This window comes from Allokutzneria oryzae (assembly GCF_042429765.1).
Classification (GTDB): Bacteria; Actinomycetota; Actinomycetes; order Mycobacteriales; family Pseudonocardiaceae; genus Allokutzneria; species Allokutzneria oryzae.
Map to the genome: position 1 here is coordinate 57,672 of NZ_JBHLZU010000033.1, position 226,956 is coordinate 284,627.

220 protein-coding genes, 4 tRNA genes, 2 pseudogenes and 1 riboswitch (2 of these 227 running past the window's edge) are annotated in these 226,956 nt (G+C 70.6%); of the genes and pseudogenes, 97 read left to right on the top strand and 129 right to left on the bottom strand.

The annotated features are described in order from the left end of the window. Positions 1-1,682, bottom strand: partial view of an ATP-binding protein gene (locus tag ACFFQA_RS34735; protein ID WP_377861567.1) — the 5' portion only. The gene continues 550 nt to the left of window position 1, outside the view; 1,682 of the gene's 2,232 nt are visible here — the first part of the coding sequence; its start codon is at positions 1,680-1,682; the stop codon falls past the left edge of the window. 478 nt (positions 1,683-2,160) lie between these two features. Between ACFFQA_RS34735 and ACFFQA_RS34740 the strand changes: the two genes are divergently transcribed. The 5 genes from ACFFQA_RS34740 to ACFFQA_RS34760 all read left to right on the top strand — a co-directional run bounded on the left by ACFFQA_RS34740 (position 2,161) and on the right by ACFFQA_RS34760 (position 7,581). Beyond that, positions 2,161-3,033, top strand: coding sequence for an MEDS domain-containing protein (locus ACFFQA_RS34740; protein ID WP_377861570.1), 873 nt, complete (start codon positions 2,161-2,163; stop codon positions 3,031-3,033). After that, the gene (locus tag ACFFQA_RS34745) at positions 3,030-3,968 is read left to right on the top strand and encodes an anti-sigma factor RsbA family regulatory protein (protein ID WP_377861573.1); all 939 of its coding nucleotides are present in this window, start codon (positions 3,030-3,032) and stop codon (positions 3,966-3,968) included. The genes ACFFQA_RS34740 and ACFFQA_RS34745 overlap by 4 nt, the downstream gene beginning before the upstream one ends. Before the next feature lie 263 nt (positions 3,969-4,231). Next, positions 4,232-5,266, top strand: coding sequence for a thiamine pyrophosphate-dependent enzyme (locus ACFFQA_RS34750; RefSeq protein WP_377861575.1), 1,035 nt, complete (start codon positions 4,232-4,234; stop codon positions 5,264-5,266). Then, entirely contained in the window at positions 5,266-6,282 is a 1,017-nt protein-coding gene (locus tag ACFFQA_RS34755) for an alpha-ketoacid dehydrogenase subunit beta (RefSeq protein WP_377861578.1), read from the top strand. The genes ACFFQA_RS34750 and ACFFQA_RS34755 overlap by 1 nt, the downstream gene beginning before the upstream one ends. 72 nt (positions 6,283-6,354) lie before the next feature. After that, positions 6,355-7,581 carry a phytase gene (locus tag ACFFQA_RS34760; RefSeq protein WP_377861581.1) on the top strand — a complete coding sequence of 409 codons (1,227 nt, stop codon included), beginning with the start codon at positions 6,355-6,357 and terminating at the stop codon, positions 7,579-7,581. On the opposite strand, the gene ACFFQA_RS34765 is transcribed toward ACFFQA_RS34760, so the two are convergent. Beyond that, on the bottom strand, positions 7,578-8,363 hold the full coding sequence (locus ACFFQA_RS34765) for a mechanosensitive ion channel family protein (protein ID WP_377861584.1): 786 nt from the start codon (positions 8,361-8,363) through the stop codon (positions 7,578-7,580). The genes ACFFQA_RS34760 and ACFFQA_RS34765 overlap by 4 nt on opposite strands. 290 nt (positions 8,364-8,653) lie before the next feature. On the opposite strand from ACFFQA_RS34765, the gene ACFFQA_RS34770 reads away from it, so the two are divergent. From ACFFQA_RS34770 to ACFFQA_RS34795, 6 genes are all read left to right on the top strand, one after another. Then, entirely contained in the window at positions 8,654-9,820 is a 1,167-nt protein-coding gene (locus ACFFQA_RS34770; RefSeq protein WP_377861587.1) for a PucR family transcriptional regulator, read from the top strand. 203 nt (positions 9,821-10,023) lie between these two features. After that, positions 10,024-10,953: an ACP S-malonyltransferase gene (locus ACFFQA_RS34775; RefSeq protein ID WP_377861589.1), complete on the top strand. Its 930-nt coding sequence runs from the start codon at positions 10,024-10,026 to the stop codon at positions 10,951-10,953. Beyond that, positions 10,950-11,936 (top strand): beta-ketoacyl-ACP synthase III, encoded by a 987-nt coding sequence (locus ACFFQA_RS34780; protein ID WP_377861592.1) that lies wholly within the window; start codon positions 10,950-10,952, stop codon positions 11,934-11,936. Before ACFFQA_RS34775 ends, ACFFQA_RS34780 begins: the two co-directional genes overlap by 4 nt. Before the next feature lie 68 nt (positions 11,937-12,004). After that, complete coding sequence (locus ACFFQA_RS34785; protein ID WP_377861594.1) at positions 12,005-12,247, top strand: acyl carrier protein; 243 nt, start codon at positions 12,005-12,007, stop codon at positions 12,245-12,247. Then, complete coding sequence (locus ACFFQA_RS34790; protein ID WP_377861597.1) at positions 12,244-13,470, top strand: beta-ketoacyl-[acyl-carrier-protein] synthase family protein; 1,227 nt, start codon at positions 12,244-12,246, stop codon at positions 13,468-13,470. The genes ACFFQA_RS34785 and ACFFQA_RS34790 overlap by 4 nt, the downstream gene beginning before the upstream one ends. A 166-nt stretch (positions 13,471-13,636) precedes the next feature. Then, the gene (locus ACFFQA_RS34795; RefSeq protein WP_377861600.1) at positions 13,637-15,094 is read left to right on the top strand and encodes an acyl-CoA carboxylase subunit beta; all 1,458 of its coding nucleotides are present in this window, start codon (positions 13,637-13,639) and stop codon (positions 15,092-15,094) included. A gap of 108 nt (positions 15,095-15,202) precedes the next feature. On the opposite strand, the gene ACFFQA_RS34800 is transcribed toward ACFFQA_RS34795, so the two are convergent. After that, complete coding sequence (locus ACFFQA_RS34800; protein ID WP_377861602.1) at positions 15,203-15,793, bottom strand: hypothetical protein; 591 nt, start codon at positions 15,791-15,793, stop codon at positions 15,203-15,205. Between the two features lie 41 nt (positions 15,794-15,834). Then, positions 15,835-16,338, bottom strand: coding sequence for a DUF3145 domain-containing protein (locus tag ACFFQA_RS34805; RefSeq protein ID WP_377861605.1), 504 nt, complete (start codon positions 16,336-16,338; stop codon positions 15,835-15,837). Positions 16,339-16,643: 305 nt separating this feature from the next. Here ACFFQA_RS34805 and ACFFQA_RS34810 point away from each other — a divergent pair, with 305 nt between their 5' ends. Then, complete coding sequence (locus ACFFQA_RS34810; RefSeq protein WP_377861608.1) at positions 16,644-17,921, top strand: hypothetical protein; 1,278 nt, start codon at positions 16,644-16,646, stop codon at positions 17,919-17,921. Here ACFFQA_RS34810 and ACFFQA_RS34815 read toward each other — a convergent pair. Together ACFFQA_RS34815 and ACFFQA_RS34820 are read right to left on the bottom strand one after the other, a co-directional pair. Next, a complete protein-coding gene (locus ACFFQA_RS34815) occupies positions 17,910-18,728 on the bottom strand; it encodes a cytochrome c biogenesis CcdA family protein (RefSeq protein WP_377861611.1) in 819 nt (272 codons plus the stop codon). The two genes, ACFFQA_RS34810 and ACFFQA_RS34815, sit on opposite strands and share 12 nt — an antisense overlap. Next, entirely contained in the window at positions 18,725-19,504 is a 780-nt protein-coding gene (locus ACFFQA_RS34820) for a DsbA family protein (RefSeq protein WP_377861613.1), read from the bottom strand. Before ACFFQA_RS34820 ends, ACFFQA_RS34815 begins: the two co-directional genes overlap by 4 nt. Positions 19,505-19,689: 185 nt before the next feature. Between ACFFQA_RS34820 and ACFFQA_RS34825 the strand changes: the two genes are divergently transcribed. Then, positions 19,690-21,015, top strand: a complete 1,326-nt coding sequence (locus ACFFQA_RS34825; protein WP_377861616.1) for an acyltransferase family protein — start codon at positions 19,690-19,692, stop codon at positions 21,013-21,015. Here ACFFQA_RS34825 and ACFFQA_RS34830 read toward each other — a convergent pair. Together ACFFQA_RS34830 and ACFFQA_RS34835 are read right to left on the bottom strand one after the other, a co-directional pair. Then, positions 20,907-22,253, bottom strand: coding sequence for a glutamate-1-semialdehyde 2,1-aminomutase (locus ACFFQA_RS34830; RefSeq protein ID WP_377861619.1), 1,347 nt, complete (start codon positions 22,251-22,253; stop codon positions 20,907-20,909). The two genes, ACFFQA_RS34825 and ACFFQA_RS34830, sit on opposite strands and share 109 nt — an antisense overlap. Further along, positions 22,250-22,882, bottom strand: coding sequence for a GNAT family N-acetyltransferase (locus tag ACFFQA_RS34835; RefSeq protein WP_377861623.1), 633 nt, complete (start codon positions 22,880-22,882; stop codon positions 22,250-22,252). The genes ACFFQA_RS34830 and ACFFQA_RS34835 overlap by 4 nt, the downstream gene beginning before the upstream one ends. 101 nt (positions 22,883-22,983) lie before the next feature. On the opposite strand from ACFFQA_RS34835, the gene ACFFQA_RS34840 reads away from it, so the two are divergent. Both ACFFQA_RS34840 and ACFFQA_RS34845 read left to right on the top strand, forming a co-directional pair. Next, complete coding sequence (locus ACFFQA_RS34840; RefSeq protein WP_377861626.1) at positions 22,984-23,736, top strand: WecB/TagA/CpsF family glycosyltransferase; 753 nt, start codon at positions 22,984-22,986, stop codon at positions 23,734-23,736. Beyond that, on the top strand, positions 23,733-24,839 hold the full coding sequence (locus tag ACFFQA_RS34845; RefSeq protein WP_377861628.1) for a glycosyltransferase: 1,107 nt from the start codon (positions 23,733-23,735) through the stop codon (positions 24,837-24,839). Before ACFFQA_RS34840 ends, ACFFQA_RS34845 begins: the two co-directional genes overlap by 4 nt. A gap of 222 nt (positions 24,840-25,061) precedes the next feature. Here the strand turns inward: ACFFQA_RS34845 and ACFFQA_RS34850 are convergent, their stop codons facing one another. The 9 genes from ACFFQA_RS34850 to ACFFQA_RS34890 are packed head-to-tail and all read right to left on the bottom strand — an operon-like array spanning position 25,062 to position 34,439. Continuing rightward, positions 25,062-25,661, bottom strand: coding sequence for a DUF1707 SHOCT-like domain-containing protein (locus ACFFQA_RS34850; RefSeq protein ID WP_377861630.1), 600 nt, complete (start codon positions 25,659-25,661; stop codon positions 25,062-25,064). Between the two features lie 49 nt (positions 25,662-25,710). Then, a complete protein-coding gene (locus tag ACFFQA_RS34855) occupies positions 25,711-26,757 on the bottom strand; it encodes a glycoside hydrolase family 6 protein (RefSeq protein WP_377861633.1) in 1,047 nt (348 codons plus the stop codon). A gap of 51 nt (positions 26,758-26,808) precedes the next feature. Next, positions 26,809-28,269: an oligosaccharide flippase family protein gene (locus ACFFQA_RS34860; protein ID WP_377861636.1), complete on the bottom strand. Its 1,461-nt coding sequence runs from the start codon at positions 28,267-28,269 to the stop codon at positions 26,809-26,811. Further along, the gene (locus ACFFQA_RS34865) at positions 28,266-29,072 is read right to left on the bottom strand and encodes a glycosyltransferase family 2 protein (RefSeq protein WP_377861639.1); all 807 of its coding nucleotides are present in this window, start codon (positions 29,070-29,072) and stop codon (positions 28,266-28,268) included. Before ACFFQA_RS34865 ends, ACFFQA_RS34860 begins: the two co-directional genes overlap by 4 nt. After that, a complete protein-coding gene (locus ACFFQA_RS34870) occupies positions 29,069-30,001 on the bottom strand; it encodes a glycosyltransferase family 2 protein (protein ID WP_377861642.1) in 933 nt (310 codons plus the stop codon). The genes ACFFQA_RS34865 and ACFFQA_RS34870 overlap by 4 nt, the downstream gene beginning before the upstream one ends. Beyond that, entirely contained in the window at positions 29,998-31,362 is a 1,365-nt protein-coding gene (locus ACFFQA_RS34875) for an O-antigen ligase family protein (protein WP_377861645.1), read from the bottom strand. Before ACFFQA_RS34875 ends, ACFFQA_RS34870 begins: the two co-directional genes overlap by 4 nt. Positions 31,363-31,420: 58 nt before the next feature. Beyond that, positions 31,421-32,320, bottom strand: coding sequence for a hypothetical protein (locus tag ACFFQA_RS34880; RefSeq protein ID WP_377861647.1), 900 nt, complete (start codon positions 32,318-32,320; stop codon positions 31,421-31,423). A 31-nt stretch (positions 32,321-32,351) separates the two neighbouring features. Continuing rightward, the gene (locus ACFFQA_RS34885; protein ID WP_377861650.1) at positions 32,352-33,296 is read right to left on the bottom strand and encodes a glycosyltransferase family 2 protein; all 945 of its coding nucleotides are present in this window, start codon (positions 33,294-33,296) and stop codon (positions 32,352-32,354) included. 15 nt (positions 33,297-33,311) lie between these two features. Further along, positions 33,312-34,439, bottom strand: coding sequence for a class I SAM-dependent methyltransferase (locus tag ACFFQA_RS34890; RefSeq protein WP_377861653.1), 1,128 nt, complete (start codon positions 34,437-34,439; stop codon positions 33,312-33,314). Positions 34,440-34,552: 113 nt separating this feature from the next. Between ACFFQA_RS34890 and ACFFQA_RS34895 the strand changes: the two genes are divergently transcribed. Then, positions 34,553-35,095, top strand: a complete 543-nt coding sequence (locus ACFFQA_RS34895; RefSeq protein WP_377861655.1) for a dTDP-4-dehydrorhamnose 3,5-epimerase family protein — start codon at positions 34,553-34,555, stop codon at positions 35,093-35,095. Between the two features lie 17 nt (positions 35,096-35,112). On the opposite strand, the gene ACFFQA_RS34900 is transcribed toward ACFFQA_RS34895, so the two are convergent. The 10 genes from ACFFQA_RS34900 to ACFFQA_RS34945 all read right to left on the bottom strand — a co-directional run bounded on the left by ACFFQA_RS34900 (position 35,113) and on the right by ACFFQA_RS34945 (position 46,081). Next, positions 35,113-36,147 (bottom strand): NAD-dependent epimerase/dehydratase family protein, encoded by a 1,035-nt coding sequence (locus ACFFQA_RS34900; RefSeq protein ID WP_377861658.1) that lies wholly within the window; start codon positions 36,145-36,147, stop codon positions 35,113-35,115. Beyond that, complete coding sequence (locus ACFFQA_RS34905) at positions 36,148-36,813, bottom strand: PIG-L deacetylase family protein (RefSeq protein WP_377861661.1); 666 nt, start codon at positions 36,811-36,813, stop codon at positions 36,148-36,150. A gap of 2 nt (positions 36,814-36,815) precedes the next feature. After that, entirely contained in the window at positions 36,816-37,637 is an 822-nt protein-coding gene (locus tag ACFFQA_RS34910) for a sugar phosphate nucleotidyltransferase (protein ID WP_377861664.1), read from the bottom strand. Beyond that, positions 37,634-38,932, bottom strand: a complete 1,299-nt coding sequence (locus tag ACFFQA_RS34915) for a methyltransferase domain-containing protein (RefSeq protein ID WP_377861666.1) — start codon at positions 38,930-38,932, stop codon at positions 37,634-37,636. Before ACFFQA_RS34915 ends, ACFFQA_RS34910 begins: the two co-directional genes overlap by 4 nt. Next, entirely contained in the window at positions 38,932-40,419 is a 1,488-nt protein-coding gene (locus tag ACFFQA_RS34920; RefSeq protein WP_377861669.1) for a sugar transferase, read from the bottom strand. The genes ACFFQA_RS34915 and ACFFQA_RS34920 overlap by 1 nt, the downstream gene beginning before the upstream one ends. A 332-nt stretch (positions 40,420-40,751) precedes the next feature. Continuing rightward, positions 40,752-41,504, bottom strand: coding sequence for a phosphatidylglycerol lysyltransferase domain-containing protein (locus ACFFQA_RS34925; protein WP_377861672.1), 753 nt, complete (start codon positions 41,502-41,504; stop codon positions 40,752-40,754). Positions 41,505-41,984: 480 nt separating this feature from the next. Then, positions 41,985-42,809 (bottom strand): carbohydrate ABC transporter permease, encoded by an 825-nt coding sequence (locus ACFFQA_RS34930; RefSeq protein WP_377861675.1) that lies wholly within the window; start codon positions 42,807-42,809, stop codon positions 41,985-41,987. Next, positions 42,806-43,837 carry a carbohydrate ABC transporter permease gene (locus ACFFQA_RS34935; RefSeq protein WP_377861679.1) on the bottom strand — a complete coding sequence of 344 codons (1,032 nt, stop codon included), beginning with the start codon at positions 43,835-43,837 and terminating at the stop codon, positions 42,806-42,808. The genes ACFFQA_RS34930 and ACFFQA_RS34935 overlap by 4 nt, the downstream gene beginning before the upstream one ends. Then, positions 43,834-45,066 carry a sugar ABC transporter substrate-binding protein gene (locus ACFFQA_RS34940; protein WP_377861682.1) on the bottom strand — a complete coding sequence of 411 codons (1,233 nt, stop codon included), beginning with the start codon at positions 45,064-45,066 and terminating at the stop codon, positions 43,834-43,836. The genes ACFFQA_RS34935 and ACFFQA_RS34940 overlap by 4 nt, the downstream gene beginning before the upstream one ends. A gap of 1 nt (position 45,067) precedes the next feature. Further along, positions 45,068-46,081 (bottom strand): LacI family DNA-binding transcriptional regulator, encoded by a 1,014-nt coding sequence (locus tag ACFFQA_RS34945; RefSeq protein ID WP_377861685.1) that lies wholly within the window; start codon positions 46,079-46,081, stop codon positions 45,068-45,070. A gap of 221 nt (positions 46,082-46,302) precedes the next feature. On the opposite strand from ACFFQA_RS34945, the pseudogene ACFFQA_RS34950 reads away from it, so the two are divergent. Next, a pseudogene (locus ACFFQA_RS34950) lies at positions 46,303-48,057 on the top strand (glycogen debranching N-terminal domain-containing protein); the annotation flags it as partial. A gap of 10 nt (positions 48,058-48,067) precedes the next feature. Here ACFFQA_RS34950 and ACFFQA_RS34955 read toward each other — a convergent pair. After that, complete coding sequence (locus ACFFQA_RS34955) at positions 48,068-48,688, bottom strand: hypothetical protein (RefSeq protein WP_377861688.1); 621 nt, start codon at positions 48,686-48,688, stop codon at positions 48,068-48,070. An 83-nt stretch (positions 48,689-48,771) separates the two neighbouring features. Here ACFFQA_RS34955 and ACFFQA_RS34960 point away from each other — a divergent pair, with 83 nt between their 5' ends. Continuing rightward, complete coding sequence (locus ACFFQA_RS34960) at positions 48,772-49,230, top strand: MarR family winged helix-turn-helix transcriptional regulator (protein ID WP_377861690.1); 459 nt, start codon at positions 48,772-48,774, stop codon at positions 49,228-49,230. A 1-nt stretch (position 49,231) separates the two neighbouring features. Here ACFFQA_RS34960 and ACFFQA_RS34965 read toward each other — a convergent pair whose 3' ends face one another. After that, positions 49,232-50,224 carry a penicillin-insensitive murein endopeptidase gene (locus ACFFQA_RS34965; protein WP_377861692.1) on the bottom strand — a complete coding sequence of 331 codons (993 nt, stop codon included), beginning with the start codon at positions 50,222-50,224 and terminating at the stop codon, positions 49,232-49,234. Positions 50,225-50,409: 185 nt separating this feature from the next. Here ACFFQA_RS34965 and ACFFQA_RS34970 point away from each other — a divergent pair, with 185 nt between their 5' ends. Continuing rightward, positions 50,410-50,880, top strand: a complete 471-nt coding sequence (locus ACFFQA_RS34970; RefSeq protein ID WP_377861695.1) for a hypothetical protein — start codon at positions 50,410-50,412, stop codon at positions 50,878-50,880. Positions 50,881-51,049: 169 nt separating this feature from the next. On the opposite strand, the gene ACFFQA_RS34975 is transcribed toward ACFFQA_RS34970, so the two are convergent. Continuing rightward, on the bottom strand, positions 51,050-51,517 hold the full coding sequence (locus ACFFQA_RS34975) for a MarR family winged helix-turn-helix transcriptional regulator (RefSeq protein WP_377861698.1): 468 nt from the start codon (positions 51,515-51,517) through the stop codon (positions 51,050-51,052). Between the two features lie 162 nt (positions 51,518-51,679). Here ACFFQA_RS34975 and ACFFQA_RS34980 point away from each other — a divergent pair, with 162 nt between their 5' ends. Then, positions 51,680-52,795, top strand: a complete 1,116-nt coding sequence (locus ACFFQA_RS34980) for a PP2C family protein-serine/threonine phosphatase (protein WP_377861700.1) — start codon at positions 51,680-51,682, stop codon at positions 52,793-52,795. 1 nt (position 52,796) lies between these two features. On the opposite strand, the gene ACFFQA_RS34985 is transcribed toward ACFFQA_RS34980, so the two are convergent. The 7 genes from ACFFQA_RS34985 to ACFFQA_RS35015 form a co-directional block, all read right to left on the bottom strand. Further along, a complete protein-coding gene (locus ACFFQA_RS34985) occupies positions 52,797-54,698 on the bottom strand; it encodes a vWA domain-containing protein (RefSeq protein ID WP_377861703.1) in 1,902 nt (633 codons plus the stop codon). Positions 54,699-54,802: 104 nt separating this feature from the next. Further along, positions 54,803-55,198 (bottom strand): ATP-binding protein, encoded by a 396-nt coding sequence (locus ACFFQA_RS34990; protein ID WP_377861706.1) that lies wholly within the window; start codon positions 55,196-55,198, stop codon positions 54,803-54,805. A gap of 4 nt (positions 55,199-55,202) precedes the next feature. After that, positions 55,203-56,726, bottom strand: a complete 1,524-nt coding sequence (locus ACFFQA_RS34995; RefSeq protein ID WP_377861709.1) for a PP2C family protein-serine/threonine phosphatase — start codon at positions 56,724-56,726, stop codon at positions 55,203-55,205. Then, positions 56,723-57,727, bottom strand: coding sequence for an anti-sigma regulatory factor (locus ACFFQA_RS35000; protein WP_377861712.1), 1,005 nt, complete (start codon positions 57,725-57,727; stop codon positions 56,723-56,725). The genes ACFFQA_RS34995 and ACFFQA_RS35000 overlap by 4 nt, the downstream gene beginning before the upstream one ends. After that, positions 57,724-58,143, bottom strand: coding sequence for an anti-sigma regulatory factor (locus tag ACFFQA_RS35005; RefSeq protein WP_377861714.1), 420 nt, complete (start codon positions 58,141-58,143; stop codon positions 57,724-57,726). Before ACFFQA_RS35005 ends, ACFFQA_RS35000 begins: the two co-directional genes overlap by 4 nt. After that, entirely contained in the window at positions 58,140-58,517 is a 378-nt protein-coding gene (locus ACFFQA_RS35010) for an STAS domain-containing protein (RefSeq protein ID WP_377861717.1), read from the bottom strand. Before ACFFQA_RS35010 ends, ACFFQA_RS35005 begins: the two co-directional genes overlap by 4 nt. Further along, entirely contained in the window at positions 58,514-59,374 is an 861-nt protein-coding gene (locus ACFFQA_RS35015; RefSeq protein ID WP_377861719.1) for an STAS domain-containing protein, read from the bottom strand. Before ACFFQA_RS35015 ends, ACFFQA_RS35010 begins: the two co-directional genes overlap by 4 nt. Before the next feature lie 180 nt (positions 59,375-59,554). On the opposite strand from ACFFQA_RS35015, the gene ACFFQA_RS35020 reads away from it, so the two are divergent. The 4 genes from ACFFQA_RS35020 to ACFFQA_RS35035 all read left to right on the top strand — a co-directional run bounded on the left by ACFFQA_RS35020 (position 59,555) and on the right by ACFFQA_RS35035 (position 62,746). Next, positions 59,555-59,926 carry an STAS domain-containing protein gene (locus tag ACFFQA_RS35020; RefSeq protein ID WP_377861722.1) on the top strand — a complete coding sequence of 124 codons (372 nt, stop codon included), beginning with the start codon at positions 59,555-59,557 and terminating at the stop codon, positions 59,924-59,926. A 121-nt stretch (positions 59,927-60,047) separates the two neighbouring features. Beyond that, a complete protein-coding gene (locus ACFFQA_RS35025) occupies positions 60,048-60,974 on the top strand; it encodes an NAD-dependent epimerase/dehydratase family protein (protein ID WP_377861724.1) in 927 nt (308 codons plus the stop codon). 76 nt (positions 60,975-61,050) lie between these two features. Next, a complete protein-coding gene (locus ACFFQA_RS35030; RefSeq protein WP_377861727.1) occupies positions 61,051-61,614 on the top strand; it encodes a YceI family protein in 564 nt (187 codons plus the stop codon). A gap of 310 nt (positions 61,615-61,924) precedes the next feature. Continuing rightward, positions 61,925-62,746, top strand: a complete 822-nt coding sequence (locus ACFFQA_RS35035; RefSeq protein ID WP_377861729.1) for an MBL fold metallo-hydrolase — start codon at positions 61,925-61,927, stop codon at positions 62,744-62,746. Positions 62,747-62,752: 6 nt separating this feature from the next. On the opposite strand, the gene ACFFQA_RS35040 is transcribed toward ACFFQA_RS35035, so the two are convergent. Then, positions 62,753-64,300, bottom strand: coding sequence for an LCP family protein (locus tag ACFFQA_RS35040; RefSeq protein ID WP_377861732.1), 1,548 nt, complete (start codon positions 64,298-64,300; stop codon positions 62,753-62,755). Positions 64,301-64,528: 228 nt separating this feature from the next. After that, positions 64,529-64,984, bottom strand: a complete 456-nt coding sequence (locus ACFFQA_RS35045) for an SRPBCC family protein (RefSeq protein ID WP_377861735.1) — start codon at positions 64,982-64,984, stop codon at positions 64,529-64,531. A 45-nt stretch (positions 64,985-65,029) separates the two neighbouring features. On the opposite strand from ACFFQA_RS35045, the gene ACFFQA_RS35050 reads away from it, so the two are divergent. The 3 genes from ACFFQA_RS35050 to ACFFQA_RS35060 all read left to right on the top strand — a co-directional run bounded on the left by ACFFQA_RS35050 (position 65,030) and on the right by ACFFQA_RS35060 (position 68,433). Continuing rightward, on the top strand, positions 65,030-65,572 hold the full coding sequence (locus tag ACFFQA_RS35050; protein ID WP_377861738.1) for a TetR/AcrR family transcriptional regulator: 543 nt from the start codon (positions 65,030-65,032) through the stop codon (positions 65,570-65,572). Positions 65,573-65,622: 50 nt separating this feature from the next. After that, positions 65,623-67,497 (top strand): glycoside hydrolase family 5 protein, encoded by a 1,875-nt coding sequence (locus ACFFQA_RS35055; protein ID WP_377861742.1) that lies wholly within the window; start codon positions 65,623-65,625, stop codon positions 67,495-67,497. Positions 67,498-67,665: 168 nt separating this feature from the next. Next, on the top strand, positions 67,666-68,433 hold the full coding sequence (locus ACFFQA_RS35060; protein WP_377861745.1) for an enoyl-CoA hydratase/isomerase family protein: 768 nt from the start codon (positions 67,666-67,668) through the stop codon (positions 68,431-68,433). A 5-nt stretch (positions 68,434-68,438) separates the two neighbouring features. Here ACFFQA_RS35060 and ACFFQA_RS35065 read toward each other — a convergent pair whose 3' ends face one another. Next, positions 68,439-69,593 carry a hypothetical protein gene (locus ACFFQA_RS35065; RefSeq protein WP_377861748.1) on the bottom strand — a complete coding sequence of 385 codons (1,155 nt, stop codon included), beginning with the start codon at positions 69,591-69,593 and terminating at the stop codon, positions 68,439-68,441. Between the two features lie 257 nt (positions 69,594-69,850). Here ACFFQA_RS35065 and ACFFQA_RS35070 point away from each other — a divergent pair, with 257 nt between their 5' ends. Then, positions 69,851-70,258, top strand: coding sequence for an SHOCT domain-containing protein (locus ACFFQA_RS35070; RefSeq protein WP_377861751.1), 408 nt, complete (start codon positions 69,851-69,853; stop codon positions 70,256-70,258). A 61-nt stretch (positions 70,259-70,319) separates the two neighbouring features. Continuing rightward, positions 70,320-70,841: a potassium channel family protein gene (locus ACFFQA_RS35075; RefSeq protein WP_377861754.1), complete on the top strand. Its 522-nt coding sequence runs from the start codon at positions 70,320-70,322 to the stop codon at positions 70,839-70,841. On the opposite strand, the gene ACFFQA_RS35080 is transcribed toward ACFFQA_RS35075, so the two are convergent. Continuing rightward, positions 70,797-72,275: an MFS transporter gene (locus tag ACFFQA_RS35080; RefSeq protein ID WP_377861757.1), complete on the bottom strand. Its 1,479-nt coding sequence runs from the start codon at positions 72,273-72,275 to the stop codon at positions 70,797-70,799. The genes ACFFQA_RS35075 and ACFFQA_RS35080 overlap by 45 nt on opposite strands. A gap of 178 nt (positions 72,276-72,453) precedes the next feature. Here ACFFQA_RS35080 and ACFFQA_RS35085 point away from each other — a divergent pair, with 178 nt between their 5' ends. Beyond that, positions 72,454-74,292, top strand: a complete 1,839-nt coding sequence (locus ACFFQA_RS35085) for a glycoside hydrolase family 15 protein (protein ID WP_377861760.1) — start codon at positions 72,454-72,456, stop codon at positions 74,290-74,292. Between the two features lie 441 nt (positions 74,293-74,733). Here ACFFQA_RS35085 and ACFFQA_RS35090 read toward each other — a convergent pair whose 3' ends face one another. The 4 genes from ACFFQA_RS35090 to ACFFQA_RS35105 form a co-directional block, all read right to left on the bottom strand. Further along, positions 74,734-75,516, bottom strand: coding sequence for an NAD(P)-binding domain-containing protein (locus tag ACFFQA_RS35090; RefSeq protein WP_377861763.1), 783 nt, complete (start codon positions 75,514-75,516; stop codon positions 74,734-74,736). Between the two features lie 260 nt (positions 75,517-75,776). Further along, a tRNA-Ile gene (locus ACFFQA_RS35095) sits at positions 75,777-75,851 on the bottom strand. A 138-nt stretch (positions 75,852-75,989) separates the two neighbouring features. Beyond that, positions 75,990-76,910, bottom strand: a complete 921-nt coding sequence (locus ACFFQA_RS35100) for a glycoside hydrolase family 6 protein (protein ID WP_377861766.1) — start codon at positions 76,908-76,910, stop codon at positions 75,990-75,992. Between the two features lie 157 nt (positions 76,911-77,067). Further along, positions 77,068-77,140, bottom strand: a tRNA-Asn gene (locus ACFFQA_RS35105). Positions 77,141-77,272: 132 nt separating this feature from the next. Between ACFFQA_RS35105 and ACFFQA_RS35110 the strand changes: the two genes are divergently transcribed. Beyond that, positions 77,273-77,503 (top strand): hypothetical protein, encoded by a 231-nt coding sequence (locus ACFFQA_RS35110; RefSeq protein WP_377861768.1) that lies wholly within the window; start codon positions 77,273-77,275, stop codon positions 77,501-77,503. Here the strand turns inward: ACFFQA_RS35110 and ACFFQA_RS35115 are convergent. The 3 genes from ACFFQA_RS35115 to dnaG form a co-directional block, all read right to left on the bottom strand. Next, positions 77,500-78,264 carry a trans-aconitate 2-methyltransferase gene (locus tag ACFFQA_RS35115; protein WP_377861773.1) on the bottom strand — a complete coding sequence of 255 codons (765 nt, stop codon included), beginning with the start codon at positions 78,262-78,264 and terminating at the stop codon, positions 77,500-77,502. The two genes, ACFFQA_RS35110 and ACFFQA_RS35115, sit on opposite strands and share 4 nt — an antisense overlap. 75 nt (positions 78,265-78,339) lie before the next feature. Further along, positions 78,340-78,891 carry a hypothetical protein gene (locus ACFFQA_RS35120; protein WP_377861777.1) on the bottom strand — a complete coding sequence of 184 codons (552 nt, stop codon included), beginning with the start codon at positions 78,889-78,891 and terminating at the stop codon, positions 78,340-78,342. 1 nt (position 78,892) lies between these two features. Beyond that, positions 78,893-80,806 carry a DNA primase gene (gene dnaG / locus ACFFQA_RS35125; protein ID WP_377861780.1) on the bottom strand — a complete coding sequence of 638 codons (1,914 nt, stop codon included), beginning with the start codon at positions 80,804-80,806 and terminating at the stop codon, positions 78,893-78,895. A 59-nt stretch (positions 80,807-80,865) separates the two neighbouring features. On the opposite strand from dnaG, the gene ACFFQA_RS35130 reads away from it, so the two are divergent. Continuing rightward, positions 80,866-81,795, top strand: a complete 930-nt coding sequence (locus ACFFQA_RS35130) for a sigma-70 family RNA polymerase sigma factor (protein WP_377861783.1) — start codon at positions 80,866-80,868, stop codon at positions 81,793-81,795. Here ACFFQA_RS35130 and ACFFQA_RS35135 read toward each other — a convergent pair. Genes ACFFQA_RS35135 through ACFFQA_RS35145 form a run of 3 tightly spaced genes read right to left on the bottom strand, consistent with a single transcriptional unit; the run spans position 81,792 to position 84,379 of the window. Further along, positions 81,792-82,358 carry a carboxymuconolactone decarboxylase family protein gene (locus ACFFQA_RS35135; protein WP_377861786.1) on the bottom strand — a complete coding sequence of 189 codons (567 nt, stop codon included), beginning with the start codon at positions 82,356-82,358 and terminating at the stop codon, positions 81,792-81,794. The genes ACFFQA_RS35130 and ACFFQA_RS35135 overlap by 4 nt on opposite strands. A gap of 60 nt (positions 82,359-82,418) precedes the next feature. After that, complete coding sequence (locus ACFFQA_RS35140; RefSeq protein ID WP_377861789.1) at positions 82,419-83,684, bottom strand: deoxyguanosinetriphosphate triphosphohydrolase; 1,266 nt, start codon at positions 83,682-83,684, stop codon at positions 82,419-82,421. A 17-nt stretch (positions 83,685-83,701) separates the two neighbouring features. Next, positions 83,702-84,379 (bottom strand): YdcF family protein, encoded by a 678-nt coding sequence (locus tag ACFFQA_RS35145; protein WP_377861792.1) that lies wholly within the window; start codon positions 84,377-84,379, stop codon positions 83,702-83,704. Positions 84,380-84,466: 87 nt separating this feature from the next. Here ACFFQA_RS35145 and ACFFQA_RS35150 point away from each other — a divergent pair, with 87 nt between their 5' ends. After that, positions 84,467-85,195 carry a Type 1 glutamine amidotransferase-like domain-containing protein gene (locus ACFFQA_RS35150; protein WP_377861794.1) on the top strand — a complete coding sequence of 243 codons (729 nt, stop codon included), beginning with the start codon at positions 84,467-84,469 and terminating at the stop codon, positions 85,193-85,195. 439 nt (positions 85,196-85,634) lie between these two features. After that, a complete protein-coding gene (locus ACFFQA_RS35155; protein ID WP_377861797.1) occupies positions 85,635-86,558 on the top strand; it encodes a hypothetical protein in 924 nt (307 codons plus the stop codon). Between the two features lie 71 nt (positions 86,559-86,629). Here ACFFQA_RS35155 and ACFFQA_RS35160 read toward each other — a convergent pair whose 3' ends face one another. Both ACFFQA_RS35160 and ACFFQA_RS35165 read right to left on the bottom strand, forming a co-directional pair. Then, positions 86,630-88,015 carry a glycine--tRNA ligase gene (locus tag ACFFQA_RS35160; RefSeq protein ID WP_377861800.1) on the bottom strand — a complete coding sequence of 462 codons (1,386 nt, stop codon included), beginning with the start codon at positions 88,013-88,015 and terminating at the stop codon, positions 86,630-86,632. A 746-nt stretch (positions 88,016-88,761) separates the two neighbouring features. Then, the gene (locus tag ACFFQA_RS35165; RefSeq protein WP_377861803.1) at positions 88,762-89,145 is read right to left on the bottom strand and encodes an antibiotic biosynthesis monooxygenase family protein; all 384 of its coding nucleotides are present in this window, start codon (positions 89,143-89,145) and stop codon (positions 88,762-88,764) included. Between the two features lie 64 nt (positions 89,146-89,209). Between ACFFQA_RS35165 and ACFFQA_RS35170 the strand changes: the two genes are divergently transcribed. From ACFFQA_RS35170 to ACFFQA_RS35180, 3 genes are all read left to right on the top strand, one after another. Beyond that, positions 89,210-89,485, top strand: coding sequence for a hypothetical protein (locus ACFFQA_RS35170; protein WP_377861806.1), 276 nt, complete (start codon positions 89,210-89,212; stop codon positions 89,483-89,485). A 132-nt stretch (positions 89,486-89,617) separates the two neighbouring features. After that, positions 89,618-90,052: an ArsR/SmtB family transcription factor gene (locus ACFFQA_RS35175; protein WP_377861808.1), complete on the top strand. Its 435-nt coding sequence runs from the start codon at positions 89,618-89,620 to the stop codon at positions 90,050-90,052. Continuing rightward, positions 90,049-90,468 (top strand): Fur family transcriptional regulator, encoded by a 420-nt coding sequence (locus ACFFQA_RS35180; RefSeq protein ID WP_377861811.1) that lies wholly within the window; start codon positions 90,049-90,051, stop codon positions 90,466-90,468. Before ACFFQA_RS35175 ends, ACFFQA_RS35180 begins: the two co-directional genes overlap by 4 nt. Here the strand turns inward: ACFFQA_RS35180 and ACFFQA_RS35185 are convergent, their stop codons facing one another. Genes ACFFQA_RS35185 through ACFFQA_RS35200 form a run of 4 tightly spaced genes read right to left on the bottom strand, consistent with a single transcriptional unit; the run spans position 90,469 to position 93,510 of the window. Next, positions 90,469-91,185, bottom strand: a complete 717-nt coding sequence (locus ACFFQA_RS35185) for a TIGR03943 family putative permease subunit (RefSeq protein WP_377861814.1) — start codon at positions 91,183-91,185, stop codon at positions 90,469-90,471. Then, positions 91,182-92,207, bottom strand: a complete 1,026-nt coding sequence (locus ACFFQA_RS35190; protein WP_377861816.1) for a permease — start codon at positions 92,205-92,207, stop codon at positions 91,182-91,184. Before ACFFQA_RS35190 ends, ACFFQA_RS35185 begins: the two co-directional genes overlap by 4 nt. Positions 92,208-92,248: 41 nt before the next feature. Beyond that, positions 92,249-92,695, bottom strand: a complete 447-nt coding sequence (locus ACFFQA_RS35195) for a hypothetical protein (RefSeq protein WP_377861819.1) — start codon at positions 92,693-92,695, stop codon at positions 92,249-92,251. Further along, positions 92,692-93,510 carry an isoprenyl transferase gene (locus ACFFQA_RS35200; RefSeq protein WP_377861822.1) on the bottom strand — a complete coding sequence of 273 codons (819 nt, stop codon included), beginning with the start codon at positions 93,508-93,510 and terminating at the stop codon, positions 92,692-92,694. The genes ACFFQA_RS35195 and ACFFQA_RS35200 overlap by 4 nt, the downstream gene beginning before the upstream one ends. A 100-nt stretch (positions 93,511-93,610) precedes the next feature. Between ACFFQA_RS35200 and ACFFQA_RS35205 the strand changes: the two genes are divergently transcribed. From ACFFQA_RS35205 to ACFFQA_RS35225, 5 genes are all read left to right on the top strand, one after another. Then, positions 93,611-93,940, top strand: a complete 330-nt coding sequence (locus tag ACFFQA_RS35205; protein ID WP_377861825.1) for a (2Fe-2S) ferredoxin domain-containing protein — start codon at positions 93,611-93,613, stop codon at positions 93,938-93,940. Positions 93,941-93,974: 34 nt separating this feature from the next. Continuing rightward, positions 93,975-94,883, top strand: a complete 909-nt coding sequence (gene era, locus ACFFQA_RS35210) for a GTPase Era (RefSeq protein ID WP_377861827.1) — start codon at positions 93,975-93,977, stop codon at positions 94,881-94,883. A 48-nt stretch (positions 94,884-94,931) separates the two neighbouring features. Beyond that, complete coding sequence (gene recO / locus ACFFQA_RS35215; protein ID WP_377861830.1) at positions 94,932-95,684, top strand: DNA repair protein RecO; 753 nt, start codon at positions 94,932-94,934, stop codon at positions 95,682-95,684. Beyond that, a complete protein-coding gene (locus tag ACFFQA_RS35220; protein ID WP_377861833.1) occupies positions 95,681-96,283 on the top strand; it encodes a GNAT family N-acetyltransferase in 603 nt (200 codons plus the stop codon). Before recO ends, ACFFQA_RS35220 begins: the two co-directional genes overlap by 4 nt. Positions 96,284-96,472: 189 nt before the next feature. After that, positions 96,473-96,805, top strand: coding sequence for a hypothetical protein (locus ACFFQA_RS35225; protein WP_377861836.1), 333 nt, complete (start codon positions 96,473-96,475; stop codon positions 96,803-96,805). On the opposite strand, the gene ACFFQA_RS35230 is transcribed toward ACFFQA_RS35225, so the two are convergent. The 9 genes from ACFFQA_RS35230 to hemW all read right to left on the bottom strand — a co-directional run bounded on the left by ACFFQA_RS35230 (position 96,740) and on the right by hemW (position 105,767). Beyond that, complete coding sequence (locus ACFFQA_RS35230) at positions 96,740-97,084, bottom strand: cytidine deaminase-like protein (protein WP_377861839.1); 345 nt, start codon at positions 97,082-97,084, stop codon at positions 96,740-96,742. The genes ACFFQA_RS35225 and ACFFQA_RS35230 overlap by 66 nt on opposite strands. Next, positions 97,077-98,411: a hemolysin family protein gene (locus tag ACFFQA_RS35235; protein WP_377861842.1), complete on the bottom strand. Its 1,335-nt coding sequence runs from the start codon at positions 98,409-98,411 to the stop codon at positions 97,077-97,079. Before ACFFQA_RS35235 ends, ACFFQA_RS35230 begins: the two co-directional genes overlap by 8 nt. A gap of 4 nt (positions 98,412-98,415) precedes the next feature. After that, positions 98,416-98,961 carry an rRNA maturation RNase YbeY gene (ybeY, locus tag ACFFQA_RS35240; RefSeq protein ID WP_377861844.1) on the bottom strand — a complete coding sequence of 182 codons (546 nt, stop codon included), beginning with the start codon at positions 98,959-98,961 and terminating at the stop codon, positions 98,416-98,418. After that, the gene (locus tag ACFFQA_RS35245; protein ID WP_377861847.1) at positions 98,958-100,076 is read right to left on the bottom strand and encodes a PhoH family protein; all 1,119 of its coding nucleotides are present in this window, start codon (positions 100,074-100,076) and stop codon (positions 98,958-98,960) included. The genes ybeY and ACFFQA_RS35245 overlap by 4 nt, the downstream gene beginning before the upstream one ends. A 92-nt stretch (positions 100,077-100,168) precedes the next feature. Further along, positions 100,169-100,537 (bottom strand): histidine triad nucleotide-binding protein, encoded by a 369-nt coding sequence (locus tag ACFFQA_RS35250; RefSeq protein WP_377861850.1) that lies wholly within the window; start codon positions 100,535-100,537, stop codon positions 100,169-100,171. An 883-nt stretch (positions 100,538-101,420) separates the two neighbouring features. Further along, on the bottom strand, positions 101,421-102,191 hold the full coding sequence (locus ACFFQA_RS35255) for a 16S rRNA (uracil(1498)-N(3))-methyltransferase (RefSeq protein WP_377861853.1): 771 nt from the start codon (positions 102,189-102,191) through the stop codon (positions 101,421-101,423). Positions 102,192-102,196: 5 nt separating this feature from the next. Further along, complete coding sequence (gene dnaJ / locus ACFFQA_RS35260; RefSeq protein WP_377861856.1) at positions 102,197-103,363, bottom strand: molecular chaperone DnaJ; 1,167 nt, start codon at positions 103,361-103,363, stop codon at positions 102,197-102,199. A gap of 68 nt (positions 103,364-103,431) precedes the next feature. Beyond that, a complete protein-coding gene (gene hrcA / locus ACFFQA_RS35265) occupies positions 103,432-104,457 on the bottom strand; it encodes a heat-inducible transcriptional repressor HrcA (protein ID WP_377861859.1) in 1,026 nt (341 codons plus the stop codon). 89 nt (positions 104,458-104,546) lie between these two features. Further along, complete coding sequence (gene hemW, locus ACFFQA_RS35270) at positions 104,547-105,767, bottom strand: radical SAM family heme chaperone HemW (RefSeq protein WP_377861862.1); 1,221 nt, start codon at positions 105,765-105,767, stop codon at positions 104,547-104,549. 270 nt (positions 105,768-106,037) lie between these two features. Here hemW and ACFFQA_RS35275 point away from each other — a divergent pair, with 270 nt between their 5' ends. The 14 genes from ACFFQA_RS35275 (at position 106,038) to ACFFQA_RS35340 (ending at position 118,352) form a co-directional block, all read left to right on the top strand. Then, a complete protein-coding gene (locus tag ACFFQA_RS35275; RefSeq protein ID WP_377861864.1) occupies positions 106,038-107,723 on the top strand; it encodes a nitrite/sulfite reductase in 1,686 nt (561 codons plus the stop codon). After that, a complete protein-coding gene (locus ACFFQA_RS35280; RefSeq protein WP_377861867.1) occupies positions 107,720-107,881 on the top strand; it encodes an Insertion element protein in 162 nt (53 codons plus the stop codon). The genes ACFFQA_RS35275 and ACFFQA_RS35280 overlap by 4 nt, the downstream gene beginning before the upstream one ends. Next, entirely contained in the window at positions 107,878-108,576 is a 699-nt protein-coding gene (locus tag ACFFQA_RS35285) for a phosphoadenylyl-sulfate reductase (RefSeq protein ID WP_377861870.1), read from the top strand. The genes ACFFQA_RS35280 and ACFFQA_RS35285 overlap by 4 nt, the downstream gene beginning before the upstream one ends. After that, entirely contained in the window at positions 108,569-109,474 is a 906-nt protein-coding gene (gene cysD, locus ACFFQA_RS35290; protein WP_377861873.1) for a sulfate adenylyltransferase subunit CysD, read from the top strand. The genes ACFFQA_RS35285 and cysD overlap by 8 nt, the downstream gene beginning before the upstream one ends. A gap of 73 nt (positions 109,475-109,547) precedes the next feature. Beyond that, a complete protein-coding gene (locus ACFFQA_RS35295; protein ID WP_377861876.1) occupies positions 109,548-110,867 on the top strand; it encodes a sulfate adenylyltransferase subunit 1 in 1,320 nt (439 codons plus the stop codon). A gap of 32 nt (positions 110,868-110,899) precedes the next feature. Then, a complete protein-coding gene (locus ACFFQA_RS35300; protein ID WP_377861878.1) occupies positions 110,900-111,985 on the top strand; it encodes an ABC transporter substrate-binding protein in 1,086 nt (361 codons plus the stop codon). An 8-nt stretch (positions 111,986-111,993) separates the two neighbouring features. Beyond that, positions 111,994-112,767 (top strand): ABC transporter ATP-binding protein, encoded by a 774-nt coding sequence (locus ACFFQA_RS35305; RefSeq protein WP_377861881.1) that lies wholly within the window; start codon positions 111,994-111,996, stop codon positions 112,765-112,767. Next, positions 112,754-113,641: an ABC transporter permease gene (locus tag ACFFQA_RS35310; RefSeq protein WP_377861884.1), complete on the top strand. Its 888-nt coding sequence runs from the start codon at positions 112,754-112,756 to the stop codon at positions 113,639-113,641. Before ACFFQA_RS35305 ends, ACFFQA_RS35310 begins: the two co-directional genes overlap by 14 nt. Positions 113,642-113,720: 79 nt before the next feature. Next, the gene (locus tag ACFFQA_RS35315) at positions 113,721-114,473 is read left to right on the top strand and encodes a sirohydrochlorin chelatase (RefSeq protein WP_377861886.1); all 753 of its coding nucleotides are present in this window, start codon (positions 113,721-113,723) and stop codon (positions 114,471-114,473) included. Between the two features lie 252 nt (positions 114,474-114,725). Continuing rightward, the gene (locus ACFFQA_RS35320) at positions 114,726-115,346 is read left to right on the top strand and encodes a cyclase (RefSeq protein WP_377861889.1); all 621 of its coding nucleotides are present in this window, start codon (positions 114,726-114,728) and stop codon (positions 115,344-115,346) included. A 148-nt stretch (positions 115,347-115,494) separates the two neighbouring features. After that, complete coding sequence (locus ACFFQA_RS35325) at positions 115,495-116,109, top strand: cyclase (RefSeq protein WP_377861892.1); 615 nt, start codon at positions 115,495-115,497, stop codon at positions 116,107-116,109. 57 nt (positions 116,110-116,166) lie between these two features. Next, positions 116,167-116,937, top strand: coding sequence for an enoyl-CoA hydratase-related protein (locus ACFFQA_RS35330; RefSeq protein WP_377861894.1), 771 nt, complete (start codon positions 116,167-116,169; stop codon positions 116,935-116,937). A gap of 81 nt (positions 116,938-117,018) precedes the next feature. After that, positions 117,019-117,990: a hypothetical protein gene (locus ACFFQA_RS35335; protein ID WP_377861897.1), complete on the top strand. Its 972-nt coding sequence runs from the start codon at positions 117,019-117,021 to the stop codon at positions 117,988-117,990. Between the two features lie 2 nt (positions 117,991-117,992). Next, on the top strand, positions 117,993-118,352 hold the full coding sequence (locus ACFFQA_RS35340; protein WP_377861900.1) for a GntR family transcriptional regulator: 360 nt from the start codon (positions 117,993-117,995) through the stop codon (positions 118,350-118,352). Here ACFFQA_RS35340 and ACFFQA_RS35345 read toward each other — a convergent pair. Genes ACFFQA_RS35345 through ACFFQA_RS35355 form a run of 3 tightly spaced genes read right to left on the bottom strand, consistent with a single transcriptional unit; the run spans position 118,339 to position 119,307 of the window. Next, positions 118,339-118,629 (bottom strand): barstar family protein, encoded by a 291-nt coding sequence (locus ACFFQA_RS35345; RefSeq protein WP_377861903.1) that lies wholly within the window; start codon positions 118,627-118,629, stop codon positions 118,339-118,341. The two genes, ACFFQA_RS35340 and ACFFQA_RS35345, sit on opposite strands and share 14 nt — an antisense overlap. Positions 118,630-118,651: 22 nt before the next feature. Further along, the gene (locus ACFFQA_RS35350; protein ID WP_377861906.1) at positions 118,652-119,101 is read right to left on the bottom strand and encodes a guanyl-specific ribonuclease; all 450 of its coding nucleotides are present in this window, start codon (positions 119,099-119,101) and stop codon (positions 118,652-118,654) included. Then, a complete protein-coding gene (locus ACFFQA_RS35355; protein WP_377861909.1) occupies positions 119,098-119,307 on the bottom strand; it encodes a hypothetical protein in 210 nt (69 codons plus the stop codon). The genes ACFFQA_RS35350 and ACFFQA_RS35355 overlap by 4 nt, the downstream gene beginning before the upstream one ends. Before the next feature lie 77 nt (positions 119,308-119,384). On the opposite strand from ACFFQA_RS35355, the gene ACFFQA_RS35360 reads away from it, so the two are divergent. Beyond that, entirely contained in the window at positions 119,385-120,350 is a 966-nt protein-coding gene (locus ACFFQA_RS35360) for a zinc-binding dehydrogenase (protein WP_377861912.1), read from the top strand. 215 nt (positions 120,351-120,565) lie between these two features. After that, positions 120,566-121,231 (top strand): response regulator transcription factor, encoded by a 666-nt coding sequence (locus ACFFQA_RS35365; protein WP_377861916.1) that lies wholly within the window; start codon positions 120,566-120,568, stop codon positions 121,229-121,231. 82 nt (positions 121,232-121,313) lie between these two features. On the opposite strand, the gene ACFFQA_RS35370 is transcribed toward ACFFQA_RS35365, so the two are convergent. After that, positions 121,314-121,946 carry a DsbA family oxidoreductase gene (locus ACFFQA_RS35370; protein ID WP_377861919.1) on the bottom strand — a complete coding sequence of 211 codons (633 nt, stop codon included), beginning with the start codon at positions 121,944-121,946 and terminating at the stop codon, positions 121,314-121,316. Between the two features lie 41 nt (positions 121,947-121,987). After that, a complete protein-coding gene (locus ACFFQA_RS35375) occupies positions 121,988-122,653 on the bottom strand; it encodes an MOSC domain-containing protein (protein WP_377861922.1) in 666 nt (221 codons plus the stop codon). Positions 122,654-122,738: 85 nt separating this feature from the next. Between ACFFQA_RS35375 and ACFFQA_RS35380 the strand changes: the two genes are divergently transcribed. Next, positions 122,739-124,175 (top strand): amino acid permease, encoded by a 1,437-nt coding sequence (locus ACFFQA_RS35380; protein ID WP_377861925.1) that lies wholly within the window; start codon positions 122,739-122,741, stop codon positions 124,173-124,175. On the opposite strand, the gene ACFFQA_RS35385 is transcribed toward ACFFQA_RS35380, so the two are convergent. The 7 genes from ACFFQA_RS35385 to ACFFQA_RS35415 form a co-directional block, all read right to left on the bottom strand. Next, positions 124,166-125,224, bottom strand: coding sequence for an NAD(P)H-dependent flavin oxidoreductase (locus ACFFQA_RS35385; RefSeq protein ID WP_377861928.1), 1,059 nt, complete (start codon positions 125,222-125,224; stop codon positions 124,166-124,168). The two genes, ACFFQA_RS35380 and ACFFQA_RS35385, sit on opposite strands and share 10 nt — an antisense overlap. Before the next feature lie 79 nt (positions 125,225-125,303). Next, on the bottom strand, positions 125,304-126,656 hold the full coding sequence (locus tag ACFFQA_RS35390) for a cytochrome P450 (RefSeq protein WP_377861931.1): 1,353 nt from the start codon (positions 126,654-126,656) through the stop codon (positions 125,304-125,306). Between the two features lie 52 nt (positions 126,657-126,708). Beyond that, entirely contained in the window at positions 126,709-128,061 is a 1,353-nt protein-coding gene (locus tag ACFFQA_RS35395; RefSeq protein ID WP_377861934.1) for a cytochrome P450, read from the bottom strand. 231 nt (positions 128,062-128,292) lie between these two features. Continuing rightward, a complete protein-coding gene (locus ACFFQA_RS35400) occupies positions 128,293-128,892 on the bottom strand; it encodes a GTP-binding protein (protein WP_377861936.1) in 600 nt (199 codons plus the stop codon). Beyond that, positions 128,870-129,226 carry a DUF742 domain-containing protein gene (locus tag ACFFQA_RS35405; RefSeq protein WP_377861939.1) on the bottom strand — a complete coding sequence of 119 codons (357 nt, stop codon included), beginning with the start codon at positions 129,224-129,226 and terminating at the stop codon, positions 128,870-128,872. Before ACFFQA_RS35405 ends, ACFFQA_RS35400 begins: the two co-directional genes overlap by 23 nt. Further along, the gene (locus ACFFQA_RS35410; protein WP_377861942.1) at positions 129,223-129,636 is read right to left on the bottom strand and encodes a roadblock/LC7 domain-containing protein; all 414 of its coding nucleotides are present in this window, start codon (positions 129,634-129,636) and stop codon (positions 129,223-129,225) included. Before ACFFQA_RS35410 ends, ACFFQA_RS35405 begins: the two co-directional genes overlap by 4 nt. Then, the gene (locus ACFFQA_RS35415; RefSeq protein ID WP_377861945.1) at positions 129,633-130,937 is read right to left on the bottom strand and encodes an ATP-binding protein; all 1,305 of its coding nucleotides are present in this window, start codon (positions 130,935-130,937) and stop codon (positions 129,633-129,635) included. Before ACFFQA_RS35415 ends, ACFFQA_RS35410 begins: the two co-directional genes overlap by 4 nt. Positions 130,938-131,831: 894 nt before the next feature. Between ACFFQA_RS35415 and ACFFQA_RS35420 the strand changes: the two genes are divergently transcribed. Continuing rightward, entirely contained in the window at positions 131,832-132,287 is a 456-nt protein-coding gene (locus tag ACFFQA_RS35420) for an HD domain-containing protein (RefSeq protein ID WP_377861948.1), read from the top strand. Between the two features lie 77 nt (positions 132,288-132,364). Beyond that, positions 132,365-132,874 (top strand): hypothetical protein, encoded by a 510-nt coding sequence (locus ACFFQA_RS35425; RefSeq protein WP_377861951.1) that lies wholly within the window; start codon positions 132,365-132,367, stop codon positions 132,872-132,874. 55 nt (positions 132,875-132,929) lie between these two features. Here ACFFQA_RS35425 and lepA read toward each other — a convergent pair whose 3' ends face one another. Then, positions 132,930-134,774: a translation elongation factor 4 gene (gene lepA / locus ACFFQA_RS35430; protein ID WP_377861954.1), complete on the bottom strand. Its 1,845-nt coding sequence runs from the start codon at positions 134,772-134,774 to the stop codon at positions 132,930-132,932. Between the two features lie 194 nt (positions 134,775-134,968). Between lepA and ACFFQA_RS35435 the strand changes: the two genes are divergently transcribed. The 6 genes from ACFFQA_RS35435 to ACFFQA_RS35460 all read left to right on the top strand — a co-directional run bounded on the left by ACFFQA_RS35435 (position 134,969) and on the right by ACFFQA_RS35460 (position 140,612). Then, the gene (locus ACFFQA_RS35435) at positions 134,969-135,556 is read left to right on the top strand and encodes a class I SAM-dependent methyltransferase (RefSeq protein WP_377861957.1); all 588 of its coding nucleotides are present in this window, start codon (positions 134,969-134,971) and stop codon (positions 135,554-135,556) included. A 399-nt stretch (positions 135,557-135,955) separates the two neighbouring features. Beyond that, on the top strand, positions 135,956-137,083 hold the full coding sequence (locus ACFFQA_RS35440; RefSeq protein ID WP_377861960.1) for an HNH endonuclease signature motif containing protein: 1,128 nt from the start codon (positions 135,956-135,958) through the stop codon (positions 137,081-137,083). 679 nt (positions 137,084-137,762) lie between these two features. After that, a complete protein-coding gene (locus ACFFQA_RS35445) occupies positions 137,763-138,689 on the top strand; it encodes an SPFH domain-containing protein (RefSeq protein ID WP_377861963.1) in 927 nt (308 codons plus the stop codon). Positions 138,690-138,697: 8 nt separating this feature from the next. Then, on the top strand, positions 138,698-138,910 hold the full coding sequence (locus ACFFQA_RS35450; RefSeq protein WP_377861966.1) for a type II toxin-antitoxin system antitoxin: 213 nt from the start codon (positions 138,698-138,700) through the stop codon (positions 138,908-138,910). An 83-nt stretch (positions 138,911-138,993) separates the two neighbouring features. Next, entirely contained in the window at positions 138,994-139,740 is a 747-nt protein-coding gene (locus tag ACFFQA_RS35455) for an esterase/lipase family protein (RefSeq protein WP_377861969.1), read from the top strand. A 104-nt stretch (positions 139,741-139,844) separates the two neighbouring features. Beyond that, entirely contained in the window at positions 139,845-140,612 is a 768-nt protein-coding gene (locus ACFFQA_RS35460; protein WP_377861972.1) for an esterase/lipase family protein, read from the top strand. On the opposite strand, the gene ACFFQA_RS35465 is transcribed toward ACFFQA_RS35460, so the two are convergent. After that, positions 140,613-141,419: a TSUP family transporter gene (locus ACFFQA_RS35465; protein WP_377861975.1), complete on the bottom strand. Its 807-nt coding sequence runs from the start codon at positions 141,417-141,419 to the stop codon at positions 140,613-140,615. A gap of 149 nt (positions 141,420-141,568) precedes the next feature. Between ACFFQA_RS35465 and ACFFQA_RS35470 the strand changes: the two genes are divergently transcribed. Both ACFFQA_RS35470 and rpsT read left to right on the top strand, forming a co-directional pair. Then, the gene (locus tag ACFFQA_RS35470; RefSeq protein WP_377861978.1) at positions 141,569-143,869 is read left to right on the top strand and encodes a glycoside hydrolase family 3 N-terminal domain-containing protein; all 2,301 of its coding nucleotides are present in this window, start codon (positions 141,569-141,571) and stop codon (positions 143,867-143,869) included. Between the two features lie 180 nt (positions 143,870-144,049). Next, a complete protein-coding gene (rpsT, locus tag ACFFQA_RS35475; protein WP_377861981.1) occupies positions 144,050-144,310 on the top strand; it encodes a 30S ribosomal protein S20 in 261 nt (86 codons plus the stop codon). A gap of 158 nt (positions 144,311-144,468) precedes the next feature. On the opposite strand, the gene ACFFQA_RS35480 is transcribed toward rpsT, so the two are convergent. Beyond that, the gene (locus tag ACFFQA_RS35480) at positions 144,469-145,023 is read right to left on the bottom strand and encodes an RNA polymerase sigma factor (protein WP_377861984.1); all 555 of its coding nucleotides are present in this window, start codon (positions 145,021-145,023) and stop codon (positions 144,469-144,471) included. A gap of 462 nt (positions 145,024-145,485) precedes the next feature. Between ACFFQA_RS35480 and ACFFQA_RS35485 the strand changes: the two genes are divergently transcribed. Beyond that, complete coding sequence (locus tag ACFFQA_RS35485; RefSeq protein ID WP_377861987.1) at positions 145,486-145,788, top strand: SSI family serine proteinase inhibitor; 303 nt, start codon at positions 145,486-145,488, stop codon at positions 145,786-145,788. A 608-nt stretch (positions 145,789-146,396) separates the two neighbouring features. Here the strand turns inward: ACFFQA_RS35485 and holA are convergent. Beyond that, positions 146,397-147,377, bottom strand: coding sequence for a DNA polymerase III subunit delta (gene holA, locus ACFFQA_RS35490; protein WP_377861990.1), 981 nt, complete (start codon positions 147,375-147,377; stop codon positions 146,397-146,399). Between the two features lie 139 nt (positions 147,378-147,516). After that, positions 147,517-147,645, top strand: a riboswitch (SAM riboswitch). 11 nt (positions 147,646-147,656) lie between these two features. Here holA and thrC point away from each other — a divergent pair. Further along, a complete protein-coding gene (thrC, locus tag ACFFQA_RS35495) occupies positions 147,657-148,919 on the top strand; it encodes a threonine synthase (protein ID WP_377861993.1) in 1,263 nt (420 codons plus the stop codon). Positions 148,920-148,929: 10 nt separating this feature from the next. On the opposite strand, the gene ACFFQA_RS35500 is transcribed toward thrC, so the two are convergent. From ACFFQA_RS35500 to nadD, 7 genes are all read right to left on the bottom strand, one after another. Continuing rightward, entirely contained in the window at positions 148,930-151,293 is a 2,364-nt protein-coding gene (locus ACFFQA_RS35500; protein ID WP_377861996.1) for a DNA internalization-related competence protein ComEC/Rec2, read from the bottom strand. Beyond that, positions 151,290-152,066: a ComEA family DNA-binding protein gene (locus ACFFQA_RS35505; RefSeq protein WP_377861999.1), complete on the bottom strand. Its 777-nt coding sequence runs from the start codon at positions 152,064-152,066 to the stop codon at positions 151,290-151,292. Before ACFFQA_RS35505 ends, ACFFQA_RS35500 begins: the two co-directional genes overlap by 4 nt. A gap of 179 nt (positions 152,067-152,245) precedes the next feature. Next, positions 152,246-153,109, bottom strand: a complete 864-nt coding sequence (locus ACFFQA_RS35510) for a DegV family protein (protein ID WP_377862002.1) — start codon at positions 153,107-153,109, stop codon at positions 152,246-152,248. Positions 153,110-153,161: 52 nt separating this feature from the next. After that, complete coding sequence (gene octT, locus ACFFQA_RS35515) at positions 153,162-153,857, bottom strand: diglucosylglycerate octanoyltransferase (protein ID WP_377862005.1); 696 nt, start codon at positions 153,855-153,857, stop codon at positions 153,162-153,164. 3 nt (positions 153,858-153,860) lie between these two features. Continuing rightward, entirely contained in the window at positions 153,861-154,472 is a 612-nt protein-coding gene (locus ACFFQA_RS35520; protein ID WP_377862009.1) for a histidine phosphatase family protein, read from the bottom strand. Continuing rightward, positions 154,469-154,849: a ribosome silencing factor gene (gene rsfS / locus ACFFQA_RS35525; RefSeq protein ID WP_377862012.1), complete on the bottom strand. Its 381-nt coding sequence runs from the start codon at positions 154,847-154,849 to the stop codon at positions 154,469-154,471. Before rsfS ends, ACFFQA_RS35520 begins: the two co-directional genes overlap by 4 nt. Positions 154,850-154,865: 16 nt before the next feature. Beyond that, a complete protein-coding gene (gene nadD / locus ACFFQA_RS35530) occupies positions 154,866-155,477 on the bottom strand; it encodes a nicotinate-nucleotide adenylyltransferase (RefSeq protein ID WP_377862015.1) in 612 nt (203 codons plus the stop codon). Positions 155,478-155,703: 226 nt separating this feature from the next. Between nadD and ACFFQA_RS35535 the strand changes: the two genes are divergently transcribed. Then, positions 155,704-156,393: a nitroreductase family protein gene (locus ACFFQA_RS35535; protein WP_377862018.1), complete on the top strand. Its 690-nt coding sequence runs from the start codon at positions 155,704-155,706 to the stop codon at positions 156,391-156,393. A gap of 1 nt (position 156,394) precedes the next feature. Here ACFFQA_RS35535 and ACFFQA_RS35540 read toward each other — a convergent pair whose 3' ends face one another. From ACFFQA_RS35540 to ACFFQA_RS35555, 4 genes are all read right to left on the bottom strand, one after another. Further along, positions 156,395-156,619, bottom strand: a complete 225-nt coding sequence (locus ACFFQA_RS35540) for a ferredoxin (RefSeq protein WP_377862021.1) — start codon at positions 156,617-156,619, stop codon at positions 156,395-156,397. Positions 156,620-156,634: 15 nt separating this feature from the next. Beyond that, the gene (locus ACFFQA_RS35545; protein ID WP_377862025.1) at positions 156,635-157,846 is read right to left on the bottom strand and encodes a cytochrome P450; all 1,212 of its coding nucleotides are present in this window, start codon (positions 157,844-157,846) and stop codon (positions 156,635-156,637) included. 69 nt (positions 157,847-157,915) lie between these two features. After that, the gene (locus tag ACFFQA_RS35550) at positions 157,916-158,506 is read right to left on the bottom strand and encodes a TetR/AcrR family transcriptional regulator (RefSeq protein ID WP_377862028.1); all 591 of its coding nucleotides are present in this window, start codon (positions 158,504-158,506) and stop codon (positions 157,916-157,918) included. 24 nt (positions 158,507-158,530) lie between these two features. After that, the gene (locus tag ACFFQA_RS35555; protein WP_377862031.1) at positions 158,531-159,823 is read right to left on the bottom strand and encodes a glutamate-5-semialdehyde dehydrogenase; all 1,293 of its coding nucleotides are present in this window, start codon (positions 159,821-159,823) and stop codon (positions 158,531-158,533) included. A 93-nt stretch (positions 159,824-159,916) separates the two neighbouring features. Here ACFFQA_RS35555 and ACFFQA_RS35560 point away from each other — a divergent pair, with 93 nt between their 5' ends. Beyond that, a complete protein-coding gene (locus tag ACFFQA_RS35560; protein ID WP_377862033.1) occupies positions 159,917-162,019 on the top strand; it encodes a RecQ family ATP-dependent DNA helicase in 2,103 nt (700 codons plus the stop codon). Between the two features lie 66 nt (positions 162,020-162,085). Further along, the gene (locus tag ACFFQA_RS35565) at positions 162,086-163,288 is read left to right on the top strand and encodes a TIGR03618 family F420-dependent PPOX class oxidoreductase (protein WP_377862036.1); all 1,203 of its coding nucleotides are present in this window, start codon (positions 162,086-162,088) and stop codon (positions 163,286-163,288) included. Here the strand turns inward: ACFFQA_RS35565 and proB are convergent. The 6 genes from proB to ACFFQA_RS35595 all read right to left on the bottom strand — a co-directional run bounded on the left by proB (position 163,285) and on the right by ACFFQA_RS35595 (position 170,920). Beyond that, a complete protein-coding gene (proB, locus tag ACFFQA_RS35570; protein WP_377862039.1) occupies positions 163,285-164,418 on the bottom strand; it encodes a glutamate 5-kinase in 1,134 nt (377 codons plus the stop codon). The two genes, ACFFQA_RS35565 and proB, sit on opposite strands and share 4 nt — an antisense overlap. After that, positions 164,415-165,863, bottom strand: coding sequence for a GTPase ObgE (obgE, locus tag ACFFQA_RS35575; RefSeq protein WP_377862042.1), 1,449 nt, complete (start codon positions 165,861-165,863; stop codon positions 164,415-164,417). Before obgE ends, proB begins: the two co-directional genes overlap by 4 nt. Positions 165,864-165,962: 99 nt before the next feature. Next, complete coding sequence (gene rpmA, locus ACFFQA_RS35580; protein ID WP_030426457.1) at positions 165,963-166,220, bottom strand: 50S ribosomal protein L27; 258 nt, start codon at positions 166,218-166,220, stop codon at positions 165,963-165,965. 14 nt (positions 166,221-166,234) lie between these two features. Beyond that, the gene (gene rplU, locus ACFFQA_RS35585) at positions 166,235-166,543 is read right to left on the bottom strand and encodes a 50S ribosomal protein L21 (RefSeq protein ID WP_377862046.1); all 309 of its coding nucleotides are present in this window, start codon (positions 166,541-166,543) and stop codon (positions 166,235-166,237) included. A 453-nt stretch (positions 166,544-166,996) separates the two neighbouring features. Further along, positions 166,997-169,912, bottom strand: coding sequence for a translation initiation factor IF-2 N-terminal domain-containing protein (locus ACFFQA_RS35590; RefSeq protein ID WP_377862049.1), 2,916 nt, complete (start codon positions 169,910-169,912; stop codon positions 166,997-166,999). Between the two features lie 180 nt (positions 169,913-170,092). After that, positions 170,093-170,920, bottom strand: a complete 828-nt coding sequence (locus ACFFQA_RS35595) for a TIGR03936 family radical SAM-associated protein (RefSeq protein ID WP_377862052.1) — start codon at positions 170,918-170,920, stop codon at positions 170,093-170,095. A 228-nt stretch (positions 170,921-171,148) separates the two neighbouring features. On the opposite strand from ACFFQA_RS35595, the gene ACFFQA_RS35600 reads away from it, so the two are divergent. Next, positions 171,149-172,564 (top strand): S8 family peptidase, encoded by a 1,416-nt coding sequence (locus tag ACFFQA_RS35600; protein WP_377862054.1) that lies wholly within the window; start codon positions 171,149-171,151, stop codon positions 172,562-172,564. 9 nt (positions 172,565-172,573) lie between these two features. Then, positions 172,574-173,089: a DUF6578 domain-containing protein gene (locus ACFFQA_RS35605; RefSeq protein WP_377862057.1), complete on the top strand. Its 516-nt coding sequence runs from the start codon at positions 172,574-172,576 to the stop codon at positions 173,087-173,089. On the opposite strand, the gene ACFFQA_RS35610 is transcribed toward ACFFQA_RS35605, so the two are convergent. The 4 genes from ACFFQA_RS35610 to ACFFQA_RS35625 are packed head-to-tail and all read right to left on the bottom strand — an operon-like array spanning position 173,076 to position 177,697. Beyond that, the gene (locus tag ACFFQA_RS35610) at positions 173,076-175,040 is read right to left on the bottom strand and encodes a TIGR03960 family B12-binding radical SAM protein (protein WP_377862060.1); all 1,965 of its coding nucleotides are present in this window, start codon (positions 175,038-175,040) and stop codon (positions 173,076-173,078) included. The two genes, ACFFQA_RS35605 and ACFFQA_RS35610, sit on opposite strands and share 14 nt — an antisense overlap. A 42-nt stretch (positions 175,041-175,082) precedes the next feature. Continuing rightward, positions 175,083-175,913 (bottom strand): ABC transporter permease, encoded by an 831-nt coding sequence (locus tag ACFFQA_RS35615; RefSeq protein WP_377862063.1) that lies wholly within the window; start codon positions 175,911-175,913, stop codon positions 175,083-175,085. A gap of 11 nt (positions 175,914-175,924) precedes the next feature. Continuing rightward, complete coding sequence (locus tag ACFFQA_RS35620) at positions 175,925-176,749, bottom strand: ABC transporter permease (protein WP_377862066.1); 825 nt, start codon at positions 176,747-176,749, stop codon at positions 175,925-175,927. A 15-nt stretch (positions 176,750-176,764) separates the two neighbouring features. Continuing rightward, positions 176,765-177,697 (bottom strand): ABC transporter ATP-binding protein, encoded by a 933-nt coding sequence (locus ACFFQA_RS35625; RefSeq protein ID WP_377862069.1) that lies wholly within the window; start codon positions 177,695-177,697, stop codon positions 176,765-176,767. Between the two features lie 201 nt (positions 177,698-177,898). On the opposite strand from ACFFQA_RS35625, the gene ACFFQA_RS35630 reads away from it, so the two are divergent. From ACFFQA_RS35630 to ACFFQA_RS35640, 3 genes are read left to right on the top strand one after another with little or no spacing between them, the layout of a single operon-like run. After that, entirely contained in the window at positions 177,899-179,110 is a 1,212-nt protein-coding gene (locus tag ACFFQA_RS35630; RefSeq protein ID WP_377862071.1) for a lipase family protein, read from the top strand. Between the two features lie 19 nt (positions 179,111-179,129). Further along, the gene (locus ACFFQA_RS35635) at positions 179,130-180,746 is read left to right on the top strand and encodes an AMP-dependent synthetase/ligase (RefSeq protein ID WP_377862074.1); all 1,617 of its coding nucleotides are present in this window, start codon (positions 179,130-179,132) and stop codon (positions 180,744-180,746) included. Beyond that, positions 180,743-181,381 (top strand): TetR/AcrR family transcriptional regulator, encoded by a 639-nt coding sequence (locus ACFFQA_RS35640; protein WP_377862077.1) that lies wholly within the window; start codon positions 180,743-180,745, stop codon positions 181,379-181,381. The genes ACFFQA_RS35635 and ACFFQA_RS35640 overlap by 4 nt, the downstream gene beginning before the upstream one ends. A gap of 47 nt (positions 181,382-181,428) precedes the next feature. Here the strand turns inward: ACFFQA_RS35640 and ndk are convergent, their stop codons facing one another. Both ndk and ACFFQA_RS35650 read right to left on the bottom strand, forming a co-directional pair. Continuing rightward, a complete protein-coding gene (gene ndk, locus ACFFQA_RS35645; RefSeq protein ID WP_377862080.1) occupies positions 181,429-181,839 on the bottom strand; it encodes a nucleoside-diphosphate kinase in 411 nt (136 codons plus the stop codon). Between the two features lie 53 nt (positions 181,840-181,892). Further along, positions 181,893-183,143 carry a cytochrome P450 gene (locus ACFFQA_RS35650; protein WP_377862083.1) on the bottom strand — a complete coding sequence of 417 codons (1,251 nt, stop codon included), beginning with the start codon at positions 183,141-183,143 and terminating at the stop codon, positions 181,893-181,895. Between the two features lie 88 nt (positions 183,144-183,231). Here ACFFQA_RS35650 and ACFFQA_RS35655 point away from each other — a divergent pair, with 88 nt between their 5' ends. Beyond that, complete coding sequence (locus ACFFQA_RS35655; protein ID WP_377862086.1) at positions 183,232-183,987, top strand: alpha/beta fold hydrolase; 756 nt, start codon at positions 183,232-183,234, stop codon at positions 183,985-183,987. Positions 183,988-184,018: 31 nt separating this feature from the next. Here ACFFQA_RS35655 and ACFFQA_RS35660 read toward each other — a convergent pair whose 3' ends face one another. After that, the gene (locus ACFFQA_RS35660) at positions 184,019-184,801 is read right to left on the bottom strand and encodes an SGNH/GDSL hydrolase family protein (RefSeq protein WP_377862089.1); all 783 of its coding nucleotides are present in this window, start codon (positions 184,799-184,801) and stop codon (positions 184,019-184,021) included. Between the two features lie 54 nt (positions 184,802-184,855). Between ACFFQA_RS35660 and ACFFQA_RS35665 the strand changes: the two genes are divergently transcribed. Next, positions 184,856-185,347 (top strand): winged helix-turn-helix transcriptional regulator, encoded by a 492-nt coding sequence (locus tag ACFFQA_RS35665; protein ID WP_377862092.1) that lies wholly within the window; start codon positions 184,856-184,858, stop codon positions 185,345-185,347. Here ACFFQA_RS35665 and pulA read toward each other — a convergent pair. Both pulA and ACFFQA_RS35675 read right to left on the bottom strand, forming a co-directional pair. Further along, positions 185,340-188,060, bottom strand: a complete 2,721-nt coding sequence (gene pulA, locus ACFFQA_RS35670; protein ID WP_377862095.1) for a pullulanase-type alpha-1,6-glucosidase — start codon at positions 188,058-188,060, stop codon at positions 185,340-185,342. The genes ACFFQA_RS35665 and pulA overlap by 8 nt on opposite strands. Positions 188,061-188,178: 118 nt before the next feature. Beyond that, positions 188,179-190,479 (bottom strand): M64 family metallopeptidase, encoded by a 2,301-nt coding sequence (locus ACFFQA_RS35675; protein ID WP_377862098.1) that lies wholly within the window; start codon positions 190,477-190,479, stop codon positions 188,179-188,181. 134 nt (positions 190,480-190,613) lie between these two features. Here ACFFQA_RS35675 and ACFFQA_RS35680 point away from each other — a divergent pair, with 134 nt between their 5' ends. Together ACFFQA_RS35680 and ACFFQA_RS35685 are read left to right on the top strand one after the other, a co-directional pair. Next, positions 190,614-191,498, top strand: a complete 885-nt coding sequence (locus tag ACFFQA_RS35680) for a hypothetical protein (protein WP_377862100.1) — start codon at positions 190,614-190,616, stop codon at positions 191,496-191,498. A 148-nt stretch (positions 191,499-191,646) separates the two neighbouring features. Next, complete coding sequence (locus tag ACFFQA_RS35685) at positions 191,647-194,307, top strand: glycoside hydrolase family 3 protein (protein WP_446681699.1); 2,661 nt, start codon at positions 191,647-191,649, stop codon at positions 194,305-194,307. Positions 194,308-194,400: 93 nt separating this feature from the next. Here ACFFQA_RS35685 and ACFFQA_RS35690 read toward each other — a convergent pair whose 3' ends face one another. The 5 genes from ACFFQA_RS35690 to ACFFQA_RS35710 all read right to left on the bottom strand — a co-directional run bounded on the left by ACFFQA_RS35690 (position 194,401) and on the right by ACFFQA_RS35710 (position 199,976). Next, positions 194,401-195,105 (bottom strand): M50 family metallopeptidase, encoded by a 705-nt coding sequence (locus tag ACFFQA_RS35690; protein ID WP_377862103.1) that lies wholly within the window; start codon positions 195,103-195,105, stop codon positions 194,401-194,403. Between the two features lie 36 nt (positions 195,106-195,141). Next, entirely contained in the window at positions 195,142-195,531 is a 390-nt protein-coding gene (locus ACFFQA_RS35695) for a DUF4233 domain-containing protein (RefSeq protein WP_377862106.1), read from the bottom strand. Further along, positions 195,528-195,701 carry a hypothetical protein gene (locus tag ACFFQA_RS35700; RefSeq protein WP_377862108.1) on the bottom strand — a complete coding sequence of 58 codons (174 nt, stop codon included), beginning with the start codon at positions 195,699-195,701 and terminating at the stop codon, positions 195,528-195,530. The genes ACFFQA_RS35695 and ACFFQA_RS35700 overlap by 4 nt, the downstream gene beginning before the upstream one ends. Then, positions 195,698-197,077, bottom strand: coding sequence for a bifunctional tetrahydrofolate synthase/dihydrofolate synthase (gene folC / locus ACFFQA_RS35705; protein ID WP_377862111.1), 1,380 nt, complete (start codon positions 197,075-197,077; stop codon positions 195,698-195,700). Before folC ends, ACFFQA_RS35700 begins: the two co-directional genes overlap by 4 nt. Before the next feature lie 220 nt (positions 197,078-197,297). Next, entirely contained in the window at positions 197,298-199,976 is a 2,679-nt protein-coding gene (locus ACFFQA_RS35710; protein WP_377862114.1) for a valine--tRNA ligase, read from the bottom strand. Between the two features lie 63 nt (positions 199,977-200,039). Here ACFFQA_RS35710 and ACFFQA_RS35715 point away from each other — a divergent pair, with 63 nt between their 5' ends. Beyond that, positions 200,040-200,867, top strand: coding sequence for a hypothetical protein (locus tag ACFFQA_RS35715; RefSeq protein WP_377862117.1), 828 nt, complete (start codon positions 200,040-200,042; stop codon positions 200,865-200,867). A gap of 268 nt (positions 200,868-201,135) precedes the next feature. Here the strand turns inward: ACFFQA_RS35715 and ACFFQA_RS35720 are convergent, their stop codons facing one another. Beyond that, positions 201,136-201,735, bottom strand: a complete 600-nt coding sequence (locus ACFFQA_RS35720) for a GNAT family N-acetyltransferase (RefSeq protein ID WP_377862120.1) — start codon at positions 201,733-201,735, stop codon at positions 201,136-201,138. 70 nt (positions 201,736-201,805) lie between these two features. Here ACFFQA_RS35720 and ACFFQA_RS35725 point away from each other — a divergent pair, with 70 nt between their 5' ends. Next, entirely contained in the window at positions 201,806-202,579 is a 774-nt protein-coding gene (locus ACFFQA_RS35725) for a TetR/AcrR family transcriptional regulator (protein ID WP_377862123.1), read from the top strand. 4 nt (positions 202,580-202,583) lie between these two features. Next, positions 202,584-204,884 carry an FdhF/YdeP family oxidoreductase gene (locus ACFFQA_RS35730; RefSeq protein WP_377862125.1) on the top strand — a complete coding sequence of 767 codons (2,301 nt, stop codon included), beginning with the start codon at positions 202,584-202,586 and terminating at the stop codon, positions 204,882-204,884. A gap of 312 nt (positions 204,885-205,196) precedes the next feature. Here ACFFQA_RS35730 and ACFFQA_RS35735 read toward each other — a convergent pair whose 3' ends face one another. After that, positions 205,197-206,522: an L-lactate MFS transporter gene (locus ACFFQA_RS35735; RefSeq protein ID WP_377862128.1), complete on the bottom strand. Its 1,326-nt coding sequence runs from the start codon at positions 206,520-206,522 to the stop codon at positions 205,197-205,199. A 75-nt stretch (positions 206,523-206,597) separates the two neighbouring features. Here ACFFQA_RS35735 and fdhD point away from each other — a divergent pair, with 75 nt between their 5' ends. The 4 genes and pseudogenes from fdhD (at position 206,598) to ACFFQA_RS35755 (ending at position 209,652) form a co-directional block, all read left to right on the top strand. Continuing rightward, positions 206,598-207,422: a formate dehydrogenase accessory sulfurtransferase FdhD gene (fdhD, locus tag ACFFQA_RS35740; RefSeq protein ID WP_377862131.1), complete on the top strand. Its 825-nt coding sequence runs from the start codon at positions 206,598-206,600 to the stop codon at positions 207,420-207,422. Beyond that, positions 207,422-207,991 (top strand): annotated as a pseudogene (locus tag ACFFQA_RS35745) (CaiB/BaiF CoA transferase family protein); the annotation flags it as partial. The gene fdhD and the pseudogene ACFFQA_RS35745, both read left to right, overlap by 1 nt. 38 nt (positions 207,992-208,029) lie before the next feature. Further along, the gene (locus ACFFQA_RS35750) at positions 208,030-208,605 is read left to right on the top strand and encodes a CoA transferase (RefSeq protein WP_377862134.1); all 576 of its coding nucleotides are present in this window, start codon (positions 208,030-208,032) and stop codon (positions 208,603-208,605) included. Positions 208,606-208,731: 126 nt separating this feature from the next. Continuing rightward, entirely contained in the window at positions 208,732-209,652 is a 921-nt protein-coding gene (locus tag ACFFQA_RS35755) for an alpha/beta hydrolase (RefSeq protein ID WP_377862137.1), read from the top strand. A 33-nt stretch (positions 209,653-209,685) separates the two neighbouring features. Here the strand turns inward: ACFFQA_RS35755 and ACFFQA_RS35760 are convergent, their stop codons facing one another. The 6 genes from ACFFQA_RS35760 to ACFFQA_RS35785 all read right to left on the bottom strand — a co-directional run bounded on the left by ACFFQA_RS35760 (position 209,686) and on the right by ACFFQA_RS35785 (position 215,492). Next, positions 209,686-210,300, bottom strand: coding sequence for an RBBP9/YdeN family alpha/beta hydrolase (locus ACFFQA_RS35760; RefSeq protein ID WP_377862139.1), 615 nt, complete (start codon positions 210,298-210,300; stop codon positions 209,686-209,688). 101 nt (positions 210,301-210,401) lie between these two features. Then, complete coding sequence (clpX, locus tag ACFFQA_RS35765) at positions 210,402-211,679, bottom strand: ATP-dependent Clp protease ATP-binding subunit ClpX (protein ID WP_377862142.1); 1,278 nt, start codon at positions 211,677-211,679, stop codon at positions 210,402-210,404. 251 nt (positions 211,680-211,930) lie between these two features. Further along, positions 211,931-212,557: an ATP-dependent Clp protease proteolytic subunit gene (locus ACFFQA_RS35770; RefSeq protein ID WP_377862145.1), complete on the bottom strand. Its 627-nt coding sequence runs from the start codon at positions 212,555-212,557 to the stop codon at positions 211,931-211,933. A gap of 33 nt (positions 212,558-212,590) precedes the next feature. Next, the gene (locus tag ACFFQA_RS35775) at positions 212,591-213,166 is read right to left on the bottom strand and encodes an ATP-dependent Clp protease proteolytic subunit (protein WP_377862322.1); all 576 of its coding nucleotides are present in this window, start codon (positions 213,164-213,166) and stop codon (positions 212,591-212,593) included. Positions 213,167-213,395: 229 nt separating this feature from the next. Then, positions 213,396-214,742 (bottom strand): trigger factor, encoded by a 1,347-nt coding sequence (tig, locus tag ACFFQA_RS35780; protein WP_377862148.1) that lies wholly within the window; start codon positions 214,740-214,742, stop codon positions 213,396-213,398. A 676-nt stretch (positions 214,743-215,418) separates the two neighbouring features. Beyond that, a tRNA-Pro gene (locus ACFFQA_RS35785) sits at positions 215,419-215,492 on the bottom strand. Between the two features lie 67 nt (positions 215,493-215,559). On the opposite strand from ACFFQA_RS35785, the gene ACFFQA_RS35790 reads away from it, so the two are divergent. Together ACFFQA_RS35790 and ACFFQA_RS35795 are read left to right on the top strand one after the other, a co-directional pair. Then, a tRNA-Gly gene (locus ACFFQA_RS35790) sits at positions 215,560-215,633 on the top strand. A 67-nt stretch (positions 215,634-215,700) separates the two neighbouring features. After that, positions 215,701-216,168, top strand: a complete 468-nt coding sequence (locus ACFFQA_RS35795) for a MarR family winged helix-turn-helix transcriptional regulator (RefSeq protein WP_377862151.1) — start codon at positions 215,701-215,703, stop codon at positions 216,166-216,168. A gap of 3 nt (positions 216,169-216,171) precedes the next feature. Here the strand turns inward: ACFFQA_RS35795 and ACFFQA_RS35800 are convergent, their stop codons facing one another. The 3 genes from ACFFQA_RS35800 to ACFFQA_RS35810 all read right to left on the bottom strand — a co-directional run bounded on the left by ACFFQA_RS35800 (position 216,172) and on the right by ACFFQA_RS35810 (position 217,898). Continuing rightward, positions 216,172-216,948: an oxidoreductase gene (locus tag ACFFQA_RS35800; protein WP_377862154.1), complete on the bottom strand. Its 777-nt coding sequence runs from the start codon at positions 216,946-216,948 to the stop codon at positions 216,172-216,174. A 72-nt stretch (positions 216,949-217,020) separates the two neighbouring features. Next, positions 217,021-217,587 carry a TetR/AcrR family transcriptional regulator gene (locus tag ACFFQA_RS35805; RefSeq protein WP_377862157.1) on the bottom strand — a complete coding sequence of 189 codons (567 nt, stop codon included), beginning with the start codon at positions 217,585-217,587 and terminating at the stop codon, positions 217,021-217,023. A 44-nt stretch (positions 217,588-217,631) separates the two neighbouring features. Next, positions 217,632-217,898 carry a hypothetical protein gene (locus ACFFQA_RS35810; RefSeq protein WP_377862160.1) on the bottom strand — a complete coding sequence of 89 codons (267 nt, stop codon included), beginning with the start codon at positions 217,896-217,898 and terminating at the stop codon, positions 217,632-217,634. A 128-nt stretch (positions 217,899-218,026) separates the two neighbouring features. Here ACFFQA_RS35810 and ACFFQA_RS35815 point away from each other — a divergent pair, with 128 nt between their 5' ends. Continuing rightward, the gene (locus tag ACFFQA_RS35815; RefSeq protein ID WP_377862162.1) at positions 218,027-219,250 is read left to right on the top strand and encodes a GNAT family N-acetyltransferase; all 1,224 of its coding nucleotides are present in this window, start codon (positions 218,027-218,029) and stop codon (positions 219,248-219,250) included. Between the two features lie 80 nt (positions 219,251-219,330). Next, entirely contained in the window at positions 219,331-220,068 is a 738-nt protein-coding gene (locus ACFFQA_RS35820) for a hypothetical protein (RefSeq protein ID WP_377862165.1), read from the top strand. 1 nt (position 220,069) lies between these two features. Here the strand turns inward: ACFFQA_RS35820 and ACFFQA_RS35825 are convergent, their stop codons facing one another. The 3 genes from ACFFQA_RS35825 to ACFFQA_RS35835 form a co-directional block, all read right to left on the bottom strand. Continuing rightward, positions 220,070-220,879: an Fpg/Nei family DNA glycosylase gene (locus ACFFQA_RS35825; protein WP_377862168.1), complete on the bottom strand. Its 810-nt coding sequence runs from the start codon at positions 220,877-220,879 to the stop codon at positions 220,070-220,072. Positions 220,880-220,893: 14 nt separating this feature from the next. Then, on the bottom strand, positions 220,894-221,253 hold the full coding sequence (locus ACFFQA_RS35830; RefSeq protein ID WP_377862171.1) for a hypothetical protein: 360 nt from the start codon (positions 221,251-221,253) through the stop codon (positions 220,894-220,896). 104 nt (positions 221,254-221,357) lie between these two features. After that, the gene (locus ACFFQA_RS35835; RefSeq protein WP_377862174.1) at positions 221,358-221,825 is read right to left on the bottom strand and encodes a ribose-5-phosphate isomerase; all 468 of its coding nucleotides are present in this window, start codon (positions 221,823-221,825) and stop codon (positions 221,358-221,360) included. Positions 221,826-221,898: 73 nt separating this feature from the next. Between ACFFQA_RS35835 and ACFFQA_RS35840 the strand changes: the two genes are divergently transcribed. Then, a complete protein-coding gene (locus ACFFQA_RS35840; RefSeq protein ID WP_377862177.1) occupies positions 221,899-222,615 on the top strand; it encodes a 2-phosphosulfolactate phosphatase in 717 nt (238 codons plus the stop codon). Further along, entirely contained in the window at positions 222,612-223,415 is an 804-nt protein-coding gene (locus tag ACFFQA_RS35845) for an MBL fold metallo-hydrolase (RefSeq protein WP_377862180.1), read from the top strand. The genes ACFFQA_RS35840 and ACFFQA_RS35845 overlap by 4 nt, the downstream gene beginning before the upstream one ends. On the opposite strand, the gene ACFFQA_RS35850 is transcribed toward ACFFQA_RS35845, so the two are convergent. Further along, positions 223,402-224,775, bottom strand: a complete 1,374-nt coding sequence (locus ACFFQA_RS35850; RefSeq protein WP_377862183.1) for an L-serine ammonia-lyase — start codon at positions 224,773-224,775, stop codon at positions 223,402-223,404. The two genes, ACFFQA_RS35845 and ACFFQA_RS35850, sit on opposite strands and share 14 nt — an antisense overlap. Positions 224,776-224,913: 138 nt before the next feature. After that, positions 224,914-225,534: a mycothiol-dependent nitroreductase Rv2466c family protein gene (locus tag ACFFQA_RS35855; protein ID WP_377862186.1), complete on the bottom strand. Its 621-nt coding sequence runs from the start codon at positions 225,532-225,534 to the stop codon at positions 224,914-224,916. Positions 225,535-225,686: 152 nt separating this feature from the next. On the opposite strand from ACFFQA_RS35855, the gene pepN reads away from it, so the two are divergent. Further along, positions 225,687-226,956, top strand: the 5' portion of a protein-coding gene (gene pepN, locus ACFFQA_RS35860) for an aminopeptidase N (RefSeq protein WP_377862189.1). The gene runs 1,295 nt beyond the window's last position; the window shows 1,270 of its 2,565 coding nt (coding positions 1-1,270); its start codon is at positions 225,687-225,689; its stop codon lies off the right edge, out of view.

Below are 226,956 nucleotides of genomic sequence, written 5' to 3' on the forward strand. Positions count from 1 at the left end.
CACGCGGTAGCCCGGTCGAGCTCGCCGAGGTTCCACGCCACCAGGGCCTGCACGTAGACCACGAAGGCGTAGGACCACCGCTCGCCGTGCTCCAGGCTGATGGCGCTCACCTCCTCGCACAACGCGGTCGCCCGGTCGAGGTCCCCCAGGAACACCGCCACGATGGCCATCTCGATCCCGGCCAGCAGCACGTTGCTGTTGAGCTCGCCGAGGCCGCGGTACCGCGCCTGCGCCTCCTCGAACAACGCGGTGGCGGTGCGCAGGTCGTCGCCGACCAGGGCGTTGCACCCCAGCCGGTGGATGGAGTACGCCAGGGCCGTGTCGTCACCCACCTGTTCGGCGTAGCCACGGCATTCCTCCAGCATGGCGGTCGCGGCGGCGATCTCACCCTGCACGGTGGCGACGTACCCGTTGACCCACAGCGCCTTCGCCCGTTCCGGGCTCGGGACGGGGGCGTGTCCGAGGACCCGGTCCAGCCAGTAGCGGCCCTCTTTCAAGCCGCCGCAGCCCGCCCAGTAGAACCAGAGCGCTCCGGCGAGCCGCAGACCGGTGCGCCCCTCCCCCTGCTCGACCAGGCAGAAGTCCAGCGCGGCGCGGATGTTCGCGTGGTCGAGCCGGGTACGCGCGAAGATCTCGTTCTGGTGTGGCCCGAACCACTCCCGCTCATCGCGTTCGGCCAGTTCGAGGTAGTGGTCCCGGTGCAGGCCGCGCAGCGAGGACTCCTCCCCGATCTCGCGCAGCTTGTCCTGGCCGTACTGCCGAAGCGGCTCCAGCAACCGGAACCGCGACCATCCGGCGTGCACCTCACGGATCAGCACCGACTTCTCGACCAGTCCGAGCAACAGGTCCAGGACCGCCCCTGCGGCCAGACCGCTGCCGCAGCAGACCCGCTCGGCCGAGCACAGGTCGAAGCCACCGGCGAACACCGACACCCGGGCCCACAGAGTCTGCTCCGCAGGCGTGCACAGCGCGAAGCTCCACTCGACGGCGGCGCGCAGCGTCTGGTGCCGTCCCACGCGCTTGTCCGCCACTCGCAAGCGATAACAGTCGTCCAGCGCGGCGAGCAGGTGTTCCAGCGGCAGCGCGCGCAGTCGCACCGCCGCCAGCTCGATCGCCAGCGGGATGCCGTCCAGCAGCCGGCACACCCGCACCACCTGCTCCTGGTTCGCGGCGGTCACCTCGAAGTCCGGGACCACAGCGGCCGCGCGATCGGCGAACAGCACCAGCGCCGGGTACCGCGCGAGGTCGCCGTCGGGCAACGGCAGCCGCGCGTCGGGCAGTGCCAGCGGGGCGACCTGCCAGAGGTGCTCGCCGCCGACACCCAGCCGCTCCCTGCTGGTCGCGAGCAGACGCAACCCCGGCGCGGCCGACAGCAGGACCTCCACCAGCTCCGCGCAGGCGTCCACGAGGTGCTCGCAGTTGTCCAGCACCAGCAGCGCCTGCTGGTCCCGCAGGTGCTCGGCGAGCACGTCCGTCCGGCAACGCCCGGTGTGGTCGCGCACACCGAGCGACTCCAGAACCGTGTGCGCCACCAGCGCGGGATCCCGCAGGTCCGCGAGCTCGACCAGCCACACCCCGTCGTCGAAGGCGCGACGCAGCACTCCGGCGGTCCGCAACGCCAGCCGCGTCTTGCCGACTCCCCCGACACCGGTCAGCGTCACCAGCCGGGTTTCGGACAGCAAACGTTTGACCGCAACGACATCACGACGGCGGCCGACGAAACTCGTTGTGTCGACGGGAAGGTTTCCTCTGCGACGCACTGCGGCGACACCGGGCACGCGCGTACCCTATGGGCGCCGCTCACGGCCGGTCAACGCGAACGAAATGCCGTTCCCGCAAAGGAACCAGCCGCTTGTCCCCTGCTCGCACCGGCCGCCACCTGCGATCCTGAGGCGTCCGTCACCCCACAGGACCTCAAGGAGGAACCTTGGGAAACAAGGAAAAGGCACACCGATCGGCGCATGCGCGGGCGCCCGGCGTACCGCTCGACGGTCGTATCACCGCACGTCCGCGCACACCTCCCAATCATCCACTATGGACAGACAGGGGGTCGCTGAGCACCGCACACCCCGTCGGCACGAACAGGAAACCCCTTACCCGGATTCCTTGCGCGCGAACAGGAGTAGGCTGCGTTCGGTCATCCACGACGAGGGGGCTGCGATGGGCAGGCCCTGGACTGCGGTCAACCACCTGTGCCTTTCCTACCGCGACGAGGACGAGTGCCGCACCCTGCTGGCGATCAACCTCCTCGTCGCGTTGGAGCGCGGGGAAAAGGTCGTCTTCTTCTCCTGTGACACGTCGGTGGACGTGATCCACACGTGGCTGCGCGGCGTGGTCGATGAGGTCGAGCTGCTGGTCGCCCGTGGTCAGGTGGCCGTGCGGCCCGCGAACGGGTTCTCCACGACGAACGGGAAGCTCGACGACGAGCACCTGGTGGAGCTGCTGCTCCAGGAGTCCGGCACGGCGGCGCGAGCCGGGTACACCGGCCTGCGGGTCAGCATGCCGAGGACGTGCGCTCCTGGCGACTCCCTCGGCTGGGCCCGCCTGCTCGAACACGAGGAGCGGCTCACCGAGCTGCTCGTCAGCGGTGAGCTGGCGAGGCTGACGCTGGCCTGCCAGTACGACCAGCGGCTGGTCCCCGACCGCAGGCTGGGCGAGCTGCGGCAGGCCCATCCGATCGCGCTGACCGCCGAGCAGGCCGGGCGGCACCAGCCCCTGCTGCGCACGGACAAGCTGCGGGGGCGGACGGGGCTGCGCCTCAGCGGGGAGATCAACAGGTCCAACCTCGCGGAGCTGTCCGCGGCGCTGGAGTCCAGCATCCAGGACGACAACGACCTCCACCTCGACCTCGCCGACCTGCACTACGCGGACGTGGCCGCCGTCCGGCTGCTGGTGCAGACCGCGGACGGCCTGCCGGAGGGCCGCCGGATCGTGCTGAGCTCGCCGGGGCCGATCGTCAAGGCCATCCTGCGGATCTACGACTGGGACCAGCTCCCCACCGTGCGTCTGCTGGAGGGGAGCGAGACGCCATGAGCGAGCGAGAGTTCCTGCACCAGGTGTGCGTCTACCGCTCGGCGGAGGAGTTCCTGGCGACGACGCTGCCGTTCATCCGCGACGGGCTCCGCCTCGGCGACCCCGTGCTGGCGGTGACCACGCCCGCCAACGTGGAGCTGATCGAGAACGCCCTCGGCGCCGACGCGGGCGGGGTGGAGTTCGCCGACGCCGAGAGCTGGTACGGCACGCCCCTGGCCACCCTGTCCGCGTACAACCGCTACGTCGCCCGGTGGCGCGAGCACCCCGGCCACGTCCGGATCGTCGGCGAGCCGGTCTGGTCCCGGCGCACGGTCCAGCAGGTCGTCGAGTGGCAGCGGTACGAGTCGGCGCTCAACATCGCCTTCGCCTCGTCCCCCGCGTGGGCGGTGTGCACCTACGACGCCCGGGCGCTGGACCCGGCGATCGTCATCAACGCGCGGCGGACCCACCCGGAGGTCGCGACCGGCCCGGACACCGCCTCGCGCTGCGCGGAGTACGTCGCCCCGGCGGACTTCTTCCGCCTCTGCGACGCCGTCACCCCGCTGCCCGGCCCGCCACCGGACGCCGCGGTGCTGCCGTTCACCGGCGACCTGTCGAGCGTGCGCCGTTTCGCCACGTTCCAGGCGATGCGGCACGGGCTCACCGGGGATCGGGTCATGCTGTTCGTGGCGGCGGCGGTCGAGGCGGCCACCCACGTGGCGGAGCAGGGAAGCAGGCGGCTCGTCGTCCGGATGTGGTCGAGCGAGGGGAAAGTCGTCTTCGCCATCACCGCCCCGGACGTGCGGGTCGTCGACCCGGTCCTCGGCTACGCACCACCGTCGCTGCGCGAGCGACCCGGTGACGGGCTGTGGTTCGTCCGCCAGGTCTGCGAGCTGGTGGAGATCCGCCCCGGAGACCCCGGAATGACCGTCCGCCTGCACTTTCCCATCATCTGACCGGAGCGGGAGCAGTGCGCACACCGGTACGTAGGTATGCGAATACGTAGATCTCACGGTTCGCGACCACGTGTCCCGCTCGGATAATCGACCCCACGGATACGCGCTCCTGAGTACTAGACCGACAGGAAACGACGCCTACCCGGTGGCGGGCGGGCAACCGCGAGAGCAGGTCATCGGTATGCCGCTTCACGGTCGCCTCCGACGCCACGAGTCCTTCGTGGCGCCATGGCCCGAACCGGCGTTCAGAGAATGGATATCCGATGAGCCTGCTGCATTCCGTGGACCGACAGCCCCGGCCAGAGCCTGACGTGCTGCTTGACGCCTACCGCTGGATGGTCATCGGTCACCGGCTCGAACGCCAGGCGGCGGAGCTCGCTGGGATCAGCAGGCCCGCGGCGACCCCGGCGAACCTGGCGCGGATCGCCTGCCAGGTCGGCGCGGTACTGGCGCTGGCGCCGTCCGACTGGCTGTTCCCGACGCACCACGACTACATCGCGCTGGTCACGCGCGGTGTCGACCCGCTGGAGGCGCTCGCCCTGCCCTGGGGCGACTGGCACTGCGGCTACGCCCCGGACACCCACCGCGTCGCCCCCCAGTGCGTGCCGGCCGCGACCCAGATCGCCCGTGCGGTCGGGCTGGTGAGCGCCGCGCGGCTGGCCAACGACGACGTCGCGGCGCTGGTGTTCGTCCGCGGCGACGCGGTCGGCGAGCGCGACTTCGCCGAGGCGTGCGCCCTCGCCACCAGCTGGGAGGCCCCGGTCGTGCTGCTGGTCCAGCACACCTTCGTGCGGCACAGCCCGTTCATGGTCGAGTCGACGGGCGAGCCCGACGTGCACACGATGAGCTTCCCGCACGACCTGGCCGAGCGCCGCGACTCGGCCTCCTTCGTCGACAGCACCGACGTGCTCGGCGTGTTCGCCGCCGTGACCGCGGCCCTGGACCGGGCGCGCACCGAGGACGGCCCGGTGCTCCTCGAGGCCCTTCCGTACCGGGTGGTCACCCGCGCCGGAGCGGGCAACGGCGGCGACCAGGTGGAGGTCGAGGAGCGGGAGAGCGACCCAGTCGCGCTGCTGGAGGCCGAGCTGCGGGAGTTCGGGGTGCTCGACGACGCCGTGGTGCGCCGGGTCGATGCCGAGGCGGAAGCCGCCGTCGCCGACCTCCGCGACCGCCTGACCACCGAACCGCGCCCCGACCCCGCCGAGCTGTTCGACCACGTCTACGCCGAGCCGACCCCACAGCTCCGCGAGCAGCAGGCCCTGCTGCGAACGGAGCTGGGACCGTCGGGGAAGCTCTGATGACCGCGACGACGATGGCGCAGGCGCTGAGCGCCGCGCTGCACGACGCGATGCGCAAGAGCGAACGCGTCGTGCTGTTCGGTGGGGAGAACGACCACCTCGACGGCGCCTTCCACGTCACCAACGGACTGGTGACCGAGTTCGGCAGGTGGCGCTGCTTCACCAGCCGCACCTCCGAGGTGGAGAACCTGGCCACCGCGGTCGGCATGGCCATGTACGGCTACCGGCCGGTGATCGAGCTGACGTCGGGAGCGCGGGCGCACCCGACGTTCGACCAGACGATCGTCGAGCTGGCGATGATGCGGACCTGCACCCGCGGCCAGGTCGGCCTCCCGATCGTGCTCCGCATCCCCTACGGCGGCGGGGTCGGCGAGGGCCCGAGGCACGACATCTCCTCGCTGGCCTGCTGGACGCACATCCCGGGGCTGCACACCGTGGCGCCCGCGACGGTCGCCGACGCGTACTCGCTGCTGCGGGAGGCGATCGACTCGCCGGACCCGGTGGTGTTCCTGGAACCGGAGCGGATGTACTGGCTGACCGAGGACGTCGGCCTCCCGGTGCGGACCCAGCCGTTGGGCAGGGCCGTCATCCGCCGGGCGGGCAGCTCCGCGACGCTGATCGCGTGCGGCTCCGCGGTGCCCATCGCCGTGGCCGCCGCGGACGCGGCCGAGGGCGAGGAGGGCTGGGACGTCGAGGTCATCGACCTCCGGACGCTCGTGCCCTTCGACGACGCGACGGTCGTCGAGAGCGTCGCGCGCACCGGCCGCGCGGTGATCGTGCACGAGTCGCACGGCTTCCACGGCATGGGCGCCGAGGTCGCGGCCCGCGTGGCGGAACGCTGTTTCGGCAAGCTGAAGGCCCCCGTGCTGCGGGTGGCCGGGTGGGACGTCCCGTCCCCGGCACCGAACCTGGAGAAGTACCACCTGCCGAGCGTGGACCGCGTCCTCTGCGCGCTGCGCCAGGTGCACGACGTCCCGTCCTGCCCGGCGCACGAGGTGCACGCGCCTGGCACGTGATCACCCCAAGCTCTCCGGCTGTTCGGCGGGCGTTCGCCCGCCGGCCGCCGCGAACCGAGCAGACTCGACCGAATGCGACTCCGACTCATGTTCGCCCTGTCGGCCACGCTCTGCCAGGTCATCGCCCTGCCCGTGCCCGCGTCGGCCCGGCCCGCCGTCGTGCCCGTCGCACAGACACCCGCGTTCGTCGACGACCCCTCCGGCACCCCGGCGGACGCCGACGCCGACGACCCCGCGATCTGGGTGCACCCGAGCGACCCCGGGGCCGGCGTGGTGCTCGGCACCCTGAAGGAGGGTGGGCTGGCGGCGTTCGACCTCGACGGCGCGCTCCTGCGGCACCTGGCCGCGCCGAAGCACGGGCGCTTCAACAACGTCGACGTGCTCGGCGACCTCGCCGCCGTCAGCGACCGGGGCCTGGACCGCGTCCGCTTCTACCGGATCGACCCCCGCGGCGCGGCGGCGGGCGACGACGTCCTGCGCGAGGTGACGGGCGCCGGGGCCGCTCGCGTGTTCCCCGGCGCGGCCCTCGGCGAGCAGCGCACGGCCTACGGCCTGGCCTTCGGCCGGGACCGCTCCGGTGCCCCCGTCCTGGCCGTCAGCAGGCGGCACGAGACCGAGATCGCCCTGCTTCGCCCGCGCGGCAAGGAAGGCGTGACGGCGGAGCACATCGCGACGATCGCGCTCCCGAGCACCTTCGCCCTGCCGGACGGCACCCGGTGGAGCCCCTGCGGCGAACCGGGCGAGCGCCCCCAGGTCGAGGGCATGGCGCTCGACTCAGCCAACCAGGTGCTCTTCGCCGCCCAGGAGGACGTGGGGATCTGGCGAGTCCCGTTGCGCGACAACGGCTTCGGCAAACCCGAACTGATCGACCGGGTGCGCGGGTTCGGCGTGCCCGCCAGCTACGACCCGGAGACCGGGGAGTGCGCGCCCAGCGGCCCGGATCCGGGCTTCGGCGGCCGCCACCTCAGCGCGGACGCGGAGGGCCTGGCCCTCTCCGGCGACGGCAGGCTGATCGCCTCCAGCCAGGGCGACTCGACCTTCGTCGTCTACGAGCGCACCGGCGCGAACCGCGTGCTCGGCACCTTCGCGGTCAAGGCGGGCAACGGCAACGACTCGGTGGAGCACTGCGACGGCGCGGCGGTCACGACGGCCGCGCTCGGCCCGAAGTTCCCCAACGGGCTCCTCGTCGCGCACGACGGCGAACGTCGCCCCCGGGTCAACGACCCGGCCGGAAATCCGCTTCCCACAACGGGATTCGCGCTCATCCGGTGGGACGACGTCCGCCGCGCCCTGCGCTAGCTGGTCGGAGGCCGCTCGTCGCCGTGGGAGGGCGGAGTGCCCGGAGGCATGGTTCCGGGCATCGGGGTCCCCGCGGCGGGCGTGGGCATGTCCTGCACGGCGGTGGCGGTCCTCGGCGTGCCCGCCTCCGTCTGGAGCCGGTCCAGCCAGCCCTCCCACCGCTGCTGCATCGGGCGGACCAGGCCGCCACCGACACCGACGACGAGGATGCCGCCCACCGTGGCCAGCACGGTGACCAGCACCGGCAGGGTCACCGTGGTCGCGATGCCCAGCTGGTTGAGTGCGGCGATCACGCCCAGCGCCAGCACGAACACGTACGCGAGCGAGGTCAGCGGCTTGGTGAACGGGCGCGGCCCGAGCGCCGACGCGAGCAGGTCGCGCAGCACCCGCGCGATCGCCGCCGCCACCAGCACCAGCACGATGGCCACCACGATCCTCGGCAGGTACGCGATCACGTCGTTGAGCAGCAGGCTGACCGAGTTGCCGGGCCCGAACGCGCCGAACGCCAGCTGCAGCGCGATCAGCAGCACGAAGTAGTAGACGAGCTTGACGATCAGGTCGCCGACGTCGACGTTCGAGCGGGCGAGCAGGTGCCCGAGCCCGGCCTTCTCGACGAGCCTGCCGAAGCCCGCGCGGGCGAGCACCAGCGAGACCACTTTGGACAGTCCCTTGGCGATCAGCCAGCCGACCAGCAGCACCAGCAGGAAGCCCAGCAGCTTGGGCAGGAAGGTGGCGATCATGGACCACGCGTCGGCGAGTCCCCGGCGCAGTTCGGCTCCCATGGCTCCTCCAGGGGATCGTGGCGGTAGTGCCCTGTGCCACAGGTGGTGCTCCGGCTGCCGTGCCCGGCAAACCGGGGGACGAGGACTTTAGCCCGATCGGGTCAGACGGCTGGCCCGATCGCCGCCGACCGTCCAGAGTGGACGTACCGGTGGGGACCGGGGACCCCGAGACCGCCCGGCGCATCCGCCGGGCGGTCTCGGCGTATCGGGGCCGTCCCGGCACGCCCGCCCCGCGAACGTGCGATTCTGAGGTCATGACCGCCTCCGCCGACGACGTTCCCCTTGGTGGAATGTCCGTTTCCACCCTGCGCACGCTCGAACGCGCGTCCGGCGGGCTGGCGACCTCCAGCATCGGCGAGATGGACCAGCTGCTGCCCTGGTTCCGCAGGCTGCCCGCCGACCAGCGGGCCAGCGTGCTGCTGGTGATCCAGACGGGCGCGGCGAACTTCGTGGAGTGGCTGCGCGACCCGACCCAGGTGATCCGGCTGACCGCGGACGCCTTCCGCGCCGCGCCGAAGGACTTCTCCCGCTGGGTGAGCCTGCGCCAGACCGTGGAGCTGGTGCGGATAGCCATCAACATCCTGGAGCGGGAGCTGCCCGTGCTCGCCGCGGACGAGGCCGAGCGGGCGCTGCTGACCGAGGCGGTGCTGCGCTACGGCAGGGAGATCGCCTTCGCCGCGGCCACCTCCTACGCCGCCGCCGCCGAGGCGCGCGGCGCGTGGGACGCCCGGCTGGAGGCGCTGATGGTCGACGGCATCGTCCGCGGCGACGCGGAGGAGTCGTTGCTGTCCAGGGCCGCCGCGCTGGGCTGGGACCCGGCGGCCGAGGCCACCGTGCTGGTCGGCGCGTCCCCCTCCGACGACCCGCCCACCGTGGTCTACGAGGTGCGCAGCCGCGCGGCGCGGATAGGGCGCCCGGTGCTGCTGGGCGTGCAGGGCTCCCGCCTCGTGGTGGTGCTCGCCGGACCGGTGGACAGCCCCACCGGCCAGGAGGTCCTGACCAGGATGGCCGACGCCTTCGACAAGGGCCCGGTCGTCGCGGGACCGACCGTGGCCGCGCTGGCCGACGCCTACCGCAGCGCCGCCGACGCGCTCTCCGGTCTGCGCGCGGTCGTGGCCTGGCCGGACGCGCCGCGCCCGGTGCGCTCCACCGACCTGCTGCCCGAGCGGGCGCTGGCAGGGGACCCGGAGGCGGAGCGGCAGATGATCGAGAAGGTGGTGCGCCCGCTGGTGGAGGTCGGCGGCTCGCTGCTGGAGACGGTCGAGGCCTACCTTGAGGTGGGCGGCGTGCTGGAGAGCTGCGCCAAACGACTGTTCGTGCACCCCAACACCGTGCGCTACCGGCTGCGCCGGGTCACCGAGCTGACCGGCTACACCGCGTCGGACCCGCGCGACGGCCTCGTGCTGCGGATGTCGCTCGCGGTCGGCAGGCTGGCCCGTGCCCGAGGTCACTGGTGAGGCGGCTTTGGTGCGGTCCCGACAACGACTGTGACGCAGCTTGCACAACCCCTAGGGGTTAACCCTGGGTTAATGACCCGGTTCCGGCCCGCCGTGGCGTGCGCAAACGCGCACCTCACCGCGAGCTTTGTAGACACCCCACAGAATCGGCTGCGGTACTTCGTCAGCACCGGCATCCCGGCCGGGGCTGGTGACCGTGTTCAGTGAGCACCGTGATCGCGCTCCTCGCCCCAGGACAGGGCTCCCAGTCGCCCGGCATGCTCTCGCCATGGCTTGAGTTGGACGGCGCGACCGCGCGCCTGGAGCACTGGTCCGAGCTGGCGAAGCTGGACCTGCTGCGCCTGGGCACCACCGCGAGCGCGGACGAGATCAAGGACACCTCGGTGACGCAGCCCCTGGTGGTGGCGCTGTCGCTGCTGGTGTTCGAGGAGTTGGCCCGCCGGGTCGAGGTTCCCACCGACGTTCCGGTGGCCGGCCACTCGGTCGGTGAGCTCGCCGCCGCCGCCGTGAGCGGCGTGCTCACCGCCGACGAGGCCGTCGAGCTGGCCGCGGTGCGCGGCGCGGAGATGGCCGCGGCGTGCGCGCTGGAGCCGACCGGCATGAGCGCGGTGCTCGGCGGGGACGAGGCCGAGGTGCTGAACAGACTCGCGGAGCTGGGCCTGGACCCGGCCAACCGCAACGCCAAGGGCCAGGTCGTCGCCGCCGGCTCGGTGGCCATGCTGGAGAAGCTGACCGCGCAGCCGCCCGCCTCCGCGCGGATCCGGTCGCTGGCCGTGGCTGGCGCGTTCCACACCCGCTTCATGGCGCCAGCGGAGGAAGCCCTCGGCAGACGCGTCACCACCATCACCCCGGTCGACCCGGTGCGCCCGCTGCTGTCCAACGCCGAGGGCGCGGTGGTCTCCGACGGCGACGAGGCCCTGCGCAGGCTGGTCGCCCAGGTGACCCTGCCGGTGCGCTGGGACTCCTGCATGGCCACCCTCGCCGAGCGCGGCGTCACCGCCGTGATCGAGCTGCCCCCGGCGGGCACCCTGGTCAACCTGGTCAAGCGCGAGCTGCCGCAGGTCGACCGCCTCCCACTGAAGACCCCCGCGGACCTGGACAAGGCCGCCGAGCTGATCGTTGGTGCCGCGTGACCGAGTCCCGACCGCTCATCCAGCTCTCCGCCGGTGCTGGCGGGAGCAGGCTGCTGGGCTTCGGCTCCGCACAGGGCGACCGCGTGGTGACCAACGACGACATGGCCAAGGTCGTCGACACCTCCGACGAGTGGATCCGCAGCCGCGTCGGCATCGCCGAGCGCAGGCTGGCCACCGAGGAGCAGACGCTTCCGGTGCTGGCGACCGAGGCCGGGCGCGCCGCGCTCGCCGACGCCGGTGTCGATCCGTCCGAAGTGGACACCGTGCTCGTCGCGACCTGCACCATGCCGGTGCCGATCCCGAACGTGGCCGCCAGGGTCGCCGACAGCCTCGGCATCTCCGGCGCGGGCGCCTTCGACATCAACGCCGCGTGCGCCGGCTTCTGCTACGCGCTGGCCACCGCGTCGGACATGGTCCGCTCCGGCACCGCGCGCTACGTGCTGGTGATCGGCGCGGAGCGCTTCTCCAACTGGGTGGACTGGCAGGACCGGTCGACCTCGATCATCTTCGCCGACGGCGCGGGCGCCACGGTGGTCGGTCCGTGCGACGAGCCGCGGATCGGGCCGGTGTCCTGGACCAGCCGCGGTGACCTGTCCAGCACGATCGGCGTGACCGAGCAGAACTTCCTCTACCAGGAGGGCCAGTCGGTCTTCCGCTGGGCGACCACCGAGGTGTGGCCGACCGCGGAGCGCGCCGTCGAGCGGGCGGGCCTGAAGCTCTCCGACATCGACGCGCTGATCCCGCACCAGGCGAACCTGCGCATCGTCGAGTCGATCGCGCGCAGCCTGCGCGGCAAGGGCGCGCGCGAGGACATGCTGGTCGCCAAGGACATCGTCCACAGCGGGAACACCTCGGCCGCCTCCATCCCGATCGCCATCGACCACATGCGCAAGGCCGGGGAGCTCTCCTCCGGCGACGTGCTGCTGCTGGTCGGCTTCGGCGCCGGGCTGGTGTCCGCGGGCCAGGTCGTGGTCTGCCCGTAACAACAACAGACTCCGGGAACGCGGGTCCGCCTTCCCGGTCGGTGGGAAGTCAAGAGAGGAACACGCACGTGGCGAGCAACGAAGAGATCCTGTCCGGCCTTGCCGAGATCGTCGAAGAGGTCGCGGGTGTCGACCAGGGCGACGTCGCGCTCGAGAAGTCCTTCGTCGACGACCTGGACATCGACTCGCTGTCCATGGTCGAGGTCGCGGTCCAGGCCGAGGACAAGTTCGGCGTGAAGATCCCGGACGACGAGCTGGTCAACCTGAAGACCGTCGGCGACGCGGTGAAGTACATCGCCTCGAACGCATGAGTCTCACTGACGTGGTCGTCACCGGCATCGGGGCGACGACCCCGCTCGGCGGTGACGCGAAGTCCACATGGGACGGACTCGTCGCCGGCCGCAGCGGCGTGTCCCCGATGCGGGGCGAGTGGGCCGAGCGGTTCGAGCTCGACGTGCGCATCGCCGCGCACCTCGCGGTCGAGCCGACCGAGGTCCTGCCCCGCGTCGAGGCGCGGCGTCTCGACCGCTGTGAGCAGGTGGCGATGGTCGCCGCCCGCGAGGCCTGGGCCGACGCCGGTCGTCCCGAGGTCGACCCCGAGCGGCTCGCCGTCGTGGTCGGCACCGGGATCGGCGGCGCGCTGACGATCCTGCACCAGGACGACCTGCTGGAGGAGTACGGCAAGCGCAAGGTCTCGCCGCTCACGGTGCCGATGCTGATGCCCAACGGCCCGGCGGCCTGGGTCGGGCTGGACCTCGGCTCCCGAGGCGGCGTGCACGCGCCCGTCTCGGCCTGCGCCTCCGGCGCGGAGGCCATGGCCTGGGCGTGGCGCATGCTGCGCGCGGGCGAGGTCGACGTCGTCGTCGCCGGTGGCGCGGAGGCGTGCATCACCAGCCTCCCGGTGGCCGGGTTCAGCCAGATGCGGGCGATGAGCACGCGCAACGACGAGCCGGAGCGCGCCTCCCGGCCCTTCGACGCGCAGCGGGACGGCTTCGTCCTCGGCGAGGGCGCCGGGATCATGGTGCTGGAGCGCGAGGAGTACGCGAAGGCCCGAGGCGCCCGCGTGTACGCCAAGCTCGCAGGCGCGGGAACCAGTGCCGACGCGCACCACATCACCGCACCCGACCCCGAGGGCACGGGCGCGGCGCGGGCGATCAGCAAGGCGCTGACCACCGGCGGGCTCTCGCCCACCGACATCGGTCACGTCAACGCGCACGCCACCTCGACCCCGGTCGGGGACGTCGCGGAGGCGATCGCCATCCAGAGCTCGGTCGGGACGCACCCGGTCATCACCGCTCCGAAGTCCGCGCTGGGCCACCTGCTCGGCGGTTCGGGCGCGGTGGAGTCCATGGCGACCGTGCTCGCACTGCACCACGGCGTTGTCCCGCCCACCTTGAACCTGGAGAACCTCGACCCCCGCGTGCAGCTGGACGTCGTCTCGGGCGCGGCCCGTGACGTCAAGCTGGAAGCGGCGGTCAACGACTCCTTCGGGTTCGGCGGGCACAACGTCGCGCTGGCATTCACCAGGGTCTAGGTCCCGTGTGGGCGGGCCGTGAACACGGACCTCCCACCCAGGGCCTGGGGCGTACCCGGTGGGCGTACCCGCCCGCCGGGTCGTCGCGGCCCACCACCCGAGGAGTGCGGGGAAGAAACTCCTCCCTGCCCCCGCTCACTCCGGCCACCCGAGCGAGGAGTCCACGATGACCGTTGTTGACGCCAGGCCCACCACGTCGGACGGGGCGGCCGACGACCTCAGGGATCCGGAGGTCCGGCTCGCGCAGCTGATGGACGCCGGGTCGACGGAGCCGCTGCGCCCCCGCGACACCAGCGGCGTCCACGCGGTGCGCGGGCGCGTCGACGGCGCGAAGGTCATCGCCTACTGCACCGACGGCTCGCTGATGGGCGGGGCGATGGGCTCCGAGGGCTGTCGGCTCGTCGTCGAGGCCATCGACACCGCGGTGCGCGAGCGCTGCCCGGTGATCGGCGTCTGGCACTGCGGCGGCGCCCGGCTCGCCGACGGCGTCGAGGCGCTCGACGGTGTCGGGCAGATGTTCGCCGCGATGGTGCGCGCCTCCGGCCGCGTCCCGCAGATCTCCGTCGTCGTCGGCCCGGCGGCCGGCGGCGCCGCGTACGGCCCCGCGCTGACCGACGTGGTGATCATGTCCAAGGAGGGCCGGGTGTTCGTCACCGGTCCGGACGTGGTCCGCTCGGTCACCGGTGAGCAGATCGACATGGAGGCGCTCGGCGGTGTCGAGGCGCACGGCAAGAAGTCCGGCGTCGTGCACGTGGTCGCCAAGGACGAGGCGGACGCCTACGAGCGCGCCCGCCGCATCACCGGCCTGTTCGCCCGTCCCGGACTGTTCGACCTGGCCTCGGTGCGCGAGGACCGCGATCTGGCCGCGACCCTGCCGGACCAGCCGCAGCGCGCCTACGACGTGCACCCGCTGATCAAGGAGCTGCTGGACAGCACACCCGCCGAGGAAGAGGGCAAGAAGCCGGTCAGCAGCTTCGAGGAGCTGCAGGCCAAGTGGGCGGCCAACATGACGGTCGGCCTCGGCCGCCTCGGTGGCCGCACGGTCGGCGTGATCGCGAACAACCCGCTGCGCATGGGCGGCTGCCTGGACTCCACGAGCGCGGAGAAGGCTTCCCGCTTCGTCCGGCTCTGCGACGCCTTCGGCATCCCGCTGCTGGTCCTGGTGGACGTGCCCGGCTACCTGCCCGGTGTCGGCCAGGAGTGGGAGGGCGTGGTCCGCCGGGGCGCGAAGCTGCTGCACGCCTTCGCCGAGGCCGTGGTCCCGCGCGTCACCCTGGTGACCCGCAAGGCCTACGGCGGCGCCTACATCGCGATGAACTCCCGTTCCCTCGGCGCCACCAACGTCTTCGCATGGCCGACCGCGGAGGTCGCGGTCATGGGCGCGAAGGCGGCGGTCGGCATCCTGCACCGCCGCAAGCTGGCGGCGGCCCCGGAGGAGGAGCGCGAGGCCCTGCACGCCCAGCTCGCCGAGGAGCACGAGCGCGTGGCGGGTGGGGTGAACCGCGCACTGGCCATCGGTGTGGTGGACGAGGTCATCGAGCCCAAGCACACCCGCCGCCGCCTCGCCGAGGCCCTCGCGGCGGCCCCGGCGGGCCGGGGCGCCCACGGCAACATCCCGCTCTGACCCACCCGCCCCCTCTTCGAGGCCATTCGCCGACTTGTGGACGCGACACGCCGTCCCAAAACCGCCATGAGTCGGCGAATGGCGCAGGGGTGACGCGGGAGAGCGGGATCAGCAGCGGGCGTTGCGGGAGCTGTTGTAGAGGCCGTGGTTGATCTTCCAGTTGCCGCTGTCCTGGACCAGCGGGTAGACCACGTGCCAGACGATGCAGTCCGCGCGCAGCTCCGGCGGGGCCTTGTTCGGGCTCTGCACGCTCACCAGGGACAGCATCACCCGCAGGGCGCCGCCCGAGGTCGTGTCCACCCGGTGCACGTAGATGCTTCCGTCCTGTGTGGACTCGTACTCCGCGCGCCACTTGGACGGCGGCATCTCCTGGACGCGCGCGGAGACCACGGTGGTCTTCCAGACCTCGTAGTCCCCCCGGTTGATCGCGCTGAAGTGCCGTTGCAGCAGCTCGCGGATCTCCTCGGCGTGCGGGTGGCCCGCGGCGTCCGCGGTGAGCTGGACCGTGTCCGGTCCCGGCCGGTTGGCCGGGTTGCGCGAGGAGGTCTCCGGCGGCAGCACCGAAGCGACCTGTGTCTCCGGCTGGCGGTTGGACAGCTCACGGATGCCAAGGCCGACGCCCACCGCGAGCACGGCGGCCACCAGCACCACCGGGAGCAACCAGCGTTGCCCGGCGTTGTTCGACGTCCTCACCGGCACGACACCAGCGTGCCACATCGGCGAGGCCGCCCCGCACCACCTCAGCCCACCCGGTGCAGCCAGGTGACCGGGGCGCCGTCGCCCGCCCTGCGGAACGGCTCCAGCGCGTCGTCCCATGCCGAGCCGAGGAGCTCGGAGGCGCGGTGCGCGATCGCCTCGACGCCGCGGTTGCCCGCGACCAGGCTCCGCAGCTGGTCCTCGTTGACCACGATGTCGCCGTTGGCGCTGGTGCGCGCCCGCCACAGGCCGAGGCCGGGGGCGTAGCAGAAGCGCTCGCCGTCCACGCCGGGGCTGGGTTCCTCGGTGACCTCGAAGCGCAGCATCGGCCACGCCCGCAGTGCCGAGGAGAGTTTGCCGCCCGTTCCGGCGTCGGCCGTCCAGGCGCACTCCGCCCGGAGCTGTCCCGGTGCGGCGGGCTGCGCTGTCCACTTGAGGTCAGCACGGACGCCCAGGGTGCCCGAAATCGCCCACTCGACATGCGGACAGACCGCGGACGGCGACGAGTGGACGTACACAACGCCACTGGTGATGCCCCGGTTGCTCACTGCTGACCTCCGCTGCTGACGAGGGACGTCTTCCCCTACGCCCTGTCAGTGCTCCAGCAGGTGACCGCCCGGCGATCACATGGCGTCATTTTGCCCCGAACCGCCGCGGTGCGCCATAAGAACCAATGTGGCTGACAGACAGCGTCATCCACCTGAGACCTTTGCTGCGGACGGGCTATCACTGCCCGCTGCGACCACCACCCCCGACCGCGCACCGTGATCGGACGGCCGGGATCACCGGTCGGGGTGACCGAGACTACCGTGTGTGCCGCGAACAGTCTCCTCAATGCTTCTGGAGGTGAGCCGTGCGGCTGGTTCGGCTCGGCGGTGAGCCGACCAAGGTCGGTGCGGACGTCCGCGCCGCCTTGGCCGCATGGGGCGACGGCACCGCGGTGCTCGGCGGGTTCGCCCTGCTCGGAGTGACTCCGCCCGGCTGCACGCGGCCGTTGGACGCGCTCATCGTGCTGCCCCGCGCCGTGCTGGTGGTGGTCGGCGTCGACCTGCCGAGTCCCGCGCTGCGCCTGGAGGCCCCGCTGCGGGACCAGTGGAAGGTGGACGGCTGGCCGCTGACCCGGCACGACGGGGCGCGCAGCCCCGCCGACGAGGCGCTGGCGGCCACGAGCGCGGTGACCGCGCGGCTGCAGGCGGTTCGCGCCGAACCGCTGCCGGTGTGCACGATCATCGCCGTCGGGCCGTACGTGGAGCGGGTCATCCAGCCAACGGCCGACATCCACCGCGGTGTCCGGGTGCTGTACCCGAAGCCGTCCTCGCTGCTGGCCGCGGTCCGCGAGCTGGCGATCGGCGACCACCCGTGCACGGCGGAGCAGGCGCGCGGGCTGATCGGCGCGCTGCACCAGGAGTCCGGTGCGGTGCGCGCGGGTGAGCTGATCCTGGAGGGCTTCCCGGACGCGGTCTCCGCCGACCTCGCCACCGCGAGCACCGCGCTGATCCCCCGCTACCAGGACATCGAGCGGGAGGAGCCGGTTCCGGTTCGCCCGCCGCGGAAGCCGCTGTGGGCGCGGTTGAGCATCGCCGGGGTCACGTTGCTGGCCGTGGCGGTGTTGGTGATCACGGTGGCGCGTTCCTGCGGGAGCGTCCCTCGGCCCGTCGCGCAGTCCCCGGTCGTCACCACCACTCCACCGTCCACTGTGGATGACCTGGACTTCACCCCGAAGGGCAACGAGAAGGCGACCAACTGCGCGCGGGAGTCCTATGGGGACGTTCAGACCTGGTTCGACGCGCATCCGTGTTCCGGGCTGATCCGCTCGCTGTTCGAGGTCTCCGAACCTCGGCGGGCGGCCGTGTCCATCGCGGTGGTCAGCTTCACCGACCCCGCCGACGCCGCGGACTTCCAGAAGCTCGCCGACACTCCCGGCACCGGCGCGGTCAGCGACCTGGTGACCTCCGGCAAGGGGTGGACCAACGGCCCGGTCTCCTTCGACGGAGCCGCTTTCGCGTCCTCCCGGGACACCAAGCGGGTGCGCGTCGTGCAGGTCGTGTGGATCGGCGCACCGTCCACACCGGACGACGTGTCGCTGCGCGGGATCGCCGACCGGGCGTTGCGGCTGCCGCTACCGGGCTGACCGGCGGCGGAGGACGAACACCACCGCCGCGACCACCGCGACCACGCCGATCACCGCGAGGTCCGGCACCGAGTCGGCGAGGCCGCGCAACCAGACCTCGATGGAGAACTCCGTGTCCACGTCGAGGAGTCCGGTCAACCCGGCTGTTCCCTCGGTGAGGACGAACAGCAGACCGATCCCGACGAACAACAGCCCGGAGATCAGCGTCGTGCTGTGCACGCGCAGCGGACCGAGCTTGATCTCCTTGCCGCGCAACCAGGTCCGCTGCCCCAGCCGCAGTCGCTCCCACAACGACGCCAGCGCGAACAGCGGCAGCACCATGCCGAGGCCGTACACCGCGAGCAGGACCGCGCCGTAGACGGGATCCCCACCGGCGGCCGCGACGGTGAGCACCGCGCCGAGGATCGGTCCGGAGCAGAAACCCGCCAGCCCGTACACCGCGCCGAGCGCGAAGACCGACGCGGCCGAGCCGATGCTGATGCGGGCGGCGGCCTCCTGGGCTCGGCGTGAGCCGAAACCCTTGCCGAGGATCTGCGCGATACCGAGTGCGATCAGCACGATTCCCGACACGAGGGTGACCGTGCCCCGGTGCTCGGCGAACAGCCCGCCGAGAGCAGCCGACGCCGCGCCGAGCGGGACCAGGGTCGTGATCAGTCCCAGGTAGAAGACCCCGGTGCGCGCGAGCAGCCGCTTGGGGTTCTCGAAGGCGTAGGCGAAGAAGGCGGGCAGCAGCAAGGCCGAGCACGGACTGGCCAGGGCGAGAACCCCGCCGAGCAGCGCGCCGAGGTAGCCGACCTCGACGTTCATCGCGTGTTCTTGAGGCGTTCGATCGCGGCGACGAACTCGTCGAGCGGGCGGGCGCCGACCAACGGCCGTCCATTGAGGACGAACGCGGGCGTTCCGGTCACGCCGAGCCTTCGGCCCTCGGCGATGTCCGCGCGGATCTCCTCGGCCAGTGCCGGGTCGGCGAGGTCGGTCTCGAAGCGCTTGAGGTCGGCGACGCCGACGCGCTTGGCGATCTCGACCAGGCGCTCGCGCGGGAACGAGGCCCTGCCCTGGCGCGGGGCCTCGGCGAAGGCGAGCTCGTGGTAGGGCCAGAACTTGCCCTGCTTGCCGGCCGCGCGGGCGGCGAGCGCGGCGTTCTCGGACTCCTCGCCGAACATCGGGTAGTCCCGCCACTCGATGCGCAGGGTGCCGTTGTCGACGTAGCGGCGGATGAGCTCCGGCTTGGTGTCCGTGGCGAACTTCACGCAGTACGGGCAGCGGTAGTCGGCGAACTCGACGAGCACGACGGGGGCGTCGACCCGGCCCATCGCGTACGGGTCGCCTTCCTTGCGGCGCGCGACCGACTCGTCGATGGTGCCGGTGGTGCCGTCGTCGCGCGGCTGCACCGAGACGGTCGGCACCACGGGTGCGGCGGCCGTCTCCTGAGAACCGCCGTCGCGCCCCGCCGAGACGTAGACCAGCGCCACCAGCGCGACCACCACCAGGGCGGGCACCAGCCAGCGGCTCACTGGCACGCGCTGGTCGGGCTTGGAGGCGGTGAAGTCCGGGTCCTGCGGTGCGTTGGTGTGCGTGCTCACTTGTCCTCATCTGTGTGGCGTCAGGCCAGGCCCCTGCACCGTACCCATCGGGCCCCGGGGGTATGGCAGGCCCCACCCCCGCGCTGGGGCTGCCCCAAGCCCAGGTCGGAGGCTCGCCAGATCTGTTTCGGCCCCGCTTCTCGTCAGCCTGGGCAGGAGCAGGTCTTCAGGCCCGAGGGGAACCCATGAGAGAACGCAACCCGGTGATCGACGCCGTGCGGATCGGATCAGTCGCGCTGGTCGTGTTCGTGCACTGGTTCGGCGCCTACGTCACGTGGGACAACGGCACCGTGCGAGCCGGGATCGCGCTCGCCGGACCGGTCGTCTGGGCGCTGACCTGGCTGTTCCAGGTCATGCCGCTGGTGTTCGTCGCCGGTGGCTACGCGAACACGGCCGGGGTCGACGCGGCGCGGGCGCGCGGGGAGTCCTTCCTCGCCAAGCGGGCGATGCGCTTGGTGGTTCCCGCGCTGCCCCTGGTCGCGCTGTTCACGGCGGTGAGCACCCTCGGCGCGTCGTTCGGCGCGCAGCCACTTGCCACGGTCGGCGCTCAGGTGATGAAACCCTTGTGGTTCTTGGCGATCTACCTGGTCGTGGTGTGCCTCGCCCCGCTGATGGTGCGCATGCACGACCGCTTCGGGCCGGCCGTGCCGCTCGTGCTCGCCGGTGGAGTGGCCGTTGTGGACGGGGTCCGGTTCTCCACGGTGGGCTTGGTCGCCGACATCGGCATCGGCGGCGACATCAACTTCGTGCTGGTCTGGTTGACCGCGCACCAGCTGGGAATCGCTTACGCACGAGGCGCTTTCGCGCGCTTCACCCGGCGGGAGCTCGCTTCGCTCATCGCGGTGGCGGTCGCGGTGATGCTGGTGATGGTGTTCGTGGGCCCGTACCCGCCGAGCATGATCGGCCTGCCCGACGTCCCGGTGTCCAACCTCGCTCCGCCGACGCTGGCGATGCTGGTCCTGGCGTTCGCTCAGGTGTGCGCGCTCGCGCTGGTCGCTCCGTGGGCGGGTCGCAAGCTCTCCGGTGAGCGCCCGCGACGCTTCATCAAGCGCGCCAACCCCGCGGTCATGTCGGTGTACCTGTGGCACCTGCCCGCCGGGGCGATGCTGCTGGGCGTGGCGCTGTTGGCTCCCCAAGCGCTGTTGCCGGACCTCGGCGTGAGCTGGTGGCTGTCGCGCCCGGTGTGGTTGGGAGCCAGCGCGATCGCGCTGCTCGGCGTGCTGCGCGTGGTGCGCAGGGCCGAGGCCGCACTGCCCACTGTGGACTCACGATGGCCACTGCTCGGGTTGCTCGTCACCGCCTACGGGGTCCGCGAAGCCACCCGCTACGGCCTGGACCTGACCAACGCCGACGCGCGGGCAGCGGTGATCACGATGGCGGTGGGCGTCGCGGTGCTGTTCGTTCAGCGGTCCGGCAAGCGCCGTGGCGCGGCGTGGGACCGCAACGCCGGAGCGACCGGGCGCCCGTCGAGCAGCCCGTCGACGGTCCCCGCGTCCAACGCCTTCGCGTAGACCTCAAGCGCCGCACGGACAGCGGTCACGGTGTGCTCGACGTCGGCATCGGTGTGCGCTGCGGAGATCACGAAGGACTGGCCGAGGACGCCGTGCCGCAGCAGCTCCTGGAGGAACAGCGTGCGGTACGCCTGCGAGGGGCGTCCTTCGGCATCCGCCGTGGTGAACACCAGGCACGACGGCCTGCCGATCACCGAGACGGCCGGGAACGTCCCCAGCTCGCGGGAGAGCTCGTTCACCGCGTCGGCGAGCACCGCGCCCTGCCGCTCCATCACCCCGACCGGATCGGTCTCCCGGTAGGCGCGGACAACGGCCCGGAACGCCGCCAGCGAGGCGGTTTCCGGACCGTGCGTGGTGGACAGCAGGAAGACGCGGGCCGCGTCGGTGCGCAGCCCGCCGAGCTCCATCAGCTCCCGCTTGCCCGCCAGCGCGGCGATCGGGAACCCGTTGCCCATCGCCTTGCCCCAGCACGACAGGTCCGGCCGCACGCCGTAGACCTGTTGCGCGCCACCGGCCGACCAGCGGAAGCCGGTGATCATCTCGTCGAAGACCAGGACGGAGCCCTCGCGGTCGCACAGCTCGCGAACGCCTTCGAGGAAGCCGGGTTCGGGCTCCCGCAACGCGCTCGCGGCTTCGAGTACCACGCACGCGATCTGTCCATTGTGGATGTCGAAGAGCTCGCGCAGCGATCCGAGGTCGTTGTAGCGAAAGGACACCGTGAGCTCGCGCGTGGCCTCCGGGATTCCCGCGTTCATGCCCGCGGTGCCGATGAACCAGTCGTCTACGGAGAAGAACGGCTGGTCGGCGCAGATCGCGACCTTGGCGCGGCCGGTCGCCGCGCGCGCCAGCTTGACGGCGGCGGTGGTCGCGTCGGAGCCGTTCTTGGCGAACTTCACCATGTCCGCGCCGGGAACACCGGTGAGGAAGTCCTCAGCGGCGGCGAGTTCGAGCGCGGTGGGCCGGGTGAAGTTGACGCCGTTGGACATGGCATCGCGGACCGCGGCGAGCACCGGTTCGTAGCCGTGCCCGAGGGTCACCGCGCGCAGCCCCATGCCGTACTCGACGAACCGGTTGCCGTCGACGTCCCAGACGTGCGCGCCGCTGCCTCGCTCCAGCACCGGGGTCATGTGCTCGGGGTACTGGTCGGAGGCGCGGGCGTAGGTGTGCGCACCGCCGGGAACGATCTCGTGCAGACGGGCCTGCAGACGCGCGGAGCGCTGGAAACCGTTGGCGCTCACAGCCAGTCCACATCCCCCGGCAGCAGCGACCACAGCTGGTGGTCGACCAGTCTTCCCCCGACGTGCATGTGTTGCCGCATCACACCCTCTTTGCGAAAACCGTTACGCGCCAACACAAGCGCGGCGGCGCGGTTGCCGACGCCGACCGGGGCGACGACCCGCCGCAACCCGAGCGGCCCGAAGGCGTGCCGCATCATCATCCGCAGCGACCGCTGGGCGACGCTGGTGCCACGGAACTCCGAGGCGATCCACGCGCCGAGCTCCGCCGTGCCCTGCGTCCGGTCGAGGCGGTCCAGGCTCATCTCACCACCGAAGCGGCCGTCCACCTCGATCACCAGCGGGACCGAGTAGCCCTTGCGCGCGGCGCGGCGCGCGGCCCACGCCCGCTCCCGCCAGCGCGGCTCCGCCGTGCGCTCCGCCCACGCCTGCCCGCTGGTCGGCCACCACGGTTCCAGCTGCTCGCGGTCCGCACGCACCACCCGTGACCAGGCGGTGGCGTCGTCGGCGCGCGGCGGGCGCAGCCGGGTGCGACGGCCACGGTCGAGCTCCGGTCCGAGCACCACGGGCCAGCCGGGACTCTCCGGCCTGATCCTGCGCGCGACCGCGCCCACCAGGAAGCGAGCGTTCACCGCGCGACGCCAACAGTGCACATGGGACAACCTTCAGCCGAAAACTCATTGCCGGACAAGGCGATCGCACTTCCCATCGGCACGGGCGGCAAGATAGTTACATGCGAGCGGAGATCCCGACAGTGCCGATCCTCGGCGTGCGCGTCGCCAAGCTGGACGAACAGGCGGCGATCAACGAAGTCAAGCGGCTGTTCGAGGGACACGAGCCCGCCCTGGTCGCCTACGCCAACGCGCACTCGATGAACCTGGCCTGCGGGAACGCGAGCTACCGGCGGGTGCTGGACCAGGCAGCCCTCGTGCTCAACGACGGCTCCGGCCTGGCCATCGCGGCACGGCTGCGCGGGGACGGCTTTCCTGCCAACCTGAACGGGACCGACTTCACACCGAAGATCCTGCGCGTGGCTGCCGACCTCGGCGCGGCGGTCTACCTGCTCGGCGGTGAGCCCGGCATCGCCGAGACGGCCGCGGCGAAGCTCACGGCGGCCATTCCCGGCCTGAAGATCGTCGGGACTCAGCACGGCTTCTCCCCCGACACCGAAGCGGTCGTCGGCCGCATCCGGGCCAGCGGCGCGGAGGTGGTGGTCGTGGCGATGGGCAACCCGGCGCAGGAGCTGTGGCTGGACCGCTACCTCACCGCGACCGGCGCGAGGGTGGGCGTCGCGGTCGGCGCCTTCCTGGACTTCACCGCGGGCAAGGTCGAGCGCGCTCCGGCGTGGATGCGGCGCGCGGGCGTCGAGTGGGCGTACCGACTGGCCCGGGAACCGCGAAGACTGTTCCAGCGCTACGTTGTGGGCAACCCGCTCTTCCTGGCCAGGGTCCTCGCCGAGCGGTTCGGCCTCCGGAGGAGCTCGTGAAGATCTGCTTTGTGACCACGTACCCGCTGGGCAGGCGGGAGCTCGGCGGCAGCGGCTGGGTGGACCGGAGGCTGCTGGCGGTGCTGCGCCGGGACCACGACGTGGACGTGGTGTGCGTGACCGGCGACGAGGGCAGCTGGGACGACGAGGGCGTGCGCTGCCACTCGGCGGGCTCGGTGCCGCTGGAGGTGCGGGGCGACCGCGCCCGGCTGCTGCGGGTCGCGGGCGGCATGCTCACCAGCCCGCAGCCGTACCTGGCGCGGAAGTTCACCGTCTTCCCCGGCTGGCGGCGGGCAGCGGCGCTGCTCGCGCGCCGGGCGGCGGGCCGGAAAGTGGTCACCAGCGGCTGGCCCGGCCTGCTGCTCGCCGAGTCGGCCGGGGTGCCCGTAGCGGCGCACATCGCGCACAACGTGGAGTCGACGATCGCGGTGGAGCACTCACCGCGACCGCTGCGGCTGCTGGGCGAGACGTGGCGGCTGCCGCGCGCGGAGCGACGGCTGCTGGCGTTGCCGCACAAGGTTTTCACGCTGTCCCGAACCGACGCGTTCGTGTTGCGGGGCTGGGGTGTCGGCGCGTCAGCGTTGCCGCTTCCCCTGATCCAGCAACCACTTGACGAGCAAGCGGATGCCTTGGGCTTCATCGGCAAGGCGAGCTGGCCGCCGAACGAGCGTGCCCTGGAGGCGCTGACCGGCCCGGTGCGCGCGGAGCTGGACCGGCTCGGCCAGGACGTGCCCTACGTGTTGGCGGGCAACGGGACCGAGGCCTACGCGGGACGCCCCGGCGTGACGGCGCTCGGCCGGGTCGCCGAGGAGGCCGACTTCTACCGACGGGTCGGCCTGGTCGTGGTGCCGCGTTTCGGCGCGTCGACGGGCATCAGCGTGAAGATGCTGGAGGCGGCGGAGTACGGCCGCGCCTCGGTGGTGCCCCCGCAGCTCGCGGCGGCCGTGGACCCCGACGGCCCCTGGCTGGTCGCGGACGGCCCGCGAGCGACGGCGGAGGTCGTCGCGGCCTGGCGCGCCGGAGAGTCCACTGTGGACGTCAAAGCCTGGGTGGCCCGCCACGACGGCAGCACCACCGCCGCCACCCTGGCCCAGGCCTTCTGAACGCCACCCACGCGGCGGTACGACCGCACCACCGCAGCCCCGGTTCGCGACACCACACCGTCGGTCGCCCTCCGCCACCGCAGCCCCTTCCTCGCGTTTTGCCACCTTAATGCGAAAAGGGAGCGCTCTCTTGCGCATCAAGGTGACAAAACGCGAAACGACCGGGAGGGCGGGTGGGGCGATGGCCGGGGTCGCGCGGGGTGTGGCGGGGTGTGGCGGGGGTCAGTCCTTGATCTGCTTGCGCTTGGGGTTCTTGGTGACGATCTCGATGCCGCCCATGAGCGCGTAGCCGTTGATCCGGATCGTTGGCGAGTCCGGGGTCACCGAGTCCTCGTCGACGTTGACGTCCTTGCCGCCCATGAAGCTGAACCCGCCCACCTCGACGCGCACGCCGGGCGGGACCGTGATCTGGATGCCGCCCATGATCGCGACCGCGGTGATCGTGGTGACCTTGGAGGTGAACACCGCGGTGCGGAAGTCCAGCTCCACTCCGCCCATCATGGCCAGGGCGCTGATATCCGACTCCACCCGCCAGCGGCCGTTGCGCACCGCGCCGCTCATCACCGCGACCGCCCACTGGCGCTTCCCGGTGCCCTCCTCGTAGCTGACCGGGAGGTTCTGGTGGGCGGCGGCGGGGCGCGTGACCGGCAGGTCGGCCACGACCAGGTCCAGTTCGCCCCTGGTGCGTGCGGCGTAGGCGAGCCCAACGCGCTCGTTGTACTCGGTCAGCGTCAGGCGGCCCTCGCCGACGGCCTGGTTGAGCAGCTGCGCGATCTGTTCCCGCTCGATGTCGCCGACCCGCAACTCGGGCTGGTCATTCATGCCGCCGAGGCTAGCGGGTCGGTGCGGCGCGCGTGAACGTTGTTACCGATCAGTCGCCGTTGATGAGCTTCATGGCCAGCTCGGGGTAGAACGCGCCGGACTGCGTGCCCTTGCCGACGCCGCAGTCGCCGTCGGACTCCCCCGGGCGTTTCACCCACAGCAGCGCGTCGGCGCCGCCCGGCCCGCCGACCTGCGGCGCGGTGCCGAGCCGACGCCCGCCCGGGTTGCACCAGCTGCCGTCGGACCCGTTGCCGTTGCGGCTGGTGTCGATGACGAAACCCGCGTCGATGCCGTAGCGGGAGCGCAGGATGCGTTTGAGCTCACCCGCGTACTCGACCGCGTCGTCGGTGCTGTTGAAGTTGGAGACGTTGACCGCGAAGCCCCTCGCGCCCCCGCCGAGCCCGACCTCGGCCAGCCCGGCGGCGACCCGCTCCGCCGGGTTGTGCACGCCGTCCCCGCCGTCGAGGTAGACCCAGGTCGATGTGGCGTAGCGGTTGAGCGTGGCCACCGCCGTGGTCAGCATCCGCTTGCGCTCCTGCCTGCCCGCGTCGTCCAGGCACTGCAGGTGGATCACGGCGTCCGGCTCCAGCAGCATCAGGGCCGGCCGGTCGCCGATGGCCCTTGCCACCACGTCCACCCAGCGCAGGTACTCGTCGGCGGAGCGGGCACCGCCCGCGGAGAAGCTGCCGCAGTCGCGGTTCGGGATGTTGTAGCCGACCAGCACCGGCAGCTGGCCGCTGGCGTAGGCGCCCGCGACGAAGGTCGAGACCCGCCGCTCGGTGTTCTCCCCCGGCCCGATCCAGCGCGCGGTGGGCTGGCGGGCGAGGCGGTCCTCGATCGCCCCGGCGCGCGCGTCGCCGCTGTTGGCGCGCAGCCAGCTGACGACGTTGGCCTCGGGATCGACGTAGAAGAACTTGGCGCCCTGGAAAGGGCTGGGGATCGGCTGCGGGAGCGGCCCGGGGACAGGCGCGCGCGAGGAGCCGCGGTCGGAGCGCTCCGGCGTGGGCTCCACGGCCGGGTCGGACGTGCACGCCGTCAGCACCACCAGGACGGCCGCGAGCGCCGTCAGTAACCGGGCCTTGCTTTTTCTCCGCACCCCAAGCCACCACCTCTCACCAGGGAAAAGCGTACGTCCGAACGGGAACTTCTACCCGGCGACGGCGAGCGCCTCGTCCAAGGTGTGGCGGTATCGAAACCACCCGAAAGCGACCACGCCGCCGGTGAGCACGCCACCGAGCACGACGCTCAGTAGCGGCGAGGGCGAGAAGGCCCGCACCAGGACGAGCCCACCCCCCGTCGCGGCTGCGGACAGCGACGGCGGGACGATCCCCCGAACTAGGGAGGAAACCCTGATCCCGGCCTTGCGCAGCCCCCACGCGTGCACCGGGACCGCCACGAGCAGGGCGACCGCCGCCTGCGCCCAGCCGATCCCGGCCAGGCCCCACAGGCGCGCGGCGACCACCGTCGCCGGCACCAGGGTGAGCAGCCACCACAGCTGGATCAGCGCGGAGGACAGCGGCGCGCCCACCGCGAGCAGCAGGTGGAACGCGAGGTCGGCGAAGACCCTGCCGACCGCGGCGACGGCCAGTCCGGCGAGCACCATCGCGGCCGGGCCCCACTGGGCGCCGTAGACGACGTCGACGATCGGCTCGGCCAGCAGCGCCAGCGCGACCCCGCCCGGCATCACCGCGACGCCGACGAGCCCGATCACCCCCGCCGCCGCGCGGTCGAGGTCGGAGCCGTGTTCGCGGGCCCGGGAGAAGGTGGCCAGCGCGACCCGCTCCACCGTGGTGGACACGATCGACACCGGCCAGTTGGCCACGTTGTTGGCCAGGTAGAAGAAGCCGAGCGCGGTCGCGCCGAGCACGCTGCCGGTGACCACCTGCGGCACGCTCTGCGCGAGCATCACCAGGATCGAGGACGCCACCACCGACGCGCCGTAGCCGCCGACCTCGGCGAAGTGCTCCTTGGAGAAGCCGAAGCGCGGCCACTGCCCGCTCAGCGCCACCAGCAGGACCACGACGAGCGCGGTGCCGCTGACGTGGCCGATCGCCAGCGACCACGCGCCGTGGCCGAGGAAGGCGAGCGTGCCGGTCAACGCCAGGTTGAGCACGCTGCCTGCGAGGTCGGCGACGAGCCTGCGCGCCTGGGCCAGCTCCCGGGTGAGCATCGCGCCCGGTACCGCGGCGAAGCCGTCGAGCAGCACGTTGATCGCCAGGAACCGCACGATCTCCGTCGCGTGGGGACTGCCGAGCGCGCTGGAGAGCGCGGGCGCGCTCACCGCGCAGGCGCCGAAGGCGACGATGCCGCCGAGCACCGACATGGTCCACGCGGTCGGCAGCAGCGGCCGGACGTCGCCCGAGCGGCGCACCACCGACGCCGCGGCTCCGAGATCGTTGAAGGTGAGCAGAAGTCCTTGCACGACAAGGGCCGTGGCGTAGAGACCGAACTCCTCCGGCGCGAGCAGCCGGGCGAGCACGATGCCCATCGCGAACGTGCCGAGGCGGGACAGCAGCGTGTTGAGCAGGCTCAGCCACAGTCCGCGCTTGAAGCGTCCGGCGAGCCCTGCCTGGGGGGCGGCCTCGACCTCCGGGGCGTTGCCGCTCACCCGAGCGCCTCCCGCGACCAGTCGCTGAAGTAGCTGCCAGCGTGAACGGTGTAGTCCACGGTGACCACCGGCAGGTGCGTCACGGAGGAGCGTGCTGACACGCGGTGCACGAACTCCCAGTCCTCTCTCGGATGGACCCAGCGGGGACGGGCCCACGGGTCGAAGCGCAGCCAGGGCACTCGCCTGGCGACGACGGCGTTGACGTCGACCCACGCCGTGTCGGCGTGCTCCCTGCGGTCGAAGTCCCGCCCCAGTACGTCCACTGTGGACCCGTCGGGCCGTCTGCGGTGCAGGTCGGTGTAGACCAGCCCGGCGGACTCCAGCGCGGGCAACGCGGTTTCCAGGTGGTCCGGCCGCCAGGTGTTGTCGTCGTCGAGGAACGCGACGAACGGCGAACGGCTCAGCCGGAGCGCGACGTTGCGCGCCAGCCCCGGGCTTCCGTGGTTGCGCGAGAGCCGGAGCACGGTCAGCCGCGGGTCCTTCGGCAGCCCGTCGACCTGGCCGCCTCCGTCGTCCACCACGATCACGGCGATGTCGGTGACGGTCTGCGCCAAGGCGCTGCGCACGGCCTCACGAAGACCGTCCGCACGTTTGTAGGTCGGCACGACCACGGTCACCAGCGCGTCGGTCGGCGTGTGCAGCCGCGCCAGCCGGGCGACCTCGCGCTGCTCGGCCCGGAACGCGCCCGCGCGCTCCTTGGAGAACTTCACCGCCCACCAGCGCTCGCCGACCACATACCTGCCGACCGCTCGCCGCAGCAGCTTCTTCGCCGCAGGCGGCAACAACCCGTAGTCCCGGCTCATCGCCGCTCCCCATCGAAGTCTGACGGCGCGGCGGGATTGGTGGGCCGCCCCGCCAGCAGCGCCTGCCGACCGGACAGCAACGCCCGCAGCGCGGCGAGGTGCGTCCCGCGCCGCAGTGGCAGTCGGGCAACCTGCGCCGCAACCAGTGCGCCCCACACGATTCGCGCGCCAACGGCGCCGTTCCACCGTGCCGCGTGCACCACGCGGTTGGTGACGAGCTGCGCCCACAACGCCGGGGCCGAAGCCACTTCGCCGCCCCTGTGAACGGCGCGAGCCCCCTTGACCTGCCGGATCGACCAGCCGGCGTCCTTGACGCGGAGGCAGTAGTCGACCTCCTCGGAGTACAGGAAGAGCTCAGCGCGCCAGGGCCCGACGCGCGGCCACACCCGCGGCGAGACGAGCAGTGTCGCTCCGTTCGCCCAGTCCGGCTGCTCGTGGCTGCCGACCGGGATCTCCTCGCTCAGCAACGGGAAAGCCACCGCGCGACGGCCCAGCACCGAGTCGCCGAGCACCCGCAGCGGCGTGGGCCGACGCCGCAGTGTCGGCTCCGGCTCACCGCTCGGGCGGGTCACCTCGGGTACGGCGACGCCGACGCGGGGATCCTCGAACGCGTCCAGCAGGCGGGCGACCGACCCGGGTTCCAGCCGGACGTCGGCGTTGAGCACGAACAGCGCTTCGCCGTCCTTCGCGCGCGCCATGCACGCGTTCACCCCGGCCGCGTAGCCGAGGTTGCCGCCGGTCTCCACCACCTCCGCCGTTGGCAGCAGTTTCCTCGCCACAGCGGCACTTCCGTCGGAGGAGGCGTTGTCCGCGACGACGACACGCCACGACGACACGCCCGCCAAGGCGGCGGGCAGGCCGTCTATCAGCCCGGGAAGATCGTGCGCGGAGTTGTAGGTGACCACGGCGATCACGACTGGTGGTCTCATGACGAGGTCTCCGCCCGCTCCCAGGACGCCACCGCGCCCGCGACGCCGATCAACAAGAAGGTCAGGCCCTGGAACTGCGGGAAGGCCAGTGCGTCGAAGGTCGCGAAACACATCGCGGCGACGGCAAGCGCCGAGCCGACGGCCCACGCCGCGTCCCGCAGCTCCGGGTTGGTTCCCTTGCGGCCCAGGCGAACCCACGCGGCGCGCGCGGAGAACACCGGCACCAGCAGCAGTGCGACGAGCACGAGCAGGCCGGGCACTCCGGACTCCACCACGGTCAGCAGGTACTGGTTGTCCAGGAACGGTTGCGGGGGCGCCACGTAGGTCCCGAAGCCCTGTCCGCTGAACGGGCGCTCCGCGAGCCTGGCGCCGACGTACTCGTAGTCCGCCAGCCTGCTCCACACGCTGTAGTCGTTGCTGGACCCGGCGACGGTCTGGCTCAGCACGGAGAACACCTTGGGCTCGGCCACGCCGGCGAGCGCGCCGAACACCGCGACGACGACCGCGCCCATCAGCCAGCGCACGACTCCCAGCCGCGGCAACAGGAAGAGCCCGATCATGGCCAGCCCGAGCAGCCCGGTCCGCGAGATGCTGACGACGATGCCCGCGACCAGCACGAGCGCGCAGCCCCACCACAGCGGGCGATAGCGGGCGAAGCGGGTCAGGTAGAGCCCGAGCGGCAGCGCGGACGCGCACATCGCGGCGAGCTCGATGGGGTGGTTGGCGAAGCCGATCGCACGCTCAAGCCCGCCGCGTTCGAGGTCGATCGTGCCGAGTCCCTGCACCTCAAGGCCGGGGAACGCGGTCATCGCGCGCAGGTCCACCTTGACCGCGAAGTACGCGACGGCGGCGAAGGCGGACGCGGCGACGCCGAGCACGATCGCGCCCAGCACCGCACGCAACGCGCCGAGACCGTTCAGCCCGTCGCACGCCAGCAGCGCTACTCCGACGCACAACGCGTGGAGCATCCACCCGCGGTCGGCCCCGCCGAGGATCTCGTCGGGTGCGCCGATCCCCAACGCCAGCGCGTGGGCGCCCAGCAGCACCACCGTCCCGCCCAACACGGTGGTGCGGACCGGGTTCACCCCGATCCGCATCCCCATCCCGCCCGCGGCCCGTGCGACGAGCCACCAGATCAGGCAGACCGCGGCGGCCAGCCGGGCGGGCGTCAGCGATCCACCGACCCCTGCGATCACGTTGTTCTGCGGCAACGCCAGCAACAACAACGCGACCGCGACGAGGAGGTAGTGGGCCGGAACGGTGGCGAAGAACTCCCGCGGCTTCCGGCGTGGCGGCCGCCGCGGTCTTGGCTGTCCGGCGTCGCGGATCGCGGCAAGCCGCTCGGCCACCCCGGCGATCACGACGACCCCTCCGCCCGCCGGCGGCGTCTCGATCGGTTACCGGCGGAGCCCGCCGAGGTCACCGAGTGGCCTTGTCGTCGACCCGGTCGTCCAACCGCTCCGGCTGGTAGCGAATGCCCAGGACGTCGGTGGGCCGGTCGATCGCGGGAGCGTTGCCCACCTCGGCGAGGGCGAGCGGTCCGGTGTTGGAGCCCGACCGCGACGCCTGCTTCACCTTCTCCACCGCGACCCGCGCCGCCTGCGCCAGCTCCGCCGCCTGTTGCAGCGAGGGCTCGGGGTCGACCGGTTCGGGCTCCGGTTCCGGCGCGGGCTCGGAGCCGGAACGCTTGCGGGCCAAGGCGAACGGGGCATCGGTCCTGCGCTGCTGGGCCCGGTCGACCAGCACGACGATGCCGAGCAGCAGCACCAGGCCGACACCACCGGTGATGGCCAACGCGCGCAGCTGCCCCGAGCGGGTCGTGCTGATCGTGTCCGACGGGATGATGTCGGTGAGCGTGAGCTGCTGGTCCTGCGGCACCCGCATCTCGTCCTGCCTGCGCTTGAGCTCGCCGCGGATCTCCCGCATCGCGATCTCCGCCGTGGTGCGCGCGGAGTCCGCCGTCGCCCCGGTGGCGATGACCGTGATGAACGGGCTGTCCGCTGCGACGGTTCCCCCGCCCTCATTGGAGATCTCCAGCTCCGCGGTGGCGCCCTGCTCGACCATGCGCTGCCGCGCGAGCGGGGTGTTCACCACCTTCAGCAGCAGGATCGCCGCCTGCCCCTGCGCGGGGTCGACGGCGGCGAACGGGTTGCGGTCGGTACCGCCGTGCGCGCGCAGCACGAGCATGCTGGCGTTGGACCGGTACTGCTGCGGGACCAGGAACGCCACGCTCGTCAGCAGGGCGACCAGCCCCACCAGCAGCACGGCGGCCAAGGCCCACCGCTTGCGCAGCGTGCGCAGCAAGTCCAGAGCGTCCACGTTGTTCTCTCCGATTGCTTTCGAGACTTCGTCAGAGGCGCGGTTTTCCCGCGACCGCGATGCGGGCTCCGTCGACCGCCGCCTTCACCACGTTGCGCGCCATCGGCACCGCGTTCGCGCGGAACCACGGGTACAACGCGAGCATGGCACGTCCGCGGTCGGTGGCGGACAGCGGAGACCGTTTGACGGCCCGGACGTACCAGCCCGCCTCCTCCACATTGGGTAGAACGATCTTGCGACCATCGGTGCGCTGGGTGCGGTACCACTCGCGCTGCGAGGTGCACTGCGTGAGCCTGCGCTCGTGCAGACGGTGCAGCAGAAGTCTTTCCCGCACTTCGACGAAAGGTCCGTGCAGCGCCAGCTCGGCCACCAGGATGCGGTCGTTGTTCTTCACCGGCGGCAGCAGCTGCGTCTTGCGCAGCACCTCGCGGCGGAACAGGCCGTAGCAGTGGTAGTTCTCGTGCTCCTTGGCGATCAGGTCGCGCAGCCGGAGGACCGGGTCGATGTGGTCGGTGTTGCAGACGTCGTCCCAGCCGCCGATCACCTTGCCACTGCTGTCGATCTGGGTGGCGGAGGTGAACGACAGCACCGCGTCGTAGCGGTATCTCAGCGCCTCGTAGAGCTTGTGGAGCCGGTCCGGCGCGTAGGCGTCGTCGGAGGCGGCCCAGGTGAAGTACGGGCTGTTGACCTCGTTGACGAGCATGTTGTGGTTCGCGGTCACGCCGACGTTGCGGGGACGGCGGTGGTAGACCACTCTCTTGTCGCGGCGGGCGAGCTCGCGGCACAGCTCCTCGGTGCCGTCGGTGGAGCAGTTGTCGGCGATGTGCAGCTCGAAGTCGACGCCGGTCTGGGCGAGCAGCGACTTCAGCGACGAGGCGAGGTACGGCTCGCCGTTGTACACCGGCAGGCCGACGGCGACGGGCACGGGGGCACGCCCGGTCAGCGGCGGTGCCTGTCGGGGTATCTGGTGGTCCATGGCACGTCCTGGGGGTTAGGCGGCGGAAAGCGGGGCGAGTGGGTCTGGCCGTGGCTCGGCGATCACCCAACGGCCACCGTTGGCTTCGATCTGGGGCAGCGCCGTCCTGGCCTCGGTGGCCAGGTCGGGCAGGAAGAGCAGGACGACGTCGGGTTCGGCGGCGACCAGCTCCGCTGGGGAGATGACGGGGACACCGCTGCCGGGCATCCGCCGGTTGTGCTTGGCGGGCGCGGCGTCGGCGATGGCCGGTAACAACACGCTGTCGATGCCTGCGCGGCACAGCAGCGCCACCGCGCGCGACGCGGCGCCGTAGCCGAGCACGCGGCGCCCGGCCTGCCGTTGCTCGGTCAGGTACCGGCGCAGCGCGTCGGCGGTCGCGGCGGCCTCGTCCTGGAGGGCGCGCAGGCGGGTCGGCTCGGTGATCCGCATCGCCTCCTCCTCGGCGAGCAGCGCGCGGACGATGCCGTCCGGCTCGGCCACCCCGGTGCGGGAGGCGGCGAGCAGCACTGTGCCGCCGTAAAGGTCGAAGGTCCACGCCGTGCGGGCGGCGAGTCCCGCCTTGGCGAGCATCGCGGTCAGCGCCGTCGTGGAGTAGTAGGCGTAGTGCCCGTGGCGCAACGCGTTCCACTGTCCACATCGGATGATCGTGGCCAGCGAGTGGTACTGGAGGAGCAGGACGCCCTCGGGGCTGAGCCGGGCCGCGCGTTCGGCGAGCGCGGCGGCCTGGTCGGGGCAGTGCATCATGCCGAAGCAGTCCAGGATCACGTCGGCCTCGCCGCCCTCCACCGGCCGCAGCCCGCGTTCGCGCAGCATGGCCAGCCAGCTCCCGCCGTGCGGGCTGCCGTACTCGGCCACGCGCGCGCCCTCGGGCAGCAGCCCGGCCCTGGAGACCCGGTGCACGGCGTCGCGGGCCTGCGCGACGAGCGCGGCGGGCTCGGCGCCTCTGGGCTCCTCCGGCACGGTGGGGTCGGTCAGCAGCTGCGCCAGCCCGCACCCCGCGCACAGCCACATCTGCAACGGGTGCCTGGCGTCGGGGCCGGGCTCGACCAACCGGGGGAAGTGGTCCGACGCGGGCTGGCGCCCCAGGTCGAGCACGATCTGACCGTCCCGCCCGCGGCAGGCACGGCACACCGGTTCGCTCATCAGCACTCCCTCGCCCACGCGCACATCGGCCCCATCGCCCTCTTCCCCGGTTTCGCTACATCCACACCGGACCGGGTGAATGCCAAGGCCGAAACGGGGGGAAAGATGGGCGAGTGCTGGTTGAGACGACGACGCTCGACGGAGTCCTGGTGTTCACGCCGACTCCGCACCACGACGACCGCGGACTGTTCACGCGCACCTTCGACACCGAGATCGCGCGGGCGCACGGACTGGACCCGGACGCCTTCACCCAGGACTCGCAGTCGCGGTCCCGGCAGGGCGTGCTGCGCGGCATGCACGGCCGCAGCGGGCGTGGCGAGGCCAAGCTCGTCCGCTGCGCGCGCGGAGCCGTGCACGACGTGCTCGTGGACGCGCGTCCGGACTCGCCGACCTTCGGCCGCCACGAGGCGTTCCTGCTCGACGACGAGTCCTTCCGGCACCTCTACGTGCCGCCGGGCCTGCTGCACGGGTTCCAGGCGCTCAGCGACTGGGCCGATGTCTGCTACCGCATCGACCGGCCGCACGATCCCGCCGAGGACGTCGCGGTGCGCTACGACGACCCGGACCTGGCGATCGCGTGGCCTGCCGAGGTGAGCCTGGTCAGCGCCAGGGACGCCGCCGCGGGTTCCTGGGCGGCGCTGCTGGCGGCTTCCTGACTCGGGGAGGACGGTGTTCACGGGACCGGAGCACCCACCGGCCGCATGTCCTGCGCGAGGCTGCCACCGGCCTGCCGGTCGGCAAGCCGCGCGAGGCGGGTGAACCGCTTGGTGAACGCGTGCTCGGTCAACCCGTGCTCGGTGTAAGCGGTGTGGAGCTCCGCGGCGCCCGCCGCGACAGTCCACTGTGGAGAGTAGGCGGGCAGGTGCTCCCCGATGCGGGAGAAGTCCACCCGGTAGGAGCGCGGGTCCGCGCCCGCCTCCCCGGTGATCACCAGCTTCGAGCCGGGCACCGCGTCGACCACCGCGGCGGCGATCTGCGCCACCGTCAGGTTGTTCTCCGCCATGCCCACGTTGAAGGCGCGGCAGTGCACGGCCTCGCGCGGCGCGACCAGTGCGGCCAGGAACGCGTCCGCGATGTCCTTGGCGTGCACCAGCGGACGCCACGGCGTGCCGTCGGAGAGCACCCGGACCTCACCGCTGAGCACGGCGTGACCGACCAGGTTGTTCAGCACGATGTCCGCGCGCAGCCGCGGCGAGAAGCCGAAGGCCGTCGCGTTGCGCAGGAAGACCGGGCTGAAGCTGTCGTCGGCGAGCGGGACGAGGTCGTCCTCCACCCGCACCTTGCTCTCCGCGTACGGCGTCACCGGACGCAGCGGAGCGTCCTCGCCGACCAGCTCCTCTCCCGCCGCTCCGTAGACCGAACACGTTGAGGCGTAAAGGAAACGGCGCACACCGGCGGCGCGTGACAGCCGGGCGAGGCGGGTCGAGGCGAAGTGGTTGATGTCGTAGGTCAGCGACGGCGCGAGGGATCCGAGCGGGTCGTTGGACAGCGCGGCGAGGTGGATGACGGCGTCGAAACCGGTGAGCTGCTCAACGCTCACGTCCCGCAGGTCCACCGCGATGGTCGGCGGGTCGGCGGGCGCCGGTCCGAGCACGCAGTCGGCGAACAGCCCCGAGTCCAGCCCGACGACGTCGTGCCCGGCCTCGGCCAGGCGGACCGCCATCACGCTGCCCAGGTAACCCTGGTGTCCGGTCAGCAGGACACGCATCTAACCCATCCCTCCAGCTGTGGTGCTCACCCCGAGCACCACCTTGTCCACGAAGAAGGCCTCGGCGTAGCGGGAGCGGCACTGCACCCCGCGCATCCGGGCAAGGCCGAGAAAGGTCTCGGCGTCGAACCAGTCCCGCGCGCGCTGCGACGGGTAGCAGGCGTCCAGCAGCTCGACCTTGCGCAGCGCCGTGCCCGCTGCCAGCGGCACGAACGCGACCGGCTGCGCCATGTCGCTGTCCCACTTGACGATCTCGTAGCCGAGCACGAGCTGGTCGCGGAAGGCGCTGGGCACCAGCCGCGCGAGCGCGCGGTGGTCCTGGTGCGCGTCGTGCTTGGCGGGACCGATCACCACATCCGGGGAAACCTTGCGGCTCAACGACTCCAGGGCTTCCTTCGCCCGGTCCCAGTGCGCGGGGATCCGCCCGTCTGGCAGGTCGAGCACCTCGACGTCGAGCTCGGCGCCGGGGCAGAACGCGGCCAGTGCTGCGCGTTCCTCCTCCTCGCGCTTGGTGCCACCGCCGCTGAGCACCAGCGCCGTGACCTTCAGGCCCGGCGAGGCGGCGCAGGCGGCCAGCAGCGTGCCACCAGCACCGATGGCGATGTCGTCGCAGTGCGCGCCGAGCGCGACCACGCTGCCGAGTTGGTCCGGCACGAGGGAGAGCACGGTCAGCGCACCCCGCTCAGCCGGATCACCTCGGCGACCGCGGGCTCGGGCTCGGCCTCCCACAGCATCCACGGGCGGTCACCGACGGCGTAGCCGCGCTCCAGCGCCGCCCGCTCCTTCACCGTGTCCGCGGGCTGCCAGAAACCGCGGTACGGGTAGGCGATCAGCCGCTCCTGCTTGGCCAGTGCGCCGCACGCGTCCTCGACCAGGTCGCCGTGCGGCGGCAGGTGGTCGAAGACCTCAGGGCGCAGCACGAAGTAGCCGCCGTTCTCCCACAACGGCAGGCTGCTGACCGGGGTGATCCCGGAGACCTTGCCGGACTCGCCCAGCTCGACGCAGTGGAAGGAGGACTGCGGCGGCACCACCATCATCGAGGCGGCGGCGCCGGTGGTGCGGACGCGGTTGACCATGTCGTCCAGCGGCGCGTCGGTGAGCACGTCGGCGTAGTTGGCCAGGAAGATCTCCTCGTCCTCGACGAGGTGGCGCACCCGGCGCAGCCGCTCGCCGATCGGCGAGTCCTGGCCGGTGTTGACGAAGGTGATCGTCCAGTCGCTGATGTCGGAGGACAGCAGCTCCACCTTGCCGTCGCGCAGCACGAAGTCGTTGGACGCGGCCTCGGAGTAGTTCAGGAAGTAGTCCTTGATGTACTGCGCGCCGTAACCGAGGCACAGCACGAAGTCGGTGTGGCCGAAGTGCGCGTAGTAGCGCATCACGTGCCACAGCAGCGGGCGCGGGCCCACCGGGTGCATCGGCTTGGGCAGGTCGTCCGCGGAGCCTGTGCGCATCCGCATGCCGTACCCGCCGCAGAACAGAACGACCTTCATCGGCCAACCTCAACGATCTCAAGAGTCGGGACGGGGAAGACGAGGCGGCCACCCCACTCGCCCACATAGCTCAGCTGCGCGGTCAGTTCCTCGCGCAGGTTCCACGGCAGGACGAGCACGTAGTCGGGCTTGTCCACGGCGATCCGCTCAACAGGGAGGATGGGGATGCGCGTGCCGGGGGTGTAGCGCCCGTGCTTGTACGGGTTCCGGTCGACGGTGTAGCCGAGCAGGTCCGGCCGGACGCCGCAGTAGTTCAGCAGCGTGTTGCCCTTGCCGGGCGCGCCGTAGCCGACCACGGTCTTGCCCTGCTTCGCCGCGTCGACCAGGAAGCCGAGCAGCTCCCACCGGGACCGCTGGACGTCCTGGGTGAACCGGGCGTAGCCGTCGACCTCGTGCAGCCCGGCCGCGCTCTCGGCGGCGAGCACCTCGGCCACCGCGGGGGTGACCGCGGAACCGGAGCCGAACGGCCTGGCCCACAAGCGGATCGAGCCGCCGTGCGTCGGAACGAGCTCCACGTCGACCAGTTCGAGGCCGCCCGCCGCGAGCGCGCGCTGCGCCGAGGCGACCGTGTAGTACTGGAAGTGCTCGTGGTAGATGGTGTCGTACTGGGTCTGCTGGATCAGGGTCAGCAGGTGCTGGACCTCGATCGAGACCCAGCCGTCGTCGGCCACGAGCTCGCGCAGCCCGTGGGTGAAGCCCAGCACGTCCGGGATGTGCGCGTAGACGTTGTTGGCCACCACCAGGTCGGCGGCCCCGTGCTGGGCGCGGATCCGGCTCGCGGTGTCCGGGCCGAGGAACTCGGTGACCGTCGGGACGCCCTTCTCCCTGGCCGCATCGCCCACGTTGACCGACGGCTCGATGCCCAGGCAGCGGATGCCCGCGGCGACCACGTGCTGGAGCAGGTAACCGTCGTTGCTGGCGACCTCGACGACGAAGGAGCCCGCGTCCAGGCCCAGCCGCGCGGTCGCCGACTCGACGAACCGGCGCGCGTGCTCCACCCAGGAGGTGGAGAAGGAGGAGAAGTAGGCGTACTCGGTGAAGGTCTCCTCCGGCTTGATCAGCGGCGGCAGCTGCGCGAGCAGGCACTGCCCGCACACCCGCAGGTGCAGCGGGAAGGTCGGCTCCGGCTCGTCGAGCTGCGCCTCGGTGAGGAACAGCTCGCACGGCGGGCTCGCGCCCAGGTCCAGCACGGAGTGCAGCTCCCGCGCGCCGCACAGGCGGCAGGAGGTGCTGCTGCCGAGCCGGCTCAGCGGCTCGGTGACCCCGGTCGAGCTGCTCAGGCTCGTGATGCTCATCAGTACGCTCCCTTGCCGCCGACGACCGCCGACACCGTCTTCCAGAGGATCACCAGGTCCATGGACAGCGACCAGCTCTCCACGTAGCGCAGGTCGATGCGCACCGACTCCTCCCACGAGAGGTCGCTGCGGCCGCTGACCTGCCACAACCCGGTCATGCCCGGCTTGACCAGCAGCTTGCGCCGCGCGTCCTGGCCGTAGCTTGCGACCTCCTCGGCCAGCGGCGGGCGCGGGCCGACCAGCGACATCGAGCCGAACAGCACGTTGAGCACCTGCGGCAGCTCGTCGAGGGAGTAGCGGCGCAGCACCGCGCCGACCCGGGTCACCCTCGGGTCGCGGCGCATCTTGAACAGCGGGCCGGAGCCCTGGTTGACCCCGGCGAGGGTGTGCTTGAGCCGGTGGGCGTCGACCACCATCGAGCGGAACTTGAGCATCGGGAACGCCTGGCCGCCCCTGCCGACGCGGTACTGCCGGTAGAACACCGGCCCGCCGTCGCCGAGCTTGATCGCCGCGGCGATCAGCAGCAGCACCGGCGCGAGCAGCACGGTCAGCACCAGCGCGCCGATCCGGTCCATCACCGACTTGATCAGGCGCGGGATGCCGCTGAAGGTCGGCGCGCTGACCCACAGCATGGTGAGGCCGAACACCGGGGCCACGTGCAGCCGCGGCCCGGCGACCTCCATCAGCGCGGGCGTGACCACCAGCTCGGCGGTGCTGCCCTCCAGGTCCCAGGCCAGCCGCTGCACCCGGTGCGGCGTCCACTCGGGGGCGGGCGCCACCGCCACCACCCGGTAGCCGCCGAGGCGGGCGCGCTCGACGAGCTCGTCGAGGTTGCCGACCACCGGCACCCCGTCGACCTCGGCGACCTGCCCGAGACCGAGGCCGTCGGGCGTGCACACCGCCTCCACCCGCCAGCCCAGGTGGGAGTCGGCTCTTGTTCTCTTGATCAGGTCGTGCACCGCGTCGACGGTGCCCGCGGCCAGCACCGGCAGCAGGCAGCTGCCGTCCCGCCGCCGCGCGTGCAGCATCTTGCGGAGCAGGTAGCGCTGGGAGACCGCCGCCACCGCGAGCGCGGGCATGCCCACGAACACCCACGGCCGCACCTCGTCAAGGCGCAGCGCCAGCGCGATCACCGACAGGGCCAGCATCGCGATCACGGCGGCCCGCCCGACCCTGCGGAACTCCTCGGGCCCCTGGCCGAGCACGCGCACGTCCCAGGCCCGGCACAGCGGCAGCACCATCGCCGCGACCGAGCCGGAGCCCACCCCGAGCAGCGTCAGCGTCGGCGGCGTGTACTGGGCGCTACCGCTGACGGCGACGCCCACGGCCACAAGAGTGGAGACGGCCGCGACCGCGCAGATGTCGGAGACGATGACCGACCGTTGGTAGCGCTGTTCCCAACCGAGCGTATTTTTCGAAAGTTGTAACGCGGGGTTGTCATGGAACGATGTATTTGCTTTTGACGTTCCAGGCAAAACGGATGTCACTTTTCACCTCAGTGGTCCACGCCACACACCTAGAGCGCTCCGAGGTGTAACTTTCCATGAAAAGCCCAGGTCAGACCCTTCAAAAGCGCGCAGCGCGATGTCGTTGGGAATTAACGGGAAAGCCGACCCCGCTTCGACTTTCCGCCCACACGACTCACGCGCCGCGGCATGCAATTACACCCCGTCGCCGCGCAAAGGTAATCAATTCAAGAAAGCATATGCCATCGTCCGATCGGGGGACGCCTGAGGGACGTAGCGTGACGGTGGACGGTTGCCGCAGGTGGGAGGCGCACGGGCGCGGTCACCGGGATGGTTACGTGCCATGATCGTTGTCACTCGGACATCTCAACGCGCCCACGACCGTGACGCCCCGGAGATCCCGCCGTTGCCTGGGGCGGGTGTCCTTCGATCCGGGGAGGCGGGATGACACCCCGTGCGGGCGCCCGGTCCCCCGTCACGGCGACACCGGGGCGGCTCGGGTCCGGCCGCGCGGGCCGGGTCAGGTAGGGCCGCAGCAACCGGGCGAGCGCGAGGCCGGGCGCCAGCAGCGGGACCATCAGCGACAGCGCCGCCGCCATCACCCCGGCGCGCAGCACGTCCCTGGGCAACAACCGGACCCGGCGGACGATCATGCGGCCACGATTGGGTACCGAGAGCAGGGCCAACAGGGTGACGAAGCCGACGAGGGCGCACCCGGCCCGCAGCACCGCGGGCCCGTACCCGATGCCCTCCCCCGCCACCATGAGCACCAGCCACCCGGCCAGCGCTGGCACCTGGGCCCGCTCGCTGGTCGCCGCCCACAGCAACCCGGCGCACACGGCCACCCACCCCAGCAGCTGCTGGTGCTCCGGCTCCCGCAGCCAGGCGGTGACCGCGGCCAGCCACCCGGGGTCAGGCGCTCCGAACCTCCCGGTCACCGACCGCACCACGTCCAGCGGCGACCACCGCGCCCCACCCTCCACGAACTGCCCGCCGACCCACACCAGCGCCCACAGCGACAGGGGCAGCGCCACGAGCAGCTGCGACCGCGGCCGCGTCGCCAACGCCGTCCACGCCTCGGTGAGGTCCCGTACCTTCGCCGCCACCCGCAACTCCCCGCCGCAGCCACCCGAAATCGTGACTCGATCGTGCTGGCGGGTCTGGCACCGGGCAACCCGTGCGACCCGACCGGGCAGCGGTGCTCATGCACTACCCGCCGGTATCACTCTTCTGCTTCGCCATGCCGGAAAGTGCGTGGAGACAGACCAACACCGGTCGTGGCACCATCGGTGGCGGAAGTGGTCGGCGCGTACGTGTCCCCCGGGCCTCACCCCTTCGGCCGTTGTGGAATACCGGTGACGCAGGAGCCACATCGGGCCATCCGCCGAGAGGCGACCTACCGCCGACCACTTCCTCTGCCGTGTTCGGTCGCCTCTGGCGACCTTCCCGGTGTCCTCATCATGTTGGGGGGCCGAGCCCCCCACGCCCCCACGGTTCGGGCTTCTTGCGTTCTCTGCGTGGCTTCGTTGTGAGTTGACCAGCATCGGGCTGTGACGTGCGCTTGTACGTCCACAGTGGACTTGCTGTCAGCCCTTGACGGCGCCGCCCAGCTGGTTGCGGATGAAGTGGCGTTGGGTGAGCAGGAAGACCAGGGCCACCGGGAGCGTGGAGACCAGGGCGATCGTCAGCTTCAGCGGGAGCTGCTGGCCCTCGCCGAGCGCCCCGCTGACCAGCCGGGCCAGGCCCAGGGTGAGGGTCTCGTACCGGGAGTCCGATGTGGACACCAGGAAGTGGGCGAACTCGTTCCACGAGCTCTGGAAGGCCAGCACCGCCAGGGTGGCCAGTGCCGGGCGGACCATCGGCAGCACGACGTTCCACCAGGTGCGCACCACGCCCGCGCCGTCGATGCGGGCCGCCTCCTCCACCTCCCGGGGGACCTGCTCGAAGGCCTGCTTGAGCAGGAAGATGCCGATCGCGTCGGTGACCAGCGGCAGGATCATGCCCAGGTAGGAGTTGTACAGGGAGAACTGGCGCAGCAGCAGGAACTTCGGGATCAGCAGCACCACGGCGGGGACGGCCGCCAGGGCCAGCACGCCGGAGAAGACCAGCCCGCGCCCCGGCCAGCGCAGCCGCGCGAGGGCGTAGCCCGCCAGCGCGTCGACCAGCAGGCGGCCGAAGGTCACGCACACCGTCACCAGCACCGAGTTGGTCAGCCAGCGGGGCACGTCCACGGCCGGGTCGGCCGCCACGCGCTGGTAGGACTCCGTGGTGACCGGGTCGGGGACCAGGGACAGCGGGTTGGCGACGGCGTCCGCGTCGGTCTTGAAGGTGGTGGCCAGCTGGATCAGGAACGGCCCCAGGTAGCAGACCGCGCCGAGCAGCAGCACCGCGTGGCCGAGCGCGCGTCTCATGAGGTCCTCCCGTCCCTGAGCAGGCGGCGCTGCGCCCAGGTCAGGGCGACGATGATGGCGAAGAGCAGGAAGGCGATCGCCGCGCCGAGGCCGTAGGAGCCCTCCGCGAAGGACCGCTGGTAGGACAGGAAGGCCGGGGTCAGCGTGGTCTTGGCCGGGTTGCCCTGGCCCATCACGTAGATCTGGTCGAAGACCTGCCAGCTGCCGATCAGGCCCATGGTCAGCACCAGGAAGACCGTCGGCATCAGCATCGGCACGGTGACCCTGGTGAAGCGCTGCCAGCGGGTCGTGCCGTCCACGTCGGCCGCCTCCAGCACGTCCTCCGGCAGGTTCTGCAACGCCGCCAGGAAGATCAGCATGTAGCTGCCGGAGGTCGTCCAGACGACCAGCAGCGTCACGGCGCTCATCGCCACCGACGGCCCGGACAGCCACTCCCACACCGACAGCCCCCACAGCCGGGTTCCGGTCAGCAACGCGGGCGGGGCGGACGGGTCGGCGATCCCCAGCCAGCCGAGCACCTCGTGCACCACGCCGCGCGGGTCGGCGAACCACGTCGGCCCGTCAACGCCGAAGAAGCCGAGCACCGTGTTGACCGCGCCGGAACCGGCGAACAGGAAGAGGAACACCACCGAGACCGCCACGGAGCTGGTGACGGAAGGGAAGTAGAACGCGGCGCGGAAGAACCCCCGCCCGCGAAGGGCGCGGTTGTGCACCACCACGGCCAGCCCGAGCGCGAGCAGGGTCTGCGTGGGCACGGCGATGGCGACGAAGTAGAAGGTGTTGCGCACGCTGAGCGCGAAGTCCCTGCGCGCCAAGCCGTCCTCGGTCAGCAGCGCGGCGTAGTTGTCCAGCCCCACCACGGGAGCCTTGCCGGACAGCGGGCTGTAGGTGCCGTCCCAGTCCAGCACGCTGACCCACAACGCCAGCCCCATCGGCAGCAGCACGAACACCACGAGCAGCGCGATCCCGGGCGCGGCGAACAACCACCCGGCGACCGCCTCCCGCCGCTTCGCCGTAAGCCCGCTCACCGGCCGAGCACCTGTTCGGCGTTGCGCTGCGTGGACTCCAGGATCGCCTTCGGGTCGGCGCCGCCGCTGAGGCCGAGCAGCTGCGCGTCGAAGTCCTTCAACACCGACTCCAGGCCCTTCGCGGTGGGCTCGCCCTGCGCGTACTCCGCCCCGGCCAGGAATGCCTGCTGCTCCGGGTGCGCGCGGCCGAACAGGCCCGCGGCGACGCGGCGCGAGGGGATGACGCCGAAACCCTCGCCGAGCGTGGTCTGCTGCGAGACGTCGGTGAGGTAGGTGACCAGGCTCTCCGCCGCCTGCCGGTTCTTGCTGGCGGTGGGGATGCCCCAGCAGTTGGTGAACGCCAGCGTGCCCTTGCCCCCAGGGCCCCGCGGCAGCTCGACCGCGCGCCACTTGCGCTGCGGGTAGTCCTTGGCCAGCGCGCCGATCACCCAGTTGCCCTCGATCACCATGGCCGCGCTTCCCTTGCCGAGGGCCTCGCCGCTCCACCCGGAGTCGACCTGCTTGGCGAAGGCCGTGCTGCCCGAGCGCAGCAGCCGCTGGACGTACCGCAACGCCTGGAGGTTCTGCGGACTGTCCACAGTGGCCTTCTTGCCGCTCGGGTCCACCAGCCAGCCGCCCGCCTGCCGGAAGAACGCGCCGATGCGGTCCACGTCGTCCATCAGGACCAGGCCCTTGCGCTCCCGCGTGGTCAGCCGCTTCGCGACGGCCTCCAGCTGGTCCCAGTCCTGGGGCAGGTCGGCGTCGGAGAGCCCGGCGGCCGCCAACGCCTCGGTGTCGATCACCAGGGCCAGGGTGGAGAAGTCCTTGGGGGCGCAGACGAACTTGCCGTCGTGGGTGAAGATCGACCTCAGGGTGGGGAAGATGTCGTCCGCTCCCGGCAGCCGGTCGCCGTAGCTGTGCAGCGCCCCCGGCCCCGCGTAGCGGGAGAACGCGCCGGGCTCCAGCACGAACACGTCCGGCGGGCTACCCCCGGCGAAGCCCTGCCCGAGCTGCTGCGGCAGGTCGGCCGCGGCCACCACGTTCACCTTGTTGCCGGTGCGCTCCGCCCAGGTCCGCATGATCGAACCGGTCGCCTCCAGCTCCGCGCCGCCGGTCGAACCGAGCAGCACCTGGAGGGTCGCGGGTCCGCCCGCCCGCTGGCCCGGCACGTCGTCGAACCCCTCGCCGCAGCCCGCCAGCACCAGTGTCGCCGCCAGCGCCGCCCCGATGCGGCGCCGTCGTCCGTTCATCTCATCTCCTCTCGCTACTCGCTCGCACCACCAGCTCGGGGCGCAGCAGCGATCCCGTCTCGGATGTGTTGTCCAGCAACGACAGCACCTGGTCGGCGATCCGCTCGACGGGCTGTCGCACACTCGTGAGGCCGGGCAGGGTGGCCGCGGCGAGAGGGCTGTCGTCGAAGCCGGTCACCGCGACGCCCGACCCAGCGGGTACCCCGCGCTCCGCGAGCAGCGCGAGCGCGCCGAGCGCGACGGCGTCGCTCACCGCGACCAGCGCCGTTGGCTGCTCCTCGGCGTCCAGCAGCACGGCGGCACCGCGGCGGCCGGCCTCGATCGTGTTGGCACCACGAACAACCAGTCCGTCCTCTGTGGACATACCGAGCCGGGTGCACTCCTCGGTCCAGCCGCGCAGCCGGTCGTCACCGACCCCGTCGCCCTGCCGCCAGCCGAGGAAGCCGATGCGGCGGTGCCCGAGGGAGTGCAGGTGCCGGACCACCTCGCGCATGCCGTGCGCGCCGTCCACATCGACCCACGGCCCGGCCTGACCGGGGGACCAGGTGCGGCCGAAGGCGGCGAAGGGCACACCGCGCTTCGCCAACCAGCCGGGACGCGGATCGTCGACCACCGTCTCCGCGAGCACGAAAGCGTCCACCGCGCGCTGGGCGAGCAGGTCGTCGTAGACCGCGAGGCCGGGCTCGCCGAGCGGCGCGGTGAACAGCAGGATGTGCCGGTCCCGCGCCTCGGCCGCGGCGCACAGCGCGTGCAGGAAGTCGTCCATCAACGGCGTGAGGACTCCCCGGTCGCGCGGGGTCATCCGGTAGCCGATCATCCCGGTGCTCCGGGTCCGCAGGCCGCGCGCGTTGCGGTTGGGCCGGTAGCCCAGCTCCTCGATGACCGCGCGGACGCGGTCCAGCGTGTCCGGGTGCAGCCGCTGCGGGGCGTTGAGCGCGTTGGACACCGTCTGCCGGGACACCCCGGCACGCGCCGCCACCTGCTCCAGGGTCGCCCCGTCACGATTGCCGCTCATCCGCTCTCCCTTGATCGCCGGTGGGGATGCCACACTGTGTCGCACCGGCCATATGAACGTTCAAACAGGCCCGCTTGGCGCGATTTGAACGTTCATATGGCGCGGAAGAGTGAACCGCGTCACTGGATTTGTCAAGAGCGAGGGAGCTGGCCGTGGCCGACCGGGTGTACCTGCAACCGACCTTGCACGAGCTCGTGACGGTGCTGCGCGCACCGTCCGCGGTGCTCGGCCAGACCGACGGGCAGCTGCGGGCCGACGGCGCGCAGGGCTTCTACCGCGACGACCGCCGGATGCTGTCCCGGCTGGAGATCGACGTCGACGAGGTCGCCCCGACCGGGGTCGCCCACCGGGCCGAGGAGGCGGAGAGCGCGCGCTTCCTCGGCGTGCTGCGCGGCCTCGGCGAGCCCTCCGCCGACCCGAAGCTGCGCCTGCGGCGCCGGCGCAGGCTCACCGACTGCGACCTCGTCGAGCGCTTCGAGCTGGTCAACTCCGGGGCCACCGTGGTCGAAGCGACGGTCCGGATCGTCGCGGCCACCGACCTCGCCGCGGTCACCGGGGTCAAGTCGGGCGCGGTGCCGCGGCCGGTCACCCCGAGCACGGCGAGCTCCTCGGCGCAGTGGGACGGCGACGGCTGCCGCGTCGTGCTGCGAGCAGACCGAGCATCCGAGATCAGCTCCACAGTGGACAGTGCGGTGCTCACGTGGGACGTCCGGCTCGCTCCCGGCGCGAGCTGGGAGACGGCACTCGTGGTGACCGCGTTCGAAGAAGGCGCGGAGGGCTTCCTCCCGCGCAGGCCCGCGCGGCCGCCGAGACTGGCCCCGCTGCGCCTGCCCGTGCTCGACCACGGGTCTTCGGCCGTGCCCGCCGACCACCGGGCGGCGAAGCTGGCCGAGCGCGGCCTCGCCGACCTCGACGGCCTGCTGCTCGCCGACCCCCAGCAGCCGGGAGCGGCGTTCCTCGCCGCGGGCAGCCCGTGGTTCTTCACCCTCTTCGGCCGTGATTCCCTGTGGGCGGCAAGGCTTCTGCTGCCGCACAACCGCGACCTGGCACTGGGCACGCTGTGGGCGCTCGCCGCACGGCAGGGCAGGCGCGATGACCCCGCTACCGAGGAGCAGCCCGGCAAGATCCTGCACGAGGTCCGGCGCGGTGAGCTCACGCTTCCCGGACTGACCCTGCCACCGCTGTACTACGGCAGCGTCGACGCGACGGCGCTGTGGGTCTGCCTGCTGCACGACCTGTGGCGGGCCGAGCCGGACGTCGAACGCGTCCGGCCGCTGATGCCGCACCTCGTCGCCGCGCTGGAGTGGATCGCCGGTCCTGGCGACGCCGACGGCGACGGGTTCTGCGAGTACGCGGGCTCCGACGGCGCGGGCCTTGCCAACCAGGGCTGGAAGGACTCCTCGGACGGAGTGCGCTGGGGCGACGGCCGGATCGCCGACCGGCCGCTCGCGCTGTGCGAGGTCCAGGGCTACGCCCACGCCGCCGCGCTCGGCGGGGCGGAGCTGCTCGACGCGCTGGACGTGCCGGGCGGTCAGGGGTGGCGCGACTGGGCGGCGGCATTGCGCGAGCGGTTCCGCGCCGCGTTCTGGGTGACCGACAGGTTCGGCAGCTACCCAGCGATCGCGTTGGACGGGCGCAAGCGCGCGGTCTCCGGGCCCTCGTCGAACATGGGGCACCTGCTCGGCACCGGCATCCTGTCCCCCGAGGAGGCCGAGCTCGTCGCGGAGATCCTGGTGCGTCAGGACATGAGCTCCGGCTACGGGCTGCGCACGCTGTCCTCGGACACTGCCGGGTACAACCCGCTGAGCTACCACTGCGGCAGCGTCTGGCCGCACGACACCGCGATCGCGGTCCTCGGCCTGGTCGCCGAGGGCCACGAGGAACGTGCCCGCGTGCTCGCGCGGGGGCTCCTCGCGGCGGGCGAGGCGTTCGACTACCGGCTGCCGGAGCTCTACGGCGGCGACAGCGCGGCCGCCGGCGACCCGGTCACGGCCTACCCGGCGGCGTGCCGCCCACAGGCGTGGTCAGCCGCCGCTGGTGTCGCGGTCGCGGGTTTCCTCGCGGGACAACAGCATCCGCTCGGGCAGCCCTGGGCGCGACACGTGCTCGCCTGACCTTGCCCCAGGGCTTGTAGTACGACAGCACCGTCGCGACGAGCAGCAAAGTGGTCACCACGATCGCGTTGGCCAGCAGGGAGTACTGGATCGAGCCGACGGCCGCGGCGTCGAGCGAGTCGATCGGCACGGCCATCACGCGCTCGGCCGACTGCCGCAGCAGTGCGGCGATGAGGAGGTTCCCGCCGAGCACCGTGGCCAGGTTGATCGCCAGCTTCGCGATCACCCAGTACTGCCTGACGAGGCCCCAGTGCGTGCCCAGCGAGAGCACGACACCGCTGACCAGGGTGCCGAGGCTGAACGGTGCGTACAGCGACGGGCCGAACTCGCCGAGCACCACGTAGGCGGCGTGCAGCACCCGCGGGTTCTCTGCGGTGATGCCCGCGAGTGCGAGCACGATCACCATGACCTCGAATCCGATCCACGCCACGCCGAACACCACGTGCACGAGCAGCGCGAGCTTGCGCGTACGGGGTTTGAACTGGCCTTTCACGTGCTCGTCCCTTCGTCCGCCCTCCGACTTCAACCACGAAACCATTCACACACTGAATGATTTCTCAGCGGTAGTGTTCGGGTATGGACACACCGAGGGGCGTGGCGTTCCTGCTCAGCCAGCTGGGGGCGCACGGGGCGCGGCGCTTCGCCGAGCGGCTGCGCCCGCTGGACCTGGAGCCCAAGCACGTCGGCCTGCTCCGGATGATCGCGGCGGCCGACGGCCCCTCGCAGCAGGAGCTGGGCGAGCGCATGGGCGTCATCCCGAGCCGCATGGTGTCCTTCGTGGACGACCTGCAGGAGCGGGGTCTGGTCGAACGCAGGCGCAACCCCAAGGACCGCCGGGCGTACGCGCTGCACCTGACGGAGAAGGGCGGCAAGGCGCTCCGCCAGGCGATGGTGACCTCGGTTGAGCACGACGAGGAGATCTGCGCGCCGCTGTCGCAGGACGAGCGCGACGTGCTCGCGCGGCTGCTGGAACGGCTGTCCGGGGCGCACGGCCTCCTTCCAGGCGTGCACCCCGGATACCGGCACCTGAAGTGACTCAGCAGCGGTAGCTGGCGTTGGGGTGGCCGTTCTCGCAGTACCGCACGTGCAGGTGGTTGGAGTGGTTGGCCAGCGGCCGGGTCAGGCCCTCCTTGATCAGGACGGGGTCGTTGAACCAGACCACCTTCACGTGGCCGGGCGCCGCGGCCTTGATCGCCTTGACCAGCTGCCGGGTGGCGGAGCGGTCGTAGGTCGGGGACTCCCAGGTGATCCGGCCCGCGGTGCACTGGGCGCTGTCGGTGCGGATCGGCCAGATGTCGGCGTCCAGGCCGACGCGGTGGCTGGCGTGGCCCTTGATGGCGCCGCCGTGCTCGAAGGCGATGTCACCGACCGGGATCTTGCCCTGCTTGGTCTCGGCGAAGCTCCGCGCCGCGGCCTCCAGCTGCGCGATCGCCGCGCCGGTGCCCCAGTTCGCGGTGCCGTTGCCGTCCGGGTCCTTGTCGCACAACCCGGCGCCGAAGTCCGGGTAGCTGAAGTGCCACAACAGGTTCTTCCAGGTCTGCGGGCTTGCGACCCCGTCAGCGCCGATGCCGGCGTGGGACTGGAAGCTGGTCACCGCCTGCTTGGTCGCGGCGTCGAAGGTGCCGGTGACCCCGAGCGAGAGCGTGCGCTTGCTGTTGAGCTCGGCCTGCAGCGCGGACACGGCGTCGCCCTTGTCGCCCTCACGCACCTGGACCACCAGCGCGCCCCAGGTCTTCTCGCCGACGATGCCGTTGACGGGCAGCGACTTCGCCCGCTGGAAGGCCTTCACGGCCGTGGCGGTGTCGGCGCTGAAGACTCCATCGACCGCGGTGGCGTGACCGTGCTGACGCAGCAGGTACTGCAACGCGGTGACGTCGACACCGCGGTTGCCGACGCTCTGGGTCGGGTCGAACGCACCGGAGTACGCCACAGCCGTCGGTGTCACCAGTCCGAGCGCCAGCGCCGCGGCTGCCCCGGCAACCAGGCATCTGACCAGTCGTGACGCACTTCTGAGCAGCAGGGTCGACATGAACGGTCTCCGTTCCTCGAAATTTGTCAGAATTTTTCCCACGAGTCACAGAGACGGGCAAGGGTTCACGCGAACCACTCGGAAGAATGAATGGATTCGGAGGCCGACCATTCGTGGTGGTTACATGTCGGCGCGGTTCGGGGAGCTATGCGCGGCGGCGTGCCGCGCCATGACAAGGAGTTGTTGTGCAGCAGCGGCCCCGCCTGCCGTTCCCCGTCTGGTCGCTGGCCACGGCCACCTCCGCCGCCATCGCGGTGATCCTCAGCGTCGTCCTCTCGGACCAGTTCGCCTCGACCGGTGCTCCCGGCGGCACGGGCGCGGAGGTGCCGCAGCCCGGTGCGGGCGAGCCGGGACAGCGCTGGGAGACCAACCCGGACGGCCGCCCGATGGAGTTCCAGCCGGGCCGCCCCACCTCGGTGAGCCTGGTCCCGAGCACCACGGTCGTCGACGGCACCACCGTGGTCACGCCGAGCCCGTCCCCGGTCCTGCTGCCCATCCCCACGATCGTGCCGACCCTGATCCCTCCGGCTCCCGCCCCGGAGACCCCAGCGGCCACGACGACCGGAGCGCTCCCGGTCACCACCACACCCGCGACCACGGGCCCCGCCACCACCGGCCCCACCACCACACCCGGCGTGGTCGCCCCCACCTCCTGACCCGCGTCCGCGCGCGTGGGGCAGGACCTGGGGCGACTACTTGCACAAGGGCAACTGTCGCTCGCTAGAATTCTTGCCCTACGACAAACACCTTCTGGAGGCTGGCGGAATGTCGAGGCTGCGCGCGGCTGGGCACCGGTCTGTCGGCCGCTGCCGCCCTCTCACCGCGCTACCCGGTCTCCCCGCTGCGCAGCCCGCTCCGCACCGAGGCGACGCGGAAGGCGTCCAGCCCGGCCAGCAGCGCCTCCCTGGCCTGCGAGGGCATCGCCTCCAGCACCACGCCGAGCTCCTCGCGCCGGGTGAGCCGCAGCTCCTCCAACAGGCGCTGGCCGTCCTTGGTCAGCCGCAGCGACACCTCGCGGCGGTCGGTGGGGCCCGTGGTGCGCGCCAGCAGGCCGGCCGCCTGCAACCGGTCGCACAGCCTGCTCGCCGAGGACGGGATCGCGCCGAGCTCCTCCGCCAGGCCGCCGAGGTTGATCGCGCCGTGCTGCTCCACCACGAGCAGGGCGCGCAGCTGCGACGGGGAAACCTTCGGGTGCAACCGTTCGGAGCCGCGCCCCCACACGATCACCAGCGCTTCGGCGGCAGCCTCCACCGCGGCCGCGACATCGGCCGGCAGGTGGTTGGGGTGCCGCACCAGCGCCATACTCCGCTCTGACGAGAAGCGTCGACATATCCGCCCCGCGTGTGGGGCATCATCCAAGTACAGCGGTCCCGGGCAGGGCCGTTCCCTCCGCGCCCGGAGCTTCGGGAGGACCTGTTGCATCCGACCCATCGGCTAGCTGTCGCTGAGCGTGCCATGGTGCGCGCGCCCGCGCACAGCCTCGGCAACGTCCTGGGGGACATTCTCCACACCCACTACGGGGTGGCGGAAGCCGAGGTGTACCTGGCCGACTACCGGATGTCGGCCCTGGAGCCGATCCTCGACCGCGACGGCGAGGGCCTGCCCGTGACCTCCTCGGCGGCGGGCACGGCGTTTTCCCAGCAGAGGCCGGTGCTCGACGGGGAGTTCCACTACCTGCCGATCAGCGTGCGCGGCGACCGGCTCGGCGTGCTGCGGCTGCGCTGGCGGCCGGGGACCGCGCCGGACGAGGCGACCGCGGCCGAACTGGCCGAGCTTGCCGAGCTCAGCGGGCAGGCGCTGATCGCGGCGGAGGTGGTCACCGACCGCTTCCGCAGGGCCCGCCGCACCGAGCGGCTCACCCTGGCCGCGGAGATGCAGTGGGACCTGCTGCCGGGCCGCTGCCTGGAGAGCGCGGAGTTCAGCCTCGCCGGCCAGCTGGAGCCCGCCTACGCGGTGCGGGGCGACAACTTCGACTGGAGCGCCGACGACGAGCACCTGACCATCGCGGTCACCAACGGCATGGGCGAGAGCGTGGACGCGGCGCTGCTGACCAGCCTGGCCATCCACGCGCTGCGCAACGCCCGCCGCGCCGGGGTGGACCTCGCCGACCAGGCCGCCCTCGCCGACCAGGCGATCTGGGCGCAGTACGGCGGCAAGCAGCACGTGTCCACCCTGCTGCTGCGGATCGAGCTGGCGTCCGGGCGGCTCGCGGTGATCGACGCGGGCTCGCCGCAGATCTGGCGGATCCGCGGCGAGGAGGTCGCCGACGTGCGGCTGGAGCCGCAGCTGCCGCTGGGCATGTTCGACAGCACCGACTACCTGGAGCAGCACTTCGACCTGCTGCCCGGCGACCGGCTGGTGATCGTCAGCGACGGGGTCCACGAGGCGGCGGTCGGCGAGCGCAGGTTCGGCGAGGAGCAGCTGGCGCTGACGCTGGCCGCCACCCGGGCGGTCTCCCCGCCGGAGGCGGTCCGGGCGATCATGGCCGACCTGCACGAGTTCGGCGGTGAGGCGGACCTCGACGACGACGCCGTCGCGGTCTGCCTCGACTGGCGGGGCCGCCCCGCCTGAGTCACGCCCGGCGACGACGCAGCAGCACCCCACCGAGGACCAGGGCCAGCAGCACGACACCACCGGCCACCGCGATGACCACCCAGCCGCTCGTGGACACCGCGCTGTTGGTCGCGGTGGCGGTGGTGCCGACCTCAGCGGGCTGGTCGGTGCCACCGGACGCGGGCACCCCGCCCTCGCCGAACGTCCCGTTCCGCTGCGCGTCGGCGGACCCGAAGGCGTAGGCCGGTCCCGGCTCGGCGTCGCCGGTCAGCGTGACGTCGAGCCGGATCGGCACCGGGTTCGTGGAGCCGCCGTCACGGGTCGGCCCGAGCTTCACGGCGATGTAGTACCAACCCGCGACGCTCTGGTTGCGGGCCTTGGTGTCCTCGGACGCGCGGTTGTTGTAGCGCACCGGAAGCGTGGCGAGCGCGGGCTTGCCGGTGGGCATGACGGTGGCCGAGCCGGTGTAGCTGGTGAAGTTGTGGTCGAGCTCCTCGCGGAACGGCGTGTACAGCGTGGTGGTGGCGTTGGACAGGCTTTCCAAGCCGCGGTTGCCGGTCTCGGCGTAGTGCACGCGGTAGGCCAGTCCCTGCCCCCAGTCGACCTTCACGCGGTAGAAGACGAACTCGCCGCGTTGCAGCGTGTCGGTGTAGCTGCCGGAGCCGCCCAGCGTGCCCGCGACGTTGAACGAACCACCGCCGGTCACCGGCGTCTTGGCACCGTTCGGCTCGGTGAAGGCCGCCATCGTGGTCGCCGCGGGCGGACCGGCGTCGGTGACCGCGGGCTCGACTCCGGCCAGCAGCTCGATCGGCAGCCGCTCCGGCATGCCGTTGGCGACACCGCTCCATTCCAGCGCGAAGTAGTAGCGACCGCCGCCCTTGCACTTGTCACCGGAAACAGAACCCGTCTTCTGCTTGGTCGCGCCGTCCCAGGTCTTGGCGACGGTCAGGGCCGCACCGTGGCTGGAGTTGACCACCGACTCGAAGTCGAACTGGTGGCAGTCCGCCCCATCGGCACCGTAGACGCGCACGTTGAGCGAGCTCGTGTCGCCGTTGGGGTTGTCGTTGCGCACACGGGGGAAGGACAGGGTGCCGCTGAAGTACGCGGTCGCGCCCTGCGGCACGTCCACCGCGTAGTAGCGCTTCTCCTTCTGCCCGATCGTGTCCAGGTACTGCCCCGGTGCCGCGACGGGCGCGGTGTCGTAGGTGGCGGTACCGGTGATCGGCGTGCCGGAGGGCTTGTAGTTGCGCAGCGCGGTCGCGGTCACGCGCGGCAGCACGCGCTCCAGGGACTTGCCGTCCGGCGCGTCGGTGTAAGTGCCACCGGTGTTCTGGGCGATGCACGTCAACTGCTTGCGCGCCTTGGCATCAACGCCGAACCCGACCGCGTGCATCACGATCTTCGCGCCCTGCTGGTTGAGCTCCTTGGCGACCTCGCAGGGCTCCGGCGGCGCGCACGTGTCCTCACCGTCGGAGACGAGCACGATCGACCGCGGTCCCGACTTCGGCAGGGAGTCGGCCGCCTTGCGCAGCGCCGTCCCGATCGGCGTGTAGCCCTTCGGCGTCACCCCGTCCACGGCGGCGGTCAACCCGCCCTTGTCGATGGTGTCCGCGGCACGGAGCACCTTGACGTCCTGGCAGCCCGCGGCCTTCTCGGCGTCCGACGAGCCCGTGCCGGTGCCGTAAACGGTCAGGCCGACCTTCGACTCGTCCGGGGCCGCTGTGATCAGGGTCCGCATCGCGGTCCTGGCGGCGTCCATCTTGGTCCCGCCGCCCGGATCGGCCTGCTTCATCGACCCGGACGCGTCCAGGACCAGCATGGTCGGCGCGTACTCCTGGTCGTGCGCGGCCGCGGGCACGGCCGCCAGGGACAGCGCGGCCACCCCTGTCACCGCGGCGGCGAGCAGCCTCGTGAACCTCAACGTGTTCTCCCACTTCCTCGGACGGACCAACGCCCCTCGGACGCACCCGCAAACAGCATGGTTCCACCTGTTAACGAATAATTTCCGACCGAAAAAGATCCTGCTCAGGCGCTCATCTGGGTCCAGACGACCTTGCCATCCGGCCCGTACTCGGTCCCCCAGTCGGTGCTCAGCGCGGCGACGATCACCAAGCCGCGGTGCCGCTCGTCGGCCGGTCCGGTGCTGCGCAGCCTCGGCCGCTCCGCACCGCCGTCGCCGGTCTCCAGCCGGATGCCGGTCCTGTCACGGCTCAGCCCGAACCACACCGGCCCCGCCCCGTGCTCGACGGCGTTGGCGACCAGCTCGTTGGCCACCAGGACGGCGTCGCGCACCAGGTCGTCCGGCATGCCCCAGCCGCAGAGCACGGTGGTCACGAACGCCCGGACCGTGGCACAGGACCCAGGTTCGAGCGGCAACCGGACGACTGTCCGCGTGGACTCCGAACTCGCTGCCTCTGGCACTCACTCACTCCGTATCCGGGCTATCAGGTGCCACCCGCTCGCACAGCAGAAGACACATGTCGTCCTCGTGTCGACTGTCCGTCAGCAGATCGGCGAGCATGGACCTGACCAACGTCTCCCCTTGAACACCTGGATCGGCAGCGAAGGCGTCGACCAAACGTCTCAGGCCGGTATCGATGTCGTAATGCCGCCTTTCGACCAGCCCGTCGGTGTAGAGCAACAGTGCCCCACCCGCCTCGACCACGGTCGAGTGCTCCGGTGGATCGATCTTGTTCATCGGCACCCCGAGCAACGGCGCCTGGCGGTCGGTGAGCAGCTCGGCCGTCCCGTCCGCCGCCCGCAACGCCATCGGCAGGTGCCCGGCTCCCGCCCAGCGGAGCGCACCGGTGCCCGGATCGAGCTCGGCGATCACCGCCGTGGCGAACAGGGTCGTCTGCTGGGTGCGCATCAGCTGGTGCACCAGGCGCAGCGTGGCGGCGGGACCGTGGCCCTCGATCGCGTAGGCGCGCAGCGCCTTCTGCAGCTGGCCCATCATCAACGCGGCGTCGATGCCGTGTCCGGTGACGTCGCCGACGGTGAGCACCACCCGCCCGTCGGGCCGGACGAACGCGTCGTACCAGTCGCCACCGACGTTGACGCCGCGCGAGGCCGGGCGGTAGCGCGCGCAGACGCGGATGCCAGGTGACCGCGGCAGCGTGGGGAGCATCGCGCGTTGCAGCGTCTCGGCGAGGTCCCGTTCGCGTTCGTACTCGCGGGCGTTGCGCAGCGCCACGGCCGCCCTGCTCGCCACGTGGTTGCCGAGCTCGCGCTCGTCCTCGTCGTAGTCCAGCCCCGCCCTGCGGAGCTCCAGCACGCCCAGGCACTGCGTGCCGACGAGGAAGGGCAGCGCCAGGGTTGCGGAGCCCCTGTGCGCGCGATGCGTCCGCGCCGCGGCGACGACCTCCGGCGGCGGCATCCTCGGGATGTCGTCGGAGGTGGTCGCCGCGCAGGACAGCACGTCCTCCACCGGCACCCACGACGTCGCGGTCTCGGCGAAGCCCGCGCGCACCAGGTGCTGCACGAGCCGGTGCAGCACCTCGTCCTCGGCCAGCGAGGTGACCAGCATCCGGCTGATCTGGTCGAGGAAGGTCAACCTCCGCCGCTGCTGCTCCAGCTCCGCGTGCAGGGCGAGCAGGCCCGCGTTGGTCTGCTGCAGCTCGGTCTGGTGCCAGTCCAGCACCTTGCGCTGCTCGGCGATCACCGCGAGCAGCGGGGCGAGCAGCGTGTCGTCGGTGACCTGCTCCGGCCGCGAGCCCGGCAGCGGGATCGTCGTGCCCTCCGGCACGTCCTCCACCGCGACCGTCACCACGCCGCCGCCGACCCGGACGAGACCCCGCAGCACGCGGCCGACCGCGACGAGCAGCTCCGCGCGGTCCACACCGTCGACGGGCAACTGCGCGAGCAGCCGCAGCAGCGACTCGCGCAACCGCCGGGCGTCGGCCTCGGTGCCGACGCGCTGCGAGAGCAGCTCGGTCCTCATCGACGTCATGGCGCCCCACCTGTCCCGCCCAGCACGAGCACCCCGGCGTCATCCCGCAACCTGTTGGCCTGCCACAGGATCAGGGCGCTGAGCACCAGCGGGTCGTGGGCGCGCACGCCCGGCCAGTCGGCGAGCGACCACCGCTGGTTGATCCCGTCGGTGTTCATGATCACCATGGAGTCCGCCGTCCACTGGCGCAGCGTCTCCACCGGCCGATGACGTTGTGCACGGTGTCCGACTATGCCAGGTGAGGACACCAGCTGGACGGCGCGCTCGACCCCTGGCTCGTGCACGCGCACGACGATGTTGCCGGTCCCGGCGAACCGGAGAACCCGGGTGGCGCGGTCGATGTGGACGACAGCGACGGCCGCTCCCCTGGTCGGCGCGATGCGCACGCCCATCAGCTCCAGCAGGTCCAGCGGCAACGCTTCCGGGTGCTCCTCGACGACGCGCAGCGCGCTCGCGGCGGCGGCCTCAGCAGCCTCGCCGTGCCCGGAGCCGTCGACGAGCACGGCGGTGAGCACGTCCTCGTCCGCACCGCCCCGCACCGCCCACCCGTCACCGCACGCGGACTCTCCGGGAGCGGGCAGCGTCAGCCCGACGGGTCCGGGCTCCGCCGGCGCTTCGAGCCACCGGGCGAGCACCGCGGTTCCCTTGCCCCGCAACGAGTACAGGTCGAAGGTGTCGGCGGCGCGGCGGGCGGCGCCGAGGCCGGTGCCCATGCTGCCCGCCGTGGAGAAGCCGTCGACGAGGCAGCGCCGGGGATCGCGCATGCCCGGTCCCCGGTCGACGGTGACCAGGTCCAGCCTGCCCGGCGAGTGCCGCACCAGCAGCATCCCGTCCGTGGCGTGCTTGACCAGGTTGCTCGCCAGCTCGCTGGCGCCGAGCGCCACTCGCTCCACAGTGGACTCGCCGAGACCGGCGCGCTGGGCCGCCTCGGTGGCCAGCGCGCGGGCCCTGCCGACGTGGCTGGGCTCGTGCACCCGCATGTCCAGCCGCCGCTCGCTCACCTTCGGGACCGCGCGTGGAAGCAGACGGTGACGGTGGTGCCCTCGCCGGGCGCGGAGTCGATCTCGAACTCGTTGGCCAGCCTGCGCGAGCCGCCGAGCCCGAGGCCGAGCCCGCCCGCCGTGGTGAACCCGTCGGCCAGCGCGCGCTCCAGGTCGGCGATGCCGGGACCGGAGTCGACGAAGGTGAGCCGGATCGTGCGCCTGCCGTCCTCCTCGACGGTCTGCACCCGCGCCTCGCCCCCGCCACCGTGCAGCAGCGTGTTGCGGGCCAGCTCGCTCGCCGCCGTCACCAGCTTGGTCTGTTCGATCAGCGACAGCTCCGCCGCGGCCCCGTGCTCGCGGACCAGCTGGCGGACTCCGACGATGTCGCCCTCGGACCTGATCGGCATCGTGTGCGCCGCCAGGACTCGGCTCACCTCGCCTCCCCCGACACGTCGAGCCGGCGGATGCCCAGCTGACGCAGGCCGGCCTCGACGTTGAGCGCGGTGCGCAGCCCGTGCAGCGACAGCCCGAGCTCCACCAGGGTGATCGCCACGGCGGGGCGCATGCCGACCACGACGGTGCGCGCGGCCAGCACCGAGGTGGTCGCGGCGATGTCGTGCAGCACCCTGCCCAGGAAGGAGTCGACGATCTCCAGCGCGGAGATGTCGATGATCACGCCGCGGATGCCCTCGTCGGCGACCTTCTCGGCGAGCTCGCGCTGGAACCGCAGCGCCAGCTCGTCGTGCAGCTCGACCTGGATGCTGACCAGCAGGATGTCGCCGATCCGCAGCAGCGGGAGGGCGTTCATCGGCCGATCGCGCCGGTCGGGGCGGTGACCTGGTAGCCCACCTTCGCCAGCCCGAAGGCCAGCGCGTCGGCGAGGCCCGCGCGGGTGGTGACCTCCTCCAGGTCGATGCCCAGCTGCACCATGGTCTGCGCGATCTGCGGCCGGATGCCGCTGATGATGCACTCCGCACCCATCATCCGGGCGGCCATCACGGTCTTGAGCAGGTGCTGGGCCACCATCGTGTCGACCATCGAGACGCCGGTGATGTCCAGGATCGCCACCTCGGCGCCCTGGTCGACGATGGCCTGCAGCAGGCTCTCCATGGCGATCTGGCTGCGCGCGCTGTCCAGGGTGCCGATCAGCGGGACCGCCAGGATGCCGCGCCAGAGCCGGATCACCGGGGTGGACAGCTCCAGCAGCTGCTCCTGCTGCTGCCGGATGAGCTCGGCGCTGGTGGCGATGGCGGTCTCCATCACGGCCACCCGCAGCGTGCCGAGCGCGTCGACCAGCAGCGCGGTCTCCTCGACGCCGCGGTGCCCGCCAGCGGCCTTCCACAGCCGGACCACGGGGGTCTTCAGCCTGCCGACCTCGACGGCGATCTCGTTGGCCGAGTCGCCGAGGCGGGTGCGGCGGCCCGCGAGCTCGATGAACAGCCCGCGCAGGGAGTTGAACGGGGTCGCGGCCGGGTCGTCCTCGTCCCCGGTGCGCACCGCCTCGGCGAGCGCGTGGAGCACGGCGGCGCAGTCGCGGCGGACCTGGGCGATGTCGCCGTCGCCGGAGTCGAAGAACGGCAGCCGCTCCCAGACGGCGATGATCTCGGCCTCCTGGCTGGCCAGAAACGTCGCGACCTCGGCCCCGGAATGGCGCTGTTCACTCATGAGATGTCCTGCCTCGCTACGGACGGCGGTATGTTTGCCCAGAGACAAACATATTGGGGGTGGCTCACCGGGGTTCAACGCGGTCCCGCCGGGTCACCACTGTAGAAGTGAAGCGGGTTTACTACCGTGCCACTCGGGCGCGCGCTGCGCGGCCGACGACGATCTCTGCGGGAGTCCAGGATGACGAGCAACAACCCCACGCAGCCGGTGAGCGACGCTGGTGAGGCGGGCACCGGCAGCTCCGTGCACGGCGAGGTCGATGGGACCACCGGCCGGATCAAGCTCGTCGGGGAGATCGACTACGCGGGCGCCCCGCAGCTGGACGCCGAGGTCGCGCGCCTGCTCGCGGCCGGGGCCACGCGGCTGACCGTGGACTTCGCCGGCGTCTCCTTCTTCGACTCCGCCTGCCTGAGCTCCCTGGTGCGCGCCCGCGAGGCCGCGCAGGAGTCCGGTGGCGAGCTGGTGCTGACCCACCTGAGCAAGTACGCGCTGCGCATCCTGGAGATCGCGGGCGTGACCACGCTGTTCACCGTGACCGACAGCCCGGCCTGAGATCCGCTCCACGCGCCGCGGTTTTCCCCGGCGACGGGTGGTTCCAAACCGGTTCCCCGCGACGGGCATACTCGCCTGACGGCGCTGTCGGGAGCGCCTCGGGTGTTTGCGGGGAAATGTCATGCGGGTTCTCGTCACGGGGGCGAGCGGTTACCTGGGTCGGGCCGCGGTGCGGCAGCTCGACGCCGAAGGGCACGAGGTCGTCGGGCTGGTGCACCGGCACCAGCCACGGGGTTTCGCGCGGGTGGAGTGGCGGCGCGGGGACCTGCTGGACTTCCACTCGCTGGTGCTGGCGACCGCCGACGTCGACGCCGTGGTGCACCTGGCGGCGCTGACCAGGGTCCGCGAGGCCTTCGCGCACCCGACCAGGTACTTCCGCGTCAACGTCGCGGGCACGCTGAACCTGATGGAGGCGCTGGCCACCTCCGACCTGCCCGCGCGGATGGTCTTCGCCTCCACCGGCAGCGTCTACGGGGTGCCCAAGCGCCAGCCCGTCGACGAGGACGCCCCGCCCGACCCGCGCAACCCCTACGCCGCCTCCAAGCTCGCCGCCGAGCAGGCCATCGCGTGGCAGTGCGCGACCGGCCAGCTCGGCGCGATCAGCCTGCGGATCTTCAACATCGCCGGGGCGTCCGGCGAGACCGGCGACCCGGACGGCACCCGGATCATCCCGAGGGTGGCCGCGGTCGCGGCCGGGCGGGCCCGGCGGGTGGACGTCTACGGCGACGGCTCGGCGATCAGGGACTTCGTGCACGTCACCGACGTGGCCAGGGCTGTGACGATGTCCCTGGAGGAGTGCGAGACCGGCACCCACCGGGTGTTCAACGTCGGCGCCACCCCGGCCAGCGTGTCCTCGATCCTGGAGACCGCGCGCAGGCTCACCGGCCGCAAGCTGCCGGTGGCGCACCACCCGGCCCACCCCGGCGAGGCGGGCAAGCTGATGGCCGACAACGGGCGGCTGCGCGGGAAGCTGGGCTGGCAGCCGCAGAACTCCTCGCTGGAGCAGCTGGTCGCCGACCAGTGCCGGACCGAGCTGAGATCGGTCTGACCCACCCTTGCGCGGGTGGCGGGATTTCGCCAGGATCACCGGCTTCGCGGTCATCGGCAACGAAGGGTGGGAGATCATGACGGCACCGGCGGTCGCGGGCTATCGCAGCGGCTTCTGGTCGATCGACCAGGAACATTCCAGCGTGCTGTTCACGGCGCGGCACATGGCGGTGGGCCGGGTGCACGGGCGGTTCCGCCGGTTCGTCGGCAAGGTCTTCACCGGGGCGACCGTCGAGGAGTCCGCGGTGCGCGCGATCATCGACGCCACCTCGCTGGACACCGGCAACGCCAAGCGGGACAAGAGCCTGGCCTCGGCGGAGTTCCTGGAGTCCGACCGCTTCCCGACGATGGAGTTCCGCTCCTCGGCGGTGCACCCCTACGACACGGACTTCCTGGTCGACGGCGAGCTGGCGATGCACGGGCAGACCAGGCCGGTGCGGCTGAAGCTGACCTTCAACGGGATCATCGACGACCCCTACGGCGGGACCAGGGCCGGGTTCAGCGCGCACACCACGATCCGGCGGCGCGACTTCGGGCTGACCTTCGACGCCCGGCTGCCCGGCGGCGGACAGCTGGTCAGCGACCAGATCTCCATCACCCTGGACATCGAGGCCACCCTGGACGCGCCCGACCAGGACTGAAGTTACCCAGACAGAAAGTAGTCACCCGCTCGCGTCACGTCACGGATCCCGACCGCCGCCGTCCCAGAGAACGGGGGCAGCACCCAGTCGAGATCCGCATCCAGAGGTGAGCGATGTACGCCACTGATCACGTCGGTACCTGTTCGAAGTGCGAGGGCGAGGTGGTCCGGTACAACGGCCGGCTCATCTGCACCCAGTGCGGCGCCCAGTACTGAGGGGCGCGCGGCCTGTCCGCCCGGCCTCGGGGCGCGGGACCGGGCGGACGGGCGGGCACATCGGTAACTCGACCGATCGGTATATATTCGACGGCATGCGCGTCCACCACCTGAACTGCGGGAGCATGGCTCCCCCCTTCCGCAAGCTGGTCAACGGCACCGGCGGCCTGTTCGCCAGTGGCGAGATGGTCTGCCACTGCCTGCTGATCGAGACCGGGGACGGACTGGTCCTGGTCGACACCGGCGTCGGGGCACACGACATCGCCGCCCCCGCCGAGTCGCTGACCAGCGAGTTCCTCAAGATCACCCGCCCGAGCCTGCGCCACGAGGAGACCGCCGTCGCCCAGGTCCGCGCGCTGGGCCACCGGCCGGAGGACGTCCGGCACATCGTGCTCACCCACCTCGACCTCGACCACGCCGGCGGCCTGCGCGACTTCCCCTGGGCGAAGGTGCACGTGCACGCCGACGAGCTCGCGGTGGCGACCGCGCAGGCGACGCACCGCGACCGGCGCCGCTTCCGCGCGGCGCAGTGGTCACACGGGCCGGACTGGGCGAGCTACCACCCCGGGGGCGACCGCTGGTTCGGCTTCGAGGCGGTCCGCGGCCTCACCGGCCTGCCCGAGGACATTCTCTTCGTCCCGCTCGCGGGGCACACCAGGGGCCACAGCGGGGTCGCGGTCCGCGACGGCTCCCGCTGGCTGTTGCACGCGGGAGACAGCTACTTCTTCCGCGGCGAGGTGGACCCGCGCCGACCGCACTGCACCCCGGGTCTGGCTCTGTTCCAGCAGCTGGTGACCACCGACCGCGCCAAGCGCACGGCCAACCGCGACCGGCTCCAGGAGCTCGCGGCCAACCACGGCGACGAGATCGAGATCTTCAGCGCCCACGACCCCGAGGAGCTGCGCCGCTACCGGTAGGCCCGGTCAGGCGGCGCAGGCGTCGTTCAGCGAGGTCGCCGGGGCACCGGTGGAGGGCAGCGCGGGCGTCGTCGTGCCCGCCCTGCCGGTGGTGGTCTTGCCGCCGGGCTTGGTGGTCGTGGTCGGCGCCGCCGAGGTGGTCGTGGTGCCGGGCACGGGCGCGGCGTGCGGGTTCGGCGGCGGGCTGATCGCGGCCTGCACCACCTGGCGCATGTAGGCGTAGTCCGGCCGCGCGCTGTCGAACTTGCCGTCCTTCGCGCGGGGGTTGGGCAGGTTCGGGTCGAAGGAGATGCTCTCCAGCGGGTGGTCCTTGATCTTCATCGCCAGCTGGAGCAGCGCGGGCAGCACGTCCTGCGGGATGTTGGTCGCCACGTTCGCGCTGGTCGCCTCGGCCACGCTGCGGAAGTTGTTGAGGATCTTCGACGGCGGGTTCTGCTCGACGACGTACTTGATCAGGCAGCGCTGGCGGCCCATCCGGGTGTAGTCGTCGGTGTTGGTGCGGGAGCGGGCGAACCACAGCGCCTGCTCGCCGGAGAGGTGCTGGCGACCGGCCTCGATGTAGCCGAAGGGCTTGACGACCTCGCCGAAGGGGCCGATGCCGCCCATCGGCACCCGGTGCGGGCCGACGTTGACGTCGAGTCCGCCGAGCGCGTCGATGATCGAGGCGAAGCCCTCCATGTTGACCTGGACGTAGTAGTCCAGCTCCAGGCCGAGCATGGTGCTCACGGAGGAGTGCAGCAGGTTCAGGCCGGGGATCTTGCTCGGCCCGCCGGGCGGCACCAGGTCCGGGTGCTCGTTGCCGTACTTGTACATGGCGTTGAGCAGGTACTCCGAGGAGTTCGGGTTCCTCGGGTCGGTGAAGCCGTTCGGGAACTGCTTGGCCAGCTTCGAGCCGGGCGGGAACAGCGCGTTCTGGGTGTTGCGCGGCAGGGCGAACAGCGTGGTCCGACCGGTCTTGGTGTCGATGCTCGCGGTCATCATCGTGTCGGTGCGGGTGCCGATCCGGTCGGCGCCCGCGTCGCTGCCGATGAGCAGCACGTTGATCCGGGGCTTGCGGAAGCCCTTCACGTCGGCGCCCGCCTGCGCCGCGGTCCCCGAGGAGCCGGACGGGAAGACGGTGTCGAGCAGGTTGCGCTGCGCGTCGGCGGTGTAGGCGGCGTAGCCGAAGGGCGTGGCGACGCCCGCGCACAGCACGGCGACGAGCGCGCCGCCGACCACGCGCTGACCGGCGCCGACGCGGCGCGGCAGGGCGGCGACGTAGGCGCTGACGATCACGGTGAGCCACAGCACGGCGAGCACCAGCATGCCGCCGATGAGGTAGAGCAGGACCTCCGAGGAGACGACGTACTCGATCAGCTCCTCGCGCGGCACGCCGAACGCGAGGAACACTCCGGCGCCGACCAGCAGCAGGAACAGGCCGAGGATCACGTAGCCGACGCGGCGGCGGAGGACGAGGTGGCCGGAGCCGGGAACGACGGTGGAGAACAGGGCGAGCATCAGGGCGCCGCCCATCGTGCGCGCGCGTTTGACCTGGGACTTCACTGGCGGCGTCACGATGGGCTCCGGTTGGTACCGGAACGCACGGTGATGTCGGCCCACTGGTGCTCCTCGTTCTCCAGTCGGCCGGAAACAGGGCCGCCCCGCTGATCAACGCTACTCCGGGCCGCGTCGCGCCGGGTTGCTTTTCATACAGAAGACGCATGACCAGCAACTCAGGTTGCACCATTGCGATGCGTATGCGAACAACTACCCTGCGCACACAGTTTCCGCAGGTCAGCGGCCTCAGCCGTCCATAGTACGGGGCCGAGGGGACCGCGCGGACGCGGTTGCCAGACCGGCAACGACACGGCGGATGAAACGATCAAGGAAGGCGTGCGTCAGACGGCCCATCAGCGGCACCCGCGCGCCGAAGGTGGACCGCCAGTGGATGACCGTCCCGTCGCCGTCCGGACGCAGCTCGACCTGGGCGCGGTAGTCCCGGATCGGCAACCCGGACAGCAGCACGTACGCGAACCGGCGGTCCGGGACCAGCTCGACGATCCGCTCCCTGCTGCGGACCGGCCAGGTCCGGAAGACCCGGATCGCGCCGGCCCCCTCGCGCTCGGTCTCCCCCGGCCGCTCCAGCTCGAAGGAGCCCAGCGGGGACCACTCCGGCCAGCTCGCCCCGTCCCGCAGCAGCGCGTAGACGACAGCGGGCGCGGCGGACGTGCGCTGCTCGACCTCGATAGTGTGAACCATGCGGTACATGTACCAACTGGTTCACGCGGCGGGCAAGGAGTGGAGATGGGCGACACGCGGCAACGGCTGCTGGACGCGGCGGTGGAACACCTCGCCGCGCACGGGCTGACCGACCTGAGCCTGCGTCGGCTCGCCACCGCGCTCGGCACCAGCCACCGGATGGTGATCTACCACTTCGGCTCGCACGAGGGCCTGCTCGTCGAGGTGATCCGCGTGGTGGAGCAACGCCAGCGCGAGGCCTTCGCCGACCTCCGCGACTCCGGTTCCCCCGCCGAGGTGATCCGCGCGTTCTGGCAGCGGCTCTCCGACCCGCGGCTGTGGCCGCACGAGCGCCTGTTCTTCGAGATCTACGGCCAGGCGCTCCAGGGGCGGCCGGGCACGACATCGCTGCTGGACGGCGTGGTGGAGAACTGGCTGGAGCCGGGAACGCGAGCGGCGGTGCGGTGGGGGCTCGACCCCGCGACGGCGCGCGCGCAGGCGCGGCTCGGGCTCGCCGTGGTGCGCGGGCTGCTGCTGGACCTGCTCGCCACCGGCGACCGCGAGGGCACGACCGCCGCGCTGGAACAGTTCGCTGCCGGCTACGAATAGCGTCCTTTCGTCTGTTTCCCCGCGCCGGTCCCGACGGGGACGATCAAGGCATGGCACTGACCAGGATCGTGGTTGTGGCGTTGCTGGCGACGATGGCGATTCCGGTTGGGGCACAAGCCTCTCCGCGCCCGGCGGCGGCGTGGACCGGGCCGCTGTCCACCGAGGGGCGCTACATGGTCGACGCGACCGGCGCCCGCTTCAAGCTCAAGTCGGGCAACTGGCACGGGGCCAGCGGCACGTGGAACGGCTCGGGCGAGGTCAACGACCCCGCCCAGCACCACGCCGGGGAGAAGAGCGACCAGATCCCGCTCGGGCTCGACCGCGCGCCGATGGCGTCGATGATCGAGAGCTTCCGGGCGATCGGGCTGAACAGCATCAGGCTGCCGTTCTCCAACGAGATGGTGCACGACACCCGCCCGGTGCCCGACGCGGCCGTGCGCGCGAACCCGGCCCTGCGCGGGAAGACCCCGATCCAGGTCTACGACGCGGTGGTCGCGGCCCTGACGTCGGCGGGGTTCGCGGTGATCCTCAACAACCACACCAACACCGCCCGATGGTGTTGCGGCGTCGACGGGAACGAGCGGTGGAACACCAGCCAGTCCACCCAGAAGTGGGAAGCGGACTGGCTGCTGATGGCCCGGCGCTACCGCGACAACCCCCGCGTTGTCGGGGCCGACCTGTACAACGAGGTCCGCAGGAACGTCCTCGACGACCCGAACTGGGGGTGGGGCAACGAACACGACTGGCACGCGGCGGCGCAACGCGTAGGAGACCGGATCCTCACCGAGGCCAACCCGGACCTCCTGGTCATCATCGAGGGCATCAACTGGATCGGCATCCCGGCCGACGGGTTCCCGCACGGCCGGCCGACCATGGAACCGGCGCGGACGCTCTCGCACACCCTGGTGAAGTCGCGGAAACTGGTGTACGCGGCGCACTTCTACGGCTACACCGGCCCCAACCACAGCGGGGCAACGGGTGTCGGCGAGACCAGCGACCCGCGCTACCGCGACCTCAGTCGCGACGAGCTGTTCGCCGTCCTGGACCGGCAGGCGTTCTTCGTCGCGCAGGAGAGCGGCAGTCACTTCACGGCGCCGTTGTGGGTCAGCGAGTTCGGTTCGGGCGGGCGCGAGGAGACCGATCCCAAGTCACGCGCCTGGTTCGAGAACTTCGTGGACCACTTGGTGCGCAACGACACCGACTTCGCGTACTGGCCGCTGGTGGGCTGGCACGAGAACCGGCGCGGCAACGGGTGGGCGTTGCTGCACTGGGACTCCGCGGGCAACCGGATGAGCGTCGACGACGGCGACGACTGGCGGGCGGCGGCGTGGCACCGGCTCGTCGGTGCCACGGGGAAGACCGGCGCGGTGCCGAGGACCGACACGTGGGACATGCTCGCCCCGGACCACGGCGATGTGGTGCAGTCACTGCGGATGCGGGCGGAGCCGGACTGGGACTCCGGCGCGCGCAAGGCGGCGTGCCCGGACGGCCAACGCCTGACCGGCCTCGCGCGAACCGGTGGGCACGGCCTGTGCACCGACGCCGGTCTCGTCGCGGATTCGCTTGCCCACCAAGTGGTTCGCGATGAGCGCCACGTGACCAGCGACTGGGCCTCCGGCTACACGAAGTTCCAGTGCCCTCCGGCGCACGTGATGACCGGGTACGCGATGCGTGGCGCCGACATGTCCTCGGTGCTCTGCCAGCGCGTGAGCCGACCGCTGGGCACGGGCGGGCGGACGGTGTGGTTCGACCGCGGCGACAACCGTCCGGCGGGGGCTCGTGGTGGCGACTTCGCGCACGGGAGGTTCAAGGGGCAGTGCGCGGAGACGGAGTACGTCGGCGGTGTCGCCTGGACCGGGCGCGTCGTCGGCCGGGCGAGGACACCCGACGCGCTGTACTGCGTCGCACTGAACGCTCCACAGTAGACAGTCATCGGGCGGGCAGCCGCCCGTCCACAACCAGCAGCGGCGCGGTCCAGCTGCCGACATCCGGAAGGAGGAGGTCTTCCCCGGCGGGGTGAGCGGTGTCAAGCGTCACCGGGCGAGTGGAACAGCACAACCCGGTGACCAGGTGTGGACGGCTACGGTGGCGGGGTGAGCGAGCACCTTCAGCTGACCGTGGACGGCGCGGTGGCGACCCTGACCATCGACCGGCCCGCCAAGCGCAACGCGATGAGCCACGCGATGTGGTCGGCACTGCCCGGCCTGATGGAGCGGGTGGAGCACGACGACGCGGTCCGGGTGCTCGTGGTCCAGGGCGGCGACCACTTCTCCGCGGGCGCGGACATCAGCGAGTTCGGCACGCTGCGCAACGGGGCGGAGGGTGCGCGCGCCTACAGCGAGGTCGTGCACGCCGGTGAGCGGGCCATCGCCGCCCTGAGCAAGCCGACGATCGCCGCCGTCAACGGCTTCTGCGTCGGCGGTGGCTGCGAGATCGCGCTGGCGTGCGACTTCCGCATCGCCGCCGAGGACGCCCGGTTCGGCATCACCCCGGCGAAGCTCGGCATCATCTACCACTTCACCTCGACGAAACGGCTGGTCGAGGCGGTCGGCCAGGCGTGGGCGAAGCAGATCCTGTTCACCGCCGAACTGATCGACGCGGCGACCGCGCTGCGCATCGGCCTGGTCAACGAGGTCCACCCCGCGTCGGAGCTGGCGGCGCGGGCCAAGGAGCTGGCCGCCGTGCTGGCGGCACGGGCCCAGGTGAGCGTGCGCGGGGCGAAGACAGTGATCAACAGGATCACCGACGGCCTGCACGCGGAGGACGACCACCTGCACGCGGTGTACGAGGCGAGCTACACCAGCCCGGAGTACGCCGAAGGCGTCCAGGCGTTCCTGGAGAAGCGCCCGCCGAGGTTCTGACCCGGCTACAGGGCGCCGGCGGCGGGAACGCTCGACGCGCTCTCGTCGGAGCGCGTGCGCGGCAGCGGCGCGGTGGACGACTTGAGGTTCCGCGCGACGTCCTCGTAGAACTGGTTGACAGCGGCGAGCACCGAGTCGACGAACGTGTCCCGCCCCGTGCTCATCACGAAGTTCTGCGTGATCCGGAAGGACCGCGGGTCCGGCAGGGGATCGACGCGCACGGTCTTCGGCACGTTCTTCAGCTGGCGCTCCAGCCAGTTCACCCGTGTCGTCGGCCGCCCCTCGCGCGGCGCGTCGACGTCGAGATGACAGGCGATCCGTTCGGCACGGAGGTCGACGGTGACGTGCAGGACGCCCGCCGTGCCAGGGACACGCATCGCTCCGGCGAGGACCCCGTCAGCGGCGAGCTGCTCCGCCAGGTTCCGCGTGCGCAGGGCGGGATCGGCGGTCTCCTTGCGCGACAACAACGGCGTGGCCTCCACACCGAGCCGGAGACAGGCGAACCGCAGCAGCTCGTCGAAGCGCATGGCGGTCTCGGTGGAGATGCTGTCCGCCGCCCGCAACGTGCCCGCCGCGACCGCCTCGCGCACCGGCTCCCAGGACTCACCCATGTCGTCGAAGGTCACCGCGCCCGAGCTGGGGTGCTCCAGGTAGCGGATCAGCTCGCCCAGGATCCATGCCGGAGCGGGGTCCACGACACCGCGCAGCGTCACGGCCGTGCACAGCAGCTGGGACCAGGAGAGGCGGTGCAGCCCTTCTCTGTCCACAGTGGTCACGGCGGGAATCTCGTTGGAGATGGCGATGACCGCGTCGAACCCGTGCTCACGGGCCATCTCCAGGTATGCGTCCACGTGCTCGGGCCGGAGGGTGTTGTTGCCGGTTCTCGCCACGACGAGGGCGATCCACTTGCGCGACCCCCTGGTGGCGCGAACCAGCCCGTCCGCGACGAACTCCCTCTCCCGTGAACGCAACGGCACGTCGACGAAGGTCTCCACCCGCCCGGACGGCGCGCCCAACGGCCGCACGACGGCTCTGCCGAAGAGCCGGACCGCGAACATCACCGCGAGCAGAGCCGAGGTCGCCCGCCGTTCCCGCCCTTGTGTGTCGTCCATTCCCTGAGTCGGGATGAGCCGCGCCGCGTGCCAGGAGATCGCTGCCATGACCTCATCCTTTCCCCGGGAGCAGCTCGCGTTTCGTTTTTCCCGGAAGATCCGTTAGCGCGCAGCGCGACCTCACCCGATCGGAGAAGTCGGGCATGGGTGTTTCCTGGTGCATGCGCAGACACGAACCCGATGACGGGCTGCCCGCGTCGGCGCCCTCACCCGTTCCGGGCGAGGTGCCGGGTGAGGCCGGTCCGATAGACGTGACCCCAGGCGATGTGCCCTCGCGCATCGACGACCGTCCTGGAGGAAGCGTCATGACGCAGGCACAGACGAGCACCGGTTACCCGTTCTTCGAACTGATGTGGACGATGCTGGTCCTCTTCTGCTGGATCATCTGGTTCTGGCTGCTCATCGTCATCTTCGGTGACCTGTTCCGCCGGTCGGACATCTCCGGTTGGGGCAAGGCGGGGTGGACGGTCGTCCTGCTCGCGCTGCCCTTGGTCGGCGTCCTGATCTACCTGGTGGCGCAGGGAAAGCACATGGGCGAGCGCAGGTACTCCGAGGCCCCGACCGCGCGGGAGCGGTACGACAGCTACATCCGTCCGGTGCCGTCCCGCAACCACGTGGCGGACCAGATCGCCAAGGCCAAGCAACTGCTGGACAACGGGGCCATCACCGACGAGGAGTTCCAGGAGATCAAACGGAAGGCCCTCGCATCGTGACCGGCCGGATTCCTTGCGGCACACCGATATGACGCGGGAACCACGCTCGATCCTGCTTGCTGTGGCGCGTCCGCTGTTCACGGTCGCGGTCCTGGTCCTGGTGTACTACCTGGCGCCGGTGGACCGGTCGCTGAGCATCAGAACCCTGGTCGTGCTGGTCTTGGGCCTGTGCCTGGTGGGGGTCACGGTCGCCTGGGAGGTCAGGACGATCCTGCGTTCGCCGTACCCCACGTTGCAGGGAGTCCAGGCCCTCGCCCTGGTCATCCCGATGTTCCTGCTGCTGTTCGCCAACTTCTACTACCTCCTGGAGCTCAACCGCGCGGGCAGCTTCACCACGCCGCTGACGCGAACCGACGCGCTGTACTTCGTGGTCACGGTGTTCGCCACGGTCGGCCTCGGCGACATCGCCCCGGTCACCCAGGGAGCCCGGATCCTGGTCACCTGCCAGATGATCGGCGACCTGCTGGTGCTCGGCGTGGTGCTGAGGGTCATCCTGATGGCGGTCCAGCACCGTCAGCGGCAGCCCGCTCCGATCGGCTCAGTCCGTGCTCGCGCGCGGCGCAGGCGGCGTGCCGGTCGCTGACACCGGGCCGCGAGGAATCAGGATCGCGGCGACGAGACCGAGCACGGCGACGAGACCGAGCGTCCCCAGGGCGAGCGCGAAGGGCGTGCCGCCGGGGTGGGCCGCCCCGAGCAGGACCGAACCCGCTAGCGCGGTGCCCAGTGACGACCCCAGGTTCGACACGCTGCGCGAGACGCCTGAGATGTCGCCTTGGGCCTGCTCCGGGGCGGTGGACTGGACGAGGTTGACGGAGGCGGTGAGCATGACCCCGACCCCGGCGCCGAGCAGGAACAGCCCCGGGACGGAGCTGAGAAAGCCCGAGTCGTCCCTGACGAGCGCGAGCAGCAGCGCTATCCCGGCGATCGTGGTGACGAACCCGCTCCGGATCAACCGGCGCTGCGAGTGCCGCCGTGCAAGGCGTTCCGCCGCCGCCGACGAGATCAGGATCCCGATCGTGGCTGGCAGCAGCTCCAGACCGGTCTGGATCGCGTTGTCCCCGCGAACCTGTTGCAGGAAAACCGAAAGCACGAAGAACGAACCTTGGAGGACGAACCACTGGACGCTCTGGGTGAGCAGCCCGAGGTTCGAGGCGCGGTCGCGGAACAGGCTGGCCGAGACCAGCGGGTCCCGCCCTGCCCTCTCCCGCGCACGGATGTGCCAGGCGAAAACGGCGAGGACGACGACCCCGAGCCCGATGAACGGCCACACAGGCGAGACCCCGCCCGCCGGGATCACGACGGTGCCGCCGATCGAGAAGTCCTTGCGGGCGGCGAACCAGCCGTAGTTCCCGGTCAACAGCACACCGAACACCACGCAGAACAGGCCGAGCACGGACAACAGCGCGCCCGGCACGTCGAAGCGCGGTCGCCGTCCGGTCCTCGGCGGGTCGTCGATCCTGCGCGCCAGGACGATGATCCAGACCACGATGAGGACCTGGAGCAGGAACGAGGCACGCCAACCGACACCGCTGGTGATGAGGCCGCCGATCAGCGGCCCGGCCGCGGCGCCGAGACCGCCCGCTCCGCTGACCACGCCGAAGTACTTGGCCCGGGTCCCCAGGTCGGCGAACACCACGGTGACCAGGATGTAGATGGGCGGGATCAGCAGCGCCGACCCGACCCCCTCCAGCACGGAGTACCCGAAGGTCAGCAGCCCTTGCCCGGGGGCGGAGGACGCCAGCAGCGCACCGGTCCCGTAGATGACCAGACCGGTGACGAAGCACGCCTTGCGGCCCCAGATGTCGGTCAGCTTGCTGCACGGGATCATCAACGAGGCCATCACCAGCGTGAACAACGTGATCGTCGTCTGGATGCCGATCACCGTCGTGCCGATGTCCGCGGCGATCGTGCTGATGGCGACGTTCATGTTGGTGGCCGCGAAGCTCGCGACGAACTGGCCGAGCGCCAGCGGCAGCACGATCTCACCGGGCTTCATGCTCCTTGATCCGTTCGCCATCGGACGCGTCCTCCCAGACCTCGACCACGAAGTTCGGTGCTGGACAACGGTGTGATGGCCGAGGCGGGGCCGCCTCACCTGCTCCGGGTGATGTGCCGCGCTCGGCGCGAGACGACCGTGGGACGAGGGCGTCCCGCGCCGCCCGCGACGGCCGCAAGCGCGTTTCGTGGAGGTAGCCATGACCGAGACAGCGATCGCCGACCACGGACTGGTGGGGGACCTGCAGACCGCCGCGCTGGTGGCCACCGACGGTTCGATCGACTGGTTCTGCTGTCCGCGGTTCGACTCGCCGAGCGTGTTCGGCGCGCTGCTCGACGACGCGCGTGGAGGGCACTTCCGGATCAGCCCGGTCGGCACGGAGTACCGGACCAAGCAGATGTACTTCCCGGACTCCGCGGCGTTGATCACCCGCTTCTTCACCGAGGACGGCGTCGGTGAGGTCATCGACTTCATGCCGCCGGTGGACTCGAACGCCACCGACAACCACCGGATCGCCCGGATGTTGCGCTGCGTGCGGGGCGCCATCAACTTCGAGGTGGTGGTGGCTCCTCGGTTCGACTACGGCCGTCAGGCCCACCAGACCAACGTGACGGAGCACGGGGCGGTCTTCACCACCGACGAGCTGGCACTGACGGTGCACGTCGTACGGGAGCCCGACGACGCGAGGCTCGCCCGGCTCCGCGTCGAGGACGGTGACATCCACATCTCGCTCGACCTGGTGGCGGGACAGCTCCGCGGTCTGGTGCTGGAGTCCGCGGCGGACGGACCTCCCCGCGAGATCCGGGTCACCGAGATCCGGCGGCTGTTCGACGCGACGGTGGGCTACTGGCGGTCCTGGCTCGCCCGGTCCACCTACCGGGGCCGGTGGCGCGAGGCGGTCGAGCGGTCGGCGATCACGCTCAAGCTGCTCACCTACGCCCCGACCGGCGGCCTGGTCGCGGCGCCGACGATGGGGCTGCCGGAGCAGATCGGCGGTGAACGGAACTGGGACTACCGCTACAGCTGGGTGCGTGACGCGTCGTTCTCCGTGGATGCCTTGCTGAGGCTGGGGTTCGTGGACGAGGCGGCGAGGTTCGGCGGCTGGCTGGGTGATCGGATCCGGGAGGGCGCGGGCAGCGGCGCCAGCGGGCCGCTCAACATCATGTACCGGGTCGACGGGTCCTCCGACCTGACCGAGGAGGTGCTCGACCACTGGTCGGGGTACCTCGGCTCCCGCCCGGTGCGGGTCGGCAACAACGCGGCCGACCAGCTCCAGCTCGACATCTACGGCGAGGCGATGGACAGCCTCTTCGTCGCGGACCGGGCCGGGATCCAGACGCCGCACCGCGGCTGGACGGCGATCCGCGGTGTGCTCGACTGGCTCGCCGACCACTGGGACCAGCCCGAGGAAGGCATCTGGGAGACCCGCGGCGGCCGTCAGCGCTTCACCTACGGCCGGCTGATGAGCTGGGTGGCCTTCGACCGCGGAGTCCGGCTGGCCGCGGCGCACGGGCGCCCCGCGGCGGTCGACCGCTGGGTCCTCGAACGCAACGGCATCTACCACCAGATCATGGAGCAGGGCTGGAGTCCGGCGCGCCGCGCGTTCGTCCAGCACTACCACACCGACGTCCTGGATTCCTCGCTGCTGCTCATGCCCAAGGTCGGGTTCATCGCGCCCCGCGACCCGATGTGGCTCTCGACCCTGGACGCGATGGACTCCGAGCTGGTCACCGACAGCCTGGTCTTCCGCTATGACCCGGCTGCATCGCCCGACGGCCTCCGCGGCTCGGAGGGGACGTTCTCCTTGTGCACCTTCACCTATGTGGACGCCCTGACCAGGGCCGGTCGCCACAACGACGCGCGGCAGGCGTTCGAGAAGATGCTCACCTACGCCAACCACGTCGGCCTGTACTCCGAGGAGATCGCCCTGACCGGGGAGCAGCTCGGCAACTTCCCCCAGGCCTTCACCCACCTGGCGCTCATCAACGCCGCGGTCACCCTCGACTCCGTTCTGGAGCGCCGCAAGCGGTTCCAGTGAACCGCGACAAGGGAACAAGTCGATTTTCGAGAACGAAATAGGGCATCGGGCACCGGCGGTCAAGTCACGGATTACGGCGACAGCACAAGGTCGATGCGCAAGGCAAGTGGTTACTACAGCGCGTGCCGTCCACCTGTCATCTGACTTCACAGCAGGAGAAAACCCATGCCGAAAGTCGGCAAGGCCCTTCTCGTGGGAGCTGCCGTCGTCGGGGCCCTCATGGCCGCGCCGGTGGCCCGACGAACGAGACGTTCGGCACCCCGTCCGCGTGTGAGGCGCGGGCCGCCAAGATCCGCGACGGCATCACCGGTGCCGAGGGCAAGGTGGAGTTGTTCGGCTGGCCACTGAAGTTCCGCTGGCGCCTCTACGTCTACAACTGATCAGCGAACCGCTCGGCAGCGCGGGGAAACCAGCCGTTGCCGAGCGGTTACCCGGGTCGTGTCACTCCCGCAGACGGGCCAGTACCCGGTCAAGCGCACGTCGCACCGCATCAGGCACGCCTTCGCCGCGCAGGTCGGTCATGAGCTGCTGGTTGATCCCGCCCGGAGTCATGTGCTTCTCGGTCAGCGTGGCGAGTGAGTCGGTGCGCTCCGACAAGGTCTGCCCCAACTGCCCAAAAATGTGCGTCGTGTAGGCGGTCGCGGCGTCGGATTCCACACCGTTTTCGGCCAACCAGTTCACAATGGTGGTGAGGTAGTCGAAATGCGCGGCAAAGGTGGCTGTCGCCGCGCTGAGCGCATCCAGGGTCGTTTCTTCGCCTGGAACGAGGAGATCACCCACGCGGCTGAACAGCTCACGAGCGTCAGCATTGTCCGGGTACATCGCCGTAACACTTCGAGCACGCGCCGCCGACGGCAGCGGAATGGACCGCACGACGTGAGCTGCTGGCGCGACCCAGCCCTGCACCTGTTCCAGTCGCACACCGGCCATCACGCTGATCACCACGTGCTCGGGTCGAAACGACAGCTTCGCCAAGACCTCACGAGCTACCTGCGGACGCACCGCCACCACGATCGACGTCGCGTTCTCAAGCACATCCTGGTTGCTGCCGCACACCTGCACGGTGGGGAACCGGCTGGCCAGCTCCTGCCCCACATCGCGGCTGCGCGGCGACAGGAAGACCGCGGGAGCGTCGGCGCCGGCGTTGAGGCCCTCCACGATCGCCGCCGTGATCGCACCCGTACCCACGAACCCGTAGGCGACGGGCGACGACTGCTGCTGCATGGTTCGTCCTCCACAGCTCACCTGGAGCCCCGCGCAGCCGCCGTGGCCGCCCCCAGCCATCGCCGATCGTAATCGTCCACGGCCGATCCCAACGGAACCTGGTGTCCACATTGGACAGCGACGCGGTCGTCAGGAAAGCGGACCGCCGAAGACATCGCGACCCTCGTCCGCCGAGCACACGTCGAGCGCACTCAAGGTCATCCGGGATGGCCGCGACCGGTCCGAGAACGGGAAACCGCAGTTCACCCGGCCTGCGTGAGTGGGGCAGGTGGGGCTCGAACCCACGACCTGACAGATTATGAGTCTGCTGCTCTGACCGGCTGAGCTACTGCCCCCAATGTGCTTCTCCACGAACGGCCGAACGCTCATCACGCGTTGTAGTCCCCCGTGAGGGGTGCGATGTTAGTCCACCCACACCCACGCATCCCGGCGGGGGCTGGCACCTGTTTGTGGGCATTTTCCTGTACTGGCGGCTATCTGCCGTAGTAGAGGTTGTAGGCCACTTCGGGCAGGAACTCCGAGGAGGCGCTGTGGGGCGCGACGCCGTAGGGGCCGTCGGACTCGCCGGGCAGCTTCACCCAAAGCGTCGCGTCGAAGCCGTTCACGCCACCCGTGTACTGCGGTTTCTCACCCAGTTTCCGGCCGGGCGGGTTGCCCCACCAGGTGGTCGGGTTGGCGTGGATGTAGGAGTCCGGCGGCGGCCCGTTGCCGTTGCGGGACGTGTCGATGACGTAGCCGACATCGGGCAGGTCGAGGATTCCGCACAGCTCCACAGCGAAGGATTGGCACACGCCTGTGGTGTTGTAGTTCGACACGTTCACCGCGAAGCCACGTGCGTCCGCGATACCCGCCTGCGCCAACCAAGGCGCGAGTGAAGCCGGTGAGTTGTACCGCCCTTCGCCGCCATCGAGGTACGCGTAGGTGTTGGGCGCGTAGTGCTTGAAGGACTGCACCGCGTACGTGAGGCACGCCAAGCGGTCCCTGCGCTGCTTGGTGCTCAGGCCCGGCATGTGTATGAGGGTGTCGGGTTCCAGGATCACCACTGCGGGGCTTTCACCGATGAACTGCGCGAAGGACTTCGCCCACGCCTGGTAGGACTTCACGTCGCGGAAGCCGCCGGACGACGCCCCGCCCGCGTCGCGGAACGGGATGGCGTAGGAGACGAAGACGGGCAGAGTGTTCGCCTCCTCGGCGTCGCCGAGGATCGGGGCGATCTGGGCACTGATGGGCGCGGGGCCGACCCACTTCGCCTGGGGTGTCGCGGCGATCTTGTCCCAGACCACCCAGCGGCGGCTCGTCGTGCGACCGGCGTCGAACTCCGCCTCGCACCATTCGTGTGATCGCGTGTCGGTGAGGACGTGGAAGCCCTCGCGCATCTCGTACGGGTTGGACATCTGTGCTCCCCGTGCCGCAAACACCCTGGGGGACAACAGTTAGCGGCTCGCGGATCTGCTTCGCCACTGTTGGGGGGCACATCGGCACCTTTGGGCGAGCGACTGCGGTCTTTCCCTGAAACGACAACACCCCAGGCGCACTGACCTGGGGTGGAAGCTCCTCCGACTGGACTCGAACCAGTAACCCTGCGATTAACAGTCGCATGCTCTGCCAATTGAGCTACGGAGGACCGTGTGTTCTGTTGTTGTCCGGCTCGGCCTGACAGGAAGTAACTCTAGCGCATCCCGAGGACTGGTTTTCACCACCCCCGGGTACCCACTGCCTGGAAGAGTTTTCGCAGGTCAGAGCGGAGGCAGTGGCGATGAAGGCGTTCATGCTCGGTGCGGCCGTCGGTTACGTGCTCGGGGCGCGGGCCGGACGTGAGCGCTACGAGCAGCTCACCAGGGCCTATCACAGGGTGCTCGACCACCCCGCCGTCCAGGGCGCCGCGGGCTTCCTGCGCGCGAAGGTCTCCGAGAAGACCGGGCACCACAGGAACGACCACGCGACGCCACCCTTCGAGAAGCGAGAGCCGGTGCTCGCCAAGCCCTAACCCGGCTTCTGGCCCACCGCGAAGACCCGCCGGAACGGGAACCACGTGCTGCCATCGGAGCTCTGCGGGTACGCGGCGCGCAGCTGGGGTGCCAGCTCCGCCAGGAACGCCGCCCAGTCGCCGTCGGACAGCGCAGCGCGGACCGGGCGCAGCGCGGTGCCCACGATCCAGTTCAGCACCGGGTCGTCGCCGGAGAGCCGCTGCTGGTACGTCGTCTCCCACACGTCCGCTTGCCAGCCCGCGTCGGAGAGCACGCACGCGTACTCGTGCGCCGTCAGGACGGGTTGCTCGTCCCGCAGCGCCTCTCCGAGCGAGTCGCTCCAGCGCGGGGTCGCGGCGAGCTCGCGCAGGAGCACGTGGGACGGGGCGTCGAAGTTCCCCGGCACCTGCCAGGCGAACCACGCCGATGGCGGGAGCTGACCCAGCCAGCCACGCAGGAGCTCCACGTGCCCTGGCACCCACTGGAGCACCGCGTTGCAGACCACCACGTCGGTGTCGGGCTTCGGGTGCCACTCCGCGACGTCGCGGACCTCGGCGGGAACACCGCGCCGCCGCGCCTCCTCCACCATCTCCGCCGAGGCGTCAAGCGCCTCCAGGCGGGCGCGCGGCCAGCGGTCGGCGAGCACCGTGGTCAGGGTGCCGGGACCGCAGCCCAGATCGACGACCGCTCTCGGCTCGAACGCGCCGATCCTGGCCACCAGCTCGTGGAACGGGCGAGCTCGATGGTCGGCGAACGCCAGGTACTGGGCCGGATCCCACATGCACACCTCCATAAAAACCGTACGTACGTACTTTATAGGGTGCGCGCGGTCGGCGGAAGTGCCCTGACGGGGGTTCTAGCCCTCCTCGGCGCGCGCCTGGCGCAGCCGCTGGGCGACCTCGGTGGCGATCGGTTCCACCACGGCCATGTCGGTGCCGGGATCGGCGCGGACCTGCAGCACGAAGCCGTCGCGCCCGGGGACCTTGCGCTGCACGAACCAGGCCCCACCGCCCGGCAGCTCCCTGCGGTGGGTGGACTTGATCGAGCCGGTCACTCTTTTGTGCAAGGCTTCGGGCAGCCTGCCCGCGTCGGCGAGCACGTACCGGCGCGGCGCCTGGTCGGTCAGCAGCACCGCGTCACCCGCTGTCCCGGTCTCGGTGGCCTCGGTGATCGTGAGGGAGCCGTTGGCCCAGCCGGCCTTGCTGATCAGGTGCCACCCCACCCGCCGGTGCCCGGCGTCGCCCTCGGGCAGCCACAGCCCGTACGTGGTGGCCACCATGTGCCCGGCTCCCCGCACCTCGGCGACGGCGACGACGTTCTCCTCCGCGTCCAGGGCGGCGGTGAAGCCCTGGGGCAGCTTCACTCCCCCGGTCAGCCGCTCGACGGTCCGCCGCCACCATCCGCTCACGTCACGCTCCCATGCCGGGCTGCCCGCGCAGTCCCTTGTGGTACTGCTCCAGGGCTACCAGATCGCCGAACAAGGCGTGGTACTCCTCGCGGTCGGTGATGGGCGAGATGCGCTGGAGCCGGGACTTGATCTCCGCGATCTGCCTGGCGACCAGGTTGGCCTGCATCGCCGAGAGCACGCTGGAGACGTAGCGGCTGTCGTCGTCGGACTTGGGCGGCAGCTGCAGGGGCTCGACGGAGAGCTCGGTGACCATCGAGCGCAGCGTGTCCGGGCACTGCTCGGACACCGAGCTGATCAACGCCGCGCCGGAGAGCCCGCACGAGGTGCCTCCGGCCGCGAGGACGGCCTGGTGCAGCGCGAGGTACGCGGGGTGGGTGAACGCCTCGTCGGAGAGCGAGTCGTACACCGGGCCCGCCAGCGCCGGGAGCTGCAGGGCGGCCTTGAGCGCCTCCCGCTGCAACCGCAGGTGCGGGTCGCGCGGGTCGGGCCGGGCAGGGCCGGTGGGCATCTCCACGGCGAGCGCGCCCTGGTTGGGGTCGACGGGCTGCGGCTTGCGCTGCCGACCCCGGCCCGCGTCCGGGTGCTGGCCCGCCGCCTCGCGCACGCGGCGGAGCACGGCGGCGGTGTCGTCCCAGCCGAGCCAGCCGGAGAGCTGACGCGCGTACTCGTCGCGCAGCGCGGCGTCCTTGATCTGGCCGACCAGCGGCGCGGTGCGGCGCAGCGCCTCGACCCGGCCCTCCGCCCGGTCGAGGTCGTGGTCGGCGAGCATCCGGCGGATGGCGAACTCGAACAGCGGCTGCCGCCTGGCGACGAGGTCGCGGACGGCGGTGTCGCCCTTGGCCTGGCGCAGCTCGCAGGGGTCCATGCCGTCGGGGGCGATGGCGATGTAGGTCTTGGTCGCGAACTTCTGGTCGTCCTCGAACGCCTTCATGGCGGCCTTCTGGCCCGCCTCGTCGCCGTCGAAGGTGAAGATCACCTCGCCGCGGAACTCGGCGTCGTCGAGCATCAGCCTGCGCAGCACCGAGATGTGGTCGGAACCGAAGGCCGTGCCGCAGGAGGCGACCGCGGTGGGCACCCCGGACAGGTGCATCGCCATCACGTCGGTGTAGCCCTCGACGACGACGGCCTGGTGGCGGCGGGCGATCTCGCGCTTGGCGAGGTCGATGCCGAAGAGCACCTTGGACTTCTTGAAGATCGGCGTCTCCGCGGTGTTGACGTACTTGGCCTGGATCGGGTCGTCGTCGAACAACCGCCGCGCGCCGAAGCCGACCACGTCCCCCGCGAGCTCCTTCAGCGGCCACAGCAGGCGCTTGTGGAAGCGGTCGATCGGCCCCTGGCGGCCTTCCTTGGACAGTCCGGCCTTGTAGAGCTCGGTGAGCTCGAAGCCCCTGCCGAGGAGGTGCTTGGTGAGCTTGTCCCAGCCCGCGGGCGCGTAACCGCACCCGAAGCTCGCCGCTGCATCGGCGTCGAAACCGCGCTCGCTGAGGAAGTCCCGTGCGGTCTGGGCCTCCGGAGTGGCGAGAAGCTCCATGTAGAACTGGTGGGCGATCTTGTGCGCCTCCAGCATCCGCGAGTTGGTGCCGCGGTCGCGCTGGACGCTGCCGGAGCCCCCGCCGGTGTAGACGATCTGGATGCCCACGCGGGCGGCGAGGCGTTCGACGGCCTCGGTGAAGCCCAGGTGCTCGTACTGCTGGATGAAGCTGATGACGTCGCCGCCGACCCCGCAGCCGAAGCAGTGGAACGTGCCGTGGCTCGGCCGCACGTTGAACGAGGGGGTCTTCTCGTCGTGGAAGGGGCACAGCCCCTTGACCGCGCCACCGGTGCGTCGCAGCGCCACGTACTCGCCGATGACGTCGTCGATCCGGTTGCGGTCCCGTACCTGCGCGATGTCGCTTTCCCGGATCCTGCCTGCCACGTCTACCGAGTCTAGGCCGCTGCCCCGACAAGCCTCGGGCATGGGCCACAATCGACTGCGTGACCTCTACGGACGACGGGCTCGCCGAGCAGTTCACCGAGCACAGAGGGCACCTGCTCGGTGTCGCCTACCGGATCACCGGGTCGCTCGCGGACTCCGAGGACGCGCTCCAGGAAGCGTGGTTCCGGCTGTCCACCGCGAACGTCTCGGAGCTCCGCGACCTGCGCGGCTGGCTGACGACAGTGGTCGGCCGGATCTGCCTTGACCGGCTGCGTTCGGCGGCGGTGCGGCGTGAGCGCTACGTCGGCCAGTGGCTGCCCGAGCCGGTGGTGCGACCGTTGGGCGTACCGGCGCAGTCGGACCCGCTGGATGTCGTTGTGCAGAACGACGGCGTGCGGATGGCCGCGCTGGTCGTGCTGCACGAGCTCACCCCGGAGCAGCGCGTCGCTTTCGTCCTCCACGACGTGTTCGGGGTGCCGTTCGCGGAGATCGCCGACATGCTGAGCTGCTCGGTCGCCGCAGCGCGGCAGCACGCCTCACGGGGCCGCAAGGCCGTTGCTCAGGCCGATCCGCCGCCGAGGGTCGACCTGAGCGAGCAGCAGCGCGTGCTGGAGAGCTTCCTGGCCGCCATCGCCACCGGCGACCCCGCGGCCGTCGTCCAGGTGCTGCACCCGGATGCGGTGCTCGTGGGCGACAGCAACGGCAAGGCCCGCACGGCGGCGCAGCGGATGGTCGGCGCGGACAAGATCTCGCGCTTCATCATGGGGCTCATGCGCATGTACGGCCCCATGGCGACTGCGGAGGCCGGTATGCGGTTCGTGCTGGTCAACGGCGACCTCGGGTTGCTGTTCGAGGGCACGGACGGCTCCGACGGCTTCCGTCCGGTCGATCGCAGGGTGACGACGTTCGTCGTGCGCGACGGCAAGGTCGCGGCGGTGTACGACGTGGTCAACCCCGACAAGCTCACCAAGGTCGAGTTCCAGTCCTAGGGCAACGGGACCCGGCACGCGTCGCCTGACGTGAAACCCTGGTCGACGATGCCGAGCGCGTGGAATGACCGCGCGCGCATGTTCTCGACTCCGATCAGGAATGTCAGCTCGGTGAGTCCTTTGTGGCCGAGTTCGGCATCGAGTTCGGCTACCTGTTCCTCGGTGACGGTCGGCGGCTGCGCGGTCATCGCGTCGGCATAGGCGAGCGCGCGCTTCTCAGTCTCCGTGTAACGGTCCGACGTCGCATAGTCGTCGATGTCGCGTAGGCGATCGACGTCAAGTCCTCCGAGGCGCTGCTTCATAGTGCCGAAATCGACGCACCACGAGCACCCGACGACTGTGGCGACCCGGTACACAGCCAAGTCACGCAGGCTCGCTGGCAGCGCACGGAGTGTCTTCTCCGCGCTGCCCTCCATGAGGGTCCACGACATCAGCGCGCCGGGGTGGTGCGCAAGAACGGCCATCGGCTCGGGCACGGCACCGAACTTGCGCTTGGCGAAGCGGTAGAAGAACCGGGTGAGCCTGCTGGCCTCGGCGTAGGGAATGGCGGGGATGCGCGGCATGGTGGCCTCCTCGAATCGGTCTCGCCGAGAGGACGAGGCAGCCGCGCGAGGTGTGACAGCTCAGGCGCGTCCGGTGAGCTGCGCGTGCCAGGCGATGGCTTGTGTGTCGGTGAGCAGGGAGACCTGGTCGATGAGCACGCGGAGGTGTTCGGCGTCCGTGGTCGCCGCGTCCCACGCGGGCCGGAACGCCGGGTCGAGCGCTTGTGGCGCTCGATCGCCCAGGACCGCGACGAGTTCGGTGAGCATCTGCCGTTGGCGTAGCTGCACACCGAGCCGTTCGGGGTCGCTCATGACGTAGCGCAGTGCGGCGGCCTTCAGCAGCGCGACCTCGGCGGCCACCTGGTGCGGGATCTCAAGATCGGCGTCGTAGCGGCGCAGCGGCCCGTCTCCGTGGATGCGGCGCGTCTCGACCACGGCGGCCGAGGCGAAGCGGCCGACGAGTTCACTGGTGAGCTGCTTGAGCGCGACCTGCGCGGAGAGCGAGCCGTCGTAGTCGTGTTCGGCCAGGGAGCGCACCACGTCCAGCTGGAGCAGGTGGGTAGCGGCGGCTTCGAGGGCCTCGACGGGCTCGTCGGAGAAGTTGCGGGCGGCCAGCTCGGCGAGCGCCGCGACCTCGTCGGGATGGGTGAGGGCGCGCAGCGAGATGCGGCCGGACAACACGCCGTCCTCGACGTCGTGCACGGAGTAGGCCACGTCGTCCGACCAGTCCATGACCTGTGCTTCCAGGCACTTGTGCTCGACGGGCGCGCCTTTGCGGAGCCAGTCGAGCACGGGAAGGTCGTCGGCGTAGGCGCCGAACTTGACCCGGCCTTCCTTGCGGGCCCACGGGTACTTGGTGGCCGCGTCCAGACACGCCCTGGTGAGGTTGAGGCCGTAGCCGCGGCCGTCGGGACCGAGCACCTTGGGTTCGAGCCGGGTGAGGATGCGCAGCGTTTGCGCGTTCCCCTCGAAACCGCCGCAGGACTGGGAGATCTCGTTCAGCGCGCGCTCACCGTTGTGGCCGAACGGCGGGTGGCCGATGTCGTGGGCGAGTCCGGCGGTGTCGACGATGTCGGGATCGCAGCCGAGCGCGGCGCCGATGCCGCGGCCGATCTGGGCGACTTCGAGGGAGTGGGTGAGCCGGGTGCGCGGGACGTCGCCCTCGCCGGGCCCGACGACCTGGGTCTTGGCGGCGAGGCGGCGCAGCGCGGCGGAGTGCAGGACGCGCGCGCGGTCCCTGGCGAAGGCCGTGCGGTCTTCGGCGCCGCTCCACTCTGCGGCGGCGAGCTTGGGGGCCTCGTCGAAGAGCCGCTCGGCGTCCTCGTGGGTGTAGTCGGCGCTCGTCACGCGGGCAAGGGTAAGGCTCAGCCGAGCCCGGTGTGGTCGTTGGCGGGCGCGTGGGTGAGCCGGTAGTACAGCAGCGCCCCGGTTTCCCGGACGATGTAGTTGATCTGCGTTTCCCGGGTGGCCACGATCGGGCCGCGTCGGGTCGGCGACGCCCAGGCGGCCAGCCCGAAGTCCTGGGCCATGGTCCGCGAGCGCAGCGAGTGCCACGGGTCGCTGACGATCACCGCGCTGCGCCAGCCCTGCTGCTTGGCCTCCTCGGCGACCGCGCGGATGCTGCCGAGGGTGTCGGAGCCGGTGGTCAGCGCGATGACCCGGTCGGAGGGCAGCGACTCCTTGGCGCTGCCGGCGCGGGTGCTGGTGCCGAGCAACCAGCGCTTTCCAGCCTCGGCCTCGCTGTAGGCGTCGCCCTCGCGCGCCCCGCCGACGGTGACGACCGTCTTGGCGACGCCGCGCTCGTAGAGGCGTTGAGCGTGGTTGAGGCGTGCTTCGAGGACTTCCGAGGGCTTGCCGTTGTACTGGGCGGCGCCGAGGACGACGACTATGTCGGCGGGCCGCTGGTCATCGAGGCGGGCGACCTGCCAGACGCGGGCCGCGGTGCCGCCGACGACGAGCCCGGCGACCAGGACGGCGCCGAACAGGGCTCGCCGAACCCAGCGCGCGCGGCTGGGGCGTCTTCTCGGAGCCGGTTCCGTCACGGCTGCCATGGTGGCAGAAGATCACTCTCCGAAGCGGCTCGCCCCGGGTGGGGCAGCTGCTCGGGCACCGGGTGAGAGGATCGGGTCATGCCCGCTGAGCAGCCGACGATCCTCGCCACCTCGGGTGGCTACCGCCCTGGTCGCCGCACCCGCCTGGAGTTCGCGCCGCTGGTGCACCACGCCGTCGAGCTGGCAGGGGTGAGCGGCCGCGCGCCGAAGATCTGCCAGATCGGTACCGCAATGGGTGACCAACGGACGTGGAACGCGGACTTCTCCGAGGCGGCGGAGCTCGCGGGTTACGAGGCGACGCACCTGAACCTGTTCCCGATGCCGCCGACCGACGACGTGCGCGGCATGGTGCTGGGCTGCGACGTGGTGTGGGTGCAGGGCGGCTCGGTGGCGAACCTGCTGGCGCTGTGGCGGTTGCACGGTCTGGACGAGGTGCTGCGTGAGGCGTGGCAGAGCGGTGTTGTGCTGGCCGGGGTGTCGGCGGGGTCGTTGTGCTGGCACAAGGGCGGCCCGACGGACTCGTTCGGCCCGGAGCTGCGGTTGATCGGCAACGGTCTGGGGTTCCTGCCGTTCCACAACGGGGTGCACTACGACTCCGAGGAACGCCGTCGGCCGATGGTGCACGCGGGTGTGGCCTCGGGCGAACTGGGGCGGACGTACTGCACCGACGACGGCTCCGGCCTGCTGTACCGGGGAACGGAGCTGGTGGAGGCGGTGGCCGAGCGCAAGAACTCGGGCGCGTACGTCGTGGACCTCGGAGCCGATGGCTCAGTCGAGGAAACGGCACTGGACATCCGCCGCCTGTAACCAGGTCCCAGTCTCCGCGACGGCGAGCTCACTTCACTGAGCCGCGCCGCTCGAAGTCCGTTTCCGGAGACTGACCGGGCGTTCCCCGAACGCGGCGCCTCACGAGCGCTCCGAACACCTCCCCACGCGCAGGGGTCCCCCCAATTCCAGTGTCGCACTGGACACCGACACAGCAGGCTGCTCCAGCACATCCGGACATCGGATTGTCCACATCGGACACCACTGTCCACAGTCTGCGATTTTCCGCTGACACGACCGGCTTTTCCGCGTCATGCTGGAAACGGGGGACCCCCACGCGCGTGCGCGACGGAGTGTCCGGAGCGTGCGGAAGCCACCCTCACCTCACCCGCGACCCCCGAGTTGTCCACATAGCCATCGGCTATCCACAGATCACCGCCGACGGCCGATCCGACCACCGCCGCTGGCTCACTCTCGGGTCATGCCCAGCAACCGCACCGTCATCGACCTCGACGGCCTCGCCAACCTCTTCCCGCACCGGGTCGCCAAGATCAGCGACCTGGTCGGCCTGGGGATCAGCTCCCCGTCCGCCTACCGGCGCTGTCAGCCGGGCGGGCAGTGGCGGCCCTTGTTCCCCGGGGTGCTGTTGCTGAGCTCGTCGCCACCGACGCGAGCTCAGATCGTGCGCGGCGCTTTGTGCTTCGCCGGGCCGGAGGCGATGCTCACCGGCCACGACGCGTTGCGGCTGCACGGCGCGCACACCGTCGAGGCGGGCGGGCAGGTGCACCTCCTCGTGCCGCACGAACGACAGCTGCGAAGTTGCAGGACGCTGTTCGTCGAGCGCACTCGCCGAATGCCGAAACCCGTGCTGCGCAAGGGTTTCATGACCGCACCGCTGGGTCGGGCGTTGCTGGACACCGTCCGCAGGATGCGACATCCGATGGTGATGCGGGCGTTGTTGCGGGAGACGATCAGCCACTACCACCTCGATCCGGCGGCGCTGATGTGCGAGCTGTCGTTGGGCAGCGCACGTGGTGCTGCCTATCCGAAGAAGCTCCTGGCTGAGATGTACGGCACCGAGCCCGGCACGCTGGAGTCCTCGCCACGGCGGCTCGCGCAGCGGACCGGGTTGCCGAAGGCCAAGTGGAACGTCAGGGTGCGCGCCGTCGACGGGACGCTGCTCGGTTGTGCCGACGCGTGGTGGGACGACGTCGGGATGGCTTGGCGCATAGTCGAGAACCGCTCCCCCGGCCCGATCGGCACCGAGCTCACGGACAACGGCGTGGTCGTTGTGCGCACGACCAGGAACCACCTCCTCAGTGACACGGCGGCAGTCACCGAGGAGCTCCGAAGGGCCTACGCCCGCGCGGCCGGCAGACCTCGCCCCCGAGTGGTCGCGGCATGACGCGCGTAGAGAGGGTGGCCTTCACGAACCCCGATACCGTGAAGGCCACCCCGCCCGAGCGACAGTCCTCGTCAGCAGCCGACCAGGTGTCCGGCCAGGTAGGACTCCAGGCGGTCCATGGACACGCGCTCCTGCGTCATGGTGTCGCGCTCCCGCACGGTGACCGCGTGGTCGGTGAGGGTGTCGAAGTCCACGGTGACGCAGAACGGCGTGCCGATCTCGTCCTGGCGGCGGTAGCGGCGACCGATCGCGCCGGCGTCGTCGAAGTCGACGTTCCAGTGCTTGCGCAGCTGCGCGGCCAGGTCGCGGGCCTTGGGCGAGAGGTCGGAGTTGCGGGACAGCGGCAGTACGGCGGCCTTCACCGGCGCGAGGCGGCGGTCCAGGCGCAGCACGACGCGCTTGTCCACCCCGCCCTTGGCGTTGGGCGCCTCGTCCTCGTTGTAGGCCTCCAGCAGGAACGCCATCATCGGCCGGCCGACACCGGCGGCGGGCTCGATGACGAACGGCCGGTACCGGGAGTTGGTGGCCTGGTCGAAGTAGGTCAGGTCCACGCCGGAGTGGTTGGAGTGGGTGGTGAGGTCGAAGTCGGTGCGGTTGGCGACGCCTTCGAGCTCGCCCCACTCCTGTCCGGCGAAACGGAAGCGGTACTCCAGGTCGACGGTGCGCTTGGAGTAGTGGGAGAGCTTCTCCTTGGGGTGCTCGTAGTGCCGCAGGTTCTCCGGGGAGATGCCGAGGTCGGTGTACCAGCGCGTGCGCTCGTCGATCCAGTACTGGTGCCATTCCTCGTCGGTGCCGGGCTCGACGAAGAACTCCATCTCCATCTGCTCGAACTCGCGGGTCCGGAAGATGAAGTTGCCCGGGGTGATCTCGTTGCGGAACGACTTGCCGATCTGCCCGATGCCGAACGGGGGCTTGCGCCGGGAGGTCGTCTGCACATTGAGGAAGTTGATGAAGATGCCCTGTGCGGTCTCGGGCCGCAGGTAGTGCATGCCCTCCTCGGTCTCCACCGGGCCGAGGTGGGTCCTGAGCAGACCGTTGAACATCTTCGGCTCGGTGAACTGGCCGCGGTTGCCGCAGTTGGGACACGGCACGTCGGAGAGGTCGCCCTCGACGAGCTCCTTGCCGGTGCGCTCGGCGTACTCCTCGGCGAGCTGGTCGGCGCGGTAGCGGCGGTGGCAGGACTGGCACTCGACCAGCGGGTCGACGAACTCGGCGACGTGGCCGGAGGCCTCCCACACCTCACGGGGCAGGATCACCGAGGAGTCGATGCCGACGACGTCCTCCCGGCTCTGCACCATGAACTTCCACCACTGGCGCTTGATGTTGTCCTTCAGCTCGACGCCGAGCGGACCGTAGTCCCACGCGGACCTGGTACCGCCGTAGATCTCCCCGCAGGGGTACACGAAGCCACGACGCTTGCAGAGATTGACGACGGTCTCGATCTGATCGGCGGGCACGGACGCTCCAGGCGGGTTTGTACGATCACTTCAGCGGGAGTTTGCAAGCGTAGCGACCCTGTTCACCGCCTCATCAACGGGATTCCGGCGGTGTTCTCCACCACGTCCGCGCCACCGGCGGCCGAAGTGTCACCCGGACGAGCAAACGGCCCATTTCAATTAGACATGCAATCGTGCGCATATGAGTATTTGTCTCCTCGCGGCCACTGCGACCAGAGGAGAGAGAATGAGCAGCGCACTCGCCCACCGGCCCGCCGAAACGCACCAGCACACGCACGGTCCGGGCTGCGGCCACGACGCGGTCCTGCACGGAGACCACGTGGACTACCTGCACGGCGGCCACGTCCACCGTGAACACCGCACGGAAGACGGAGTCCACTACGACGAGTGCGACACCTGTCAGTGTGGTGACTGCTCCGACAACTGCGCGGTTTGCACCTGCGCCACCTGCACGTGCCCGACGTGCAATCACGCCATGTGCCAATGCTCAGGCTGCGACGACGCGTGCCACAACTGCACCTGCGCCGACTGCAGCTGTCCGACGTGCGAACACGCGGCCTGACCACGCCAAGCCTCCGCTGACCGCGCGCACCAGCCACAAATCCAGTTCAACCGGGGGGGGGTGGGGGGTGGGGAGGGGGCGCCCCCCGGTTGAGCAGGAAATCCGAACTGACGGTGACACGGCTGGGGGTGCGTGCTTTGGGCGGCCGGAGTCGGTGTTGGTCTTCGGCAGGCGGGTCGAGGTGTCAGCGCGGGGTGGTTCGGGCTTCTGCGGCTTCGCCGAGGCGGACCGTGCCCGCGTCCTGGGCCAGGAGGCTGGTGTGCTCGATGACCTCGCCTCCGGTGGCTTCGCCGAGGATCTCGTAGGCCGCCGGTTCGTCCGGGAGGGCTTCGGAGAGCAGGGGGATCACGTGCTCTCGGACGTCGAAGGGCGAGAGGGCTCTGCGGTAGGCCACCACCGACTCGAACTCGACCACCAGGACCCAGCGGTCCGGCTCGTCGGTGGCCCTGGCCAGACGGCCGGAGAGGCAGCGGGGTTGGGCGGTCAGCAGCTCCAGGGCCCGCCGGGCTCGGGCGGTGAAGGTCTCGACCTCGGCTTCGGTCACGGCGAAGCGGCATACCAGCAGCACGGGGCCATCCTGGCAGGATGGCCGCGCGCCCCGGTCCCGTGGGCGCCCGAGGACGGGAGGCGGAATGAACCAGCGCAGGTCGCCGAGGGCCCGGTTGCTGCCGGGCAGTGGGCCGTTCTCCCGGGTCCCACCGGTCGCCGCGTTCTTCGGGGTGCTGGTCCTGTTCGTGGTGGGCGTCCTGGTCAAGGGCGTTGTCGGGGCCGTTCTGCTGGGGTTGCTGACGGTGGGCGTGCTGGGGCTGCTCGTCGCGACGTGGCGGGTGCTGTCCACGGCCGACCGGGTGATGCGGCTCGGCGTGTTCTTCGTCATGGTCGCCGTGACCGTGTCCGTGCTCGGTTGAGCTTCGGCGCCGACGAACACGATTACCGTCGTCGCCTAGAATGGCGGGTAACCTTGCGCTCCCGGGTGCCGTCGGGTATCCGCCGGCCCGGGTGTTCATCCTCGAGGTCCTCGGAGAGGAGCCATGCCCGCCGTGAGTCAGGACCCCACGTCGCCGGCACCGCACGGCGCTGCGGACGGTCCCGTTCTCGCGCCGGTCGAGGCCGCTCCCGCCGTCAAACCCAGGTCAGCCGAGGACCACGAGCACTCGCATGACCGCACCCCACCACCGCCCGCGCCGCGCCGTGACACCAAGTCGCTGGTCGCCGCGGGTGACCTGCTGCGGGCGCTCGCGGCTCCGGTGCGGATCGCCATCGTGTTGCAGCTGCGTGAGTCCGAGCGGTGCGTGCACGAGCTCGTCGACGCGCTGGCGGTGACCCAGCCCTTGATCAGCCAGCATCTGCGCGTGCTGAAGTCGGCCGGTGTGGTGCACGGCGAACGGCACGGCCGTGAGGTCGTCTACCGGCTCGCCGACGAGCACCTGGCGCACATCGTGATCGACGCCGTCGCGCACGTGGAGGAAGCGTGACCATCAGCGAGCGGCCCACCCCGGCGGTGCCGGGTCTGCGGGCCACCAAGCAGCGGGCGGCGGTCTCCAAGCTGCTCGACCAGCTCGACGAGTTCCGTTCCGCGCAGGAGATCCACGAGGAGCTCCGCAGGCGCGGTGAGGGCATCGGCCTGACCACCGTGTACCGGACGCTGCAGAGCCTCGCCGACGCCGACGAGGTCGACGTGCTGCGCACCGGTTCGGGTGAGGCGATGTACCGGCGGTGCTCGGCGCACCACCATCACCACCTGGTGTGCCGCTCGTGCCAGCGCACGGTCGAGGTCGAGGGGCCCGCCGTGGAGCGGTGGGCGGAGAAGATCGCGGCCGAGCACGGCTTCTCCGAGGTCAGCCACACCATCGAGATCTTCGGCACCTGCGCGGACTGCACCAGGGCGTAGCTACTCGTACGGTTCTGCGGGCGCGGGGACCGGCCGGAGGTCGGACACCGTCAGCGCCGGGGTGTAGGAGTTCGCCTCCGTCGCGGTGCCCGGCTGGATGCGGCCGGTGACCTCGACCCAGCTGTCCACCGGCAGTGCCGCCGCCCTCGGGTCGCCGTCCAGCCGGACGCGCACGGGTGTCGCGTCTGCGGCGCAGCAGCCCATCACCAGGCGGGCCATCATCGTGGAGGTCTTGTCCCGGACGATGAACCCGGTCATCCGGACCGTGCGGTCGTTGAGGGTGTTCGCGTCGTCCCACGCCGAGCGGGTGACGAAGTCGGTCATGGTGATCGGCACGACGTCGCCGGGCGGCAGCGGGTCGAACTTCGCGCCGCCCGTCTTGCGCTCGCCCTGGGCGACGGAGCGGCCGTCGTTGCGGTTCACCGAGTCCGAGCCGAGCGCGGGCGGCGCGATCAGGAAGATCGCCAGCACCGGGAGCAGCAGCATCCACGTGCTGCGGCCGTGTCCGTGCTCGTGCGTCTCGGCCGCGCCCGCGGCGTGCCTGCGCAGATCGCGGACGATGGCCAGGACCGCGAGCAGGACCATGACCGAGCCGGTGCCGACCACCAGCCACTGGAACGACGGCTTGACGTAGTTGAGGTACGAGCCGTTGAGGCCGATCTTCAGCAGTGCCCCGCCGAGCAGCACCAGCAGGATGTTCTGCGTCTCTCGTCTCATCGCACTCCTCCGAACACCAGCAGGCCCGCGCCGACGGCGCACAGGATCGCCACCACGAACGTCAACGGGGCGAAGCGGGCCGCGAAGGGCCTGCCGAACGCGCCCGCCTGCATCGCGATCAGCTTCACGTCCACCGCCGGTCCGACCACCAGGAACACCAGCCTGGGCAGCAGCGGCAGCATGGACAGCGACGCCACCACGAAGGCGTCGGCCTCGCTGCACAGCGCCAGGACCACGGCGAGCACCGCCATCACGATCACGCCGAGCACGACCTGGCCGCCGAGGGAGGTCATCCACGACGCCGGGACGATCACGTGCAGCGCCGCCGAGGTGACGCCGCCGAGCACCAGGAAGCCACCCGCCTCGACGAGGTCGTGCCGCGCGGTCTCGGTGAAGACGGTGAACTTCGACTCGCCCGCCTTCGGCTCGTGGTGGCGCAGCGCGCGGGCGGCGATCCACTCGGCCTTGCCCAGGCGCAGCCACAGCCAGCCCATGACCACGGCGGTCAGGAACGAGCCGAGGAAGCGCGCGAGGACCATCAGCGGTTCGCCGGGGAAGGCGACCGCGGTGGCGACCAGCACGATCGGGTTGACCGCGGGCGCGGCGAGCAGGAACGTCAGCGCGGCGGCCGGGGCGATGCCCTGTTGCATGAGCCGCCGGCTCAACGGCACCGAGGCGCACTCACAGCCGGGAAGCGCCATGCCCGCGATTCCGGCGACCGGGACGGCCAGCGCGGGTTTGCCGGGCAGCGCCTTGCGCAGCGCGCCCATCGGGACGTAGGCCGCGATCAGGCCACTGAGCAGCACGCCGAGCAACAGGAACGGCAGCGCCTGCACGCACACGGCCACGAAGATCGTCGATCCGGTGCGCAGCTCGGGGACGTTGAAGAACTGGGTGAGCTGCGACTGGAACAGGATCGCCAGCAGCAGCACGACGCACAGCACTTCCAGCGAGGTCGGCCCTCGGCGGCGGCGCGTTGGCGTGCTCGGCTGCGCCTCGGTCGTCGTGGTCACGTCGGCCATGGTGCCAGTTCGAGCTGACAATCGTTACCAACGACCTCCGGTCAGGCGCGGTGCCGCGGGCCCCTGCGCACCAGGCGCTGGGGGTCGGCCAGCTCGTCCCTGAGCTTGGAGCTGTTGCCGATCATGATCCCGAAGAGGGTGCCGAGCGCGTCCTTGCTCAGCCCCTCCGCCGGGAACTCGTAGCGCAGCATCAGGTCCATCTTGCCGCCGTCCCGCGAGATCACCGGGGTGCCGCCGAAGGGCAGCTCCGACGCGCGCTCCATGGCGGCGCAGGCGAGCTCGGTGTCCTCGGGCATGTTGATGGCGACGACGCACACCAGGCTGAGCACGACGAGACCCTCGGCGAGCTGGGCGGCCTGCACCACCCACGGGATGCCCGAGTGCTCGAAGAACAGCGCGCCGTCGTCGTCGACGCGCACGTCGTGGTAGGTCTCCAGCGCGCCGCGGGCATGGGTGAGCAGCGAGGCGGTGTTGGCGGCTTCGCTCACTTGGCGGCTTCTCCAACCTTGTTCGGCTCGGCGCCGCCGTAGCGGCGGTCGCGCTTGGCGAAGATCTCGCAGGCACGCCACAGGTCGCGGCGGTCCATGTCCGGGAACAGCTTGTCCAGGAAGACCAGCTCGGCGTAGGCGGACTGCCACAGCAGGAAGTTCGAGGTGCGCTGTTCGCCCGAGGTGCGCAGGAACAGGTCCACGTCCGGCATGTCCGGCTCGTCGAGGTACCTGGCGAGCAGCTTCTCGTTGATCTTCTCGGGGTTGAGCTCGCCGGAGGCGACGCGGCGGCCGATCTCCTTTGCCGCGTCGGCGATCTCGGCCCGGCCGCCGTAGTTAACGCACATGGTCAGCGTCAGCACGTCGTTGTCGCGGGTCTGCTCCTCCGCGGCCTCCAGCTCCTTGATGACGCTGCGCCACAGCTTCGGCCGTCGCCCGGCCCAGCGGACCCGGACGCCGATGGAGTCCATGTAGTCGACCTGGCGGCGGATGGTGTCGCGGTTGAAGCCCATCAGGAAACGGACCTCGTCCGGGCTGCGCTTCCAGTTCTCGGTGGAGAAGGCGTAGGCCGACAGCCACTTCACCCCGGCCTCGACCGCGCCGTCGACGAGCTCGATCAGCACGGCCTCACCGCGCTTGTGGCCCTCGATCCTGGGCAGCCCGCGCTCCTTGGCCCAACGGCCGTTGCCGTCCATCACCAGCGCGATGTGCTTGGGCACGAAGTCGGCGAGCACGGAGGGGAACGTCGCACCGGAGGGGTGCGGTTCGGGGGACGTGATGTCGGTCCGCGTGCGGCCGGAACGCCGTCGCAGCATGAGGTCGCCTTCTTTCCCTGCGAGTTCAGCCGTCGATCCTACGCAGCCCACCGATGCGTTGACTCCCCCGGTGCGCCACCGCCGGATAGCGTGGATTCCCGTGACCTCACCGGCCGTTCGGCTCACCGTCTGTCGCGACTGCTGTTGCGGCAACGCCAGAAAGCACCCCGACGTCGACCACGACGCGCAGCTCGCCCGGTTGCGGGAGATAGCTGCGGCGACCGGCGCGGCCGTCACGGTCTCGGAGTGCCTGGACGTCTGCGACCACGCGAATGTCGTCGTGGTGCACCGCAAGGGCGACAAGCCGGTGTGGTTCGGGTTCGTCCGGGGCGACGGCGTGCTCGACGACCTGCACAAGTGGATCAAGGACGGCGGCCCCGTCCCGGACACCCTTGAGCTGCACCGGATCCCCCCGCCCGGCCGTCCCTGAGCGGGCCGCGCGGGCAGGCTGCGAGAATGACGCGGTGACCAGCCCAAGAGACGCCCACCGGTCCGGGTTCGCCTGTTTCGTCGGCCGCCCCAACGCGGGCAAGTCGACCCTGACCAACGCGCTCGTCGGCTCCAAGGTCGCGATCACCTCGGACAAGCCGCAGACCACCAGGCACACCATCCGCGGCATCGTGCACCGCGAGGACGCGCAGCTGATCATCGTCGACACCCCGGGCCTGCACCGGCCGCGCACGCTGCTCGGCCAGCGGCTCAACGACCTGGTCATGGAGACCTGGTCGGAGGTGGACGTGGTCGGCCTGTGCGTGCCAGCGGACCAGAAGGTCGGCCCCGGCGACAAGTTCATCGCCGGTGAGCTGGCCAAGGTCGCCAAGAAGACCCCGGTGATCGGCATCGTCACCAAGACCGACCTGGTCGGCCCGAAGCAGGTGGCCGAGCAGCTGCTCGCCCTGCAGCAGGTGATGGACTTCGCCGAGCTGATCCCGGTGTCCGCGGTGGACGGCTACCAGGTCGGGCTGCTCGCGGACCTGCTCGTCGGCAGGCTGCCGCGGGGACCGCAGCTCTACCCCGCGGGCGAGCTGACCGACGAGCCCGAGCAGACCCTGATCGCCGAGCTGATCCGCGAGGCGGCGCTGGACGGCGTCCGCGACGAGCTGCCGCACTCCATCGCGGTGACCGTCGAGGAGATGCTGCCGCGCGAGGGCCGCGACGACATGCTGGAGATCCACGCGCTGCTGCACGTGGAGCGGCAGAGCCAGAAGGCCATCGTGATCGGCCGCGGCGGCGAGCGGCTCAAGCAGGTCGGCATGGTCTCCCGCAAGCAGATCGAGAAGCTGCTCGGCAGCAAGGTCTACCTCGACCTGCGGGTGCGGGTGGCCAAGGACTGGCAGCGCGACCCCAAGCAGCTGCGCCGCCTCGGTTTCTGACGGCGGTTTCGGCGCGGGGTTGTCGGTGGGAGGTGCGAGGATCCGGTGGTGAGTCTCTACCGCGACACCGGCGTGGTGCTGCGGGTGCAGAAGCTGGGTGAGGCCGACCGCATCATCACGCTGCTGTCCCGGCACCACGGCAAGGTGCGCGCCGCGGCCAAGGGCGTGCGCCGCACCAGCTCCCGGTTCGGCGCGCGGCTGGAGCCGTTCTGCCACATCGACGTGCAGTTCTACACCGGGCGCACGCTCGACGTTGTCACCCAGGTCGAGACGGTGGACGCGTTCGGCCAGGGCATCGTCGGCGACTACCCGCGCTACACGGCGGCGTGCGCGGTCCTGGAGACCGCGGACCGGCTCTCCGCCGAGGAGGGCGAACCCGCGCTGCGGCTGTACCTGCTCGTGGTCGGGGCCCTGCGCGCGCTGGCGGGCCGGGAACGTGACCCCGCGCTCGTGCTGGACGCGTTCCTGTTGCGCGCCATGGCTTTCGCCGGGTGGGCACCCGCGCTGACCGAGTGCGCGCGCTGCGGTGTGCCGGGTCCGCACCGCTCGTTCAGCGTGCCCGTCGGCGGCGCGGTCTGCGGTGGCTGCCGTCCGGCGGGCGCGGCCAATCCCGCCCCGGACACGTTCCGGTTGCTCGACGCGCTCCAGCACGGCGACTGGCCGCTGGCGGAGAGCATGCCCAACACGATCCGCCGGGAGAGCAGCGGCCTGGTCGCCGCGCACCTCCAGTGGCACCTGGAACGACAGCTCCGGTCGTTGCCGTTGGTGGAACGGCAACGCGTCGCCGAGGCGCCGAGATGACGATCCGGCCCTACCGCCCTTCGGACTTCGACGCGGTGCACCAGATCTGCGCGGCCACCGCGGACGCCGGGTCACCGATGACGGGGCTGCCCGATCCCGACATCGTCGGCCACGTGTTCGCCGGCCCCTACGTCACGCTCGAACCGGATCTCGCCTTCGTCCACGAGGACGCCGACGGCGTCGCCGGGTACGTCATCGCCGCGCTGGACACCGCGGCCTTCGAGACCCGGTGGCGCGCCGAGTGGTCGCCGAGGTTCGTCGAGAGCCACCCGCCGCCCGCGGTGTCCGCCGACCCGGCTGCCGACGCGTGGCTGCGGGAGATGCTGCACAACCCCGCCTCCCCCGCCCCGGTCGCCTTCCCCGAGTTCCCGTCGCACCTGCACATCGACCTGCTGGCGCGGGCGAGGGGCAACGGCAACGGGCGCCGGTTGCTGGACGCGCTCTTCGACGCCTTGCGCGCCAAGGGTTCTCCCGGTGTTCACCTGCTGGTCGTGCAGAGCAACACCAACGCCATCGCGTTCTACCGCGCGGTCGGATTCACCGAACTGCCGACGCCGCTGCCCGGCCTGCGCGCGTTCGGGATGCCACTGAGCCGGTGACGCGTCACGAACCGCGGATGCGTTGCCGCGTCGTGCCTTCTCGACGAGAGCGTTCGCCGCCCGGCTCGCTCACGCTTTCCGCTCGCCCTCCCGGCCGCTCGCGGGCACTCACCCGGCAAGCGGTCGCCCGATAGGCGGGTGCTCACGCGGAGTGCTCGCGCTTGACCGCTGCGTGACTATGGTCACTACATGCTCTGGTCCGAGTTCGCCCGCGATGGCACCGGGATCGTGCTGTTCCTGGTGTGGCTGGTGCTCCCACCCGCCTACATGCTGTTGATCGGCTTCCACTTCCAGCGCCGGTGGCGACGGGAGAGACGTCGGCTGCTGGACTACCTCGACGAGGCACTCGCCGAGGTGGCCGCCGGGCGCGCTCCCGTGACCGGCCAGCCCCCGGCCGTACCCCAGCAGTTCGCTCCCCTGCCCCAGCCCGGCACCGGCAGGCACGCGCGCCCGGTGTCAGGCAAGAACTTCGAGCACCGTGCCGGCGGCGTCGGCCCGCAGCACGGCGGCTCCCTGCGTTAGGTCCCTGACCGCGGCGAGGGAGTCGGCGTCGACCGAGTCGGCGCCGGTGACCACCGCGGCCGCTTCCAGTCCCTCCGCGCCGCTGGCGACCGCCGCCGCCACGGCCGCCTGGATGGCGGTCAGCCGCAACGAGGGCAGCTCCACCGTGCACGCCGAGTAGGTCCTGCCGTCGGTGTCGCGCACCGCCGCGCCCTCGGCCGCGCCCGTGCGGGCCCGCGCCGACCTGGCCAGTGTGACGATCTTCGCGTCCTCGGGGTCCAGCTCCCGCTGCTCAGCCATGGTTGTCGACTCCCTCCCGCTCCTCGCCGCGTTCACCGGCGGAGCGCCCGTTGCCGTTGCCCGCCCGGTGCACCAGGACGGTGGTGATCCGCATCCGGCCGCGGTGATCCTTGCCGCCCTCTGCGCGCAGCCGCAGCCCCTCGATCTCGGCCTCGGCTCCCGGCAGCGGGACGCGCCCCAGCCGCTGGGCCATCAGACCGCCGACGGTCTCCACCTCCGAGGAGTCCAGCTCCACGCCGAACAGCTCGCCGAGGTCGTCGACGGGCAGCCGCGAGGACACCCGCACCTCCCCGTCTGCCAGCTCCTCCACCGGTGGGCGTTCGTCGGTGTCGTGCTCGTCGGTGATCTCGCCGACGATCTCCTCGATGATGTCCTCGATGGTGAGCAGGCCGGCCGTTCCGCCGTACTCGTCGACCAGGATCGCCATGTGCCTGCGGGAGAGCTGCATCTCCTTGAGCAGCTCGTCCAGCCGCTTGGAGTCCGGGACGAACTCGGCGGGGCTCATCAGCTCGTCCACCGTGGTCCGGCACGCGGTGTCGAAGTCCAATGTGGACACCCGGGCCAGGTCCTTGATGTTCACGACGCCCACGACGTCGTCGACGGAGGAGTCGATGACCGGGATGCGGGAGAACCCGGTGCGCAGGCACAGCGCGAGCGCCTGGCGGACCGTCTTGGTGCGCTCGATCCACACCAGCTCGGTGCGCGGGACCATGACCTCGCGGGCGATGGTGTCGCTGAGCTCGAAGACCGAGTGGATCATCTCGCGCTCGTCGTCGTCCACGACGCCGCGCTCCTGCGCCATGTCCACGAGCTCGCGGAGCTCGACCTCTGAGGAGAACGGGCCCTCGCGGAAGCCCTTGCCCGGAGTGATCGCGTTACCGACGAGGATCAGCAGGCGGCTCAACGGTCCCAGCACGATGCCGAGCACGCGCACGGGCGCCGCGACGATCATGCCGACCGCGTAGGGGTGCTGGCGGCCGATGGTGCGCGGGCCGACACCGACGAGCACGTAGGACACCACGAGCATGCTCAGGCCCGCGGTCAGCAGTGCGACCCAGTCGGGGTCGATGTGCCGAAGGCAGACCACGGTCACCAGCACCGTCGCCGACAGCTCGCACGCGAGGCGCAGCAACAGCAGCAGGTTGATGTGCCGCGGCCGGTCCTCGATGGCCAGGGACAGCTGCCGCGCGCCGAGCCTGCCTTGCCGGACCAGCGCGTCGACCCTGGCCCTGGACACCGTTCCGAAGGCGGCGTCGGCGGCGCCGAAGGCCCCGGCGGCGAGGACGAGCAGCACCGCCAGCACGATCAGCGTGGTGGAGCTGGTCATGGGTTCAGCCGCCGGTCTGGTCCTCGTCGAGTCCGACCGCGCCGAGCACCCGGTCGTCGACGCTGCGCTGGGCGGCGCGGCGCTTCTCCTCGTCCCGCTGCGCGCGGAAGTCGGCGAGGATCCTGTTCTGCAGCGAGAACATCTCCTTCTCCTCCTCCGGCTCGGCGTGGTCGTAGCCGAGCAGGTGCAGCACGCCGTGCACGGTGAGCAGGTGCAGCTCGTCGAGCAGGCTGTGGCCGGCCTTGCGCGCCTGGTCCTTGGCGAAGGCCGGGCAGAGCACGACGTCGCCGAGCAGCGCGGGGCCGACCCCGGCGGCGTCGGGGCGGCGGGCGGAGTCCAGCTCGTCCATGGGGAAGGCCATCACGTCGGTGGGACCCGGCAGGTCCATCCACCGCTCGTGCAGATCGGACATCACGTCCAGCTCGACCAGCAGCACCGACAGCTCCGCGAGCGGGCTGACGTTCATCCGGTCCAGCGCGAAGCGCGCCGCCGCGACGATCGAGGTCTCCTCGACCACCACTCCGGACTCGTTGGCGATCTCGATGCTCACCGGCGTCCCTTCCGAGCCTTTCCCGCGCGGTCCCGCTGGGAACCGGCCGGGTCGTTGCCGTCCTGCGTGACCTGCCACCGCTCGTAGGCGTCCACGATGTCCCCGACCAGCCGGTGCCGCACGACGTCCTGGCTGGTCAGCTGGGAGAAGTGGATGTCGTCGACGTTGCCGAGGATGTCCCGGACCACGCGCAGGCCGCTGTGCTGCCCGCCGGGCAGGTCGACCTGGGTGACGTCACCGGTGACCACGATCTTGGAGCCGAAGCCGAGACGCGTCAGGAACATCTTCATCTGTTCCGGCGTGGTGTTCTGCGCCTCGTCGAGGATGATGAAGGCGTCGTTGAGGGTGCGGCCGCGCATGTAGGCCAGCGGCGCCACCTCGATCGTGCCCGCGGCGGTCAGCCGGGGGATCGACTCCGGGTCGATCATGTCGTGCAGCGCGTCGTAGAGCGGGCGCAGGTAGGGGTCGATCTTGTCGTAGAGCGTGCCCGGCAGGAAGCCGAGCCGCTCGCCCGCCTCGACAGCGGGGCGGGTGAGGATGATCCGGGAGACCTGCTTGGCCTGCAACGCCTGCACGGCCTTGGCCATGGCCAGGTAGGTCTTGCCGGTGCCCGCGGGGCCGATGCCGAAGACCACGGTGTGCGAGTCGATCGCGTCCACGTAGAGCTTCTGGTTCAGCGTCTTGGGCCGGATGGTGCGGCCCCTGCGGGAGATGATGTTGAGGCCGAGCACCTCGGCCGGGGACTGCTTGCCGCCGGTGGCGAGCATGGCCACACTGCGCCGCACCGCGTCGGGGCCGACCTGCTGGCCGCCCTTGGCGATGGCGATGAGCTCGGTGAAGACCCGCTCGGCGAACACCACGTCCTGGGTTCCGCCCGAGAGGGTGATCTCGTTGCCCCGGACGTGCAAGTCGGCCGCGAGCAGCTCCTCCGCGAGGCGGAGGTTCTCGTCACTGGAGCCCAGCAGCGCCAGGAGGGCGTCGTCGGGCACGGTCAGCTTGGACTGCGCGGTCTCACGGGTGGCGCCGTCCTGCCCCCCGCCGGGTCCGGTGGAGTCGGGGTTGTTCGGGCGGGACGCTCCGGATCGGGCTGCCTCGTCCTGTGCGCTACCGGCCAAATCCGCTCGGGCCTGCTTTCTGGTGTGTGGAGTTCGCTACCGATGGAAGATGCTAGCCGCCCCGTGCGACGCTCCCCACCGCATTCCCCGGGCTACCGCAGTTCGCCGCCGACGAGCCCGCCGAGCCACTCCCCGCCCAGCACGTGCAGGTGCGCGTGGAAGACGGTCTGCCCTGCCTGCTCCCCGGTGTTGAACAGCAACCGGTAACCGGACTCGGCGATTCCCTCCTGCTCGGCGACGACCCCGGCGGCGACGACGAGCTCGGCGACCACCTCGGGCCGACCGGCGGCGAGCGCGGCGGCGTGCGGGTAGTGCTCCCGGGGGATGACGAGCACGTGGGTGGGCGCCTGCGGGTTGATGTCCCGGAACGCGAGCACGTTCTCGCTCTCGTGCACGATCTTGGCCGGGATCTCCCCGACGGCGATCCGGCAGAACAAGCAGTCCGACCCCGCAGCGCTCATGCCCGAAAGGCTAGTGGAGCCGCCAGGCCGACAAGGACGCTGGTCACCTCCGCGGGCACGCCAGGAGGCCCCATCCGGCAAGCCACCCGAGCGGCGAGACGACCGCATCGGCGCGTCCCGGTCTCCCCGCGCCACGCCCACGCCACGCGCGTCTCAGTCTCCCCGCGCCACGCCCACGCCACACGCGTCCCAGCCTCCCCGCGCCACGCCCACGCCACGCGCGTCCCAGTCTCCCTGCGCCGCCCCCCGCGCCACACGCGTCCGGGTCTCCCCGCGCTGCCCCCGCGCCACACGCGTCCCAGTCTCCCCGCGCCACGCACACCTGCACGTGGCGACACACCACCTCACCCACACCTGGCGTCCACCACACGTGGCCCTGGTTCGCGTTTTGTCACCTTTTTGCGAAAGAGAGCGCTCCCATTTCGCATCAAGGTGACAAAACGCGAAATCCCTGAGCGCGCCAGCCCACGCACACCGCAGCGCGGCGTGGGCGGAAGGGGCACGAGGGCACGAGGGCGTGCACGGGGGGGAGGGGGGGAGGGGGGAGGACGGAGTGGGGCGTGGGAGTGGGCGGAGACGCGAAGCGTTGGGTAGGGGGTGCGTCGCGGCGAGGCCTGGGGGTTACCCCGCCGCGACGCAGCCCACGCCGGACCGAGGGGGGAGGTGTCCGGCGATCCTTCGGGTGCCCGTCACCCGAGGTCTCCCACGGTGGGAACCGTCGACGTCGCCGGTCGAGCGGCTCCGATGCCGTTGGCCACCGAGAGTAACGCGTGCCGCCGCCTGTCCGCTACATACTCGGCCAGCTCCGCACAACGTTCGAGCCCTTAATGCGCCCGTCCGGTTATGCAAGGACCGTTCGCATTCGTTGGCGGTGGGGCGCCGATCAGGCCCGCCACCGCTGGGTGAGTACTCCAAGCGCACCCAGGGCCACTGCTCCGGCCGTCGACGCGCGGAGCACCGTGGGGCCCAGCCGCACCGCGTGCGCTCCCGCCTCGGTGAGCGCGGCGACCTCGTCGTCGGTGATGCCGCCCTCGGGGCCGACCACGATGATCAAGTCACCCTCAGTGGGCAGCGGCACCTCCGGCAGCGGCACCGTCGCGGACTCGTGCAGCACCAGCGCGCCCGCCCCGGCGCGGACCAGCGCGGCGAGCTGCTTGGTGCTGACCGGCTCGCCGACCTCGGGCAGCCGGGAGCGGCGGGCCTGCTTGGCCGCCTCCCGCGCGGTGGAGCGCCACTTGGCCAGGGCCTTCGCCCCGCGCGGGCCGTCGTCCCAGCGGGCGACGCACCGGGAGGCGCGCCACGGCAGGACCGCGTCCACCCCGGCCTCGGTCGCCAGCTCCACCGCGAGCTCCCCGCGGTCGCCCTTGACCAGCGCCTGTGCCAGCACGACCCGCGGCGCGGGCTCGGGCTCGCGCCAGGCGCGCAGGACCCGCAGGTCCAGCGCGCCGGACTCGACGTGGGCGATGTCGCAGTGCGCGAGGCCGCCGGTGCCGTCGGAGAGCAGCAGCCGCTGCCCGGCGCGCAACCTGCGCACCGTGGCCGCGTGCCTGCCCTCGGGGCCGTCGAGCACCGCCGCCGGACCCGTCGGCAGGGCGTCCACCAGGAACACCGGCAGCCCGGCGGTGGAGTCCGCTACCCCTTCTTCCCCCGCCACGTCCTTCAACGCCGCCGGAGCCGGGAGAACAGACCGCCGCCGTGGCCGCGCCCGTTGGTGGCCAGCTCCGGCTGGTCCTCCCCGCGCAGCGCGGCGAGCTGGCGCAGCAGGTCGGCCTGCTTGCTGTCGAGCTTGGTCGGGACGACGACCTCGACGTGCACGTGCAGGCTGCCCCGGCCGTCCACGCGCCCGGACGAGCGCAGCCGGGGCATGCCGCGCCCGCTGAGCACCAGCTCGGTGTTGGGCTGCGTCCCCGGTTCCAGGTTCAGCTCCTCCTCGCCGTCCAAGGTCTCCAGCGGGATCGTCGTGCCCAGCGCGGCCGAAGTCACCGGCACCCGGATGGTGCAGTGCAGGTTGTGGCCGTCGCGGGTGAAGACCTCGTGCTGCAGCTCCTCGACCTCGACGTAGAGGTCGCCTGCGGGGCCGCCGCCGGGGCCGACCTCGCCCTGGCTGGCCAGCCGCACCCGCATGCCGTCGGCGACGCCCGGCGGGATCTTCGCGGTGATGGTGCGGCGGGCGCGGACCCTGCCGTCGCCGCCGCACTGCTGGCACGGGTCGGGGATGACCTCGCCGAAGCCGCGGCAGGTCGGGCACGGGCGGGCGGTGACGACCTGGCCGAGGAACGAGCGCTGCACGGACTGGACCTCGCCGCGCCCGGAGCAGGTGTCGCAGGTGACCGGGCGGGAGTCGTTGGCGCAGCCGGAACCGGAGCAGGTGGTGCACAGCACCGCGGTCTCCACGCTGATCTCGCGGGTGACGCCGCTGTTGCACTCCTCAAGGGTCAGCTCGGCGCGGATCAGCGCGTCCGAGCCGGGCTGGACGCGGCTGCGCGGGCCGCGCCCGCCGCCACCGGCGCCCCCGCCGAAGAAGGCGTCCATGATGTCGCCGAGGCCGAAGCCGCCGAAGGGGTCGCCGCCCATGCCGCCGCCACCGCCACCGCGCATCCCGGCGGAGGGGTCGAGCGGGTCCGCGCCGAGGTCGACGAGCTTGCGCTTCTCCGGGTCGGATAGCACCTCGTAGACGGCGCTGACCTCGCGGAAGCGCTGCTGGGCCTCCGGGTCAGGGTTGACGTCGGGGTGCAGCTCGCGGGCGAGCTTGCGGTAGGCGCGCTTGAGCTGCTCGGGTGTTGCGTCCCGGCTGACTCCGAGCGTGCCGTAGTAGTCCCTGGCCACTGCGAATCCTCCCGCCGTGGCACGCGTGCGCGCGTCACGGCCAGTTCATTCATTCCTTGTCCGGCGGGTCAACGACCAGCCAGGATCTCTCCCACGTATGCGGCAACGGCTCGCACCGACGCCATGGTTCCCGCGTAGTCCATCCTCGTCGGCCCGACGACGCCCATCCCGCCGAGGATCATCCCCGGCGAGCCGTAGCCGATGGAGACCACCGAGGTGCTGCGCATCTCCTCGGCCTCGTTCTCCTCGCCGATCCGCACGGTCACCGTGGACGGGTCGCGCGAGGCCGCGAGCAGCTTGAGCACGACGACCTGCTCCTCCAGTGCCTCCATCACCTTGCGCAGGGAGCCCGGGAAGTCGGTGACGTTGCGGGTGAGGTTGGCGGTGCCACCGAGCACCAGCCGTTCCTCGGGGTGTTCCACCAGCGACTCGATCAGCACCGTGCAGACCCGCAGCATGGTGTCCCGCAGGTCCGGCGGCGCCTCCTCCGGAAGCTCGGCGACCAGGGCGGAGGCCTCGGTGAGCCGCCTGCCGACGAGCGTGGAGTTCAGCACGGTGCGCACCCGCGAGGTGGCGTCCTCGGTGATCACGTCGCCGAGCTCGACGACGCGCTGGTCCACCCGGCCGGTGTCGGTGATCAGCACCAGCATCAGCCGGGCTGGGGTGATCGAGACGACCTCGACGTGCCGCACGGTGGAGCGGGTCAGCGTCGGGTACTGCACGACGGCGACCTGCCTGGTGAGCTGCGCGAGCAGCCGCACGCTGCGCCGCATGACCTCGTCGAGGTCCAGCGTGCCGTCCAGGAAGTGCTGGATGGCACGCCGCTCCGCCGAGGACAGCGGCTTGACCTCGTGCAGCCGGTCGACGAACAGCCGGTAGCCCTTGTCGGTGGGCACCCGCCCCGCGCTGGTGTGCGGCTGGGCGATGTAGCCCTCCTCCTCCAGCGCGGCCATGTCGTTGCGGACGGTGGCGCTGGAGACGCCGAGGTTGTGCCGGTCGACGATGGCCTTGGAACCGACGGGCTCGTGTGTGGAGACGTAGTCCGCGACGATGGCGCGAAGAACCTGCAGGCGTCGTTCGTCTGCGTTCACCACACGTCACCTCCGACACGCCACTCCGCCGTATGAACGTCAAGTCTATGCGGTCGCACCGACCGTTTCAGACACCCACGAGATCCCGGTGGTCAGGCCAGGAGGCGGTGGACCAGGGCGTCGGCGAGCAGGCGGCCCCGGCGGGTCAGCACGCAACGGTCCCCCGCGTAGGCGGTCGCGTCCAGGAGGCCGTCGGTGACCGCTCGCCGCGCTTCGGCGACCGCCGTGGCGGGCAGCGCGGACACCGGCAGGCCCTTGGCGAGGCGGATCTCCAGCAGCACCCGCTCCTCGTGGGACTCCGCCGGGGTGAGGGTCTCCCGGCCCGCCGCCGGGGAGTCGCCCTCGGCGAGGACGCCCGCGTAGCGCGCCGGGTGCTTGACGTTCCACCAGCGGACCCCGCCGACGTGGCTGTGGGCGCCGGGGCCGAAGCCCCACCAGTCGCCGCCGAGCCAGTAGCCGAGGTTGTGGCGGCACTCCGCGTCCTGGCCGGGCAGCGCCCAGTTGGACACCTCGTACCACCGCATGCCCGCCCCGCCGAGCACGTCGTCGATCATCTCGTAGCGGTCGGCGAGCACGTCGTCGTCGGGGGCGGGCAGGTCGCCGCGGGAGATGCGGCGGGCCAGGGCTGTGCCCTCCTCCACGATCAGCGCGTAGGCCGAGACGTGGTCCACGCCCGCCGACAGCACCGCTTCCAGGGACGACTTGAGGTCGGCGTCGGTCTCGCCCGGCGTGCCGTAGATGAGGTCGAGGTTCACGTGCTCGATCCCCACCGAGCGCGCTTCGCGGGCGGCAGCGACCGCTCGTCCCGCCGTGTGCTTGCGGTCGAGGATCTTCAGCACGTGGCTCGCCGCGGACTGCATGCCCAGCGACACCCGCGTGTAGCCCGCCTCGCGCAGGCCCGCGAAGAACTCCGGTGAGGTCGACTCCGGGTTGGACTCCGTGGTGACCTCCGCGCCCGGCGCGAGTCCGAAGGTGGACCGGATGCCGCCGAGGACCTCGGTGAGGCCGGGGACGCCGAGCAGCGAGGGCGTGCCGCCGCCGACGAAGACCGTTTCCACCGGCGGGGCGGAGCCGAGGACGCGTGCGGCCAGGTCGAGCTCGCGCTTGAAGCCGGCGAGCCAGGACTCCGGCGAGGCCGAGGAGCCCAGCTCACCGGGGGTGTAGGTGTTGAAGTCGCAGTAGCCGCAGCGCGCCGCGCAAAACGGGACGTGGACGTACACGCCGAACGGACGGGTGCCGAGGCCCTCCAGCGCGGAGGGTGGCAGCACCCCGGTTGACGGGGCCGGATCGCCGGTCGGCAGGGCTGAGGGCATACCACCAGTGTCTCAGCATCCGGATGGTGGTAGACCACGCCGTGGACGCGTGGCATCGTCGAGGCATGACCTCGGATGGCCTGCCGCTCGTGGCTCGGCGCCACGTGGACCAGTTGCGCGTGGCCAGTTCCCTGTGTCGGCGCGGTATCTGACCGCGCCGAATTCTGTCTTCATCCAGTCGGCGCCGGTCGCGTCGGCTGAGGTCCCACCCGCCTTGTCGGGGCTCTGCCTGCGCGCACCAGCGCTCCAGACCCCGGAGGTCGGACTCCAATGGTCCCCCCTACCACCACGGCATCCCGGCGCCCGCAACAGCGCCGGGGCGAGGGGCAATGGGCGCTTGGCTACCGCGAGCCGCTGAACCCCAACGAGCGCTCGAAGAAGGACGACAACCCGCTCAACGTCCGCGCCCGCATCGAGAACATCTACGCGCACCGGGGCTTCGACTCGATCGACCCGGGTGACCTGCGCGGGCGTTTCCGCTGGTACGGCCTGTACACCCAGCGCAAGCCCGGCATCGACGGCGGCCGGACGGCCGTGCTGGAGCCGGAGGAGCTCGACGACGAGTACTTCATGCTGCGGGTGCGCATCGACGGCGGCGCGCTGACCACCGAGCAGCTGCGCGTGGTGGGGGAGATCTCGCAGACCTACGCGCGCGACACCGCCGACATCACCGACCGGCAGAACATCCAGTACCACTGGATCCGGATCGAGGACGTGCCGACGATCTGGCAGAAGCTGGAAGCGGTCGGCCTGAGCACCACCGAGGCGTGCGGCGACAGCCCGCGCGTCGTGCTGGGCTCCCCGGTGGCCGGGATCTCCGCCGACGAGGTCATCGACGGGACGCCCGCGATCACCGAGATCGTCCGCCGCTACATCGGCGACCCGGCGTACTCGAACCTGCCGCGCAAGTTCAAGTCGGCGATCTCCGGGCAGCAGGACATCGCGCACGAGGTCAACGACGTCTCCTTCGTCGGGGTGGAGCACCCCGAGCACGGGCCGGGCTTCGACGTGTGGGTCGGCGGGGGCCTGTCGACCAACCCGATGATCGCGCAGCGGCTGGGCGTGTGGGTCCCGCTGGACGAGGTCCCGGACGTGTGGGAGGCGGTGATCAGCGTCTTCCGCGACTACGGCTACCGCAGGCTGCGGCACCGGGCGCGGATCAAGTTCCTGGTCAAGGACTGGGGCGTTGCGAAGTTCCGCGAGGTGGTGGAGACCGAGTACCTCAAGCGCCCCATGCTCGACGGTCCCGCGCCGGAGCAGCTGGCCCGGCCGGTCGACCACGTCGGCGTGCACCCGCAGAAGGACGGCCGGTTCTACGTCGGCGCGGCGCCGGTGGCCGGGCGCGTGTCGGGCTCGACGCTGGTGTCGCTGGCCAAGGCGGCGGAGCGCGCCGGATCGCGGCGGATCGCCTTCACCCCGCACCAGAAGGTCGTCGTGCTCGATGTCGCGGAGCAGGACGTGCCGACGCTGTCGGAGGAGCTGACCAAGCTCGGGTTGCGGCCGAACCCCTCGCCGTGGCGGCGCTCCACCATGGCGTGCACCGGGATCGAGTTCTGCAAGCTCGCGATCGTGGAGACCAAGGCCCGCGCACTGTCCCTTGTGGACCAGCTGGAGGAGCGGCTCGCCGACATCCAGTCCACTCTGGACACTCCAGTGAGCATCCACATCAACGGCTGCCCCAACTCCTGCGCCCGCATCCAGGTCGCCGACATCGGCCTCAAGGGCCAGATCGTCGCCGACTCCGACGGCGAGCAGGTCGAGGGCTTCCAGGTCCACCTCGGCGGCGGGCTCGGCCTGGACTCCGGTTTCGGCAGGAAGCTGCGGGGCCACAAGGTGACCTCGGCCGAGCTGGGTGACTACGTGGAGCGCGTCGTGCGCAACTTCGTCAAGCAGCGCGAGGAGGGCGAGCGGTTCGCCCAGTGGGTGGCTCGCGCCGAGGAGGCCGATCTGCGATGAGCGAGAGGGCGTCCGCTTTCTACTGCCCGTACTGCGGCGAGGAGGACCTTCGCCCCGAGCCGGAGCCGCACGGGGCCTGGTTGTGCGGTGGGTGCCGTCGGGTGTTCGCCGTGAAGTACGTCGGGTTGTCATCCACCACTGCGGAGGTGAGCAGGTGACCACGCGCACCGACTCGGAGCTGCGTGAACTGGCTGAGAAGGCATCCGTGGAGTTCGCGGACGCCAGTGCGGGAGAGGCGCTGGCGTGGGTGGCGCGGACCTTCGGGGACCGGTGGATCGTCGCGTCGAACATGCAGGACGCCGTGCTCATCGACCTCGCCACCAAGGTGAAGCCGAATGTTGACGTGTTGTTCCTGGAGACCGGCTACCACTTCGCGGAGACCATCGGCACGCGCGACGCGGTGGAGACGGTCTACGACGTGACCATCGTCAACGCGCAGGCCGAGCAGAGCGTCGCCGAACAGGACGCGGAGTACGGCGAGGACCTGTTCGCCCGCGATCCCGGCAAGTGCTGCGCGCTGCGGAAAGTCGTTCCGCTGCAACGGACACTGGCGCGCTACGACGCGTGGGTGACCGGTGTGCGGCGGGTGGACGCTCCGACGCGGGTGAACACACCGATCGTGCAGTGGGACGAGCGCAACGGGCTCGTCAAGGTCAACCCGATCGCGGCGTGGACGGACGAGGAGTTCAACCACTACATCGCCGAACACGGAATCCTGGAGAACCCCTTGGTGCAGGAGGGATATCCGTCCATCGGTTGCGCGCCGTGCACGGCGAAGCCGCTGCCGGGAGCCGATCCGCGCAGTGGCCGCTGGGCCGGGCTCGCCAAGACGGAGTGTGGTTTGCATGGGTAACGCCGTCGTCCAGGACAACCTGGCGGCTCTCGAAGCGGAAGCGATCCACATCTTCCGCGAGGTGGCGGGCGAGTTCGACCGGCCGGTGATCCTGTTCTCCGGCGGCAAGGACTCCACGTTGCTGGTCCACTTGGCGTACAAGGCTTTCTGGCCCGCGCCGATCCCGTTCCCGTTGCTGCACGTGGACACCGGGCACAACTTCGACGAGGTCATCGAGTTCCGCGACAACCTCGTGGAGCGGCTCGGCGCGCGGCTGGTGGTGGCCAAGGTCCAGGACTGGATCGACGACGGCCGCCTCACCGAGCGCCCCGACGGCACGCGCAACCCGTTGCAGACGGTGCCGCTGCTCGACTCGATCACCGAGGGCAAGTTCGACGCGGTGTTCGGCGGCGGGCGGCGGGACGAGGAGCGGGCGCGGGCGAAGGAGCGGATCTTCAGCCTGCGCAACGCCTTCGGCCAGTGGGACCCGCGCCGCCAGCGCCCGGAGCTGTGGAGCCTCTACAACGGCCGTCACCGCCCCGGTGAGCACGTGCGGGTGTTCCCGCTGTCCAACTGGACCGAGCTCGACGTGTGGCGCTACATCGAGCGGGAGAACATCGAGCTGCCGTCGATCTACTTCGCCCACCGGCGCGAGGTCTACCAGCGAGACGGCATGTGGCTCACTTCGGGCCCGTGGGGCGGGCCGAGGGAGAACGAGCCGGTCACCGAGATGACAGTGCGCTACCGCACCGTCGGTGACGGCTCGTGCACCGGGGCCGTGCGGTCCGATGCGTCCACTGTGGACGAGGTGATCGCCGAGGTGACGGCCAGCAGGCTCACCGAGCGCGGGGCCACCCGTGCCGACGACCGGCTCTCCGAGGCCGCCATGGAAGACCGCAAGCGGGAAGGCTACTTCTAGTGAGCGAGTTCACGAGCGAACCATCCACCACAGCAGCGCCGCTCGCGGCTCACCGAGCTTGCGAGGTGCAGCCGTGAGCGACCTGCTGAGGCTCGCGACCGCGGGCAGTGTGGACGACGGGAAGTCCACTTTGGTCGGACGCCTGCTCTACGACACGAAGTCGGTGCTCGCCGACACCCTCGAAGCGGTGCACCGCGCCAGCGCCGACCGGGGTCTGTCCACTCCGGACTTGTCGCTGCTCGTGGACGGACTGCGGGCGGAGCGCGAGCAGGGCATCACCATCGACGTGGCCTACCGCTACTTCGCCACGCCCAACCGCAGCTACGTGCTCGCCGACACCCCGGGCCACGTGCAGTACACCCGCAACACCGTGACCGGCGCGTCCACCGCGCAGCTCGCGGTCCTGCTGGTGGACGCGCGGAAGGGCGTGCTGGAGCAGACCCGCAGACACGCGGCGGTACTGGCACTGCTCGGTGTGCCCCGCCTCGTGCTCGCGGTCAACAAGATCGACCTGGTCGGCTTCGACAAGACGGTGTTCGACACGATCGCGCGGGAGTTCACCGAGCACGCCACCGGCCTCGGCTACACCGCCGACGCGCTGGTGATCGTGCCGGTGTCCGCGCTGCACGGCGACAACGTGGTCGAGCGCTCCGAACAGACGCCCTGGTACACCGGGCCGACCCTGTTGGAGCACCTGGAGTCCGTCCCGGTCGCGCCGGACCCGCGTGACGTCCCACTGCGTTTCCCGGTGCAGTACGTGATCCGCCCGCGCACCCCCGAGCACCCCGACTACCGGGGCTACGCCGGGCAGGTCGCGGCCGGTGTCGTGGTCCCTGGCGACGAGGTCGTGGTCCTCCCCTCGGGCAGGCGCAGCCGCGTCGAGCGGGTGGAGACCGCCGACGGGCCGCTCTCCGAGGCGACCGCCGGCCAGTCGGTCACCGTGCTGCTGGCCGACGACATCGACATCTCGCGCGGCGACGTGATCGCGGCGGCCGACGACCAGCCCAAGCTCGTCGACGAGCTGGACGCCACCGTGTGCTGGCTGGCCGAGAAGCCGCTGCGCGCGGGTGCCAGGGTGCTGGTCAAGCACGGGACCAGGACCGTGCAGGCCATCGTCACCGAGCTGTCCGGGCGCTTCGACGAGCAGCGGCTGTCCATTGTGGAGAGCCCGGAGTCCTTGTCGCTCAACGAGATCGGCCGCGTCGTCCTGCGCACCTCGGAACAGCTCCCTGTCGACGACTACGTGGCGAGCCGCCGGACCGGCTCGTTCCTGGTGATCGACCCGGCCGACGGCGGCACCCTCGCCGCGGGACTCGTCGGCGCGCCACTCCCGCTCCGGGAGGGCGCCACCGTCTCGCTCGCCGAGCGCGACCTCGTCTCCCCCGGTCCCTGACCACCAGCCGCACCTCGCCACCAGGAGGCCCCGTGCGCACCGCCCTGTTCCGCAGCACCGCGTTAGTCATCTCGGCCGCGCTGGCGCTCAGCGCGTGCACCCGTGCCGACGGCGGGCCAGCGGAGACGAAACCGGTCGCGGAGGCGGGACCGGCCGCCGAGCTGCGGCTGGGGTTCTTCCCGAACGTCACGCACGCGGCCGCGCTGGTGGGCATCGACAAGGACAAGGGGTTCATCGCCAAGGAGCTGGGATCGACCAAGCTCAGCACCCAGGCGTTCAACGCGGGCCCGTCGGCGATCGAGGCGCTGCTGTCCGGGTCGCTGGACGCCACGTTCGTCGGCCCCAACCCGACGATCAACGCCTTCACCAAGACCAAGGGCGAGGCGGTCAGGCTGATCGCGGGCGCGGCCTCCGGTGGCGCGCAGCTCGTGGTGAGGCCCGAGATCACCTCGGTTGAGCAGTTGCGCGGCAAGACGATCGCCACCCCGCAGCTCGGCGGCACGCAGGACGTCGCGCTGCGCGCCTGGCTGGCGGAGAAGGGCCTGAAGGTGGACACCACCGGCGGCAACGACGTCAAGGTGCTGACCACCGACAACCCGCAGACCTTCGACGCGTTCCGAAGTGGACAGTTGGACGGCGGGTGGCTGCCGGAACCCTGGGCCTCACGACTGGTGCTGGAGGCGGGCGCGAGGGTGCTCGTCGACGAGCGGCAGCTGTGGCCCGATGGCAAGTTCCCGACCACGGTGCTGATCGTGCGGACCGAGTTCGCCAAGAAGCACCCGCAGACCGTGCGGGCGTTGCTGCGCGGGCACGTCGCGGCGGTGCGGTGGCTCAACTCCGACACCGCCGCCGCGAAGAAGGTCGTCAACACCGGGCTGGCGAAGAACGCGGGCAAGCCGCTCGCGGACTCGGTGCTGGACCGCGCCTTCAGCCAGATCGAGTTCTCGTTCGACCCTCTTGCGGGGCGTTTCCCCAAGCTGTCCAAGGACGCCGTGACCGCGGGTGTGACCAAGCAGGAGATCGACCTCAAGGGTCTCGCCGACGTCGGCGCGCTGAACGAAGCGCTGAAAGCCGCCGGTGTGGCCACAGTGGACGCTTCCGGGCTCGACAAGAAGTGAGGTTGGCCATGACCGCGACTCTCGAACACGTCACTGAGGCTCGGCGCATGATCGACACGGTGGTGCGACTGCGCGGAGTCGGCAAGTCCTTCGGCACGGTCGCGGCGCTGGACGGCGTCGACCTCGACGTTGAGCCCGGCGAGTTCGTCTGCCTGCTCGGCGCTTCCGGCTGCGGCAAGTCCACGTTGCTGTCACTGGTCGCCGGTTTGGACCGGCCGACGACCGGCACCGTCGAAGTCCACAGTGGACGACCGGCCGTCGTCTTCCAGGAACCGGCGCTGATGCCGTGGCTCACCGCGGCGCGCAACGTCGAGCTTCCGTTGAGGCTGCGCGGGATCGGCAAGGCGGAGCGCACCGAGAGAGCGGCGCGGCTGCTCGACCTGGTGCGGCTCGGCGAGGTCGGCGGCAAGCGCCCGCACCAGCTCTCCGGCGGCATGCGGCAGCGAGTCGCGCTGGCCCGAGCGCTCGCGACGACCCTGGACGACACCGAGACGGCCGCGCCGCTGCTGCTGATGGACGAGCCGTTCGCGGCGCTGGACGCGATCACCCGCGACGTGCTCCAGGCCGAGCTGCGCCGGATCTGGGCGCAGACCGGCACGTCCGTGCTGTTCGTGACCCACGACGTGCGCGAGGCCGTGCGGCTGGGGCAGCGCGTGGTGCTGCTGTCCTCGCGACCCGGCCGCGTCGTCCGCGAGTGGCAGGTCGGCGAGGGCGGCGAGGAGCTGGCGCGGGAGATCACAACGGAACTGCGAGGGGTGATCTCCAGCCATGCCAGAGGTTGACCGCGGGCAGGAGGACGTCGCGCGGCTCGAAGCGGGCCTGGACGCGCTCGACGTGCCCGCTCCGGCGTCCCAGGGACCGAGTGGACTGCGCCGGTTCGCCGCTGTGGTGCTGCCGCCCGTTGTGGCCGTCGCGCTGATCATCGTGGCGTGGCAGGCGTTGTGGGCCTCGGCACTGTGGCCGGAGTGGAAGCTGCCGTCGCCGCTGGCGGTGGCGGGCGAAGTGCTCCGGTTGGCCCGGGAAGGCCAGATCACTGAGACGCTGTGGACCTCGACCCACCGCGCTGTGCTCGGCTTTCTCGTGGCGGTGGCGATCGGAACACCGCTGGGGCTGGTCGTGGCGCGCGTCAGGGTGGTGCGCGCCGCGATCGGCCCACTGCTGAGCGGCCTGCAGAGCCTGCCGTCGGTGGCGTGGGTCCCGGCGGCGGTGCTGTGGCTGGGCCTGAACGACTCGATGATCTACGCGGTGGTGCTGCTGGGCGCGGTGCCCTCGATCGCCAACGGCCTGGTGGCCGGGATCGACCAGGTGCCGCCGCTGTTGCTGCGCGTGGGCGCGGTGCTGGGCGCGGGCCGCCTCCAGTCGGCGCGGCACGTGCTGCTCCCCGCCGCGCTCCCCGGTTACCTCGCGGGCCTCAAGCAGGGCTGGGCCTTCTCCTGGCGCTCACTGATGGCGGCGGAGATCATCGCCCGCTCCCCCGACCTGGGCATCGGCCTCGGCCAGCTCCTGGAGCAAGGCCGCCTGCTCACCGACATGTCCACCGTCATCACCGCGATCCTGCTCATCCTCACGGTGGGCATCGGCGTGGAACTCCTCTTCTTCCGCCCCCTGGAGCGCCAGGTCCTCCGCTCCCGCGGCCTCACCGGAGCCCCCTCATGACCGCCATTCGCGGGCTTATCGACCGTTCCGGAGCTCCGCAGGAGTCCATAAGCCCGCGAATGGCAGGAAGGGGGACGGGATGAGTGGGGTTCCGCTGGTGGCGGTGGCGCACGGGAGTCGTGATCCGCGCTCAGCGGCTTCGGTGGCGGAGCTGCTGGAGGTCGTGCGCGGGCTGCGACCGGGGCTGGACGTGCGTGCGGCGTTCCTCGACCTGTCCGCGCCTCGGCTGACCGAGGTGCTGCAAGGCGTCCACGGCGAAGGCCATCGGTCCGCGGTCGTGGTGCCCTTGTTGCTGGGCAGTGCTTTCCACGCGCGGGTGGACGTTCCTGGCGCGGTGGCCGAGACCGTCGCGCGGTACCCGTTGCTGGACGTGCGGATCGCCGACGTGCTCGGCCCCGATCCGCGGTTGGAGTCGGCGGCGTGGCGGCGGTTGCTGGCCGCGGGCGTCGATCCCGCCGATCCGGAGCTGGGCGTGGTGCTGGCGGCGGCCGGGTCCTCGCACGCACCCGCGAACGCCGCCGTCGCGGAGGTGGCCCGGCGGTGGGAGAGCGGGTCGAGGTGGGCGGGTGTCGAAGCGGCGTTCGCCGCCTCGGCGCAGCCTGACGTGCCCTCCGCCGTCGCGCGGCTGCGGGCTCGCGGGGCGCGGCGGATCGCCGTGGCGTCGTGGTTCCTCGCGCCGGGGAGGCTGCCCGACCGGGTCATCGGCCTTGCCGGGCCGCGGGCCGTGGTGGCCGCACCGCTCGGGGACGACGTCGAGGTCGCCGAGCTCGTGCTGCACCGGTTCGACGCCGCGCTCGGCGCCCGTTCGGCCGACGCGGTGCGGTACGCGTGAGGACCCTGCGGATCGACCCCACGGCCGTGCTCGTCGCGGCCGTGCTGATCGCCGCCGCCATTCTCGGCCTTATACCGGCGGTGCCGTGGTGAGCAATTCCACGCGACCCAGGCTTCCTGATCCCACAATTGAAATCACTGAAGGCGACATCCTACTTTCGTCGCATCACCGGAACGCATTGCTCGTGCGAGGCTCGCTTTCCTCCCGCCAGTGAAGCCGGGAGAATACTTTTCCCAAAGCGAGGTTTCGTCGATGACCCCTGCCCGCATCGCCCTCACCGCGGCACTGGCCGTCGCCCCCGTGCTCGCGTTGGCCGCCCCGGCGTCAGCCGCAGCGCCCTCCACGGTGGCGTTCAGCTGCCAGGCGAAGACCCCGATCGGCCCGATCACGGCGAGCGTCACCCAGGAGATGACCGCGACCGCCCCGGCGACCGTGGCCCCCGGCGCCGAGTTCGAGCTGGTCTTCGACCCGCCGGCCAGCAAGATCCCCGCCGAGATCAACGGCGTGCAGGTCCGCGAGGTCAAGAACTTCAAGCTGGGCGTGCCGGTCCCCGCGAACTCCTCGTTCGTCTCCGTGGCGCTCTCCGGCGGCTCCGGCATCGGCAAGCCGACCATCGTCCAGGAGGGCGGGACCATGGTGGTCACGCTGGCCGGACCGCTCAAGGGCGGCGCGGCCATCGAGCTGCCCACCATCACCGTCAAGCTGAAGGCGGGCGCGTCCGGGACCATCGAGAGCAAGCTCGGCGGGACCAGCTTCGACAAGCCCGGACTGACCTTCACCGGCACCGCGGCGTTCGGCCCGCTGCCGGTCGACGCGCCGGTGGCCTGCTTCCCGAACCCGAACCCGGCTCTGACGACCACGAGGATCGGCTGAGCCGCCCGTGCGGGCGCCGTCCCTGCTCCGGCGCCCGCACGGAAACGCGCACCCCCGACCTTCGGCGGGTTACCCGGAGGTAGGCCTCGTGTGATGCTCGCATTCCCGCCGCCGTTGTCGGGAATCGCTGAAGAAGCGAGGTCAGAAGATGTCCCCTGCATCTCGAATCGCCTTCACCGCCACCGTGGCCACCGCCTCCTTGATCGCGCTGGCCCTCCCCGCCGCCGCAGCCCCTGTCACATTCACCTGCGAGGCGTCCACCCCCATCGGCAAGGTCTCCGCCTCGCTGAACCAGGAAGTCACCGCTTCCGCCCCCGCCACCGTCGCCGCGGGCGGGGATATCGCCATCGTGGTCGACCCCGCGCCGAACAAAGTCCCTGCCAAGGTCGGCGACTACACGCTGAAAGAGGTCAAGAACTTCGCACTGAAGATTCCGGTACCGGCGAACTCAACGTATGTCTCGGCGAGTCTGTCGGGCGGTTCCGGCGTCGGAACCGCCACCGTGTCCCACGAGAACGGGACCCTCGTGCTGAAACTGTCCGGAGCCCTCGCGGGCGGCGCGGACTTCGAGCTGCCCACCGTCACCGTGAACCTGAAGGCCGGCGCTTCCGGGACGATCTCCTCGAAGCTCGGTGGCACCTCGTTCAGCGACCCCGGGCTCACCTTCACCGCCACCGCGCAGACGATCATCGGCCCGATCAACGCGCCGACGGCCTGCTACCCCAACCCCAACCCCGCGCTCACCACCACGACGATCGGCTGACCGACGGCTGCCCGTGGCGGGGCTCGCACCCCGCCACGGGAGCCTAGAGTGCGGGACATGGCTGACGAGCTGGTGCACTACTCCGTCGAGCGCGGGGTCGCGACGATCACGCTGGACTCCCCGCACAACCGCAACGCGCTGTCGGCGCAGCTGCGCCGCGAGCTGCGCGAGCACCTGACCACCGCGATCGCCGCGCCCGAGGTCCGGGTGATCGTGCTGGACCACACCGGCACGGTGTTCTGCTCGGGCATGGACCTCAAGGAGTCCAAGGGCGCGGGCTCCTCGGACCAGGGGGTCAACGAGTTCCCGGAGATCCTGTCGCTGATCTGGGACAGCCCCACCCCCGTCGTGGCCAAGCTGGCCGGTCCGGCGCGCGCGGGCGGCGTCGGCCTGATCGCCGCCGCCGACATCGCGGTCGCCGCGACCGAGGCCAGCTTCGCGTTCACCGAGGTGCGCATCGGCGTGGTGCCCGCGGTGATCTCGGTGACCGTGCTGCCGCGCCTGCTGCCCAGGGCCGCGCACGAGCTGTTCCTGACCGGCGAGAAGTTCGACGCCACCAGGGCCGCCCAGGTCGGCCTGATCAACTCCGCGGTGCCCGCCGACCAGCTGGACGCCGAGGTGCGCCGCTACACCGACATGCTGGCGCTCGGCGCGCCGCAGGCGCTCGCGGCGACCAAGCAGATGCTGCGCCGCCAGCCCGTGACCATGGCCGACGACTTCGCGGCGATGCTGGAGCTGTCCGCCAAGCACTTCGCGGGCGAGGAGGGGCAGGAGGGCATCGCCTCGTTCCTGCAGAAGCGCCCCGCCTCCTGGGTGCCGCAGGACTGACCGAAGGGCAGGGGCCGACTCGGCCCTTGCCCCCACCCCTCGGCAACTTGTTATAGTTGTATGCAAACAAGGGGTGATCATATGGTCCAGCGTCCACCGAAGTTCCTCCGCCGGCTCCTGCTGACCGCCGCGCCGCCGCTGATCGCACTGGGCGCCGTCCGGCTGACGCAGACCTCCCTCGCCGGGCGGCTGCCCGACTCACTCGCCACGCACATCGGCCTGAGTGGCAGGGCCGACCGCTTCGCCTCCACGGCCCAGTTCCTGTTCGCCACCACCATGATGATCGGCCTGCTCGGGGCGTTCTTCCTGGTCCTGGTCGTGGTGATGCGCGGGAACCCGCACGGCCAGCGCTTCATGGTCACCGGGAGCTTCGCGGTCAGCACCCTGCTCGGCCTGCTGCACGGTGTCGTCCTGCTGTCCAACCTCGACGTCGCCGACGCCACCACGGTCACCTTCTCGGGGTGGGGCATCGCCGTGCCGATCGTGGCCGCCGTGCTCGCGGGCGCGCTGGGCTATGCGCTCGCCGGGCACGTACCCGCCCCGGAGCGCACCGGACCACTGCCGGAGGACGCGCCCCGCATCACGCTCGCGGCCGAGGAACGCGCCAGCTGGAGCCAGACCATGACCACGCGGCTGCCGTTGCTCGGCGGCGGAGTCCTGTTCGTCGGCGTGCTCACCGCCGCGATCAGCGTCGAGTGGTCGGTCGCCATCGCGCTCCTGCCCGCGCTCCTGCTCCTGATCACCTCCTCGGTGCGGGTCACCGTGGACGGCGCCGGGCTGTCGGTGCGGCTGTCGCTGGTCGGCTGGCCGCGCAAGCGGATCGCACTCAGCGAGATCAAGGTCGTGCACGTGAAGACCATCCGGCCGTTCAAGGACTTCGGCGGCTGGGGCTACCGGTTCAACGGCGCGGCGTCCGGCGTGGTGCTGCGCACGGGCGAGGCGCTGGTCGTCGAGCTGACCAACGGCACCGAGTTCGTTGTCACCGTGGACAACGCGGAGACCGGCGCGGCGCTGCTGAACACCCTCGCCGAACGGTCGAGGACACTGGGCTGACCATGTTGATCAGAATCGACCCGTCCTCGTCGGTCCCGCTCGGGGACCAGGTCGCGGCGTCCGTGCGCGGCAGCATCGCCGACGGCGCCGTCAAGGCCGGCGACCGGCTGCCGCCCGCCCGCGAGCTGGCGAGTTCACTCGGCATCAACCTGCACACGGTGCTGCGCGGCTACCAGCAGCTGCGCGACGAGGGCCTGATCGAGCTGCGCCGGGGGCGGGGCGCGGTGGTGGCCGACGGCGCCAGCGACCACCGCGCGGAGCTGGCGCGGCTCACCAGGGAGCTGGTCGCGGCCGCGCGGCGGCTCGGGCTCGGCGACCAGGAGGTCCTGGAGCTGGTGCGCGCCGAGCTCAGTTCGCGGTGAGCCGCAGGACGAGCCGGGGGTTGGCGTCAGCCGCTTCCTCCAGCACGTCGCGCACCTTGCCGTAAGCCTCCGGGTCCTCCTCGGCGAGCACGTGGTGGTCGGTCCACACCAGCACGTGGTTGCCGACCGGCAGCCAGGAGAGGTCAACGAGGCAGTCGTAGAGCGCGTCCAGGTTCCGTCCGAAGTAGGACGGGAAGGACATGGCCTTGGCGATGGCGTCGATCGCCGCCGACTTCGAGTGCACGGCAGAGCCGTCGACCACATGCCTGGTCGTCATGCCTCACCTCGCTGGGAAAAGGTCATCGGGACGTGTCGACGACGATGAAGCTCTTGTAGTGGTCGCCGGTGTAGTACACCTCGCCGGTCTTGCCGGTCACCAACCTCCGCGCGCCGCGGGTGTTCTCCCCCGGCGTGGGCACGGTGAACTCGCGGTAGTAGCCGCGGTTCTTGCTCGGCAGGATCCCTTCGCGGTTGAAGAAGTCCACGTTGTCGTTCTTCGGGTACTTGTACGGCCCGCCGGCGCGGATCGTCTGCCAGGTGTTCCCCGCCTCCTTGGGCAGGGAGCTCAGCGGGCAGACCTGGAGCTTGCTGTCCGCGGCTCCGGGAACGGCGGACTGCGCCGAGGCGGTGGAGCAGGCGCTGGGCCCGGCCTGCCCGCCGCCTGCGAACAGGTCGCGGGCGAGCCAGCCGAGCACGACGAGCGCGACCAGTCCGACGAGGGCCGCCGTGATCCGTCTGCGCGAGGTCACGACGCTTGTTCCCGCTTGCGGGCCGCGTTCTTGCGGGCGGTGCTCAGCGCGGCGGACACCCGGTCGACCCCGCGGTCGATGCCGAGGGCGACTCCCCAGCACGCCGGCAGCAACACGGCCATCACCAGGACGAACTGGAAGGGGAACCACAACCCGGCCACCCAGAACTCCACGCTGTCCCACCAGGAGACCAGCCAGTCAAACACGAGCAGAACCATACGCCCAGCACTCGCAGTGACCGTCGTCACGGGCACTGTCCGGTGCGCGGCGCTAGGTTTCGACCATGTTCGCCGTGTATGCCGACGCCCCGAACCCCGACGACCCGCTTGCCGGCCTTGTGGTCGGCGAACGCCCGGAACCGCAGGTCCCCGACGGCTGGGTGCCGGTGACCGTGCGCGCGGCCAGCCTGAACATGCACGACCTGTGGACGCTGCGCGGCGTCGGGATCAAGGCGGAGCGCTTCCCGATGATCCTCGGCTGCGACGGAGCGGGCGTGCTCGCCGACGGCACCGAGGTGGTGCTGCACTCGGTGATCTCCTCGCCGGGCTGGACCGGGGACGAGACCCTGGACCCGAGGCGCTCGCTGCTCACCGAGCTGCACCAGGGCACCTTCGCCGACACCGTGGTGGTGCCCGCGGGCAACGTGCTGCCCAAGCCCGCCTCGCTCAGCTTCGCCGACGCGGCCTGCCTGAGCACCGCGTGGCTGACGGCCTACCGGATGCTGTTCGTGAAGTCCGAGCTGCGCCCCGGCCAGACCATGCTGGTGCAGGGCGCCTCGGGCGGTGTGGCCACCGCGCTGGTCCAGCTCGGCCGCGCCGCGGGGCTGCGGGTGTGGGCGACCGGGCGCAGCGAGGCCAAGCGCGAGCTGGCCGCCGAGCTCGGCGCGCACGCCACCTTCGAGTCGGGCGCGCGGCTGCCGGAGAAGGTCGACGGCGTCTTCGAGACCATCGGCGAGGCCACCTGGGGCCACTCCATGCGCAGCCTCAAGCCGGGCGGCGTGATCGTCTGCTCCGGCTCGACCACGGGGCCGAACCCGCCAGCGGACCTGCAGCGGCTGTTCTTCCTCCAGCTGCGCGTCGTCGGCTCGACCATGGGCACCCGCGCGGAGCTGGCCGACCTGATGTCGTTCATGGACGTCGCGGGCCTGCGGCCGAGGATCGGCATGGAGCTCCCGCTGGAGCGGGCCGAGGAGGGCTTCCGGGCGATGCTGGACGGCGACACCGCCGGCAAGATCGTCTTCGTCCGGTAGCACCGATCGAAACATCGATGAACGGCCCCGGCCCGTGAGCGGAAACCGTTAGACTCGCGCTGCCCGAACCCCGGGCGTGCATAAGAAAACAGGGTGCCCGTAACAACAATTGCTGGACCGCGTTTCGGGGCGGTCCGTAGCGGTCATGCGGATTCATCCTCGAACCGAACCGGTCCGGCGCGCAGAAGGAACCGAGGAAGTGGGGGCTTCCGATCATGATGCGAGTCGGCTACATCACCGGAGACAGACCAGCCGCGACGTGGATCTACACGCTCAACGGCGATCTCTACGGTCTGAACATCGTCGACGTCTGGTACGACGCGGTGGAGGTTCTGGCACAACCTCCCCGGGACGACGTCGACGTGTGGCTTGTGGATCACGAGGCGATGACCGGTCACTGGGAGGTTTTCGACCGGCACCGCGAACGGGACGGCGGGCTCGTCCCGGTCATCGTTGTCTGTGCCAGTGAGGAACAGGTGGCCCGCACCCTGCGCCGCAGGGTCAACGCGGTGCTGACCGAGCCCGTCGGGGCCTGGGACGTGCTGTGCGCGGTGTCCGCGGCGGCAAGCGGCGAGCTGTTCATCTCGCCGCGGATGCTGCGCCAGTACAGCCAGGAGATCATCCACCTCCTGTCGCCGAGCAACCAGCGGCCGGAGGAGGAGCTGACCGAACGGGAGACCGAGGTCCTGAGGTTGTTGGCGGAGGGGATGTCCAACTCCCGGATCGCCGCCTACCTGCACATCTCCAGCGCCACGGTGGGCACGCACGTGCTCAGCATCCGGCGCAAGCTGCAGGCGGCCAACCGCACGGAAGCGGTCGTCCAGGCCTATCGCATGGGCCTGGTCACCAACCGGTCGGCGCTGGAGAGCAGCGCGATCTGACACACCGGTGAAAGGGCCCGGCGGTCACCTCGGGGGAGGTAGGACCGCCGGGCCCTTTCCCGTTGGCTCGCTCCTCACGGGGTCACCGGGGCTGGGCGGAGTGCGAGCGGAGCAGGTCGAGGAGGGCTTCGGCGGGTTGGGCGCCCGCCACGCCCTGGCGGCCCACCACGAACGTCGGCACCGAGCGGACCCCGATCGCGATGCCGTGCGCCAACTCCGCGCGCACCGTCTCGGCGTCCGTGGTGTCGGAGAGATCCACTCCGTCCAGGCCCGCGTCCGCGGCGAGCGCGGTCAGGGTCGCGCGGTCGCCCAGGTTGGCGCCCTCCACGAAGTAGCCGCGGAACAGCCGCTCCTGCACCGCGTCCTGGAGCTCCGCACCACCTCGGTCGGCGGCCCGGGCCAGCACGCGGTGGGCGTCGAAGGTGTTCGCGCGGACCGCGTGCTCGAAGCGGTACTCCAACCCGACCTCGGCCGCCGTCGCGGTCACCCCGGCCATCAGCTGCGCGGCCCGCTCGGCGCCGCCGAACTTCTCCGCCATGGCCTCGGCCAGCGGGCGGCCGTCGCTGCTGGCCCCCGGATCGAGCTCGAAGGGCCGCCACAGCACCTCGACGTCCTCGCCGCCCTCCGCGCGCCAGAGCTCCAGCGCCTGTTCGAGGCGGCGCTTGCCGATGTAGCACCACGGGCACACCACGTCGGACCACACCTCGACACGCACAACGGACTCCTAGGTCGTCGGATCTGCCCCCGTGGCAACACTCAGCGGTGCTGCGCTGTTCCGCGTTGTGCTCCTGCCAACAGCTTTCCGGTGTGCTCGGCCCACCGCACCGGCAGCAGCGGCAGCACCGCCGGGATCCGATCGGTCACTTCACGGTCACCCGAAGTGAACGCGAACAGCGTCGCTACGGAGACATCGTGGTCCGGGCGGTCGACGAGCTCCACCGCGTCCCCCGCGCTGATCTCCCCGGCCTGCTCGACCGCGAGATAAGCGCCTGGGCGGCAGACCTGGGTGAACTCCTTGACCAGGCGCTGGTGCTCCCAGAAGCCCGCGAAGACCCGGCACGGCGTGCGCGGACCGGTCACCCGCAGCACCGTCGCGCCGATCCGCCACCGCTCCCCGATCAGCGCCTCGTTGACGTCGAAGCCGGACAGCGTCAGGTTCTCGCCCGCGTTGCCCGGCACGAGGTCCTTGCCCAGGCGCTCCGACCAGTAGCGCAGGTCCTCGGCCTGGAAGGCGTATGCGGCCTGGAACCACGCGCCGTGCACCTCGCGGTCGACGACGGTGTCGCCGGTGACCCCGTCCGCGGTGAACAACGCCGGGCCGGCGGTGGGCCGCTTGTCCATCCCGGAGCTGCCTTTGCGGCCGGTCCACGAGGCGGTGCTGACCACGGCAAGGTTGACTGACTCGACACACCCCAGCTTCATGTGACGAACGTAGCGCTGCTCTTCCCGGGGTGGTCCACTACTTTTCGCGCCTGGATGCGCATCGTCGCGCATGGAGGGAGAAGGCATGACTACAGCAGCACCCCGGGGCGGCCGGAGCGTGTTCCGCCGCAAACCGGTGGAACAGATCGCCGACGAGCACGAGGGCGAGCTGTCGCGGTCCCTCGGGCTGTGGCAGCTCACCGCGATCGGCGTCGGCGGCATCATCGGTGCCGGGATCTTCTCCCTCGCGGGGGCCGTCGCGAACAAGACCGCCGGTCCGGCGGTGCTAATCTCGTTCCTGATCGCGGGTGTCGCCAGCGCCGCCGCGGCCTTCGCGTACGCGGAGTTCGCCGGGCTGATCCCCAAGGCGGGCTCGGCCTACACCTACGGCTACGCGGTGCTCGGCGAGATCGTCGGCTGGTTCATCGGCTGGGACCTGCTGCTGGAGTACACCGCGATCGTGGCGGTGGTGGCCATCGGCATCTCCGGCTACTTCACCAAGCTGCTCGGCTTCCTCGACATCCACCTTCCACAGTGGATGCTTGGGGCCCCCGGCACCGAGCCGGAGGGCGTCGCGCCGGGCTCCTACTCGGTGAACCTGTTCGCCGTGCTGCTGTGCCTGCTGATCGCGTGGGTCCTGACGCTGGGCATGAAGAACGCCGCCCGCTTCGAGAGCGCGCTGGTGTGGCTCAAGGTCGGCGTGGTGGTCCTGGTGATCGCGGTCGGCTTCTTCTACATCGACACCGGCAACTACACCGACTTCTTCCCCTTCGGCTTCACCGGCGCGGTGACCGGCGCGGCCACGGTGTTCTTCGCGGTCTTCGGCTACGACGCGATGAGCACCGCCGCCGAGGAGTCCAAGGACTCGCAGAAGCACATGCCGAAGGCGATCATCTACTCGCTGGCCATCTCGATGGTGCTCTACGTGCTGGCCTGCCTGGTGCTCACCGGCATGATCCCGTTCGCCAAGATCGACGGCGAGGCGGCGTTCGCCGACGCCTTCGCCCAGGTCGGGCTGCCGCTGGTCGGCACGGTCATCGCCGTCGGCGCGATCCTCGGCATCCTCACGGTGATGTTCACCTTCATGATGGGCGTGACCCGCGTCGGGTACTCGATGAGCCGCGACGGCCTGCTGCCCAAGTGGTTCGCCAAGACCCACCCGGTGCGCAAGGTGCCGACCCGGATCACCTGGATCGTCGGTGTCTGCTCGGCGTTCATCGCCGGGTTCCTCAACATCAACGAGGCCGCCGAGCTGACCAACATCGGCATCCTGCTGGCGTTCGTGGTGGTGTGCATCGCGGTGATCGTGCTGCGCTACCGCCAGCCCGACCTGCCGAGGAGCTTCCGCTGCCCCGGCATGCCGGTGGTGCCGCTGATCGGTGTCGGCTTCTCGATCTGGCTGATCACGTTCCTGCAGTGGGAGACCTGGCTGCGCTTCGCGGTCTGGTTCGCGATCGGCCTGGTGATCTACTTCGCCTACTCCTACCGCAGGTCGGAGCTGAACAAGTCCGCTCAGGACTGACCGAGGTATCCGCGACAGGCCCGGGACAGCGCGTCCCGGGCCTGTTCGTCGAGCTGGGCCAGCAACCGCGCCACGGGCAGCTCCTGCGCCAGCGGGTAGGCCTGGCCCGCCCACAGCGACATGGCCTCCGGGTCGCCCGCCGCGCTCGCGGCGGCGCGCAGCGGCTTGGTCAGGTGGTGGATCTGCGGGTAGGCCGAGGGCGCGTCCGCGCTGTGCTCGGCGAGGAACCGGTTGACCAGTCCGCGGGCGGGACGGCCGGTGAAGGCCCTGGTGAACTCCGTCGGTCTGCTCCCCTCCGCCAGGGCGGCGCGGTGGGTGGCCGGGGTTCCCGCCTCGGGGCAGCGCAGGAACGCCGTGCCCAGCTGCGCGGCCACCGCACCGGCGGTCAGCACCGCGGCCACGTCCGCGCCGTGCGTCAACCCGCCGGTGGCGATCAGCGGCACGTCCACCACGGCCCGCACCAGCCGCAGCGCCGTGAGCAGCCCGTAGCTCGGGCCACCCGCCGGTGACCCGTCATCGACGAACAGTCCCCGGTGCGCGCCGGCGTCGGCGCCCTGGACGCACAGCAGATCCGCTCCGGCGTCCACCGCTATGCGCGCCTCGGCCGGGGTGGTGACGGTGACGACGACCTGGATCCCGTTGTCCCGCAACCGTCGCACCGCGGTCGGCTCCGGGCAGCCGAAGGTGAACGAGACCACCGGCACCCGCTCGCGGACGACGAGGTCGAGCTTGGCCGGGTAGTCGTCGTCCTCCCAGCGCGCCGCACCGAGCGACACCCCGTGCCGGGTGGCGTCGGCGGTCAGCGCGTCCCGGTAGGCACGCAGGTCCGCCTCGCTGTCCGGACCGGGCACGAACAGGTTGACCCCGAACGACTCCACGCCCAGCTCGCGGACACGGGCGATCTGGTCGGCGACGGTTGCCGCCGGGACGTACCCCGCGGCAAGGAACCCGAACCCACCCGCCGCGCCCACCTCGGCGACCAGCTCCGGGGTGGACACGCCACCGGCCATGGGCGCCGCGATCACCGGGACACGCAGTTCCTCCAGCATCCTTCGGACAGTAGGGGCTGTTCACCGCGCCGGGCACGGAATGCCGCGCACGACACACTGTCCACAGTGGACGAGCGGGCTACTGTCCGCGCCACCACCGGGTGATGGCGTTCTTCCACCCCTTCCGCGGCGGGGCCTGCTCGACCGGCTGCGAAGGAAGGGCACGGGGCGTCAGCTTGGCCCACGAGGGGACGGAGACCGCCGTGCCACCGCGCGTGGTCAACGGCGTGAACCGGACGGGCAGTGCCGTCAGCGAGCGGAAGAAGGGGCCGGGCCGCCACTGCAGCTCCTCCGCCGGGACCGCCAGCTCCATGTCGGGCAGCCCGTCCAGCAGTTTCTCGATGGCGATCGAGGCGATCAGCCGCGCCGTCCCCTGCACCGGGCACGCGTGCGGACCCACGCCCCAGGTCAGGTGGGCCCGGTTGCCCGCGCGGTGCTCGGCGCCGAAGGTCGGGTCGGTGTTGGCCGCCGCGTAGCTGATCACCACTGGTTGGTCCGCCGGCAGCACCACCCCGGCGAAGCTGACGTCCTCGGTCGGGAAGGTGACCGAGAGGTTGGCCATCGGCGGGTCGGTCCACAGCACCTCGTCGAGGGCGTCCTCGACCTGGAGGCTGCCCCCGGCGAGGTCACCGCCGAAGCGGTCGTCGGACAGCAGCAGCCGCAGCGCGTTGGCGATCAGGTTGGTCTCGTGCTGGGTCACCGCGCCGAGGATGATGAACAGCTGGTGCAGCATCTCCTCGTCGGTCAGCCGCGCCGGGTGCGCCATCATCCAGGACGTGATGTCCGGACCGGGCTCCCTGCGCTTGAGGGCGACCAGCTCCCGCAGCGCCGCCGTCAGGTCCTCGTTGGACTTCTCCGGGTCGACCACGTCGACGATCCGGCTCATCCCGGTCATCAGCCGCTCGCCCAGCTCCGGCGGGCAGCCGTGCAGGTAGTTGAACACCCACAGCGGCAACGCCAGCGCGTACTTGGCCAGCAGGTTCACCTCGCCGTCCGCGGCGAACCCGGCGATCAGCATCTCGGCGGTGGCCTCGACGCGGGCGCGGACCATGTTCGGGTCCACCTTGGCCGCGCTGTCGGTGATCGCCCGGCGCAGCCGCGCGTGCGCGTCGCCGTCGGACATCAGGCAGGTCGGCCGGTAGCCCATCACCGGCAGGGTCGGGCAGTCCGCGGGGGTGTTGCGCTGCCACCGGCGGCCGTCCCTGGGGAAGGTGGTCGGGTTGCGCAGCACCTCCAGCGCGGCGTCGTAGCCGACCACCAGGGTGGCGTTGACCCCGGGCGCGAGCTCGACCGGCGCGGTCGGCCCGTTGCGCCGCAGCCGCTCGTAGATACCGGCCGGGTCGGCGGTGAACTCCGGTCCGTACAGCGGCACCCTGCCGCCCGAGACGGGGCAGCCGGATCTGGCGGGGACGTCTGCGGGGTAAGAGGTCACACCTGCTCCTCGTGGGTGCGATCGAAGGGGTTCGAAGGGGGCGATGAGGTCGTCACTGCCCGCGCCACCAGCGGATGATCGCGTGCTTCCAGCTCGTCCTGGCGACGGTGGTCACCGGCGCGGGCCGGTCCACCGGGGTCGGGGCCACCCCGGTCACCGCCGGGACGGAGACGGTCTCCTCACCGGAGACGTCCAGCGGGGTGAAGCGGACCGGCAGCGCGGACAGCGCGCGCAGGAACGGGCCCGGCCGCCACGGCAGCTGCTCGACCGGGACCGCCAGCCGCATGTCGGTGAGGCCGTCCAGCAGCTTCTCGATCGCGATCGAGGCGATCAGCCGGGCGAGCCCCTGCACCGGGCAGGCGTGCGGTCCGGCGCCCCAGGCGAGGTGGGCTCGGTTGCCCGCGCGGTGCTCGGCGCCGAAGCCCGGGTCGGTGTTGGCCGCCGCGTAGCTGATCACCACCGGCTCGTCGGCGGGCAGCCGCACCCCGGAGAGGTGGACGTCCTGGACCGGGTAGCTGGCGGAGAGGTTGGCCACCGGCGGGTCGGTCCACAGCACCTCGTCGAGGGCGTCCTCCACCGGGAGGCTGCCCCCGGCGAGGTCACCGGCGAAGCGGTCGTCGGACAGCAGCAGCCGCAACGCGTTGGCGATCAGGTTCGCCTCCGGCTCGGTTCCGGCGCCCAGCATCAGGAACAGCTGGTGCAGCAGCTCCTCGTCGGTCAGCCGCGCCGGGTGCGCCATCATCCAGGACGTCATGTCCGAGCCCGGCTCCCGGCGCTTGAGCGCGATCAGCTCCAGCAGCGCGGCCGTCAGGTCCTCGTTGGCCTTCTCCGGCTCGTTCATGTCCACGATGCCGCGCATCCCTGCGACCATCCGCTCGCCCAGCTCCCGCGGGCAGCCGTGCAGGTAGTTGAACACCCACAACGGCAACGCGATCGCGTACTCGGAGAGCAGGTCCGCCTCGCCGCGCGCGCCGAACTGCTTGATCAGCATGTCGGCGCTGGCCTCGACGTACGCGCGGACCTTGTTCGGATCGACCTTGGCGAGGCTCTCGGTCACCACGCCGCGCAGCCGCGCGTGCGCCTCGCCGTCGGACATCAGGCAGTTCGGCCGGTAGGCCATCACCGGCAGCACCGGGCAGTCCTCCGGCACCTTCGCCGCCCAGGCCCGACCGTCCCTGGGGAAGGTGCTCGGATTGCGCAGCACCTCCAGCGCGGCGTCGTAGCCGACCACGAGCGTGGCCGCGATGCCCGGAGCGAGCTCGACCGGAGCGAGCGGCCCGTACCGCCGCAGTCCCGCGTAGACCCTGGCCGGATCGACGGCGAACTCCTGGCCGTACAACGGCACTCTGGAACCGGAGGCGGGACAGCCCGGGAGGGCGAGAACGTCCGCGGGTCGAGGGGTCACACGTGCTCCTGGGTGGTGAGGTCGGGTGGACGCGGGCGAGTGCCCGCGCCACCACCTGGCGAGCGAGCCGTCCCGGCTGGTGCGGCGCGGAGGACTACGGCGCGGCCGGGAAGGGGGATCGGTGTCCTGCGGTCCCGCCCGGCGCGGACGTGCCGGGCGGGCGGGGCCGGTCGTGGGCCCGGGTGGAGCCGGAGGCGGGCTCCTGCCCGCGCGACGGCACCCGGGCCACGGTCACGCGTACTCCTTGACCTTGCGGTTGAGCAGGTGGTCGACCAGGGCGATCAACGCGTGCGTCGAGGACACCCGGTCACGGGCGTCGCAGGTGACCAACGGGGTCTCCGGCAACAGGTCCAGCGCCTCGCGCAGCTCCGACTCCGGGAACCTCGGCGCCTCGTCGAAGTGGTTGACCGCGACGGCGTAGGGCAGCCCCAGCTCCTCCAGCAGACCCATGATGTCGAAGGAGTGTTCGAGCCTGCGGGTGTCGGCCAGCACCAGCGCGCCGAGCGCCCCGTGCGCGATGTCCTTCCACAGCTGCTTGAACCGGTGCTGTCCCGGCGCGCCGAACAGGTACAGCACCAGCTGGTCGTTCAGCGTCAGCCTGCCGAAGTCCATCGCCACGGTCGTGGTGTCCTTGCCGACCGCCCCGGCGAGGTCGTCGACGTGCTCGCCCGCCTGGGTCATCGTCTCCTCGGTGCGCAGTGGCCGGATCTCCGACAGCGTGCCCACGAAGGTGGTCTTGCCGACCGCGAAGTGGCCGACCACGAGCAGTTTCACCGCGGTGCGCACGGTGTCGCGCACGTAGATGCCGTCAGACGAGAGCGCGGAGGCCATCGAGCACATCCTTGAGGAGCTGGCGGTCGGGGCGCCCGGTCGCCACCGGGGCGTCGGAGGTGACGGTGAGGTGGCCGCTGTCGACGAGGTCCGACAGCAGCACCTTGGTGACGCTCACCGGCAGGCCCAGGTGCGCCGCGACCTCGGCGACCGACAGCGAGCCACCCCGGCAGAGCTCCATCGCGCGACGCTTCTCCGGGCTCAGGCCCGCGACCTGGTCCCGGGCCACGGTCACCAACGTGACCAGGTCGAAGGTGTTGCGGGTCGGGTGGGCCCGGCCGCCGGTCACCACGTGCGGCCGCACCAACGCCCGTTCCCGCCGATGCGGGGTCATGCGCGACTGCCGATGCCCTGCCGCGGCGGGCTGGTCAGCTCCTTGCCCAGCCGCTGGACGAGTTCCTGCAGCCGGAAGGAGACCGCCTCCATGTCCACCCGCTCGGTCGCCGAGACCGCGAGGTAGGCGCCGGGGCCCGCGGCGACCAGGAAGACGTAGCCGCCGGGGAACTCGTTGACCGTCTGCTGCCAGCCGCTCGGCGAGGAGCCGCAGAACTCGGCGGTGCTGCGGGCCAGCGCTTGCAGGCCGGACATGGCCGCGGCGTGCCGGTCGGCGTCGTCCCTGGTGATGGTCTGCGAGTGGGCCATCAGCAGCCCGTCGGCGGAGAGCAGGATCGCGTGCAGTGTCTCCGGCATCTGCAACGCGTTGTCGAGCATCCAGCCCAGCTTGTTGTTGGTCGGTTCGGTCATTCCTGGGTACTCCCCTCAGCGGCGGGCGGGACGGCGCGGCCGGACCTGGTACCGCGCTGCCAGGCGCCGAGCCCGGAGGCGGTCCTGCCGACCGGGCGGATCGGCAGCGGCGCGGTCTGTGCGGCCAGCTCGACCGGTGACTCGCGGCGGCGGCGCTTGGGCAGCCCGCCCGCGGTGCGCTCCGGCTCGGTGGACTTGGCTGGCTCCGGCGACACCGCCGGGGCCGGGACGCTCGGCTCGGGCGAGCTCGGGTAGGGCACGACGGTGGGGCGCGGCGCGGGCTGGGCCACGGGCGCCTGGTGCGGAGCCGGGGTGCTGACGCGGGTGAGCAGCGCGGTCGGTAGGAAGACCACGGCGCGCACACCGCCGTAGGGCGAACGGGTGTCGACGGAGACGGAGAAGCCGTACCGGGCGGCCAGCAGACCGATGACGGCGAAGCCGACCTGGGGCGGGTCGCCGAGCCGGTTGATGTCCTGCCCGGCCTGGCCGGACAGCAGCTCCGCGGCGTGCCGCAGCTCGTCGGTGTTCATCCCGACCCCGGCGTCGTCGATGACGATCGCGAGGCCGTTGTGCGCCTGCTGGAAGTTGACCTCGACCGAGGTGTTCGGCGGCGAGTGCCGCGCGCCGTTGTCCAGCAGCTCGGCGACGGTGAGCACGATCGGCTCCACCGCGCGGCTGACCACCGCCATCTCGGCCTGAGCAGGCACCTGGACCCGCAGGTAGTCCCGGATGCGCGAGGTGGCGCCGCGGACCACGTCGGTGAGCGAGGAAGCCGAGCGCTGCTGCCCCGGCCACGACCCGCAGAGCACGGCGGTCGCCTGCGCGCGCCTGCCGAGCTGGGAGTTCATGTGGTCGATGTTCAGCAGCCCGGCGAGGACGGCGGGGCTGTCGTGCTCGACCTGCATGGTCGAGATGGCCATCTGCTGTTCGTTGGCGAGGCTCTGCACCGCGCGCATCATCGACTTCACCGCGGTGCGCGCGGACTGCTCACCTCGGTCCTTCGCCTGGCCCATGGACTCGGCGAACAGCTCCAGCACGACCTGGTGCGCGCCTGCGACCGACGGGTGCAGCGGCGGGGGAACCTCGTCCTGCCGGTGGTCGGCCGCGGCGGCGAGCGCGGGCAGCCGGGTGGTGACGAGGTGCGCCTCCTCCTGGACCCGGGCGTGCAGGACGCCTTCCAGCTCGGTGGTGCGCGCGCGCAGCCTGTTGGTGATGCCGTGCTGGCGGACCAGCAGGACGACGGTGACGAGCGCGAACGCGACCGCGACCCATAACGCCACCGCAAGTACTTCTTGACCCATCAGATCCTCACGGTCGACAGAGGCGGGACAACAGCATGGGATGCCATTCGGCAAACACCGGTCGGCACACCCTATCGGGTACAACTACAAGATCATCACCAGCCGATTCGTGCGGGAATGGGGTGGATTCCCGGCTCCCGGAAGGGAAGGCGGGTGATTCCCGGGGCGGCACGCGGGCCGTCCCTGAAAGTCTCTCGCTTTTCCCCCGATGCGGAATGGTGCCAATTGGAGCAAGTGGACTGCCGCCCCGTCACCCGAAATCATGACGAGCCACCCGGTTCAGTGATCATCTTTGGTCACCCACGGCCCGCCCGGCGCGCGGCGAGGGGGTCCCACTCCGGATACGCACACCGGTGCGCGGAACTCGCAGATTCGATGAATCACCGCACGGTCCGCCGAACCATTCCGCGCCCCCGCTCCGGCACTGAATCGGTTCCTCGCACTCGTCCCGCCCTTTCCCGCACATTCCCTCCTCGCTGGGGAAATCCCCGGCGGGCGACCGCGACGAGCACCCGGACGGACGGTGTCGCCGATTCCCGCCCGCGCGGTGGCCGAAGTCCAGGAATACCGGCCAGGACCACATCCGCGCTAGGCCGTTAGCGTGATCGTTTGAGCAATCACGACCGCGCACGCAACGCATCGCCCTCCCCGTTCGTCAGTAGCAGCAGATGCCCTCTGAGCCTGCTCGCAGCGTTTGCATGCATCCGCGCGGAGGTCCGGGGCCTCCTCTCAACCATGACGGCGGCGACCGGACTGTCGGGGGCCGGCCGCCGCCGTCACTCTCCCCTCACCCTGCGCGTCCCAGCGTGCCCAGGGGGTCTGACAAAGAACGGCCAGGAGGAGACTGTGCGCTCCGGCTTCACCGGATCGTGCGACGACTCACCCGGAGGCACCATGAGCGAACCGACCTTCACGCTGGACACCGCGATCGCCCTCGCCACCCGGGCGCACGAGGGCCAGCTCGACAAGGCCGGACAGCCCTACATCAAGCACCCGCTGCGGGTGATGGACAGCGTCGAGGGCACCACCGCGCGGATGGCGGCCGTGCTGCACGACGTCATCGAGGACACCCCGGTCACCGCGGACGACCTGCGCGCGGCGGGCTGCCCGGAGCGCGTGGTCACCGCTGTGATCGCGCTCAGCCACCTGCCGGGCGAGCCGATGGCCGACTACCTGGCGCGCGCCGCCGCCGATCCGGTAGCGCTCGTGGTGAAGCGCGCCGACATCGCCGACAACAGCGGCCCGCTTCGGCTGAACCAGCTCGACGAGCCCACCAGGGAGCGGCTGCGCCGGAAGTACGCGACCGCGCTGCGCCTGCTCGACGAGTACGAGGCCGCGCGCGGCGCCTGACCACATTGTCAGGCCTCCCTTGCACGACAACGGAATTGGACCTGTGCACGAGCGCGGGCGCGACGCATCCTCCCCACATGACGAAGTGGAGGAGCGTGCGTCCGCCGGGCACGACGAAGATCCTGGGCGGGTTCGTCTTGGGCGCGACCACGACCGCGGTCTCGGTCGTCACCGCGCTTCTGTTGTGGGACAAGGAAGTCCCGGAGCTCGTCGTGGCACTCTGCTACGGCGTGCTGTTCCCCGGCGCGCTCTTCTCGTTGCGCCAGGCCCGGTCCGGCGTCCACGTCAGTGGCTACGGCGTGCGCGTCCGGCAGGTCCTGCGCACCCGGACAGTGCGGTGGGTCGAGCTGTACGCGGTCACCAGCAGGCCCGACGGACTGCGCCAGCTCCGCACGCATCGTCAGGTGCTGTGGCTTGAGCCCATGCGTGGCGAGCCCTTCGCGACACCTCTGTCGTGCCGCACACGGGCGCACCGACGCGAGCGGGAGACCTATGACAACGCGGTGGAACTGGTCCGCGCGCAGCTCACGAGCTCCAGGGTGAACCGCTTCCACGAGGCGCTGCCGGACCCGGTGGAAGTCAAGTAGGACAACACAAAGCCCCTGCCGCGAACGACGTCGCGGCAGGGGCTTCGAGCGCTGCCTACTTCTTGGTCTTCTTGTCCCCGGCCTCGTCGGTGGACAGCGCCGCGACGAACGCCTCCTGCGGCACCTCCACGCGGCCGACCATCTTCATCCGCTTCTTGCCTTCCTTCTGCTTCTCCAGCAGCTTGCGCTTACGCGTGATGTCACCGCCGTAGCACTTGGCGAGCACGTCCTTGCGGATCGCCCGGATGTTCTCGCGGGCGATGACCCTGGACCCGATCGCGGCCTGGATCGGCACCTCGAACTGCTGGCGCGGGATGAGCTCGCGCAGCTTGGTGGTCATCCGCGTGCCGTAGCTGTAGGCCGCGTCGCGGTGCACGATCGCGCTGAACGCGTCCACCGGCTCGCCCTGCAACAGGATGTCGACCTTGACCAGCTGCGAGGTCTGCTCGCCCGCCTCCTCGTAGTCCAGCGAGGCGTAGCCGCGGGTCCGCGACTTCAGCGCGTCGAAGAAGTCGTAGATGATCTCGGCAAGCGGCATGGTGTAGCGCAGCTCGGTGCGGTCCGCGGAGAGGTACTCCATGCCGCCGAGCTGGCCGCGCCTGCTCTGGCACAGCTCCATGATCGCGCCGACGTACTCCGCGGGGGAGATGATCGTGCACTTGGTGATCGGCTCGTAGATGTCGCCGACCTTGCCCTCCGGCCAGTCGGAGGGGTTGGTGACGACGTGCTCGGTGCCGTCCTCCATCACCACCCGGAACACCACGTTGGGCGCGGTGGAGATGAGGTCGAGGCCGAACTCGCGCTCCAGCCGGTCGCGGGTGATCTCCAGGTGCAGCAGACCGAGGAAGCCGCAGCGGAAACCGAAGCCCAGCGCGGCGGAGGTCTCCGGCTCGTAGGTCAGCGCGGCGTCGTTGAGCTGGAGCTTGTCCAGCGCCTCGCGCAGCTCCGGGTAGTCCGAGCCGTCCATCGGGTACAGGCCCGCGTAGACCATCGGCTGCGGCTCGCGGTAGCCGCGCAGCGGCTCGGTCGCGCCGCGCTTCTCGGAGGTGACGGTGTCACCGACCTTGGACTGGCGGACGTCCTTCACGCCGGTGATCAGGTAGCCCACCTCGCCGACGCCGAGGCCCTCGCTGGCCTTGGGCTCCGGCGAGACGATGCCGACCTCAAGCAGCTCGTGGGTGGCGCCGGTGGACATCATCTTGATCCGCTGGCGCGGGGTGATCTTGCCGTCCATCACCCGGATGTAGGTGACCACGCCGCGGTAGGTGTCGTAGACCGAGTCGAAGATCATCGCGCGGGGCGGGGCCTCGCTGTCGCCGGTGGGCGCGGGGACCTGGCGCACCACCTCGTCGAGCAGCTCGCTGACGCCGACGCCGGTCTTGGCGGAGACGCGCAGCACCTCCTCGGGCTCGCAGCCGATGATGTGCGCGAGCTCGGCCGCGTACTTGTCCGGCTCGGCCGCGGGCAGGTCGATCTTGTTCAGCACCGGGACGATGGTGAGGTCGTTCTCCAGCGCCAGGTACAGGTTGGCCAGCGTCTGCGCCTCGATGCCCTGGGCGGCGTCGACCAGCAGGATCGCGCCCTCGCAGGCCTCCAGCGCGCGGGAGACCTCGTAGGTGAAGTCCACGTGCCCCGGGGTGTCGATCAGGTGCAGCACGTGCTCGCGGTCGCCGACCTTCCACGGCAGCCGCACGTTCTGGGCCTTGATCGTGATGCCGCGTTCCCGCTCGATGTCCATCCGGTCGAGGTACTGCGCCCGCATGGCGCGCTCCTCGACGACCCCGGTGAGCTGCAGCATCCGGTCCGCCAGCGTCGACTTGCCGTGGTCGATGTGGGCGATGATGCAGAAGTTGCGGATGAGCTCCGGCGCGGTGAACGTCTTGTCTGCGAACGAGCTCATACGGCGACCTCACACTGCTGGGGAGCCGTCAGGGGGGCATCACTGTGGTGCATCGTTCGCTCGCTGCGCTCGCTCACTCGGTGTCCTCGCTGGAATTGGGTGACACCCCATGTTCCCATGTCGGTGGCGATGCCCGGCACACGTCCGGGACAACCCTGATGTGTCCTCAGTCGCGGCAGGGTTTGCTGGGCCCCATGAACAGGTCGGCAGCACCCCCGCGGAGCACCACGTCCACGCCCGCGCGCGGCCTCGCCAGGGTGTTCGAGGCACGCGACGCGCGCACGGAGCGGCGGCTGGTCGAGCACGCGCGGTTGCGGCCCGGCGACTCCGTGCTGGTGCTGGGCGCGGGCACCGGAACGGGGGTGCGGGCGGCGGGTGTCATGGTGCCCGGAGGCGTCGCCATCGGTGTCGACCCGTCACCGGATGCGCTGCGGCTGTGCGCGGCGAGCTGCCCCGACCTGGTCGACAGCGGCCGGGTCCGGCTGCGGACGGGCACGGCGGCGCGCACCGGGCTCAGCAATGCCTCGGTGGACGCGGTGCTCTCCACCGACACCGTCCACCTGTGGTCCGACATCGCCACCGGCTTCGCCGAGCTGCACAGGGTGCTGCGGCCCGGCGGAGTGCTGCTGCTGTCGGTGCGCCGCTCGCTGCTCGGCTGCAAGCCGCTGGACCTGCGGCTCATCGCGCGGCGCGCGGGCTTCACCGAGGTGATCATGCGACTCGGCCCGCCGCGGCTGTTCTCCGCGGCGCCGTTCGAGCTGCTGGCCCGCAAGCCACGCTGACCTGAGGCACGTTTCTCGTTTGGATCTCGGCGTGCTGGGCGTGGATGAGTTGTCGCGACGGTTGAGGCCCGATGAGCGGTGGGCCATGCTCGTTCGGGGTCGCGGTGCCGGATGACCCCGAACGACCAGGGGTTGATCGACTGGTCCCGGGCGGCGCCGGTGCGGGTGGCAAGGGGTCCGAACCCGACCGACCGGGGCACGCCCTGCCCTCCCCCGCCCCGATGGCTGGGCTGCCCGCGACCATCCTCAACGACCACCTCGCGCCGAAATCCGAATGGGATGCCTGAGCACCCACCCGACTTCGGCAAAAGTGCCACGTTCACCGACAGCGAAAGAATCAGCACTCTATTTCACCCCATAGAGCCATGACCACTATTCTCGGCGAGATAGAATAAGAATATGACCCCCGACGAGACCCTCGACGCAATCGAGGACGCCTACCGCGCGGTGAATCACGCGCACGCGGTCCTGGCACGCTGTCTCGCCGATTTGGTGGTCAGCACGGATTTCGCGGAGTACCCGTATCTCGGGGATGAGGTCGGGGCGTTGTTGTCGATTTCCTCACGCAAGGCCAGCACGCTGATCTGTCACGCCGAAACCCTCGCCTCGCGTCCGGCTGTGCTCGCGGCGTTGGAGGAGGGTCGGATCGACCAGGGCAAAGCCTTACTGATCGTGGACCAGTTGGAGCCGCTCACGGCTGTGCAGGCGGAGATCGTGGAAGCGGTGCTGATCGAGTACGCCCGCACCCACCACTACAGCCGGATCCGGCAGCACGCCCAACGCCTGATCGCCAAGCTCGACCCCGACGCGGCAGCCCGGCGGCACGAGGAGAAGAAGCGCACCCGCCGGGTGGAGAAGCTCAACCTCGACGACGCGATGTGTGCGTTGCGGTTTCAGTTCACCGCCCTCCAGGGCGCGTTGGTGTGGGATCGGATCGACCGTATCGCCCGAGGCCTCGGCGACGATGAGCGGACCATGGACCAGCGCCGCGCCGACGTCGCCTTCGATCTGCTGATGGGCAAGGAAACGGGTGCGCCCCAGGGTGAGGTCAAGGTCCTGGTGACCCTCCCCGCCACCACGCTGATGGGTATGGACCAGGAACCCGGGATGCTCGCCGGGTACGGCCCGATCCCCGCAGACGTGGCGCGGGACATCGCCGCCGGGGGCACGTGGAAGCGGATCCTCACCGACCCGGTGACCGGGGTGGCGGTGGATGTGGGGCGGACGAACTACCGGCCCTCAGCCGCCCTCGCGGACCTGGTGAGGGCCCGCGATGTCACGTGTGTGGCGATCGGCTGTCGCCAACCGGCGCACCGCTGCGATCTGGATCATTGCGAACCCTTCGACGGCACCAACACCGTCGCGGACGATCTCGGCGCGAAATGCCGGCGGCATCATGTGATGAAACACCACACGCGGTGGAAACGAACCCAGCTGCCCGGCGGTATCCATATCTGGACGACGCCGATGGGAAGAACGTATGTGCGGGAACCCGAACCGATAGCGGATCCCGCTCCACCGTTTTAAAACCCGACCCCGGCTAGCCCGCCACCACATTAGGTGAGCGGGCTAGCGGTAGTGGATGGTCAAGGAAATCCGCACCCGAGGGCGGGAGAATTATCCGGTGGCAACCCGACGGAGTCGGGGCGGCAGCCCGGCCCTCAACGACACCACGACCCCACCTGAAGCCATTCGCGGACTTAGAGGACACCGGCGCAGGCTATCGTCTGAAAAAAGCTTCCCCCAGACCGAATCAGCGCGGCCATCACCAAAGCCTCGCCGCCACAGAGCACGAAAGCCCTGCGACGGCCAGCGCCCCACCAGCAACGACACAGCGGACCTCACCCCGAACCCCTTCGTCGCGAGACGCCTGGAGCAGCGACCACAAGGAACCCAAGAGGACATTTCCGCCCAGCACCTCGGATATGCCGAGCACGCCGAGCAGGCTCCCGCGAAGCTAAAAGATTCCCCTCCTGCAGCGGCAGCCGCCAAGACGCCCCCAAGCGATCAACCCCTGAGCAAGGGTCCTTCTCGCCGAACACAAGCCACGCCGCGAGGCCGCCCAGCTCGCGACCAGGCTCACCGGCGTGGCCCGCATGGCGACCGCCACCGAACCAGCCCCTGGCAGGAGACGGCCGGAACCTGCTATAAATCTGATATCACTTTGCTAGACCGGTCGCCGAGGCGGCCGGGAGGGGAGGACGCCATGCCGGAACCGCTGGTCCACACCGCGTCGGAGATCGCGGCCACCCGACCGACCCCCAGGGTCGGCGAGCGGGACGCCGTGAAGCTGCCGGGCGTGCCGATGTTCCTGCTCGGCGTCGGCGTGCTCGCGCTGGCCGCGACGCTGATCGTGCGCGGAGCGCAGACCGAGGCAGTCGCGCTGATCATCGGCGGCGCCGTGACCGCCCTGGTCGGGGCGGGCCTGCTCAACGGGCTGGTCATGGTGGCGCCCGGCCAGGCCCGGGTGCTCCAGGTGCTCGGCCGCTACAGCGGGACCGTGCGCTCCGACGGCCTCCAGTGGGTGAACCCGCTGGCCACCAAGACCGCCGTGTCCACAAGGATCCGCAACCACGAGACCGCCGTGCTGAAGGTCAACGACGCCGACGGCAACCCGGTGGAGATCGCCGCAGTGGTGGTGTGGCAGGTCTCCGACACCGCGCAGGCCGTGTTCGAGGTGGACAACTTCGTCGGCTTCGTGCAGGTGCAGACCGAGACCGCAGTCCGGCACATCGCCACCAGCTACCCCTACGACAACCACGGCGAGACCGGGCTGTCGCTGCGGGAGAACGCCGACGAGATCACCGAGCGGCTCTCCGCCGAGGTGGCGGCCAGGGTTACCTCCGCGGGGGTGAACGTGATCGAATCGCGGATCACGCACCTCGCCTACGCGCCGGAGATCGCCCACTCGATGCTCCAGCGGCAGCAGGCGAGCGCCATGGTGGCGGCGCGGCAGCGGATCGTGGAAGGGGCCGTGGGCATGGTCGAGCTCGCACTGGACCGGCTCGCCGAACGGGACGTCGTCGACCTGGACGAGGAACGGAAGGCCGCCATGGTCAGCAACCTGCTCGTGGTGCTCTGCGGTGACCGGGCGACGCAGCCCGTCGTCAACACCGGGTCGCTGTACCACTAGGAACCGTCGTGGCTGAACGCAAGAGCGTCCTGCTCCGGCTGGACCCCGCGGTGCACGACGCGCTGTCGAAGTGGGCCAACGACGAGCTGCGGAGCGCGAACGCGCAGATCGAGTTCCTGCTGCGGCGCGCGCTGGCCGAGGCGGGGCGGATGCCCGGCAACGCGGGGAAACCCGCCCGCCGTGGCCGCCCGCCAAAAACCGACCGGGAAACCGGCGATTAGCGAGAACACGAATATCGCTCCCTGTTGTCCTGACCGGGCAGCTGGCCCTAAATTCCGGCTGGCCGACTCAATGGGGAGACGTCATGAGAACGCTTTTCGCCGCACTGCTCATCCTCGGCACAGCCATCACTCCGACGGCCGCCGCGTCCACTGTGGACGCGGCGTGCTCGTCGAACAAGAGACCGGTGATCCTGTTGCACGGCACCGCGAGTGACAGCCGCAGCACCTGGCGCGAACTCACCGAGGCACTCCGCAAGGAGAACCGCTGCGGCTACGCACTGGATTACGGGAACCAGGGCAAGAACCCGATCGCGCAGTCAGCGAAAGAAGTCTCCGCCTACGTAGACAGGGTGCTCCGGGAGACCCATTCAAGCGACGTGGACATCGTCGGTTACAGCCAGGGCGCGGTGCTGGCGAGGCATTACCTGAAATTTCTCGGGGGCGCGGCGAAGACGAACTCGCTCATCGGGATCGCGCCGACCAACCACGGGATCGCGGACACGCTTCCAGACTGGCTCCTCAAGCGGTGCCCGGCATGCGGGGACCAGCTGGCGGGCTCAGCGTTCATGACGGCGCTCAACCAGGGCGGCGACCTCGTCGGAGCGGTCCGCCACACCACCATCGCCTCGAAGCACGACGGCACGGTGACCCTGGCGAGCCAGGCGCTGACCGGACCGGCGGACCGGGTCACCAACGTGGTCATCCAGGACGCCTGCCCACTGGACTTCACCGGGCACCCGTTCATGCCCCACGCGCGGCCGGTCGTGGAGTGGACGGTGAACGCGCTGCGCCGCGAGGGACTCGCCGACCCGGCGCATCACGGCTGCTGAGCGCCGAGCGGCGGCCGTTCGGCGTAGTGACAGCGAAATGTGAGCCGCCTTACATTTCTTAAGTTACTCGCGAGTTCACCGCTGGTCTCAACGGGGAGACAACGATGCGAATTCTGCGCACCCTGCTCTGCGCCGCCCTGCTCACCACCACCGTCACCCTCACCGCGACCGCGACCGCGACGGCGGCCCCCGCCGCGTGCCAGTCGAGCAAACGACCGGTGATCCTGCTGCACGGGACCTTCAAGAAGTCCGGGAGCACCTGGGACGTCCTCGCGCCCGAGCTGCGCGCGGGTGGCTGGTGCTACTACACCCTCGACTACGGCAACGCGGGCCTGAACCCGGTCGCCCAGTCCGCAAGGGAGCTCGCCACGTTCGTCGACCAGGTGCGCACCCAGACCGGAGCGTCCACTGTGGACATCGTCGGGTACAGCCAGGGCGGCATGATGCCCCGGCACTACCTGAAGTTCCTCGGCGGGGCCGCGAAGGTCAACTCGGTGATCGGCATCGCCCCGTCCAACCACGGCACCACCCAGCCGCTGGCGAAGCTGCTCGGCGCGACCTTCTGCCCTGCCTGTGACGACCAGGCCGCGGGGTCGGCGTTCCTGCGCGCGCTCAACGAGGGCGGCGACCTGGCGGGCGACGTCCGCTACACCACCATCGCCACCCGCTACGAGGAAGTCGTGACGCCCTACCGCGGCCAAGCACTGTCCGGCCCGTCGAACCGAGTGACCAACGTGGTGCTCCAGGACTCCTGCCCGGCGCACTTCACCGAGCACCTGCTGATCCCGCACTCGCGGCCCGCGGTGAAGTGGGTGATCAACGCGTTGCAGCGCAACGGGGTCGCCGACCCCGGCTACCGGCCGCCGTGCTGATCACATCCCGACGGCGACCTTCCAGCCCAGGCTGAGCACGAGCGCCGCGACCACGGTCAGGAACACCTTGCGGACGAACTCCGAGCCTCGGCGCACGGCCATCCGGGCGCCGAGGACGGAGCCGGTGAGGTTGCACAGCGCCATCGCCGCGCCGAGTCCCCACAGCACCTGTCCGGCGGGCACGAAGTAGCACAACGCTCCGAGGTTGGTGGCGGTGTTGATCACCTTCGCGGTCGCCGACGCCCGCACGAACGCGAAGCCGACCACTCCGACGAGCAGGAACACCAGGAAAGAGCCGGTGCCGGGCCCGGCGAGGCCGTCCCAGAAGCCGATCACCACTCCCCCGCCGAGCATCACCAGCAGCCGGGTGAGCCGCGAGTGCCGCGGTGAGTCCTCGGCACCGAACCCAGGCCTGCGCCAGGTGTAGACGCCGACGCTGACCAACGCGCACAGCACCACCACGTTGAGCGCGCCCGGCGGGAGCATGTCGGCGAACGCGGCTCCGCCGACGGAACCGGCGAAGGCCAGGACGGCGGTGGGCGCGGTGCTGCGCCAGTCGATCTTCGTGCGGCGGACGTAGGTGCCGACGGCCGCGGCGGTGCCGACGAAGGAGGACAGCTTGCTCGTGGCGAGCGAGTAGATCGGCGCGCCGCCCGGCATCACGAGCAGCATCGCGGGCAGCTGGACGAGACCGCCTCCGCCGACGATCGCGTCGACGGCCCCGGCGAGGAAGGCGGCGACGCAGAGGAACACCACAGCGGCGATCGGGACTCCGGCGAAACCGGGCAGGTCCAGGGTTGTGAACACGGACGAACGTTAGGCACGCCCCCACGCAACAAAACAACGCTTACCAGCATGAAAGCGCTCCCATATTGCTCCGAACGCACCTACTGGTGACCAAGCTCACCGTCGAACGTAGGAGGGCCTGCCGCCCTTCTCTCGCGTTGGAGGCGCACGTGCTCAGCAGGAGTACAGCCGCTCGAAGAAGAACCACCCTGGCCCTCGCGGCCGCGCTCACCCTCACCGTCGCCGGAGCGCAGTCCAGCGCCGGGCAGCCGCCGCAGGAGCGCTCCGCGACCGACCACCTCAACGCCGCGCTGCCGATCGAGCTCCGGGTGAGCACCCTGCTCCGGCGGATGACGCTGGAGGAGAAGGTCGGGCAGATGACCCAGATCCGGGTCGGCAAGCTCCGGGGCGACTGCGACGCCGTGCCGGGACCGCTGCGCGAGGACTGCATGAAGCCGGTCCTCGTGGATGCGAAGGTCGGCTCGGTCCTCTCCGGCGGCGGCGACTTCCCTGCCCCGGACCCCAGCCCCAAGGCGTGGGCGCAGATGACCAACGCCATCCAGAAGTACGCGCTGGACAACAGCAGGCTCAAGATCCCGGTGCTCTACGGGGCGGACGGTGTGCACGGGCACAGCAACGTGGTGACCGCGACGATGTTCCCGCACCAGATCGGTCTCGGCGCGACCTGGAACCCGAAGCTGATCGAGCAGGCAGGCGCGTCCACCGGTCAAGCGATGCGGGCAACGGGCGTGTTCTGGAACTTCGCCCCGGTCTCCGACATCGCGCGGGACACCCGGTGGGGCCGCTACTACGAGACCTACAGCGAGGACCCCCATTTGGCCGGAACCCTTGCGGCGGCGGCGGTTCGCGGCATGCAGGCCGACGACGGCAGGACCGCGCGACTGGCCGCGACCGCGAAGCACTTCGCCGGTTACTCCGAGCCGAAGGGCGGCCATGACCGCGCGGCGGCCTTCCTCCCGGTGCGCACACTCCAGGACCAGGTGCTGCCGCCGTTCGCCGCGCAGTTCCGGGCGGGCGTGAAGACGGTCATGATCAATTCCGGGTCGATCAACGGCGTCCCGGTGCACGCGTCGCGGTACATGCTGACCGAGCAGCTGCGGAACCGGCTCGGCTTCGACGGCGTCGCGATCAGCGACTGGCAGGACATCCGCTCGCTGGTCACCAAGTACAAGGCGGCCGCGGACTACCCGACCGCGATCGCGATGTCGGTGAACGCGGGCCTGGACATGGCGATGGAGCCCTCTGCCGCCGGTGAGTTCACCGCGGGACTGCTCCAGGTGGTCAGGGACGGCAGGGTCAGCGAACGCCGCGTCGACGAGGCGGTGCGACGAATCCTGAAGCTGAAGTTCGAGCTCGGCCTGTTCGAGCGGCCCTACGTGGACCCGGCCGTCGCCAACGAGCTGGTCAACGGCGTCGGCCTTGACCTCGCACGCACGGCAGCGACGGAGTCCATGGTGTTGCTGCGCAACGAGAAGTCGGTCCTGCCGCTGTCCCCGGACGGGGGCAAGATCGTGGTCACCGGCGATACCGCCGACTCCGTGCAGCGGCAGCTCGGCGGCTGGACCGTCGACTGGCAGGGCGTTCCGGAGCAGGGCCCGGTGCCCGAGGCCGTCACCGTCCTGGAGGGCATCCGTGCGGCGGCGCCGCGGGCGAGCATCACCCACGCCACAGACCAGTCGAGCGCGGTCGCCCAGGCCAGGGACGCGAAGGCGGTCGTGGTGGTGCTCGGCGAGAAGCCCGGCGCCGAAGGTCCCGCCGACACGGAGGACCCGGCCCTGACCGCGCAGCAGCAGGACCTCGTCAACGCGGTGCGGGCGACCGGAAAACCGGTGGTCGTCGTGCTGCTGACCGGACGCCCGCAGGTGCTCGGCACGGTCGCAGACGCCGACGCGCTGCTGGCCGGGTGGCTGCCTGGGACCGAGGGCGGCACGGCCGTCGCGGACGTGCTCTTCGGCAAGGCCAACCCCAGCGGCAAGCTGCCGGTGTCCTGGCCGAAGCGGGTCGGCGACCAACCGATGTCCTATGACCAGCTGCCGGGCACCAACGGCGGCGAGAGCTCGAAGTACGACCCGGCCTACCCCTTCGGTCACGGCCTGTCCTACACGAGCTTCGCGGTTGGTGCGCCGACCGTGCCGGCGACCATCCGGGCAGACGGCAAGGCGAAGGTCGGCTTCACGGTGAGCAACACCGGTTCTCGGGCGGGAACGGCCATCGTTCCCGTCTACGTGCACCAGCCGGTCGCGCCGCTGCTGGTCCCGGACAAGCGCCTCGTCGGCTGGGCGCGGGTCGAGCTCGCGGCGGGCGCGCGGCAGGCGGTCGAGGTGGAGTTCTCCGCGGACCAGCTGGCCCTGACCAGCGGCGACGTCGACGGCGCCGGACGGAGGGAAGTGCCGAGGACCGGCTACGAAGTGGTTGTGGAGGACAAGCGGGCGCCGTTCACCGTCCGGTAGCTCCACCGGGGAGCGCCACGGGAGCGCGGCCGGGCCGTTTTGGGGCGGCGAGCAGGCGGTTGTTACCATCACCCGGTCGTGCCGCGCGGCGCTCCGTCGTGGAGGAGAACCCCCACCAGCTGGTGAGGGTGCCGGTCAAGCGCGGTGCACCACCATCCCAGAACGGAAGAGGGTCCAGCCATGGCCAACATCAAGTCGCAGGTCAAGCGCATCAAGACCAACGAGAAGGCGCGCCTGCGGAACAAGTCCGTGAAGTCGGCCCTCAAGACCGCCATCCGCAAGTTCCGCGAGGCCGCCGAGGCCGGGGACAAGGACAAGGCCGTCGCGCTGCTCGCCGAGGCCAGCAAGAAGCTGGACAAGGCCGCCAGCAAGGGCGTCATCCACGCCAACCAGGCCGCCAACAAGAAGTCGGCGATGGCCCTGCGCGCCAACAAGATCTGATCAGCGCGCAGCCGCAGAACCACCAGAACGCCGTCCCGCGTCAGCGGGGCGGCGTTCTTCGTGTCCGCGATGGTCCCGCCGGGGCGTTCGCCCCCGGACGGGCCCGGAACAGGAGAAGGGCCTAGGTACGGGGCCCTGCTCCCCGTACCTAGGCCCTTTCAGCAGCCGATCACCCTGTTGACGGGCGAACGGCGAGCCATCCACTGACGGACCCGACATCGTGCGCGACTGGCGATGCACTCGGTCGCGCGTCGTGTCGTGCCCAGCCTCCGCGAGATCTCGTCGTGCGGGAGACCGTGGGAGAGCCAGAGCAGGACATAACGTTCGCGCCGAGTGAGCTTGCCGCAGTGCGCGACGAGCCACTCCGCCTCGGCCTGGTCGCTGATCGACTCAGCCGGATCTATCACGTCCAACGGTAGCAGCCTGGTGTGTGCCGCGACCTGCCGTGCGGCGGTGCTCCGACGGGCCTCGTCGACGCACAACCGCTTCACGACGGCCACCAGAAAGGGCATCACCCGTTGTGGGTCCAGCGACGGGAACTCCAGCGCCCTGATGAACGCCTCGTGCACCAGGTCCTCCGCCGACTCGCCCGCCCCGGCCCGGACCGCGATCCGGATCAGCGCCGGGCGCAGTTCGACGCATTCCCGCCAAAACTCCTCGCTTCGCGGCCGGAGGCAGCTGTCCTGCAGCGCACCGACCTTCTGATTGGTCAACAACACAGCTCCTAGCATCGACAGGAATTATCGGCGGGACCGACAAGCGCGTATGAACGAGTTATCCGGCCAAATTCCCTTCGAAGCACCCTGGTCTTCCGAGGCGCAGCTCGAAGCCCCCTCGACCGCCTTAGATACCACCCCAAGAACGCGTGGATTGCAAGGCTTGGTTGCGCAGGAAATCATGGTTCCCTCGAATAGCAGGGCGCATACCGCCGTTGGAGGGATCACGCCCAGCGCCCCCCATCTGTGAGCACGCTCACTGAGCGCCACCATGAGCCCGCTACGTATTCCAGGTGTGGACACCACGACCACCCACAACCTGTCCGGACATATTTCACTGAAAGGTAAAAAATGTTCAGGAACCGACTGCTTCGGTTCGCCCCGATCGCGGGAGTAGTACTGCTCCCCACACTGGCGACACCGGCCGAGGCGGTCCCCCACGCCGCGGCGTCGATCTCGGTGCTCGTCCTGTCGAGCAACCCCGGGGAGACCGTCTCACCTCGCGCCAGGCGGGTGGTGCTGACCTGCTCGCCCGCCGGGGGGACACACCCCGCACCCCGCCCGACCTGCACGGAACTGAGCAAGGTCGGCGGCGACGTGACCGCGCTCAATATCAATCCGAACACGGCGTGCCCGCTGATCTACGACCCGATCACCGTCACCTCCACCGGCTTCTGGAAGGGCCGTCCGATGCGGCAGCGAATGACTTTCCCGAACAGTTGCGTACTGACCGCACTGACCGGTCCGGTATTCAGGTTCTGATTGGTTCTCAACAAGCACCCCGACGCAACTTGTTGATCGCACAATCAGATAACCTCACATGGCACACACATCGGCCGCCAGGGAAACCACTCGACGGCTGGATTGACATGAATTTCAGAGAAACACCTTCAGATCCTGCTGAAGACCACCAATCCTCTGCAACCGTTTGCCCGACTTGACGTCGAACCGCCAGCGGGTTCCGTTTTGTCCGGCCACTCACCCGGCACATGCCGGAAGGACAACGTTCGGCCCATCGCACCCTCGTACTGTCCGTGGCCGAAAATCCAGAAGACAGCCCGCCAAGAGAGTGACGCCGACCTCTGTCCCCACGGGCGGTAACCGCCCGTCCGGGAGCCCGCGGCGGCGCCCGGTGGCGAAGGCGAAGGAAAACTTCACCCGAATGAATGTCGAGTTCGCTCCACACTGCACGACGGGATGTGCACCTCTCACCGCGAGTGCGTCCGACGCCGTCCTCGGGCACCGCGCGGCAGAGCAGAAGACGCACCCGGTTCACAGCTTCTGACCTGGGTTTTCTCCCGGGTTCACCAGACAGGCGGGGGTTCCTCGGCAGCCGCTGGCCGAGGAGCCCCCGCCGCCGCCCTGCCCGCTCAGCCGCGGTTGCGCGCCGCGACCACCTTCAGCACCGCGCGCTCCACCGCGTAGTCCGCGCTGGCCGCCATGCCCTTGACCTCGGCGTTGAGCGTGGCGACCAGCCCCATCGCCTCGGCGAGCCCCTCCGGCGACCAGCCCTGCGCCTGCCCGAGCGCCTTCTTGACCTTCCACGGCGGCATGCCGAGCTGCCCGGCGAGCTGGAACGGGTCGGCCCGCCCGACACCGGCCACCCTGGCGATCGTGCGCACCGCGTCGGCGAGCGCGTCGGCGAGCAGGACGTGCGGGACGCCCAGCTGCAGTGCCCAGCGCAGCGACTCCAGTGCGGCGGTGCGGTCGCCGGTGACGGCCTTCTCCGCCACGGCGAAGCCGGTCACCTCGGCGCGGCCGCGGTGGTAGCGGCGCACTGCCTGCTCGTCGACCTTGCCGCCGGTGTCGGCGACGAGCTGCGACGCGGCGGCGGAGAGCTCGCGCAGGTCGTTGCCGACCGTCTCCATCAACGCGGCCATCGCGGGGCCGTCGATCTTGCCACCCGCGCGCCGGACCTCGTTGCGCACAAAGGATTCCCGCTCACTGGCCTTGGTGAGCTTGGCGCACTCGGCGACCGCGGCCCCCGCCTTGCGCAGCGCGGTGGGCAGCTCCTTGGCGAGCTTGCCCCGGCCGCCGCCGGTGTGGGTCACGACCAGCGTCACGCCGTCGGCCGGGTCGCGGATGTAGGACAGCACCGCCTCGGCGATCTCCTTGCCCGCCTCCTGCGCCGCCTCCAGCACGATGACGCGCCCCTCGGCGAACAGCGAGGGGCTGAGCAGCTCGGCCAGCTCGGGCGGAGTGAGATCGGTCACCCGGACCCGCCTCAGCTCGGCCTCGGGATCGGCCTGTCGCGCGGCGTCCAGGGCGGCCCGGACCGAACGCTCGACGAGGAGCTCTTCCTCTCCGATGACCAGGTGCAACGGGGCTGGCGCGACGGCGGGAGCACTCACCCCGCCATCCTCGCACGGGGGTCCGACGGCGGACGGCGGCGCACGTCCCGCATCGTGGGCAACGGTGGCTGCCCGCCGGGACGTTGCCGTAGCGTTACCGCCGGACAGCGCCGAGCGCGCCGCCCACCCACAACTGAACAGCTCATCCAGAGGGGTAGAGGGATCGGCCCTACGACACCCCGGCAACCGACGTCAGCTCAGCGGACTCCGCGAGGCGAACGGCGATCACGGTGCCAAATCCGGCCCGCACAAGCGGGAAAGATGAGGAGAGACCTCGCGATGACGACCATTGAGGCGCGCCGCAGCGCCCGCCAGTTCGACCTCGGCCCGGCCCGCGCCCTGGTGTGCCGCGAGTGCGGCAACGAGGTACCGCTCGCCGCGGAGTTCGCGTGTTCGGAGTGTTTCGGCCCCCTTGAGGTCGGCTACGACTTCGGCAAGATCACCCGCGCGGAGATCGAGGCGGGACCGCGTTCCATCTGGCGCTACCGCAACCTCCTCCCGGTGCCCGCCGACGTGCGGGAACACCCCAACACCGATCCCGGCCTGACCCGGCTGGTCAAGGCCGACCGCCTGGCGGCGGCCCTCGGCGTGCGCAAGCTGTGGGTGAAGGACGACACCGGCAACCCCACGCACTCCTTCAAGGACCGCGTGGTCGCGGTGGCCCTGGCCGCCGCCCGCCAGCTCGGGTTCACCGTGCTGGCCTGCCCCTCCACCGGCAACCTGGCCAACGCCGTCGCCGCGGCCGCCGCGCGCGCCGGCTGGGAGTCGGTCGTGCTGATCCCCTCCTCTCTGGAGCGGGCGAAGGTGCTGACCACCGCCGTGTACGACGGCGCGCTGATCGCGGTGGACGGCAACTACGACGACGTGAACCGCCTGGCCACCGAGCTGGCCGCCGACCACGAGGACTGGGCGTTCGTCAACGTCAACGTCCGCCCGTACTACGCGGAGGGCTCCAAGACCCTCGGTTACGAGGTCGCCGAGCAGCTCGGCTGGCGCCTGCCGCAGCAGATCGTGGTGCCGGTGGCCTCCGGCTCGCAGCTGACCAAGGTGGACAAGGCCTTCCGTGAGCTGGGCGAGCTGGACCTGGTGGAACCGACGCCGTACCGCGTCTTCGGCGCGCAGGCCACCGGCTGCTCCCCCGTCGCCGCCGCCTTCCAGGCAGGCCACGACGTGATCCAGCCGGTCAAGCCGGACACGATCGCCCGCTCGCTGGCGATCGGCGCCCCGGCCGACGGCCCGTACGTGCTGGACACGGTGCGCCGCACCAACGGATCGGTGGAGCACGTCAGCGACGAGGAAGTCGTGGACGCCATCCGGCTGCTGGCCCGCACCGAGGGCATCTTCGCCGAGACCGCGGGCGGTGTCACCGTCGCGACGGCGAAGAAGCTGATCGAGTCCGGCCAGCTCGACCCGGACGCCGAGACGGTGCTGCTGATCACCGGTGACGGGCTCAAGACCCTCGACGCGGTCCAGGACAAGGTCGGCCCGCGTGCCACCGTGCCACCGTCGAGCGCCGCCGTCCGCGAGGCCCTCGGCCTGTGAGGCAAGGCGGTCACCGCCGAGGCGGTGGTCGTGGTTCTCCTCTCCGCGCGGTCGCCAGACCGTCCTGAGTGGACAGAACGGCGACGTCACCGTCCTGGTCGGTGCGCAGGACGCGCACATCGGCGAGTGCTTGCAGTACCAGTGGGCTCGGGTGGCCGTAGTCGTTGCCCGAGCCCACGCAGATCAGTGCGACGCGAGGCCGCACCGCGGCGAGGAACCTGGGCAGGCTGTACCGGGAACCGTGGTGCGGAACCTTGAGCACCTCCGCGCTGAGATCCACTGTGGACGCCAGGAGCTCGGCCTGGGTGGACAGCTCGATGTCTCCGGTCAGCAACACCCGCCCGGCTGCTGTGTGCGCTCGCAGCACCAATGACGAGTCGTTGACGACTGTGCCGGACAACGGCGTCTCCGATGTCCGCGGCTCGGGCGAGCGCAGTGGCGCCAGCACCTCCAGCACCAGTCCGGGCCACTCCATCCGCTGGTCGCGGCCCAGCTCGATCAACGCGACCCCGGCTTCCTCAACGGTCTTGCGCACCTCCTTCATCGCCCACGCGGGTTCTCGCAGCGGTCCTACCGCGACGGCTCCCACGGATCGCTCCGCCAGCACTGCCGCAAGGCCACCGATGTGGTCGGCGTGCAGGTGGCTCAGTACCACCAGCGGGATCCGGTCCACGTCGAGCCGGTCCAGGCACGCGTTGACCGCCAACGGTTCCGGGCCGGTGTCAACCAACACCGCGCGACCTGGTTCGGCCACCGCCAGCACCACCGCGTCTCCCTGGCCGACGTCGCAGGCCACCGCCGCCCAGCCGCGAACCGGCCACTGTGGACTGATCAGCTTCGCCGGAACGGTCACCAGCAGCAGCGCCACCACGCCGAGCACCAACAGGATGCGGAACCGAGGGCTCCGCCACAGCACCACGAGCACGACGAGCAACGCGGTCAGCAACAGGCCGCCGAGCACACCCGCGGGCCAGGCGATGCCGTTGTCGGGGACCGCCGCCGCGTGCCGTCCGACGGTGATCAGCCACCACACCTCCGGCCCCGCCAGGTGCACCAGGAACTCAGCGATCGACTCGTGCACCGTCGACGCCACCGCGGCGAGCACTCCCAAGACCGTCGCGGGAGCGACCACAGGGGCCGCGAGCAGGTTGGCCGGGATCGCCACCAGGCTGATCTGCCCGGAGATCGCCGCGATCACCGGGGCCGTTGCGAGCTGCGCCGCCGCCGGAACGGCGATGGCCTCCGCCAGCCCCACGGGCACCCCACGGTCGCGAAGCGCTCCGGCCCACCTCGGCGCGAGAACCACCAGCGCCGAGGTCGCCAGCACCGACAGCGCGAAGCCGGGCGTGGTGGCCAGGCTCGGATCGAACAGCAGCAGAACGATCACGGCTCCGGCCAGTGCGGGTAGCGCGGATCCCTTGCGCCCCAACACCAACGCCAGCAGCGTGACCCCGCCCATCGCCGCCGCTCGCAGCACGCTCGGCTCCGGCCGGGCCAGCACGACAAAGCACACGAGAGCCAGCGCCGCGGCAGCTCCCGCCATCCGCGGCCCGGCGGACAGCAGCCGGAACAACAGGAGTACCGCTCCGCAAACGATGGCCAGGTTGGCACCACTCACCGCGAGCAGATGAGCCAACCCGGATGCCTGGAACTCCTCGACAACGCGCGGCGACAGCGCACTGGTGTCTCCGACGACCAGAGCGGGCAGCAGACCCGCCAACTCGGCGGAGAGCACCTGCGAAGCGTCGCGTAAACCGTTGCGGACCTGCTCGGCCGCGGTCTGCCAACCCGGTGCGGGCCCTACTGCGATCGGTGGTCCACGAACCCGCAACACCGCCACCGTGAAATCACCGCCACGCGGCACGATAAGCGCACCAGTGGCCGTGACCTCCTGCTCTGGCAACAGCTTCGCCCAGGTCGCCGCCGAGGCCAACAGCAGCACTCCACCCCCTCGCTCGACCCAGCCGTCCCGCTCCTGCACCGCGTTCAGCCGCGCGCGGACCGCAACCTGGTCAGCCCCTGCGGGTCGTCCGCCGTATCCCTTGGTGCGCAAGGGTCTTGGGTCTTCCGACAGCGTCAGCTTGACCGTCGCGGTGGCTCCCCGCGCCGCGAGCTCTCGCAGGGGGTGGGTCGCCGCGGGGTAGGCGTGGCTGGTGACCACGACGGCCGCGGCACCGGCCAGGACACTCGCGGCGAGCACACCGCTCGCCAATCGGCCCGTTCCTCGGCGGACGACCAGGAGCGCGGACCACACCGCCGTCACTACCGCGGCCACGCCGCACAACGCCGTCGCGAACCAACCGAGGTGCAGCCCCACCAGGGCAACCGCCCAGACAGCGAGCGCCGCCGGGACCAGCCGGAGGTCCAGGCTCACAGGGTCACCAGGTCCCGCAGTTTCGCGAGCCGGGAACTGCCGATGCCATCCACCTCACGCAGCTGGTCGACCGAGGAGAACCGGCCGTTCTTGGTGCGCCACTGCACGATTCGCTGCGCCGTCACCGGTCCCACTCCGGGAAGGCCGTCGAACTGCTGCGCGGTCGCCGTGTTCAAGCTGATCTTGCTGTTGCCCCCTGCCGAGGGCTCGCCGTCACCGGTGGCGGGGGCCGGGGCTCCGACGACCACCTGTTCGCCGTCGCTGATCTTCCTGGCGAGGTTGACCGTGGCGGGGTCGGCGTCGGGCAGCGCACCTCCTGCCGCCCGCACCGCGTCCGCGACGCGGGCGCCCTCCGGCAACGAGACCAGGCCCGGCTTGCCGACGCGACCGACGACGCTCACCACGAGCTGGCTCGTTTTCTGGTGCGGCGCAACGGGAACAGCTGGCATCGGGGGTGCCGGTTCAGCCGCAACCCCGCTCGGCCACAACAGCACCGCCACCAGGGCCACGAAGGCGGCGACCGCCGCGAGGGCGAGTGCTCCGGAGCGTCCCGGGTTCAGCCTCGCTCGGCGCAGCCACTCCGGGAGCAGCCGGTCGAGCAGCACGGCGACGCGGGTGGGGCCGGTGTCGGTGAACTCCACCGGTCCCGGTGGTGGGTCGGGGTCCTGGCTTCGGGGGCCGGACAGGGCGGCGAGGCGCTTCTTGGCCTTCAGGTCCTGCCTGATCCGGTCCAGGCCTGCCGGGTGATCGGGGTGCGTGCGGGTGTTCGTCACGGCACCGACGTTAGGAAGGGACGGGTCGGTGGGGTGGTGTGGCTGCGGGGATCTGTGGACAACGGGGGCCGATGTGGACAACCGGCGGGGTGAGGGGCTTGTGCGGGGGCTTGGTGTCGGGGGTGTGTGCTACGCGGTGTCCCTCGGGTCGCGCCACGCCGGGGACCGACCGGCGAGGCCTAGGCTCCGGGCGGGTTGGGCGCGAGGCCGCCCGGCAGGACCACCACACCCAGCACGCCCACTCCCGTGTGCGCGCCGATCACCGCGCCCACCTCCGAGATCAGGGAGCCCTCACCGCCGGTGAGGCGTTCGTCCAGCCTGCTGGCCAGCTCGGCCGCGCGCTGGGGAGCGCAGAGGTGGTGCACCGCGATGCCCGCGGGGCCGTCGCCCGCCGCATCGGCGGCGAGGTCGACCAGCCTGGCCATGGCGCGGCTGGTCGTGCGGACCTTCTCCAGCGGCACGATCCGCCCGTCCTGCACGTGCAGCAGCGGCCGGACCGCGAGCGCCGTGCCCAGCAACGCGGCGGCCGGACCGATCCGGCCGCCACGGCGCAGGTGCTCCAGCGTCTCCAGGCAGAAGAACGTCCTGGTCCGCGCGGCCGTGCGGACCGCGGCCGCCTCCACCTCCGCGCCGTCCGCGCCGGAGCGGGCGGCGTTCACAGCGGCGAGCACGGCGAAGCCCAGTCCCATCGCGGTGGACCGGGAGTCGACCACCCGCACGTCGCCGACCTGCTCGGCGGCGATGCGCGCCGCGTCCCAGGTGCCGGAGAGCTCGCGGGAGAGGTGCACCGACACGATCGAGTCGGCGCCGGAGTCGAGCACCCGCCGGTAGACCGCGCCGATGTCCTCCGGCGAGGGCCGGGAGGTGCTCACCGCGCGCCGCTCGGCCAGCGCCGCGGCGAGGCTGGTCGGGGTCACGTCGACGCCGTCGAGACCGGTCCTGTCGTCGACCGTGACGTGCAGTGGGACCACGGAGATGCCGCGCCGGTCAGCGAATCCCTCCGGCAGGTACGCGGTGGAGTCGGTCACGACGGCTACGGCCACGAGCGAGCAGCCTAGGCGAAAGCGGCCCAGGTCCCGTCGCCACACGCGGGGCTCAGCGCAGCAGCTCCGCGAGCGCCTCACCGACCAGCTGGTGGGCGGACCAGCCCCAGTGCATCCCGTCGGGGTTGCCGTGGCCGTCGAGCACGTGCCGCCGCACCAGGCCGCCGAGGTCCAGCAGGGGAACGTCCACGGCGGCGGCCCAGGCGGAGATCGCGGCCGCGGCGGGCTCGCGACCGGTGTGCACCCGGCCGTAGGCGGCCGAGCGGTGCACCGAGGGCAGGGTCGCGATCACCGGGAGGCCGGGGCGCAGCGAGCGCACTCCGCGCAGGCACCGGTCCAGGTAGGCGACGCTCAGCCGTGGTGGAAGCGCGACCGGACGACCGCCGAGCAGGCGGGCGAGGTGTGGCTGCGCCGCCAGGTACGCCTCGCGGGCGTGCCGCCGCAGCCGCTCCGGCCGCAGGTACCGCAGGCCCTCGCGGAGGTAGGTGGGCAACGGCGACGGCAGCGTGTCCATGCTCCCGACGCCGAGCACCAGGGCGTCGATCCTCGGCATCAGCGCCCAGACCCGGGGGTCCCTGGTCACCGCCCACCAGGCGTCGCGGGCGGTCCAGCCGAACCCGGCGACGATCTCCGCCTCGCCCCCGGCCAGGCGCGCAGCCACGTGCGGCCAGAGCCGGGGCTCGTCGGCGGGCATGGCCTCTCGCGGACCGTGGAAGGCCAGCGAGTCGGCCAGCACCAGCACGCGCACGGGTCAGTCGGTCACGCCGGCGTTGTGCGCGACCAGCCGCCAGCCCAGGCTCTCGCCGCGCCGGGCCAGCACCGTCCAGTGGCAGTTGTACAGCCCGCTCAGGGACGGCCAGTTCGCCACGGGCAGGCCGAGCAGGGAGCCGGTCAGGCCGGTGATCAGCCCGCCGTGCACGCACAGCAGCGCCGTCCCGTCGTGGGCCGCGTCGAGCTCGGCGACCACCTCCGCGGCGCGGGCCGCCACCTCGATCCGGTTCTCACCACCGGGCGGCGCCCAGGTCGGGTCGGCCCGCCACAGCGCGAGCGCGCCCGGCCAGCCCTCCTCGACCTCGGCGCTGGACAGGCCCTGCCACTCGCCGACGTGAGTCTCCCGCAACCGCTTGTCCATCCGGACCTCGCGGCCGCTCACCCTGGTGTACTCGGCCGCGGTGTCCATCGCCCTGCGCAGGTCGGAGCTGAGCGCGACCTCTGGCTCGAAGCGGGCGACGGCGGGAGCCGCCCTGCGCGCCTGTTCGACGCCGGTCTCGGTCAGCAACGCGTCCAGGTGCCCCTGGATGCGGCCGGTGGCGTTGTGCCCGGTCTCACCGTGCCGCCACAGCACGAGCCGCTGGAGCGTCACTCCGCGGAGTCCTCGGCGGGACGGTCGTCGAACTCGATGCGCGGGCAGTCCTTCCAGAGCTTCTCCAGCGCGTAGAAGGTGCGCTCCTCGGCGTGCTGGACGTGCACGACGACGTCGACGAAGTCCAGCAGGACCCACCGGCCCTCGCGCGCGCCCTCGCGGCGGACCGGCTTGCTGCCCGCCTCGCGCATCTTCTCCTCGACGTTCTCCACGATCGCGTCGACCTGGCGCTCGTTGGGCGCCGAGGCGATCACGAAGCAGTCGGTGATCACCAGCTGGTCGGAGACGTCGAGCACGACCACGTCGTGCGCCTTCTTGTCGGCCGCGGCGTGTGCGGCGACCAGCGCGAGGTCGCGTGCCTGGTCGGTGGCTGCCACCTGAGTAGTTCCTTTCCTACGCCGGGCCCGATGTCCGTTCCGGCGCGCTGTAGAGCTCACGTTTGCTGATGTACTGGACGACACCGTCGGGCACGAGGTACCAGACCGGCAGCCCTTCCCGGACCCGCTTGCGGCAGTTCGTGGAGGAGATGGCCATGGCGGGCACCTCCACCAGGCTGACCGAGCCGCGGGGCAGGTGGTTGCCGTCCAGGCGGTAGCCCGGCCGGGTCACCCCGATGAAGTGGGCCAGCCGGAACAGCTCGTCGGCGCGGTGCCAGGACAGGATCTGTTCCAGCGCGTCCGCCCCCGTGATGAAGAACAGTTGGTCATCAGGGTACTGGGTGCGCAGGTCAGTGAGCGTGTCGATGGTGTACGTCGTGCCGCTGCGGTCGATGTCGACCCGGCTCACCGAGAACCTGGGGTTCGACGCGGTGGCCACGACGGTCATCAGGTAGCGGTCCTCGGCGGGGCTGACCACCGTGTGGCACTTCTGCCACGGGTTGCCGGTCGGCACGAAGATGACCTCGTCGAGCTCGAAGCGCGCCTGCACCTCGCTCGCGGCGACGAGGTGCCCGTGGTGCACCGGATCGAACGTCCCGCCCATTACCCCAATTCGGCGCCTGGCCATGGCAGAGCAGCGTACGGGGCGGAGCCCGCGAACCGCGCGCGACCTGGTTCGGCGGGCCCCGCTCCGATCACCCTCCGGCTTGCTCGAAGGGGGCATTCGGGCGAGCCGGACGCGGGGCGGGAACCCGCGCACTCACTACGAGCGCCGCCGGAGGTGGTCCTGACAATGAGCTCGGTCACTCGTTCGGGCCTGCGTTGATCTTGCGTGCGTGGTGATACTCGCGACCATGAGGACCTGGGAACCGATGCACGGTCGCCCCTACCGACCGACCGCCTATCACCCGTCCCGCATCCCTGCCGACGAGGCGATGAAGATCGCCGGACGGTTCCGCGAGCGCATGGACGAGCGCCGCACCGTCAGGGCGTTCTCCTCCGATGAAGTTCCCGAACAGCTCGTACTGGACGCGATCTCCGTCGCGAACACCGCGCCGTCCGGGGCGCACCAGCAGCCGTGGACCTTCGTGCTCGTCCAAGACCCCGCAGTACGGCTCCAGATCCGCGAAGCCGCAGAGCACGAGGAGCGCATCTCCTACGACGGCAGGCTGGGTGAGGAGTGGTTGTCCGCACTGCGCCCGCTGGGCACCGACGAGCACAAGCCGCACCTCACGGACGCCCCGCACCTGCTCGTGGTTTTCGAGCAGCGGTACGGCATCCGTGAGGACGGCTCCACGTACAAGCACTACTACGTCGGCGAGTCCGTCGGGATCGCCGTCGGCATGCTGATCACCGCGTTGCACCTGTCGGGGCTCGCGGCGCTCACGCACACGCCGAGCCCGATGGGCTTCCTGCGCGAAGTGCTCAACCGCCCGCGCAACGAGAAGGCGTTCGCTGTCATCCCGATCGGCTACCCGGCGGAGGACGCCACGGTGCCCGACCTGGTCCGCAAACGGTTGGACCAGGTCGTCGTCCGCGTCTGACCTACTCGGTCGGTGCCACGACCTCACCGGTGGAGGCGAGCTTCACCAGGATCGCCTCCACCGGACAGGACTCGGCGGCGTCGATCACCGCCTCGTCCGCGTCCACCTCGTCCTTGATGGGCTGGGCGTAGCCGTCCATCAGCTCGAAGTGCTCCGGAGCGGCACCGGCGCACATACCGGAGCCGATGCAGTTCTGGTCGACACTGACCAACCAACGATCACTCATGACACATTCCTACCCTCACCACGCGACCGGCAGGGCCTCCAGACCCCGGACGAGCATCCCGGTCCGCCACGGCAGCTCCTCGACCGGGACGGCGAAGCGCAGGCCGGGGAACCTGGTGATCATCCCCTCCAGCGCGACCTGGAGCTCCAGCCTGGCCAGCTGCGCGCCGAGGCAGTGGTGCAGGCCGTGCCCGAAGGCCATGTGCGGGTTGTGCTGCCGGGTGAAGTCGATCTTGTCCGGCCGGTCGAAGACCGCGTCGTCCCGGTTGGCCGCGGCGATCTGGGCGAAGACCGACTCGCCCTTGCGCACGGTCACCCCGGCCAGCTCCACGTCCTCCAGCGCGATCCGGACGAAGCCGCCCGCGGCGCCCAGCGGGGTGTAGCGCAGCATCTCCTCCACCGCGGCGGGCACCAGTGCCGGGTCGGCGACCAGCGCCTCGTACCGCTCCCGCTCGCTGAGCAGCAGGTAGGTGAAGTTCGTCAGCTGGTTGGCCGTGGTCTCGTGACCGGCGACGAGCAGGCCGATGCCGAGCCTGATCAGCTCCATCTCGGAGAGCCGGTCGTCGTTGTCCCTGGCCAGCACGAGCGCGCCGAGCAGGTCGTCGGTGGGCTCCGCGCGGCGCTGGGCGACAAGGCCCGCCATGTAGGCGAGGAACTTGTCGCGCGCCTCGGTGATCTGCTCCGGGGTGTACTTCGTGGTCGACATGGTGGCGTCGGAGAAGGAGCGGAACAGGTGCCGGTCCTCGTAGGGCACGCCGAGCATGTCGCAGATGACCGTCACCGGCAGCGGCAGCGCCAGGAAGTGCACCAGGTCGGCGGGGGCTCCGTGCTCGACCATCTCGGTGAGTGAGCTGTCCACCAGCTCGCGCAGGCGGGGGCGCATCTGCTCGACCCGTCGCGCGGTGAAGGCCTTGGCCACCAGGCGCCGCAGCCGGGTGTGCTCGGGCGCGTCCATGCCCAGGATGCCCTCGGGGTCCAGCGGGAGCGGGGTGCTGCGCGGCGTGTCCGCACCGGTGGCAGCCGCGGTGCTGAACCTCGGGTCACCGAGCACGACCTTGGCGTCGGCGTAGCGGCTGACCAGCCAGGCCGTGCCCGTGCCGTAGGGCATGCGCACCCTGGTGATGGGCTCGTCGCGCCGCAGTCGCTCGTAGATCGGGTCGAGGTCGAGTGCCCTCGGCGGGCTGAACGGGTACATCGGCGCCGAGGTGGTGGGATCGACGGCGGTCACCGTGATCTCCCTTCGCCAAAGAATGTAAGCAGTCGCTTACTTTCAAGCTACGAAGGAGACACGGAACCGTCAAGAACGCGAACGGGTTGCGTCCGGTTCCTCCAGCAATGCGGAGATTCCTTGCCGCACATGGGAGATCACCCGCTCCGAGTCGGCGGCGAGCAGCACGTCCGACCCCAGCACCGACCGGCAGAAACCGATCCCGACCAGCCACGCGAGGGCCAGCTCCGCGCGCAGCTCGGCGTCCGGACCGCTCGCCAGCTCGGCGAGCGAGCGCACGTAGGCGCGCCCCATCTCCTTGCGCAGCGCCGAGGACTCCGAGCCCAGGGCGGCGGAGCGCAGCATCGCCTGGATGGGGTGGTCAACGCCCTCCGGGGTGTCGGTGAGGAACACCTCCAGCAGGCGTCGCGGCAGCTCCGCGACCGGACCGGCGTTCAGCAGGTCCATCCCCCGGCTGGCCACGACGGCGTTGAAGAGCTCTTCCTTGGTGCCGAAGTAGCGGAACAGCAAGGCCTGGTTGACCCCCGCGCGCGCGGCGATGTCGCGCACCGTGGTGCGGTCGTAGCCACGCTCGGCGAAGAGCTCGCCTGCTGCCTTCAGCAGTGCGGCGCGGGTGGCCGCCGCGTCCCGACGACGTGGCTGGGCTGGGTTCTGCGGCATCGGGACATTCTGCGCGAACCGCGGTCAGGCGGAAGGCCTGACGTGCCCGTCCCCCCAGACCACCCATTTGGTGGATGTCAGCTCGGGCAGCCCCATCGGCCCGCGCGCGTGCAGCTTCTGGGTGGAGATGCCGATCTCCGCGCCCATGCCGAACTCGCCGCCGTCGGTGAAGGAGGTGGCCGCGTTGACCATGACCGCGGCCGCGTCCACCCGTGCGGTGAACTCCCGGGCGGCGCGCACGTCGGCGGTCACGATCGCCTCGGTGTGCCCGGAGCCGTGCGCCGCGATGTGCGCGACCGCGTCGGTGAGCGAGTCCACGACACCCGCCGCGATGTCCAGCGACAGGAACTCCGTGTCCCAGTCCTCGTCCCGCACGGGCACCGTTGCGGTCCCCGCCAGCGCGGCGAAGCGGTCGTCGGCGTGCGTCGTCACACCGGCCGCGGCCAGCTCACGCGCGACCGCGGGCACGAAGCGCTCGGCGATGTCCTTGTGCACCAACAGGTTCTCCGCCGCGTTGCACACGCTGGGGCGGCGGGCCTTGGAGTTGAGCACGATCCGCACCGCCATGTCCAGGTCGGCCGAAGCGTCCACGTACACGTGGCAGTTGCCGACACCGGTCTCCACCGTGGGCACCGTGGCGCCCTCGACGACCGCGTTGATCAGCCCGGCCCCGCCGCGCGGGATGACCAGGTCGACCAGGCCCCGTGCGGTGATCAGGTGGCGAACCGACGCGCGGTCGTGGCACGGCAGCAGCTGCACGGCGTCAGCGGGCAGGCCGACATCCGCGAGCGCGTCGCGGAGCACGGCGACCAGCGCGGTGTTGGAGCTCTCCGCGGAGGAGGACCCGCGCAGCAGCACCGCGTTGCCCGCCTTGAGGGTCAGCCCAGCGGCGTCCACAGTCACGTTCGGGCGGCCTTCGTAGACCATGCCGACCACGCCCATCGGGACGCGGACCTGGCGCATCTCCAGGCCGTTCGGCTGGATGCCACCGCGCAGCACCTCACCGACCGGGTCCGGCAGCCCGGCGACCGTGCGCTGGGCGTCGGCGATCGCGGCAATCCGCGCCTCGGTCAGCGACAGCCGGTCGATCATCGCCTCGGCCAGCCCGGACTCGCGGCCCCTGCGCACGTCCTCCGCGTTGGCTTCGAGCACCTCTGGGGCGCGGCGGACCAGCGCGTCGGCGATGGCGTGCAGCGCGGCGTCCTTGACCTGCCGGGTGGCCAGGGCCAGCTCGGTCGCGGCGCGGCGGGCGCGCCGGGCGGCGTCGTGGACCTGGGCGCGCAGTTCATCGTCCACAGTGGACTCAAGCGTGGTCACGAGCCCAGCCTAGTCCGCTCGGGGCCGCACCCGATCCGGTTATCCCACAGCCCGGACGCCGGACTGTCGGGGGCATGGTGGACGCTAGGGCCCGTGGACGAACTTGCACTGCGGGAGATGGCCGAGGAGAAGCTGCGCTCGCTCGCGGGCGAGCACGCCAAGCTGCGCGAGGACCAGTGGACGGCGATCCGCGCCCTGGTCGTCGACCGCAGCCGCGCCCTGGTGGTGCAGCGCACCGGCTGGGGCAAGTCGGCGGTGTACTTCGTCGCGACCGCGCTGCTGCGCGAGCTCGGCGAGGGACCGACGGTGATCGTCTCCCCGCTGCTGGCGTTGATGCGCAACCAGGTGGCCGCCGCCGAGCGCGCCGGGGTGCGCGCCGCCACGATCAACTCCGCCAACCAGGAGGAATGGGAGAGCGTCCAGGAGCAGGTCGCCATGGGCGAGCTGGACGTGCTGCTGGTCAGCCCTGAACGGTTGAACAACCCGGACTTCCGGGACAACGTGCTGCCCGAGCTGTCCGCGGACGCCGGGCTGATCGTGGTGGACGAGGCGCACTGCATCTCCGACTGGGGCCACGACTTCCGGCCGGACTACCGCCGCCTGCGCACGCTGATCGCCGAGCTCCCGGAGGAGATCCCGGTGCTGGCGACCACGGCGACGGCCAACGACCGCGTGGTGCATGACGTCGCCGAGCAACTGGAGTTGGGCGAGCGCGAGGCACTCGTGCTCCGGGGTCCTCTCGACCGGGAGAGCCTGCGGTTGAGCGCCGTGCGGCTGCCCACGGCGCAGGCGCGCTTGGCGTGGCTGGCGAACAAGCTCACCGAGCTGCCCGGCTCGGGAATCATCTACACCCTCACCGTCGCCGCGGCCGACGACGTGGCGTCGTTCCTGCGCGACCGCGGCTTCGAGGTGGCCTCGTACTCCGGCAAGACCGAGACGGCCGAGCGGCAGCAGGCCGAGGAGGACCTGCTCAACAACAAGGTGAAGGCCCTGGTGGCCACCTCGGCGCTGGGCATGGGCTTCGACAAGCCCGACCTGGGATTCGTCGTGCACCTGGGCGCGCCGTCCTCGCCCATCGCCTACTACCAGCAGATCGGCCGTGCCGGTCGTGGCGTCCAGCGGGCCGAGGTGCTGCTGTTGCCCGGCCCGGAGGACAAGGACATCTGGGCGTACTTCGACTCACTTGCCTTCCCGTCGGAGAGCACTGTGCGGCTGCTGCTGTCCGTGCTCGCGGAGTCCGACGGCCCGATGTCCACCGCGGCCCTGGAACCGCGTGTCGAGCTGAGCCGCGGCCGCCTGGAGGCGGTGTTGAAGGTGCTCGACGTCGACGGCGCGGTGCACCGGGTGCGCGGCGGCTGGACCGCGACCGGCGAGGAGTGGACCTACGACGCCGACCGCTACGCGCGCGTGGCCAAGGCGCGGCAGGCGGAGCAGCAGGCGATGGTGGACTACCTCGCCACGAAGAGCTGCCGGATGGAGTTCCTGCTGCGCCAGCTCGACGACCCGCACGCCGCGCCGTGTGGCCGCTGCGACAACTGCACTGGCGAGCACATGTCCGCCGAGGTGCCCGGCGCCGCGGTGGCGGAGGTCGAGCAGCGGCTGATGCGGCCCGGCATCGACCTGACCACGCGCAAGCAGTGGCCGAGCGGGATGAGCGCGCTCGGCGTCGACCTGAGCGGCCGGATCCCGGCGACGGAGGCGGCGTCGGTGGGGCGCGCGTTGGGCAGGCTGACCGACATCGGCTGGGGCAACCGGCTCCGCCCGCTGTTCGCACCCGGCGCGCCCGACGCCGAGATCACCGACGAGCTCTTCCAGGCGTGCGTCCAGGTCCTCGCCGGGTGGGGCTGGGAGCGGCGGCCGGTCGGCGTCGCGGCGATCGACTCGCGGAAGCGCCCGCGCCTGGTGGCGAGCTTCGCGACCCGGATCGCCACGATCGGCAGGCTGCCGTTCCTGGGCCGGGTGTTGTCCACCGGCGAGGCCCCGGCGGCGGTGAACAGCGCGCAGCGGCTGGCCGGGTTGACCACCTCGCTGAGCCTGTCCCCGGAACTGGCCCAGAACCTGTCCACCGCGGACGGACCGGTGCTGCTGATCGACGACCGGGTGGACACCGGCTGGACCCTCACCGTCGCGGCCCGGATGCTGCGCCTCGCCGGAGCCCGGGAGGTGCTGCCCTTCGTCCTGGCCTCGACCACATAGCAATCTGAACCCACGAGTTCACTCTCATGGTTGTCTCAGTACACATGAGCCCATTAGCTTGAACCAATGGGTTCAGTTTTCGTTATCACCGGTGGCACCGACGGCATCGGCAAGGCACTCGCGCTCGCCTACCGGCAACGCGGGCACGAGGTGGTCGTCATCGGCCGCGACCCGGCGAAGGCCCCGGAGGCCGTGCACTTCATCCAGGCCGACCTGAGCCTGGTGCGTGAGACCAGGGCGGCGATCGCCGAACTGCGCTCCCGGTACGCCAAGATCGACGCGGTGGTGTTGTGCGCCAGGCACTTCCAGTCCGAGCGGCAGGTCACCGCCGAGGGTTTCGAGCACAACTTCGCGCTCTACTACCTCAGCCGCTTCCTGTTCAGCTACGAGCTGGCCGACCTGCTGCACGCAGCCGACAACCCGGTGATCCTCAACGTCGCGGGGCCCGGCCCCAACCCGGCGACGGTGCACTGGGACGACTTCGGCCTGGCATCCGGCTACGACGGCGTCGAGGCGATGTTCCAGGGCGGCCTGCTCAACGACCTGCTCGGCGAGGGCTTCGCGCGGAACCGCCCGTCGGAGAAGATCCGTTACGTGCTGGCGAATCCCGGGACGGTGAGCACCGGCTTCTCGGGCACCTACGACCCGGCCACGGCCGCGCTGATCGAGGCCACCCGCGCGTCGGCGAAGCCGGTCGAAGAGGCCGTCCGGCCGCTCATGGCGCTACTGGACTCACCACCGGACACCCCGCTGAGCGCGTTCATCCAGGGGACGCCGTTCGACCTCACCCCGGATCCCGCCGCGGCCAGGCGACTGGACGCGCGGACGCGCGATCTGCTGGGAATGCCGGTGCTGCGCGGGGTGTCGGCGATGAACCTCCGCGACCTGCTGGACTCCAAGGTCTTCGCGGTGATCGGGACGATCCAGCCCGGCGGCGAGCCGCACCAGTCGGTGGTGTGGGTGAAGCGCGACGGCGACGACGTGCTGTTCATGATCGCGGTGGGCAGCCGCAAGGAACGCAACCTCCGGCGCGACCCGCGAGTGAACGTGCTGGTGAGCCCGGCCGACGCACCGCACACCTACGCCTCGATCCAGGGCACGGCGACGATGACCACGGACGGCACGCACGACCTGCGCGAAGAGCTGACGATGAAGTACATCGGCACCTCCTACGCACAGCACATCAAGCAGACCCCGGAGGCGGACCACAGCGACACCACGGTCACCACCGTCCGCGTAACCCCTCAGCGGATCACCGGTCGTCTCTAGGGGCGAAGCGGGACCAGGTCGTCGGCGTGGACGACCTCGCGGCGTTGCTCCGGCGGGAGCTCGTGGGTGGAATGACCGATCAGCGCGGGTAGCTCCGCCGCGTCGAAGGCCACCGCGCCCCGAGCCACCACGGTCCCGGCCGTGTCCAGCAGCTCCACCACATCGCCCGCGTCGAAGTCACCGTCGACGCTGGTGATGCCCGCCGCGAGCAGTGAGCGACGCCGCCCCACCACCGCGGCGACCGCGCCGTCGTCCAGGTGCAGGCGGCCCACCGCGTCGGCGGCGTGGGCGAGCCAGAACCGGCGGGCGGACATCCTGGGGCCGGTCGCCGCGAACACCGTGCCCACCGAGGCCGCGGCCAGCGCGGAACCGGCCGCGGCCGCCGAGGTCAGCAGGACCGGGATGCCCGCCGCCGCCGCGAGCCGGGCCGCGGCCAGCTTCGAGGCCATCCCGCCGGTGCCCAGGCCCGAGCCCTCCGCCGCGACGTCCACACCGTCCACATCGGACTTCCCGAGCACCTCGGGGATCAGCGCGGAGCCCGGCAGGCGGGGGTCACCGTCGTATAGACCGTCCACATCGGACAGAAGAACCAACGCGTCCGCGCCGACCAGGTGCGCCACGAGCGCGGCGAGGCGGTCGTTGTCGCCGAAGCGGATCTCGTCGGTGGCGACGGTGTCGTTCTCGTTCACCACCGGCACCACGCCCAGCGCCAGCAGCCGCGAGAAGGTGCGCTGCGCGTTGCGGTAGTGCGCGCGGCGGACCACGTCGTCGGCGGTCAGCAGGACCTGACCGACCGTGAGCGAGTGCCTGGCGAAGGAAGCGGCGTAGGCGTGCGCGAGCTGGAGCTGTCCCACGCTGGCCGCGGCCTGCTGGGTGGCCAGGTCGCGCGGGCGCTTGGCCAGGCCCAGCGGGGCGAGCCCGGCCGCGATGGCGCCCGAGGACACCAGCACGACCTGGCTGCCCGTTCCGCAGCGGGTGGCGAGCGCGTCGACCAGGGCGTCCAGCCGGCTCGCGTCCAGGCCGCCCGCCGCCGTGGTCAGCGAGGACGAGCCCACCTTGACCACGACGCGGCGGGCACCGGCGACCGCGGCGCGCGCGGACGAGACCGGCTGGACGGCTGAGGAGCTCACTCCTCGTCGTCCTCTTCCTCGCCGACAAGACCGCGGCGGACGCGGCGTGCGTGCTTGCGCTCGGCGGCGGAGATCCGGTCGCTGCGGTCCAGCCGCGGGTCCTCGCCACGGACCTCCATGGTCAGCGCGATGCCCGCGGGCGTGGTCGGCTCCCAGTCGAAGGTCATCTCGCCGATGGTGACCGCGCAGCCGGGCTCCGCGCCCATCTTGGCCAGGGTCTCCTCCACGCCGAGCCGGGCCAGCCGGTCGGCGAGGTAGCCGACGGCCTCGCTGTTGCCGAAGTAGGTCTGCCGGACCCAGCGCTCCGGCCGGTCACCGCGGACGATGAAGCCGCCGGGGGTCTCCGGGTCGGGCTCGACGGTGAAGTCGGTCTCGTTGACCGCCCTGGGCCGCAGAACCACGCGGGTGCTCTCCTCCACCGGCTTGGCGGCGCGGTAGTCCTCCACCACCTTGCCCATGGCGAAGGTCAGCTCGCGCAGGCCCTCCCGGCTGGCGGTGGAGACCTTGAAGACCGGCAGGCCGCGCTCCTTCAGCTCGGCCTCGACGAACTCGGCCATCTCCCGGCCCTCGGGAATGTCGATCTTGTTGAGCACCACCATCCGCGGCCGCTCGGCCAGGTCCGAGCCCAGCGACGGGGTGTAGAGCGCGAGCTCCCGCTCCAGCGTGTCGATGTCGGAGATCGGGTCGCGGTCCGGCTCGTAGGTGGCGCAGTCGATCACGTGCACCAGCACGGCGCAGCGCTCGATGTGCCGCAGGAAGTCCAGGCCGAGGCCCTTGCCCTGGCTCGCCCCCGGGATCAGGCCGGGCACGTCGGCCACGGTGAACACCGTCTCGCCCGCCGTGACCACGCCGAGGTTGGGCACCAGGGTGGTGAACGGGTAGTCGGCGATCTTGGGGCGGGCCGCGGAGAGCACCGCGATCAGCGAGGACTTCCCGGCCGAGGGGAAACCCACCAGGCCGACGTCGGCCACCGACTTCAGCTCCAGGACCAGGTCCCTGCGCTCGCCGGGCTCACCGAGCAGCGCGAAGCCGGGGGCCTTGCGGGCCTTGGACGCCAGCGCCGCGTTGCCGAGGCCGCCCCGGCCACCCTGGGCCGCGATCAGCCGGGTGCCCTCGCCGACCAGGTCGGCGATGACCTCGCCGTCCTCGGTCATCACCACCGTGCCGTCGGGCACCTTCAGCTCCAGTGGCGCTCCGGCGGCACCGTGCCGCATGGACCCCTGTCCCTGCTTGCCGTTGCCGCCGGTGGCGTGGGGGCGGAAGTGGAAGTCGAGCAGCGTGTGCACGTTGGAGTCCACGACGAGCACGACATCGCCGCCGTTGCCCCCGTTGCCCCCGTCCGGCCCGCCGAGCGGCTTGAACTTCTCCTTGTGCACCGAGGCGCACCCGTTGCCGCCCTCGCCGCCCGCCGCGTGCAGCACCACGCGGTCGACGAACCGTGACACGACTTCCTCCTACTGCCGATGAACGCACTTCAGGGGCGGTCCGGTGCAATCCCGGTCCCGCCCCTGAAGTGGTGAGCGTGTGTCGCTCGGTGAGACCTGTCAGGCCTCGACCGGAACGATGTTCACGGTCTTGCGACCGCGCTTGATGCCGAACTTCACCGCACCGGCGGCGAGCGCGAACAGGGTGTCGTCGCTGCCGCGGCCGACGTCGACGCCCGGGTGGAACTTGGTGCCACGCTGGCGAACGAGGATCTCGCCGGCGCTGACGACCTGACCACCAAAGCGCTTCACACCGAGCCGCTGGGCGTTGGAGTCGCGGCCGTTACGAGAGCTGGATGCACCCTTTTTGTGTGCCATGGCTGGTCAGACCCTCACTTGTTGATGCCGGTGACCTCGACACGGGTCAGCCGCTGACGGTGACCCTGCCGCTTGTGGTAGCCGGTCTTGTTCTTGAACTTGTGGATGACAATCTTGGGACCCTTGGTCTGCTCGACGACCTTGCCGGTCACGGCGACCTTGCCGAGGGTGTCGTTGTCGGCGATGACGTCGCCGCCGTCGACGACGAGCAGCGCCGGGAAGCTGACCTCGGTGCCCGGCTCGCCTTCGAGCTTCTCGACCTCGACGACGTCCCCGACAGCCACCTTGTACTGCTTGCCGCCGGTCTTGACGATCGCGTACATGGTTCGGAAGTCTCCTGCTGCTCGGTGTCGGTATCGCGCTCAAACCACTCGCGATGGGACGACGCGTGCGTTGCCTATCGCCTCTGTTGCCTAATCGCCACGGGGCGGGCTTTCGCACGACAGAACCCGCCTGATGGCGGGCCGTACGACAGAGTACGGGGCGCTGCCGAAGAGGGTCAAACCGGGTGGTCGGTCGCCCGCGAACCACCTACCCCCGGGCGCCACCACCACCCCTCTGACCTGCCCACCACCCCACCCCGTGACCGCCCTCTCACCCCACCCACCCCACGGCCATTCGCGGGCTTATGGACGTGTTTGGGCGCCCAAACACGTCCATAAGCCCGCGAATGGCGGGGAGGAGCCGTGGGGGGGGGGAGGAGGGGGGAGGGGAAGGGGAGGGGAAGGCGAAGCGCCCACCGGCCCTGGGGGGCGGTGGGCGCTTCTGGGGGGTGCTCAGGCCTCTTTGGCTGCTGCCTGCGGCGGGCCCGCTGGGCGGGAGGCCGCGCGGCGGGCGGGGCGGCGACGGGTGGTCACCGACACCGCCGCCACCGGGTCCTGGTGCGGCTCCGCGCCGTTGAGCGCGGGCTGCTCGGGCTGGGCGGCCGCCGCCGGGGCCGTGGCCGCGTTCTCCTCGCGAGGCGTGGCGATGCGCACCTCCTCCGCCGGAGCGCTCTGCTCCTTCGGCGGACCCGGCGGACGCTCGCTGCTGCGGCGGCGACGCTGACGGCGGCGCTCACCCGTCGGCGGGGCCTCGGCGACCGCCGCGGGCTCGGCAGCGGGCTTCTCCTCGGCCTTCTCGACCGGCTTCTCCTCGACCTTCTCCGGGACGGCCTCGACCGTCTCGGTCACCGGGGTCTCGGGCTGCGAAGGCTGAGCGGGCTGCGGAGCCGGCGTGGGCTCTGCGGCTTCCGCGTTGTCCTTGGCCTCGTTGGTGTCCTGGGCGTTGTTGCGGTTGCGCTGCCGCTGCCGCTTGCTCTCGCCCTTGCCGGAACCGCCGTTGCCGTTGCCGCCGTGGTTGTGCGAGCCGTTGCCGTGCGAACCCGTGTTGAGGTCCGTGGTGACCACGAGGCCACGCCCCCGGCAGTGCTCACAGGTGCTGCTGAACGCCTCCAGCAGACCGGTGCCCACCCGCTTGCGGGTCATCTGCACCAGGCCGAGCGAGGTCACCTCGGCGACCTGGTGCCGGGTGCGGTCGCGGCCGAGGCACTCGGTCAGCCTGCGCAGCACCAGGTCCCGGTTGGACTCCAGCACCATGTCGATGAAGTCGATGACGATGATGCCGCCGATGTCGCGAAGGCGGAGCTGGCGGACGATCTCCTCCGCCGACTCCAGGTTGTTGCGGGTGACCGTCTCCTCCAGGTTGCCACCGGATCCGGTGAACTTGCCGGTGTTGACGTCGATGACGGTCATCGCCTCGGTGCGGTCGATGACGAGGTAGCCACCGGAGGGCAGCCACACCTTGCGGTCCAGCGCCTTGGTGATCTGCTCGTTCACCCGGTACTCGGTGAACACGTCGTTGGTGCCGGTGTGCCTGCGCAGCCGCGAAGCCAGGTCCGGGGCCACGTGCTGCACGTACGGCTCGATGGTTTCCCACGCGTGGGTGCCCTGGACCACCAGCGCCGAGAAGTCCTCCGTGAACATGTCCCGGATGACCTTGATCAGCAGGTCCGGCTCCTCGTAGAGCAACGACGGCGCACCGGCCTTCGACACCCCGGGGGCGCCGTGGGCCTTGCCCTTGACGACCTCCCACTGCGCCTGCAGCCGGGTCACGTCGCGGGCGAGGGCCTCCTCGCTGACGCCCTCCGCCGCGGTGCGGATGATCACACCGGCGTCGTCGGGGACGATCCGCTTCAAGATCTCCTTGAGCCTGCGCCGCTCCACGTCGGGCAGCTTGCGGCTGATGCCGGTGGCACCGCCGCCCGGCACGTAGACCAGGAAGCGGCCCGGAAGGCTGATCTGCGTCGTCAGCCGCGCGCCCTTGTGCCCGACCGGGTCCTTGGTGACCTGCACCAGCACGCTGTCACCCGTGGACAGCGCCTGCTCGATCTTGCGGGACTTGCCCTCAAGACCGGCGGCGTCCCAGTCCACCTCGCCCGCGTAGAGCACCGCGTTGCGGCCACGGCCGATGTCGACGAAGGCCGCCTCCATGCTGGGCAGCACGTTCTGCACCCGGCCGAGGTAGACGTTGCCGACCAGCGAACCCGAGCCCGCCGAGGTCACGAAGTGCTCGACGAGCACCCCGTCCTCCAGCACGGCGATCTGGATCCGCTCACCCTGCTCGCGGACGACCATCTTGCGGTCGACGGCCTCGCGGCGGGCCAGGAACTCCGACTCGCTGAGGATCGGCGCGCGGCGGCGGCCTGCCTCGCGGCCGTCCCTGCGGCGCTGGCGCTTGGCCTCCAGCCGGGTCGAGCCCTTGACGCTGCGCACCTCGTCGTCGGAGGAGGTGGTGGTGGTCTGCTCGCGCTCCGGGCGGCTCTCCCGCACGTGCACGACGGTGTTCGGCGGGTCGTCGTCGCGACTGGTCGCGTCGTCCTCGGCGTTGCCCTTGCGGCGGCGGCGACGACGGCGGCGCCTGCTGGTGCCGTCCTCGGAGTCCTCAGCGGAGTCGGTGTCCGACTCGGCCTCGGCGGCGTCCTGCTGCTCAGGCTCGTCGGTGACCGAGACGTGCACGGGCAGCTCGTCGTCGGAGACGTCCTCGTCGTCGGAGTCGTCACCCAGCTCGGGATGGCCCTTGCCGCGGCCACGGCCACGGCGGCCACGGCGACGACGACGGCGGTTGCCGAGGTCGTCCTCGCTGTCCTCGGAGCCCAGGTCGATGTCGTGCGGCAGGTCGTCGACCTCGGTGGCGTCCGGGTCCAGGTCGGCCTCGGTCAGCGAGACCCGCTTGCGGCTGGGCCGCGCGGTCTTGCCGGAGCGGCCCGACTTGGCCGCCGGGGCCTCCTCGGCGGTCGCGGCGGGCTGCTGCGGCGGCAGGAACACGGCCTGCGGCGCGGCGAAGACCGGGGTCAGCGCGGCGGGCGCGGGCGGCTCCTCGGCCACGACCGGCTCGGGCCGCGCGAGCTCGTCGGCGGCCTGGTCGTCGTCGCCGTCGGCGGACTCCTCGGAGGCAGTGGGCTCCTCGACGTCCTCCTCGTCGGACTCCGGCGCCAGGTGGTCGACGACCTTCATCGCGACGTCCCTGGTGATGCTCGACTGCGCGCTGCTGACGGCGAAGCCCAGTTCGACCAGGGTGGCCATCACCTCGCGGCTGCTGGCGCCCAGCAGCTTGGCCAGCGCGTGCACCCGCAGCTTCGCGGGCAGCTCGCCTGGTCCGGATGCGGTGCTGTCCCCGCCGGCAGCGCCGGCAGGGGTGTCAGTTTTCGGCATGTAGCTCCCTCGCCCCCGGGCGCGTCGATGCTTCCGACGCGGCCGCGCAGGGGCTCCTCTCTCGTCCAGTCGCCGCCGCGTGCAGCGGCGGAAATCCTGCCTACGTCGTCCGAGCCCCGAATCGGTGGACGCGGGCACACGGGCAACAGGTCATCTCGTGATGACGCGTGGGCCCGACCCCTACTCCTCGACGTCAGGTAAGCCGCTCGTGGCCCGAGTCGGCTCCCGGTCGCTGGCGAACGGGTCCGTGAGAGCTCCGCCGTCGTCGAGCCGCCCCTGAGCCATCCGGGTCGCCTTCGCGGGTACCGGCGGTTGCAGGTCGGCGACGACGCGAAGCGCACTCAACACGTCATCCGGCCGGACAACAGGCTGTGTCTGCCGTACGACCGTGCTGAGTATCCCACACCGTCGGACGCCTCCGGCTCCATCGCCCACCCGAGTGGTAGTCACTTCAACTTCCCTGACGACCTCGGCGGACGCGGCTTCGGTCCCGGTGGGAGCGAGTGCCTCGGCGGAGGCGAGCACCTCGGCGGACACGATCGCCGCGCGGGCGTCGATGTCCTTGCGCCCGTCCTTGGTCAGCTTCTGCACGATGACCTCGGGGGCGGCCAGCAGCAGCTCGACGGCCCTGCCCAGCTCATCGGGGTCGACCCCGGGCAGCTCGATCCGCCAGGTACAGGCGTCGATGCGGTCGGCGAGCGAACCGCTCGCGGCTTCGACGGCCTCGATGACGTCCAGCCCCGGAGGCAGCGCCGAGTCCAGCTCGCGGGCCAGCGCCGCGGTGTCGATCCGGTCGACCACCGACACCTCGACGTACTCCGCCTCGCTCGCCGTGCCCGTCGGCGCCGCCCCGATCCAGGAGACCTTGGGCCGCGGGTTGAAGCCCTGGGAGTAGGCCATCGGCACCCCGGCGCGGCGCAGCGCGCGCTCGAAGGTGCGCGCGACGTCACGGTGTGACGTGAAACGCAGGCGCCCCCGTTTCGCGTATCTGATACGCAGCTTCTGCACGGCGGAGGCGGACGGATTGGGTTGGTGCTGGACGCTCAGGGCTGCTCCTCGGCGGACCGGTCTGGCTAGGCCAGTGATTGTGCCCGGCAAACTACCCCGCCGCATTCAGGCCATCGCCCGCTTGTCTGCTCGGTGCGTGGATGGCTACCTTCCGGTTCCATCGGCAGGGACGCGCGGTGCCCCGCGCTCCCCCGACACCACGCCCAGCCGAGGAGATGGAGGTCCTCCGTGCCGCTGACCCGCGGTAACGGCGCGCGCGGCGGGAGGACCCGCGCCGCGGTCACCGCCGCGCTGCTCGCGGCGGGCCTGCTCGCCGTCCCGGGTCAGGCCGGCGCCGAGCCCGAGCAGCCGTGCGGAATCGGCAGGACGCTTCGCTACATCGTGGTCTTCGACCAGGGCACCCGCGCCGAGGAGGCGCAGCGGCGGATCGACGCGGCCTGCGGCGAGACCGTCACCTACTACGCCCAGATCGGCGTCGCGGTCGCCGGGTCGCGGGACCGCTCCTTCACCACCCGCCTCGGTGACGTCCGGGCCTTCAGCACCCAGCAGGAGCTGGGCGGACAGGGCGCGGCGGCCAAGCGCAAGAACCGCTCCCGGCTGACCGCGGCGATCAAGGCGAGCCCCTCGGTCGCCACCACCGACCGCTCCGGCGAGCAGTGGGACATGGCGATGATCAAGGCCGACGAGGCGCACGCCTACTCCATGGGCAGCCGCTCGGTGGTGGTCGGCGTGCTCGACTCCGGCATCGACGCGGGCCACCCGGACCTGGCGGCCGCGGTCGATCCCGCGGTCTCCGCCGGCTGCGTCAGCGGAGCCCCGGACACCCGGCGCGAGGCGTGGCAGCCCTCCGCCTTCGAGCACGGCACCCACGTCGCGGGCACCATCGCCGCGGCCAACGACGGCAAGGGCACCACCGGTGTCGCCCCGGGCGTGCGGCTGGCCTCGGTGAAGGTCGTCGACGACGACGGCTACGTCTCCCCCGAGGCCGCCGTGTGCGGCTTCATGTGGGCGGCCACCAAGGGGATGCGCTTGGTCAACAGCAGCTTCACCGCCGGCCCTTGGACGCTGACCTGCAAGGACAAGGGCAGCGAGCAGTGGGTGGTGCACGAGGCCATGCGCCGCGCGGTCAGCTACGCCACCAACCGCGGCGTGCTCACCATCGCGGCGATGGGCAACGAAGGCACCAACCTCGCCAGCACGAAGTGCGACGCGCTGCCCGGTGAGCTGCGCGGCGTGATCGGGGTGTCCTCGATCGGCGCGGAACGCGTGAAAGCCAGCTACAGCTCCTACGGCCTCGGCACCACCGACCTGACCGCTCCCGGCGGGGACCACAGGCAGAAGCCGGACTCGTCCAACCAGGGCTGTGTGCTGTCCACGGTGCCCGCGGGCTACGGCTACTACTGCGGCACCTCGATGGCCACGCCGCACGTTGTGGGCGTCGCCGCGCTGCTGGCGTCACGGTTCCCGTCCGCCGGTCCAACGGCGCTGACGAGGATGCTGTACAACCAGGCGGAGACGCTGCCCTGCCCCAGCGACTACGACCTCAACGGCGACGGCGCGCAGGACGCGGCGTGCTCCGGCTATGCCGACTACAACGGTTTTTATGGCCACGGACTGGTCAACGCGCTGAACGCGGTTCGCTAGCGTCGAAGCATGGCCGTCATCCCTGTGGTTGTCGAAGACTGGCAGCAGCAGTGCTGCGGCGACGCGTTCGCGATCGGCGACAGGGTGTCGTGGCAGCTCCGATACGGAGAGGGCTCGCGGGAGCTCCTGCAGCCCGCAGAGCGTGTGCGGCTTTCCCTTGGTGCTGAGCCGATTCCGGACAGCGACGGCGCACATCTCAGCTCCGGCGAGCTGCACGTGTTCTGGTCCGAGCCCACGGCGAAGAACGGCTTGGCGGAGGTCGTCGGAGTGCTGACGGAAGAGCGTCACGACAACTTCGGCATCCCGCCGACCGTGGGCTACGTCCGGCGGATCCGCCGCTTGGCGATGGAGCACCGGCGCGAGTTCGGAACGCGCGTCTGGCACCAGCAGCCGGGCACCGAGACGTTCGTCGAGGCGTGGGGGAGCGAGGCCGAGGTCGACACCAGAGCCGACGCCCCGGCAGACGCCGATGTGGCGCGCCGGGACGTCGGCCTGCTCGTCGACCTCGAGGTCAGCTTGGGCTGAACGCGGGGTTGCTGACCGGGGAGCCCTTGCCGACCGGGGAGATCGGCAGCAGCTTGCGCCCGGTCGGGCCGACCTGGATGTCGGTGTTCATCGCCGGGCAGACGCCGCAGTCGAAGCACGGCGTCCAGCGGCAGTCGTCCTGCTCGTGCTCGTCGAGCGCGTCCTGCCAGTCCGACCAGAGCCACTCCTTGTCCAGGCCCGAGTCGAGGTGGTCCCACGGCAGGACCTCGTTCTCGTCGCGTTCCCTGGTGGTGAACCAGTCCAGGTCGACGCCGAGCGGCTCCAGCTCGGCCCCGGCGGCGTCGATCCAGCGCTGGTAGGAGAAGTGCTCGCTCCAGCCGTCGAAGCGCCCGCCCTCGCGCCACACCCGCTCGATGACCCGCCCGACGCGGCGGTCGCCCCGCGAGAGCAGTCCTTCGATGAGGCTGGGCTTGCCGTCGTGGTAGCGCATGCCGATGTTGCGGCCGAGCTTGCGGTCGGAGTTGACCGCCTCGCGCAGCTTGCGCAGCCGGGCGTCCACGGTGTCCGGGTCGCACTGCGCGGCCCACTGGAACGGCGTGTGCGGCTTGGGCACGAACCCGCCGATGGAGATCGTGCAGCGGATGTCCTTGCGGCCGGAGGCCTCCCGGCCCGCGCGGATGACGTTCTTGGCCATCTCCGCGATCTGCAGGACGTCCTCGTCGGTCTCGGTGGGCAGGCCGCACATGAAGTACAGCTTCACCTGGCGCCAGCCGTTGGAGAACGCGGCGCTGACCGTGCGGATGAGGTCCTCCTCGGACACCATCTTGTTGATCACGCGGCGCAGCCGCTCGCTGCCGCCCTCCGGCGCGAAGGTCAGGCCGGACCGGCGGCCGTTGCGGGAGAGCTCGTTGGCCAGGTCGATGTTGAACGCGTCCACCCGGGTGCTCGGCAGGCTCAGCCCGGTGTTGGTGCCCTCGTAGCGGTCGGCGAGGCCCTTGGTGACCTCGGCGATCTCGGAGTGGTCCGCGCTGGACAGCGACAGCAGCCCGACCTCCTCGAAGCCGGTCGCGGCCAGGCCGCGCTCGACCATCGCGCCGATGCCCTCGATGGAGCGCTCGCGCACCGGGCGGGTGATCATCCCGGCCTGGCAGAAGCGGCAGCCGCGGGTGCAGCCGCGGAAGATCTCAACGCTCATCCGCTCGTGCACGCTCTCGGCGAGCGGGACCAGCGGCTGCTTCGGGTACGGCCACTCGTCGAGGTCCATGGTGGTGCGCTTGAAGACCCGGTACGGCACGCGGTCGGCGTTGGGCACGACGCGCTGGATCCGCCCGTCGGCGAGGTACTCCACGTCGTAGAGCTGCGGCACGTACACGCCGCCGGTCTCGGCGAGCCGGAGCAGGATCTCGCGGCGACCGCCGGGACTGCCCTCGTTCTTCCACCGCCGGACGATGTCGGTGATCTCCAGGACGGCTTCCTCGCCGTCGCCGAGCACCGCGCAGTCGATGAAGTCGGCGATCGGCTCCGGGTTGAACGCCGCGTGCCCGCCGGAGACGACGATCGGGTGCTCGTCGGTGCGGTCCGCCGCGTGCAGCGGGATCCTCGCCAGGTCCAGCGCGGTGAGCAGGTTGGTGTAGCCGAGCTCGGTGGCGAAGCTGACCCCGAACAGGTCGAAGGAGCCGACCGGGCGGTGCGCGTCGACGGTGAACTGCGGGACGCCGTGCTCGCGCATCAGCGCTTCCATGTCCGGCCACACCGCGTAGGTGCGCTCGGCGAGCACGTCCTCCTGCTCGTTCAGGATCTCGTAGAGGATCATGACGCCCTGGTTGGGCAGGCCGACCTCGTACGCGTCGGGGTACATCAGGCACCACCGGACGCACGCGTCTTCCCAGTCCTTGGTGGTGGCGTTCAGCTCGCCACCGACGTACTGGACCGGCTTCGACACCTGCGGCAGCAACGGCTCCAGCTGGGCGAACACAGACTGCACACTCACGCGGACAGGGTAACGGGCCTCCTCCCTCCGCACTCGTCGCCGTTACGTGAGCAGGAGCTTGCCGAGGCGGCGGGAGGCGAAGTACATGCCGATCGCGGCCATCACGACGAAGTAGGCGACGCTGATCAGCGTGGACCAGGCGACGGCTCCCGTGGTGAGTGCCCGCATCAGCTCCACCGCGTGGTAGAGCGGCAGGCACTGGACGACCGCCTGGAGGCCCGCCGGGTAGACCGACAGCGGGTAGAAGGTCGTGCAGAACAGGAACATCGGCAGGATCACCAGCTGTACCAGGTCGAAGTCCTGCCAGGAGCGCATGAAGGTCGTCGCGGCCATGCCCACAGCGGCGAAGGCCAGCGCCACCAGCAGCGCCGCCGGGAGGGCGAGCAGGCCCCACGGCGAGGTGATCAGCCCCATGCCGAGCATCACCGCGAGAAAGCCCGCCGCGTAGGCACCGCCGCGCAGCAACGCCCACGCGATCTCGCCGACGGCCACGTCCACCGGGCCGAGCGGGGTGGCCAGCATCGCGTCGTAGAGCTTGGCGTACTTGAACTTGAAGAAGATGTTGAACGTGGCGTCGTAGACCGCGCCGTTCATGGCGGAGGAGGCCAGCAGCGCCGGGGCGACGAAGGCCGCGTAGCTGATCACCTCGCCGCCGGGACCGGTCACCTCTCCGACCAGCTGGCCGAAGCCGACGCCCAGCGCCAGCAGGTAGAACAGCGGCTCGAAGAAGCCGGAGAAGATCACCATCCACGCGCGGCGGTGCACGAGGAACGAACGCTCCACGATCACCCGGGACCGGCCCGCGTACATCGAGCTCGGCAGCACCCGCAGCAGCAGCCCGGTGCGCGGCGGGCTCATCACGTCGTTGGACATGTCGTCTCCCCTCACACCGTCAACCGGACGCGGAACCGCCAGCGGGCCAGCGCGACGCCGACGCCGACCCACAGCACCAGGTAGGCCAGGTGCCCGAGCACGGGCAGGACTTCGAGGGTGCCGAAGGCGGCGCCCCTGGACAGCTCCGTGCCGTGCCACAACGGCGTGACCCAGGCCAGCGGCTGGACGAACACCGGCAGCTGGGAGACCGGGAAGAACGTGCCCGCGAACAGCGTCATCGGCACCACGATGAAGCGGAACAGCAGGTTGAACTGCTGCCCCTCGTTCTCGATGGTGGCCGCGAAGGCGATGATCGGCGCGGCGAATGCCAGGCCGGTCAGCACCGACACCAGCAGCGAGACCACCGCGCTCGGCCCCGGCACGCCGCCGAAGAACGCCGCGACCACGAGGAAGACCGCGCCGGAGAACAGCAGCCGCCCCGCCAGCCACACGAACCGCCCGGCAAGAATCTGACCTGCCGTGATGGGCGTGGAAACAATTCCCCAGAACGTTTTCTGCCACTTGAAGGCGGACAGGATCGGGTAGGTCGACTCCATCGCCGCGGTCTGCACCGCCGCCGAGACCAGCAGCGCCGGGGCGAGGAAGGCGATGTAGGTCGAGCCGCCGGGAACCGCGCCCGCCTTGATCTGGGTACCGAGCCCCAGGCCGAGCGAGAGCAGGAACAGGATCGGCGTCACCACGCTGGAGAACACCGTGGCGCGCCAGTTGCGGCGGTACCACACCCACTGGCCCTCGACCACGAGCAGCGAGGCCCGCACGGACCCGACGACCCGGCCGGTGGACCGCGTCGCGGGGCGATCAGTTGTCGTCGTCATCGTCGCTCAGCCCCCTCAGTCGACCAGGGTCCGGCCGGTGAGCCGGAGGAAGACGTCCTCCAGGCTGGACCTGCGCACCAGGCTGGCAACCGGCTTCACCCCGCGCTGGTGAGCCGCGGCCAGCGACGCCTCGCCGTCGGCGGTGTAGAGCAGCAGCCGGTCCGGCAGCTCCTCGACCCGCTCGGCGAGGCCCCGCACGTCGGGCACGGCCGCGTGCTGCTCACCCGGAGCGAAGCGCAGCTCCAGCACCTCGCGGGTGGAGTACCTGGCGATCAGCTCCGACGGTGAGCCCTCGGCCGCGATCCGGCCGCCGTCCATCACCACCAGCCGGTCGCACAGCTGCTCGGCCTCGTCCATGTAGTGGGTGGTGATGATCAGCGTGACGCCCTGCTGCTTGAGCCGGAACAGCCGGTCCCACAACAGGTGCCGCGCCTGCGGGTCGAGCCCGGTGGTCGGCTCGTCGAGCAGCAGCAGCTCCGGGTCGTTGACCAGCGACCTGGCGATGGTGAGCCTGCGCTTCATGCCGCCGGAGAGCGGCTCGACCTGGTGGTCGGCGCGGTCGGCGAGCTGTGCGAACTCCAGCAGCTCCTCGGCCTTCTCCCGGACGTGCCGTTTGGACAGTCCGAAGTAGCGGCCGTAGACGAACAGGTTCTCCCGCACGGTCAGCTCTGTGTCGAGGTTGTCCTGTTGCGGCACAACACCCAGGCGGGCGCGCACGCGTGGGCCGTGCACGTCGGGGTCGTCGCCGAGCACCCGGAGCTCACCGCCCGTGCGCGGCGAGACGCACGCGATCATGCGCATCGTCGAGGACTTGCCCGCGCCGTTCGGGCCGAGGAAGCCGAACGCCTCCCCCGGCCGCACCTCGACATCGATCCCGTCGACGGCCGTGAAGTCGCCGAAGCGCTTCTCCAGGCCCCGGGCGTGCACCAACGAGTCATCCCCAGTCACGCGTCGGAGGCTAGCCGGAGGGTCTGACAGCGCCGAACGGGTTTCCTGGATCGATACCGACTGGTCAGAGGTCTTGCCAGATTTGACCCTCCTCATTACCTTGAGGTAACTCGCATCTGAAAAGACTGCTTATCAAGCATTTACGACGCCCCTAGCTGCACTTTTCCCATTTCTTGTCGGCCTCGCGAAGGGCTATGACAAATGTTGCGCAGTCCCCGAAGAAGCGGACTTCTCGCCGCCCTGCTCACCGTGCTCGCGGTCTTCGCGAGCGCCACCCCCGCCAACGCGCTCATCGTTCCCGCCCCCTCGGCGGACGCGTTCTACCGGCCACCGTCTCCCCTGCCCGACGTCGCACCCGGCACCGTCCTGCGTTCCCGCCCCGTCACGGTGAAAGCCCTAGCAGTCCCAGTACCGACCACGGCGTGGCAGGTGCTCTACCGCTCCACCAACACGCAGGGCCGCGCCAACGCGGTTGTGGCCACCGTGCTCGTTCCCGTCACCCCGTGGCTCGGCGGCGGACCGCGCCCTGTCGTCGCCTACAACGTCGGATCGCACGGGCTGAGCGCCAACTGCGCACCGTCGTACTGGCTGCGCCAGGGCATCGAGTACGAGTTCGCGCTCCAGTCGCTCGCGCTCGCCAAGGGTTGGGCGGTCGTGGTCAGCGACTACGAGGGCTCCGCGACACCCAACGCGCACACGTACACAGCGGGACCTGCCACCGGTCATGCGGTCCTGGACGGAGTCCGTGCGGCACAACGACTTTCCGCTACCGGACTCGGGCAGGGCAACCCGGTCGGCCTCTGGGGCTACTCCGAGGGTGGACTCGCATCGGCGTGGGCGGCCGAGCTCCAGCCGTCCTACGCGCCGGAGCTGAAGGTCAAGGGGGTCGCGGCGGGCGGGGTCGTGCCCAACATCGGCAACGTCGGCTACAAGATCGACGGCGGTCCGCTGTTCGGGTTCTTCGTCGCGGCGGCGGCAGGGCTCGGTCATGCACACCCGGAGATGGGACTGACCGAGTTCCTCAACGACAAGGGGCGCAAAGCTTTCGAGCAGGTCAAGGACATGTGCCAGGCGCAGTGGACCCCGCTCTACGGCTTCCACCGCATCGAGGAGTACACCACCGTCAAGGACCCGATCCAGCTGCCGCGGTTCCAGAAGGTGCTGGCCGCCAACGAACTCGGCAAGCGCACCCCCGCCGGACCGATGTACGTCTACCAGTCGGTCAACGACGAGATCATCCCGATCGAGGACGCCCGCGCGCTCGCACGGAACTACTGCGCCCGTGGCACATCGGTGAAGTTCACCGAGAGCTTCGTCAGCGAGCACGTCTCGCTCGCGGTCACCGGTGCGCCCGGCGCGGTGGCCTGGCTTGCCGACCGCTTCGCGGGCAAGCCCGCTCCGAGCACCTGCTGACAGGCGGGAGGAACAGTCGATGACGCGCTACCCGGTGACGGCAGAGCTGGTCGACCGATCGGCGGAGCTCTACGGAGACCACCCCGCACTGCGCTTCAAGCGGGATGGCCAGTGGCAGGACATGTCATACGCGAGCCTTCTCGACGACGTGAGCAGAGTTGCCGGTGGCTTTGTCGCACAAGGAATCCAGCCGGGGGACCGGGTCGCGGTGCTGGCCGAGACGTGTCCTGAGTGGACGGTCTGCGACCTCGCCATCGCCAGGGTCGGCGCGGTCTGCGTGCCGATCTACCCGACGAGCCCGGCGCGGGAGTGCGCGTGGGTTCTCGGCGACTCCGGCGCGAAGATGGTGGTCTACGAGGACTCCGGCCACTTCACGAGAATCGCCGGGGTGCGTCATCGGCTTCCCGCGCTGGAGCAGGTCGTCGCGCTCGACCAGCTCCACCGCGGCGAACCCGTGGAACCCTTGCCGAGCAACGAGAACGAACCGAGCACCATCATCTACACATCCGGGACGACGGGGCCCGCCAAGGGCTGCCCGCTGAGTCCGGCCAACCTCCGCGCGGCGCAGAGCTCGATCGACACGTTCGTCACCATGGGCACGGGCGACGTCGTGTACCTGTACCTGCCGCTCGCGCACCTGTTCGCGCGGATGACACAGGTGATGACCTTGGCGCTGGGGGCGACGCTGGCGTACTCCAGCGGCGACGTCCGCGAGATCGTCTCCGAGCTGACCGAGGTCCGGCCCACGCTTCTCCCTTCAGTGCCAAGGCTTTTCGAGAAGGTCCACGCGAAGGTCACCACGCTCGCCGAGGGCATGGACCCGGAACGCGTGCACGACCTGGTGCGCGGCGCTTTCGGTGGCCGCCTCCGCGAGGCGCTGACCGGCTCGGCGCCGATCTCGCCGGAGATCCTGGAGTTCTTCCACGCGTGCGGAGTGCCGGTGTACGAGGCGTACGGCATGACCGAGTCCACGGCCGTGATTAGCGCGAACGGCCCTGGCGCCGTGCGGTTCGGCAGCGTGGGCCGCCCGCTTCCCGGTGTCGAGGTGCGGATCGCCGACGACGGCGAGGTGCTCGCGGCGGGCGCGAACGTCTTCAGCGGCTACCACGCCAACGAGGCCGCGACCGGCGAGGCGCTGCGCGACGGCTGGCTGCACACCGGCGACCTCGGCGCGCTCGACGAGGACGGCTACCTGCACATCACCGGCCGCAAGAAGGACCTGATCATCACCGCGGGCGGCAAGAACCTCTCACCGGCCAACATGGAGAACGACCTGCGCCGCAGCAGGTGGATCTCGCACGCGGTGGTGCACGGCGACCGCAGGCCGTACGCGGTCGCGCTGATCACCCTGGACGAGGAGGAGGTCCTGCCGTGGGCGCGGGAGAACGGGCTGCCGGAGGGCATCGCCGAGCTGGCAAGGCATCCCCGGGTGCTCGACTTGATCGGCAAGGCGGTCGCCGAGGCCAACCAGGGGTACTCGCCGCCGGAGCGGGTTCGCCGGTTCGCGGTGCTGGAACACGACTTCAGCCAGGAGGCGGGGGAGCTGACACCGACGTCGAAGCTCCGTCGCAAGATCGTCCAGGAACGGTACTCGGCGCTGGTGGACGAGCTCTACGGCGGTAACCTGCGGGCATGACGGAGGCACAGCAACGGCACTACGCCGGGCGCTCGGCCAGCGACCGCCGTGCCGAACGGCGTGAGCGGCTGATGGCCGCCGGGCTGGAGCTGTTCGGCACCGAGGGCTATCCGGCGATCTCGATCGAGCGCCTGTGCGCGACCGCCTCGGTGTCCACCAGGAACTTCTACGAGGAGTTCTCCGGCCGCGAGGCCCTGCTGACCGCCCTGCACGACAGGGCGTTGAACAACGCGCTCGACGCCGTTGTCGCGGCCGCCGCGGAGGTGGGCGACGACGCGGGCACGTTGGAGCGCGTCACCGCCGTGATCCGCGCGTACGTGACCACGACGGCCAGCGACCCGCGGTGGGCACGGCTGTCCTACGTGGAGATCATCGGCGTGAGCCCGGCGGTGGAGCGGCACCGGATGGAGTGGCGCCGCCGGTGGTGGGCGCTGATCGAGGCCGAGGCGAAGCGCGCGGCGGACCGGGGCGAGGCTCGCGCGCGGGACTTCCACCTGACCGCGGTGGCCTTCATCGGCGCGGTGAACGAGCTGGTGCACTACTGGTCGCTCGACGGAGCACAGCGGCCCCTCGCGGACGTGACCGACGAGCTGGTGAACCTGGCGATGGCCAGCCTGACGGCGGACCGGGGCTGACCCGACCCGGCCCGGCCGCTGGTGCGCGGCCCGGCCGGGAAGGTGACTCACAGACCGGAGAACCAGAGGTCGATCTCGCGCTTGGCGGACTCGGGCGAGTCGGAGCCGTGGACCAGGTTGTACTGGGTCTCCAGGCCGAAGTCGCCGCGCAGGGTGCCCGGGGTGGCCTTCTCCACCGGGTCGGTGCCACCGGCGAGCTGGCGGAAGGCGGCGATGGCGCGCGGACCCTCGACGACGGCCGCGACGACCGGGCCGGAGGTGATGAACTCCAACAGGTCGCCGAAGAACGGGCGCTCGGCGTGCTCGGCGTAGTGCTGCTCGGCCAGCTCGCGCGGGACGTTGCGCAGTTCGAGGGCGACCAGCTTCAGGCCCTTGCGCTCGATGCGGGAGATGACCTCACCGACCAGGCTGCGGGCCACACCGTCGGGCTTGACCAGGACAAGGGTGCGCTCGCTCACGGCGTTCCTACTCTTTCGTGCGTTGGGCAAATCGGTGAGCGCAGGGTAACCGGTCAGCTCCGCCACCTGATCGGCAGCCGTTTCAGCCCGTTCTGGAAGTTCGAGCGCAGCCGCACCGGCTCCCCCGCGGGCTCGACCTCTCCGAGCAGGTCCAGCACGGCGTCGAACATCGCCCGCAGCTGCACCCTGGCCAGCTGCGCGCCGAGGCAGAAGTGCGGCCCGTGCCCGAACGTCAGGTGCTCGGTGGGACGGCGGTGGATGTCGAAGCGGTCCGGGTCGGCGAAGACCGCGGGGTCGCGGTTGGCCGAGGAGAACCACACCACGACCTTGTCCCCGCGCTTGATGGCCGCAGTGGACAAGGTGGTGTCCTCGGTCGCGGTGCGCCGGAAGTGCATCACCGGGGTCCACCAGCGCAGCATCTCCTCCACCGCGTCCGGCACCAGCGACCGGTCCGCCAGCAGCGCGCGGTACTGGTCGGGATGGCTCATCAGCGCGACGAGGCCGCCGGGGATGCCGTTGCGCAGCGTCTCGTTGCCCGCGACGGAGAACAGCCAGAACAGGTTCTCGAACTCCTCGATCCCCACGTCCTGGCGCATCAGGTTGCTCATGACGTCCGGACCGGGGTTGGCGCGCTTGTACTCCCCCAGCGCGTGCGCGTAGGCGTAGAGGTCCGGCATCCCGGCTCGGGTGCGCGGGTCGGGCATCGAACCGTCCGGCCCGGGACGCGGCGCCAGCTCCAGCGCGGCACGTGCCATGTCCGAAACGCGCGCGGGGTCGACGGTGGAGCTGACCGCGTACTCCGGGTCCTGATAGCCGATGACGCGGTTGCTCCAGTCGAACATCAACCCGCGATCCTGTTCCGGCACGCCGAAGACCTCGGCCAGTGTCAACAGGGGCAGGTCCGCGGCGACCTTCGCGAAGTCGCACTCGCCGTCCTTCGCCACCGCGCCGACCAGCTCGTAGGCCCACGCCTGGATCCGGTCGGTGACCGCCGCGACGGCCCGTGGGGTGAACGCCTTGGTCAGCAGTCCCCGCAGCCGGGTGTGCTCGGGCGGGTCGAGGTTGAGCATCATCCGCCGCACGTAGCGGAGGTCCTCCGGGGTGGCGGGATCGCGGATCTGGGTCGCGCCGAGTTGCGAGGAGAACACCTTGGGGTCACGGAGGACCCGCCGGACCTCGGCATGGCCCAGCACCATCCAGAAGCCTTCGCCCGCCCACTGGACCGGCCCCTTCTCCCGGAGTTCCCGCAGCGTGTCGTAGGGGACTCCGCGCACGTACGTCTCCGGGTCAACCACGCGATCCACCGTGCCATTGGACCCGCCTTCGGAGCGGAAAGGCAACGATAAGTGCGCGATTGGCGACAGAGCGCGATGACGGGTGGATGATCATGGGGTGACGTTGCGCGCGCGAAGAGGCGGAGAAGGCGGTCCGACCCTGTTGCTGCTACACGGGATGGGCGCGACCAGCGAGGCCTGGAACGGGGTGACCGAACGGCTCGACCGGTACTGGGACGGCTCCTGGGTCGCGCCGGACCTGCCCGGTCACGGCGGGTCCGAGGCGCTGGAGCACTACTCCTTCGGCCACATGGCTGCCGAGGTCGCGCACTGCGTCCGCGGCGCCGACCGGCTGGTGGTGCTGGGGCACTCCCTCGGCGGCGTCGTCGCGCTCGCGCTGGCGAGCGGCTGGTACGGCGTGCGGGTCGACGCGGTGTGCGGCCTCGGCATCAAGGTCAGCTGGTCGGAGCAGGAGCTGGCGGGCGCCGCAGCGGCCGCGGCCCGACCCGCCCGCAGCTTCGACAACCGCGCCCAGGCCGCGGAGCGCTACCTCAAGGTCTCCGGCCTCTCCGGTCTGGTCGCGCCGGACTCGGCGGAGGTGGACGCGGGCCTGGTCCTGGCCGACGGCGGCTGGCGGCTGGGCATGGACCAGCGCGCTTTCGGCATCGGCGCTCCGGACATGCCCGGCCTGCTCGCGGCGGCCCGTGCCCGCGTGGTCCTGGCGGCGGGCGAGCACGACCCGATGAGCCCGGCGGCGGACCTGCGCGCCCTGGTCCCGGACCCGGTCATCCTCCCGAGCCTCGGCCACAACGCACAGGTCCAGAACCCCGAAGCGGTCCTTCGCCTGGTCACCCACCTCACCAACAGCCGCTGAGCCAGCACGAGCACAGCCAGGCAGGGGCGCCCTACCCGCTCGTCTCCACAGCCGCCGCGAACGGCTCCAGGGTGGGGCGCTTCGGGGTGACACCGTCGCCGGAGGAGACGCCCTTGATGTGCCTGCCGATCCACGGCACGAAGTGCGCGCGCAGCCAGCCGATCTCGGCCGCGACCACGTTCTGCCAGGTCTGGGCCTCCAGCGGCGGCAACGGGTCGCGCCACGAGCCGTCCGCTCCCGGCAGCCCCAGCCCCTCCGCCAGCGCCGCGGCGATGCGGGCGTGGCCGTGGGAGTTGGCGTGCAGGCGGTCGTCGCTCCACAGGCGGGGGTCGGCGCAGATGGGCTCGCGGTCGACCTCGACCAGCGTCGCGCCCGTGCGGCGGCACAGGACGCGGAGGGCGTTGTTGTAGGTCAGCAACCGCCCTCTGACGATCTTGGTGACCGGCGCGATCGGTGTCAGGTCCGGCATCGTGAAGGTCAGCACCGTCGCTCCCGCTGAGATCAGCGCGGTGTGCATGACCTGGAGGTTCGTCATGGTCTGGTGCAGTGAGTACTTCGGCCGGAGCAGGTCGTTGAGCCCGGCGACCAGGGTCACCAGATCGGGCTTGAGCGCGAGCGCCGGTTCGAGCTGCTCGGCGCGGACCTGCGCGCTGACCCGGCCGCGGATCGCCAGGTTGGCGTAGCGCAGGTCCGGGTTGACCTCGGCCAGTTTCTCCGCGAGGCGGTCCGCCCAGCCGCGGTAGCCACCCCTGCCGTCCGGATCGTCGAGCCCCTCGACCGTGCTGTCCCCGATGGCCACGTAGCGCTGAACCACGAAAACACCCTTCCACCAGCTCAGTTCCCTAGGACAACCCCTAGTATGACTCCGGTGAAACGCACCGCACTCGGCCGGTTCCCGTGTTCGGTCGCCCGCACCATGGACCTGCTCGGCGACTGGTGGACGCCGCTCGTGCTGCGCGAGGTCTTCGCCGGTGTGCACCGCTTCGACGGCATCCAGCGCTCGTTGGGCATCGCCCGCAACACCCTCGCCGACCGGCTCGCGCGCCTGGTCGCGGAGGGACTGCTGGACCGCGTGCCCTACCAGGAGAAACCCGCCCGCCACGAGTACGTGCTGACGGAGAAGGGCCGTGACTTCTTCCCAGTGCTCGCGGCGATGGTGCGGTGGGGCGACAAGTGGCTGGCCGACGACTCCGGCGCACCCGTCGCCCTCGTGCACACCTGTGGTCACGCCGGGCACGCGAGGACCGTGTGCTCGGAGTGCGGCGAGCCGTTCACCGCGGACACCGTGACGTCGCGGATCGGACCGGGCTTCCCGGCAGAGCTGGCCGGGAAGCCCGAGGTCCGAGCCCGCTTCACCTGACGAACACCGCGACGGTGCGGGCCGGGATCTGCCCGACCCCGCGTTCCGTGGTCGCCTCCTTGACCGTGCGGTCGGTCCCGCCTGCCTGGATCTCGTGCAGTTTCCAGGGCAGGCCCGGCGGCAGCAGCACGGACTGCGCGGTCGGCCGCGGGTTGATCACCACGAGCACGCCTTCGCGGTTCGGGTCCACGTTCGCGCCGACCAGATCGTCGAGGTAGGCGAGAACAACGCCCGCCTCCGCCTGCGGACCGGGGTCGGGGAAGGACAGCTTCTGCTGCACCATTGCCTGGTCCTTCAACGTGAACAGCGGCGAGGACTTGCGGATGCGCAGCAGGTCCACGGTCCGGTCCAACGCGGTCTGCATGTCCGAAGTGGACGGTCGAAGCGCCGGGTCAGCCAGCAGCGGCTTGCCGTAGGGCCACTTGTCCTGGTTGTCCCGCGCGGGCGGCAGTCCAGCTCCGAAGCCCGTGGTCCTCAACGACGGGTCATACCGGTTGAACCAGTCGCCCGAGTCATAGCTGTTGCGATCCAGGGACTTCGACCGCAGGAACTCGGTTCCGGCGAGCACGAACGGCTGCCCCTGGCCGAGCAAGGTCGGGGCGAGCGCGACGACCTGCATGCGGACGCGGTCGGCCATCGGCGTCGACTGCGGCAGCTTGAACGCGAGCGTGTCGTACAGCGTCTCGTTGTCATGCGCGTCGGAGTACGTCACCGCTTCCACCGGCGAGGATGTGTATCCCGCCGGGCTGCCGTTGTAGGACACATCGCGGCCGTTGACGTCGTTGCCGGCGGTCGAGCGGAACCGGAAGTTCGCGCCGTTGCCCGCCATTCCGAGCTTCACGAGGTCGGTGTAGTTGGTCAGCCTCGCGGCCTGCTGCTCAGCGGAACCGTTGGCGGGCGAGCCGTTCGGCGCGCCGGCCAGCCCTGAGCCGAGGCCCTGCACACGCGGGTCCCCGTCGAAGGGGCCGCCGCCGCGCACCGCGTCGCGCAGCCGGTCGGAGAAGGTGCCGACACCGGTTCCCGCCATGTTGACCTGGCTGGCCTGTTCGAAACGCGCGTTGCCCGCGACCTCGCCGAAGTCCCAACCCTCGCCGTAGATGTGGACCCGTTTGCCGTCGACGCCGTCCTTGCCCACGGTGAGCGCGTTCAACGCCGAGCGCACGGCGAGGATGTTCGCCTTGGGGTGGTGAGCCATCAGGTCGAACCGGAATCCGTCCACTTTGTACAGACGAGCCCATCGAACAACGGAGTCGACGACGAGCTTGCCCATCATCGCGTTCTCCGAAGCGGTGTTGGCGCAGCACGTCGAGTTGGCAACCGATCCGTCGTCCAACAAGCGCTGGTAGTAGCCGGGAACAACACGGTCCAGGACGGAGTGCGCGGCGTTTCCGGAGGCAGCGGTGTGGTTGTACACGACATCCACCACGACGCGGTTACCGTTGTCGTGCAACGCCTTCACCATCTCACGGTACTGCTTCGAACGCGCCCATCCCGACTGCGCTTCCGGTGTGGCGTATGAGCCCTCCGGCACGTCGTAGTGCAGCGGGTCGTAGCCCCAGTTGAACCCGTCCTTCGCCGCGACCGCCGCTATACACGCCTGCTGCTGGTCGGAGTCGGCGGGTAGCGAAGGCAGGTCGCACGCGGGCTTCGCCTGGTCGGCGCGTCGCTCCGGGATCGTTGCGATGTCGAAGGTCGGCTGGAGGTGCACTGTGTCCATGCCCGCCTGCGCCAGCCGCCGCAAGTGCTTCATGCCGGTGGACTCGCGGTGGGTGAACGCCTTGTAGGTGCCGCGGTCGTTCTGCGGCACGGACGCGTCGGAGATCGAGAAGTCCCGCACGTGCAGCTCGGTGATCGCGTGCTCCGTCGGGTTGTCGCCGAGGCCCTTGGCCACATCGGACTGCCAACCGCTCGGCATGCTGCGCGCGTCGGAGAGGTCGGCGACCTGGGAATGCGTGGAGTCCACGCTCAACGCCAACGAGTACGGATCGGTGACGACCGCTGTCTCCATCCGCTGCGTCGCGGGCTGCCAGGCGGTGACCTCGTACTGGTAGTACTTGTCCCGCCACGCCCCCGCTCCAGCCCAGGAGCCCGACGCGGCGTCGCGCGCGAGGTCGACGACCTGCCGGGGCTGACCGCCCGCCGCGTCGAACAGCCGCAGCTTCACCGATCGCGCGGTGGGCGCCCACACGCGCAGAGTTGCTTGCGCACCAGCGAAAGTAGGCCCGTAGACGCGCTGCCCCGCCGACGCCGCGTACAGATCGTCGAGCACACCGGCGATCTGGACACCGGTCGCGTCCTTGAGCGAACCGCCCTCGCTGTGCGCCGCGACGACTTGACCGCGCAAGGCCTCCGCCGCTGTCGCCGAGCCGGTGAGCTTGTAGACCGGCTTCCCCCGCAGGTGCGGGAACTTCGCGGCGAGTGCGGCGGGCAGCCCGTTCGGCTCCGGTCGCAGCGCGATGGGCGTGCCGCCTTCGAGGCGATCACCGACGACCTTGATCGAGCCCTGCGGGTCGTGCCGCAGCTCGTGCTCGCCGGAGGTCGCGGGGCCGCTCCACACCACGTGGTCGCGACCGACCCAGATCGCCTTCGCCTTGGTCAGGTCCGCCGCGGGGGCCGCAACAGCCGGTGTCACGGCGGTCAGGGAGGCGATCAGGGCCGCCGCGACGACGACGACGGCGGCGAGCGGGCGTGGTCGAACGGGTCGCCAAGTCATGCGACCTCCTTGTCGCAAATCTTTGCAGCCATGGGCGCGGAGAACCCGGAGCGAACCACGGCCTCCCGAGCCGGATCAAGGCTTGGTTCGCTGCAAAGATTTGCCTACCCGATCGGCCTCATCGCAGCCGCGCGCACTGGCCCGTGACCGGCCCGATCCCGGCGACCGGCGCACCCAGGTTCTCCGGCGGCACAGCGTTGCCGGAGCACTGGACCACGCCGGTGACAGTCACCCCGGCCACCACCGGAGCGCGGTCCCGAGCGGTGTTGTCCGCCAGCCGGACCAACCCGTTGACCCGTCCGCCGACGAGCGTCACGTCGCCGGTCGTTCCGGTGATCGACACCGGCCCGACCACCGTGCTGTCCACGAGGTGCACGCTCCCCGCCCCCGAGGTCGAGATCCCGCCGGTGACCGAAGACCCCGTGGCCACAAGGGAAGCACCCGCCGAGACGGTGATCGGCCCCACGATCTCGGCACGGTCGAGGCAGGTGACCCCGGAGGCGACCGTCAGCGATCCCACGCGACGGCCGGTCACCGAGGTGGTGCAGGTCGGCGGCTCGCGCAGCAGGGTCACCGCGAACCGTTCGGACGCGCCGATGTTGCCGACCGGGTCGATCGCGCGGTACTCGATGGTGTGCCTGCCGTAACCGGGAGGCACTTCATCCCAAGGGGACAGTCGTGGCGCACCGAGCTTGCCGTAGACGAGGCTGTCGATGACGGTTCCGTTGGGGGTGAACAGGAATGGCTTCGAAGCATCGGTGGGCCAGCCGAAGTAGTTGAACCACCCGTCACCGTTGGTGCGGAACTCCGGCACCACAAAGCCCTTGGTGTCGTCATCCGCCTTGAGCCGCATGGTGAACGGGCCGTTGAACACGTACTCGGTGGGCTGTCCTGGCTTGTCGATGGTCAGCAGGGGCTTGGACAGCTCCGGTACGACAGTCGGCCCGGTCGCGTCGACGGTCCACGTTCTCGTGCGCGGCGTCGGCTCCGCCAGCGTCGCGGTGAGCGTGTGCCTTCCTCGCGTCACCCGGAGCGCGCCGAGGTCCAGGTCGCGCCCGTCGGCGGAGGTGCTGACCGGCTTGCCGTCCAGCGTCCACGTCACCTTCGGCTCTCGCTCCACCGGCCGCGTGGTCCGCACGTGGACGACGTCCGTGCCGCCGACGGGACGATCCGTCGGCGTGGACGCGACGAAGTCGGCCGGACCGGGCTCACGCGGCGTGCTGATCGCGGTGTCCACCGTCCAGGTCCGGCTCCTGGTCAGCGCGGCGGACGCGCGGATCGCCGGGTCGCGCACGAACTCGGTCGGGTCGACCACGGTCGCGGTGAGCGTGTGCGTGCCAGGATCGAGCTTGAGCGCTGCCAGGTCAACTGCCCTGTTCCCGTTGGTGTGCAACGGTTTTCCGTCAAGCGTCCAGTTCACGTCGAGTCGGTGGCTGATCGGGTGCAACGGCTCCACCCACACCACGCGGTCAGCGCCGATCGGCTGGGCGTCCGGTGTGCCGTCCTGAAGAACCGCGGTCTTGGCGGAGAGCTTCTCGACCATGCGCTCCCGGCTCGGCTGGTCGAAGTAGTAGCCGAGGGTCTTCATCATCGAGTGCGCGCTCGGCCGCCAGATCCCCTTGCTGTTGTACAGACCCGCCTCGTAGCGGCCGATCACGCCACCGGACTCGCTGGGTTCGCCGAGCCAGCGCCACCACTTCTTCTGCTGCGCCTTCATCTCCTGCTCGGTCAACAGCGTGTGGTGCACCGAAGGCGGCTCAGCGCCGGTGTAGGTGCCCCCGCGCACACCGCGCTGGAGGTAGTCGTACTCGTCGTCGAGCTTGCCGAGTGAGTGACCGAGCTCGTGCGGCGTGATCAGCGCAGACAACGCGTTGCCGCCGGAGGCGGTGGCGTAGGCGCCGCCCGCGCCGCCGTAGGTGTCGCTGTTGGCGATGGCCAGCAGCTGCCGGTTGCCGCCGGAGGTGCCGGTGACCAGGTCGGCGTAGCGGTTCACCGCCGCGTTGTCGACGGTCAGCAGCCGCCGCACCCCATTGGGGTCGCAGCCGCCCCAGAACGCCATCCCCAGCGGGGTTTTCCGCTGTGGCGAGGTGATGTCCGGGTCGCAGCTGACGCCGGACTCCGGCGAGGCGACCTCGACCGTGTAGACGTTGAGATAGCTGCGATAGGACTTGAACGGCTCGATCGTCCACAGCACGTTGAGGTGCTTGTCCACGTGCTCGCGGAACTTCGGCAGCTCGGCGGCCGTGTACCCGTCGGGCACGATCACCAGGTTGAACCGCTTGGCCGGATCGCCGGTGACCTGGACCGGCACTACCGTGCCCGGCGGGTCGGCCGGCTGGGCCCGCGCGGGAACCGTTGCCACCAAAGACGTCAGCGCGACGGCGAGCGCGCAGATCAGACCAGTTCTTCGACTCGGCACGAACTCCGAGCGTAATGACCCGGTGCGCGAAAAAGATCCCCCGATCCGCCCAGTCCTCGTTGCACCGAAACGGGACCGGTCCCGTTCACCCCGTGGTACGAACCCCGCACTGCCGAGCAGAATGGACTGAGCCGATGAGGACTCGAAGGATCGCCGTCCCGCTGATCGCCGCCGCCGTGCTCCTCACGGGGTGCTCGATCGCGAACCCCACGTCCAGCGAGGTGTCGTTGCAGTACGGCAACGGCTCTTTCGACTCGCGCAACTTCGTGGAGTGCGAGAACGACCTCGACTTCAGCGACGTCAACGACGACCACTACTACTACCCGGCCGGGCAGCGCGACTTCACCTTCGGTGACGGCGACGGCATCGACTCCTCCCCGCTGACCTCCACGACGCAGGACGCCCAGGAGGTCAAGGTGACGGGCACGGTGAAGTTCACCTTGAACACCGACTGCGCGGAGTTCACCGACCCGACGGGCAAGAAGTGGCCCGGCGGCAAGCTGCAGATGTTCCACGAGCTCATCGCCTACAAGTACGACGCGGCCCCGACAGAGGGCGGCAAGCAGATGAAGCCCGGCTGGACCTCGCTGCTGCGCAACTACGTCGGTGCGGCACTGGACCGCGCGACGGACAACGAGGCGCTGAAGTACCCGTGGCAGAAGCTCTACACCGACGCCGCCGCGAAGGCGCAGTGGGAGCGCGACGTCCTCGCGCAGCTGCCGTCGGTCCTCAAGACCCTCACCCTGGGCGTGGACCTGATCACGGTGAACTCGGTGCTGCTGCAGAAGCCGAGCATCCAGCCCGCGCTGGTGCAGGGCCTGACCGACAAGCAGGCGGCCGAGCTGCGCAGCCAGGCGGCGGACGTGGACAAGCAGGCCGCGGCGAACTTCCCCGGTGGCATCGCCGGGTACCAGGCCTACCAGCAGCAGCAGGCGGTCAACGAGGCGATCAAGTCCGGCAAGGTCCAGGTGCTCCCGGTGCCGCAGGGCTCGCCGATCATCGTCTCCCCCGGCAAGTAGACCGGCGGGCGCAGCTGATCAAGCGTTGAGCCAAACGCGCAGCAAGAGGCATGGGAGAGCGCTTCCACGAAACCCTTGACACGGCCGTGACGAGGCGGTCAGGATCGGCGCCGCCGCCACCCCTGTCCGCCTCAACGATCGGATCACCATGTCCAGAAGATCGCCGATGTGGTCGCGCGCCCGCACCGCCGGGCTCGCCGCCCTGCTCGGGGTGAGCATGGTCTCCGGGGTCGCGACGGCCGCCCCGGAACCGGAGAGCACGCAGGGCGGCTCGCGGCAGCCCGTCGTCGGCAAGCCCGACCTCGGCTGGAACGGCTGTGCCCGGATCGACCAGAAGCTGCCCACCTACCAGGACTGGCCCAAGGTCCGCAGCGGCATCACGGACAGCGCCGCGGTGGAACGCCGCGTCGCTGAGCTGGTCAAGGGCATGACCCTGGCCGAGAAGATCGGCCAGATGACCCAGCCGGAGATCGCGGCGATCACCCCCGACGAGGTCAAGCAGTACTCGATCGGCTCGGTGCTCAACGGCGGCGGTTCCTGGCCCAACAAGGACAAGCACGCCACCCCCAAGGCGTGGCTGGACCTCGCCGACGCCTACTGGCAGGCGTCGGTGAGCACCCGCACCAAGATCCCGGTGATCTGGGGCATCGACGCGGTGCACGGCAACAACAACGTCTTCGGCACGACGGTCTTCCCGCACAACATCGGCCTCGGCGCCGCCCAGGACCCGTGCCTGATCCGCGACATCGGCGAGGCCACCGCGGAGCAGGTCCGCGCGACCGGCCAGGACTGGGCCTTCGCACCGACGCTGGCCGTGGTGAAGGACGACCGCTGGGGCCGCACCTACGAGGGCTTCTCCGAGGACCCGAGGATCACCCGCGCCTACGGCTACGAAGCCGTCAGAGGCTTGCAGGGCTCCAGCCCCAAGGGCATCGGCAGTGACGGCGTGATCGCCACCGCCAAGCACTTCATCGGGGACGGCGGCACCCTGGGCGGCAAGGACCAGGGCGTCAACCCGTCCTCACAGGCAGACATGATCAACGTGCACGGCCAGGGCTACTACGGCGCGCTCGCCGCGGGCGCGCAGACCGTGATGGCCTCGTTCAACAGCTGGACCAACGCCGAGCTCGGGATCAAGGAAGGCAAGATCCACGGCAGCAAGCTGCTGTTGAACGACATCCTGAAGAACAAGATCGGCTTCGACGGCGTCGTCGTCTCCGACTGGAACGGCCACGGCCAGGTCGAGGGCTGCACCAACGCGAGCTGCGCCCGAGCGGTCAACGCGGGCATCGACGTGTTCATGGTGCCCAACGACTGGAAGGCGTTCATCACCAACACGACCGCCCAGGTCGAGAGCGGCCAGATCCCGATGGCCCGCATCGACGACGCGGTCACCCGCATCCTGCGCGTCAAGGCGCGGGCCGGAGCGCTGGACGCGCCCAAGCCCTCGCTGCGCGAGCACGCGGGCAAGCCGGACGCCAAGGACGCGCGGAAGATCGCCCGCGAGGCCGTGCGCAAGTCCCAGGTGCTGCTGAAGAACACCAAGCGGGTGCTGCCGCTGGCCCCGCGCTCCAAGGTGCTCGTGGTCGGCAAGAGCGCCGACAGCATGCAGAACCAGACCGGTGGCTGGACGCTCACCTGGCAGGGCACCGGCAACACCAACGCGGACTTCCCCAACGGCACCACCATCCTCGGTGGCCTGAAGGAGGCGCTCGGCCAGGCCAACGTGACCTTCAGCGAGAACGGCGACGTGGACCCGAAGGGCTACGACGCGGTGATCGCGGTGATCGGCGAGACCCCGTACGCGGAGGGCAACGGCGACATCGGCAAGCGCACCCTGGAGGCGGCCAAGCTCTACCCGAACGACCTGGCCGTGCTGGACAAGGTCAGCGGCAAGGGCACCCCGGTGGTCACGGTCTTCGTCTCCGGCCGCCCGCTGCACGTCAACAAGGAGCTCAACCGCTCCGATGCCTTCGTCGCGGCCTGGCTGCCCGGCACCGAGGGCGGCGGCGTCGCGGACCTGCTGGTGCGCGGCTGGAACACCGGCATCGGCTACACCGGCAAGCTGCCGTACTCCTGGCCGAAGGCGGCCTGCCAGACCCCGCTGAACCCGGAGTCGGCCGGGTACGACCCGCTGTTCAAGCTGGGCTACGGCCTGCACAACTGGGAGACCGGCGCGGTCGGCAAGCTCGACGAGAGCGCCCCTGCGACCTGCGGCAACTCCGGCGGGGGCGGCGAGGCGGGCGAGGACCTGGAGATCTTCGTGCGCCAGGACGTCGCGCCGTACAAAAGCTACATCGGCTCCCCGGACAACTGGGGCGGCACGGAGATCGGCCCGGACGGCACGGCGGCGCACGCCTCGATCACCACGGTCCCGACCGACGTGAACGTGCAGGGCGACGGTCTCAAGGTCACCTGGAACGGCACCGCTCCGGGCCAGGTCTTCCTGCAGAACCCGGCGGGTGGGACGGACCTGCGGGGCTACCTCAACGCGAACGCGGCGCTGACCTTCGACGTGGTCGTCGGCCAGAAACCGGCCAACCGCACGGTGATCAGCACCCACTGCACCTACCCGTGCCAGGGTGAGGTGGCGGCGACCAAGCTGTTCACCGACCTCCCCGTCGGCACGAAGTCGACGGTGAAGATCCCGATCGCCTGCTTCGCCGAGAAGGGGCTGGACCCGGAAGGGGTCAACACCCCGTTCCTCGTCTACACCGACGGCGCGTTCCAGGCGTCCTTCGCCAACATCCGCTGGGTGCCCAAGGCGGGAGCGGACCCGGACGCGAGGAAGTGCTCCGACCTGACCTAGCCACGTCGCGGCACCGACGACGGGCCCCTCCCCCACCCGGGGAGGGGCCCGTCGCGCTACAGGAAATCAAACGCAGCTTTCCGCCTCAGCGACTCAGAAAACTATTCCAGTGAGCATCCAGGTGGTGCCGAGGGCGAGCGAGCCGAGGGTGACGACGAAGAACACCAGCACCCAGGTGACCGCGGGCGTGCTCGTCAGCCGGGCGAGCTGGTCGGCGTCGGAGTCCCGAGCCCGGCCCCGGCTGCGCTTGCGCTGGAGCTCGCTCACCGGGCGCACGCCGCCGACGAGCAGGAACCAGGTGATCAGGTACGCCAGCGCGGCCTGCACACCACTGGTGGTCAACATCGACACCGACACCAGTGCGGCCCCGGTGACCAGCAGCAACGCCGCTCCGTAGATGTTGCGGACCATGATCAGCATGGCCAGCAGGACCGCGGTGCAGACCCACAGCAGCAGCGTGATCCGGTTGGTCCCCAGCAGCGCGGCGAACCCCAGCCCGACCAGTGCCGGGGCCACGTAGCCCGCGAGCGAGGTGAAGACCATCCCGGGCCCGGTCGGCCGGCCCCGGGAGACGGTCACCCCAGAGGTGTCCGAGTGCAGCCTGATCCCGCTGAGCCGCCTGCCGACCAGCACCGCGACCAGCGCGTGGCCCGCCTCGTGCACGATGGTGATGATGTTGCGGGCCAGCCGCCACGGGGTGTGCGAGAGCACCACGACCAGTGCGACCACGCCCGTCACCAGGACCACAGGCGGCGGAGGGGCGGCCTGGGCCTCGATGAGTTCCGTCCAGAAGTCCACCCCACACAGTTAGCAGATCTGGGGTGGCGGGCTCCGTCAGGAGGCCGCGGCCTGCGCGGCCTCTCGACGGCGAAGATCATGGCGCAGCCAGAGCAGCGCGCCCCAGACCAGGGCGAAGACCACTCCGAGCACGCCAAGGGTGAAGACGACGAAACCGGCGGCGATCATCAGGACCTGCAGGCCGACCGCGAGGCCGAGACCCCACGGCTTGCCCTGGAACCCACTGGCCACGACCATCGCCACCGCGAGCGCGCCGACCAGGATGCCGCCCGTGCCGGTGATGTCCTGGAACTTGGCGATGACCAGCAGCGACAGCGCCACCACGATCGCCTCCATCACCAGCGTGCCCGCCTGGATGCCGCGCAGACCCTTCCACGGGTCCTTGCGGCGAGCCTGGGGGCCGGGCCGCGTCGGCGCCTCGGTCATCGCGCGCGCCGCCGGTTGGCGGGGCCGCCCGCGACGAGGGACCGCATACCGCGCTCCTGGGCGACCTTGACCACGGAGAACCCGCGGACGACGCGCCAGGGACGATCATCGAACTCGGCGTCCCGGTTGGCCGTGTTCTGCGGCGGCTTGGGACGGGAACAGGACTTCATGACGGCTCCTTGCCAAAAAGTGCGCGGGTATCCCCAGCAGTGATCACGGAACCGGTGATCAGCACACCGCCACCGGACAGCACTTCGTCCGGGGAGTCGGTCTCCTCGGCCAGCTGCACGCCGACCTCGACCGCGTCCTCGAGCCTCGGCTCGACGACGATGCGATCCTCGCCAAACACCGAGCGGGCGATGCCGGCGAGTTCGTCGGCGTCCATCGCGCGCGGGGACGAGTTCTGGGTGAGCACCACTTCGGAGACCACCGGTTCCAGCTCTGACAGGATGCCGTACGCATCCTTGTCGCGCATCACCCCGACTACAGCGATCAGTCGACGAAACGCGAACTCACTAGAGATGGTGGCCGCGAGGGCGCGGGCACCATGTGGATTGTGCGCCGCGTCGACCAGAACCGCAGGTGCTGACCGCACCCGCTCCAGTCGCCCAGGCGTGGAGACCCCTCCGAATGCCACCCGAACGGCTTCCGCGTCGAGCTGCCGATCGGGCCCGGCGCCGAAGAACGCCTCCGCGGCGGCCAGCGCGAGCGAGGCGTTCTTCGCCTGGTGTTCACCGTGCAGCGGCAGGAAGATCTCGTCGTAAACGCCGCTCAGGCCTTGCAGCCTGAGCATCTGCCCGCCGACGGCGACCTCGCGCTCCAGGACCCCGAACTCCATGCCCTGGCGCGCCACGGTGGCGTCCACCTCGACGCAGCGCTTGAGCAGGACCGCGGCGACCTCGCTCTGCTGCTCGGCGAGCACCGCGACCGCGCCGGGCTTGATGATCCCGGCCTTCTCCTCGGCGATCCGGAGCACGTCGTCACCGAGGAAGTCGACGTGGTCGATCCCGATCGGTGTGATGATGGCCACCTGCCCGTCGGCGACGTTGGTGGCGTCCCACGAGCCGCCGAGCCCCACCTCGACGACCGCCGCCTCGACCGGGGCGTCGGCGAAGGCGGCGAAGCCCATCGCGGTCAGCACCTCGAACTTGCTCAGCGCGGGCTTCCCGGCCTCCTGCGAGGCCTTGTCGATCATCCCGAGGTACGGCTCGATGTCCCGGTAGACCTCGACGTAGCGCTCGGGGCTGATCGGCGCCCCGTCGATGCTGATCCGCTCGGTGGCCAGCTGCAGGTGCGGGCTGGTGTAACGCCCGGTGCGCAGGCCCACGGTGCTCAGCAGGGCGTCGAGCATCCGGGAGGTGGAGGTCTTGCCGTTGGTCCCGGTGATGTGCAGCACGGGATAGGAGCGCTGCGGCTCACCGAGGAGGTCCACCAGCGCGCGGATGCGGTCCAGGGACGGCTCGATCTTCGTCTCGGGCCAGCGCTGGTTCAGCTCGGCCTCGACCGCGTTGAGCGCGGCCAGGGCGGCGGGATCGATTCGAGGCACTTCTCACTCCCCCGACGGGGCTGGGTTCACGGGGGTTGGCTTCACGTCAAACCAGTCTACGACCGGCGCTTTTCCACCCCGCGCCGGGCACCGCTTCCCCGCCTGCCCTTCACTCCCGCCCCATGCTCGTCGGCGGGGCGGAGAACCCCGTTTCGCACTCGTAGCGGGGAAGGAGAGCGCTTCTCCAACCCCGCTACGAGTCCGACGAAACGGGCGACGCCTACGCCTCCGGCAGGGTGGCGAGGCGGGCGGTGATGCGGTCGATGTCGGCCTGGGCCGCCTCGCGCCGCGCGCGGATCTTCTCCACCACCTCGGCCGGGGCCTTGTCGGTGAACTTCGGGTTGTTGAGCTTCGCGTCGGTGCCCGCGTACTCCTTCTCCGCGACCGCGAGGTCCTTGGCAAGCCGCTTGCGCTCGGCGGCCACGTCGATCGCGCCGGAGAGGTCCAGCTCGACGGTCACCGTGCCCGAGGGCAGGCCGAGCTCGAAGGAGGCCGAGACCGCGAAGGACTCGCCCGGCTCGGTCAGCCGGACCAGCGAGCGCAGCGCGGGCTCCATGCCGCCCAGCCCCGCCGCGTCCATGCCGACCAGCCGCGCCGCGACCTTCTGGCCGGGCTTGAGGCCCTGGTCGGAGCGGAAGCGGCGGATCTCGGTGACCAGCTTCTGCACCGAGGCGATCCGCTCCGCCGAGCCGAGGTCCTTGGCCAGGCCGGAGGGCCTGGGCCACGGCGCGACCACCAGGGACTCGTTGCCGGTCAGCGTGGTCCACAGCTGCTCGGAGATGAACGGGGCGACCGGGTGCAGCAGCCGCAGCACGGTGTCGAGCACGTGGCCGAGGACCGCGCGGGTTGGCTCGGCCTGGACGGGGTCGGCGAGCTGCACCTTGGCGAGTTCGAGGTACCAGTCGCAGTACTCGTCCCACACGAAGTGGTAGAGCGCCTCGGTGGACTTGGCGAACTGGAAGTCGTCCAGCAGCGTGTCCATCTCGCCGGTGAGCTCGTCGAGGCGGCCGAGGATCCACCGGTCGGCGTCGGTGAGCTCGGCGAGCGTCGGCGGGTTCTTGACGACCTTGGCGCCGTTCATCATCGCGAAGCGGGTGGCGTTCCACAGCTTCGTGCAGAAGTTGCGGGAGCCGCCGACCCACTCCTCGCTGATCGGCACGTCGGTGCCGGGGTTGGCGCCGCGGGCGAGGGTGAAGCGCAACGCGTCGGTGCCGTAGGTGTCCATCCACTCCAACGGGTTCACCACGTTGCCGGCGGACTTGGACATCTTCTTGCCCTTGGCGTCCCGGACCATGCCGTGCAGCGCGATGGTGTGGAACGGCGGCAGGCCGTCCATCGCGTACAGGCCGAACATCATCATCCGGACGACCCAGAAGAACAGGATGTCGTAGCCGGTTACCAGGACGCTGGTCGGGTAGTACTTCGCCAGGTCCTCGGTCTTGTCCGGCCAGCCCATGGTGGAGAACGGCCACAGCCCGGAGGAGAACCAGGTGTCGAGGACGTCCTCGTCCTGCCGCCAGCCCTCGCCGGTGGGCGGCTGCTCGTCGGGGCCGACGCAGACCATCTCGCCGTTGGGGCCGTGCCAGACCGGGATGCGGTGGCCCCACCACAACTGCCGCGAGATGCACCAGTCGTGCATGTTGTCGGTCCAGTCGAAGTAGCGCTTGGCCATCTCCGGCGGGTGGACGTTGACGCGGCCCTCGCGCACCGCGTCGCCGGCGGCCCGCGCCAGCGGCCCGACGTTGACGAACCACTGCATGGACAGGCGCGGCTCGATCGGCTCCTTGCCGCGCTCGCTGTGCCCGACGCTGTGCAGGTACGGCCGCTTCTCCGCGACGATGCGGCCTTCCTCGCGCAGCGCCTCGCGGATCGCCACCCGCGCCTCGAAGCGGTCCATGCCGTCGAAGCGGGTCCCGGAGTTCGCGATCCGGCCCTGCTCGTCCATGATCGTCGGCATCGGCAGGTCGTGCCGCTTGCCGAGCTCGAAGTCGTTGGGGTCGTGCGCCGGGGTGATCTTGACGGCGCCGGAGCCGAAGGCCGGGTCGACGTAGTCGTCGGCGACGATCGGGATCTTGCGACCGGTGAGCGGGTGGTCGATCTCGGTGCCGACCAGGTGCTTGTACCGCTCGTCGTCGGGGTGCACCGCGACGGCGGTGTCACCGAGCATCGTCTCCACCCGCGTGGTGGCGACGACGATCGAGGCGTCCCCGTCGCCGTAGCGCATGGAGACCAGCTCGCCCTCGACCTCGATGTGGTCGACCTCGGCGTCGGAGAGCACCGAGCGCATCGCGGGCGACCAGTTGACCAGCCGCTCGGCCCGGTAGATCAGCCCGTCGTCGAAGAGGCGCTTGAAGATCGTCTGGACGGCGCGGGACAGGCCCTCGTCCATGGTGAAGCGCTCGCGCGTCCAGTCGACGCTGTCGCCGAGGCGGCGCATCTGGGACAGGATCTTGCCGCCGTGCTCGGCCTTCCACTCCCAGGTGCGCTCGACGAACGCCTCGCGGCCGAGCTCGCGCCGGGAGGTGCCCTCCTCGCGCAGCTGCTTCTCCACCAGCGCGTGCACCGCGATGCTGGCGTGGTCCATGCCGGGCAGCCACAGGGCGTCGTAGCCCTGCATGCGGCGGCGGCGGATCAGCGCGTCGATCAGGGTGTGCTCGAAGGCGTGGCCGATGTGCAGGCTGCCGGTGACGTTGGGCGGCGGGATGACGATGGAGAACGGCGACCGCTCGCTGTCCGGGCGCGCCGTGAAGTAGCCGCGGTCTACCCACCGCTGGTACAGCTCGCCCTCTACCCGCGCGTGGTCCCACTGCGCGGGGAGTTCGGTGCTGGCCTGGGGCGGAAGGGTTTCTGTCACGCCTGGAGAGTTTACGGAGCGCCGCGAAGCCCTTTCATCCGACATCGCCCCCGCCGACGGCTCCCGCTGCTAGCGTTCCGCCGCTACTCACTCACCAGGGGGACCGGAATGGGCGACGACCTGACCAGGCGAAGGCGGAGCGGCAACGTGGTCGTCTCGGTGCTCGCGATCGTCGGCATCCTCGGCATCGCTGGGTTGATGTACCAGGACGGCCGCTTCGACGGGCTGCTCGGCGGCACCGGGGCGACGACGGAACCCGCTCCGGTCAACGCCTTTCTCGGCACCCCGATGGCGAACTGGGCCGAGGGCGCCACTGGCTTCACCGCTCCCCCACCCGCCCAGGTCGGCACGTACGGACCGGACAGGGTGGCCGCGTTCACCGACCGCGTCCGAGCGATGCTCGTGGCGGCCAGGCTGAACCCCGACGTGCTCACCGGCAAGACCCTCCAGCCGGTGCTGGACCTCTACGCCCCGGACGCGCGTGCGGAGGTCAAGGGCACCCAGGCGGAGCTGGGCTGGGCGCGCACGCTCATCTCGCCGAAGGTCCGGCTGGCCGCCGATCCGCCGCGGGTCTCCGGCTCGATGACGATCACCACCGGCGACCGGGGAGCCCTGCTGGCGAAGACGAACTTCATCGTCGCCTACGCCTTCCAGCACGACGCGCCGCAGCGGCTCGGCGACCCGACCGACCGGATCGTGGTGGAACGCTGGGAGATGGAGTACCTGCTGCACGAGGAGGACGGTCTGGGGCTGTGGTTCGGCAAGGGCGACGGCTTCACCTACCTGATGGACTGCGGGCCCGCGAAGGAAGGACTGCTGGCGCCCACCTTCGGCGCCAACCGGCGCGTGCAACCCACGGGACCGGCCGCGGAGCACGACCAGTCGTACTACCTCGACCACACCAAGCCGATCGGCACCGAGAACTCCTGCGCCTAGACCGCATCCCGCGCCCAGCACCTGTCCTGCACGTGGTAACACCACCTCACCACCCCCTGACGCCCTCCCCCTCCGGCACCCTTACCCTCCGGCACCCTCACCCACGTGCCCCTCCTTTCGCGTTTTGTCACCTTGATGCGAAATGGGAGCGCTCTTTTGCGCATCAAGGTGACAAAACGCGAAAACCCCGACCACGCCAGCCAGCCCACGGGGGCACGGGGGGGGTGGTGCCACCTCGGGGCATCGGGACGACTTGCAGGACAAAGCGCTAGACCCGCCACATCCCGCGCAGCGTCGGACCGCCGTCGGGGACCTGGATGGCGCTGATCACCTTGAAACCGAAGCGCTCGTAGAGCGGCACGTTCGCGTCGATGCACTCCAGGTAGGCCGGAAGGCCGCCGCAGTCCGACAGCCGCGACCGCAGAAGCGCGCCGCCCACTCCGGTCCCCTGCGCGCTCGGCTCGGTCCCGAGCACCGACAGGAACCAGTGCGGCTCCTTGGGATGCGCCGCCTCCAGCACGGCGTCGAGCTTCGCGCCCTGTCGGCTGATCCGCACGAACTGCACCGGTCCCGCCGCGGCCAGCATGGCCGGGGCCGCGAGCAACTGGCGCCACCGAGGCGTCTTCGCACGTCCCGGCGGCGCCCACAACGCCACGCCGAGGATCGCGCCGTCGTTCTCCGCGACCTCGCAGCCGCCCCGCGCGAGGTAGGCGTGCCTGATCAGGGCGGCGATCATCCGCGGGTAGACCCGGCGGCGCTGCTCAGCGTCGGCGAACACCCAGTTCATCACCGGGTCCTCGTCGAAGGCCCTGACCAGCACCTCGCTCATGGCCCTCGCGTCCGTTGCGACCGCGGCTCGAACCCGCATCACCCGCTCCTCCCAGTGTATGACGTACACAGTTAAGTGTACGTCATACACAGTTCTACGATGAGCCCCGATGGCAACCGAGTACAGCGGTGGTGACCCCGAGCGCAGCCTGGAGCTGCTCTGGGGTGGACGAACGCGCCCGAGCCGCGGCCCCAAACCCGCGCTGACCCTGGACCGCATCGCGCTCGCCGCGATCGAGATCGCCGACACCGACGGCCTCGGCGCGCTGTCCATGCGCGCGGTCGCCGAACGGCTCGGGTTCACCACGATGTCGCTCTACCGCCACGTGCCTGGCAAGGCCGAGCTGCTGGACGTCATGGTGGACACCGTCAACGCGGAGTCGCCGATGCTGGAGGAGGTCGAAGGCGGCTGGCGGGCGAAGATGGAGGTCTGCGCGCGCGAGGAGTGGGCGCTGTTCCACCGCCACCCGTGGGTCCTGCAGCTCGCGTGGCACCGCCCCGCCCTCGGCCCCAACGGCACCACGGCCTACGAGTCCGCGCTCACCGCACTGTCCGGCATCGGCTTGTCCGACAACGAGATCGTCGCTGTCTTCAACACCCTCTACGGCTACGTGCGCGGAGCCGCCCGCGTCTCGGTGGACGCGAAGCTGGCGGAGCGGCACACCGGCGTCACCGAGGACGAGTGGTGGTCGAGCCGTGACCGGTACTGGCGGGAGCTGGTGACACCGGAACGGTTTCCCACCCTGAACCGGATCAGGCGTTCAGACGCGTTCGACGCGATCGGGATGGACTTCGAGTTCGGCCTCGAACGGGTGCTCGACGGACTCGCCGCGCTGATCGACTCGCGTCCTCTTGGTGCGAAGGCGGACGACCGAGCACTATGAGTGCATGAGTCGCAAGCCCCCGGCGCACGACGTCGACGAGTCCCAGCTGGTCGTTGGCAAGCCAAAGGAGTGGGCCGCTGGCATTCCCGGCGTGGCTGTCTCGCTCAAACGCAGCGTGGAGCAGATGGGCGTCGGCCGGACGGTGCGTTCGCTGAAGCTGCTCAACCAGCACAACGGCGTGGACTGCCCCGGGTGCGCGTGGCCGGAGGCGCAGGGCCACCGCAAGCTCGCCGAGTTCTGCGAGAACGGGGCGAAGGCGATCGCCGAGGAGGCGACCCGGCGCCGGGTGGACCGCGAGTTCTTCGCCAGGCACGGCATCGCCGAGCTCGCAGGCAAGACCGACTACTGGTTGGGGCAGCAGGGACGGCTGACCGAGCCGATGGTGTTGCGGCGCGGGGAAACCCACTACTCGCCGATCTCCTGGGACGGCGCGTTCGCGCTCATCGCGGAGAAGCTCAACGCGCTCGCGAGCCCGGACGAGGCGATCTTCTACACCTCCGGCCGCACCAGCAACGAGGCCGCGTTCCTCTACCAGCTGTTCTGCCGCAGCTACGGCACGAACAACCTGCCCGACTGCTCGAACATGTGCCACGAGTCCTCCGGCGCGGCGCTGAAGGAGACCATCGGCATCGGCAAGGGCTCGGTGTCGCTCGCCGATGTGGAGTCGGCGGACCTGCTGGTCGTGGTGGGCCAGAACCCGGGCACTAACCACCCGCGCATGCTCTCCTCGCTGGAGGTCGCCAAGAAGCGCGGCGCGAAGATCGTCGCGGTGAACCCGTTGCCGGAAGCGGGCCTGCTCCGCTTCAAGAACCCGCAGAACGTCAGCGGCCTCGTCGGCAGGGGGACGGCGCTGGCGGACGAGTTCTGCCAGATCCGGCTCGGCGGTGACCTCGCGTTCTTCCAGGCGATCGGCCACCTGATGCTGGCTGCGGAGGACGCGGCGCCGGGCACGGTGCTGGACCGCTCGTTCATCGACGAGCGGACCCACGGCTTCGACGCCTACGCCGAGCACGTCCGCGACCTCGACTGGGACGCCGTCGACGCGGCCACCGGCCTGCCGCGCGAGCAGATCGCCAAGGTCTCCCGCATGATGATCGAGTCCGAGCGGACCATCATCTGCTGGGCGATGGGCCTGACGCAGCACAAGCACTCCGTGCCGAGCATCCGCGAGATCGTGAACGTGCTGCTGCTGCGCGGAATGATCGGCAAGCCGGGGGCCGGGGCCTGCCCGGTGCGCGGCCACTCCAACGTGCAGGGCGACCGCACCATGGGCATCTGGGAGAAGATGCCGGAGGAGTTCATGTCCGCGCTGGAGAAGGAGTTCTCCATCTCCGTACCGCGCAAGCACGGCTACGACACAGTGGACTCGCTGCGCGCGATGCGCGACGGCAGGGCGTCGGTGTTCTTCGCGATGGGCGGCAACTTCGTCTCCGCCACCCCGGACACCGAGCTCACCGAACGCGCGCTGTCCTCGTGCGCGTTGACGGTGAACGTCTCGACGAAGCTCAACCGCTCGCACGTGGTGCCCGGCGAGATTTCCCTTATCCTGCCGACACTTGGCCGCACGGAGCGCGACATCCAGCAGGATGGCGAGCAGTTCGTCAGCGTCGAGGACTCGATGTCGGTCGTGCACAGCTCGCGCGGCCGCAACGCACCGGCGAGTGAGCACCTGCTCTCCGAGGTCGCGATCGTCGCCCGCATGGCGCGCAAGGTCCTCGGCGACGCGCACGTGGTCCGGTGGGAGGACTTCGAGTCCGACTACGACCGCATCCGCGACCGCATCGAGCGCGTGATCCCCGGCTTCGCCAACTACAACGAGCGCATCCGCGACAAGGACGGCTTCGTACTACCGCATCCGCCCCGTGACAGTCGCGAGTTCCGCACCACGACGGGGAAAGCGAACTTCAGCGCGAACACCTTCGAAGCACCGCACATCCCGGAGGGCCGGCTGCTGCTGCAGACCGTGCGCAGCCACGACCAGTTCAACACGACGATCTACGGCCTCGACGACCGCTACCGCGGCGTGAAGGACGCGCGACGGGTCGTCTTCGTCAACCCCGACGACCTCGCCGTGCTGGGCATCGCCGACGGAGCGGTCGTGGACCTGGTCAGCGAGTGGGCGGGCGACGCCGACCGCACCGCGGAGCGCTTCCGGGTAGTGGCCTACCCCACCGCCAAGCGCTGTGCGGCGGCCTACTTCCCGGAGGCGAATGCCTTGGTGCCACTGGATTCCACGGCGAAGATCTCCAACACCCCGACGTCGAAGTCCATCGTGATCCGCCTGGTACCACGGAACGACGACTAGGCCCCCGCACGCCGCGTTCGGGTCGTCGGGAGACGACCCGAACGACTCAAGCTCGTCCTCCAACTCGTCCCGATAGCCCGAGCCGGCGACCCACTCTGGGCCGCACCGCGGTGCTGCGGGCGCGAGGGCAGGGGCTGGCGTGGGCCGGCGCGGGCTGGCGCGGTCGATGGTTTTCGCGTTTTGTCACCTTAATGCGCGAAAGAGCGCTCCCATTTCGCGCTAAGGCTCCACAACGCGATCGAGAGAGCACCGGGTGACGGGATGAAGGGGTGGGCGGCCGGTGACGTGGTGGCGCCGCCGGCAGAGCACCGACTACGCGGGCTCGTGGTAGCGCGGGTGCACCGGCCGCACGAGCTCGTTCGCGATGAACGCGATGACCAGCAAGGTGATCACGGCGTAGAACGACACCGTGTAGAGCTCGGGCCCCACCTTGCCCGCCGCCCGCTGCGAGTCGGCGACGGCGTTGATGATCAGCGGCCCGAGCACGCCCGCGACCGACCACGCGGTGAGCACGCGACCGTGGATCGCGCCGACCTGGTAGCTGCCGAAGAGGTCCTTGACGTAGGCGGGAATCGTGGCGAACCCACCGCCGTAGAAGGAGATGATCAGCATGGTGCACAGGAAGAACAGCGGCTTGGAGGCGTTGCCCATCAAGGCGATCGCCAGGTACAGCAGCGCGCCGACACCGAGGTAGATCCGGTAGACGTTCTTGCGACCCACGATGTCCGACGCGGAGGACCAGAGGAAGCGGCCGAGCATGTTCACCAGGGACAGGACCGCGACGAACCCGGCGGCCACCGCGACGCCGACCTCGGCCGAGGTGCGCGCGAAGAAGTCCTGGAGCATCGGCGCGGCCTTCTCCAGGATGCCGATGCCCGCGGTGACGTTGAAGCACAGCACCACCCACAGCAGCCAGAACTGCGGCGTCCTGACCGCGTTGTTGGCGGAGACGTTCGCGGTGGTGACCAGCTTGCGCCGGACGGCGGGCGGGTTCCACCTCGGGGGCTTCCAGTCCTCGGCGGGCACGCGCACCAGCAGCACGCCGATCGTCATGAACACCGCGTAGACCACGCCGTGCACCAGGAACGTGGTGGAGATGCCCGAGATGTCCCTGCCGAAGCCCTCCAGCATCGCCGTCGACCACGGCGACGCGACCAGGGCGCCGCCGCCGAAGCCCATGATCGCGATGCCGGTGGCCATGCCCGGCCGGTCCGGGAACCACTTGATCAGCGTGGACACCGGGGAGATGTAGCCGACGCCGAGCCCGATCCCGCCGACGAACCCGTAGCCGAAGACCACCAGCCAGAACTGCTCAGTGGCCACACCGAGCGCCGAGATCAGGAAGCCCGCCGAGAAGCACACCATCGAGACGAACATCGCCCAGCGCGGGCCGTTGCGCTCGATCACCGTGCCGACGACGGCGGCGGACAGGCCGAGCATGACCATGGCGAGCTGGAACGGCAGCGCGCTCGCCGTCCCGTTGAGCCCGAGCGCGTCCTCCAGCGGCGGCTTGAAGACGCTCCACGCGTACGCCTGACCGATGGCGAGGTGCACGGACAACGCGGCCGGAAGGACCCACCACCGGCTCCAGCCGGATTTAGCGACAATACGAGACCTGCTCAGAAAGCTAGCCGCCACCACTCGAGCACCTCCGGCCAGACAAATGACGAGGCAACATAGCGTGTACCTCAGAGCCCTCCGAAGGAGGCCCACATGGGCAGGGTGACGGTCCGCCGCCAGGTGCTGCGGATCTCCGACGGCCGCGAGATCCGGCGCCCGGACGCGCTCGCCGCCGAGGAGCCGCTGGAGCTTCGCGTGGACGGTCGTGCGCTCACGGTCACCATGCGGACCCCCGGCCACGACGTCGAACTGGCGCACGGCTTCCTCCAGACGGAGGGCGTGATCAACTCGGTCGAGGACGTCCGGACCGCGCGCTACTGCGACGGCACCGACGAGGACGGCAAGAACACCTACAACGTGCTCGACCTCGCGCTCGCGGCTCACGTTCCCCCGATCGAGCGCGGAGTCGAGCGCAACTTCCACACGACCTCGGCGTGCGGGGTGTGCGGCAAGGCGGCGCTGGAGTCGGTCCGGGTGCGCAGCCACCACGACCTCACGCGCGACGACACGAAGGTCGGCGTCGGGACCCTGCTCTCGTTGCCCCACAAGCTGCGCGAAGCCCAGCGGGTCTTCGACAGCACCGGTGGCCTGCACGCGGCCGGGCTCTTCACCGCGGCCGGGCAGCTCCTCGCGGCGCGGGAGGACGTCGGCAGGCACAACGCCGTGGACAAGGTGATCGGCTGGGCGCTGATGTCCGGCCGGGTCCCGCTGCGCGGCTGCGTGCTGATGGTGTCCGGGCGCGCGTCCTTCGAGCTCGTCCAGAAGGCGGCGATGGCGGGCGTCCCGGTGCTGGCGGCGGTCTCCGCCCCGTCCTCCCTGGCCGCCGACCTCGCGGCCGAACAGGGCATGACGCTGGTCGGCTTCCTCAGGGAGACCTCGATGAACGTCTACTCCGGACAGTCCAGAGTGGACCGTTGATGCGGCCGCTCGACGGTGTCGTCGTGGTGAGCCTCGAACAGGCGGTCGCCGTGCCCTACGCCTCACGGCTGCTCGCCGACCTCGGCGCACGGGTGATCAAGGTCGAACGCGTCGGCGGCGGCGACTTCGCACGGCGCTACGACAACGCCTGCGGCGAGGTCTCCTCGTACTTCGCGTGGACCAACGTCGGCAAGGAGTCCGTCACCCTGGACTTCAAGCAGCCCGCGGGCCGTGAGGTCCTGGACCGCCTCGTCGAGCGCGCCGACGTGGTGCTGTGCAACCTCTCCCCCGCCGCCGCCCGGCGGATCGGGGTGGACGCAGAGACGCTGCGAGCGCGACGCCCGGACCTGATCGTCGGCGAGCTGTCCGGCTACGGCGACGGCGGGCCCTACTCGGAGCGCAAGGCCTACGACGCGCTGGTGCAGTCCGAGGCCGGACTGATCGAGCTGACCGGCGAAGGCAAGGTGACCGCCCGCACCGGGATCTCCGTCGCCGACATCTCCGGCGGCGTCCACCTGCACTCCGCGGTCCTGGCGGCGCTCTACCACCGTCAACGCACCGGTGAGGGCACCGCACTGCGGCTGTCGTTGCTGGAGTCACTGGCGGAGTGGATGCAGCAGCCTCTGCTCTACGCCACTGGCACCGGCCGCGTTCCGCCCCGGTCTCGGGCGCGCACCACGCCAGCATCGCGCCGTACGGGCCGTTCCGGTGCGGTAACGGCGCGACGGTGCACCTCGCGGTGCAGAACGAGCCGCAGTGGACACGGCTGTGCGAACAGGTCCTGCGACGTCCGGAGCTGGCGGTGGACCCGCGGTTCACCACGGTCGCCTCCCGGGTCGATCACCGCGACGAGCTGCACTCCGAGCTCCAACGGACCTTCGACGGGCTGACCGCGGAGGAGCTGCTCCTCGCCCTGGACACCGCCGACGTGCCGGCCGCCCGAACGAGGGATGTCCTCGGGCTTGCCGACCACCCACAGCTCGCAGCGCGTGACCGCTGGCGCGAGGTCCCCACCCCGGGTGGCGCGCAGGCCCGGATGCTGCGCCCGCCGGTGGACGCTACGCATTGGAGCTGGTCACCGACACCCGTCCCCCGATTGGGGCAGCACACCGGCGAGGTGCTGCGCTGGCTGGGCTACGACGACCAGAGCGCCCGTGAACTCCACGAAAAGGGAGTCGTCTGACAACCGCCTTTAGAGTGTGAGCTAGCTCACTTAGAAAGATTTCCCTGCAATGGGTAACGAGAATGGCTCCAATTGCGTCAAGTGAGTACGGGGATGATTCGTCCCCGACTCGCGGGGAGGTTCGAAGTGGCCCAGGGGGGCATCAGTCAGCGCAGCGCCGTCACGCGGCGCACGGTGCTGATCAGCGCGGCCGCGGGGGCGGCTGCCACGGTCACTCTCGGAGTGGGTGCGAGCAGCGGAGTACTGCGGCCGGCGGAGAAGGGGCTCAAGCCGGTCGCGACGCTGCCCAGCACCACACCGGCACTGGCGTCGCTGCCCTCTCGCGGCGTGATGCGCGTGGAGCGGGTCCGATCCACCTACCGCAGGCAGAACGTGGAGATCGCCACCTTCCTGCCCAGCGTCACCAGCGGCAACCTGCCGGTCTGCCTGCTGCTGCACGGCCGTTTCGGCAACGCCCGCTCGGCCCCGGGCGGGGACCTGGCCGGCGCGTTGGCGAACGCGGTCAACAAGGGCCACGTCCGTCCCTTCGCGTTCGTCGCGGTGGACGGCGGTGCCAACACCTACTGGCACCAGCAGCAGAACGACAACCCGATGGCGATGCTGCTGGAGGAGGTCCCGCGCTGGCTGGTCGAGCGCGGCCTCGGCGGCCCGGACGGCGTGCCCTTCGCGGTCTCCGGCATCTCCATGGGCGGCTTCGGCGCCTTCCTGTACGCCCGCCGCCGCCTGGAGCAGCGGAACCCGGTGCGCGCGATCGCGGCGGTCTCCCCGGCGCTGATCACCTCCTGGGGCGAGATGAGCAAGCGCAGGGCCTTCCGCGACCAGGCGGAGTGGGCCTCGATGGACCCGCTGCGCAACATCGACAAGCACGGCGCGGCCAAGGTCGGCATGTGGTGCGGCACGGAGGACAGCTTCATCGGCGGGGTCCGCCAGTTCATCCAGCGCGCCAAGCCCGCGGTGGCCGCGACGGGCCCCGGAGGCCACAACCACGCCTTCTACAACCGGGTGCTGCCGGACGTGGTCCGTTTCGTGGGCCGCAACCTACCCTGACACAGCGGCCAACTGGATCAGCGCCCAACTGGATCAGGTGCTGATGGGGGCGTTGTCCAGCACCGACGCGCGGGTGCCCAGCGCCCATTCGAGGGCGGCCGGCCAGCGCTGGAAGCCCGAGTCGGCGTTGAGGTGCTCACCGCCGGGGACGACGTCCAGTTCCACCCCGAGCTCCGCCGCCAGCGCACGGGACTCCGCCTGGGAGCTGTACGGGTCGCCCTGACCCGCCACCATGCGGGTGGTGCTCGCCGCGAGGCGGACACCTCGGGCGTCCAGGACCACCGAGCGGAAACCGTTCCAACCGGGGTGGATCGCGTTCACCGTCGGCGGGGCGACCAGGAGGACCCGGTGCGCCCGCCGGGTCCGGCCGCTCAGGGTGGCCGCGTGGTGCAGCCACAGGATGCCGCCGAGGGAGTGCGTGAGCACCACCAGGTCCGCGTCGGGCGGGACGGTGCCGAGGCGGTGGCGCAGCACCGGGAGCCACGAGTCCAGGTCGGGGTGCGCGGGGTCCGGGAGGCGGGGGTGGTCCACGGTCACGCCGTACCGGGGCAGCTCCGCCGCGAGCCAGCTCTGCCAGTGGTCGGTGCCCGATCCGGTCCAGCCGTGCAACAGCAGCACGTAGCCCCGACGAACACTGTCCCGACGCATGTCCGCTCCTCTCGGTGGTAGTTCAGTACTACCGCCGGGAGGAGCGGAGGAGAATCAGCTGTCCGGGTGCGCGCCCGGTGCGGGTGCGCAAGATAGCCCGATCAGGCGGACTTCTCGCGACGCTCGCGCCGGGTGGGCTGGCGCGCCACGATGGTCGGGTTCACGTTCTCCCGCACCGTCTGCTCGGTGATCACGACCTTGGCGACGTCGGTGCGGCTGGGGATGTCGTACATCACCGGCTGGAGCACCTCCTCCATGATCGCGCGCAGGCCACGGGCACCCGTGCCGCGCAGGATCGCCTGGTCGGCGACGGCCTCCAGGGCCGACTTGGTGAACTCCAGCTCGACGCCGTCCATCTCGAACAGCCGCTGGTACTGCTTGGACAGCGCGTTGCGCGGCTCGGTGAGGATCTGCACCAGCGAGGGCTTGTCCAGGTTCGACACCGCGGCGACCACGGGCAGCCGTCCGATGAACTCCGGGATCAGCCCGAACTTGATCAGGTCCTCCGGCATCACGTCGGCGAAGATGTCGGTCGCCTCGACCTCGGCCTTGGAGCGGATCTCCGCGCCGAAGCCCAGGCCGCGCTTGCCGATCCGGTCCTGCACGATCCGCTCGAGCCCCGCGAAGGCCCCGGCCACGATGAACAGCACGTTCGTCGTGTCGATCTGGATGAACTCCTGGTGCGGGTGCTTGCGACCGCCCTGCGGCGGCACGCTCGCGGTGGTGCCCTCCAGGATCTTCAGCAGCGCCTGCTGCACGCCCTCGCCCGAGACGTCCCTGGTGATCGACGGGTTCTCGCTCTTGCGGGCGATCTTGTCGACCTCGTCGATGTAGATGATGCCGGTCTCGGCGCGCTTGACGTCGTAGTCGGCGGCCTGGATCAGCTTGAGCAGGATGTTCTCCACGTCCTCGCCCACGTAGCCCGCCTCGGTGAGCGCCGTGGCGTCCGCGATCGCGAACGGCACGTTGAGCAGCTTCGCCAGGGTCTGGGCCAGGTAGGTCTTGCCGCAGCCGGTCGGGCCGAGCATCAGGATGTTGGACTTGGCCAGCTCGATGCTGTCCTGTCCGTCCTTGACCCGGTCGCTGGCCTGGATGCGCTTGTAGTGGTTGTAGACCGCCACCGACAGCGTGCGCTTGGCGTCGCTCTGCCCGATCACGTACTGGTCGAGGAACTCGTGGATCTCCGCGGGCTTCGGGAGCTCGTCGAGCTTGACGTCGCCGGCCTCGGCCAGCTCCTCTTCGATGATCTCGTTGCAGAGGTCGATGCATTCATCGCAGATGTACACGCCGGGGCCGGCGATGAGCTTCTTCACCTGCTTCTGGCTCTTCCCGCAGAAAGAACACTTCAGCAGGTCGCCGCCGTCACCGATACGTGCCATGGCCGTTGACCTCTGTCCCCTCCGGCGCACCCGCACGTGCGCCTGGCCGTCTACGTCCTCGACGGTACCCGTCCCACCCCGAAAAGCGAGAGTGGTAGGACACGTCTGCCGAACTGCCGTGCTCCGAACGTGTCCTTGGTAAGTGAGTCCAAGCCTCTCTCGAACACGCCGAGCGCGCAACGGAAACCGTGCCGCCCGGCGTGTCGAGACAGGACTCTCTGTTTACTACACATCAGCCCCGCGTGCGTAGCTCAGCCGGCGGAGAGCTTGCGGTAGGGCATGACCTCGTCGACGATGCCGTACTCCTTGGCCTCGACCGCGGTGAGGATCTTGTCACGGTCGATGTCGGCGCGGACCTGCTCCGGCGTCTTGTTCGTGTGCTTGGCCAGCGTGGACTCCAGCAGGTGGCGGACCCGCTGGATCTCGTTGGCCTGGATCTCCAGGTCCGACACCTGACCGTACACACCCTCGGTGGCGGGCTGGTGGATGAGCACCCGGGTGTTCGGCAGCGCGGCGCGCTTGCCGGGGGTGCCCGCGGCCAGCAGCACCGCGGCGGCCGACGCGGCCTGGCCGAGGCAGACCGTCCGGATGTCCGGGCGGACGTACTGCATGGTGTCGTAGACCGCCATCAACGAGGTGAAGGAGCCACCGGGGGAGTTGATGTACATCTGGATCTCGCGGTCCGGGTCGGCGGACTCCAGGTACAGCAGCTGCGCCATGACGTCGTTGGCCGAGACGTCGTCGAGCTGGCTGCCGACGAAGATGATCCGCTCTTCGAACAGCTTGTTGTAGGGGTTGGACTCCTTGACCCCGTAGTTCGTCCGCTCGACGAAGGACGGGAGGATGTACCGGGACTGCGGGGAGCGTGACTCGCTCATCATCTTCCTACTCTCCTATCCGGTTCGTGCGGCTCAGTTGGCCTGGGCGGCGCGGCTGATCACGGTGTCGATGAAGCCGTACTCCTTGGCTTCCTCGGCGGTGAACCAGCGGTCGCGGTCGGAGTCGGCCACGATCCGCTCGACCGGCTGGCCGGTCTGGGAGGCGATGAGCTCGGCCATCTCCCGCTTGTGGCGGGTGAGCATCTCGGCCTGGATCGCGATGTCCGCCGCGGTACCACCCACTCCGGCGGAGGGCTGGTGCATCATGATCCGCGCGTGCGGCAGGGCGTAGCGCTTGCCCCTGGTGCCCGCGGAGAGCAGGAACTGGCCCATGGAGGCGGCCAGCCCCATGCCGTAGGTGGCGACGTCCGGGGTGATGAACTCCATCGTGTCGTAGATGGCCATCCCCGCGGTGACCGAGCCACCGGGCGAGTTGATGTAGAGCTTGATGTCCTCGTCGGGGTTCTCGGCGGCCAGCAGCAGCATCTGCGCGCAGATCTGGTTGGCGATGTTGTCGTCCACCTGGGAGCCGAGGACGATGATGCGCTCCCTGAGCAGGCGCTCGTACACCGAGTCGTTGAGGTTCAGCCCGCTGGTGTTCGCCCGCATCAGGGGCGTCGGGACGGTCTCGTGCTGCGTCACGTCTGCCTGCCTTTTCCACGATGTTCGGTGGCCGCTGTACGCCACCGTGGGCGCCACGGCGTGAGCCGCCGGGTGGTTGGAAGATCTTGTTGCAATCGACCCTAACGAAAGCGGGCGGCGTCGTAGTCCCGACACCGCCCGCGTTCGCTCAGAGCGTGTCGCGGGGGTGAGCCCCGACACACCTATCGATGCTTCGTCACTCGGCGGCCGCGGCCACGGGCTCGTCGGCGCCGAACAGCTCGTTCATGTCGACGGCGGCGCCGGAGGCGTCGGTGACCGTCGCCTGGCGGACGACGCCCGCGAGGGCCTTGCCGCGGCGCACGTCGGCGTAGATCGCGCCGAGCTGGCCGGACTGCTGGGCCCGCTGCACGTACTCGTCCGGGCTGATGCCGAAGCGCTGCGCCTGGTAGACGATGCGCTCGGTGAGCTCGTTGTCGCTGACCTCGACCTGCTCGGCGTCGGCGATGGCGTCCAGCACGAGCTGGGTCTTCACCGTCTGCTCCGCGGCCTCGCGCAGCTCGGTGTCGAACTGCTCGCGGGTCTTGTCCTGACCCTCCAGCCACTGCTCCAGCTTGGCCTCGTCCTGGCCGAAGTTGTACAGCGCGTCGTACTTGCGGACGTCGACCTCGGCGGTGACCGCGGTCTCCGGCAGCGGGACCTCGGTGACCGCGAGCAGGGCCTCGAGGACCTTGTCGCGGGCCTGCATGCCCTGCTGCATGTTCTTGACCCGGCCGAGGCGGCTGCGCAGGTCGGCCTTGAGCTCGTCGAGGGTGTCGAACTCGCTGGCCATCTGGGCGAACTCGTCGTCGGCGTCGGGGAGCTGGCGCTCCTTGATCGACTGGACGACGGCGGTGACCTCGGCGTCCTTGCCGACGTGCTCGCCGGCCACCAGCTTGGTGGTGAAGGTCCTGGACTCGCCCTGGGCGGCGCCGACGAGCGCGTCGTCGATGCCCTCGATGAGCTGGCCGGAGCCGATCTCGTAGGACAGGCCGGAGGTCCTGGCGTCCTCGACGTCCTCGCCGTCGACCGTCGCGGAGAGGTCGATCACGACGAAGTCGCCCTGCTGCGCCGGCCGGTCGACGCCGGTCAGGCTGCCGAAGCGGGCACGCAGCTCGTCGAGCTGGGTGTCCACCTCCTCGTCGGTCAGCTCGACGTCGTCGACGCTGACGGCGAGCTCGCCGAAGGCGGGGACGGTGATCTCGGGGCGGACGTCGACCTCGGCGGTGAAGGCGAGCAGGTCGCCGTCCTCCAGCTTGGTCAGCTCGATGTCGGGGCGGCCGAGGGTCCGCACCTCGCCGCTGTTCACGGCCTCCAGGTACTTGGCCGGGATCGCCTCGTTGACCACCTCGTCGAGGACGACGCCCCGACCGATGCGGTTCTCCAGGACACGCGCGGGGGCCTTGCCGGGGCGGAAGCCCGGGATGCGGACCTGCTTGGCGAGCTTCCGGTAGGCCCGGTCAAAGTTCGCCTTCAGCTCGTCGAACGGCACCTCGACGTTGATCCGGACGCGCGTCGGGCTCAGCTGCTCGACGGTGCTCTTCACGTATTTCTCCTCGTGCGGACAAACAAGCGTGCGCAAACCCCGGCGACACCGGATGCGGCCCCGGGTATTTCCCGGCGAGTCTAGGTCTCCCCCGAACCACGACCCCAACCGCCCCAAGCCACCCCCACCGCCCCGACCACCGAAGCACCCAACACCCACCCCCAAAAGCAGCCACCCCAACCCCGAAGGCAGCACCCACCCCCACCCGGCACCGCAGGCAGCCCGGCCCCCAACACCACAAGCAGCCACCCCAACCCCGAAGGCAACTGACCCCCACACCCCACGACCCGAAGGCCACCGCCCCAGCGCCGAAGGCAACTGACCCCACACGGACCCAGCACCACAAGCAGCCGAACCCCAACGCCAAAGGCAGCTGCACACACCGCCGCGACCCCGAAGGCCACCGCCCCCAGCACCACAGGCAGCTGCCCCCACACCCCCAGCGCCGAAGGCAGCTGCACACACCCGCGGCGCCGAAGGCAACTGACCCCCACACCCCCGCGGCGCCGAAGGCAGCCGATCCCCCAGCGCCGCAGGCAGCTGGTCCCCACCCAGGAAGCAACGCAGGAACGAAGGAGCCCGCACCGTGGGGGGCATGGGGGGCTCGGCCCCCCAATACGATGAAGGGCGACCCAAGTCCGCGCTTTCCGCGGACATGGATCGCCCAGGTCGACCGTCGGGGTGACAGGATTTGAACCTGCGACCCCCCGCTCCCAAAGCGGGTGCGCTACCAAACTGCGCCACACCCCGGTGTGCCTCGCATGAGCCTAGCCGGACGTTGTAGGCTTATCTCGTCGCCCACTCCGGTTGGCGTCACGCGGGTGTAGCTCAATGGTAGAGCCCCAGCCTTCCAAGCTGACCACGCGGGTTCGATTCCCGTCACCCGCTCCACCCTCGGAAGGCCGTCCCCAGTGGACGGTCTTCCGTTTTTTCCGCGTTTGACGTTTACAGTCGAGGCATGAGCAAGCCGCGGTGGTTGTCCTCGCCGGAGATGCGAGCCTGGCTCGGCTACCTGGAGGCGACCAACCTGCTGGAGCGCCGGTTGGAGCGCCAGCTGCAGGACGAGGCCGGGCTCTCCCATCCGCAGTACGACATCCTGGCCACGCTCTCGGCGAGCCCGGAGCGGCGGATGCGGATGACCGAGCTGGCCGCCGCGGTGATCGTCTCCAAGAGCGGGCTGACCTATCAGGTCGGCAAGCTGGAGAAGGCGGGCTTCGTGCGCAGGCAGGCTGATCCCTGCGACGAGCGCGGCGTGCTCGCGGTGCTCACCGAAGAGGGCGTGGAGCTGCTGCGGCGGGTCGCGCCCGGCCATGTGCGCACGGTGCGCACGTACTTGATCGATCTCCTCTCGCCGCAGCAGCTCACCCAGCTAACCGAGATCACCGAGGCCATGACCGAGAAGCTCCGCGACGCCGGTCAGCGCTGAGCGTCACACGGCTTTGATGGTGCCGCCGTCGACGCGGTAGTCGACGCCGGTGATGTTGGCCGCGTGCGGCGAGGCGAGGAAGGCGACCAGCGCGCCCAGCTCCTCCGGCTCGGCCATCCGTCCGGTCGTGATGTCCATCGAGTTCGGCACGGTGGCCAGGAAGTCTTGCAGTGCAACACCTTCCGCTTCGGCGAGCTGTGCGCCGTACCCGGTTTCGGACTCCCACGCGGCGCTGCGGGTCGGGCCTGGGGAGACGGTGTTGACCCGCACACCGTGGGGGCCGAACTCCTCGGACAGGGCCTTGCTGAGGTTCGTCAGCGCCGCTTTCACCGCTCCGTAGTCGATGGGCGCGTACGCCTTGCGCGCGCCGATCGAGGAGATGTTGACGATGGAGCCTCGGCGTTCGACCAGACTCGGCAGCGCGGCCCTGGTGACGCGGACGGCGCTGAACAGGTTGAGCTCGATCGTGCGCTGCCATGCGGCGTCGTCGACGGTGAGGAAACCGCCCGCGTGCGCGTCACCGCCGCCGACGTTGTTGACCACCAGGTCGATTCCCCCGAAGTCCGCGAGAACCGCGGCGACGAGTCGTTCTCCCCCGTCCGCCGCCGCCAGGTCGACGGAGACGGTCGCGGCGGTGGTCTCCTTCAGCTCCGGAGTGATCGTGCGCGCGGCTCCGATGACGCGCATCCCTTCCGCCGCAAGCACTTTCGCGATACCCAGGCCGATACCCCTGCTCGCGCCGGTCACCAGGGCGACCTTGCCGTCCAGCCGCAGATCCATTGCGTTCTCCGATTTTTGAACTTGAGTTACAAAATGTGGGCGACAAAAACCACGAGCACGCGGCTCGTGGTGTCAGAGCAGGTCGAGCGCGGCCTTCACGACGCGAGCGAGCCGCTTGTCGTCCCGGTCGGCCTTGGTCAGCACCCGGAGTCCGTTCACCGTTGTCAGCAGCAGACCGGCCAACGCCAGCGGGTCCTTGCCGGAGTCGATCTCACCATCTCGCTGACCGTCCTCGATGACGGACTTGAGCGCGCCCTCCAAGCGGTCGAAACCGCGGCGCACCAAGCGATCCACGACATCGTCGCGCCCACCGGCGTCCATGCCCGCGTTGACGAACATGCAGCCGCGACCGCTGGGATCGGCGGCGATCTCCTCAAGCAGCCCGCGGACCCGCTCGCGAGCGGTGCCGGGGCGGTCGAGCACGTCCACCAGCCACTGCGAGGAGTGCTCGTAGTACCGGCGCAGCGCGCGCTCGTAGAGGTCGTGCTTGCCACCGAAGGCGTTGTAGAGGCTGCCGCGGCCGATGCCGATCCCGTCAACGAGGTCCTGGGGCGTCGTCGCGGAATATCCCTTGTCCCAGAACAGTTCCATCGCCCGCGCGACGGCCTCGTCCGGGTCGAACAGCTTCGGCCTGCCCATGCCGGGAAGCCTAGGTGGTTTTGTAATCGCGGGTCAAGTATCCCCTAGCCCTTGTCGAACTGGGCTTCCATGACGGCGATGTGCTGCTCGATGGTGACGGCCTCGGCCGCGGCGACCCTGGCGCGCTGCGCGGCGAGGGCGAGACGCCACCCGTCGTCGACGACCAGCTCGCCCGCGTCGGCCGGGATGTCCCACTCGCGCACCGCCAGGGCGAGCTCGTCGGCGATCCGGTCGGCGCGATCGGCCAGGTCGAGGAGGGACTGCCTGCCCGCTTCGGACATCAACGCTGATGACTGGTCCGGCAGATTCATGTCAATCAATTTATAGGCCTTCGACCAGGGTTCTCCCGAATTTTGACCACCGTCACACAGAGCGTGATCACCGCGTCACCGGAGAAAACCGCTGGCCGGACACATCGGGACCGAGTAGCACTGTGGCCATGACCACAGTGACGCCGCGGATCCGATCGCTCACGGAGACGGACTTCGACGCCTTCCACGACGCCACGAGCTCGGCGTTCCTGTTCCCCGCCACCGACGCGGCTCGCCAGCGAGAACGCGATCTCTTCGACCTCCGCCGCTTCCACGGTGCCTTCGACGGCGACGAGATGATCGGCGGCGCGGGAATCCTTTCCAAGAACATGACGCTGCCCGGCACCGGAATGCGCCCGGTCGCCGCGGTGACCGCGGTCGGCACCACTCCGGACAACAGGCGCAGAGGCGTGCTGACCGGTCTGATGCGCGCACAACTCGACCAGCTGCACAATGACGCGGCGGAACCGATCGCGACGTTGTGGTGTTCCGAGGCGGGCATCTACGGACGTTTCGGCTACGGCCTCGCCACTACTCGGTTCTTCACCACGGTACCCCGCGGTGCCACCTTTATGTCCACAGTGGACTGCGGTTCCGACCGGGTTCGTGAGCTCCCACGCGAGGCCGCTCTCGTTGCCTTCAAAGAGGTGTACAACCGGGTGGCACCCCGGCGCATTGGCTGGCTCAGCCGGACTGATGCCAGCTGGGAGCAGTGGTATCTCGACGACGAACAACAACGCGGCCGCTATTCACCGATGCGTTTTGCCGTGCACCCCAATGCATACGCGGCCTATCGGGTCCGCTCGAACTGGACGATCAGCGGCCCGCGTCACGAGCTGGTCGCGCACGAGATCGTCTCGGCTGACCCGGTGTCGCACGCGGCCATCTGGCGCTATCTGCTCGACATCGACCTCATCGGTGAGATGAAGTACGACAACCTCGCCATGGACGATCCGCTCCCACACATGCTCGTGGACTACCGCGCCGCGGACCGCAGGATCGGCGACGCGTTGTGGATTCGGCTCGTTGACGTCGACCGAGCGCTGACGGAGCGTCGCTACAGCGCGCCTGCGGCCCTCGTGGTGGAGCTGACCGACGCGTTCTGCCCGTGGAACGCCGGACGGTGGCGGTTGACCGTGGACGCCGACGGTGTCGCCCAGGTGAGGAGAACCGAGAGCTCCCCGGACCTGGCGATGGACGTCGCCGACCTCGGCGCGCTGTTCCTCGGCGGGACCAGCGCGGTCGCACTCGCCGGAGCGGGACGGGTCAAGGAGGTGGAGCCGGGCTCGCTGGTCCGGCTGGCTATGGCCTTCGCCACAGAGCACCAGCCCAGCTGCGCCGAGTTGTTCTAGCCGGGAACCCTGGCGGTGGACTCCGCCGTTGAACAGGGTGGTGAGGCCGGGACGACCTCGCCGTGACGGGAGGGTTCGCAATGAGCATCGTGCTGGTGCTGCTGGTCATCGCCGTGGTCGGCGGCCTGGTGATGTTGTCCCGGCAACGTGCCGCGGCCCAGCGCCGCGAGCTGGAGGACGCCAAGGCCGAGGCCCGGCGCTGGGTGGAGCGGCTCGGTGGACAGGTGATCAACCTGGTCGGCACGAACGAGGCGGCCAAGCAGGCACTGGCCGACGCGTCGGAGCGCTACACCGCCGCGGGCTCGCAGATGGAGCAGGCCAGCAGCGCGGCGCAGTGCAAGCTCGCCACGCAGACGGCGATGGAGGGCCTGTACTACGTGCGCGCGGCGCGCAGCGCGATGGACATGGACCCCGGCCCCGAGCTGCCCGACCTCAACGGCCAGCGGCACGCCGGCGCGGTGAGCGAGGACCGCGACGTCGAGGTGCAGGGCCACGCCTACGCCGCGTCGCCGCACCCGGGTCAGCGGACGCCGCACTACTACCCCGGCGGCATGGTGGCCGGACGCCCGGTGCCGCAGGGCTGGTACAGCGAGCCGTGGTGGAAGCCCGCCCTGGTCGCGGGCGCCTGGGGCGTGGGCTCGGCGCTGCTGTTCGGCGCGATGTTCTCCGGCATGGCGGGTGTCGCGGCGGCCTCGGCGATCGGCGACTTCGGCGCGGACTCCTTCGGCGACATGGGCGACATGGGCGACATGGGCATGGACTCGATCGGCGACTTCGGCGGCGGCGACTTCGGCGGCGACATGGACTTCGACTTCTGAGCTACGCCCGCTGGCAGGCGGGACACCAGTAGAGGTTGCGCGCCGCCAGCTTCGCCGTGGCGACAGGGGTGCCGCAGACCAGACAGGGCTGGAGAGCACGGCGGTAGACGTAGACCTCACCGCCGTGCCGGTCCTTGCGGGGCTCCCGGCCCATCGCCTCGGGCTCGTGCTCCGGGCGGACCGTGTCGATGCGGCCCGTCCGGACGCCGTGCTCCATCAGCTCACGGGTGTCGTCCCAGATCGTCTTCCACATCGCCTCGTCCAGGTCCTTGCCGGGCGTCAGCGGCGGGATGTTGTGGCGGAACAGCACCTCCGCGCGGTAGGCGTTGCCGACACCCGCGATGATCCGCTGGTCCATCAGCAGCGCCGCGATCGAGGTGCGGGAGTTCGAGATGCGCTGCCACGCCTTGTCCGGATCGGCGTCGGAGCGCAGCGGGTCCGGGCCGAGGCGGTCCCGGAGCGCGTCGACCTCCTCCTCGGTCAGCACGTCACAGGCGGTGGGACCGCGCAGGTCGGTCCAGTGGGTCGGCCCGACGAGGCGCATCCGCACCAGCCCCTGCGGCGGGGTGAGCGGCCGCGGGTGCTCGGCGAACTTGCCGTACAGGCCGAGGTGGATGTGCACCGTGCGGTCCGGGCCGTAGTTGTGCAGCAGGTGCTTGCCGATGGCCTCGGCGCTCTCGAAGACGCGGCCGTCGACCATCGCGGCTCCGGCGGCGAAGCGGCCCTGCGGGCTCTCGACGGCCACCTCGTGACCCGCGTAGCGCTCGTGGTGCAGCCGGGCAAGCCGGTGCAGGGTGTGACCTTCAGGCATCTGCGCTCATTCGTTCAGCTGGGCCACCACGCGGGGCCCCATGCGACCACGGAGAGGCCAACGTAGCCGAGCAGACACCACGCGCCGATCACCAGTCCGGAGCGCACGGCGGTGCGCACCACGAGCTCGGCGCGCCGTCGCCTTGCGTGGACCAGCCCCGCGACCAGTGCGACGAAGGGCACTACGAACGCGCCGACGATCAGCCACACGCCGATCCCGAGCCCGCAGTCCGGCGGACCGCACGGCGGCTGGCCGTCGAAGGCGTTGACGATGAGCGCGCTCTGGGCGAAGTACAACGCGAGCACTCCCACAACGGTCACGCCGAACGCGACCGCCGCCGACACCACCCACGTCCCCGTCCCGAACTCACGCACTCAACCCGACTACCCCCCGCGCGTTCCGGCCATTCGCGGGCTTATGGACGCTTTCGGTGCTCCGGAAAGGTCCATAAGCCCGCGAATGGCGGGTAGGTGCCGGGTCAGGGGAGGGCGGGGGCGACCTTGGTCTTCTCGTACTCGGAGATCAGGGCGATGCGGCGGTTGTGGCGCTCGTCGTCGGAGAACGGGGTCTCCAGGAAGGCGTCCACGATCGCGGCGGCCTCCTCGGCGGTGTGCTGGCGGGCGCCGACACCGATGACCTGGGCGTTGTTGTGCTCACGGGCGAGCTTGGCGATCTCGGTGCTCCAGGCGAGGGCGGCCCGGCAGCCCTCCACCTTGTTCGCGGCGATCTGCTCGCCGTTGCCGGAGCCGCCGATCACGACGCCGAGGCTGCCGGCGTCCGCGACGACGCGGCGGGCGGTCTCGATGCAGAAGGGCGGGTAGTCGTCCAGGGCGTCGTAGACGTGCGGACCGACGTCGACGACGTCGTGACCGCGCCCGGTGAGGTGCTCGACGAGGTGGGACTTCAGCTCGAAGCCCGCGTGGTCGGATCCAAGGTAAACGCGCACGGAAACGGAGTCTGTCATCTGTCGCGCGGGTATTCGCTGGCCGCCCCCTGCTGGGCGTTGCCAGGATGGGACGGTGGACGCGTGGTTCAGGCAAGCCGGTTACCAGGTACGACTCGAATGGGGACCCGACGGGGTGACCGCGCTCGGCGGCGACTGCGCTGTGCTCGTGATCGTGGATGTGTTGTCCTTCACCACGTCCGTCGACATCGCGGTGAGCAGGGGTGCCCGGATCATGCCACTGCGGTGGAAGGACGAGGCCGCCGAGGAGAACGCCCGGCTCGCCGGCCTGCCGGTGGGTGCGGCCTTCGGTGACAAGCTCTCGCTGCGCCCGTCGTCGCTGACCTCCATCGAACCCGGCACGACGCTCGCCCTGCCGTCGGCGAACGGAGCGACTCTGTGCGCTCTGGCGGAGGAAACCGGCGCGCACGTGCTGACCGGCTGCCTGCGCAACGCCGACGCCGTCGCAACGCGAGCACGTGAGCTCGCGGGCGAGCGCCCCATCGGGATCATCGCGGGCGGCGAGCGGTGGCAGCTGCCCGGCGACCCGCTGCGACCGTGCTGGGAGGACCTGCTCGGGGCAGGTGCGATCATCTCGGCGCTACCCGATGGACGGTCCCCCGAAGCGGAGATGGCGGCGCGGACCTACCAGGCCACCGGAGCGGAGATGCTGGCCGACTGCGTGGGCGCCAAGGAGCTGGTCGCCGCCGGGTACCCGGATGATGTGCGCCTGGCAACTGAGGTGAACGTCAGCACCGTGACACCCCGACTGAGCAACGGAGTTCTCTCGTGACGAACTGGATCGAAGTCGCCGACCGGGTGTACGTGCGGCGCTACGAGGAGCTGGACCTCACGGTCGGGCTCGTGGTCGGCGACGACGGCTGCCTGGTGGTCGACACCAGGGGCGACGAGGACCAGGGCGCGGAGCTCGCCGCGGCGGTGCGCGAGGTCACGCCGCACCCGTGGACCGTCGTCTACACGCACGCGCACTTCGACCACGCCTTCGGCACTTCGGCCTTCCACGGCGCCGATGTGTGGGCACATCGGCTGTGCCACAAGGCTCTCGTGGACAACGGCGCGGAGCAGCTGCGGTCGTGGGGCGAGCGCTACCGCGCGGACGGCAAGCCGGAGATCGCGGACGCGCTGGACCGCACGACCTTGGTGCTGCCCAACCGGCTCGTGGACGACCGCGCCGGGCTCTCGGTGGGCGGGCGGCACGTGGAGCTGGTCCACCCGGGCTTCGGGCACTCCGACCACGACCTGCTGGTCCACGTGCCGGACGCGCGGGTGCTCTTCGTCGGCGACCTCGTGGAGAACGGCGCGCCGCCGCAGTTCGGGGACGCGCACCCGCTGAGCTGGCCGACCGCGCTGACCACGATCCTCGACTTCGACGTGGACGTCGTCGTCGCGGGGCACGGTGATCCGGTGGACCTGGACTTCGTCGCCGACCAGCGCGAGGAGCTGCGCGAGATCGCCCAGCTGTGCAGGGCCGTCGCGGCGGGCGAAGTGTCCACTGAGGACGCTTTGGCGGCCTCCCCCTATCCGGAGGAGTTCACCAGGACCGCGGTGGAGCGGGTGCTCAGCACTCGATGACGTTCACCGCGAGCCCGCCGCGGGCGGTCTCCTTGTACTTGACCTTCATGTCCGCACCGGTCTCGCGCATCGTCTTGATGGCCTTGTCCAGCGAGACGAAGTGGGTGCCGTCGCCGCGCATCGCCATGCGGGATGCGGTGATCGCCTTGATCGAGGCCACCGCGTTCCGCTCGATGCACGGGATCTGCACCAGGCCGCCGATGGGGTCGCAGGTGAGGCCGAGGTTGTGCTCCAGCGCGATCTCCGCGGCGTTCTCCACCTGCTCCGGGCTGCCGCCGAGGACCTCGGTCAGCCCGGCCGCCGCCATCGAGCACGCCGACCCCACCTCGCCCTGGCAGCCGACCTCGGCTCCGGAGATCGACGCGTTCTCCTTGTACAGCACGCCGATCGCCGCCGCGGTCAGCAGGAAACGAACGATTGCGTCGTCGTTGGCGCCCGGCACGAAGCGCGCGTAGTAGTGCAGCACCGCCGGGATGATCCCGGCCGCTCCGTTGGTCGGCGCGGTCACGACGCGGCCGCCGGAGGCGTTCTGCTCGTTGACCGCCAACGCGAACAGCGTCACCCAGTCCATCACGCGCAGCGGATCGGTCGTGTAGTGCTCGCCGGAGAGCGTCTGGAACAGGGTCGCCGCCCTGCGCTGGACCTTCAGGCCGCCGGGCAGCACGCCCTCGGTCTCGCAGCCCTCGCGGACGCAGTCCTGCATCACGTGCCAGATCCGCAGCAGCCCCGCGCGGACCTCGGCCTCCGACCGCCACGCCTGCTCGTTGGCGAGCATGATGTCGCTGATCGACATCCCGGTGCGCCTGGTCTGCTCCAGCAGCTCGATGCCGTTGCGGAACGGGTAGGCCAGCTTCGTGTCGTCCTGCTTGATGCGGTCGGCTCCCGCGGCGTTCTCGTCGACGACGAAGCCGCCGCCGACCGAGTAGTAGGTGCGCGCGCGGAGCTCGTTGCCCTTGGCGTCGAAGGCGACGAACGTCATGCCGTTGGGGTGGTACGGCAGGGACTTGCGCCGGTGCAGCGTCAGGTCCTCGCGCTCGGAGAAGGCGATCTCGTGCGTGCCCAGCAGGTTCAGCCGTCCCGTCGCGCGGATCTCGGCGACGCGCGGCTCCACCGACGCGGTGTCGACCGTCTCCGGGTCCTCGCCGGCGAGGCCGAGCAGCACCGCCTTGTCGCTGCCGTGGCCGTGGCCGGTCGCGCCGAGCGAGCCGAACAGCTCCGAGCGGACCCGCGTGGTCTCGGCGAGCAGGCCGTCGGCTTTCAGACCCGCGACGAAGGTGCACGCCGCGCGCATGGGACCGACCGTGTGCGAGCTGGACGGGCCGATGCCGATCTTGAAGAGCTCGAAGACGCTGATCGCCACTGCAGGCACCACTTCCCATGCGGATCGAGGCCGCCCCGTTGCGGCCTGCCCCGAGTCTGACACAGCTGGGTGAACGCGAGCCGCACGCAGTGAGAACGGCGCCACCGGCGAGGTGACGCCGTTCACGGACGGATCGGTTCAGGAGAAGTCGGGGTCCTCGGTGCGGGTCCGCTTCAGCTCGAAGAAGTGCGGGTAGCCCGCGAGCAGCCGGGCGCCGTCGAAGACCTTGCCCGCGTCCTCGCCGCGCGGGATGCGGGAGAGCACCGGGCCGAAGAACGCCACGCCGTCCACGTGGATCACCGGGGTGCCCACGTCCATGCCCACCGGGTCCATGCCGCGGTGGTGGCTGGCCTTGAGCTCGTCGTCGTACTCCGTGGAGGTCGCCGCCCCTGCCAGGTCGGCGGGCAGGCCGACCTCGGCCAGCGCCTCGGCGATCACCGCCTCCCAGTCCTGGCGGTGCTCGTTGTGCAGCCGGGTGCCGAGCGCGGTGTAGAGCGGGCGCAGCACCTCCTGCCCGTGGTGCTTGGCGGCGGCGATGGCCACCCGCACCGGGCCCCAGCCGCGCTCCATCAGCTCCTGGTACTGCTCCGGCAGCTCGCGGCCCGAGTTGAGCACCGAGAGGCTCATCACGTGGAAGTCGAGCTCGACGTCACGGACCTTCTCGACCTCCAGCATCCAGCGGGAGGTGATCCAGGCCCACGGGCACAGCGGGTCGAACCAGAAGTCGACGCGGGTCTTGCCGGGTTCCACAGCGGTCATGACGCCTCTTTCGAACGCGGATCTGTCCTCTTCACGCGGTAACCGCGAGGCGGCCCCCACCATTCCCACGTAGGTAGTAAAAAGTTCTTTGGGGGTCCGTGATTGGATGCCCTGACAGTCGGATGCCTACGAACCAGGACAGAGGTGAACACGTGGCCGCACCGAACCTCACGTGCGAGCAGGCCCAGCGGCGCGCGGCGCTGCTGAGGGTGGAGTCCTACGAGATCTCCCTGGACCTCACCGACGGCGCCGCCGGGCCCGGCGAGACCACGTTCCGCTCCACCACCACGGCCCGCTTCACCTGCACCGAGCCGGGCGCCTCGACGTGGGTCGACATCGTCGCGGCCGGGGTGCGGCGGGCGGTGCTCAACGGCGTCGAGCTGGACGTCACGGGCTACCGCGAGGAGGACGGCATCGCGCTGCCCGAGCTCGCCGCGTCCAACGAGCTGGTGGTCGAAGCCGACTGCCGCTACATGAACACCGGCGAGGGCGTGCACCGCTTCGTCGACCCGGTGGACAAGTCGGTCTACCTCTACACCCAGTTCGAGACCGCGGACGCCAAGCGCATGTTCGCCTGCTTCGACCAGCCGGACCTGAAGTCGGTCTACACCCTCACCGTGACCGCGCCGAACGACTGGAAGGTCATCTCCAACGCGGCGGCCACGCGCACCGAGGACACCGAGCTGGGCGCGGTGACCCACCACTTCCCCACCACCAAGCCGATGTCGACCTACCTGGTCGCCCTGGTCGCCGGCCCCTACGCGGAGTGGCGCGACGTCTACACCGACGCCGAGGGCGAGATCCCGCTGGGCCTGTACGTGCGCCAGTCGCTGGCCGAGCACATGGACCACGAGCGGCTGTTCACCGAGACCAAGCAGGGCTTCGAGTTCTTCAACAAGGCCTTCGGGGTGCGCTACCCGTTCGGCAAGTACGACCAGTGCTTCGTGCCGGAGTTCAACGCGGGCGCCATGGAGAACGCGGGCTGCGTGACCTTCCGCGACGAGTACGTCTTCCGCTCGCGGGTCACCCGCTACTTCTACGAGCGCCGCGCCGAGACCGTGCTGCACGAGATGGCGCACATGTGGTTCGGCGACCTGGTCACCATGCGCTGGTGGGACGACCTGTGGCTGAACGAGTCCTTCGCGACCTGGGCCAGCGTCTACGCCCAGGCCGAGGCCACCGAGTACAAGCACGCGTGGACCACGTTCGCCAACGTGGAGAAGTCCTGGGCCTACCGGCAGGACCAGCTGCCGTCGACGCACCCGATCGCCTGCGAGATCACCGACGTCGAGGCCGTTGAGGTCAACTTCGACGGCATCACCTACGCGAAGGGCGCCAGCGTCCTCAAGCAGCTCGTCGCGTACGTGGGCATCGAGAACTTCCTCGCCGGCCTGCGCATGTACTTCGACAAGCACGCGTGGG

Coding starts and splice junctions, on each gene's coding strand:
- ACFFQA_RS34740 (WP_377861570.1), top strand. CDS start 2,161: ATGGGCAGGCCCTGGACTGCGGTCAACCACCTGTGCCTTTCCTACCGC.
- ACFFQA_RS34745 (WP_377861573.1), top strand. CDS start 3,030: ATGAGCGAGCGAGAGTTCCTGCACCAGGTGTGCGTCTACCGCTCGGCG.
- ACFFQA_RS34750 (WP_377861575.1), top strand. CDS start 4,232: ATGAGCCTGCTGCATTCCGTGGACCGACAGCCCCGGCCAGAGCCTGAC.
- ACFFQA_RS34755 (WP_377861578.1), top strand. CDS start 5,266: ATGACCGCGACGACGATGGCGCAGGCGCTGAGCGCCGCGCTGCACGAC.
- ACFFQA_RS34760 (WP_377861581.1), top strand. CDS start 6,355: ATGCGACTCCGACTCATGTTCGCCCTGTCGGCCACGCTCTGCCAGGTC.
- ACFFQA_RS34765 (WP_377861584.1), bottom strand. CDS start 8,363: ATGGGAGCCGAACTGCGCCGGGGACTCGCCGACGCGTGGTCCATGATC.
- ACFFQA_RS34770 (WP_377861587.1), top strand. CDS start 8,654: ATGTCCGTTTCCACCCTGCGCACGCTCGAACGCGCGTCCGGCGGGCTG.
- ACFFQA_RS34790 (WP_377861597.1), top strand. CDS start 12,244: ATGAGTCTCACTGACGTGGTCGTCACCGGCATCGGGGCGACGACCCCG.
- ACFFQA_RS34795 (WP_377861600.1), top strand. CDS start 13,637: ATGACCGTTGTTGACGCCAGGCCCACCACGTCGGACGGGGCGGCCGAC.
- ACFFQA_RS34815 (WP_377861611.1), bottom strand. CDS start 18,728: ATGAACGTCGAGGTCGGCTACCTCGGCGCGCTGCTCGGCGGGGTTCTC.
- ACFFQA_RS34825 (WP_377861616.1), top strand. CDS start 19,690: ATGAGAGAACGCAACCCGGTGATCGACGCCGTGCGGATCGGATCAGTC.
- ACFFQA_RS34840 (WP_377861626.1), top strand. CDS start 22,984: ATGCGAGCGGAGATCCCGACAGTGCCGATCCTCGGCGTGCGCGTCGCC.
- ACFFQA_RS34850 (WP_377861630.1), bottom strand. CDS start 25,661: ATGAATGACCAGCCCGAGTTGCGGGTCGGCGACATCGAGCGGGAACAG.
- ACFFQA_RS34865 (WP_377861639.1), bottom strand. CDS start 29,072: ATGAGCCGGGACTACGGGTTGTTGCCGCCTGCGGCGAAGAAGCTGCTG.
- ACFFQA_RS34870 (WP_377861642.1), bottom strand. CDS start 30,001: ATGAGACCACCAGTCGTGATCGCCGTGGTCACCTACAACTCCGCGCAC.
- ACFFQA_RS34885 (WP_377861650.1), bottom strand. CDS start 33,296: ATGGACCACCAGATACCCCGACAGGCACCGCCGCTGACCGGGCGTGCC.
- ACFFQA_RS34890 (WP_377861653.1), bottom strand. CDS start 34,439: ATGAGCGAACCGGTGTGCCGTGCCTGCCGCGGGCGGGACGGTCAGATC.
- ACFFQA_RS34900 (WP_377861658.1), bottom strand. CDS start 36,147: ATGCGTGTCCTGCTGACCGGACACCAGGGTTACCTGGGCAGCGTGATG.
- ACFFQA_RS34910 (WP_377861664.1), bottom strand. CDS start 37,637: ATGAAGGTCGTTCTGTTCTGCGGCGGGTACGGCATGCGGATGCGCACA.
- ACFFQA_RS34915 (WP_377861666.1), bottom strand. CDS start 38,932: ATGAGCATCACGAGCCTGAGCAGCTCGACCGGGGTCACCGAGCCGCTG.
- ACFFQA_RS34930 (WP_377861675.1), bottom strand. CDS start 42,809: ATGAGACGCGCGCTCGGCCACGCGGTGCTGCTGCTCGGCGCGGTCTGC.
- ACFFQA_RS34940 (WP_377861682.1), bottom strand. CDS start 45,066: ATGAACGGACGACGGCGCCGCATCGGGGCGGCGCTGGCGGCGACACTG.
- ACFFQA_RS34945 (WP_377861685.1), bottom strand. CDS start 46,081: ATGAGCGGCAATCGTGACGGGGCGACCCTGGAGCAGGTGGCGGCGCGT.
- ACFFQA_RS34960 (WP_377861690.1), top strand. CDS start 48,772: ATGGACACACCGAGGGGCGTGGCGTTCCTGCTCAGCCAGCTGGGGGCG.
- ACFFQA_RS34965 (WP_377861692.1), bottom strand. CDS start 50,224: ATGTCGACCCTGCTGCTCAGAAGTGCGTCACGACTGGTCAGATGCCTG.
- ACFFQA_RS34980 (WP_377861700.1), top strand. CDS start 51,680: ATGGTGCGCGCGCCCGCGCACAGCCTCGGCAACGTCCTGGGGGACATT.
- ACFFQA_RS34995 (WP_377861709.1), bottom strand. CDS start 56,726: ATGACGTCGATGAGGACCGAGCTGCTCTCGCAGCGCGTCGGCACCGAG.
- ACFFQA_RS35010 (WP_377861717.1), bottom strand. CDS start 58,517: ATGAACGCCCTCCCGCTGCTGCGGATCGGCGACATCCTGCTGGTCAGC.
- ACFFQA_RS35015 (WP_377861719.1), bottom strand. CDS start 59,374: ATGAGTGAACAGCGCCATTCCGGGGCCGAGGTCGCGACGTTTCTGGCC.
- ACFFQA_RS35020 (WP_377861722.1), top strand. CDS start 59,555: ATGACGAGCAACAACCCCACGCAGCCGGTGAGCGACGCTGGTGAGGCG.
- ACFFQA_RS35025 (WP_377861724.1), top strand. CDS start 60,048: ATGCGGGTTCTCGTCACGGGGGCGAGCGGTTACCTGGGTCGGGCCGCG.
- ACFFQA_RS35030 (WP_377861727.1), top strand. CDS start 61,051: ATGACGGCACCGGCGGTCGCGGGCTATCGCAGCGGCTTCTGGTCGATC.
- ACFFQA_RS35035 (WP_377861729.1), top strand. CDS start 61,925: ATGCGCGTCCACCACCTGAACTGCGGGAGCATGGCTCCCCCCTTCCGC.
- ACFFQA_RS35045 (WP_377861735.1), bottom strand. CDS start 64,984: ATGGTTCACACTATCGAGGTCGAGCAGCGCACGTCCGCCGCGCCCGCT.
- ACFFQA_RS35050 (WP_377861738.1), top strand. CDS start 65,030: ATGGGCGACACGCGGCAACGGCTGCTGGACGCGGCGGTGGAACACCTC.
- ACFFQA_RS35055 (WP_377861742.1), top strand. CDS start 65,623: ATGGCACTGACCAGGATCGTGGTTGTGGCGTTGCTGGCGACGATGGCG.
- ACFFQA_RS35065 (WP_377861748.1), bottom strand. CDS start 69,593: ATGGCAGCGATCTCCTGGCACGCGGCGCGGCTCATCCCGACTCAGGGA.
- ACFFQA_RS35070 (WP_377861751.1), top strand. CDS start 69,851: ATGACGCAGGCACAGACGAGCACCGGTTACCCGTTCTTCGAACTGATG.
- ACFFQA_RS35080 (WP_377861757.1), bottom strand. CDS start 72,275: ATGGCGAACGGATCAAGGAGCATGAAGCCCGGTGAGATCGTGCTGCCG.
- ACFFQA_RS35085 (WP_377861760.1), top strand. CDS start 72,454: ATGACCGAGACAGCGATCGCCGACCACGGACTGGTGGGGGACCTGCAG.
- ACFFQA_RS35090 (WP_377861763.1), bottom strand. CDS start 75,516: ATGCAGCAGCAGTCGTCGCCCGTCGCCTACGGGTTCGTGGGTACGGGT.
- ACFFQA_RS35100 (WP_377861766.1), bottom strand. CDS start 76,910: ATGTCCAACCCGTACGAGATGCGCGAGGGCTTCCACGTCCTCACCGAC.
- ACFFQA_RS35110 (WP_377861768.1), top strand. CDS start 77,273: ATGAAGGCGTTCATGCTCGGTGCGGCCGTCGGTTACGTGCTCGGGGCG.
- ACFFQA_RS35115 (WP_377861773.1), bottom strand. CDS start 78,264: ATGTGGGATCCGGCCCAGTACCTGGCGTTCGCCGACCATCGAGCTCGC.
- ACFFQA_RS35135 (WP_377861786.1), bottom strand. CDS start 82,358: ATGCCGCGCATCCCCGCCATTCCCTACGCCGAGGCCAGCAGGCTCACC.
- ACFFQA_RS35150 (WP_377861794.1), top strand. CDS start 84,467: ATGCCCGCTGAGCAGCCGACGATCCTCGCCACCTCGGGTGGCTACCGC.
- ACFFQA_RS35155 (WP_377861797.1), top strand. CDS start 85,635: ATGCCCAGCAACCGCACCGTCATCGACCTCGACGGCCTCGCCAACCTC.
- ACFFQA_RS35170 (WP_377861806.1), top strand. CDS start 89,210: ATGAACCAGCGCAGGTCGCCGAGGGCCCGGTTGCTGCCGGGCAGTGGG.
- ACFFQA_RS35185 (WP_377861814.1), bottom strand. CDS start 91,185: ATGAGACGAGAGACGCAGAACATCCTGCTGGTGCTGCTCGGCGGGGCA.
- ACFFQA_RS35190 (WP_377861816.1), bottom strand. CDS start 92,207: ATGGCCGACGTGACCACGACGACCGAGGCGCAGCCGAGCACGCCAACG.
- ACFFQA_RS35200 (WP_377861822.1), bottom strand. CDS start 93,510: ATGCTGCGACGGCGTTCCGGCCGCACGCGGACCGACATCACGTCCCCC.
- ACFFQA_RS35220 (WP_377861833.1), top strand. CDS start 95,681: ATGACGATCCGGCCCTACCGCCCTTCGGACTTCGACGCGGTGCACCAG.
- ACFFQA_RS35225 (WP_377861836.1), top strand. CDS start 96,473: ATGCTCTGGTCCGAGTTCGCCCGCGATGGCACCGGGATCGTGCTGTTC.
- ACFFQA_RS35230 (WP_377861839.1), bottom strand. CDS start 97,084: ATGGCTGAGCAGCGGGAGCTGGACCCCGAGGACGCGAAGATCGTCACA.
- ACFFQA_RS35235 (WP_377861842.1), bottom strand. CDS start 98,411: ATGACCAGCTCCACCACGCTGATCGTGCTGGCGGTGCTGCTCGTCCTC.
- ACFFQA_RS35250 (WP_377861850.1), bottom strand. CDS start 100,537: ATGAGCGCTGCGGGGTCGGACTGCTTGTTCTGCCGGATCGCCGTCGGG.
- hemW (WP_377861862.1), bottom strand. CDS start 105,767: ATGCCCTCAGCCCTGCCGACCGGCGATCCGGCCCCGTCAACCGGGGTG.
- ACFFQA_RS35275 (WP_377861864.1), top strand. CDS start 106,038: ATGGTCCCCCCTACCACCACGGCATCCCGGCGCCCGCAACAGCGCCGG.
- ACFFQA_RS35280 (WP_377861867.1), top strand. CDS start 107,720: ATGAGCGAGAGGGCGTCCGCTTTCTACTGCCCGTACTGCGGCGAGGAG.
- cysD (WP_377861873.1), top strand. CDS start 108,569: ATGGGTAACGCCGTCGTCCAGGACAACCTGGCGGCTCTCGAAGCGGAA.
- ACFFQA_RS35305 (WP_377861881.1), top strand. CDS start 111,994: ATGACCGCGACTCTCGAACACGTCACTGAGGCTCGGCGCATGATCGAC.
- ACFFQA_RS35310 (WP_377861884.1), top strand. CDS start 112,754: ATGCCAGAGGTTGACCGCGGGCAGGAGGACGTCGCGCGGCTCGAAGCG.
- ACFFQA_RS35315 (WP_377861886.1), top strand. CDS start 113,721: ATGAGTGGGGTTCCGCTGGTGGCGGTGGCGCACGGGAGTCGTGATCCG.
- ACFFQA_RS35320 (WP_377861889.1), top strand. CDS start 114,726: ATGACCCCTGCCCGCATCGCCCTCACCGCGGCACTGGCCGTCGCCCCC.
- ACFFQA_RS35325 (WP_377861892.1), top strand. CDS start 115,495: ATGTCCCCTGCATCTCGAATCGCCTTCACCGCCACCGTGGCCACCGCC.
- ACFFQA_RS35330 (WP_377861894.1), top strand. CDS start 116,167: ATGGCTGACGAGCTGGTGCACTACTCCGTCGAGCGCGGGGTCGCGACG.
- ACFFQA_RS35335 (WP_377861897.1), top strand. CDS start 117,019: ATGGTCCAGCGTCCACCGAAGTTCCTCCGCCGGCTCCTGCTGACCGCC.
- ACFFQA_RS35340 (WP_377861900.1), top strand. CDS start 117,993: ATGTTGATCAGAATCGACCCGTCCTCGTCGGTCCCGCTCGGGGACCAG.
- ACFFQA_RS35345 (WP_377861903.1), bottom strand. CDS start 118,629: ATGACGACCAGGCATGTGGTCGACGGCTCTGCCGTGCACTCGAAGTCG.
- ACFFQA_RS35360 (WP_377861912.1), top strand. CDS start 119,385: ATGTTCGCCGTGTATGCCGACGCCCCGAACCCCGACGACCCGCTTGCC.
- ACFFQA_RS35365 (WP_377861916.1), top strand. CDS start 120,566: ATGATGCGAGTCGGCTACATCACCGGAGACAGACCAGCCGCGACGTGG.
- ACFFQA_RS35375 (WP_377861922.1), bottom strand. CDS start 122,653: ATGAAGCTGGGGTGTGTCGAGTCAGTCAACCTTGCCGTGGTCAGCACC.
- ACFFQA_RS35380 (WP_377861925.1), top strand. CDS start 122,739: ATGACTACAGCAGCACCCCGGGGCGGCCGGAGCGTGTTCCGCCGCAAA.
- ACFFQA_RS35385 (WP_377861928.1), bottom strand. CDS start 125,224: ATGCTGGAGGAACTGCGTGTCCCGGTGATCGCGGCGCCCATGGCCGGT.
- ACFFQA_RS35400 (WP_377861936.1), bottom strand. CDS start 128,892: ATGGCCTCCGCGCTCTCGTCTGACGGCATCTACGTGCGCGACACCGTG.
- ACFFQA_RS35405 (WP_377861939.1), bottom strand. CDS start 129,226: ATGACCCCGCATCGGCGGGAACGGGCGTTGGTGCGGCCGCACGTGGTG.
- ACFFQA_RS35410 (WP_377861942.1), bottom strand. CDS start 129,636: ATGACCGAACCGACCAACAACAAGCTGGGCTGGATGCTCGACAACGCG.
- ACFFQA_RS35415 (WP_377861945.1), bottom strand. CDS start 130,937: ATGGGTCAAGAAGTACTTGCGGTGGCGTTATGGGTCGCGGTCGCGTTC.
- ACFFQA_RS35420 (WP_377861948.1), top strand. CDS start 131,832: ATGAGCGAACCGACCTTCACGCTGGACACCGCGATCGCCCTCGCCACC.
- ACFFQA_RS35425 (WP_377861951.1), top strand. CDS start 132,365: ATGACGAAGTGGAGGAGCGTGCGTCCGCCGGGCACGACGAAGATCCTG.
- lepA (WP_377861954.1), bottom strand. CDS start 134,774: ATGAGCTCGTTCGCAGACAAGACGTTCACCGCGCCGGAGCTCATCCGC.
- ACFFQA_RS35435 (WP_377861957.1), top strand. CDS start 134,969: ATGAACAGGTCGGCAGCACCCCCGCGGAGCACCACGTCCACGCCCGCG.
- ACFFQA_RS35440 (WP_377861960.1), top strand. CDS start 135,956: ATGACCCCCGACGAGACCCTCGACGCAATCGAGGACGCCTACCGCGCG.
- ACFFQA_RS35445 (WP_377861963.1), top strand. CDS start 137,763: ATGCCGGAACCGCTGGTCCACACCGCGTCGGAGATCGCGGCCACCCGA.
- ACFFQA_RS35455 (WP_377861969.1), top strand. CDS start 138,994: ATGAGAACGCTTTTCGCCGCACTGCTCATCCTCGGCACAGCCATCACT.
- ACFFQA_RS35460 (WP_377861972.1), top strand. CDS start 139,845: ATGCGAATTCTGCGCACCCTGCTCTGCGCCGCCCTGCTCACCACCACC.
- rpsT (WP_377861981.1), top strand. CDS start 144,050: ATGGCCAACATCAAGTCGCAGGTCAAGCGCATCAAGACCAACGAGAAG.
- thrC (WP_377861993.1), top strand. CDS start 147,657: ATGACGACCATTGAGGCGCGCCGCAGCGCCCGCCAGTTCGACCTCGGC.
- nadD (WP_377862015.1), bottom strand. CDS start 155,477: ATGGCCAGGCGCCGAATTGGGGTAATGGGCGGGACGTTCGATCCGGTG.
- ACFFQA_RS35535 (WP_377862018.1), top strand. CDS start 155,704: ATGAGGACCTGGGAACCGATGCACGGTCGCCCCTACCGACCGACCGCC.
- ACFFQA_RS35540 (WP_377862021.1), bottom strand. CDS start 156,619: ATGAGTGATCGTTGGTTGGTCAGTGTCGACCAGAACTGCATCGGCTCC.
- ACFFQA_RS35550 (WP_377862028.1), bottom strand. CDS start 158,506: ATGCCGCAGAACCCAGCCCAGCCACGTCGTCGGGACGCGGCGGCCACC.
- ACFFQA_RS35565 (WP_377862036.1), top strand. CDS start 162,086: ATGGGTTCAGTTTTCGTTATCACCGGTGGCACCGACGGCATCGGCAAG.
- rpmA (WP_030426457.1), bottom strand. CDS start 166,220: ATGGCACACAAAAAGGGTGCATCCAGCTCTCGTAACGGCCGCGACTCC.
- rplU (WP_377862046.1), bottom strand. CDS start 166,543: ATGTACGCGATCGTCAAGACCGGCGGCAAGCAGTACAAGGTGGCTGTC.
- ACFFQA_RS35590 (WP_377862049.1), bottom strand. CDS start 169,912: ATGCCGAAAACTGACACCCCTGCCGGCGCTGCCGGCGGGGACAGCACC.
- ACFFQA_RS35605 (WP_377862057.1), top strand. CDS start 172,574: ATGGCCGTCATCCCTGTGGTTGTCGAAGACTGGCAGCAGCAGTGCTGC.
- ACFFQA_RS35615 (WP_377862063.1), bottom strand. CDS start 175,913: ATGTCCAACGACGTGATGAGCCCGCCGCGCACCGGGCTGCTGCTGCGG.
- ACFFQA_RS35620 (WP_377862066.1), bottom strand. CDS start 176,749: ATGACGACGACAACTGATCGCCCCGCGACGCGGTCCACCGGCCGGGTC.
- ACFFQA_RS35630 (WP_377862071.1), top strand. CDS start 177,899: ATGTTGCGCAGTCCCCGAAGAAGCGGACTTCTCGCCGCCCTGCTCACC.
- ACFFQA_RS35635 (WP_377862074.1), top strand. CDS start 179,130: ATGACGCGCTACCCGGTGACGGCAGAGCTGGTCGACCGATCGGCGGAG.
- ACFFQA_RS35640 (WP_377862077.1), top strand. CDS start 180,743: ATGACGGAGGCACAGCAACGGCACTACGCCGGGCGCTCGGCCAGCGAC.
- pulA (WP_377862095.1), bottom strand. CDS start 188,060: ATGACTTGGCGACCCGTTCGACCACGCCCGCTCGCCGCCGTCGTCGTC.
- ACFFQA_RS35680 (WP_377862100.1), top strand. CDS start 190,614: ATGAGGACTCGAAGGATCGCCGTCCCGCTGATCGCCGCCGCCGTGCTC.
- ACFFQA_RS35685 (WP_446681699.1), top strand. CDS start 191,647: ATGTCCAGAAGATCGCCGATGTGGTCGCGCGCCCGCACCGCCGGGCTC.
- ACFFQA_RS35695 (WP_377862106.1), bottom strand. CDS start 195,531: ATGACCGAGGCGCCGACGCGGCCCGGCCCCCAGGCTCGCCGCAAGGAC.
- ACFFQA_RS35700 (WP_377862108.1), bottom strand. CDS start 195,701: ATGAAGTCCTGTTCCCGTCCCAAGCCGCCGCAGAACACGGCCAACCGG.
- ACFFQA_RS35710 (WP_377862114.1), bottom strand. CDS start 199,976: ATGTCGGATGAAAGGGCTTCGCGGCGCTCCGTAAACTCTCCAGGCGTG.
- ACFFQA_RS35715 (WP_377862117.1), top strand. CDS start 200,040: ATGGGCGACGACCTGACCAGGCGAAGGCGGAGCGGCAACGTGGTCGTC.
- ACFFQA_RS35720 (WP_377862120.1), bottom strand. CDS start 201,735: ATGCGGGTTCGAGCCGCGGTCGCAACGGACGCGAGGGCCATGAGCGAG.
- ACFFQA_RS35725 (WP_377862123.1), top strand. CDS start 201,806: ATGGCAACCGAGTACAGCGGTGGTGACCCCGAGCGCAGCCTGGAGCTG.
- ACFFQA_RS35730 (WP_377862125.1), top strand. CDS start 202,584: ATGAGTCGCAAGCCCCCGGCGCACGACGTCGACGAGTCCCAGCTGGTC.
- fdhD (WP_377862131.1), top strand. CDS start 206,598: ATGGGCAGGGTGACGGTCCGCCGCCAGGTGCTGCGGATCTCCGACGGC.
- ACFFQA_RS35760 (WP_377862139.1), bottom strand. CDS start 210,300: ATGCGTCGGGACAGTGTTCGTCGGGGCTACGTGCTGCTGTTGCACGGC.
- clpX (WP_377862142.1), bottom strand. CDS start 211,679: ATGGCACGTATCGGTGACGGCGGCGACCTGCTGAAGTGTTCTTTCTGC.
- ACFFQA_RS35770 (WP_377862145.1), bottom strand. CDS start 212,557: ATGAGCGAGTCACGCTCCCCGCAGTCCCGGTACATCCTCCCGTCCTTC.
- ACFFQA_RS35775 (WP_377862322.1), bottom strand. CDS start 213,166: ATGCGGGCGAACACCAGCGGGCTGAACCTCAACGACTCGGTGTACGAG.
- ACFFQA_RS35795 (WP_377862151.1), top strand. CDS start 215,701: ATGAGCAAGCCGCGGTGGTTGTCCTCGCCGGAGATGCGAGCCTGGCTC.
- ACFFQA_RS35800 (WP_377862154.1), bottom strand. CDS start 216,948: ATGGATCTGCGGCTGGACGGCAAGGTCGCCCTGGTGACCGGCGCGAGC.
- ACFFQA_RS35805 (WP_377862157.1), bottom strand. CDS start 217,587: ATGGGCAGGCCGAAGCTGTTCGACCCGGACGAGGCCGTCGCGCGGGCG.
- ACFFQA_RS35810 (WP_377862160.1), bottom strand. CDS start 217,898: ATGAATCTGCCGGACCAGTCATCAGCGTTGATGTCCGAAGCGGGCAGG.
- ACFFQA_RS35815 (WP_377862162.1), top strand. CDS start 218,027: ATGACCACAGTGACGCCGCGGATCCGATCGCTCACGGAGACGGACTTC.
- ACFFQA_RS35820 (WP_377862165.1), top strand. CDS start 219,331: ATGAGCATCGTGCTGGTGCTGCTGGTCATCGCCGTGGTCGGCGGCCTG.
- ACFFQA_RS35825 (WP_377862168.1), bottom strand. CDS start 220,879: ATGCCTGAAGGTCACACCCTGCACCGGCTTGCCCGGCTGCACCACGAG.
- ACFFQA_RS35855 (WP_377862186.1), bottom strand. CDS start 225,534: ATGACCGCTGTGGAACCCGGCAAGACCCGCGTCGACTTCTGGTTCGAC.